The organism is Varibaculum massiliense, assembly GCF_900106855.1.
Lineage (GTDB): Bacteria > Actinomycetota > Actinomycetes > Actinomycetales > Actinomycetaceae > Varibaculum > Varibaculum massiliense.
The window spans coordinates 1-230,686 of record NZ_FNWI01000004.1 but is presented as its reverse complement, the minus strand read 5'-3'; the positions used below and the strand labels follow the sequence as shown (position 1 = coordinate 230,686).

Genomic DNA, 230,686 nt, shown 5'->3' with positions numbered 1-230,686 from the left:
ACCCCTCCGGATAAACCTGCGACTATCGCGCCGATTGCTGACCAAAGCGGGACTGCTGGGCAGCTAATTAACCCGATCCCGGTAGAAATCGCTAACGCGGCGCAGGCTCCTACCTTCGAGGGACTACCTGAGGGACTGGGGTATGACCCCAATACCGGTCAGATTACCGGCATGGTAAACCCAGTGGATGATGCGGGCAATCCTTTGGAAACCTCGAAGACTTATCCGGTGACGGTGAAAGTTAAAGGACAAGATGGAAAGATAGTTTCCACTTCTTTCTCTATCACTATTAACCCAGCACCCAAACCGGATACCGACAAGGATGGGGTAGATGACAGTAAGGATGTTTGCCCCGGCACTAGCGCGGGACTAGCGGTAGATAACGCTGGGTGCGCTGCCAATCAGAAGCTCTTGCCGGTTTATAAATCCAATAAATCTGCTCCCGGTAAAACCGTGAAAATACAGGAGCCTGACTACCAGAACGCGCTGAGCAAAGAAGCAATCACCAAGCCAGCTGGCGCCAAGTACGCTTTGGATGAGGCTCATCTGCCCAGTGGGGTGAAAGCTAGCGATATCACGGTAGATACAAATACGGGAGCCATTACCTGGAATGTTCCCAAAGCACAGGCGCTAGGCACCATAGCGATTCCCGTGAAAGTGACTTTCCCGGATAACGGAGGCAGTCTACTCGCCTATGCGCAGGTATCGATCGATTCTCTCGCCAAAGGTAATAATCCGCAATATGGCGAGGTAGCTCCGATAGAAAAAGGCGCAAATACTACCCTCGCCGCCCCGAAGAATTCGGATGGCAGCGATTTGCCTGCAGGCACTAAGTATGAAAAGACCTCGGGCCCAGATTGGATTACGGTAAATCCTGATACCGGTGCCGTTACTATTAATCCTCAGGCAGATACCCCGACAGGGGATTATGAGGCGGTTATCCGGGTGACCTATCCGGACGGTACCTTTGACGATGTTAAAGTTCCGGTAACGGTTAAACCTGGCCCCACAGATGATGACCAGGATGGGGTAGCTGACATCAAAGATAAATGCCCAGATACTCCCGAGGGAGCAAAAGTGGACGAGCAGGGATGTACGGAGCGTCAGCGCTATGCTCCCGAATATGACAAAGATAAAGAGGGCGTGCGGGGTGCAAGCCCGGTTACAGTTCCTGCCCCAAACTTTAGAGATGCAGTTGCTAAAAAAGTGGCCAGTCCCTCGGGCGTCACCTATAAACTGGGGGCAGGCGCTCCCCAGGGGACAAGTATCAATCCCAATACGGGTGCTATTACTTGGAATATTCCCGCGGATGCCGATTTGGGTACCCATGAGATTCCAGTGATAGTTACCTATCAGGATGGATCCAGCGAGCAGGTTTCCACCAAGGTTAAGGTAACCGCGCAAACCGAGTCCTACGGGTTTAAATATAAGCCGCAGAAAGACCCCATCTATGGGGAAACTGAGGTAGTGGAACAAGGATCTACCAAGACTACGAAACCTGCGGTTTTCACCGATGAGGACGGAAACGAGGTAAGTAAGCCCGCAGGAGTGACCTTTACTAAGGCTGCGGATATGCCCGACTGGGTTAGCGTAGATGAAGGCACTGGCGCGGTTACCTTAAAGCCGGGTACTGACACTAATCCGCAAGATTACGATATTAAGGTAATCGCCAAATACGCGGACGGTACCGAGGATACTGCCCTACTGAAAGTGACGGTGACTCAAAAACCGCGGCAATCAGCCATCATTACCCCGGTAGCAAACCAAACTGGAAAACAAGGGCAGAAACATGCCCCCATCCCGGTGAAGGTAGAAAACCTGGGAGATGGCGGCACGGTGACAGTTACCGGGCTACCGCAGGGAATGAAATATGATCCGCAAGCGGGCGCTATCGTGGGTACCCCGTCTGCGCCTACTAACGGCGCCCAGACGGTGACGATTACCGCTATCGGCGAGGACGGGACGCCCGTATCAGCAACCTTCACCTTTACCGTGAATCCGGCTGACCAAAACACGGTTAATGACCCGAAGTATCCCGATGCCAAAGCCGAGAAGGCAGGTAAAAAGGCTGAGATTCCCGGCCCGAAGAACCCGGATGGGAGCAAGCTACCGACCGGAACCAAATACTCGAAAGAGGACGGTCCTGCTTGGGCAAGCGTGGATCCGGACACGGGAGCGGTGACTGCTGACATTCCTGCGAATACTAAGCCGGGTGATTATGAAGTGAAGGTGCGAGTGAGCTACCCGGATAACACTTCCGATGTCACTACGCTCACCATTAAGGTGGCGGAATCAACTGCTGGTAACAGCGGGGATAACAGTGGGAACGGGAATTCAAGCACCAATAAACCTGGTAATACGGCGGGATCTGCTGGTAAACCGGGAGCCGCTGGAAATATGGGTTCCCATCCATTGAAGCGAACTGGCAGCACCGCGCAGCTGGCGCTGCTGGCGGCTCTATTGTCCACGTTGACAGGCGGGTTACTGCTATATAGCCGCCGCTCAAGAAACTAGAGCATAGCGTAGCTAAGACCAGTGGGTCGTTGCTCCCCGGAGCAACGACCCACTGCCATTTTTGGGTGCCAGCTCAAAGGGAAAATTAGCCGCTAAAATCACTGCCAGCTAGTTGGTGTCCATTAGCAGGGAACTGGCTAGTTCGGTTAGGGAGCCGGAAGATTTAACTACCGAAGTAAACAGGTCGCGCTTGCGTTGCTGTAGCTGGGAGACTTTTTCTTCGATGGTTCCCTTCGCCACCAGGCGGTAGACATTGACTGGGCGTTCTTGCCCGATCCGGTGAGCGCGGTCGATTGCCTGCTCTTCGACTGCCGGGTTCCACCACGGATCCATCACAAACACATAGTCGGCGGCAGTCAAAGTCAGCCCCGTGCCGCCTGCCCGCAGGGAAATCAAGAAAGCTTGCGCGTTTCCCTCGGAAAACTCTTCAACTACCTGGTCGCGCTGCCGGGTAGACCCATCCAGATAGGCAGTTTTTATTCCTGCCTCCTCTAGGGCTTCTTTAATCAACTTTAAATAAGAGGTGAACTGGGAAAATACCAAGGCTTTATGGCCAGGTATCGCTTGCAGCTGCTCCATCAGGGCGGCAGTTTTGGCGCTAGTTATCCCGGCGCGTCCGCCTACCAGACGCAGGTCTAAGCTGGCGCGCCGCAGCGCCGTCAGCGCCGCCAAAATCGACATCCGATCCCCAGATTGCAGCAACCCGCTAACCTGGTGGCGTGCCTGGGTTTCCAGTTCCCGATAAGCGGCACTATGCCCCGGCTCTAAATCAACCCGCAACACCTGTTCAATCTTCGGGGGCAAATCCGGTGCCACCTCAGCTTTAGTGCGCCGTAACATATAGGGAGCCACCAGCGAACGCACCTGGTTTATCCCGCGCAGCTGCAAGGCAGCAAACTGTTCCCGTGAAAGCAAAGTGCCTGGTTGCGCCAAAGACAAAATCGCATGCAAATCCGCTAAAGAATTCTCTAGGGGAGTGCCGGTAGCACAAATAGTCCACTCGCGGCGCAAATCATTAAGGATCCGCCAGGCTTGAGTACGCGGATTCTTCACCAGCTGCGCCTCATCACAAATCACCCCCTGCCACTGAGGCTCTAAGAAAGCCTCCGCATGACGGCGCAGCAACCCGTAGGAGGTAACCACTAAATCTGCCCCGCTGAAACCCTCCTCAATCTCGGTGCCGCTACGCAGCGCCCGCACCTGCATCTCGGGATAAAAACGTTGCGCTTGGGACTCCCAAACATTAATTACCGAAGTAGGCGCCACTACCAGCACCGGATTCGAGGTGGGTAAGGATTTAATCGCCGCTAAAATCTGCAGAGTTTTTCCCAGCCCCATTTCGTCGGCCAGCACCGCTCCGGGCCCAATCGACAGTTGCGCCAGCAACCAAGACACGCCCGTGCATTGATATTCGCGCAGCTTAACGGTGTGGGGTGCGGCAATCGGCGGCAACTTTAGTTTGCGTGCCTTCCAAGCTTCTAGGCCACGCACCTGTGCTTGCGTACCCTCCAGAATCTGGGAGAGGTCAATAATCGCCGGGTGGATCCCGCGGCGGTTAAGGCCGGCGCGCTCACTAAGCAGCGTCAGTCGATCCAGATCGGCTTCACTAAGATAAGTATCGGCATCGATTAGCCCGCCGCGCTCGCGCATCTGGGCAATCTCGGAGGATGTAAAGTCACGGTCACCTAAACGCAGCCGCACCTGCGGGGTAAACCAGCCGTAAGTATTGGGGGATAAATCCACGATGATCTCTCCACCCTGTTGCGAAAATGAACGGGGAATTCCGTGGCGGTTAACTTCTAAATCCTGGCCATCAAAAACGGTTTCTAGCTCATCGAGTAACTGGTTTATGCGGTGAGCGGGACAAGAAAGAAAACTATCGAAAGTGAAAACCCCTTCTTGGCGGCGCAACCACTTCGTCACCTGGCTCTGCAGCTGCGTAATCTGGTCAGGTGGGGCGCTGGTTTCAATCTTTTGCCCCTCAAGCTCGCGCATGGCGCGCAGGTGAATCCGGTAAAGGTCTTCTGCCCGGGAAGTTCCCACTTCCAGCAGGTAGCGATATTTGGGGGACTCGAAACTGTTATCTAAAGAATGGACCGGGAAGCTATCGCTAAGGCGTGGAAAATCTTGCAACAAAAAATCCGCTAAATCCGCTTGCGGCACCCGCACCGGTTTCGCCCCCAACACCCGGTTAAGCGCTCCGAAACGATCATCCCAAAAGGCGAAACACCCGAGCTCTTCGCTGGCAACCAGTTCAAGACCGGCCGCCACACAGGTAGCAGCCACTGTGCGCTGGGCAGGATCTTTACCGGCAGAAAAATCAATCCCAAAGCGCAGCGCCAGGTCGCCAGGAGCACAAATATCTAGGAAAGGGCGCGCCAGAATCGGAGAAAAACGCAGTGGAGTGAGGGGCTCGGTGCCGAGGGCAAAAGAAAATCCCGCGCGCGCCAAAGAGCGAATCGCGGGGGATACCTGCGCGGCCTCCTCGGAAGATAACCGGTGAGGAGGTTTTTCTAATAGCCCGGCCACCTTTCGTAAGCAGCTGAGCTGCGTCCGATCTAAACCGGCAGAAACTGATTCCCATTTAGTTTGGCAAAGGTCACGCCAACTGGCACGATTGCGGGTCCAAGTACCAGAAACTTCCCGGCGTAAAGGATGGAAACTGCCATCCAATTCGATACAAATTCCCAGGTCAGCGCCAGGAGTAATTTCGGGATGCGGGGAGGTGAACATTGCGCCTATCAGGCGTCGCCATGCCGGTTCCAAGACATTGTTACTCACGCGTTCCTCCTTGGCTCATCCTTTCTACTTTAGCAAGGGCGCTAGACTGGGCTCTATGAAGATTGTGCGATTTCGGATCGATGCCAACCCTATTTACGGAGCTTTAGAGGACGAAAGTGAGCGGATTGTATCCTTAAAAGGTGACCCCCTGTTCCAAAAGGCGGAACCCTCCGGACAGCTTTATAACTTAGAGGAAGCGCGGCTGCTATCTCCGGTGATTCCCCGCTCGAAGGCAGTTAGCTGCTGCGCGAATCTGCTGGGATCAGCGGCGGGTGTGGGGCAGTGGCCACAGGTGGCTATCAAACCCAATACGGCGGTGATTGGCCCGGACGATCCCATCGCCATTCCCGCTTGGGGAGGCGGCACGGCACGCGCCTTCGTGGGGATCGCAGCGGTCGCTAAAACTATTTGTAAAAATGTGTCCCCGGAGCAGGTAGGGTCGGTGATCGCCGGGTGGACTATCGGGGTAGACTTTGCATGCGGCGGGGAAGAAATCAGTTTCTCTCAGACCAGGGCTTGGGATACTTCTGCCGCAATCGGTCCGTGGATCGTAGTTGACCCCGGTTTTAATCCCGATAACGTCACCATTAGCGCGAGCGTTTCTGGCCAAGAGGTTGCCTCTGCTAGTAGCGCCGACTTTCCGCTCAATGCCGCCGAGGCTTTCGCTAAGGTCAGCGCCATGATGACCCTGCTACCCGGGGACGTAGTAATCGTAGGAGGAATTGAGCTGCCACAGCCCTTAAGCGCTGGTGAGCGCCTAACAAGCGCCATCACCGGGGTAGGACAGATGGAAAATATGGTGGTTAGCGCCAACCGCTAACCCATTAACGCCACCGCGTGCTCCGCGAGACTAATCGTTTTCTGCTTCTCGCAGCGCGCTAGCTAGTCGCCGGGTCATCTCCAGGAACAGGTAGCGGGGAGTAGCGGCGTTAAGCCGCAATAAACCGGGGTAGCCGGTACCCAGGATCTCGCCGCCATTTACTCCTACTCGCGCTTTCTCCTCCGCGATTTTGACCGGGTTTTCGCCATAGCTACTCGCGTCCCATAGCGACAGGTAGGTGCCTTCCACTTCCGGGATTTGCAGCCGGGGAGCAATCTGCAACGCCAAATCCCGGGAACTGGCAAGGTTTTCACGAATATAAGCTTTGATTTCTTGCAGCCAAGCGCCTCCCTCTTGATAGGCAGCGCGGGTGGCCAGTGCTCCTAGGGGAGTCGCGCCCATCGCTAGCTGGGTAGTTACCCCGGCATCTTCGAATTGATCACGTAGCGGCGAGGGCGGCAAAATCATTTGTGCGCAATGGAGACCCGCCAAATTCCAGCCTTTAGAGGCCGCATGCGCAGTCACGGTGATCTGGGCAAACTCCGGGTCCAGGCTGGCAAACGGAATGTGGCGAGCCTTATCGGTCAGCACCAAGGGAGCATGGATTTCATCGGCAAACACCGTTACTTGATGGGCAAGCGCCAGCTGCCCAACTTTTCGCAGCTCGGCTTCGCTGATGACTCTCCCGGTGGGGTTCCACGGGTTACAAAGCACCAGCAACTTAGCTTTTTCCTGACGAAGCGCATCTTCGAGCGCCGCAAAGTCAAGCTCCCAACGTCCCTGATAATAGCGACTTTTAACTTCGATTAGTTCCCGTCCTGCCTGGATGGGGATAGTTAAAAACGGCATATAGGCGGGAGTAGGTACCACCACCGCTTCTCCGGGGTTAGTCATCAGTTGGATTTGGGCGCGCAGAATCGAAAGTACATCGGAGGAAATAAACACATCCTCGGCGTTAACCTGCCACCTATAGGATGTAGCGAGAAAACGCCCGGTTTCTCGCTGGAGATCATTTGCCAGTCGCGGCGGCATATAGCCAAAGAAACCGTCATCGATAGCGCGGTGCAGGCAGCGTGCAACTGCAGGCGCGGTTCCAAAATCCATTTCTGCCACCCAGGCTCCCCATAAAGGCTCGCCCTCCAAGGTTTTTCCGGTCCATTTTAAAGATCCTCTACGGCGTAGTTCTTGCAGGGATAAGTGGTCAAAATCTTGCATGTATCCACCCTACGCCTCGTGACCAGTTAGGGCGCGCAAATATTGTTTGCAGATGGTGCTCGAAAAGAAGGGGAGAGGAGAAAGACGAGCCCCGATAATCCCCCAGGTTCGAGAATCAGGCGGGGCGCGAAGTAGAATCAAGGGGAACTAACGATTTTACGCAAGGAGATTATAGGTATGAATCCGGATTCCACTTCCCCTATTCGGGTGCGGTTTTGCCCTTCACCCACTGGTACCCCGCATGTGGGAATGGTGCGTACCTGCCTGTTTAACTGGGCTTATGCGCGCCACACGGGGGGAACTTTCGTTTTCCGGATCGAGGACACCGACGCCAAACGCGACTCAGAAGAATCCTTTGAGCAAATCCTAGAGTCTTTACGCTGGCTGGGACTAGATTGGGACGAGGGTGTCGGCAAGGGCGGTCCCTACGGTCCCTACCGGCAAAGCGAACGTATGGATATCTATAAAGAGGTAGCGGATAAGCTGCTCGCCGGGGGATATGCCTACGAATCTTATTCCACCCCCGAGGAAATTGCGGCGCGTCATAAAGCCGCCGGGCGTAACCCCCATCTGGGCTATGACGGCTATGACCGCAACCTGACGGAAGAACAGATCGCGGCTTTTCGCGCGGAAGGGCGCCAGCCGGTGCTGCGGATGCGGATGCCCGATGAAGATATTACTTTCCATGATCTGGTGCGCGGAGACATCACTTTCCAAGCCGATTCAGTTCCCGACTATGTGATTGTTCGCGGCGGCGGAGATCCCCTCTACACCCTGGTGAACCCGGTAGATGACGCCCTAATGCATATTACGCACGTGCTGCGCGGAGAAGACCTGCTTTCATCCACCCCCCGCCAAATCGTGCTTTACCGCGCCCTCATCGAGTTGGGGATCGCAGACCGCGTCCCCGAGTTCGCGCACTTGCCCTATGTAATGGGGGAGGGCAATAAGAAACTATCTAAGCGGGATCCAGAATCGAATCTGCTGTTGCACCGGGAAAACGGGATGATCCCTGAAGGGCTAGTGAACTATTTAGCGCTGTTAGGGTGGGCTTTATCGGCCGATCGGGACGTGTTTAGTAAAGAAGAAATGATCGCGGCCTTCGATATTGAGGACGTCAACCCCAATCCGGCGCGCTTTGACTCCAAGAAAGCACTGGCGATTAACGCTGACCATATTCGGATGCTGCAAGTTGGCGATTTCACTGAGCGGATCGTTCCCTATCTGCACGCCGGCGGATTCGTAAGTGCCGATAACCTAGCTGATTTAACCGATAAAGAAAAACAGCTTTTGGAGGCTGCCGCTCCGCTTGCCCAAAGCCGGATGCAGGTACTTTCCCAAGCTAAGAGCCTGCTGGGATTCCTGTTTATTGCGGATGACCAGGTGGAATATCAAGAAAAGCCGCTACGTAAACTCAAAGATAATGCCCCGCAGGTACTCGAGGCCGCGGCCAAAGTGGTAACAGACCTGCCAGAAGGCCAAGTTGGCGAGGCCGGCACCATTGGAGATCCCGAGGCGGTTAAAGCCGCTATGAGCCAGGTAATGGTCGAAGAAATGGGGCTTAAACCTCGCGTTGCTTTCCAACCGTTGTTCATGGCAATCACCGGCTCTAACGTGTCGATCCCGGTATTTGACTCCATTGGAATCTTGGGGAAAGAGGCCATCATAAAACGCCTGCATAAACTACAAAACCATCTGGAACAGGCGTAACGTCAGGTGATTAGTCACACAAGGAATTTATTTGAAGCTGCCTAAGTGCCTGCGTTAGAGTAGATGACTGCAGCCCGGCGCAAGCCGAGGTTAGCAGCCCTTGGGGTATGGTGTAATCGGTAACACAGCTGATTCTGGTTCAGCCATTCTAGGTTCAAGTCCTGGTACCCCAGCAAAAATGGGAACCTGCTGGTTCTTGTTTCTGGCCCCCATAGTCTAGAGGCCTAGGACACCGCCCTCTCACGGCGTAGACACGGGTTCGAATCCCGTTGGGGGTACCACTGGCACTTTCACCTTTTTAACTTTTATTTACTTTGAAAGTTGTAATCTTTTTAGTCGCAAAGCCGAACTTGCGCCAATGCTAAAGTTATAGTCATGTCTGGAAAAATTGTTGCTACTCGCGGGATGCGAGACTTTCTACCCACCGAAAAAACTTGGCGTGAACGCGTCCTTAGCGTCCTGCGCGAAACCTATACTTCCCTGGGGTTCATGGAGATAGAAACCCCTGCCCTGGAGCCGATTGAGCGGCTGCAATCTGGGCAAGGTGGGGAAAACGAGAAAATGATTTTCCAGGTGATGCGGCGCGGTCTGGATCCGCAAGCAGGAATTTTGCCCGCCGAGGCGGTAGACCTGGGGCTACGATATGACTTGACCCTTCCCTTAACCCGCTACTTCGCTAGCCACCAGGGGGAGCTACCGAGCGTGTTCCGTGCCTTCCAGACCGGTCCGGTATGGCGCGCTGAGCGCCCGCAAAAGGGGCGTTTCCGCCAGTTTAACCAGGTAGATATCGATATTTTGGGGGAGGCTTCTTTTAGCGCAGAAGTCGAAATTATCGTGACCATGTGGAACGCCATCGGCAAACTGGGGCTAGACAAAGATTCCACAATCCTGCTCAACGATCGCCGTTTCCTGCGGGAACTGATGAAAGCGGCCGGGGTTGCAGACGAAAAGCACGATAGTGCCTTCATCACCCTCGACAAACTGGAAAAAATCGGAGAAGAGGGCGTTATAAAAGAACTAGTGGGGCAGGAAATCGCCACTGACTCCCAAGCAAAATCCCTAGTAGAGGCAGTAGGCAGTATCGCGGAGCTAGAACTGGGCAGTGACGTGGAAACCGTGCAGGTTCCTGCTCTAGGCGCCGAACTGCCGCTGTTTGATCTGGGAGCCATCGCCTCTCAAGTGCGCCAGATCGCTCCCGATATCAAGATTTCTTTCACCCCCACTTTGGTGCGCGGCATGGGTTATTACACCGGTCCGATTTTTGAGGTTTCCCACACCGCTTCCGGATCCTCTATTTGTGGAGGCGGACGCTATGACGGGGTAGTAGGACGTTGGCTGGGGCGAGATGTCCCCGCCGTCGGCTTCAGCTTCGGGTTTGAACGGATCGTGGATCTAGTATCCCTGCCAGAGGAAGGGCAGCAGCTAAAAGTGGCGCTGGCATATCAAAAGCCCCATGAAGCCCTAGCGGCATTGCATCTGCGCGAAGGACTGCTAGCAGCCGGTGCCAGTAATGCTGGTCTGCTAAAAGCCCCGCGCAAAATGTCGGCTGGCTTCTTCGAGCAGGCATCCTCCCTCGGCTACAACCGGGTGTTGCTACCTAGCCGCTACTTAGAGGTTGCCGACCAGGCAAACCCAGACTTTGCGACTTTGCTGGAGCAAGCGCGCATCCTCGAAAACTAGGGGAGAGGCGCGAGATCGTCCCCAGATACCCAGGTAGCCCATTGTGGCGCTGGGCAGGTGGTTTTCCCATCCGTAGTAGCAGGCGGGGGATAAGCCTGCTAACCACGGGCTTAGGCAGACCCGCCTACGAGGGCTATTACCATTACCTTAGCTTTGAATCTTTCCAGCAGCCTTTAAATGCCGCACCCGGATTTGCAGGGAGATAGCGGCCAGGATTACCGACGCGAAAGTTCCCATTAGCACCCCCAGGGAGCCCGCCTGAGTCAAGTCTGCATCCCCTCTAAAGGCCAGGTGGGAAATCAGTAGCGCCACTGTGAAACCGATACCGGCAGTTAGCGAAACCGGGAGTACATCCCGCAAGCCTACGCCTTTGCCTAAAGTGAGGGGAGTCAGTTTCGTAAAGATAGCCACGGAACCAAAAATTCCCAGCACCTTACCAAGGGGCATTGCCACCATTACGGAAAGCGCAATTGGGTGAGTGATTACATGGAGCGGCCCGCCTGCCACGTCCACCACATTTACCCCGGCGGCGAAGAAAGCGAAGATGGGCACCGCCAAGCCGGCGCTAAAGGGGTTGACCGCTTCTGTAAGGCGTTCGGTTTCGGGTTCGGTTTCGCCAGCGATCTGTTTGGCGGGCACTGTCATCCCTAGTAGTACCCCGGAGATGGTGGCGTGTACCCCGGAATCAAACATGAAGTACCAGGTCAAGATACCCAGCGGAATCAGTATCCACCAGCGTCCCCACCGTTTTTGGGCTAGGAAACCGAAAACTGCGGCGCAAACAAACGCCAGCAGCAGAGAAATAAATTTCATTCCGGTGGCGTAGAAAATGGCGATTACTAAAATTCCGCCCAGATCATCGGCAACTGCCAGGGTTAACAGGAAGGTGCGAGCAGCCAGGGGCAGTCCGCGTCCGAAAATCTGCAAAATAGCCACCGCAAAGGCAATATCGGTGGCAGTGGGGATTGCCCAACCATGCCAGGCGTTATCACCAGAAATGGCGGTGCCTACCAGAAAGACACAGGCCGGGCCGACCATTCCGAAGATAGCGGCGATAATCGGCATGGCAGCAACTTTAATGTTGTGTAGCGAACCTATCGCGAACTCTTGTTTTAGTTCCAAACCCACCGCAAAGAAGAACAGGGTCAAAATCCCATCTTGCGCCCACTCGTGTACCGCTAGATGTAGCCCCAAGGAACGCGGACCAAATTCGAAGTTAGAAAGCGTCATATAGCCTTCCCGCACCGGGGAGGGCGCGTTCGCTAAAATCAGCGCCAAAATGGCGGCGGAGACCAAAATCATGCCCGCCACAATGTCGTTAGCTAATACCCGTTTGATGGAGGTAAAGACCCCGTGGGGGGATTCCTCGCTGTAATCCTTCGGAGAAGGAATCGCCAAATCCTGGTAGTCCGGGGGAGTTACCAGTTCTTCAACCTCTTTTTCCAAGGGGAAGTAATGGACATCTTCCTTCTTATCTTGCTCTGGAGAACAATTGTTTTCGTTATCATGTTTCTGCTGCATGCCCCTATGCTAACCCTTCTTTGTTTCGACTTTCGTGAAACGCTAAGGTTTAATATGGAGTGGCGTTTTACAAAAGGTACCTGCTTTTGATAAAACAAAACTTGGTTGGTGCGTTATCGTACCCGAAGGGCAGCTAAAAGTCCTGGTAAGCCCCCGTAGCCCAATCGGTAGAGGCAGCTGACTTAAAATCAGTCCAGTGTCGGTTCGAGTCCGACCGGGGGTACTACCATTATTTTTACGGAACTCATCCAGAAACTTTTCAGAAACATCTACTAATAATTTGTTTAGTAGTGCTGTTTCCAGCTCTGGCAATTGTCGGAGTGCGACTAGTAAAGTTGCGAAACGGAAGCGGCTGGTAACTGCAGAAAGAGAGATCCAGATGGCAAATCCGGTTATGAATCAAGTAGGCGAGCAGATGCGTCGCACTCCCGCTGGCTATCCCGAAATGCCTGGCTACCAGGTAGGGGGAGACGCGCGGTTCGCTAATCCGTCCTATCCGCAATCCGCCACCCCCGGCGTTCCTGGACAAAATACCTCTATTCCCGGACAAACTACCTTTGATCAAGGTCAGCAACTGGGGGTTCCCCAGAGTATTTCGCGTCCTATGACCCTAGATGATGTGCTGGTGCGCACCGGCGCAAGTTTTGGGGTAATGATTGTGGCAGCTGCGGCGCTGTGGTTTTGGGGAGTCAGCGATCTGGCGGCGAACGCGGGAACAATGCTCACCATTTCCTCGGTTTCCGCTCTGATAGCTTTTGCGTTAGTGCTGGTGCATTCCTTCCGCCGTAAGCCTTCGGCAGCGATTACCTTGGGTTACTCCTTCTTTGAAGGGCTGTTCATCGGCGGGATTTCTGCGTTCTTCGAATATACGTATCCGGGGATTGTAATCCAGGCGTTGATTGGAACCGCGGCAGTCTTCGTTACCTGCCTGGTGTTATTTAAGTCGGGGCTAGTCAGGGTCAACTCCAAGTTCATGAAGATTATGCTGTTGGGCATCGTTTCAATCGTGGTTTATCGGCTTTTGGCGATGGTTTTGGCGATGGTTACTCCCTCCAGTGCCGTGGGTAATCTTGACCAAATCACTCTCTTCGGGCTGCCTCTGGGGCTGCTAGTGGGCTTATTTGCGGTGATCTTCGGGGCAATGTCACTAATCTCTGATTTTGATATGGTTCGCGAGGGCGTGCGCCTGGGGGCGGACAAAGATATGGCCTGGAGCTGCGCTCTGGGAATCATGGTCACGGTGGTCTGGCTCTACATCGAGATTTTGCGCATCATTGCGATTCTTCGCGATAACTAACCAGGTAACTGAATAGAAAACTGTACCTCGGGGCGACTACTATAAGCTGTAGTCGCCCCGAAGTATTTTTAGGAAGGAACCTCGCTGTGCCGGTGATTGTAAGAACCCCTACCTTGGTTGATGCTGCGGGCGCAGCTATGGCGCATCACCGGATATTAACCGAAACTATCGGCGACCAGGTGCCGGAAGATTTTTGGGAAAAACACAGCGAAGAAGCCCTCCTTGAGTACTGGCATCAGCAAATCCTGCAGACGAAGGGTAGAAAAATCGCCTTTGCCTCCCGAGGACGGCAAGTAGTGGGAATGGCTTATGTAACCCCCTCGCCCCCAAACGATCATCAGTTGGGACCGGCTCCTCGCGCCCTGGACATTGCGTTCTTCGGGATTATCCGCCAGTTTTATTCCCGCGACCTTGCCCAGCGTCTTCTGGACTATGTGCTTGATCCTGACACTCCCGCCCAAGCGTGGGTACTGCGTTCCGACCAAGTAAAACGCCGCTTTTTACGGGTGAATGGTTTCACTTTGGACGGGCTGAGCCTGATTGACGAGGATTCGGGAGAGACGATTTCCCGGATGACCCGCTAACGCCCGCTAGCCAATAGCTTTTCGCCATCACGACCATTATTAAAGTAAAAAGCATCACTGTCTTAGCGAGTGGTTTGTTAGAGAGTTGCGGGACGCTGCTAGGGTTGAGTTATGAATTTTCGTCTTGAAGGCTTTAAGCAAGCGGCTCGGCGCCTGGTAGAGGCGCTTCCTCGGCAGAGGAAAGACGCTGTGCCGGCAGTTCCAGACGCAGGCTCCTATATCCAAGACCTCCCCGAAATTAAAACAGATGGGGAAGAACCTTCGCATAAACAGTCGGTGCCGCTAACTTTGCGGGTAGCTGCGGACTGGTCTTGGCGGCTGTTGGTGGTAGCAGCGGCTTTTGCCGGTTTCCTTTATGTCGCCAGTAAGTTCCAGGTAATTGTGGTTCCGGTAGCGGTGGCACTGCTGCTATCAGTGCTATTAGAGCCGGTACTGCGGCTTTTATATATAAAACTGCATTTTCCGCGGACACTGGCTGCCGCGGTCACTTTGATTCTCGGGGTGGGGATAGTGGCAGCCATGATCTCGGTTTCTACCACCCAATTGGCTAGCGAACTGCCCAACCTAATCGGGCGCACTAAAGCCGGCGTGGATGAAGGCATCCACTGGCTAGCTACCGGTCCGCTGAAAATGGATACCGAGACAGCCACTAAGCTGTGGGCGCAAGCCCAAGATCAAATCCAGAACTATGCCCGTAATAATGCTTCCTGGCTAGCGCAAAATGCTTTGGGAACTATGTCGGCGGTGGCGTCGGCATTCACCGGGGCGCTAACCGCTTTGTTCTGTCTATTCTTTTTCCTAAAAGATGGGCGCAAACTGTGGCAGTGGTTCTTGCGGCTGACTCCGCGTTCGGCGCGCCATCCTCTAAACGAAGCGGTTATTCGCGGCTGGGTTACGCTCGGTGCCTATACTCGCACCCAATGCCTGGTGGCAGCGATTGATGCCGTCGGTATCGGGGGCGGTGCCTACCTGATTGGGGTTCCCTTAGCGATTCCCCTGGCTATTTTGGTGTTCCTGGCGGCCTTCGTGCCGATTCTAGGGGCAATCCTTTCGGGAATGATGGCGGTAGCGATTGCCCTGGTAGATAAAGGATTCACCACGGCAATCATAATGCTGATAATTATTTTGGTGGTTCAGCAGGTGGAATCCAATCTGCTGCAACCGGCATTAATGTCTAATGCGGTTAGTCTGCATCCGGTGGCGGTACTGCTGGCGGTAGCCGGTGGCGGCGCCTCGATGGGGATTGTGGGCGCGATTTTTGCGGTGCCGATTCTGGCGTTCTTGAACACTACCGTACTCTACCTGCGCGGATATGATAGCTTTATTCGGCTCAATTACCAGAAAGATCGCCCCGGAGGGCCTCCCGGGTCTCTCGATAAAGAATTAGCGGAGGCGGCTCGCCCCAGCGAGCAGAACCTTGCGGAGGCACGCGAAGCGAAAGCAGCCGTGGAAGAGGACGGACAGCGACATACTCCCCGTGACCATGCAGAACAAGCGGAGCAAGTACAGCGGGAAATTCAAGATACTCTCTCCGAGTTTGCGGCAGCAGATCCGAACCAGTTTGTTCCCGGGGATGCCAAAACCGATTTCGAGGTAGGAGCTGCGACCAAGATACAGAAAGTGGCGGAGGCGGAGCGCGCCGCCCAGCAAGAGCAACAGGACGCTAACTCGCCAGCCGAAAAATCTAAGGGTACAGACAATCAGGAATAGATTTTACTTGCCCATACGGCGCTCACGGAGAGCAAAGTCGCGCAGGGCTCGATAGAAGTCAATTTTGCGGAAGTCTGGCCAGAAGGCTTCGCAAAAGTAGTATTCCGAATGGGTAGACTGCCACATCAGGAATCCCGATAACCGCTGTTCACCCGAGGTGCGGATAACTAAATCCGGGTCAGGCTGGCCGGCAGTATAAACGTGGGAAGTTATTTCATCTACGGATAGTTCTTGAGCTACGGTTTCTAAAGTAGCGCCCTCCTGTGCCTTTTCCAGTAACAAGTTGCGCACGGCCTCGGTAATTTCTTCGCGCCCGCCGTAGCCGACTGCGATATTTACGGTGAGGGGAGAGTCTTGGCAAGAATCTGCCACTGCCTCCCGCAGGCGATCTTGCACCGGGGCAGGCAGCAGGGAAAGGTTGCCGAGTAAACGTAGATGCCAGCGTCCTAAAGAAGCTATTTGCTCTACCACTCCGCAAATAATGTCAAAAAGTTTCGTGAGTTCCTCTCCGGAGCGCCGCAGATTATCGGTAGATAGCATCCAGAGGGTAACTACCGGGATCCCAACTTCTTCACTCCACCCTAAAAATTCTAGGGCTTTATCAGCCCCTACTTTATGTCCGGTTTCTGACTCAGCCCCCACCTGATGCGCCCAACGCCTATTCCCATCGAGAATTACCCCCACGTGGCGCGGCAAGGATTCAGTGGGCAGCGCCTTTTCCAGGTTGCGGGCATAGAGTCGATAGACCAGGTCAGTAAGGTGAGTCAAGCTTGCTCCTTTAGGGTTAATAGTTGGATTTTACCCCTCCTGCGATTTATTGACAGTATTTATCCCCTACAATTAACGTAGGTTGCAGACAGACACCCTAGCGCAGCTGTTGGGGCTAGGGCGGGTTTTATTCGACCTGAGGAGGACGGATGGCACCTGATGAGGGACGATACACCCAGGTAAAAAAGCGGGTGGCGGATTCTTTCAACGCCCTACCTAAACCGAAATTGCGCGGCTGGATCCACACCGTTACGGTACCGCTTTCTCTTGCTGCCTCCATTGTGCTGATTTGTTTAGCCAATACTGCTAACGAACGCTGGGCGTGTGCCGTCTATCTGGTTTGTTCCTTACTGCTTTTCGGGGTTTCCGCTCTTTACCACCGCATAGATTGGGGAAAACGGGCTCACAGCGTGATGCGCCGCCTGGATCATTGCAATATTTTCTTGTTGATTGCGGGGTCTTATACCCCGATTGCAGTCTCCCTTTTGCCTTATCCGCAGGCGCGAAACCTATTACTGCTGGTGTGGCTGGGTGCCTTGGCGGGGATTTTACTGTCTATATTTTGGCCAGGCGCGCCCCGCTGGCTGTATGTCCCTATCTATGTCTTGTTGGGCTGGGTTGCGCTTGGCTATATGGGGCAGCTGCGCGAAGCTGGGGGATTGGCGGTTATCTGGCTGCTAGTAGCGGGGGGACTTTGCTACTCGATAGGGGCGGTGTTTTACGGGCTGCGTTGGCCGGGCAGGCGCGCCCGCTACTTTGGCTATCACGAGATTTTCCATGCGGGTACGGTGGCGGGGTGGACCTGTATTTGTATCGCCGCCTATTTCGCAGTGCTCTCCTGACCGGCACTTATATTGGAAATAAGTTATTAGCTTTTTGTAATAGCAACTTCAGCTGCAATTTGTTACACTGATACCTGCTGTTTTACTGACCGCGCTCAGCGTGGTCAGTCTTTTATTTATTAGCTGAGGAGAAAACGATGGCAGAGAAGACCTGGATGACTCAGGAATCATACGATCGTCTAAAGGAAGAGCTACGCCATCTCGAAGAAGTAGAGCGTCCGGCGATTGCCCGCCGAATTGATGAAGCCCGCCAAGAAGGCGACTTGAAGGAAAACGGCGGTTACCATGCGGCACGGGAACAGCAGTCCTGGAATGAAACCCGGATTTTGCAGCTAAAGGAAATCATCGAGAACGCCGAGGTGGGTGAGCCTCCAGCTGATGACGGGATTGTGGAACCAGGCATGGTAGTGAAGGCTACTCTGGGGCGGCGGGAAGTGAAGTTCCTGATGGGCTCGCGCGAGGCTAGCCCGGATGTGGACATGGACGTCTATTCTCCGGATGCTCCCTTGGGACAGGCGATTATGGGCCATAAGGTGGGCGAAACCGTTGATTATCTAGCTCCTAACGGCAAAAATATTAAGGTAAAGCTGCTGGAAGTTAGCCCTTTCGAATAGGGAGAAGCCCTGGTTAAACACCTTTTTTCGCACGTTGCTTGCGGGCGTGGTTTTTACCATTTGTGGTTTTCTGAGCGCTTGATAGCACCCTGATTAATGTATTATCATAAGTTAAAGATTTATTGAGGCTGGATGGCTGCCTTATGGGGTGGTTGCTCTGTTCTATGGGAGTGTAGGTTTGACTAGTAGGGTGCTGAGCAGGCGATTGGTGGCTTCTCTATCGGTGTTGGGGCTGCTGTTGTCCACATTGTTGGTGGTGGTGCCGCTTACGGCATCGGCGAAATCCCAACCGGTTAAGGCTTCTTCGGTATCTGCTGCTTCCAAGTCGGGGATCACTAAGTCGGTGCGTTCTGGGCAGCCGCTTCCCGGGCTACATAGTTTGCAGGATTTGTCGGCGGGGGTGCCGCAGGCGTTGCGTAGCCCAATTCCCGTGCGGGGGGGTGCCCCCAACTGACGACCGTTTCATTTTTGAGGGAACGGTACTTACTGGCCTGACTGCTAAGGGCAAGAAAGAACTTGAAACTAATCATGAACTGACCATTCCCGATGGCGTCACCAAGATCGCGGAGGGTGTTTTTTCGGGGTTGGAACTCACTAAGGTTACCTTGCCGGATTCGGTGACTGAGGTCGGGGCGCGCGCGTTTTATGATAACCAGATTGAGGAACTGACCGCACTAGGGTTAAAAAAGATTGGTGAGGGCGCGTTCCAGAGGAATAAGCTTAAGTCTTTGTCTTTTGAGTCTTCTACTCTGGAGGAGATTGGTGAGGGCGCGTTCAGCGATAACCAGTTAACCGAGGTGAATATCACCGATGCTCGCCCGGATGATTCGCAGAACCCGCCCCAGCGGTTAACCGCTATCCCCGCGAATGTTTTCCGTGACAATAAGCTAACTGAGGTCACTTTGCCGAAGTATGTGACCGAGATTGGCGACAGTGCCTTTGCCAATAACCAACTGGAGGCGATTACCCTTCCGCCCAACTTGCAGAAGGTTGGCCAGGAGGCCTTTAGCGGCAACCAAATCAAAGAAGTAAAGATTCCTGCGACTATCACCACCTTTGGCAAGGAAGTTTTTTCGAATAACAAGCGTTGGGTGGTGCTAGAAAAGGCTGACGGGCAGACTTCGCTTCCGACCGCAGTAAAGTCCGAAAAGTATGCTTCCGGCTTTGGTCAGGTGGCTGCGGAGGACGCGGTCTCGATCACTATTAACTACCTCGATGCGGATACTGATAAACCCCTGCGCAGCCCGCAGATTCTACAAAGTGAGTTTACCGAGCCGGACGGGGTGTATTTCGCGGGTGAACCTAACAAGATTAAGGCGCCGGTTTTTGCGGGTTACAAGGCTACGGAATCCGCAAAAGAGCTCACGCCAGTAAAGGGTGAGAAGAACGAGGTTACTTTTAAATATAAGAAAACCGATTTTTCACCCAAGATTAGTGGGGACATTTTTAAGCATATTCCGCATGGTGGTGACGGTTCTACAGAAGCTTTATTGAAGGGTGTGACCGCGGTAGATGCTGACGGCAATGTTATTACTGGAAAGCTAAAGGTTTCTCCGAAAACAATTGATACTCATGTGCAAGAGGCCACCTACGATGTCTACTACACGGTCACTGATTCTCAGGGGCGCACTAAAACCGTTAAAGGCAAGGTGGCAGTCGGTCCGGATTGGCCAGAGAAAACCATTTGTGCCGGTTGGCAGGTAAAAGATTTCACCTACGACGGGGAAACCATTACCGGGTTCAGTGATAGCGGTCGAAAAAACCATCAGAAGGGCGCGACTAATAGCGATTGGTGCTGGCCAACCTTCGGGGACAAGGGGCAGTCCATCACCGCAATAGGTAGCTATGCTTTTTACCAGGTAGGTTTGATGAAGCTGCCCAAATCCTGGGGATCAATAAAGTATATTGGGGGTTCGGCCTTCGCAAAAAACAAAATAGAGAGCTTGCCTGATGACTGGGGCGGGGTTACTCAGATTAAAGATCGAGCTTTTTACGAAAATAAGACGCTTAGTAAGATTCCGGATTCGTGGGGTGATTTAGAGGAAATAACACCCGGTCTGTTTCAATATTGTGGACTAACCAGTATCCCCAAATCTTGGGGAAAAGTTAAAAGTATTGGTGAGAGTTCATTTTCTAGCAATTATACACTCACTGAAATACCAGAATCTTGGAAAGATATTACTTTCATTGGCAATTACGCCTTTTCTAGTAACAAGATAACGAAAATTCCTAATAGTTGGGGGAAAGTTGAGCTTAATCGGATAGACCCCGATAATTTTAAAAACAAATTTCTAAAGGGTGTGTTCGCCTTTAATTCTATCACCCAGCTAGATTTTAGCTGGGAGGGTTGGCCTGCTATTCCTGATGATCTCTTTAGAGAGAATCATTTAACTTCTATCCCTGATAGTTGGAAAACTGTTAAATCTATAGGAGATATGGCCTTTTATGGCAATAAGTTAACTGCTTTACCTGAATCTTGGGGAAATGTAACTCATATTTATGATAACGCCTTTGCGAGTAATCAATTGACCAGCATACCTGATAGCTGGGGAGAGGTTAGTCAGGTTAAAAGTTACGCCTTTTATGCAAATAGGTTAACTGGTTTACCTGATTCTTGGGGAAACATTAGTCAAATTGAATACCGATCTTTTGAAGGTAACCAGATAACTACTATCCCGGATTCTTGGGGAAATGTTACTAGAATTCGTGAGGAGGCATTCGCGTCTAATAAGATAGCAAAACTTCCCGATTCTTGGGGGAAAATAACCGGGATTGAAAAACAAGCTTTTATTAATAATTTACTTACCCAATTACCTGATTCCTGGGAAAATGTGAGCTCCCTGGGCGAGGCGTGCTTTGAAGATAATATAATTGAAGAATTACGCGCTCCTTGGGGAAAGATTACAGCAATCCCAAAAAACGCTTTTTACAGGAATAAAATAATTAGGCTACCTGATTCCTGGGATAGGGTTTCTTATATTGGTCCTTCGGCATTCTCGAGAAATAAGATTGTAAATCTACCAAGATCTTGGGATTTAGTAGCCAATATTGACGTGGAGTCTTTTGCCGATAATGAAATTGTTTCTATCCCATCTTCCTGGGAAAATATTAAAAATATTCCTTTTGGAGCCTTTCAGAAAAATAATCTAGTAACCATTCCCTCCGATTGGGGACAAATTGATAAGATTGATGGGAGAGCTTTTGAATCTAATCGGCATTTGAAAGCAATTCCTCAAAACTGGGGAAAGGTTAAAGACGTAGGATATCATGCATTTTCAGATACATCTATAGCGGATTTACCGGAACGTTTAGGGGACATAGAGAGTGTCAGTGCTGCGTTCTCAGAAACAAAAGTGGTATCTCCAGTCTTTAAAGTAGCCGATGACCGGCTGGAACAAGCCGTGCAATTACTTAAAAAGAGCATGTATGAAAATAAAGTTTTGGGTTTGACAGGTCCGGTTTATTTGCGACCCGATTCAGGGAAGAACCCTAATCATGTGGCATCTGTGCCTGGCAAGATTATTATTTTGGTTGATACCAAGGTAACCGCGAAATATGTGGACGAGAATGGTAAAGAGCTAAAGCAACCAACCGAGCAGGTATTGAACACCCTCGAGGAGGGGGGAGACGAATATAGCTTCTGGCCTCCAATGATTGAAGGTTACAGCGTGCTGGAAGCGCAAAAGGTTGCTCTTGATGGGGAAGATAAAGAGCTAACTTTCGTTTATAAACCGGTTCCAGAATCCTATAAGAACACTACCTTTGGATTGCTAGAGTTAAGCGGTAAGCTCACCAATGAGCCGGCAGATAAAAAAGGGAACTTCCCCAGCTCCGATACTCTCAAAGACCAGATAGGTAAAAAGCTGCGTACCGATATTACCTATGGTGGGGACGCGCCCGGCGCCGAGCTAGCCAAGGGGGTTATTCGGGTAACCTATGATCCCTCCCGGGTCGAATATGTAGAATCCGGAATCAAAGATGCCTACGGCTTCAAATCCGCTACCGTGGTCGCCCCCGGCGTCCTCGAAATAAAATTACAAGAAAAATACGGTGCAAATCGCAGAACCACTATTCCTATTCACTGGCGGTTAAAAGAGCGGGTCACGCCCTCTGATGGGAACTACCCCATCACTGCTACCTTGATAGAAACGGCAAGTGACGGAACCCGTTACGTGGTTAAGCCCAACCCGGCATCGAAGCCAGGACCGGTGAACCTGCAAGGTTACTACTTGATGCCCACGTTTATAAAAGATGCTGCCGGGTGCAGCCTGGGGGTGTGCCGCGACTATGATGAAGACGAAAATGGACACGTAGCCGAAAGTGGTAAAAACGCGGTCACCTTTACGTTCGGGATTAAAAAAGACCTGTTCCGCAATGTGAAAGGTTACACCATCACCGATGTTTTACCGGAGTACACCAAAGCAGACGGATCGACTGCTCGTGCCCAGTTCGTGGCGGAAGAAAACCCTGGCTGGACGCTCGGGGGCGACGGGGTGACCCTTACCTATACGGATAAAGATCGAACAATTCACAGCGAATACGCCGGTTTAGGCACGCTAAAGCTCCACTTCCCGGGGGCGAAAAAACAAGAAAGAATCAACAATAGTGCCGACTTCGCCCTTAACCCCGAAGAAAAAGGGGAAAAAGAACCCGTAATTACCGGGTCGGCAAGAACCAGGATCAGTTTCTATAAGCCAATCGAAACTTTCCCCACCGGGACCGCCCTCGACAAAAGTGCAGACGGGCCGCACTATGTGGACGCAGAACCCACCCTGTTCGACACCGACAGTGACCGGAAAAAAGAAATCAACTGGAGTGTTTACACCGATAACACCACCCAGACTGCCGGAGTTGTGAACGTAGAAGATTACAACCTAGATAAACGGTTGCGCTATAGCGCGGTGACCCCCGATCCCTTCTTTATTGGTGGGAAACTAGAAATCTTGACCTCGAAAGACGGGGTAGACAAGCATTTATATTCCATAGATATTACTGACGGTAAACGCATCGAACTGCCCGAAGAATTAACTAAATACCCTGATATTTGGTTGCGGTGGGTCAGCAAAATCCAGGCGCAGCCTGGAAAACGCACCATCAGTAAAGTACACACGCGTTTTAGGGACAGCGCTAAAAAACTGTGTGACCAAACAAAATGTGATGCCCCTCTAGCTAACTCGGTACGCTCTGGTTTAAAAAAGAAAGAAGCATTCATCAACATTCGTCCCGAGGGCAAAACCATAAAAGCTCTCAAACGGAACACTTTTGAAAAACTCACCCTCACCGGTAAGACCGGTACCTATACCGTGGGTGCCGAAATAGAAACCGACTATGGCGCCCCCCTGACTTCCTTTGAGCTGGTAGACGTGCTGCCCAATGGTTTAGAAGTACAAGGCGTGACCATGACCGGGACATTCGCGGCTCTGCCAGGGGCGCGTTACGAGATTGTGTCCAACTGGAATAATACTGGGCGGCAAGCGGTCAGGTTCCTCGCCGACCAGGTTACCAACGTAGACGATGTTTACAACGTGGGACAGCTAGAAACCTATATCTCCAAACGTACCCCCGGCCCCGTTATGATAAACGAAGCATTCGTGCGTGCCCAAGGGAAAGTTATCTACCTTAACAAGGTAGAAAATGACCCGGTAGCCGGGGAAGGTATTTGGTCAAAGGCCGAGAACGCCACCAAGGTTTCAGTCGGAGACGAAACCTATATCTACAAGCGGATACGAAAAGCCAAAGCCAACGCGCCCTGGACGGACAAAATCCAGACCCTGGCAGGAGCAAACTTCGAATACCAATTACGGTTGGGGTACGGGGAAAAGGCCGAAACAAACTCTGTTATATATGACCTGTTACCGGTAGCGGGAACCGAGGCGCGAGAAGGCTCTAACCTGATAAATCAATATCGCAGCGGAGCCAAAGTAACCTTCGCAATGGCAGATGGGAGCAGTGTGCCGGGCTGGAAAGCCCAATACACCTGCGATACCAATCTGACCAAAGAAACCCTTAAAGGTGCTACCTGGAACGATGAACCCTGCGGGGCAGTGACCGGTTTGAAACTAAGCACTAACAGTGAGCAGAAGGGACGCTCGGAAGTGTGGGCAACCGTCCCCATGATTGCCGGCCCGGCAGGCGCAGATCCGCGTTCCCAAGAACACCTGGGTAAACAGGCAATAAATGACTTTTCCTCCGACGCGGAATCCCACGACGGCACGCTGTACTCGAACCCGGTAATCAATACCCTAGTTCCGCCGCCCTCCAACATTATCCTGCATAAAACCGGGTTCAAGACAGAGGGATACACCGTGAAAGAAGAGGCTCTTGCCGGAGCACAATTCGGTTTATACAACCCGCAAGGCGTGCTGGTTGCTACCGCAACCTCTGGTAAAGACGGGACAGTATCCTTCACCGAAGTAGACGCGAAACCCGGCTGGACAGTGCGAGAACTATCCGCTCCCGAAGGCTACCAGCTTAGCGATAAATCGTTCGTACTCACCTCTACCCATTTCAGCGACAAAAACTATGATACTGACCAAAACGTTTACCAAATCGATTTAGGAACAGTAAAGAACTTTAGCCGTTGGAAGCCGATTGAGCCGGTAAAGGGCAGTGTCAAGTTTAAAAAGGTGGACAAGAACGGTCAGCCTTTAGCGGGCATTGAGTTCACGATTACTCCGGTTGCGGTTGAGGAGGTTAAGTGTTCTACTGCCGGCAAGTTTCTTGGGGATAAAGATTGTAATCCCGTTGGTACGGGTAAGTTTGTGAAGCCGAACTCGCCCCCGATCACGGTTCGCTCTAACGATGACGGTGACGTAAAGTTCTACAATATTCCTGCGGGTAAGTGGCAGCTGACGGAGAATCCGAGGGATAGTCACTTGCAGCCGATTGCTCCGATTGATTTTACGATTACTCGTTGTACGGGTACGGAGTGCACCAACTTGCGGGGGCGTGATTTGACCCTTGGGGTTGATGGAAAGGTTGTGAATGATAAGGGCCGGGTGTCGCTCTCGAAGTTGGGCGTGCGGGGCATGGCTGAAAAGGGCAAGGCCTTTGGTCGGTGGCAGCGCGGTGACGGCGTGATCAAAGCGGGCGCGACCTTTAACCTTTATAAGGGTAAGGGGACTACTGGCACGCCTGATAGGTCGGTGACTACCGAGAGATCGGCTGGTAGCGTGCTGCTGGATAATCTGGAGATTAATCAGGTTTATACCCTGCAAGAAACTAAGGCTCCGGAGGGTTATATCCTAAATGGTAAGCCAATGTACTTCCAGATTGACGCGGATGGGCGGCTTTTGGACGCTGATGGCAAGGCATTGCTGGTGCAGCGTGAACTGTTGGTTCCTAATGAGGAGTCGAAGAAAGAGTCCTCGATTGTGGTCACCAAGGTTGACCCGACAGCTAGTGAGTCTGACGCGGGTGCTGACCGGTTCTTGGTGGGCGCCGAGTTTGGGTTGTTCAAGCAAGCCGGAGATAATTCTTGGCCGGATACTCCCTCAGAGACTAAGGTAACGAATGCTGCGGGTCAGGTTGAGTTTACTGGTCTTGCTGGTGGGGTTTACCGGGTGAAAGAGCTAAAGGCTCCTACCGGGTATTATGTGGATCCGAACGCGGTGCATGAGTTTGTGGTTGATGACTATAGGGCGCAGAAGTTTACTTGGACGGCGAATAATAATCCTTCCCGTTTGCAGGTGTTCAAGTTTGAGCCTCTAGTGAAAGGGGTTAGCGAAGACGCTGCCGATATGGTGGTGTCTGAGAATAAAGATCGGGGAGCGGTTAAACGCCCTGCCCAAGTGGCGGGTACTTTTGATGTGGTAATCCCGCTTGCGGGCGCGAAGTTCACTTTGTTCGACTCGGGTGGGACCAAGTTAGCGGATGGTTTGGAAACCAATAGTGAGGGCATAGTTGAGGTACCCGCAAAGGTTAAGCTGGATGCGGATAAGACCTATGTTTTGAAAGAAACGAAGGCGCCTGATGGTTATATTGCTAAGTCGAATCCGATTTCGGTGAAAATATCTGATTATGCCCTGCTTAAAGGGTTTACCGGTTTGGTGACTATGGAGGTTCCTAACACTAAGAACACCGGTAGTGTCACGGTTTCTAAGCTGGCTAAGGAAACTGGTAAAGCCTTGGCGGGAGCAAAGTTCACCTTGACTGCCCCTGATGGCACCAAGAAAGAAATGACTACTAACCAGGTGGGGTTGGCGACCTTTACTGGTCTTACTTTCGGTGCCGAGTACACGTTGGAAGAAACCCAGGCACCTGAGCGTTACCGAATGGATACTACCCCTATGAAGGTTAAGGTTACCGGGGATAACCCGGTGATGACGGTGGTGCGTTATAACGAGTTAGCGGAAGTAGAAATCGAGCTAAACAAGAAAGATGACGCGAATAAATCGATGGAGGGCGTGGTTTTTGAGCTTACTCAAGAAGGCGCCACTACCGCTCCTAAAACCTTGAAAACTGATCAGGACGGGAAAGCTAAGTTCAAGGTGTTTCCGGGGAAAACCTATGTGCTAAGAGAAATCAGCACCAATAAGGGGTTTGCCCTGCTGCCGCAGCCGGTGAGGTTTAAGGTCGCCGGTAACGGGGAAGTGACCGTTATTAGTGGTAAGGGTGATGTGAATACTGTTAGTGGCGGGGTTAAGTCCCTGACCGTTACTAACTATCCGGAGGGGAAACTTCCCTTGTCGGGGTATGCCGGTTCTTTAGAAGTGTTGCTTCTAGGGTGCCTGGTTTTGGGGATTGCTATGTTATTCACTCTATTTGAAAGGAAAAGAAAGTGAGTAAGAAAAAGTTATTGGCCGTGCTTACTGGCATGGTGATGGCCTTCATGGGCCTGGCGGGTGTAGGTGCTGCCAGTGCTAATAATGGGAATACGCCGTTCGATCGTGTACCCGCTACTGCATCTTTGACGGTGCATAAGTATATGGGTGCTACCACGGATGTGAAAAACGATGGTACCGAGCTTAACGCAGAAGAGCTGGGTAAGCTGAATCCCCCTACCCATAAGCCTTTGGCGGGAATCAAATTTAACCTTTACAAGGTTGAAGGCGTTGATATTAACACTAACAAAGGGCTGGAGCTGGCTACTAAGCTTGCTAAAATTAAATTGGATTCCACGGTAGTTGCCAATGGTATTAAGGATGGGGGCAAGACTTATAGCCTTACTCCAGCTAAAACCGCTTCCGCGGTGACTGATGCTGGTGGTACCGCGAAGTTCGAGGGTCAAAAGCGTGGTCTTTATGTGGTTGTAGAGGACGTGGCTGGATCTAACGCGGATGATATTAAGGCTGATGGTAAGAAGGTTGAGAAGGATCAGATTACTCCGATTGCTCCTTTCGCGTTGACTTTGCCGATGACGAGTCCTGATGGTAAGACCTGGAATGATAACGTGCATGTTTACCCGAAGAACCAGGTGGATGAGCTGGAAAAGAAAGTCAGTGACAAAAACGTTAAAGTAAACGATACTTTCTTCTACACCCTATCGGCTACTTCCACTCCTACTGATAGCAATAAGGATGGGAAACTGGATAAGGGTGACCTGGGTGGGGTTTACGAGTTCTATGATGAGCTACCTGCCAATGTGGAATACGTGGGAACCACGGCCACGATTGCCGGGGCAGACCAAACTGAGGATACTGATTTCAAGGTTACTGCCGATGGTAACAAGGTAACGGTATCTTTCCTGGATCCTGCTTTAGATAAGATTGCTAAGGGCGTTGCGGTTGAGGTAAAAATTACTGTCAAGCTAATCAAGGTTCCAGAAAGTGGTCTTACTGAGAACACTGGTAAGTTGTATCCGAATAAGTGGAAGAAGGATAAGGGCGAGGGTATTCCGTCTAATAAGGTGGTTACCAAGCACGGTGATATCGTAATCAAGAAGATTAACGGGTCTAACGAAGCCCTAGCAGGCGCGATTTTTACTGTGCACCTTAATACGGCTGCTGCCAAAGATTGCTCCACCTATGGTGACGCGATTGCGACATCAGAAGCGACTAATGCTCAAGGTTTGACTAAACTTGAGCATTTGCAGCTATCTAACTGGTACAACGGTGATACGGTTGCTGAGGGGGATCAGCAGCCTTACTGCTTGCTCGAGACAAAGGCTCCGGAAGGTTACCAGATTTTGCCGAAGGCGATTCCTTTCAAGCTGACCAAAGAGGGAAGCGTTACCGATTTGACCCAAGCTGCTAACGAGGCGGCTGCCGGTCATTTCACGACGGTTACTAACTACAAGAACCCGGGGCTGCCGCTGACTGGTGCGCAGGGGATTCTGCTCCTTTCAGCTCTGGGCTTGATTCTGGTCTCTATCGGCGTGGTACTAACCGTTAAACGCCGTAAGGACTAGCTACAGGTCTAGGAAAACTATTAATAGAGTGAATAATAGTCCCTAAGACCAAAGAGGGGGCGGTGCAGATAGCTGCATCGCCCCCTCTTTGCGCCCCAAAACCAGAAACCGCCTCCCCGGAAAAGGCAAGGCAGATAACAGGGCGCCAGGCAGGGGAGGATGGGAAGGTTGAGTTTAAAGCGCCGTGCGTGACCGCTTAGACTGATCAGGCAGACCAGATTGAGTTTGTGGGGCTTACCGGCGGCCTATATAAGGCGCAAGAAACCAAGCCTAGCAGTGGTTATTATCTGACTAATGGGGTGGCTAAGACTTTCCCCGGTTACTCTACCTTCACCCAACGCCGCGCAGCCGGAGAAGTAATCGCTAAAATCGCCAAAACCGACAGGGTAGTGGAAGTAATCCAGAGGGGAGTACCAGACGCACCCTCAATCCCTAAAGACTCCATCATTCGCACAATCACGGTGGCGGTAAGTACCAACAGCAAGCCTAGGCGCATCCATTTTTGGTGAAATAAAGTTCCCACGATTAAGACGGTAAGTAAGACTGCTAACGCCATGAAACCGTAGACTGCCAGGCGGGTCTGGTAAAAAGAGAAGCCCAATTCATCAGCGTATTTCGGATTGGTGGCTAAAATGTAGCCCACCACCGCCAGTTCCAGGGCGTGCAATGCTGTTAAAGTAATCCCACAGGCCAAAGAAGTGGCTGGTACCTGGCGGTCGCGCAGCAGCCGGCGTTTCTTATACTTTTCTGTCTGTTCCCGGGAAGAACGCAAATACCCCTTGTGTTGCAAAGCCAGGTTTTCATGTGGATTCAAGTGCTCTTCGCTGACCAGGTTGGCTTCAATCACCGGCAAGCTACCATCAGTTTGCACCCGGTCGCCTCCGCCATTGCGTGAGTGATAGGCACTGGTAGCATCGGGAATCACCTCTACTTCTACGCTGGTGCAGGCCGCCCGGACGGTGTCTACTACATGGTCACGTTCAATATCGATGTTCTCGTCAATCTTGTGAGTGATTTGCAAGGTGAACAGCGATAAGCCGACCGCCTTATCGAAAGTTGCCGCTGCCAGCCAATCCACCTGGATTCCTCCCGGCAGTTTCCAACCTTCAGGAACCTTCCAAAAACGCACATGGTGCCGCTTACTCGGGTTACCGTCTACCTCTTGTTGATAGGCAAAATCTTGTTTCCGTCCAAAAAGATAGAGCGGAGAAACCGGAGCCGCTGGGTAAGAGCGCTTAAAAACACTGGCGAAAATAATTTTCCAAGAAGAAGAAAGCGTGATTTCGTCAGCCAGCGTCCAGCCGGCTGCCTGCATCGCCAGGTGGATATCATCCTCTTCTCCCAGCCAAACCAGGTTAATGGGATCCCCCAAAATCCCATCCCCGGTTTTGGAACGCCCAATGTAATAGTCCGGAACATAGAGCGAAGACATTATTTGATGCAGGCGCGGTAGTGCTAGGTAGGCTAAAAGCACCCAGAAAAACGCTAAATAAACCAGGATGACCAGGGAAAGCTGGAAACCATGTTTTAGCAGGATCCAAGCAAGTCTCACGGTTAAAACCGCGGCGATTACCACAAAAACGTAATCGACGATCTGGTAGAGCGTGAGGGGAGCAGAGCGGTGATACCCCAGCTTCTGCCCCAATTCAAAGGGCAGGTGCTCGCTGGTTTCCGCGCCCTCCTGCAGGGTATCCTCCTGGTCCTTAGTAGTTGCTAGGGTGCCCGCGCTCGGGTTCGCCGGCAGCTGTTCCTTAATCCCGGTATTATTTTCCGGCTTATCTTCGCTGGCAGCCATGGCTATTCTGATTTCTTAGCCTGTTCCAAACGTTGCTTGGCTTCATCTAAGAAGGATTGGCAGTGACTTGCGAGCTGTTCCCCGCGCTCCCAAACCTTTAAAGATTCCTCGAGTCCCAGCTTGCCGGACTCTAATTGGGTAATCGCGGCCACCAACTGTTCGCGCGCCTGCTCATAGGAAAGTTCTGCCACCGGAACTTCTATGCTTTCTTCACTCATCATTGCCTCCTAAGCTTTTTTCTGATTCGTACCAAAAACCTTGGTTACTGCGGTGCCATCAGCGAAAATCGCCTCCAGTAGATCGCCTTTACTTACCTGTGACACCGAATTGATGACCCCGCCGGCAGGCGAACGCAAAATACTGTAGCCGCGCTCTAAAATCCCTTGGGGAGAATAGGCTTTCAAAGCATCACGCCATCCGCGTAGGGAAGTAAGTTGATTTTCCAGCTGAGTTTCAAAACGAAAACGCAGCCGCTGACCCTCTAGCGCCAAAGAATGTTCCTGAGCCGCAATAACCGCGCTAGGATCGGCCAGGACGGGGCGGGCACGCAACTGGGCTAACTGCCCTAAATGTTGATCTAAGAGGGCGAGTGTCTGGGTGCGCAAACGAGAGCGGGCACCCTGGGCCCCCAACAATTCCTCCTGTAAATCCGGGACAATCCGCCGCGCCGCATCGGTGGGGGTGGACGCCCGATAGTCAGCCACGAAATCTAGCAGGGGAGCATCCTCCTCATGCCCTATAGCGGAAACAATGGGGGTGCGCGCCGCCGCGGCTGCTCGCACCAAAGATTCCTCGGAAAAAGGCAGCAGATCCTCCACCGCGCCGCCCCCGCGGGAAATCACAATCACCTCTACCTGGGGGAGGGAGTCCAATTCGGCTAGCGCCCGAGTTACTTCCGCGGCACAAGTAGGGCCTTGTACTGCCACTTCCCTTATCTCGAACTCGGCTAGTGGCCAGCGTGCCAAAGCGTTCACCATTACGTCCTGTTTGGCTTTAGCGTTACGCCCCACAATCAACCCGATTTTTCGGGGAATTACCGGTAAGGCTTGCTTGTTTTCCTGGGCAAATAGACCTTCGGCGGCTAGTTTCTTGCGCAGTGCCTCAATCTGGGCAAGCAGGTTTCCCACCCCGACTGCGTGGACTTCCTTAGCCATCAGCGACAGGGATCCCGAACCCTCATAAAAATCGGGTTTGGCGTAAACAACTACCTGTGCGCCCTCGGAAAAGTTAGCCCCCACCGAGTCAAGTACCGTAGGCCAACACTTGACTGTCATGGAAGTGCTTTGGCTGGTATCCCGCAGAACAAAGAAAGCCATGCGCGCGCCCGGACGCCGTTTATATTCCACCACCTGCCCGCTGACCCACAGCGGCGACATTCGGTTCACATATTTCTTGATATTAGCGGTCAGCAAAGATAGCGGCCACGGGTTATCCCGAGTGGTTTGGGCAGCCGTGGGAGCCAGCGGTGTTTGCGGACCCTGAGGATTTGTGCGCACCGCTTCATTCTACCCACAGGTACTGTCCGGCAGTCACCGGTTCGGCGGGAAGTAAAATACCTGAGTAGGATAGGGGCGTGGCAACTAAGAAGGTACTCTTGGCATCCCCGCGCGGTTACTGCGCGGGAGTAGATCGCGCGGTAGACGTAGTAGAAAAAGCCTTAGCGCTCTATGGGGCCCCAGTTTATGTGCGTAAAGAGATTGTGCATAACAAGTTTGTAGTCGAACAGTTAAGTGCCAAGGGAGCGCGTTTTGTAACCGAACTCGATGAAGTCCCCACCGGGGCGCGAGTCGTGTTTTCCGCCCACGGAGTATCACCCATGGTGCGAGAAGAAGCGAAACGGCGGGGACTAAAAACCGTCGATGCCACCTGTCCCTTGGTGACTAAAGTTCACCGCGAAGCCTTGCGGTTTGCCAAAGCCGACTATGACATTGTGCTGGTAGGACACGAAGGACACGAGGAAGTCGAAGGCACCCAAGGGGAAGCTCCCGAACATATTCAAGTAGTGGGCGATCCTGAAAATGTAGATCAAGTGCAGGTGCGCGACCCGGACAAGGTGGTGTGGCTTTCCCAAACTACTTTGAGCCTCGATGAAACTCGAGAAACCGTAGATAAGCTGCGGGAACGATTTCCGGGGCTAAGCGATCCCCCCAGTGAAGATATTTGTTTCGCCACTCAAAACCGGCAAGGGGCAGTAAAAAAGATCGCAGAGCATGCCCAGGTAGTAGTGGTAGTGGGCTCAGCTAACTCCTCGAACTCGGTGCGACTAAAAGAAGTAGCCGAAGTGGGCGGGGCCCAGCGCGCCTATCGCATAGATAAAGCCTCCGAAATGGAAGAGTCCTGGTTTGACGGCGTTGAAACCGTAGGGCTAACCTCCGGGGCTTCCGTGCCAGAAGTGCTGGTAAAAGAAGTTTTATCGCAGCTGGCGCAGTGGGGCTTTGGCGAAGTAGAGGAAGTAGAAACCGCCCAGGAAACAGTAACTTTCGCGTTGCCTCTACCCTTGCGTAAAGAACTGACAGAAGCAGGAATCATAAAAACCAATAACCGCCGGCGCACCAACGATCCCGGGCACACCTGCTAGAGGCAAGTATGCTTACCTCACTGCCTTTCGTTATCCTCTTTTGCGTGGCAGCGGTCGGTCTGCTTCTTGCGCTACCGCAGATGATTCGCAAACCCGGGCGTTACTTACGCTCGGTTTTGGTGGTCTTACTGGTAGCTATCATCCAGGTGCTGGCAGTGGGGCTGCTGGTTAACTTACCGATGCAATACGTATCTACCCCTTCAGAGCTGTGGCAGATGGTCAGTAGTCAGCAAAACCGTCAGGTAAAAATCAGTGATACCCAGAGGGGATCCAAAATAGCTGCCAAGAAATCTGGGAAAGCAGACAAGCGCGTATCCGCTGCCTCCGAAAAACTAAATCCCTTGACCGCGCCGGCGTTACCGGGGCAAGAAGAATGGATCCCTAGTTTTAAACCTTTGTCGAAGGGTCGGCAACTAACGGTGTTTTCCGGGCCGAAATCTGGGGTAAAAGAGCAGGTTATCGTGTGGACGCCGCAGGGGTATGACCCGGGCGATAAAAGCACCACCTATAACGTTTTAGAGTTTATTCATGGCTACCCGGGATCTCCGGTATCGGTCGCCCTCGCCCTTGATTTTTCGAATAACTTGCAAAAAGCAATTGATAGCGGAGAGATCGCTCCCACTATCGTGGTTATTCCGGAAGGAAACGTTGACCTTAAAGCACCTACCTGCGCTGATGTAAAGAACGGGGCGCAAACTGCCACCTGGCTTAGTTTCGATGTTCCCAAAATGGTGCGCTCTAGCTTCCCTAATGTGTCTGATAAGCGTAAAGACTGGATGATTGCCGGGAATTCTTCCGGAGCTTATTGCGGCGCGCGTCTGGGGATTCTCTACGGGGATGTTTTTGGGACTAGTGCGGTGCTTTCTGGCTACGATCAGCCGATTGTGGGATCTTGGGGAGGAAAAAATAGCACCGGATTCCGAGACAATACCCTGTCGGTTTTAGTGGGGCAGGAACGTCCCTGGCCAGTAAGTATGTATGTTTCAGGGGCGAGGCTAGATAAAGATTCCCTGCATCTAGCGAAATCCTTCTCGCAGGCCTCTTTTAGACCGGGCGACCGGGTGCAGCTACATATAACGCCGAAAGGCGGACACAATTGGGCAATTTGGCGTGAGCAAATGCCTGAGCTTTACCGCTGGTGGGAACAGGTGCGCAGTAGCGACTCCCCGAAGACCTCCCAGGTTAAAGGGGTTGATTCAGCGCTGCTGCCAGATACTGCTCCGGGGGTATTTTCCCTCATGGGGTGGGGAACCATGGTGCTGGCAGGTGTGGTGGCCGTTTTGGCGTTGGTGGTGTTGATTCGCCGCGTCCCGAAAGTAATGAAAGCGGGCACCCGCGCCACCTATTTACGTGCCTTGGCAGGATCGATAGTAGCGATGCTGCTGGTGATAGTGGCGGTAATGCTGCCTATAAACCGCTTGGGGGAGTTCTATACCTCGCTGGCAGAGATTGTGCAGACCCTTACTGGGGCAGGGTAACTAGAGTTACTTAGAGGGAAGACTAGCGGGGTCGTACTCGGGAACTAAGCATTTTTTCGACCAGATTTCCTGCCGCTTTCGCCCTTCGATAGGGTAGAGGCGTGGCTTTAACAATTGGGATTGCAGGATTACCTAACGTAGGTAAATCAACTTTGTTCAATGCGCTCACTCGCGCAACCGTACTCGCCGCGAATTATCCGTTCGCTACCATCGACCCCAACGTGGGGGTAGTGCCGCTGCCGGATCCGCGATTACAGAAACTGGCAGAAATGTTCAAGTCAGTCAAGACCGTGCCCGCCACGGTTTCTTTCGTAGATATTGCGGGAATCGTAAAAGGCGCCTCCCAAGGGGAAGGTCTCGGTAACCAGTTCTTAGCCAATATTCGGGAAGCCGATGCTATATGCCAAGTTACCCGAGTGTTTAGCGACCCGGACGTGGTCCACGTGGACGGCAAGATTGATCCCGCATCCGATATTGAAACTATTTCTACCGAGCTAATCCTGGCCGATTTGCAGACTCTAGAAAAAGCCGTTCCGCGGCTGGAAAAGGAAGTTCGCGGGCGGAAAACCCCGCCAGAAGTGCTAACGGAAGTAAAGAAAGCCCAGGCGATTTTAGAGGATGGAGAGCTCTTATCTGCGCATAGTGAACTGGATAAAGAACTGCTTAAAGAGTTCCAGCTGATGACCTTGAAGCCGTTTATTTATGTGTTCAATATGGATGCCGATCAGATATTGGATACCGATCAGCGCCGCGAACTCGAAAAGCTGGTAGCGCCGGCAAAAGCGATTTTCTTAGATGCCCAGTTTGAAGCAGATCTAGTGGAACTAGAAGAAGAGGATGCCCGGGAAATGCTGGAAGAATCCGGGCAGAAAGAGTCCGGCCTCGACCAGTTAGCCCGGGTAGGTTTCGATACTTTAGGATTGCAAACCTATCTGACCGCCGGGGAGAAAGAGGCGCGTGCCTGGACGATTCATAAAGGCTGGACTGCCCCCCAAGCCGCCGGGGTAATCCACAGCGATTTCGAACGCGGATTCATTAAAGCCGAGATTATTGGCTTTGACGAGTTAGTGGAACTCGGCTCGATCCACGCTGCCCGCGACGCGGGAAAGCTGCGTCAAGAAGGCAAAGAATACGTAATGCAAGACGGCGACGTAGTCGAATTCAAATTTAACGTCTAGCGTTAATAACGGAATGCGTTACCCGAGAGTCAGAAGACCTCTGCCCGCTGATAGGAACAAGCTCTGAAAAGTGCTCAATGAATTGCTTGAAAATTGCTTAGCAAATTGTCTGAAAAGTGCTCAATGAATTGCTTGAAAAGTGCTCAATGCCCAGGTAAGCTTCTTTTGGAGGTGGGGTAGTGAGCTTAAAAAAACCGGGATATCGATCAAGGCTTATCGACGAAAAAATCGCAAGATATTTAAACATCTTCGGAGCTGTCTCTATTGAGGGATCGAAGTGGTGTGGAAAGACTTGGACGAGCTTGGCGCATGCAAATAGCGTCAGTTATCTAACGGATAGAAGTCAGCGTGACCTGGCAATGGTTGAACCCAAATACATCTTTACTCACCTAAGTCCGCAATTGATTGATGAATGGCAGATTGTTCCCGAGATTTGGGATGCAGTACGGCATGAGTGTGACACAGACCGGGAAAAGGGGAAATTTATCCTCACCGGTTCAACCGCTTTGAAAGTCAATGAAGGTACGCACAAAGTATTCCACTCCGGGGTAGGAAGAATATTAACCCTGCGCATGCATCCTATGAGCTTGTATGAATCAGGTGATTCCACCGGGGAGGTATCAATTTCGGGACTATTGGAAGGAACTGTCGAAACGGGATATGTGGGCAAGGTAGAGCTGGAAAAACTTGCCCGCCTCATTATTAGAGGGGGATGGCCCGAAAACATTTACACCGCGGAAGAAGATTGCGGAGTTATTCCCGAGAGCTATATTGATTCCTTGGTGACTAAAGATATGCATGAAGGGGCAGTCAAGAAACGTAACCCGCACAAGATGCGTATGCTTTTACGTTCGCTTTCCAGAAATGAATCAACTTTAGTAGGAAACAAAACCCTGGTTAAAGATATCGAAGAATATGAAAATCAAGATGAAATAATCGAAAGCCGCGCAACCATCGCAGATTACCTCGGCGTCCTCGACAGTTTATATTTGACCGCAAATCAAGAAGCCTTCAGCCTTAATTACCGCTCCTCAGCAAGAATTGGGAAAACAGCGAAAAAGCATCTGGTGGATCCTTCCCTTTGTTGTGCAAGCCTAGGTCTCAGTGTTGAAAAATTGCTGCTTGACCATGAAACCTTTGGCCTGCTATTTGAGGCGCTGGTGGAGCGGGATTTACGAATTTTTGCCGACTATCACGGAGGGCATCTTTTCCATTTCCGCGATAATGCTTCGGGTGATGAAGTAGATGCCATCCTCGAATTTAAGAATGGCGACTATGCGGCCTTTGAAATTAAACTAAGCGATGGCAGCATCGATGATGCAATAACCAGTCTTACTCGCTTCTACCAATACGCAAAGAAAAAGCCGAAAGTGATGGGGATTATCGTAGGACACCTGCAAGCGGTAATGCAGGATAAAGAAACCGGAATCTACATGATCCCGGCCACCTCCCTCAAGCCTTAACGGTTCTGTATCAACGCGGCAGTTAATATGGAAGAGGTAGTAGGGAAACCCTACTGCAGGCGGGGCGAGAAAATTAGCGCTTAGAGGGCGTACCCTCTGCCTCTGTTAAACTCAGGTGTCACTAGCGAGATCTGACTAGTGGATTTCCCCGATTATTACATTCCACTGATGTACTTTTCGCTTGGTAATGAAACCGGCCAGGAAAAAGGGGTCCTCAGCTAAAGCGGTGAGGGCGTCCTCAGTGGATTCAGCTACTACCGCGATTAGGGCGCCCGGATGCGGGTCATTAACCCAAGAGCCCACCAGTTTCACAATGCCTTGGTCGTGCAGGGCGCGCAGATGAGCGCGATGATCAGGGCGCACCTCATCCATTTTTGCGGCAGCGGTTGGGTCGTAAAAATATTCAACTGCGAATAAAGCCATAAAACATCACTCCTAAAAATCAACTGTGCTTCTATTATCACCCTGGAGTGTCTTGGCAGGGAAAAACTTTGCTGCAGGTGGCATTCAGGTAAAAACGGATGCGCCCTCTAAACTAAAAACATGGATGAAATCGAGCAGGCGAGCGAGGCATATCTAGATCACCTGGCGATTGAACGCGGATTATCAAATAACACGGTCGGCTCCTATCGGCGTGACCTGGCACGTTACCGCGAATATTTAGCCGGTGCCGGTGTACATGCTTTAGCTGACATCACCCCGGACACTTTGCGGACGTTTTTACAGGCCGCCGCAGCCGGCGAAGACGGTAAAAATCCCTTAGCAGCCTCTTCTATCGCCCGAATGATGGCTTCTCTGCGCGGGTTCCACGGCTTTAGCGTAAATGAGCGACTGAGTGGCACTGACCCCACCGATAACCTAGAAAATCCCCGCTTAGCGCGACCGCTACCCAAAGCACTCACGATCCCGCAAACTCGCGCCCTACTCGAAGCCTTTAGCGGGGAAGACCCGGGCTCTTTGCGCTCGCGGGCGCTGCTAGAAACCCTTTACGCCTCGGGTGCTAGGGTGAGCGAAGTGTGCTCCCTGGACGTGGATGATTTAAGGCTTTTAGCTGGTAGCGAGGCCGAAAATTCGGGGGGAAACTCCATTACCCTGGTGACCGTAACCGGCAAAGGTAATAAGCAGCGTTTGGTGCCGCTAGGAGAATACGCGGTCACGGCCTTAGAAGCGTATCTGGTGCGCTCCCGCCCTGGGCTCGCGCAAAAAGGCCGGGGCAGCTCGGCACTGTTTTTAAATTTGCGGGGAGGGCGGCTATCGCGGCAAAGCGCCTGGAATATTATTCGCGAGGCCGCGGAAAAAGCGGGGATAAAAACCCCGATCTCCCCCCACAGCCTGCGGCATTCCTTTGCTACCCACATGTTAGAGGGCGGCGCGGACGTTAGGGTAGTGCAAGAACTGCTCGGGCATGTGAATGTAACTACCACTCAGATATATACCAAGGTCACCGCGACTTTGTTGCGCGAGGTATATCAAGAGACCCATCCGCGTGCTCGGTAGCAGCCACGAGTATGCGGGGCGCTGGACTGAGGTGGGGCTCAGATTTTATCCGAGTAGGTGCGGTGGGCATAAGAATTCGGAAAATGCTGGGGCATTTTCCGAATTCTTGGGCAGGAGGAAAAATATTTTCCCCGCACCACCAATCACCCCACACCCCCGCAGGCTATATAGCTAGGAGCTTGTAAGCTATAGCGACTGAGGGGGGGATAAAAGGCTCGTTGCACGCCGCTTGGTAACATTTTTTCTCAGGTTGTCATATCGTTATAAGGGTGAGCGATATTCAACCCGGTTTGATGCCCCCGCCAACCCCGAAAGATGCGGAGTTCCCCGCGCCCGCGCCCTTACACTCCCATGGGCCCGCGCGGATTATTGCCATGTGCAACCAAAAAGGCGGGGTCGGCAAGACTACTACCACCATTAACTTGGCTGCTTCTTTGGCAGAGTATGGGCGCAAAGTACTGATTGTAGATTTTGATCCCCAAGGCGCCGCCACCGCTGGGCTCGGGGTAAACGGCAACGATTTGGACGCCACTATCTACAATGTTCTGCTTGATCGCAACGTGAATGTGGAACAGGTTATTCACCCCACCGCGATTGAGGGGATGGATCTGGTACCAGCCAATATTGATCTTTCCGCTGCCGAGATTCAAATGGTTAATGAGGTCGCCAGGGAAATGGCGCTCGCCCGCGCCCTCCACCCGGTTAGCGATAAATATGATGTGATCTTGATCGATTGCCAGCCCTCCCTAGGGTTGCTGACGGTGAACGCCCTAACTGCGGCACACGGGGTAATGATCCCCATGGAAACCGAATTTTTCGCCCTGCGCGGGGTAGCGCTACTGGTAGAAACTATTGAAAAAGTGCGTGACCGTCTAAACCCGAAACTGAAAATAGATGGGATTTTGGCGACTATGGTAGATACTCGCACGCTGCATTCGCGCGAAGTCATGGAGCGGCTGCAAGAAGCCTTCGGGGATCGGGTCTATCAGACGGTTATTCACCGTACCATAAAGTTCCCGGACGCCTCGGTAGCTACCGAACCGATTACAACGTTTGCGCCCTCCCATCCAGGAGCCGAAGCTTACCGCCAGCTGGCGCGCGAGGTTATTGCCCGTGGTGACACCGCCTAACTCACCGGCAGTTTCAGCTAACCCGCAAGCGGCAGTCGGGGAGGAAGTAGCGCTGTTTCCTTCCCGGTTAGCGGAAAAAACCGAGCCGGAAAAAGCTCCTCCTTTTGAACTGGAGCTAGAAGTATTTTCCGGGCCGCTAGATCTGTTGCTCACCTTGATTATCAAGAACAAACTGGATATTACCGAGGTGGCATTAGCGCAGGTAACAGATGATTTTATTACCTATATGCAGGCGTTTCCGGATTTATCACAAGCTTCCCAGTTCCTAGAGATTGCAGCCACTTTGCTCAACATCAAAGCCAGTCAGCTGCTACCCGGAGAAGAGACCGAGGAACTAGATCCAGAATATTTAGAGGCGCGCGACCTATTGTTCTCCCGCCTATTGCAATATCGTGCCTATAAGGAAGTCGCAGATTATTTGCGCTTGCGCATTGGGGAAGGCCACGCCTACTATCCGCGGGAAGTTCCCCTGCCTGCCAAGTTCGCGCGCCTCTTGCCGCCGCTACGAGTGGATTTCACCCCCGAAGATTTAGCCCGCGCCGCCGCGGATGCTTTCACCCGCCGTCCTCCCCAAGTATCCCTGTCCCATCTGCACCTGCCGCAAGCCTCCCTGGCAGAGCAAGCCCAAATCGTGGTTGCCGAGCTGAAACGAAGTGGCAAAGCCAGCTTTAGCGAGCTGACCCGGTCTGCCAAGAACGCTACCGAAAAAGTCACCCGTTTCCTAGCTTTACTGGAACTCTACCGGCACCGCTGCGTGGAATTTACCCAAGAAAGCGCACTGGAAGAACTATATGTGACCCTAGATAGTAAGGAAATCCCAGACTTTAATAACTTTATTTTCGATGAATATGGAGCCGCAGATGACTAACTCTGCCAACGAACAGCTACTTGTCTCCCTCGAGGCCATCTTGATCGTAGCTAGCGAGCCATTAAGTCCCGAGGAACTCGCGCCGCGCCTGAAAAGTAGCCCCCAACAGGTTAAGGTAGCCTTAGAGCAATTGCGCGCCGAATATGCAGGCGAAACCGCTCGTCCTCACGGATTCGTATTACGCAACGTGGCTGGAGGATGGCGGATTTATTCTGCCCCCGCGCAAGAAGAAATCGTCTCCGAATTCTTAACCCAAGGCGGAACTTCCCATCTGTCCAACCCGGCTCTAGAAACCTTGGCCGTAATCGCCTATCGACAGCCGGTTTCTCGCTCAGTAATTGCCTCCATTAGGGGAGTGAGTGTAGACGGGGTAGTACGCACCCTGTTGGCGCACGATTTGATTCAAGAAGTTGACCGGGCAGACTCGGGGGCGATTCTTTACGGCACCACCACCAGTTTCTTAGAACGTATGGGGCTAGCCAGCCTAGATGAACTCCCGCCGTTGGCTCCACATTTGCCGGGCAGTGAAGAACTAGACGAGTTAGAATCCCGACTCAAAGAATAATTTGCCGCCGCGATAGGATGAGGGCAGATAAGAAATAAAACCCAATAGGAGAAGCCAAGTTGACTGATCTTAGTTCCTATCACGAAAGCGATGAGGGTACCGACCGCCAGGGGCGTCGGGCAGACAAAATCCCCTTAGCCCCGATGCCTCCGCGGCGTAAAGATCCGCAGATGCCGGTGGTAAAACCGCAAACCACCCCCGAAAGCGGCAAAGAAGAACGACTACAAAAAGTATTAGCGGCCGCCGGGGTAGCCTCTAGACGTGCCTGCGAAAAACTGATCGTTTCCGGGCGGGTAAAAGTCAACGGCAAAGTGGTGCGCGAACTAGGCACCAAAGTTGACCCCGATCAGGTGATGCTACACGTAGATGGGCAGCTCGTAATGATAGATGATTCCCGAGTCACGATCGCCCTCAATAAACCCACAGGGGTGGAATCATCCCTCCGGGGTGACCCCCACGACCTCACCCAATTCTTAACCGACTATCGGGAACGGCTATTCCATGTGGGCAGGTTAGACGTGGATACTTCTGGTCTTTTGCTGCTAACTAACGATGGGGAACTCGCGAACCGCCTCACCCACCCCTCCTGGGAGGTACCGAAAACCTATTTAGCGACTGTGAAAGGTAAATTCACCGGCAAGACTGCCCAGGAGCTGCGCTCCGGAATCATGCTGGAGGACGGGTTTGCGCAGGCTGACCGGGTATCAATAAAAGGGACACACGGGGGGCTCACCTTGGTGGAAATTGAGCTACATCTGGGGCGAAACCGCATCGTGCGCCGGATGTTTGAGGAAGTTGGAGCCCCGGTGATGGAACTGTCGCGGATCGCGCATGGCACCGTGAAACTGGGGACTTTACCCCTGGGTGCAACCCGCCGTCTCTCAAAACCGGAGCTAAGCGTACTGATGAAGAGCGTAGACCTTTAGGCTGGAAAAATGGAGAACACTAAAGCAGCTGCGGACAAGACACAGGTTGGAACTACCGGACCAGTGTTGATTATCGGTGCCGGATTACTGGGGGCGTCACTGGGGATGCGCCTAAGCAAACTGGGATTGCCAGTTTTTCTACGGGATATTTATCCAGTAGTTAGTGCTCTGGCCTGCGATATGGGGGCGGGGCAAAGATGGGAGGAAGACTGCCCCGACCCCGCACTGGTAATCGTAGCCACCCCGCCTGATGTGGCTGCCGACCAGGTAATCGCCGCGTTAAAAGAGTTTCCCACCGCGCTGGTTACCGATGTGGCCTCGGTAAAAAGCGTGATTTTAGAGGAAGTTGCGCAGGCCGGGGCGGATCCTACCCGCTACGTGGGATCGCATCCGATGGCGGGGCGGGAACGCTCCGGGACGGCTTTTGCCCGCGAAGACCTGTTTGAATCTCGCCCCTGGGTAATAGTTCCCAACCAGGAAACCGACCCGGGCGCAGTATTGGCTATGCGTACCTTGGCTTTAGATGTAGGTTCCCTGCCCCTGCAGCTAGACGCAGAAACCCACGACCAATCGGTAGCGTTAGTGTCCCATGTTCCCCAACTGGTTTCTTCCCTCTTGGCGGCACAGTTGGCGAAGGCGCTACCGGAATCTTTGGGGCTATCGGGGCAAGGACTGCGCGATACCACCCGGATAGCTTCCTCTGATCCTGCCCTGTGGGCAGCTATTATCGCCGGCAACGCCGAACATGTGGCGAAAGTGTTACGAGGATTTGCTGATGATATGCAGCAAGTTTTGCACGCCCTCGAACATCCGGGAGCCGCCATTCCTTCTCCCAGCTTGGTGGGAGCCGTAACTTTGGCGATGCGCCAAGGGAACTTGGGAGTGGCACGCATTCCTGGCAAACACGGGGGAGCGCCGCGGCGCTACCAGGAAGTTATGGTTAAAGTGCCAGATGAGGCCGGTACTTTAGGACGGCTTTTCCAGGCCGTGGGCGAAACTGGCACCAATATCGAAGATTTAGAACTGGAACATTCCCCGGGAGCTGCCTTCGGGGTGGCCAGGTTAGCGATCGAACCTAACTCTGCGGCTTCGCTGGCAGAAAAACTTCAGGTAAAAGGCTGGGAAATAGTGTCTGCCTAGCCGGAAAACTGGAAATAGTAGCGGGGAAGCTATCCAAAAACTTAACAAATAGCATATTATCGAGTGGTATAGGGTGCTTTTAGCAGCCAATAATAGTGCTTTCGGAAGGGTGTAAAAGCTATGTCGGGTGACGGTTCACAATACGTAGGTCAGCAAATACTGGGAGCTGGTCTGGTAATCGCCATTGATGGCCCCAGCGGGGCAGGTAAATCCACTATCGCGCGCCTATCGGCGGCGGAACTGGGTACCAACTTTTTAGACACCGGCGCCATGTATCGCGCCCTCACCTGGTATGCGCTTCGGCAAGGAGCAGACCTCAATGATCCATCGGCACTGGCTATGCTTGCCTATTCGATTCCTATGCAGGTAGAAGCATTCGCGCACGCCCCGCGGATCCTGATCGAGGGACGCGATGTAACCCGTCTGCTTCGCGGGGAAGAAGTAAACCGGGCAGTCAGCCAGGTTAGCGCGGTTCCCGGGGTACGCGAACAGATGATTGCTCGCCAACGCCAGATTATTCAAGCTGCCAAAGCCTCTGGACGGGGAATCGTGGCTGAAGGACGCGATATCACCACCGTAGTAGCCCCGGATGCAGACGTTAAGATCTTGCTCACCGCCTCCCCGCAGGTGCGTGAGCAACGCCGCGCCCGCCAGCAGGGGGCAGGCAGCGATTCGGTAGCCGCGCGTGACTTCGCGGACTCGCAGGTAAACAACTTCACTACGCCTGCTCCCGGAGTAGCGCTGCTAGATTCCTCCGACCTGGATGAACAAGAAACTATGGAGGCTGTAGTCGCGATTGTGGGACGGGCTTTCCAGGCTCGCCAAGGCTAAGTTTTCGCCAAAGCTCCCTGCTCTCACCTAAACTTGAGGGCGTGAGTGAAGATTTAACGCCCGACGATTCGGCAAATATCCTTAGCCAAATTCAGCTCCAAGACGATGACTATGAATTGTTAGAGGCTGAAAGCCCTGCCGAGCAGCACCAGGACTTAGGTGCTCTGCCGGTAGTGGCGGTAATCGGGCGTCCCAATGTTGGTAAATCCACCCTGGTTAATCGGATTTTGGGTCGACGCGCGGCCGTTGTGCAGGATCATCCGGGAGTAACCCGCGATCGGGTGCGATATCCGGCGCAGTGGGCGGGAGTAGATTTTCAATTACTAGATACTGGCGGTTGGGAACTGGGGGTTAAAGGCCTCGATCAGATGGTAGCCGCCCAAGCCGAGGCTTCCATCCAGCTAGCCGATGTGGTGCTATTTGTAGCTGATGCCGGGGTGGGTGCCACCGACACCGATCTGCAGATTGCTCGCATCCTGCAACGCTGCGATAGACCGGTGATTTTGGTCGCTAATAAAGTTGATTCTTCGCGCGGAGAGGCGGACGCCACCGCCCTGTGGTCCCTAGGGTTAGGGGAACCGTTCCCCTTATCGGCTTTGCACGGCCTGGGCAGCGGCGATTTACTGGACAAGCTGGTGGCGTTGTTACCGGAAAAATCTCAGTTTTCGAAGGCACTGCCGCCGGGAAGTCCCGGGCGAGTGGCGCTGATTGGGCGCCCGAATGTGGGAAAATCTTCCTTGCTTAACACCTTGGCAGGTTCGCAACGGGTAGTAGTGAATGATTTGGCGGGTACTACTCGTGATCCGGTAGATGAAGTAATCGAGATTGCCGGGGTACCTTGGACTTTCGTGGATACCGCCGGGATTCGTCGCCGGATGCTCAAGAGTAGGGGCGCTGATTTTTATGCTTCTTTGCGTACCCAGGCAGCGATTGAGGAAGCCGATGTAGCTATGGTGCTGCTCGATGCCTCGCAAGAACTGGCTAGCGCTGATATTAGAATCATTGAGCAAGTAATTTCTGCAGGTAGAGCCTTAGTGTTGGTAAACAATAAATGGGATTTACTAGACGAGGAACGCCGCCACGATTTAGAACGCGAATGGGAACTGCAACTTTCTCACGTGGATTGGGCTCCCCGGGTTAACCTTTCTGCGAAAACCGCCTGGCACACTAACCGTATCCAGGGAGCTTTAGCGCAGGCGCTTGCTGGTTGGCGAACCCGGATTTCTACCAGTGAACTAAATAGTTTCCTGGGGCGATTAGTAGCCGAACATCCGCATCCGGTTAGAGGAGGAAAGCAGCCGCGGATCATGTTTGCTACCCAGGTCTCTATGGCGCCCCCACGTTTCGTATTCTTCACTACCGGATTCTTAGATCCTTCCTATCGCCGGTTTATAGAACATCGCTTGCGTGAAGAGTACGGTTTTACCGGCAGCCCCATCCAGATTTCGGTACGGGTACGCGAACGCCGCAAACGTTCCTAAAACTTTGAAAATAGTGCCGAGATAACTTCCAGGAGCCCCTTGCCAGGGGGTTATCACTAGGTAGCGCCGCTGCGTCCTCGCCCTCTAAAAATAATCCGGGAAGGGGAAGTGGCAGCTAGGAGCTATTAGTGTGGATTCTCATAAAGAAAATTTCTAGGGAAACTCCAGCGCGGAAAGCAAAAAAATAACGCGGCCTAACTGGGAAGGAAACCGATTAAGAAAAAGCGGAGAAAACCCTGCTAGGGTGCGGGGATAGCCCCTTATTAGTACCTCGAGTGGGACTCGAACCCACATGTCCGGTGAAGGACGGCGGATTTTGAATCCGCTGCGTCTACCAATTCCGCCATCGAGGCTTTCCAGTAACGCTGTTAAGCGCGACGGGTTTCAGTCTAATATAGACACGTGGCAACTTCGAAATCTAATGCAAAGAAAGAACAGAGCGCGGCGCGTAAAGTGCTGGTAGCTGAGGATGAAACCCTGATTCGGCTGGATATTGTGGAAACACTCACGGAAGCCGGTTATGAGGTGGTAGCCGAAGCCGGAGACGGGGAGGCCGCCTATCAGGCAGCCCTCGAATACCAGCCTGACCTGTGTGTTATGGACGTGAAAATGCCGAAGATGGACGGGATTACGGCTGCAGAGAAGATTTTGAAAGAAATCTCTTGTGCGGTAGTGATGCTCACCGCATTTTCGCAAAAAGAGTTGGTGGAGCGGGCGCGTGATGCTGGCGCCATGGCTTATGTGGTTAAGCCTTTTACTCCTGCCGAGCTTTTACCGGCGGTAGAAATTGCGGTTTCTCGCCACAACGAGATTCAATCCCTGGAAAACGAAGTCGCTGACTTGCAAGATCGCTTCGAAACCCGGAAACTGGTTGACCGCGCCAAGGGGCTCCTGATGGAAAATATGGAGATGAGCGAACCGGAAGCCTTCCGTTGGATTCAGACCACCTCCATGAATCGGCGTCTCAGTATGCGCGAAGTCGCCGAGGCAGTTATCGATCAAGTGGGCTAAGGGCTCCCGGCAGCAACCAAATTTCCCGGTGACCAGGGGAGCGGCCCTTCGCTTAGGATAGTTCCTAGGAGGAACAGATGGTCGAAAAGAAAACTCTGCTAGTAATCGATGGGCATTCCGCCGCCTTTCGCGCGTTCTACGCCCTCGAACCCGAAAATTTCCGTACCCAAGAGGGGCAATACACCAACGCGGTATTCGGGTTCTTGCGGATGCTAGTGAAAATGCTGCAGGACGAGCAACCCGACTATTTAGCGGTGGCTTTTGATGTTTCTCGTCATTCCTTCCGCACCGACGAATACCCCGAATACAAAGGGGGACGCAAACCTACTCCGCCAGAATTTTTAGGGCAAGTGGATCTGATTAAAGAAGCACTTCGCCATCTGGGAATTACCACTTTAGAACAAGAAAATATCGAGGCCGACGATATTTTAGCTACCCTCGCCACCCGAGGGGAGGCGGCAGGAATGCGGGTGCTGGTCGCCAGCGGAGACCGGGACACCTTCCAACTGTCAAGCGATAACGTCACGGTACTTTATCCATCGCGTTCAATTACCGACTTAAAACGAATGACTCCCCAGGCTATTGAAGAAAAATACGGGGTGCCACCGCACCGCTACCCGGAGATCGCCGCCTTGGTGGGGGAAAAGGCAGATAACCTGCCCGGTGTCCCCGGGGTAGGGGAGAAAACTGCCGCCACCTGGATAAATAAGTATGACGGTTTGGAAGGCGTGATTACCCATGCCGCCGATATTGGTGGCAAACGCGGAGAAGACCTGCGCGCCCATCTTGAGGATGTTAAACGCAACCGGAAACTGAACGCCCTACTGACTGACCTGGACTTAGGGTTAGAGGTTCAAGAACTCGGCTTTGGAAAAGCCGATGCTGAGCAGCTGGGGAAACTGCTAGACAAGTTGCAGATCGGGCAGGGTACCCGGGGGGCTCTAGCCAGTATTCCTGCCTTTGAGTTGGGCGCAGCGGAACATGTAAAACCCCGGGAAATTAAACTTATTGCCCAAAATAAGGCTGCTAAGTGGATAAATGATCTTTCCGCCCCCGCGGGGATCATAGTTGAAGGGGTTTGTACTCCCGGGGCAGGTGACGCGGAGCAAATTACTATAGCCAGCGGTGATGAAGCGGTGAGCATTAATTTGATTGACGCCACCCCGGATGAAATTTCGGCATTGGAACGCCTACTAGAAAACCCAGAGCAAGCAGTGTTTCATAACTGGAAGAGCGCTTGGCACGCCCTCAAAGGGGAAGGATTCCGGTTGGGGATGCCCGCCTGGGACACCGAAATCGGGGGATACCTGATTGATCCTTCTGCTCGCTCCTATGACATAGAGGTCTTGAGCGAAAAAATGTTGGGACGGTCTTTGGTGGTAGAGGAAAAACAGGAAAGCGGACAGACCGCTCTAGATTTTTCTGGCACCTCTAACACTAAAACTGCCCAGGTAGCAGCGGCATTGCCCGAGATTGCTAGTGCTGAACAAAAGGACTTAGCCGCGGGGAGCGCTGAGCATCTGTGGGTAGAAATGGAACGACCGATCGCCGAGATACTAGCCCGGATGGAAGATACTGGAATTGCGATTTCTGACCAGGTGTTGGCGGATTTAGAGAATGATTTAAGGCGGCAAACAGAGGACGCTAAGCAGGCAGCCAGGAGCGAAGTAGACCGACCGGATTTAAATCTTTCTAGCCCTAAACAGCTGCAGGAAGTTTTATTTGACCAGTTAGAAATGCCTAAGACCAAGAAAACCCGTACGGGGTACACCACCAACGCGGATGCCCTGGAATGGCTGCTTAGTAAAACCCGCCATCCGTTCTTGCAGTATTTGTTGGCGCACCGAGACTCCATAAAACTCTTACAAACCGTGGAGGGACTGCAAAAAGCGGTGCAAGCTGATGGGCGGATCCACACCACTTTCAAACAAACCGTGACTGCCACCGGCAGGCTTTCCTCTGCCGATCCGAATCTGCAAAATATTCCGGTACGTTCCGATACGGGGCAACGCATCCGGGAGGCTTTTGTTAGCGGTCAAGGTTTTGAGAATCTGATGAGCGTGGATTATTCCCAAATTGAGATGCGAGTAATGGCGCATATATCGGGGGATCAAGATTTGATTGCCGCTATTAGTACCGGTGAAGATCTGCACCGCACCATGGCAGCCATGATTTTCGGGATACCCGCCGAACAGGTCGATGACCAGATGCGCTCAAAGGTTAAAGCCACTTCCTACGGTTTGGCTTACGGTCTGTCAGCTTATGGGCTGGCTAATCAGCTGCGTATTCCGCAAAAGGAAGCCGAAAAACTGATGGAAAGCTATTTTCAGCGTTTCGGTAAAGTTCGCAGCTATTTGCGGCAGATTGTGGAGCAGGCGCGCGAGCGGGGCTATACCGAAACTATGCAGGGCAGGCGCCGGCAACTGCCCGATTTGAAGAGCCGCAATCACACTTTGCGGCGGATGGCGGAACGCGCTGCCCTTAACGCCCCCATCCAGGGTACGGCTGCCGATTTGATGAAGCAGGCAATGATCCGGGTAGACGAACAGTTAAAGACGCAGAAACTTTCCTCGCGGGTACTCTTGCAGATTCATGACGAGCTGATTTTAGAGGTCGCGGCCGGGGAGGAAACCCAGCTACGCGCCCTAGTAGAGGACGCGATGTGCCACGCCGCCCAGCTAGCGGTTCCCCTGGTAGTAGGAATCGGAGTAGGCGAAAACTGGCGCAGCGCCGCTCATTAGCGGCTTACCTTTTGCGGTAAAGAAGAGGGGAATCTGGAAGACTCCGGCTCGTCCTCGCCCCCAAAAAACACTGTGTAATCGGATACAATTTGCGAAAAACCGCTCCGTAAGAGCTTTTTGAGTTGGAGCTGAAAGGGTTTTTGCTGATAGGCTCGACAAGGCTTCTTGAAAAAGTAGCCAAATTGTCCATATTGTCTATTAAGTCCGTTTTGGAGAAATTATCTCTATGACCACCTCTAATGAGCAACTCGAGCAAGTTGCCGTAAATGATATCGGTTCACAAGAAGAACTACTTGCTGCAATCGATAAAACTATTAAGTACTTTGGCGATGGCGACATCGTTACCGGTACTGTCGTGCGGGTCGACCGCGATGAAGTCCTCCTCGATATCGGTTACAAAACCGAGGGCGTCATCCTTTCCCGCGAACTATCCATCAAACATGATGTGAGCCCTGAAGACGTTGTCCAGGTGGGCGACGAAATTGAAGCCCTGGTATTGCAGAAAGAAGACAAAGAAGGTCGCTTACTGCTTTCCAAGAAGCGCGCACAATACGAGCGTGCCTGGGGCGATGTCCAGAAGATTAAGGAAGCTGACGGCGTAGTCACCGGCAAGGTGATTGAGGTGGTCAAGGGCGGCCTAATCTTGGATATCGGTTTGCGTGGGTTCTTGCCGGCTTCCCTAGTAGAAATGCGCCGCGTGCGTGACCTCGCTCCCTATATTGGGCGCGAACTGGAAGCCAAGATTATTGAACTGGACGAAAACCGCAATAACGTTGTGCTTTCACGGCGTGCATGGCTGGAGCAAACCCAGGCGGAAGTACGCACCCAGTTCCTGGATACCTTGCAAAAGGGTCAGATTCGTTCCGGCGTGGTTTCTTCGATCGTCAACTTCGGTGCCTTCGTGGATCTGGGCGGTGTAGACGGCCTGGTACACGTATCCGAACTTTCCTGGAAACATATCGATCACCCCTCCGAAGTGGTGGAAGTCGGTCAGGAAGTCTCGGTGGAGGTTCTGGATGTGGATATGGATCGCGAACGGGTTTCGCTGTCCTTGAAAGCCACCCAGGAAGATCCGTGGCAGACCTTCGCTCGCACCCACGCCATTGGGCAGGTTGTGCCGGGCAAAGTTACCAAACTGGTTCCCTTCGGCGCCTTTATTCGGGTCGAGGACGGTATCGAAGGTTTGGTACATATCTCTGAACTGGCGCAGCGCCATGTAGAGGTACCCGAACAGGTCGTTAAAGTCGGTTCCGAAGTATTCGTCAAGGTTATCGACATTGATTTGGATCGCCGCCGGATTTCGCTCTCGCTCAAGCAGGCGAATGAGGGCGTTGACCCCAACACCACCGAGTTTGATCCTTCACTGTACGGCATGACCGCCGAATACGATGAAGAAGGCAACTACAAGTACCCCGAAGGCTTCGATCCGGAAACCAATGAATGGATGGAAGGCTACGAGGCGCAGCGCGAAGCTTGGGAGGAAGAATACGCCCAGGCAGAAGCCCGTTGGAAGGCGCACAAGGAACAGGTGGCGAAGGCTCTGGAAGCCGACACTGAAGCCGCCAATACCCGCCCCGATCCCGCGGAGAACGCCAGCTACTCCACCGAGAGTGAAGACTCCGAAGGCACTTTGGCTTCCGATGAAGCCCTAGCAGCTCTTCGTGAGAAACTAACCGGCGAATAAAGGCTAATTGCAGCTCTACCTAAGAGTTGTAACGCTTAACTTTCAGGGTGGGCAGAAGCAGAAATGCTTCTGCCCACCCTGTTTTATTTGCTAGTTCTCTAATCCTCAAGTTATCTTGCGCGTTTATTCTTGCTGCGTTGGTTGTCAGCAGATTTGCTAGGTAGGCTTAGGGCGTGAGTGAACTATTGATTTACCGCAACCCGGATCGGGGAGCGCGTTGGGCGGCAGCTTCACCTACGAACGCCCTCTCAGTGGCGGTAACTGGTGGGATTGGCTCCGGTAAATCCACCACTGTACACACTTTAAAAGCCCTAGGCGCCAAAACTTGCAGCGCCGATGAACTGGCGGGTCAAGCTCTAATAGATTTAGCTCCCGATATTGCCCACGCGTTTGACCATCCCGAATGGGAAACCGGGGTTGACCGCAGCGCCCTCGCCGCAATCGTCTTTAATAATCCCGATGCCCGCCGCCTCCTAGAATCCATAACCCACCCCTATATCTCGTTTCTTTCTGACCGTTTCTTTGCTTCCCTTACTCCTGGAGATATCGGCATTTACGATATTCCGTTGCTAGCGGAGAATCCGAACGCGCGCGCCTTTGACGTGATCGTGGCAGTCAGCGCGCCCCTTAAGCAGCGTCACCAGCGCCTGTTTCAGCGCTCTGGCTTAGAACCCGAACAAGTAGATGCCCGGATTGCAGCGCAAGCCAGTGAGGAACAACGCCGCGCGATTGCCAACTTTGAGTTGGTCAATAACACTACCCGCGAAGATTTGCGCCGCACCATCGCCTCGGAGCTGTGGCCGGAGCTGCGGCGCCTGGTCGATGGCAACAGCGCGTAGAATCCCTCTATAAAAGCCGGAAGATTTCCGAGGGATCTGGTGTTGTCGCGGGCAGAGGTTTTTCCTCCTGCCCAAAAACTCGAAAAAGCCACGGGCGTTTTTCGAGTTTTACGCCCGCCTAGCCGACTCGGATAAAACCTCTGCCCGCGCCTCTTGGTATCTTCGCAAGGTGGCAAATAGTCTTTGGTTCCCTTGGTACTAGGTATGGGCGGGGGAAAAACCCTTGCCCACGCCAGAACAAGTAACCGCGCGCGCCGAAAAAGTAACAGATAATACTCTGGGGCTAACTGGACGAGTACCCCGGGGAGGCTGCTAGATTGTACGGGTGACAACTTTAGAAAAATCTGAAAAATCTGTTCCCTCAAAGTCCCCAGCCATCGACCAAGAAACCTCTTCGCTGGTTCGCGGTGCCGCAACTTTCGCGCGCAGCCCGCGCGGCCTGTTTGATATTTGCGTTATTTTCTTTGTGGCGTTCCTCTTAATCGCCAATATTTGCGCCACTAAAGCGATTCAGCTGGGGCCGATTGTTTTCGATGGGGGAGCCATTACTTTCCCCCTCACCTATGTTTTAGGGGACGTAATCAGCGAAGTCTGGGGACTAAAAGCGGCTAAACGCGCTATCTTGATGGGGTTCGTGATTTCCGTAATGGCGTCTCTTACCTTCTGGGTAGTGGGGATGCTGCCCCCCGAAGCCTCCTATCAAAATAACGAGGCATTCCAAAGCGTGCTTGGGTTCGTACCCCGGATAGTAATTGCTTCCATGGCCGGATACGTGTTTGGCAACTGGCTCAATGCCTATGTGCTGGTGAAAATCAAAGAGCGCTGGGGTGAGAACAATATGTGGGTACGGCTAGTGACCTCTACCTTGGCGGGAGAACTAGTAGATTCCATCGTTTTTTGTACTATCGCTTTCGGGGGAATCATGAGTTTCTCCCAGCTGCTAATCTATATTTTCCTCGGCGGCTACCTGTATAAATGTGCGGTAGAAATCCTTTGTTTGCCCTTTACTTACCTGGTGATTTCCCGGGTAAAGAAACATGAGGGGTACGGACTTGACCTTCACTAAAATAGCGGATCTGCCCGGCAGGCGGGGACGGGCCGGTATTATTCACACCCCGCACGGCGATATTCCCACCCCCGCCTTTATCCCGGTGGGTACCAAAGCCACTGTGAAAACAGTGCTGCCAGAGACTATGAAGCAGCTGGGGGCAGCCGCGATCCTCTCTAACGCCTACCACCTCTACCTGCAGCCCGGTCCGGAAGTTATTGACCAGGCAGGAGGGCTCGCTCGCTTTATGAACTGGGGTGGGCCCACTTTTACCGACTCCGGGGGATTCCAAGTGCTCTCCCTAGGTTCTGGCTACAAGAAAGTTCTTTCGGGAGAGTTCACCGGCTCAGGGCGCGCCGATCACACGGTGGCAGAAAAGAAAGAGCGCCACGCGCATGTAGATGACGAGGGCGTGACTTTCCGCTCCCATCTAGATGGTTCCCGGCACCGGTTTACTCCCGAAGTGTCTATGCAGATCCAGCACCAGTTGGGTGCCGATATTATGATGGCCTTCGATGAGCTCACTACCTTGCTGAACTCTCGCGAATACCAGGTGGAATCCTTGGAGCGTACCCGCGGCTGGGCGGAGCGCTGCCTGCTCGAACATGAGCGCCTCACCCTCGAGCGTGCCGGTAAGCCTTATCAAATGCTCTATGGGGTTATCCAAGGGGCGCAGTATGAAGATTTGCGCCGCAAAGCTGCCCGCGACTTGTCTGCAATGGAAGTGGCGGGGCGCAGCTTTGACGGGTTTGGCATCGGAGGCGCTTTTGAGAAAGAAAATCTGGCCACCATCGTGGATTGGGTTTGCGAAGAACTACCCGAAGATAAACCTCGCCACCTGCTAGGACTGAGCGAACCAGACGACATTTTTGCCGGAGTGGAAGCCGGGGCAGATACTTTTGACTGCGTAAATCCCTCCCGGATCGGACGCAACGGCGGACTGTATGGACGCTATGGGCGCTTTAACTTGACCCGCTCTGAATTTAAACGCGATTTTGCGGCTCCGGTGGCGGACTGCAGCTGTTACACCTGCCAGAACTACTCGATTGCCTACCTGCATCATCTGTTTAAAGCCAAAGAAATGTTGGGCTTTACTCTGGCGACTATTCACAACGAATACTTCACGGTACAGCTGGTGCGCGGGATTAGACAATCCATTATTGAGGGTGACTACCCGGAATATAAACAGCGCGTCCTAAGCGACTTTTATGGGGGTCAGCCGCTGCGTTCCCACTGGGGATAATAGCAACCTGAGTTTAATCTATGACTTAGGTTGCACTTGTCTGTTTGAGGGTGTATGAGCGACTTTAATTTGAGAAAATATATCTGTAACAAATAAGTACCCTTACTGGCAGCAATCCTGCCGGAGGAGCTGAATAATTGATGTCTACTACCGTAGAGAATTCAACGGATAATGCGTGGCGCACTTTTGTCCAGGGGAAATGGAATAAAGAAATCGATGTACGCGATTTCATTCAAAAGAACTACACCCCCTACCAGGGCGACGCAGCTTTCTTAAGCGGACCGACCTCCAAAACCCAGAAACTCTGGCAAGCGCTAGAGGAAAACTATCTTTCAATAGAACGTCAAAAACGAGTCTTCGATGTTGACACCGACACTCCGGCCGATATTGATGCTTTCGGACCTGGATACATTAGCGAAGAAGATGACGTAATCGTTGGTCTGCAAACCGATACCCCCTTAAAGCGAGCGATGATGCCCAACGGCGGATGGCGCATGGTCGAAACCGCGATTAAAGAAGCCGGAAAAGAAATTAATCCGGAAGTAAAAGAAATTTTTACTCGTTACCGCAAAACCCATAACGACGCGGTATTTGATATTTACACTCCCCGAATTCGGGCGGCTCGATCTTCCCACATCATCACCGGCCTACCCGATGCCTATGGACGCGGCCGGATTATCGGTGACTATCGACGCGTCGCCCTATATGGGGTAGACCAGCTAATCGCTTGGAAACAGGAAGATAAAGACAAAGTCGCCGACAAGCCCTTTAGTGAACATTGGGCGCGCTACCGGGAAGAACACTCCGAGCAGATCAAGGCGTTGAAGAAGCTAAAAGCCATGGCTGCCAGCTACGGTTTCGATATTTCTGGCCCGGCAAAGAACGCTAAAGAGGCTGTGCAATGGACTTATTTCGGCTACTTGGCCGCGGTAAAGAGCCAAGACGGAGCCGCCATGTCCATTGGTCGCCTTTCCGCTTTCTTCGACTGCTACTTTGAACGTGATTTCGCGGAAGGCACCCTAGATGAACAGGGCGCCCAAGAAATCATTGACGCCCTGGTAGTTAAACTGCGGATTGTGCGATTCCTACGTACCGAAGCCTATGACCAAATCTTTTCCGGTGACCCTTACTGGGCTACCTGGTCAGATGCGGGTTTCGGGGAGGACGGACGCACCCTCGTCACCAAAACCTCCTTCCGGCTTTTGCAGACCCTAATAAATCTGGGGCCGGCACCCGAACCCAATATCACCATTTTTTGGTCCCCGCGTTTGCCGGAAGGATATAAAGAGTTCTGCGCCAAGATTTCCATCGAAACTTCCTCTATCCAGTATGAAGCCGATGATCAGATTCGCCGCCAGTGGGGCGATGACGCTGCCATTGCCTGCTGCGTTTCCCCCATGAGAGTCGGTAAACAAATGCAGTTCTTCGGCGCGCGGGTAAACGCGGCTAAAACCCTGCTTTACGCGATTAACGGTGGACGCGACGAAGTAACCGGCAAACAAGTAGTGCCCGGATATGAAGGTATCGTTGGGGACGGTCCCCTGGACTTCAATGATGTGTGGGAACGTTACGAGAAAATGCTGGACTGGGTGGTGGGCACCTATGTGGAGGCGCTTAACATTATTCACTACTGCCATGACCGTTACGCCTACGAATGCCTAGAGATGGCTCTGCATGACAGCGATATTGTGCGTACTATGGGCTGCGGAATCGCGGGACTGTCGATTGTGGCGGACTCCCTATCGGCTATCAAATACGCCAAGGTCACCCCGGTACGTGACGAAACCGGCTTGGTGGTGGACTACCACACCGAAGGGGACTTCCCCTGCTACGGAAATGACGATGACCGCGTAGATGACATCGCGGCCACCATCGTGCACACGGTAATGGCAAAAATCAAAGAAATTAAACTCTATCGGGATGCCATTCCAACCCAGTCGGTACTCACTATCACCTCCAATGTGGTTTACGGTAAAGCCACCGGGGCTTTCCCCTCCGGACATGAGGCTGGAACCCCCTTTGCTCCCGGCGCAAACCCGGAAAACGGAATGGATTCGCATGGAATGCTGGCCTCGATGCTCTCGGTAGGCAAACTGGATTACCATGACGCACTGGATGGTATTTCTCTGACCAACACCATCGTCCCCTCCTCGCTGGGACGAACTAAAGAGGAACAAATCCAGAACCTGGTGGGGATTATGGACGCCGGTTTCATTCCCCAAGAGGCTTCCTGCTGAAAAACTCTCTGCCCGAACAGGCTCCCGGCGCTTTTATTAGGCGTACACGCAGCCGGTTAGGGCAGAAATAGAACTAGAAATAATCAAAAAACAAACAAAATAGGAGAAACCATGAGTGTAAAAACTTTTGATGAGCGGCTCGCTTCTATGAAAGCCAATCGTGAAGCCCGCGGGGGAGTGCAAGGTCTCTATCACGCTAATATCAACGTGCTAAATCGCGACACTTTAGAAGATGCAATGAAAAACCCGGAAAAATACCCCCAGCTAACGGTGCGGGTTTCCGGCTATGCAGTTAACTTCGTGAAGCTAACTCGCGAACAGCAGCTAGACGTTATTTCCCGTACTTTCCATAACCAACTCTAAAATTTAAATATTGGTGCCGGGCGGGTATCTTCCTTCTGCAAGGAGATGCCCGCCCTCACCATAAATAGAATCGAGTATTCACCAAAGGAAACAGACAAGGCGGGGCTAATGGAAATAACTGGCGGTGCCGAAAATATCAGCGTCAGTGCTGATGGGATTACCGGAGAATATGCTCCCGAGCCCTTAGAAGAGCAAGTTCCTCGTACGCGCGGTTCCGGTTTAGGAGCGCTAAGAGAAGCCCCCGAGATGAGCCACTCCCAGCACAACCAGGCTGTCCGCGAAGGCAAGCTAGCTTCGGTGCACTCCTGGGAATTGGTGACTGCCGTAGACGGCCCCGGTACCCGGCTTACCCTGTTTTTATCAGGCTGCCCGTTGCGCTGCCAATACTGCCACAACCCCGATACTTTCCAGATGCGTTCTGGGCATGCAGTCACTCTTACCGATGTGTTTAAGCTGGTAACACGTTATCGCGCTATTTTTAAGGTCACCGGAGGGGGACTGACTATTTCTGGGGGCGAAGCCCTAATGCAGGTGAATTTTGTGCGAAACCTGCTGCGACGCTGTCACCAGGAAGGTATCCATACTTGCCTCGACACTTCGGGATTCTTAGGTGCCAATCTGGCCGATGCTGATTTAAAGAATCTGGATTTAGTTCTTCTGGATGTTAAAAGCGGAGACGAAAGCACCTATCACCAAGTGACTGGACGCGCCCTTGCCCCTACGATTACTTTTGGCGATCGTTTAGCTGAAGCCAAAGTCCCGGTGTGGGTGCGTTTCGTGTTGGTTCCTGGGCTAACCGATGACCCAGAAAATATTGCGAAAGTAACACAGATTGCCCAGCGTTGGTCAAATCTGGAACGCCTCGAGATCTTACCGTTCCATCAGATGGCTCGGGACAAATGGGAAAATCTGGGCTTGGACTATCAACTAGCAGACACCCCGGTGCCTACTAAAGAACAGGTAGAGGCAGCGAAACAGATCATGCGCGAACAAGGTATCCAACAGGTGTTTTCTTCCTAAACCACTGTTTCCCTAACGTGGGGGAAGAAAACGCCAATCTTCCCGGCACATTTTCGACAGCTCAAACTGCTGGCAGAACTGGCTAGCTGTTTCCACCGGGGCAAACCCTAAGGAACTAGAAAGCAACCCCAAGATTTCAGCGTTATTCACCCCGCGCTCTCCAAGTTCAGCCAAAGTTACTGCCCCATCGCGTTTAGCCAAACGTTGCCCCGTTTGATTCAGCACTAAAGGAACATGCACCCAAGAGGGCGGGGTAGATCCTAATAGCTGATGCAGATAGTTTTGCCGGGCAACCGAAGATAACAAGTCCCGGCCGCGGCACACCTGGGTTACCCCTTGATAAGCATCATCAACGACACACACAAAATTATAAGAAAATACTCCATCAGAACGGCGGAGCACAAAATCATCAACTACCCCGGTCTGGGGCCCGTAAACCGCATCCGTGAAAGTCAAAGTTTCTTGATTGCTGCGCAGGCGAAGCGCAGGGCCGCGTCCTACTTTTGCAAGTTCTTCCCGCTTCCGGGCGCGCTGGGTGGGGGTGAGACCCCGGCAATAACCCGGATAAGCCCCCGGAGGGGTATGCGGGGCCGAAGCAATTTGCGATAGCTCCCGGCGCGAACAGTAACATTCATAAACCAAACCCGCTGCTTTAAGCTGCGCAAATGCCTCCTCATAGCGGCTGCGGCAGTTAGACTGCACCAAAGGTTCCCCGTCCCAATCAATCCCGAGAGCCGCTAAATCTTTAAGTTGCAGGGCGCGGAAAGGCTCACGGGAGCGGGCATCTAAATCCTCAAAACGCAGCACGAAACGCCCGCCGCTTTGCCGAGCGAGCGCCCACCCTATCAGGGCAGTGCGCAGATTTCCCAAATGCAAAGCGCCAGTAGGACTGGGCGCGTATCGACCAACGAGCGTAAAACTGCCCTCCGCTAGTAGGGTAAGTAGAAACGGCTTCATTTTAATCGCAATGAGCACCTAGGTAGAATAGCCAGGTAATAACTTAATCCGTAACTAGGAGGATCAAACGTGGCAGCACAGGCAGCAGGGCTAATCAACGTCCAGATTGCAGGAGAGACTAAAGAGGTAGCTGCCACTTGTACCGGTCTGGATTTGTGGGGCAAAGACCGCAGCGTGGTAGCTATGCGGGTCGCGGGCGAAGCCTGGGACCTGGCGCGTACCCTTCCCGAGGGGGCGCAGGTAGAACCGATTACTGCTGATAGCGAAGCGGGATTAGAAATTATTCGCCACTCCGCTACCCACGTCCTCGCCCAAGCGGTGCAACAGATTTACCCCGATGCCAACCTGGGAGTCGGTCCCTACATCACTGACGGTTTTTACTACGATTTTGGCAATATTGATCCGGTAACTCCCGAGCTGTTAAAAGACCTGGAAAAACGGATGAAGAAAATCGTTAAAAGCGGGCAGCGTTTTGTGCGGCGGGAAGTAAGTGACGATGAGGCGCGCCAGGAACTCGCCGATCAGCCCTACAAGTTGGAACTGATCGAATCCAAAGGTCACGGTCCAGATCAGGCCGAAGGTGCCAGCGTAGAAGTAGGCGCCGGGGGACTAACCATTTATGACAATGTTGAACGTTCCGGCGAGTGTACCTGGAAGGATCTGTGCCGCGGCCCGCATGTACCTAACACCCGCTATATCGGTAACGGTTTCGCCCTAACCAAATCTTCTGCCGCCTATTGGAAGGGCGACCAAGCTAATGATCACCTGCAACGCATCTACGGCACCGCCTGGGCCAGCAAAGATGATCTGGTTGCCTATCAAACCCGTATACGCGAAGCCGAAAGACGTGATCACCGTAAACTGGGACGCGAACTGGATCTGTTCTCCTTCCCGGACGAGATTGGCTCCGGCCTGCCGGTATTCCACCCCAAAGGCGCGATTATCCGCAACGAAATGGAAGAATACTCCCGCAAACGGCATATCGAATCCGGGTATTCCTTTGTTTACAGTCCCCACATCACCAAAGCTGACTTGTTCAAAACCTCGGGCCACCTGGACTGGTATGCCGACGGCATGTATCCGCCGATGCACCTAGATGAAGAGCGCGACCAGGAAGGGAATATCACTAAGCAGGGGCAAGACTATTACCTGAAACCCATGAACTGCCCCATGCATAACCTGATTTTCGCTTCCAAGGGGCGTTCTTACCGCGAATTGCCGCTGCGGCTTTTCGAGTTCGGTACCGTGTACCGTTACGAAAAATCCGGGGTGGTGCATGGACTCACCCGCGCTCGCGGATTCACGCAAGATGATTCCCACATTTATTGCACTCGCGAGCAGATGCGCGATGAGCTGGCCAGCCTGCTAACTTTCGTCCTGGATCTGTTAAAAGATTTTGGGCTAGAGGATTTCTATCTGGAGCTGTCCACCAAGAATCCCGCTAAGTTCGTAGGTGATGATGATACTTGGGAAGAAGCTACCCGCACTTTGGAAGAGGTAGCGACTGCTTCGGGACTGAAACTGGTTCCGGATCCGGGCGGGGCCGCCTTCTACGGGCCAAAAATCTCGGTACAGGCCAAAGATGCGATTGGGCGCACCTGGCAGATGTCCACTATTCAATTGGACTTCAACCTGCCGGAACGTTTCGACCTTACCTACACCGCTGCCGATGGTTCTCACCAGCGTCCAGTGATGATTCACCGCGCCCTCTTCGGCTCGATAGAGCGCTTCTTCGGGGTGCTCCTGGAACACTATGCCGGAGCCTTCCCCGCCTGGCTGGCACCTGTCCAGGTGCGCTGCGTACCGGTAGCCGAGGCGTTCAACGACTACCTATTCAAAGTTGCTGAACAGCTACGCAAACAAGGGGTGCGAGTCGAGGTCGATACCTCCGATGATCGTTTCGGGAAGAAAATCCGTAACGCTTCTAAAAATAAAATACCCTTTACCCTGATTGCCGGGGGCGAGGACGCAGAGGCGGGGGCGGTTTCTTTCCGTTACCGGGATGGCAGCCAAGAAAACGGGGTACCGATAAGTGAGGCTATCGCCAAGATTGTTGCCGCGATTGCAGAACGGAAATAACTGATGGCTTCGCCGGATTCGACTTCGCTGCCGACCGAAGATTCACGCGCCTTTGGGGGGATACCCGATGCCTTTCAGCGTCTGTGGACTCCCCACCGTCAGGTCTATATTTCCGGTGAGGCCCGTCCAGCCACTAAGGAAAGTGAAGACTGCCCCTTTTGTGCCGCTCCTAGTCGCAGTGACGAGGACGCCCTGATTGTTTATCGGGGAGAAAAAGTCTTCGCCCTCATGAATTTGTTCCCCTACAACTCGGGGCATATATTGATTTGTCCCTACCGGCATATATCCGAATACATTGACCTGGACGAGGACGAGCGCGCCGAATTCGGGGAAGTAACCGCGAAGGCGATTAGAACCTTGAAAAAGGTGGCGAACCCCGCCGGTTTTAACCTGGGGATGAATCAAGGGGAAGTTGCCGGAGCCGGTATCGCCGGACACCTGCATCAACATATTGTTCCCCGCTGGGCAGGGGATGCTAATTTCTTCCCCCTAATCGCCCGCTGTAAAGCAGTGCCGCAACTTCTAGGTGACGCCCGCGAACAACTAGCTAAGGGTTGGCAGGGGTAATTAATGCTGGGAAACCATGGACGAGGTCTAGCTAGCGCTATTTTCACCGCCCCCGCGAAGCTGCTGGCTAAAGCGGGGGTAACCCCCAATATGGTCACTGTTGCCGGTACCGTAATCAATATGGCCTTAGCTATCGGCTTGTTGGCACGTGGCTACTTGGCTCTCGGCGCGGCTTTGATTGGCGTCACCGCCTTCGCCGACTCTCTAGATGGGGTGCTTGCGCGGCTTACCAATCAGACCAGCGAGTTTGGAGCCTTCCTGGATTCTTCTTTAGATCGCCTTGCTGATGGCGCGATTTTTGGTTCCCTGCTTTATTGGGCGATTAGTGGAATGGCTCCGGGAGGAATCCGTACCAGCACTATCATCGCTACTATCTGCGCCCTGGTAGGGGCGGCGGCGGTTCCCTACGTGCGCGCCCGTGGCGAAGCCCTGGGGGTAGTGGCCAAAGTGGGGATTGGGGAGCGTACCGATCGCCTAGTAGTCGCCCTGGTGGGGGCAGGGATAACCGATTTGGGAGCGCCGCTTATCTGTTTTCCAATCGCGCTTTCCTGGGTGGCGTTCGCTAGTTTCGTGACCGTGGTGCAAAGAATCATGTTCGTCAGAAAGCACTTGAAGTAAGTGAAAACTGAGATTATTTCGAGCGAAAAACTAGCGCGGACAGGCTTAAAACTCCTGTCCAAAGTACCCCTTCCGGTTGCTCACAGTATTGGAAATCTGATTGGGGAAGTACTCTACCGGATAAACACTTCCGGGGCTGACCAATACCGGAAAAATCTGCGACATTTAGGGATTCCGGAAGACGAAATCGAAAAGACGGTGCGGAGCGGTCTAAAAGGCTATATGCGGCTATTTTCGGAAACTGCCCTGTTGGGGAGATTCTCTCCTTCCCAAATCCTGGCTCGTGTCCGCATCTGCGGTAATCGGGAATCCTTTCTGGAAGACTGCGCGCGTGGCAATGTTTGCTTGGCGCTCACCCATTCGGGAAACTGGGATCTTGCTGGTTATTTTGCCAGCCAGGAAGTAATACCGGTATTAACGGTGGCAGAAAAAGTAAAACCCGAAGCCCTCTTCCAGGCATTCACTCAAGTACGGCGACAAGCAAATATGCAGATAATCGCGGTAGAAAAAGGGGAAAAGCCTTTCGCTAGCCTAGTGGCAGCCGCTAGGGAAGGACACTATCTGATTCCGCTGCTCGCTGACCGGGATATTACCGGCAGCGGGATAGAAGTTACCCTGGGAAACTCAAAAGCCCTAGTAGCAGCGGGACCAGCCGCCCTCGCCCAGAAAATTAATGCTCCCCTTTATTGCGGGCATATCTCTTTGGAAAGGTTAGGACGCGCCCGCCAGGGAGCAGCCCGCTCTCGCTGGGGGATAGTGATTAACCTTGCCGGACCGATAAAGCCCGATAAGGTAGAAACTATGACCAGGGATTGGGCACAAAAAGTCGGGACAATGATTTTGGATTCCCCCGAATCTTGGTTCATGCTGCAAAAATTATTTATTGCTGATTTAGATCCGGAGCGCCTAGCGCGGGCACGCCGGCGTAACCGAAAGGAGGGGCAGCGTTGAAAATCGGGATTGTCTGCCCCTACGCCTACGATGTACCGGGAGGAGTCCAGTTCCACGTCCGGGATCAGGCAGAAGAACTGCGGCGGCGAGGTCATGAAGTTTCAGTATTTGCACCGGTAGAAACCGAATATAGCGAGGATGGATTTATAAACGCCGGGAAAACTTTTGCGATTCCCTACAACGGTTCTATTGCCCGCCTGGCGTTCGGACCGCGAGTGGCAGCCCGCACGCGCCAATGGGTAACCACCAGTGATTTCGATATTTTACATGTGCATGAACCAGCTACGCCCTCGGTGTCTCTAATTGCGCTGCAACATGCGCGTTGCCCGGTGGTGGGTACTTTTCACGCCGCTATCGAAAAATCCTTGCTCTACACCTTGGGCAAACCGGTGGTGCAGTCGGTAAAAGAAAAGCTCAGCGCGCAAATTGCAGTCTCTGAGGAGGCGCGGCGAACCTTGCAGCGTTACCAGGGCGGGGACGCTATTGTTATCCCTAATGGTGTTGACTATCAAGCCTTTGCGCAGGCAAGTCCCACTCCAAAGTGGCAGCAAAGTGAAGAATCACCGGTGTTCTGTTTCCTAGGGCGCCTAGATGAACCTCGAAAAGGACTGTCGATCCTGGTAGCAGCCATTCCGATGGTGTTAGAAAAATATCCTGCCGCTCGCTTCTTAATTGCTGGTCCCGGCACCGCTAGCCGCGCCCGGGCTACCCTAGCGTCATTCGGAAAAAACGTAGAGTTCTTGGGCACGCTTAGCGAAGCAGAAAAAATAGCGCTGTTTAGCTCGGCGACTGCCTATATTGCGCCCCAAACCGGAGGAGAGTCCTTCGGGATTGTGCTGGTAGAAGCCATGGCAGCTAACTGCCTGGTAGTTGCTTCCTCGATTCCCGCGTTTACTGCGGTACTTGAGGAAGGGCGCCTCGGTAAAATTTTTACTTCCGAGGACGCGGTCTCACTGGCTGAAAAGCTGCTGGAAGTTTGCGAAAATCGAGAAGCAGCTGCCCGCTTAGCAAAGCGGGGACACCAGGGAGCAAAACGTTATGACTGGTCGGCGGTCACTGACCAAGTGTTAGCGGTCTATGAACGCTGCCGGGAACACCAACTCGAAAACTAGCGATCATAACGGTTAGTGAGTTTTGGTAGTGCCAATAGGAAAAAATATAATTTCCCCGGTTAGACTAGAGTCAGCCCAGCAAAGGAGAAATAGGTGAGCCAGATGAATCCGGGATATTCGCCCGCCGCGCTCGCCCAACCTGATGCTGCCGCTAACTATCAGCAGCTTCCCGACCAGCTAGTACAAGACTACAGTTTCGATGCCCTCAGTCTGCCGGTGGATCCCCTGATTCCGCATCCGGCAATTTCCCAGCGAGTATCTTCGCAGCCGCTGCTGGTAGATCCGGGAGCAGAGAAAGCTAGTCGCCGCTCCCGGATGCGATCTTTTCCCTGGCTGGAAATGATTTGCTTAATAGCTGCCGGAGGCGGGCTTAGCTATTTCGCGCTGTTTATCTCCGCCGAAGAGTCAGTTACCACCACCATCGGGGCGGTAATGGCTGCCTTATTGCCCATGGCGATTGTGGTTATCGTGATGGTTTGGCTTGACCGTTGGGCGCCAAAACCGTGGTGGTTGCTGGTAATCGCCTTTCTCTGGGGAGCCGGGATTGCTTCTGCCTGCGCCTTAGGGGTAAATACCTTTTCGGGGAAAGCTCTGCAATCAGTAGATTTTGGCCCCACTCCCTTCCAGTCTTTCGGGGTTCTAGCCACCATCGTGGCACCCATAGTAGAAGAGTCTTTAAAAGGTCTTGGGGTAGTAATCATCATGTTGACCAGGCGGCGCTCAGTTAAAAGCCCTCTAGACGGGGTAGTGATTGCCGGAATCTTGGCGGCTGGCTTCGCCTTTACCGAAAACGTCCTGTATTTCGCGCGTTTTTATGATCAGCTCCCGGTAGTTTTCTTTATGCGTGCCATGCTTGGCCCCTTCGGTCATACCGTCTACACCTCGGTTTTTGGTCTGGCTTTAGGGATGGCGCTTACCCGGGTGGCTTCCCCAAAAATGCGCATTATTCTTCCGGTTTCCGGACTAGTATCCGCCATTTGCCTCCATGCCGCCTGGAACGGACTAGCCACCTATTCTGCCTTGCTGTTCCTGGTTTCCTACCTATTTTTCTGGGGACCGATGTTTATCACTTGGCTAGTCATTAACCTGGTGGTTTCGGTGCGGCAACGCAATGCTATCGAAAGTGGACTGCAAGCCTATATTGCGGCTGGTTGGATTGATGTGCGAGAAGCACAAATGCTTTGCTCGCTTTCTGGGCGGCGGCGGGCTCGCAAATCGGCACGTACTATTTCCCCTGCTGCTCGCCGGGCGTTATCAGCTTTCCAACAGGCTTGTACCGTCCTGGCGTTGAACTATGTATCCAGTTCTCATCGTGGTCTCTCTCCCAGTGTAGAAAAAGAAAACCAGGAGGCGGTCAAGAAGTTGCTACAGGCTCGCAAGGCTTTTGCGGTGGCCAGCGCGCCGGTGGGTGCTTATCGTATGGGGCGAGCCTAGGTGAATTCCGATTTTCAGGTGCCGCGTCCCCTCCCGAATCCTTTTCCTGTTGGTGATGAAAATCCTTTAGGTAGCGACTGGCCAATCGATCAGGATGGTTACCCCGGTCGCTACGCTGCCCGGATAGTGGCGTTCGATTCTCGAGGGCGCATCCTTTTAATCAGTGGCCACGATTTTTCTGATCCCACCCATCGCTGGTGGTTTACCCCCGGAGGGGGGATTGAAGGCGGAGAAACCCGCGAACAAGCGGCTCTGCGGGAATTTAAAGAAGAAACTGGAATCACCCTTGAACGTGATCAGCTGCAAGGCCCGGTACTTTACCGGGAATCTTTGCTAAAGTTTCGCAAACTTTGGGCTATCCAGGCAGAACATTATTTCCTGGTGCATTTAAATGCAGATGCACCCCGGGCTTTTCCAGCCCAGTGGACGCCCTCAGAAAAGCAACTTTTAGAAGATATCCGCTGGGTTCCCCTTACGGAACTTGCGTCCTTGGGCGAGGGGGAAACTATCTATCCTAACTGCCTCCCCGAACTGGCACAGCAGTGGGCGAGCGGTTGGGACGGCAACTGCCTAAGCATCTACGATTAAGGCTATTTAGACGCTGAGGGCGCAAAGGCGCTAAAATCGGGCTTGTATTTTGAAATGCAATTGCGCGAACGGAACTTAAGGAGAGCGAATGTCGGGTCACTCAAAGTGGGCTACCACCAAGCATAAGAAAGCGGCAATAGACGCTAAGCGGGGCAAACTATTTGCCCGTTTGATTAAGAATATCGAGGTAGCAGCTCGTACCGGTGGCGGGGATCCCGCGGGAAATCCCACCCTTTTTGACGCGATCCAAAAAGCGAAAAAGAACTCGGTACCCGCTGATAACATCAAACGGGCAGTTGCCCGCGGCTCCGGAGCTGAGGCCGGGGGAGCAGACTGGCAGACCATCTCCTACGAAGGTTACGGCCCGGGCGGGGTAGCGATGCTGGTAGAGTGCCTGACCGATAATAAGAATCGCGCGGCCGCCGATGTGCGCACTGCCTTTAGTAAAAACGGCGGTAACTTGGCTGATCCCGGCTCCGTTTCCTATCTATTTAACCGGATCGGTGCTATCGAGGTGGCTAAAGCCGAGGGCGTAGACGAAGACACCATTTTGATGGCGGTTCTGGATGCGGGAGCCGAGGAAGTAGAGGAAGGCGCGGAAAGCTTCACCGTTATTTGTGATCCCACGAATCTGGTTGAGGTGCGCAAAGCCTTGCAGGAATCCGGCATTGACTACGATTCGGCAGAAACCCAGTGGAAGGCTACCACCGAATCAGAGCTAGATTTGGCTAAGTATCGCCAGGTGATGCGACTTATCGATGCCCTAGAAGACAGCGATGACGTGCAAGATGTATTCACTAATCTTTCGGTTAGTCCCGAGGTACAAGCCCAATACGAGGAAGAAGAATAGGGTCGATCTTTGCGGATTATCGGGATTGACCCCGGTCTTACTCGCTGCGGGATCGGGATCATCGATATGGATTCTCAGCGGCGTGCCCAGCTGGTGCATGTCGAGGTAGCCCGCTCTCCGCAAAATATGGCATCCCATTTCCGCCTAGATAAAATCCGCCGACGGATAGCAGCCGCTATCGAAGAATACCAGCCGGAAGTCATGTCGATTGAGCGGGTATTTGCCCAAGACAACGTGCAGTCGGTTACTTCTACCATGTGGGTGATGGGTATAGCTATGAGCGAGGCCGCGGCTCACAGGCTACCGCTAGCTATCCATACCCCCTCAGAGGTTAAAGCCGCGGTCACCGGCTCCGGGGTCGCGAATAAAGCCCAAGTGCAACACATGGTGCAACGGATTTTGCGGATGGAAAAAGTGGTGCGGCCTGCTGACGCTGCCGATGCGTTAGCAATCGCGATTTGTCATGGTTGGCGTCAGGACGGTTTGCAGGGAGCGAGCCGGGATGGCACCGTTAACGTTTCCTTATCGGGCAAGATTTCTGCACGGGGAAATCTGACTGCTGCCCAAAAGGTGTGGGCGCAGGCGCAGGCGACAAGCCGGCGCACCGGCGCGGTTGATCCCCGGCTTAGGCGAAATAAGGGCAAGTAGGATAGCGTTTATAACCAGTAGCCAGCTAGCGGAGATAATAAATGATTACGCATTTATCGGGAACCATCGAGGAAGTCAGACTAGACAAAGCCACTATTGAGGTGGCAGGCATGGGTTACACTTTTTTCGCTACCCCCGCTACTTTGTCTACCCTGGAAGTCGGCAAACAGGTGAAGATACTTACTCACCTGGTGGTGCGCGAAGATGCTTGGCTGCTTTTCGGTTTTGCGGGGCGCGATGAGCGCGATATTTTCTCCACCCTAATCACCATTTCTGGAATCGGTCCCAAGCTGGCGCTAGCCGCCCTCGCAGTGTTTAGCCCCGATGAGCTACGGGCAGCAGTATCCCAAGGTGACCTGGCGGCGCTTACTCAAATTCCGGGGGTAGGTAAGAAATCGGCGCAACGCATCCTAGTGGAAATCGGGGATAAGCTAGGGGAGCCTGCTGGGGAACAGACCGAGGCTAGTGGCGGGATCGGCAGCGCCGGACGCGAGGAAGTTTGCCACGCCCTCGAACAGCTAGGGTGGCGAACCCCGCTGGCGCAAAAAGCAGTGAAAGAGGCGGCTGAAGCCAATCCGAAAGCGCAGGTGCCGGAGCTTTTGCGTGCGGCCTTACAATTGCTAGGTAAGCATCACGCATAGGGGAGCGCAGTGGAAGAAACGAACGAGTGGGCGATTAGCTCTCCGGTAGGACCGGGGGCAGACGAGGTTGAACGGGCAGCAGAGGCGGCGCTGCGCCCGAAAGACCTAGAATCTTTTGTAGGACAAGAAAAGATTCGCCGCCAGCTCGATCTGGTACTCAAGGCTGCTATCGGACGGGGAACTACCCCGGATCATGTGCTTTTGGCTGGTCCTCCCGGATTGGGTAAAACCACTTTGGCGATGATTATCGCCCATGAAACCGGGACTTCTCTGCGACTAACCTCCGGCCCGGCGATTCAGCACGCCGGAGATCTAGCGGCAATCCTTTCGGCTCTGCAAGAGGGCGATGTGCTATTCATCGACGAGATTCACCGTTTAGCGCGCACCGCGGAAGAGATGCTTTATCTGGCGATGGAAGATTTTCGCGTCGATGTGGTGGTTGGTAAAGGCCCGGGTGCGACCTCGATTCCGCTAACCTTGCCGCCGTTTACGGTAGTGGGAGCAACTACCCGCTCCGGATTGCTACCGGCACCTTTGCGGGATCGTTTCGGTTTTACCGCTCACTTAGACTATTACAGTCCCGAGGAATTGCAGCAGGTATTAACTCGTTCGGCTCGGCTGATGGAGGCGGAACTGGATCCGCAGGCAGCCTCCGAAATGGCGGCGCGTTCGCGGGGAACTCCCCGGATTGCTAATCGTCTGCTCCGCCGCGTAATCGACTATGCCCAGGTGCATGGAGATGGGGAGCTTTCCCTGCAGGCAGCCAAAGCCGCCCTCGACCTGTTCGAAGTGGATCCGGCCGGCTTAGACCGTCTGGATCGCTCAGTGCTGCAGGCGCTATGTGAGCGTTTTGCCGGCGGACCGGTAGGTCTGACTACTTTGGCGGTTTCGGTGGGAGAGGAACCAGAAACGGTAGAAACTGTTTCGGAGCCTTACCTGGTGCGCCAAGGCTTTATTGCCCGCACTCCCCGAGGGCGAATTGCTACCGCTAACGCCTTCGCCCATTTAGGGTTAACTCCGCCCCGTGGGGGCAGTGAAGCCTCACTTTTTGACTTGGGTGAGAGCGAATCAGGGGGCTACTGGTCACAAAACCGCCCAAAACCGGGTATGAAAGATGAAACAGACGTGCTTTAACGCTTAGAATCATTAAGGTTAAGAATTTTAGATTGGAAGGTTGACAATGGGTAGTGGGTTACTTCTAGCGGTTATCGCCGCGTTTCTAGTGATGATGATCTTTTCTTCACGCAACGCTAAGAAGAAGCAGGCGGAGCAGCGCGAAAAACTGGCAAACGATATGGTACCGGGTGCCTGGGTAATGACCACCTCGGGTTTTTACGGTCGTTATGTAGAAACCGATGGGGACGTAATCGTGCTAGAAACTTCCGATGGCACCGAAACCCTGTGGACTACGCGAGCAATCGTTAGCGTAGGCAATCCGCCTTTTGCCCCCGATGCTGATTCTGCCGCGGAGGACGCAGAAAACGAAGCAGCTGACGAGACGGATAAGCAGCCTGCAGAAGATTCAAAAGAAGAGGTCAAAGAGGACGAAAATCCTGCTGCGGAGGCAGAGGATTCTTCTTCCGAAGACAGCAATTCTGACGAAGAGAATAAGTAAGCGAAGAAATAATCACCGTACTTAACGGAAAGAACAACATTGGCGAAGAAAAAATATCACGCCGGACGCACACTGGCGTTTTTCCTGGTACTTGTGCTGGCTCTTGCGGGAACTCTACTGGTAGGGGTACTCACTAAGAAAGCAAAGCCTACTCCCTCTTTGGCTTTGGATTTGGAGGGGGGAACCCAGCTGATTCTTACCCCGAAAGGCAACGCCGCATCAGGGGCAAAACGTGCGGTTACGGCAGAAGACATTACGCAGGCGATTGAAGTTATTCGCCAACGTATCGACGCCTCGGGCGTATCTGAAGCCGAGATTACCTCCCAGGGTAACTCCAATATCCTAGTTGCGCTGCCGGGTAATCCCTCGAAAGAAACTTTGGACTTGGTGCGCCAGTCTGCAGAGTTGTATTTCCGGGCGGTATTGCGTTCTGCCCCCGGGGTTCCGCAATCGGTGATGGCACAGCAGGCAGAGCAGCAAAAATCGGGGAAGAAAGAGGCTCCAAAGGCTAATATCGACCCGCAGGCTTTTGCCAAGCAGATGGCGGATATTAACGGTGACGGTAAGATCAGCGATCAGCCGGTCAGTCAACCGAAAGACAATTCGGATGATGCCTGGATTACCGAAAAAATCCTGGAAGAGTTCTACGCTAAAGATTGTCAGAAGAAGAGCTCGCGGGAAGGCGGCTCCTCCGGCGATATTAAGAAACCCCTGGTAGCTTGTTCTAGCGAAGGACATGAAAAATATATTCTTTCTCCGGCAGAAGTCTCGGGGGCGCGGATTTCTTCTGCAGAATCCGGGATGGGTACCGGAGCCTCCGGACAGTCCACCGGTCAGTGGGTAGTTAATCTGGCTTTCGATAAGCAGGGGGCTTCCCAGTTTGCGGATATTACCGCCCGGATGATGAAGTTCCGGAACCAGCCGGTGGCGGGAGAAAATGGCCTACCGCCAGGGAAAAATAATGATAAGAACCGGTTTGCAATCGTACTCGACGGCTTGGTGGTTTCAGCCCCGGGAGTAAATAACGCGATTACTAACGGAAAAGCCGAAATTTCTGGCTCCTTTACGCGATCTTCTTCCACCGCTCTTGCTAACCAGCTAAAGTTCGGTTCGCTGCCGCTTAACTTCGATGTGCAATCCGAACAGCAGGTTTCGGCAACTCTCGGTGCTGACCAGCTACGATACGGGGTTATCGCCGGTATTATCGGCTTGATTCTGGTGGTGTTCTACCTGATTTGGCAATACCGCGGACTAGCGGTGGTGGCAGTAGGCTCCCTAGTAAGCGCCGGGGTAATCCTCTATCTGGTATTGACTTTGCTTTCCTGGTCCATGGGTTACCGCCTGTCGCTAGCCGGGATTGCGGGCGTCATTGTCTCAATCGGTACTACCGCGGACTCCTTCATTATTTACTTTGAGAGAATCCGCGATGAGGTTCGCGATGGTAAAGCCCTCTCTAGCGCAGTCAGCGTTGGTTGGGATCGCGCAAAACGCACGATTGTTACCTCCGACTTGGTGAACGTACTGGCTGCCTGCGTACTGTACTTCCTGGCGGTCGGCGGGGTGCAAGGCTTCGCCTTCACCCTCGGGGTCACCACTTTGATCGACTTGGCGCTAATCTTCATCTTCACCCACCCGATGATGGTCTGGCTGCTGCGCTTTAAGTTCTTCGGCGAAGGACATAAGCTCTCCGGTCTAGATCCGGAGCACCTGGGGGCGCAACGCGGCACCTATCGTTATGTAGGCGCCGGTAAGGTTCGTAAGATTCGCTCTGTGTACAAAACTAAGCCGGAAGATGACGCAGAAAAGTCAGATGATGACAAAGCTGAGGAAGTAGAAGCGGCAAAAGCGGATTCCGGTGGGGATGATGCTGCCTCAGAAGCACTGGCGTCAGTATCCGGGACGGACCAGGAGGATGAAAAATGAGTTTCGCAAGTTGGGGTAATGCCCTCTATTCTGGTCGCAAATCCTACAAGTTTATTGATAACCGCAAATACCTGTTGATTGCCGGCGTCGCCCTAATGCTGATTTCGGTATTGGCAATGTCGGTGCTGGGATTGGAACGCTCAATCGATTTCAAGGGTGGAACCGAGTTCACGATTTCTTCAGTCACCGGACGCGACCAGGCGCCTGCCCGCAAAGTTGTGAACGCCAATCCTAAACTGAAGGGGGCTTCGGTTAACTCGGTAGGTGCTTCTTCGGTGCGCGTGCAATCGGTATCCCTGGATACTAACTCTAAACGCCAGGTAGTCACCCAGCTGGCGAAAGCCTATAAGTTGCCAGAAGCTAAGGTTGCGGCGACTACTATTGGTCCATCTTGGGGAGCGGACGTTACCTTTAAGGCGCTGCAGTCACTGGTGATTTTCTTTATCCTGGTGGCCCTGATGCTGTGGGCGTACTTTAAAACCTGGACTATGGCGTTTTCGGCGTTGTTTGCGCTTTGCCATGACGTGCTAATCACCGGTCTAGTTTTGGCGCTAACCCGGGTAGAGATTTCTCCGGCCACCATCATCGGGGTACTCACGATTTTGGGTTACTCCCTCTATGACACGGTGGTGGTTTTTGACAAGGTGCGCGAACTTTCGGTTGATTTCGAACAGCAAACCCGCTCTACTTATGGCGAGATTGTTAACCTGGCGATTAACCAGACGCTGGTGCGCTCAATTAACACCTCGGTAGTAGCGCTGTTGCCAGTAACCTCGATTCTGCTGATTTCCTGGATTTCCCTGGGAGGGGGTACCCTGCGCGATATTTCCTTGGCACTGTTCGTAGGAATGATTGCCGGTACCCTGTCCTCAATCCTGATTGCACCCTCTATGCTGATGGTGCTGCGTTCTCGCACCGAAAAGATTTCCAGCCACACCCAAAAGGTACTGGAGAAGCGCTCTGGTGGAAGCGACCAGGAAGATGGGAAGGCTCCTGAAGTTAGCCGGGTGGCACACCCGCTGAAAGCCGGGCATCACCAGGGGCAACAGGCGCAACCCAAACGTACCTCCAGGAGTAAACGATGATAAACCCCAAACTGGCTCCCCTAGGGAAAATTATCCGCGAGAATTTGCGGGACGTACCAGATTTTCCGCAAACTGGGGTACTCTTTAGGGATATTTCTCCGCTGCTGGCTAACGGGGAAGCTTTTTCCCAGCTAGTGAAAGGGCTAGCCGACTTTTATCGAGGTCGGGTGGATTTGGTTGCCGGTCTGGAGTCTCGCGGATTCTTAATTGCGGCTCCGGTAGCAGTCGAACTGGGGCTGGGTACCTTAATGATTCGCAAAGCCGGGAAACTTCCCGGTCCGGTAATCGGAATCGATTACGGCCTCGAATACGGAAAATCCCGGATGGAACTGCAGCCGGATTCCATTGCGAAGGGCGCGCGAGTTTTAGTACTTGATGATGTGCTGGCTACCGGCGGCACTGTAAATGCATCAGCGGCGCTGATTAAACGTGCCGGGGCAGTAGTGGAATCGGTGTGCGTTTTGATGGAGCTGGAAGAACTCGATGGGCGTGAGCATATCGGCGACCTAGAATGTGAAGCCCTGACTCTGATTTAGCCTAGTTACGCATCTCTGTTTACTCCTAGTGTCCTTTCTAACTGGAAACTTGGGGAAATGACTGGTGGGTCACTAAACTAGATACATGACTTCTACCACTCCCGATGAGGGCGCCAACGCAGTTCCGTCCTCGCGGGTGCGTGCGTCTTTGGCCTGGTTAACTGGGCGTTCTAAGAACATTGATCCCCATATTCAAGCCTTGGTGCGGGCGCTACGAGCCAATCATCCCAAAGCGGATATTTCGCTAATCGAACGCGCCTATCAGACGGCATCACGCTGCCATGAAGGTCAGTTTCGTAAATCGGGGGAGCCCTATATCACCCATCCGGTAGCAGTTGCTACTATCTTGGCGGAAATTGGGATGACCAGCACCACCTTGGCGGCGGCGCTGCTGCATGACACGGTAGAGGACACTGACTACACTCTCGAGCAACTGACTGCTGATTTTGGGGAAGAAATCGCCCTGCTGGTTGATGGGGTAACTAAACTCGACAAAGTCACCTACGGACAGGCAGCACAGTCTGAAACTGTGCGCAAAATGATTATCTCCATGTCCCGCGATATTCGGGTGCTGGTGATAAAACTGGGCGACCGCCTCCACAATGCTCGTACCTGGAAATATGTTTCCCCCAAATCGGCGCAAAATAAAGCGCGCGAAACTCTAGAGATTTTTGCGCCCTTAGCGCATCGCTTAGGGATGAACACCATTAAATGGGAGCTAGAGGACCTGGCCTTTAAAACTCTCTACCCCGAGCTATATGAAGAAATCGATAACTTGGTGCATGAACGCGCGCCCGAGCGCGAAAAATATCTGCGGGAAGTAATCGACAAAATCAAAGAAGATTTACGGATAAATAAAATTGCGGGCGAAGTTACTGGTCGCCCCAAACACCACTATTCGATTTATCAAAAGATGATTGTGCGCGGACGCGACTTCGATGATATCTATGACCTGGTTGGGGTGCGGGTGCTGGTAGAAACAGTGCGGGACTGCTATGCGGTGTTAGGGGAGATGCATGCGCGCTGGAACCCGATCCCGGGGCGTTTCAAAGACTATATTGCCATGCCCAAATTCAATCTTTACCAGTCACTGCATACTACGGTGGTGGGACCGGGGGGCAAACCGGTAGAAATCCAGATTCGCACCCGGGAGATGCATCGCCGCGCCGAATATGGCATCGCGGCTCACTGGCGTTACAAAGAAGACCCAAACGCTAAATCTGCGGGTGATAATAAAGCTCCATTGGCAGATAGCGATGAAATGGGCTGGCTGCGCCAATTGGTGGATTGGCAAAAGGAAACTCAAGACCCGGGCGAATTTTTAGATTCGCTGCGCTATGAAATGTCGGGCTCCCGGGTATATGTGTTTACCCCGGCGGGGGAAGTTAAAGACCTTCCTGCCGGATCCACACCGGTAGATTTTGCCTACTCGGTACACACCGAGGTCGGAAATCGTACGGTAGGGGCAAAAGTAGGTGGCAAACTGGTTCCCCTGGACACCAAATTGGAAAACGGGGACAGTGTAGAGGTACTAACTTCCCGGTCGCCTAATTCAGGGCCTTCTCGGGATTGGTTAAAGTTCGTTGCCAGTCCCCGGGCGCGCAACAAGATTAAGGCCTGGTTCTCCAAAGAACGGCGCGAAGAAGCTATCGAGGCGGGGCAAGACCTCATTTCTAGCTATATGCGCAAACAGAATCTGCCGCTGCAGCGGCTAATGAGCCATGACACTATGACGGCGCTAGCTTCCGGCATGGGGTATAGCGACATTTCTGCCCTCTACGCGGCGGTGGGATCTCATCATGTTTCTCCCGCCAATGTAGTGGACAAACTAATGGAAAGCGCCGGGGGAGAAGACGGCGCTGAAGAAACCCTGTCTGAAGCGGTACTTCCCGAACAGGTAGAAGCCCGCCCTCTGGGCGGTAACGAAGGTACCGGCATCCAGGTAGAAGGGATGAAGCAAGGGGAAATCTGGACGAAGATTGCCCGCTGCTGCAATCCCCTTCCCGGAGATGAAATCGTAGGTTTCGTTACCCGCGGACACGGGGTGTCAGTCCATCGTAAAGAATGTACCAACGCCCAAAACTTAATGGTTCATCCCGAGCGAGTGGTACAAGTTTCTTGGGCTGAACATCCGACTGCAAAATTCCAGGTAGAAATTGAGATTCAGGCGCTAGATCGCGAAGGTTTGATTAACGACATTACCAAGGTGCTTTCTGATTATCGCGCCAATATCTTGGCGGCCTCTATGAACACCTCCTCGGATAGGGTTGCCAGTTCCCGCTATACTTTCGAGGTAGCGGATTCGCGTTATTTGCACACCATCTTGAGTGATATTCGCAAAGTCCCGGGGGTATTTTCCGCCCATCGCACTACTCGTACCTTACGGAAGTAAGCGGTTAGCCAAGTTAAGCAGGCGCCTGGGATTCCAGCAATCACCTCCGGGAAGATTGGGGTGGCGTTTACAAAAACGAAAGGTAGCCCAGGGGCTAAGCAGCTTAACTTCCCCTAGGCGCAGGAATTGTGCCTGGTTTTCCCCAGTTTCTTCTGCGCCAAGAGAAATGGAGATGCCTTTGCCTTCCCTTTTAGATCCCACGGTTGTAATGCCGCGCTCGGTTAACAGGCGCCTGGCGGAGGCATCGAAGTGAACCCAAAAGCGAGAGTCGGCGCCGCGTAAGGGGCGGCGAGCACTGGCGATATACAGGTTTTGTGGAGGAAGCTCCTGACCTGCCCACACCCAAGCAGCGGAATGCCCGGTTAAGAAACAATCTTTTGGCAGCAGGGGAGCCAGGAAGAGGGCACGTCCATAGATTGAAGATAAGGTTACTGCCTCCGCCAGAATCTCGGAATTAGTACCCTGCCAGCAGACAAAACGGTTCCCGCGGGTTAGTGCTGCCCGCGCTGATCCATGTAAAACCTGGTTTTCATGCGCATCAACCAGAATTGCTTCCATACATTAAGCTTCCGCCCCCAAAGAGGAAAGCAGAAAGCCAGAAAAACCCCGCAAGGAAAACTTGCAACCACCTAAACTGTGGAAAAGGTTATCCCTGGTAGCGCGCCTGGGCGAAGAAGGGGTTGTGGGCTTTTTCCAATCCGAACACTGTGGCCGGGCCGTGTCCGGGCAACAACACGGTGTCTGGGTCAATCACGTTTTGTAAGGTGCGCAAGGTATGCAGCATTTGCTGGGAGTCGCCGCCGGGCAGATCAGTGCGTCCTACCGAGCCGAAAAAGATTACGTCCCCCGAGAGGGCAAGTTTTTGTGGTTTTTCCTGCTTTCTCTGCGATTCTGCTAGCCAGTTATCGTAGATGTCTTGTGCCTCCTGCGCCGCGCTTCCGCTAAGGTCGCTGGCTTCAAAAAGAAATAGGGTAGAGCCTTCGGTGTGTCCGGGAGCCGGGACTGCCCGCAGGAAAATCCCGGGTGCTAGTTCTGCACCTTCACTGGTGGCAGCAGCTGGCAGCACTTGCAGGTTTTCGGGTTCTTTCCAGGGCGGAAGGGATAATTCGTGTTCTGTGCGTTCGCGCGGATCTAGTTTTTCCGGGTGGAAACGGTATTCATCGGGGGCAGGAATATAAACCGGAGCTTTACCAGCCAGCGCGTGAGCATCCCATATATGGTCAGCGTGTCCGTGGGTACACAATACCGCCGCTACCGTCACCTCTAGACGGGATAGTGCTTGTTTCAGCTGCTCTAATGCACCATGCCCGGGGTCTACAATTAGCGCCTGGTCACTGCCGGGAGCTAGCAGCAGATAGGGATTTTCCGAATAGAAGGGGGCATAAAACTTTTCAATCCTCATAGGCTCATCTTAAAGGATGTGCGTCCTTGGTGCTTTAGCTGCACTAGGGCATAATATGGTTAGGGAGCAACAAGCTCCACGCGCAAGCGGCTAAGCCTAGCCGTGAAAATAACTGATTTAAGGAAAAATTAGTGACTGAACAGCCCGATACCGCTCCGAAGCCCAAACCTGTACCCACCCCAGGGAAGATTCGTCTACCTCGGGAAAATAAACCGGTAATGCCGATAAAAACCCCTGACTTTTCGGCAGCGCTGCCCTTTGGGCGCGTCGATGAAGAGGGACGCGTTTGGGTTAAAGATGGGGAAGAAGAACGTCAGATTGGACAGTTCCCCGCAGAAGTACCTGAGAACCCGTTAAATATCTATGTGCGGCGTTACCTGGATTTAGCAGCCCAAATATCTTTATTTGCCGAACGGCTACCTAAACTTGCTGAACGCGAGATTGACCAGACTATGAAGTCTTTGCGTGAGCAGGTCAGCGAACCGGCTGCAGTGGGTGACCTTCCGGCTTTGCGGGAAAAAGTTGCACAGTTGCAAGAAAAAGCCGATAAACGCAAGGAAGAGGCGGCGGCTCAGCGGGCAGAGGCTAAAGAAGAGGCACGTAAGAACCGCGAAAAAGTGGTGGCGAGAGCAGAAGAAATCGCCGCGCAGGATTCTGCCCGCACCCAGTGGAAACAATCCGGGCAAGAACTGCGGGATTTGCTAGACGAGTGGAAGCGCCTCCAGCATGCTGGACCGCGGATTGAACGCGCTATTGAGGATGAACTCTGGAAACGGTTCGCGGCGGCACGTTCTTCTTTCGATAAGAAGCGGCGGGTGTTCTTTAACGAGCTAGATGTTGCCCAATCCCAGGCCAAAGCCGCTAAAGAAAAACTTATTGTCGAGGCCGAAGCACTATCTAGTTCCACTAATTGGGGGGAAACTTCCCGGGCTTACCGCGATTTAATGCAACGCTGGAAGACCGCGGGGAGAGCTTCGCGTCGTGAGGACGATGCCCTTTGGCAGCGTTTCCATCGGGCGCAGCAAAAGTTCTTTGATGCCCGTAACGCCCAAAATGAAGCGGTAAACGCCCTCGAAACCGAGAATCTTCAGAAAAAAGAAGCCATCTTGGTAAAGGCAGAAGCCCTTAAAGAACTCACTGATGTGGAAGAACTAAAGGCTAAGTTGCGTCCGCTGCAAGAAAAGTGGGACGAGATTGGACATGTGCCGCGCGCCGATATCGACCGGGTGGAACGGCGGATGCGGGCGGTGGAAGATTACTTGCGCAGTCTAGAAGAAGAGAAATGGCGCAAGTCTAATCCCGAAACCAAGGCGCGCGCCGAAGGGATGGCGGGGCAACTTGTGGCTCTAATTGAACAGATTAAGGCGGAGATTGCCCAGGCGGAAGCGGCTGGGGATAGCAAAAAAGCGGCGGAACTAAAAGAGTCGCTAAAAGCCCGTGAGGCTTGGCTAAAACAGGTAGAGTCCTTTTAGGAGCTGTTAACGTCAACAAAGGGGTTTGTGATGAGCGAAGCGGGACTATCCCAGGCAGTTAAGAAAATGGAGGACGCCGGGGTTAGCCCTGCAGCTATCTCGGTATTTTCTCACTACTACCGGGTTTTAGAGGGCGAACATACCGGTTTTATCCCCGAGGAAACGATTTCGCCGCTTACCAGCGTGGATCGCCTGGAAGATTATCAGGTTGAACCCGGGCAGGCGCAGGCTGCTTTAGCAAAAACCGTAATGATTAAGCTCAATGGGGGGCTGGGAACCTCCATGGGGATGGATAAAGCCAAGTCTTTACTGCCAGTGCGCGCCGGGCTAACTTTCCTGGATATTATTTGCCAGCAAGTGATGGCGGCGCGGAAAGAATTTGGGGTTAGCTTGCCGCTGATTTTCATGAATTCTTTCCGCACCCAGGCAGACACTTTGGCGGCACTGCAGAACCATCCGGGAATTGAAGTTTCCGGGCTGCCTTTGGATTTCTTGCAGAATCAGGAACCGAAGCTGCGCGCCGATGATTTAACCCCGGTTTCTTGGGAAAAAGATCCCTCCCTGGAATGGTGCCCGCCTGGTCACGGCGATATTTATACCGCTCTTTATGGCTCCGGTCTGTTAGATAAACTGATCGATGCGGGCTACCGTTATGCGATGACTTCCAACTCCGACAACCTGGGAGCCACCCCGAATGCCCAGATTGCGGGCTGGTTTGCGGCCAGCGGCGCCCCCTATGCCGCCGAGCTGTGCATCCGCACGATCAATGATCGCAAGGGCGGTCATCTAGCTATCCGTAAGGTCGATGGACAACTGATTTTGCGGGATACTGCCCAGACTCCGCCGGAGCAGATGGATTACTTTACCGATGAGCATCGCCATCCCTTCTTCCACACCAATAACCTCTGGTTTGACCTGGTGAAACTACGGGACACTTTGATTGAGCGGAATGCGGTATTGGGACTCCCTTTGATCGCTAATCACAAGACGGTTGATCCCGCTGATTCGCAAAGCCCCGCGGTGATTCAAATGGAAACCGCGATGGGGGCAGCGATTGCTTCCTTTAAGGGAGCTACCGCGCTCCTGGTTCCGCGCAGCCGTTTCCTACCGGTGAAAACCACTAATGAGCTGACTTTGGTGCGTTCCGATATTTACGATCTGGGCGATAACTATCACTTGCACAAAGTCAATGACCAAGAAGTAGCAGTGGATTTGGATTCCCGCTACTTTAAGAAGATCGCTGATTTCGAGGCGCGTTTCCCGGCAGGGGTACCCTCTCTGCGAAAAGCGCAGTCTTTTAAAGTTAGCGGTCCCTATACCTTTGGTAAAGATGTAAAGGTGCAGGGTCAGGTTCACTTGGAAACTGCGGAAGAACAACAGGTAGCTGCCGGTACTATCCTGGCTGGTTAGCAGGTTAAATCCTGGATATTATTTTCACAATTGTGTTTTAGAAGCTCGACAAGGGCTACCGGTTGCAGTCGCGGTGACCGATTCCCCTGTTAGCACTACCTTTTCTCCGGGGTTTTCCCTGAAGAACATCCCTAGCTGCGGCGCTTACGCTTAAAGTCGCGTTTCTTGCCACTCTTTTTGCCGGGGCCTTCATCTTCCCGCATCCGCAAGGTGCGCCCTGACACCCGGGCTTTAGCAATCTTGCGGATAGTTTCCGGGGAAAGCGGCCGTGCCATTTCCACCAGAGAGAAACTCTGCAGAATATCGATATGCCCCACATCGCCACCTTTGAGGCCGCCTTCTCCGGTAATTGCCCCCACTATGGCGCCAGGTTTAACCCGATCTCGGCGTCCTACCTCCACTCGGTAGCGCCGAGCAGAAGGAGAAGAGAAGTGGCGACGAGCCGCCCCCTTGCTGCGTATTTCCTTCCCGGAGGCACCTTCGCGCCCCTCCTCAAAACTGGCAGATATGAACCGCCCCAGCTCATCAACTTTTTCTTCCCGCCGGACACGGAAATCAAGATGCCGTTTTTCCGGCCCGAAGTCACCGCTAGCTAGCGCCAGCAGCGCCGCGGCGGCGTCCCCAATATCTATCCCCTCGGAAACCACCAGGTCTTGAATAGCGTCATAGTAGACATCCATTTCCCCCTTTTCCAAGCGGGTCTTAACGCGCTGGCTCATCCGACCTGCCCGTGCCTGCGCCACCTGGGCGGGGGAGGGAATAAATACCTCGGTCATTTTTTCGCCGGTGAGCTTTTCGATTACGCGCTTACGAGGACGCTCCCGGGGAGTAAAGAAAGTAAGCGAAGTACCTTCGCGTCCAGCTCTACCGGTACGTCCAATGCGGTGCACATAAGCTTCAGCTTCCCGGGGGACGTCGTAATTTACTACCAACCCGATACGCTCAACGTCTAAGCCGCGGGCAGCTACATCGGTAGCTACCAGGACATCCAGACTGCCTTCTCGCAGGCGGGCTACAATCCGTTCCCGTTCTGCCTGTGGGACATCGCCGCTAATAGCGGCAGCTAAGAACCCGGCTTTTTGCAGTTCTGATCCCAGTTGTTCGGCATCTATGCGGGTACGCACGAACACGATCGCGGCCGCAGCCTCGCTAAGAGCCAGCACCCGAACCAAAGCCTCAGATTTGAACTTAAAAGGTACTACCGCATAAGTCTGATTTACGGTCTCTACTGTGGAAGATTGCGGCGCGATTGAAATTTCCACCGGATCTGACAGGTGCCGCTCCGCAATCCGTTTAATCGCCGGAGGCATAGTGGCGGAAAAGAGGGCGCGAATGGCATCCGGGTTGGCGCCGCTGGCAATCTGGTCCACGTCCTCCGAAAACCCCATCCGCAGCATCTCGTCCGCTTCGTCCAGGACAAAAAATTTCAGTGCCGATAAATCTAGTTCCCCGCGTTCCATTAGATCCATAATGCGTCCGGGAGTACCGACCACAATTTGGGCGCCCTCCCGCAAAGCCGAAATCTGCGGGCCGTAGGACGCACCGCCATAAACCGCCACTACCTTTAGTTTCATTCCCCGGGAAAATTCGGTGAGGGCGGTGGCAGACTGCGCGGCCAGCTCCCTGGTAGGAGCTAGAATTAAGGCTTGTACCCGCGCAGCTTTATTGCAGGCTGCCAAAATTGGCAGTCCAAAGGCGGCGGTTTTCCCAGTACCGGTTTGGGCGATTCCGACAACATCTCGCCCAGCCATTAGCGGGGGAATACCCTGCCGTTGGATCGGGGTGGGCTCGCTAAAGCCCATGCAGTTTAAAGTATCTAAAATAATTTCCGGTAACCCCAGGTCAGAAAAGAAAGTGGGTTCTTCTGCAAGGATCTGTTCATTAGCGGTGTCTGCTTCGTAGCTGTCGAAGCTGCCCTCCCGGTTGAGTTCTTCGGTTTCGAAGTCGGGATTGGTTTCCAAAGGGGACGCACTCGCCCCCGCGGCTATTTCGCTCATTTATTTTTGCCTGTCTGCTTAATAACTATTCGCTTTAACGTTACCGGAGGTAGCAGCAAAGTTAGCAAATGCCAGCCAGTGAATTGCGACACCAAGACCAGCGGAAAATGCCAGCGATTCTCGGGGGCGCTAGACTATTAACAGTTAGATTAGGAAAGGAACAGCATTGCTCAGAACGCATGACGCGGGAACTTTAAACCGCGACTTGGTGGGACAAACAGTAGAACTAGCGGGTTGGTTAGATCGCCGCCGTGATCATGGGGGAGTCTGCTTCATTGATTTGCGGGATGCCTCCGGAGTGGCTCAGGTAGTTATCCATGACGAAAAAATCGCTCATGAGCTGCGCAGCGAATTTGTTCTACGTATTAAAGGCAAGGTACATCCCCGCCCGGAGGGTAACGAGAATCCGGAACTGCCGACCGGCGAAATCGAGGTTTACGCCGATGAGGTAGAGGTACTGAACCCGGCAGCCGCCCTACCTTTCCAGGTTTCCGTCCATGCGGAGGATTCCGGAAAAGTTGGTGAGGATGCGCGTTTGAAATACCGCTACCTGGATTTGCGCCGCCCGGAGATGCAAAACCGTTTGCGTCTGCGCTCCAAGGTCTCTAAAGTCACGCGCGATACTTTAGATTCTCTGGGCTTCGTAGAGATCGAAACTCCGACTCTGACCCGCTCTACTCCCGAGGGCGCGCGGGACTTCTTGGTACCGGCGCGGCTAGCCCCGGGGTCTTGGTATGCCCTGCCGCAGTCTCCGCAGTTATTTAAACAGCTGTTGATGGTGGCGGGGATGGAACGCTACTACCAGATTGCGCGCTGCTACCGGGACGAGGACTTCCGTGCTGACCGCCAGCCAGAGTTCACTCAGCTGGATGTAGAGATGAGTTTCGTACGGCAAGAGGACGTTATCGAGGTAGCCGAACAGGTGCTGACCAACATCTTCAAGCTGATTGATGTCCATATCGAAACCCCGATTCCCCATATAACCTACGCCGATGCGATGGCGCGTTTCGGAACGGACAAACCAGATTTACGTTTTGGTCTAGAACTTACTGACCTGACTGAATACTTTAAAGACACTCCCTTTAGGGTGTTCGCCAATGCTGACTATGTGGGCGCAGTCGTGATGCCCGGAGGTGCCTCTCAGCCGCGGCGGACTTTTGACAAATGGCAAGATTGGGCGCGTTCGCGCGGTGGAAAAGGGCTGGCCTACGTAAAGGTAGAAGAGGACGGTACTCTTTCGGGACCGGTAGCCAAGAACCTGACTGACAGCGAACGGGAGGGACTAGCTGCGGCGACCGGCGCTAAAGCGGGGGACTGTATTTTCTTTGGTGCCGGCAAGATCGATGAAGCCCGCGCCCTGCTAGGGGCCGCTCGCCTAGAAATCGGTGCCCGCTGCAACCTGCTAGACCCGAACGAATGGAAGTTCGTATGGGTGGTTGACGCTCCCTTGTTTAAGCCTTCAGCGGCCGCCAAAGCGGAAGGGGACGTGGCACTGGGAGCTTCTGCCTGGACGGCAGTACACCACGCCTTTACTTCTCCTAAACCGGAATGGCTTGACCATTTCGAGGACGACCCGGGCAATGCCCTGGCCTACGCTTACGATATTGTGCTTAACGGTAACGAAATCGGAGGCGGCTCCATCCGTATCCACCGCCGTGACGTGCAAGAACGTATTTTTAAGGTGATGGGTTTGTCGCCGGAAGAAGCCCAAGAAAAATTTGGGTTCTTACTGAACGCCTTCAAGTATGGCGCGCCTCCGCACGGCGGGATTGCTTTCGGTTGGGATCGAATCGTATCTTTGATGACCCATGCGGATTCGATCCGCGACGTGATTGCTTTCCCCAAATCCGGGGGCGGCTACGATCCGCTAACCGATGCTCCGGCACCGATTACGCCCGAGCAGCGTAAAGAAAGTGGGGTCGACTTCGTGCCAGAGGACGAAGAAGACTAACCTCGCTAAAAACCTTCGAACCGCCCTCACCAGGCTCAGACCTGGCAGGGGCGGTTTGGTTTTTGTCATCCTTATGCTACTTGTTCTATTACTCCGGGTGCATGGCTAGGCGGCGCGCCAAAACTGCACAAACCAGTAACTGGAATTGGTGAAACACAATCACTGGGATAGTTACTGCCGCTACCGTAGCGGTCGGAAAAATAATGGCGGCCATCGGCAAGCCAGTAGCCAGGGACTTTTTCGATCCGCACATCAGCAGCACAATCCGGTCACGGCGGTTTAAGGATATCCAGCGACCCAAATTCCAGGTGAGGGTAAGCATGATTGCCAATACGATCATGCATTGCAACAGCAGTAATCCCACTTGTGGCGCCGAGATTTTTTGCCAAAGGCCACCGGCAGTCGCCCCACAAACTGAAGAGGCGACAATCGCCAAAATAGTGCCGTTATCGGTGGCTTTGGTAAGCGCGCGATGCGCATTTAACCACTTACCGATAAAACGGTGAAAAAGCTGCCCTAAAACAAAGGGAAGTAACAGTTGCAACAGCACATTTACTACCCGGTAAGCCTCAAATCCGCTGGCTCTGCCCATGACCACAAACACCAGGGCAGGGGTGAGAATAATTCCGGCGATATTAGAGATCGTAGCCGAGCAAACCGCGCCCGCGATGTTCCCTCCGGCAATAGAAGTAAAAGTTACCGAAGACTGCACCGTAGAAGGCAGCAAAGTTAAATAGAGGGTTCCCAGGGCAAAAACTGGTCCCAGCAGCTTTAAATCTACTGGATGCATAGCCATCCCTAGCAGCGGGAAAAGTACGAAGGTGGAAAGGGCAACTGCCCCTTGCAAACGCCAGTTCTTTAACCCTTCCCAGATTTCTTTAGTAGAAAGCCGCGCCCCGTAAAGAAAAAACAACAACACGATTAGGGCGTTCCCTAAATATCCCAGGGTACTGACTACCACTGCGGGTACCGGAATTAGTATCCCTAATACCAAAATCACCAGGATGGAAAGGATAAAGGGATCTAAAAGACTGCGTAATCGTTGTTTTCCGCTCACTAAACCAAGATACCTGGATAGATCGTAACTGGTCTAAACCGTCTCGGACGGGTTAGGCGCGCTTTGATAGTCGGAAAACGCAATATCCAGGTCTCTAACAGTCGGCGAAAGTGCCTACAGCTGGCGACCAGTCCCGCACAGTCATGGATTTAACGATTCCGGCTTTAGCATAAGGGTCGTCGTTGAGGATCCGCTTGGCCTCTTGGGCGTCACGAGCAAGCATAATGGTTAAAGATCCCCGTTGGTCAGCGGTGGCGGTGCGACCACTAGAAAGCACGATTCCCAAGCTGTTTAGACGATGCATAAAGGCGCGATGCTCATCGTGAAACTGCTTTTTGAGCTCCAGCAGCTCGGGATCATAGTCGTAGAGAACTATGTACAGACACATACCTTGATTGTCTTCGTGTCCTTCAGTAGCCATCTTTACCTCCCGTTTTCGCTTTGGCAGCTGCGCTGCTTTAGGCGAGCGTCAACTATCTTCATCCTAACCCAGCCTGCCCCGAAAAACCGGCATTATTTGGAGGCGGATAGAGCATTGTCTCGGGCGACCGCAGCGTTGACGGCCGCGCGTGCAGCCGCCGAAAAACCAGCATCTTCCATAGCTAATAGACCGGCCACGGTGGTGCCGGCGGGGGAGCAAACCTGATCCACTAACGCCTGGGGGTTTAACCCTTGAGGCAGATTTTCGAGGACGTTTAGCGCCGAACCCGCTACTGCCTGCGCAACTACCTGGGTAGCTTCCTCTTTCTTAAAGCCGTGGGCTACCCCCGCCTGTGCCAGGGCGTCAATGAAACGGTAAATCCAGGCCGGGGAGCAGCCGGCAAGCGCGGCAAAGGCGGCGAAATGATCTTCCGGAACCAGCGCAGTTTTCCCGATGGCATCAAACATGGCGCGCACCTCGGCGAGGGCTTCTTCACTAACGTATTGGTTGGCAGCAATCCCGGACATGGACTGGTTGATTTGGGCATTCACATTGGGCATTACCCGCACTAGGGGGGTTTGTGCCGGTAAATGCGCTTCAATATCCGCAAGGGGTTTTCCGGCAGCCACCGAAATCACTACTGGTTTCGCCGCGAGGGCGTCTCCTAAGTCATCAAGCAAAGGAGCAATCATATAGGGTTTTACCCCTAGCAGCAGGTATTTCGCTTGCCTAGCGACAGCGGCGGCATCCGGGGCTACAGGGAGAGCAAACTCCTCCTCGAGGGCGCGCATCCGCTCCCGGGTACGGTTGAACGCCAAAATCTCTTCTGCCTGCAGTTGTCCGGACGAAAGCAGACCGCGCACAATCGCGCCCCCCATGGAACCTACCCCGATAACCCCTAACTTGACCATGCATCCTCCTGAAGAAAGTGATTTTTACCAACTGTGCTTATCTTAACGCGGACAAAATTTAAAGAAATAACTAAACCGGCTATGCTGTTGGGAAGTGGCGTTGATCCGGCTATCACCGAGGAGCCTCTGGAAGAACCCTCTAAAGCAGGCAGTAGAACCAGACGGGTAAGCCCGTAACAGCAGTTAATGAGGCCCAAGTTTTGGGTGAAGCGGGGTGGTACCGCGGGGCTGTAAAGCCTACGTCCCGGCACTGGCATTAATGGCTCGAAATAGGTGAGGTTAAACGTGGGCTACTATCCGCGGCACAAAGATGGCGATGTTTCCGCCAATCCGTCTTTTCCCCAGCTAGAGGAAGAGACCCTGAAATATTGGAAGCAGAACGACACTTTCCGCAAGTCGATTGCCCAAAGAGAGGCCGGAGACGCGGGCGCTAACGAATTTGTCTTTTATGACGGACCTCCTTTTGCCAACGGCCTGCCCCACTATGGGCATTTGCTGACCGGTTATGTAAAGGACGTGGTGGGACGCTACCAAACCATGCAAGGGCATCGGGTAGAGCGGCGTTTCGGTTGGGATACTCACGGGCTGCCCGCAGAGCTAGAGGCTGAACGGATTCTCAACATTGAAGATAAATCCGAAATCGAAGGCCCGGGCGGTATCGGGATTGAAAAATTTAACCAGACCTGCCGGGAATCGGTGCTGCGTTACACCAAAGAGTGGGAAGAATACGTTACCCGCCAGGCACGTTGGGTAGATTTTGATAACGACTATAAGACGCTTGACGTCAGCTATATGGAGTCGGTGATTTGGGCGTTTAAGCAGCTCTACGACAAGGGGCTCGCCTATGAAGGTTTTCGGGTATTGCCCTATTGCTGGAACGACCAGACTCCGCTGTCTAACCATGAATTGAAAATGGATGACGATATTTATCAGGATCGTCAAGACAATACCGTGACTGTGGGGCTGCGGCTGGAAACCGGGGAACTGGCGTTGGTATGGACCACCACCCCCTGGACGCTGCCCTCTAACCTGGCAATCGCGGTTGGCCCGGAAATTACTTATGTAACTGTGCAGGTAGACTCGGATTTAGAGTCGCCGGTTGCCGGGGAAAAAGTTATTATCGCGCGTGACCTGCTGCCTGCCTACGCGAAGGAACTGGGCGAAGATCCGAGCATCGTGGCAGAATACCCCGGATCAGAGTTGGTAGGGCGCTCCTATGAGCCGATTTTTGACTACTACAAGAACCAGCTGGGTGAGGGAGAAACTCCCGGAGCTAAGGCCTATCACGTACTGGCTGCGGATTTCGTAACCACCACTGATGGTACCGGGCTGGTACACCAGGCTCCCTACGGCGAGGACGATATGATCCTGCTAACCGCCAATGGGATTAACGCGGTTACCCCGGTAGATGACGCCGGATTATTCACCGCGGAGGTTCCCGACTACCAGGGTGTACAGATTTTCGATGCGAACAAACAGATTATTCGGGACTTCCGCCTGGGGAACGAGGACGACCAGGGTCCCTTGGCGCGCACCCCGAAAGAAAAACGGGCAGTGCTGGTGCGTCAGCAGTCGTATGTACACTCCTATCCGCACTGTTGGCGTTGCCGCAAGCCGTTGATCTATAAACCGGTTTCCTCTTGGTTTGTGAAAGTTACGGACTTCCGGGAACGGATGGTGGAACTAAATCAACAGATCAGCTGGGTGCCCGAGCATATTAAGGATGGACAGTTCGGTAAATGGCTAGAAGGCGCCCGCGACTGGTCAATTTCGCGTAACCGTTTCTGGGGTAGCCCCATCCCGGTGTGGAAATCAGATGACCCCAACTATCCGCGCGTAGATGTTTACGGTTCTCTGGCGGAACTAGAAGCAGATTTCGGGGTGGAAGTTAAAGATCTGCACCGGCCATTTATTGACACTTTGGTGCGTCCTAACCCGGATGATCCCACCGGTAAATCGATGATGCGCAGGATTCCTGACGTATTAGACTGCTGGTTCGATTCGGGGTCGATGCCTTATGCGCAGGTGCATTACCCCTTCGAAAATCAGCAATGGTTCGAGGATCATTATCCCGGTGATTTCATCGTGGAATATATCGGGCAAACCCGCGGTTGGTTCTACCTGCTGCACGTGCTGGCTACCGCCCTCTTTGATCGCCCGGCCTTTACTTCCTGTGTTTCCCACGGGATTGTGCTGGGCGATGATGGTCGTAAAATGTCGAAATCGCTACGCAACTACCCGGATGTGAACGAAGTCTTCGACACCTACGGTTCGGATGCGATGCGTTGGTTCCTGATGTCCTCCCCGGTGGTGCGGGGCGGAAACCTGGTGGTAAAGGGCGAGGGGATTCGTGACACGGTTCGCCACGTGATTTTGCCGCTATGGAACATTTATTACTTCTTTGCTCTTTACGCTGGTTCTTGCAATAAAGGTGCCGGTTACCAGGCAAAAGCCTTGGATTTAACGGATCCTAAAGCCATCGAGCAGCTGGGAGTTATGGATCGTTACCTGCTTGCTCGCACCCGTAACCTCGCACTAAACGTCAAGGAGCTACTGGACAGCTACGATATTCCGGGCGCTTGCGAAGCGGTTAGTGAGCATCTGGACTTGATGACTAACTGGTATGTGCGTACCTCCCGCGATCGTTTCTGGGAAGAAGAAACCGCCGCCTACGACACGCTTTACACTTGCCTAGAGATACTGATGCGAGTGATGGCGCCGCTGGCTCCGCTAGTGACCGAGGAAATCTGGCGGGGACTGACCGGGGGAGAGTCGGTACATCTTTGCGACTACCCGGTGGTTCCGAACACGGTTGATGACCCGGCGTTAGTGGCGGCTATGGATATGGTGCGGGAGGCAGTTTCGGCTGCCCATTCGCTGCGCAAGACCCACAGTTTGCGGGTGCGTCAACCATTGAAGTCGCTGACGATTGTGCATGATAATGCGCAAAAACTGGCGGATTTCTCTGATTTGATTGCCGGAGAAGTTAACGTAAAACAGGTGGTGTTGCAGGCTTCTAGCGAGTCTGGTTTGCAGTTGCAGCGGCAACTGAAGCTGAACCCGAAAGCCTTTGACCCGCAGGTACGTAAAGCTACCTCGCAGCTGTTTAAGGCACAAAAGACCGGTCAGTGGCGGGAAGAAGGCGAAACGGTAGTCTTCCCGGAGGTGTTAGTTGCCGGTGAGCCAGTAACCTTGAGCGGAGAGCAGTTCTCGTTGTCTACCACGGTAGAGGTAGAAGCCGGGCAGGTGGCCACGGTTTTGGGCGATGGGGCAGTGGTGGTACTCGATACCGAGATCACCCCCGAGCTGGAAGCGGAAGGCTATGCCCGCGACTTGGTACGTTCTATCCAAGATGAGCGTAAAGCCCAAGATCTGCACGTTTCCGACCGTATTGAACTGGTTCTGGAAGTTCCCCGTGAGCGCGTAGCCGGCGTGCAAGAACATTCCCAGATGATTGCCCGGGAAGTGTTGGCTACCGCGTTTAAGGTAGAAGCCGCAGCCGCTGGTGAGGTGAAAATCAACATCACGGCGGTGCATCCGGTATAGGCAGTATGCCGTCCCAAAAGGGGGGATTTGTGAACAGTCAAGATGGACAAGATTCAGCGGTTAATCCGTACGAACAGATAGTCAAGGGCGCGCGGGGTAATCGCGGGCAGATCGATCCGGAACTATTGCCTTATTTGGTGGAGGCAGATAGGGAAGAAAAAATCGAGTTGCCGATTAGCGACGCTTCGGATCATCCCCAGGATGCCCAACGCTTGCGGGAAATTCTGCAGGCTGGCGGGATTGCTATGCCCGAGGAGCTTGCCGATAACGAAATCATTTCGGAGGGCGAATCCGGGGAAGATGACGCGGAAGCGGCATTTTCGGAAACTGCAGTTCCGCCGGTTTCCTCCGATGAAGCCCTACAGGCAGATTTTGAGGTTGCCCAGGTTTATGCCCGGATTTTGCAGCGGCGCCCGGAACATAACATCTCGCCGACCAAGGCGCGGATTGAGCGCGCCCTCGATTATCTTTCGGATCCGCAACTGTCCTATCCCTGTTTACATATTGCCGGCACCAACGGAAAAACTTCTACTGCGCGGATTGCCGATAGTTTGCTGAGCGCCCAGGGGATGCGGGTAGGGCGTTTCACCTCCCCACACCTAGTTAGCGTACGGGAACGGATATCGATTGATGGGGAACCGATCAGTCCCCAGGCGTTCTTGCAAGCTAACCGGGATGTGGAACCGATTATCGCCCTAGCCGATAAAGAGGGCGAAGCAGCCGGTCAAGGTAGTCTTTCCTTCTTTGAATATTTAACCGCTTTAGCTTTCCAGGCTTTTGCGGCTGCCCCTATTGACGTGGGGGTAATCGAAGTGGGGATGGGGGGACGTTGGGATTCCACCAATGTGTTGGAGTCTCCGGTGCAGGTTATCTGCCCGATTTCTTTTGACCACGAAAAATGGTTGGGGGATACCCTCACGAAAATCGCTGGAGAAAAAGCGGGGATTATTCTGCCTGGTGCCACCGTTATTTGCGGGCCGCAAGAAGTAGAAGCCCTAGAGGTTATTCGCGAAGTTTGCCGGGAGAAAAATGCGACTTTGCGCCTTTACGGAGAAGATTTCACGGTTAGTGAGCAGAAAATGGCGGTCGGGGGACAAATGTTTACTGTGACTACCCCAGCTGCCAGTTATCAAGATCTCTACTTGCCGCTCTTTGGGCGTCATCAAGCCGTAAATGCAGCTCTAGCGATTGCCGCGGTAGAGGCGCTGGGGGCGGGTAAAGTGCTTTCTGAGGAAGTACTGGAAACCGGGCTAGATGCGGCGCGTTCTCCCGGTCGCCTAGAGGTGCTGGGAGGTTCACCCACGGTTATCGTGGACGCGGCGCATAACCCAGCGGGGGCGGCGGCACTGCGATCCGGGATTGAGGACGCTTTCGGATTCCAAAAAGTAGTTGGCGTTTTCTCGGCGATGGGCGATAAAAATGTGGAAGGTATCCTCGCGGAAATGGAGCCCCTGCTGGATGCGGTAGTGACCTTGCCGATGGAGGGCGAGCGCGCCATGGAGCCAGTGGAACTGGCGAAAATCGCCGGGGAAGTCTTTGGGAAAGAACAAACATTCGCAGCTCCCAATCTTTTAGACGCGGTAGATCAGGCAGTGGCTTTAACTGAGGAGGGCGAGCTGCCTGCGGATGCGGTGGGAATCGTGATTTTCGGGTCAGTAGTTTTGGCAGGGCAAGCTCGCCAGTTACTTTCCGGGAGGCTAGAACCGCAAAACCCTTCTCAGTGATACTAAATGCAGCCGAGTGGTGAGCAATCTTTAAATAAATGTGAAAAGATGTTTTAGTGACTTTAATCCTTGCTGTCGACGCGTATATGCTTGCCGATGCCAACCTGGTGGGTTGGGCATGGGCAGTCGACCAGGATAATTGGGCGTGCGGATGCGTAGAAGATTCTGCGTCGGTCTCGCAGGCTCAGTTTCGGGCGATATTTTCGTTCGTGCGTCACTCCCAAAAGATTGACCAGCCACTGGTTATTTACACTTCTTCAGAATATGTAGCGGCAGTGCTGCAAACTTGGCGCCACCAGTGGAGACGCAATAACTGGCGCAAACTAGATGGGATGCCGGTCACTGATCTTTCACTGATTCGCAATATTGACCGGTTCCTTGCAGGAAAATCGTTACAGGTGATATGTGCCGGCTCTAAAGAGGAAGATTTATTGTTGCAGGCGCATATTTATGCCCGAGAAGTGGCTTATGCTCATCGAGATGGGAAAGAGCTGAACCTCGGTCCGGGTTTTAACCCCGAAATGCTCAATAAACCTCGCGGGAACAAATCGAAGAAGTTAACTGTAAGAGAAACGCCCTCAGTGAAGGCAAAGGACTCGATTCCCAATAACGTAACTGAGTTTCCCCGCAGAGCTCAGATTAAGGAGTCGGTAACTACCGAGGAAAGGCAGCTGTACTCGGGACCGGTCGGGGTAGGCGGTCTGGGTTCTCCCGCACGGGGTGCGGCAGTTAATTTGCGCCCGATTACCCAGGTAGTCAGGGATGAGGATCTGCGTTTTCAAAAGTTTTGTGCCAGTGCCAATCGGGTGCAGATTCGAGAAATGATGCACCCTGATTTTATGTCAATCGGGGAACTAGGGGTGCCGATTTCCCGCACGGAAGCGGCGGCGCTACTAGCAGAAGATCCTCCTTCCCCTTCCGAGGTGGAGGTGCGCGAACTGGGGCCCCATACCGCGCAAGTGATTTATTTTGATTCTGACGCGGTGCAATCCTGGATTTGGACGCGCTACCAAAATAGTCAGGCGCGTCTAATTTTCCAGCAGATCACCAAGCGCCCCCCGGATGTTTTTGGAATCTAATTTTCTTCCACTTACCGCCTGTTTTTGGCTGTTTTGGGGACTGTTTATTCTTTAGCTACTTAGAGAATGGTTTTTAACTTCCTAAGCGGGGATTAAAAACCGGTATAAAAATGTTCTTTGGCTCCGGAGAAACCGGAGCCAAAGAACATTATCAGGACTATTAACTTTTTATCTGTCTAGAGCCTTTACAGTCCTACTTCGGCAGAGAAATCTCCTTCTTCCAGGCGCTTCTTTACCGTGGTGAGGTAGCGAGCTGCGTCCGCTCCATCGATTAGACGGTGGTCATAGGACAGTGCCAGGTACACCAGGGAACGCACCGCGATAGTGTCGTTACCTTCGGCATCTTTCACTACCATCGGCCGGCGCACGATGGTGCCGAGTCCTAAAATCGCTTCCTCGGGGTAGTTAACTACCGGAGTGTCGAAGAGGGCGCCACGCGAACCGGTGTTGGTAATCGAGAAGGTGCCGCCAGACATTTCATCGATACTGATGGAACCGTCACGAACTTTCGCGGCCAGCTCGTTGATCTTGCGGGCAATAGCCGCGATTGTCAGGTCGCCACAGTTCTTGATTACCGGCACCATCAGACCCTTCTCTGAGTCCACCGCAATCCCTACGTTCTCGTGATCGAAGTAGGTGACCTCGTTGGTTTCGTCATTCACCCGCGAGTTGATCTTCGGGTGTGCTTTGAGGGCTTCTACGGCTGCTTTCACAAAGAAGGGCAAGAACGATAGCTTGGTGCCTTCCCGCTGTGCGAAAGAGTCCTTCGCCCGCGCCCGCAGATTCGCGATCCGGGTAACGTCTACCTCGACTACCGTGGTTAGTTGGGCGGTGGAGGCTAGCGAGTTCATCATGTGCTTGGCGATGGTCTGGCGCATCCGGGAAAGTTTCTCGGTCTTGCCCCGTTCCTGCGCCGGCTGAATCGGGGGTAGCGGGGCTGCGGGAGCTGCCGGCGCAGCTGCCTGTGGCTTCTGGGCAGCTGCCAGTACGTCCTCGCGGCGAATACGTCCACCGACGCCACTGCCGGTAAGAGTAGAAATATCTACGCCCTTCTCCCGTGCCAACTTACGTACGATTGGAGTCACGTAACCGCCACTGACTTGCGTGGCTGCCTGCGGTTTCTCCGCGGGCTTCGGAGCAGGAGCAGCTGGAGGCGTCGGCGCTGCAGCCTTGGGTGCTGCCGGAGCGGGAGCCGGGGGAGCTGCCGGGGGTTTAGGTGCGGCTGGGGCGGCGGGAACTTTCGGAGCAGCCGGAGCTGCCGGAGCGGGAGCCGGGGGAGCCGCCGGAGCGTTATCGGAGGGCGGAACTACCTGTCCTTGCGCGGTCATGGTGCCAGGATAACCGGTGTGTACCTGTGGGTATGCCCACTGCACTACGTGGTGGTCACCCTCGCGTTTAATCGAAGAAGGAATACCTGCGCCCGGAAGATCTGCCGGGTTTTCCGGCAGGCTGGGGACGGGGGGAGCCGCGGGTACCGGGGGAGCAGCTGAAGCTGCCGGAGCTGACGGGGCGCTAGTTGCGGCGGGAGCCGCTGCGCTATCGCCTACCCGGCAGAGAACAGTGCCTACATCCACGGTTTCGTCCTCTTGCACCAAAATTTCAGTGACTACCCCAGCGATTGGGGAAGGTACTTCGGAATCGACTTTGTCAGTTGATACTTCCAGTAATGGCTCATCAACAGCTACTTGGTCGCCAACTTTCTTTAGCCAGCGAGAAACCGTACCTTCGGTTACCGACTCGCCCAGAGCTGGCATCTCTACGGCTTGTCCGCCGCCTGCCGGAGCCGAGCTGGCTGCCGGGGCCGGTGGAACTGGGGAAGCCGCCGGGGCAGCCGCAGGGGGAAGCCGCCGGGGCAGCCGCAGGAGCCGGAGTTTCTTCAGCCGCGGGAGCGGCCGGGGCGGCAGGCGCTGCCGCGCCAACTTCGTCTGCTGCACCTACCCGGCAAACTACCGTGCCTACGTCAACAGTTTCGTCCTCTTCTACCAGGATTTCAGTGATTACTCCCGCAATGGGAGAGGGAACTTCAGAATCAACCTTGTCGGTGGAAACCTCTAGTAAGGGTTCATCTACTGCTACCTGGTCGCCAACTTTCTTCAGCCAGCGAGAAACCGTACCTTCGGTTACCGATTCGCCCAGAGCGGGCATCTCAATATCTTGTGCCATATTATTAATCTACCTTTCTGGACTTTAGGAATGTAAGGGTTTGCCGGCAAGAGCCATGGCGGCCTCACCAATCGCTTCGTCTTGGGTGGGATGGGTATGTACCAAGGCCGCCAAATCTTCGGGGAAGGCTTCCCAGTTGACCATCAATTGACCTTCACCAATCAATTCGCCTACCCGTTTGCCCAGGGCGTGGAATCCCACAATCGGGCCGTCCTTTTGTGCCACCAATTTAATAATCCCGCCGGTACCCAGGATTTGGGATTTCCCGTTACCAGCCAGGTTATATTCGGTGACTTTCACCCCGTCCTTGCCGAACTTTTCTTCCGCTTGCGTCTGGGTTAAACCGACCGAAGCGATCTCAGGTTCGCAGAAAGTTACCCGGGGAATATTGGGTTCTACCAGCGGCAGAGGATCGAGACCACCAAGGTATTCGGCTAGGAAGATACCTTGCGCAAAACCGCGATGCGCCAGTTGCAGACCGGGAACAATATCGCCAACTGCATATACGCCGGGAACATTAGTCATCAAATGTTCGTCTACCGGAATGAAGCCGCGGTCAATATTTACCCCGATATCTTCAAATCCCATATCTTTGGTACGCGGACCGCGCCCTACTGCCACCAGTAGCACATCGGCATCGAAAGTGTCGCCGGACTGGGTTTTAACCTGCACCGAGGTGCCGGTTTGGGTAACTGAATCGAACATGGTGCCGGTCTTAAAGGTAATCCCGCGGCTGCGGAAGGCGCGTTCTAGACCTTTAGAAATGGAGGCGTCCTCGTTATTAGCTAAATGCGGTAGCCCCTCGATAACGGTTACCTCGCTGCCCAGGGATGCCCAGAGACTGGCGAACTCGATTCCGATGACCCCGCCGCCAAGTACCACCGCCTTGTTGGGTACCCAATCCAGCTGCAATGCCTGATCGGAGGTAATTACCCGCCCCTCAATATCGAGACCAGGTAGAGATTTCGAATAAGATCCGGTAGCCAGTACCAGGTTCTTGCCCTGGTACGTTTCCGAGCCCACTTGGACGGTGTTTGCGCTGATCACCCGACCCCAACCTTGGACGTAGTCGATTTTGCGGGATTTCACCAACCCCTGTAGTCCCTTGTGTAGGCGGGAGATGGTCTTGTCGCGGAAGCGACCAACCTCGTGCATGTCAACGCCGTTAAAACTGGCGTTAACTCCCAGGCGAGAGGCTTCTTTAATGGCATCAACTGTTTCTGCCACGTGCAGCATCGCCTTGGTGGGGATACAGCCCCGGTGGAGGCAGGTGCCACCCACTTTGTCCCCTTCTATGAGGGCGACTTTCATCCCCAATTGGGCGGCGCGCAAAGCGGTAGCGTATCCACCGCTGCCCGCGCCCAAGACTACAACGTCATAGGTGCTCGTCATTGTGATGTTCTCCTTGATAAACTCACGGCTATGTCCGGCTAGCTCCTCGGCGGGCATTACCTCTAAAAGAAGCTTCATCCGCGACCCTGGCTTTCCAGACACCTGCCCATATTGTTTCATCTTTGCCCGCGAAACGCACGGTGAATTACCCTCTTTCTCAAGATAGCGAAGAAGTGTGAACGAGAAGACAAAGTGCTTTTCTGCTTTGTGATAAAGGGGTTGGGTGGTGCTTTCAGGTGCAGCGGGTACAATCTAAAAGAAATTACCGTCAAACCTCGGAGAATAAATTGCCAGCATCTACGCCCGCGCAGCAGTCCCATAAGGATTCGCGCACGCCTTCTTGGGGGCTGGGGCGCATCTTCATGGCGGGTTTAGTAGTGTTCTCGGTGGTGGCTTTGTTTCACGAGTTTGCCACCTTGCCGGCAGCTGGTTCTGCCGGTTACGGGCTAGCAATGTTGTCGTTAGCAAATGTCGCGCATTGGATTGTGCTTTCAATCGCGGTGATTCATAACGGGCGGCGGATGCGGCTGCTCGCTTGGGCGCTCAGCGGGATAGAAACCGTGCTGCTGGCGCTATTTGCTTTGATGTTTTCCTCTCCTAACCTGGAGCGAGCGCAATTGTTGTTTAACTGGGGGCAGGAATACTTTTATTTTCCCGCGATTTTAACGGCGCTAACCATTATTTGGCTACTGGTTTCTTCTCCGTTGCGTGGCAGTGGTAGCTAAACCAAATCTGGGTAAGAGTTTTGCCTCAGGGCTTCATAAAGACCGATAGAAGCAGAAATCGTTAGGTTTAGGGAACGCAGGTGCGGCACCATCGGGATCCGTACCAAGTCCGCTACCCGGGGATGCGCCATGACTTCTTCGGGGAGCCCGGTAGGTTCGGGACCAAATAGCAGCCCGTCCTCACTTCCGTAGGATGCATCTTGAAAGTGCAGCTTAGCGTGACCGGTAAAGGCATGGATTTTTCCGGGGATATCGGCGAGGGCGTCCTCTAGATTAGGGTGTACTTTCACGTGTGCGAGGTCGTGGTAGTCCAGTCCGGCGCGCTTTAGCTTAGTGTCATCCATATCGAAACAAAGCGGCTCCACCAGGTGTAATAGGGTGCCGGTGCAGGCGGATAGACGGATAGCAGCTCCGGTGTTTCCCGGGATACGCGGCTCGAAATAAATCAAATGCAACACGACCTCGATTCTAAAGCCTTTTCCGAGGGGCAAATAATCTCGCTAGCTATGCTCGGAATACGTGGAGGTAGCTATTTTTGAAAAATACTTTGGGTTAATACGAGGTACTAGCTGTTTCGCAGAATCCATCCTCGTGGTTCTGCAGCTATATTCTCCCTGTTCAAGTAGTCTGGAAACGGTAAGACTCCCACGTTTTTGGAGGAATCATGGATCTTAACTCTCGCCCGCTGGCTCTGGATCCTTACGAGGCGCTACCAGAGCTTCCTACTTTCACTTTGACTTCTGCCGATATGACTGCGGGCGGACAGATGCCACCAGAGCAGATAGCGGCGGGGGAGAACCTATCTCCGCAGCTTTCTTGGAGTGGTTTTCCCGAAGAAACCAAGTCTTTTCTGCTTACTTGCTTTGATCCTGACGCCCCTACGCCTTCCGGGTTCTGGCACTGGTTGATTACCGATATCCCGGCGGAGATGACTTCCCTGCCTACCGGTGCGGGCAGCAGTGACTTAGAGCTTGACGGCCCGGCCTTCCATTTGCGCAACGATGGCGGCGGCTGGTCATATATGGGGGCGGCTCCGCCAAAGGGTGATCGTCCGCACCGTTATATTTTTGCGGTTCACGCCCTGGATACGGAAACTTTGGAACTGGATGAGGACGCCTCGGCGGCGGCTGCTAACTTCCAGGCCCTGTTCCATTCCCTGGCGCGCGCCACCCTCGAGGTCACCTACCAAAATAAGTAGGGCGCTAGGGGAGGAAAGTAGGCGTTTCCCCCTCAAGTTAAGTTCACACAGACGCTGGTTACCAGTACTAGGAATCTGCTAACAACGACTTCTTCGGCGAAATTGTGATTTTCACAAGTTTAGCTTTTATTTTCGCTAGTGCTCGTTTATGCTGGGCGTATAGAGCGGAGGTGTTAGAGATGGAAACTATCGGAGAGCGGATTGGAAGCGCTTGCAAAGCTAGCGGTCTTAGCCAAAAGGCGTTGGCGGAAAAGCTGGATTGGGATCAGGCTAGACTAAGCCGGGTGATTAGCGGTAGCCGCAAAGTTAGCGCTGGCGAGATTGCGGAAATCGCGACTATTTTGGATGTTTCTCTGGATTGGTTAATTACCGGCTCTGACCCTTATTGGGTGCCGAAAGATGTTGCCGCCCGCCACGAATGGGATGAGGAAGCCAAAGAATACCGGCATAACCAGGAGGATCTGGAGGTTTTCCGTACTATCGCCTTGGTCTATAAGCAGGCATATCGATGAGCACTTTGGAAGGAAAGACCCCGGAACAAGTCTTGGGGCTTCTTGGGGGGAGAATTGAGATTGATTTTTCTTCCCAAGTTGAAGAGCGCCTTGAGATCGACGTGGTGCAGATTGGACTCAAAGCGGGCGGTACCTGTTTATCTTTAGCTTCTCGTCCGGTGATTGTGGTTCCTAGAACAGATAACTGGTTTAGGCAAGTATTTGCGATTGCCCACGAAATCGGGCATATAGCTAACGACACTACGATTAAGCGGGACGATGAAATATCAGAGCAGGAACGAGGTGCTAATCGTTTTGCTGCCGACTTATTGATGCCGAAAGTACAGGTTGAAAGGCTGGTAGAGGGCAAAGCTGAACCGGCAAGGTTCGCTAAGTTTTTGTGGGATTGGGGGGTGTCAGTTGCGGCTTTGGTGAATCGGCTCAATAAGTTTGACTTACCTACCCCAGATTTTCTTTTTGAGGACGAGAAAACAATAGTCACCCAAAAATTCCTAGGTAAACATCTAAAAGAAATCGGGCTTATCTGGAGTGATGTGCAGCGCCGTGCCAGTTTATCGGGTGCGCAAAGATTTCCTGCGCATCTGCTTGCTAAGCTCTACGAACAAGTAAATAGTGGGAAAGCACCCGCTGGGACCTATGAGTGGGCTCTTGGGGTGCAAAATACTGCCACAACTGCGGAGGAATCTGCACGGGAGACACCCGAGATGCTGTCGGCAGACGAGGTTCTTGAACTGCTGGAGCAATAAATCTTGGCTGCGCTATTTTTCCATGATGCCTGTACTGTTTATTCTTTAGCTTTGGTGGATCTACTCCCTCGTATAAAGCAGATTTTTGGAGATAAGCTTCGCTTAGCGCCTACGGTAATGCGAGAAGTCCAGTATCTTTTGCGTGATCAGCAAGATTTATTATCACAGGTGCAAGAGGTCTTCTTTACTGTTGATATGCCCAATCCCAGTGAGCTCGCTCAAACTCAGGTATTTAAAAGTTATTTCGATACCCCTGGGCATGACGGTAACACGGACAATCTAGGAGAAGCGGAAACCCTAGCCATTATCGTTTGTCGTTACACTCCTGGTGAAACTGTTTTATTTGTAAGTGACGATAAAGATGCGATAACACTTGCACAGAAGCAGGAAGAAATTAGGGGTACTTTCGGAACTAGTAGACTTCTGGAGCTATTAGAAAAGAATGGGCTGATTTCTTCGCAGGAAGGAGCAGATATTCTTGCACAGCTTAGGGCACAAGGCCGCCATATTCTTTAACGTTCCGAACCTTGCTGATTACCCTTCCGACTTGGGCTTTAGGCTTTGCTTGCTTTGTGATAATCGGGAATCGGTAAATGAATAAAAATAGTCGCGGAAATCCGAAGCATTAGCTAGGTTTTAGCTACTAAACTGTTAGTGGATTCTTCCCGGAGGAGATTCCAGTAGTCGCATCAGATCGATTCCCCGATTTATACCGGTCAGTTTGGCGGCCTGCCCATTATTTACGCGATGGCGTAGAAGCCATATTTTACAAAGAGGAGATGGCATGACCGAGAGCGGGAATGAACAACAAAAAAATTGAGAAACGCTTCGATGTTGGGGCGATGCGCGAATGGGCTACAAATGGTGTCACCACTGCGTTGCGAGTACAGCAACCGGTTGCAGTGAGTACTGTGTCGCGCCTCCGGCGCGTTCATCCCGATAAATCCCCGGAACAACTCATTAAGTTTTTAAATAATACCTATCTGGGAACGGTCACTGCCTCTGGCACCGGTGCAGGTGTTGCGGCTGCTGTTCCCAACGGCGCAGTTCAGGGATCATTCGCTCTAGCCGACTTGCTTGCTTTCTTAGAATCTTCAGTTTGGTATGTGCTTACTATGGCTGAGATTTATGGCGTGGATGTCGAAGATATTGAACGAAGGCGATTTTTGGTTATGACTGCTTTCTTAGGGAATTCCGGGGTGACTGCAGCCACTCAAGCCTTGGGCAAAAAATCGGTTCCCTACTGGAGTAAAACGATTATTAACAAGATACCGATGGGGGCTATTCAGACCGCGAATAAGGCGCTCGGTCCGCGCTTCATCACTAAATATGGAACTAGAGAAGGTATGCTGGTCTTAGGTAAACAAATCCCCTTGGGGTTGGGGGCGATAGTGGGAGCGGTCGGAAACGCTACTTTCGGTTACTTCATCGTGCGTTCTACCAAAAAAGTTTTGGGTGAGGCACCCGAAAATTGGGATCATCTTCAACCTAAAGCAACTGAGCAGGTTGAGGTGGAAATAGTAGACGAGGCAGCGGCGGATCCGAGCTAAAGGTAGGTGCAAGGAATTTTAATATGATTACATGTTGTTTGAGGAATGCGCTACACGGTTTGCTTTGCCGCTTTTAGATTCTTACCTATACAGACTTGGTCTTGTTGATTGAAAGTCAGATTAGTAAAGCTTGATAATGACGTTATTCCATGTTGATAACTGATAGGGGGGTTAAATAGAGTGGATTGGAGTTCATGGATATCTGCCGGCACGGCCGTACTGTCAATGCTTGCTGGGGGCTTTGCCTACTATCAGGCGCAGTATTCACGAAAGGCTAAGAAAGAATCAGCGCGGGAGCGCAAGATGGCAGAGCATGCCGAAAAACTAGCTACAGAATCAGCTAGCTTAGCGCGACAACGTCTTGAAACTATGGATGCGCAAACCGCGATTTTTAGAGAACATTCAGCGCAACTCAAGTCCATTTCTGAAGCGCTCACTTCGGGCTTTTATTCAATAGAAATTTCGGATCCTCAAACACAGCGACCACATATTGAAAAAACTGGAAAGAATACCTTCGCCATTGTTAATCCGACGGATAAACCTCTTGTAATCCAAGGGATTAGAAATAAAGAGGAATTCGTAATTATTGATCTTGATGAAGAGTTTGTTATTGCTCCCTATGCGCAAAAGACCTTTATAGCAGTAGGTACCTGGCAAGTCCCTCTACCCGATAATCTTATTCTTGATGAAAAGGATAAGAAAGCGGCATTGAATATGGCGCTCCCGACTTATTGATATTGATGCTTTCTGTAAATTAGCATCTAGTGAGGTTCCATCCCTGAGAGTTAAATCGATAGTACCGTTCGTTTGTGCTGTGGCCGGGTCGATGTTAAGCGTACTGGCTTTTGTTCCGCTTCTTATACGGGGGTCAATTCGGTGACCCATTTTTGATTATAGCTGGTGATTATCTCGCTAGGGGTTCTGTATCCGAGTGCCTCGTGTAGGCGGTGGTTGCTCCCCCAGTGGACTCAGTTCATGGTGGCGAACTCGACCTGGGTTAAAGAAGCCCATGATTGTGAATAGATCGGCTAGCTCTTATATAGGTCGTTGATCGCTTCGGCTAGCGCGTTATCGTAGCTATCTCCCACACTGCCGGTGGAGGGATTGATTTCCCAGTGAGCGAGTTTGTCATTATAGGTAATATTCGTGTACTGAGATTCGTGATCTGAGTGGTGGACCAAGCCAGACAGGTGCTCTTTAGCGTTCATGATAGCCTGCTCTAACGCTTCGGAGATTTTATCGACGTTGATAGCACCCTTGCGAGCTTCAGTTTCGCTGCTGACAATGTCTCCGTTTGAGGGTGCATTAATAACTCGAACGAAAGGTTTGTGGCACATACTTCTCCATGATAGCGTTAGGGACGTGAGTGACAATAAGAATGACGTGTCAAAAAAAGCTGAACGACTGGCTAGGGCGCGACGTGAAGTCTCAAAGAAGAAACGCGAAGCGGTGCTGTCAGCTTTGAAATCTATGTTGAACGACGGCACCCGAATCACTCACGCGGGAGTAGCTCGCCGGGCAGAGGTCAGCCCTTGGTTTACATACAACTGTGAAGGTTTGCCAGAGGCAATAAAGACTGCGGTTGAGCTACAAAAGAAGGAAGCTAAATTTACCGCCGAATCTCTTGAGACACGCGTTACTGCGATCGAAAAAGAGGTTAGCTCGCTCAAGGCAAGTCACTCAGACGTACTTTTTGAGCTGGCCACGCCATCCAAGCGAGTACAGGGAGGTGTAGCCACATCAAATGTATTGATGAGCGCTCATCAGGGGGGCAATGCCGAACTCTTCCCTAAGATTCTGAATTTGTTTGTACCAGACGGCTCGCGTATTGCCGACGTAACTTATGGCGGAGGCGTGTTTTGGTCAAAAGTTGACCTCACGCGGTATGAGCTTTTGGCAACTGATATTTCTATGGGAGTCGACTGTCGTGCGCTCCCTTATTCCGACGACTTCCTAGATGCGCTTGTACTTGACCCGCCCTACATGGAAGGTCTGCTCCGAGACAACGTTAGCCATAAGGCGGGTAAAGGATCGCATTCATCATTTAGGGAGTATTACTCCAATGGGAACGAGAACTCGGCACGATGGGAGCGACCCGATGGAAGACCTACACCGAAATGGCATGCTGCGGTGAGGGATCTTTATTATTACGCCTCCCTTGAGGCTTATAGAACTTTGCGTCCGGGGGGCGTGTTTATCGTGAAATGCCAGGATGAGGTTTCCGCAAATAAACAGTGGTTGACTCATGTCGAGATTATCAACGATTGTTCAGAAATAGGCTTTTACTGCAAAGATCTATTCGTACTAATGCGAACCAACAAGGCTGGGGTAACCCGAGTTAAGAAGCAAGTACACGCTAGAAAGAACCATTCTTACTTCCTGATATTTATCAAGTCAGAGGTTAAGAGGATTCGAAGCAAAAAGACCTAATCGCCAATCACGTCCGAGCGAGGTGGTGGTTGATGCTCCTTATACGCGCGTTCAAGGATCTCGTCCCAATCAGAGGTGAACGGATGTTTCGGGGGCCACGAAACATCCTGCATGGACGCGAGAAGCTCAGAGCGCTGGGCGCTTGTGTACTTCTTATACGTTGAGAGTTTTAGATCTTTGTTCAACGCAAAGACAAACCTCCAAGCGTCTCCGAAAGCGAAGCAGTTTACAGCCAGGATGTCGAACTCTCCCCGAAGTAAGAGGGTGGTGTCCCGTTTAGTTCCATCTGAAAACTCGACCAATCGACGATCAGAACCGTCGACTTGGCTCTTGCCAGTCCATATCCCTCTGTCTTGGTCAAACTTGACCGTTTTTGTTTGTAGAGACTTTACTTCTACTACTATTTCCTGACCTTTATATTTAAGTCGCCGATCGCCTTTCTTTTCTCGATCATGGTCATCGTCTTTCCAGGAGATTGTGTCATCTCGGCCGCTAAGGAACAGTCGACGGAACTTTACCTCCGCCGCGTAGCCTAACACCATTCCACGCAATGAAGGGTTGCTGTCTACAAGTTCCGTGAACTCGGATTCACTGATCTCAAGCCTGTCAAGTATTGAGTTGAGTCCGGTCATATGATTCAGTAGCGTGCCCACTTCGCAATCTAGCGCGCGAGCTAGCGCCCACAGCTCATCGACACTGACGCTTCGTTCGCCTGCTTCAATTTTGCTTACAAGAGATTGGGGCTGACCCAGCTTGGCAGCTAGTGTTTCCTGAGTCATCTCAGACCCTGTTCGTATGATTCGAACAGCTTCACCGATCGTGCGGATAGTTTCACCCATCGATTAATTCTGCGTGCCGCAACGCAAGTATCCCAAATTGGAATATCTGATATTAAGGTATTCTTTGAAACCTCAAGATCTTGTCTCGCGATAAGCTTTGCAGATGGGTGGAGTTCGCAATGGTGCAGGCATTTCAAGTCCCCTTGGCGAGGTTTGTTAATGTAGTATCAATTGAATTGTGCGTGCGAGAACTTCTCTGGTTTTCCCCCGTAAGAAACTGATGATCGCCTTCTTTCGTCGCCTGTCTTCAGCGCTAACGGTTCAGGCGTTTAGTGGCGTCAAGACGGCAAAAACTTAGCTATTCCGGAAACTTCCCGCCGCTTTGGGTGGGGCGGGTTTTAGGATTTTGAGTATGTATCCATCTTGGTGGCGAAAATTTTGGAAAGATTTGGGGTATAGAACCGGGTTTCGCCCAACCAGGATCCCGATTGCAGACCTCAGGGAGATTAAACGGTGGGCGCAAACCCGGATTCCTCCGGAAAAACAAGACCACTACTGTATCGATATTGAAGTTTTGAATCAGCACGTGGCGATAACGGAGTATCGTCCCCGTTTTCCGCAGCGAAAGATAAAGCTGCAGGGATCGCAAACCCTAGTTGATGTTTGGGTGGCCGAAAAAGCAAAAAGTGACGCTAGCCAGGTCGAAATTATTGAGCGCGCAGATTGCAACCTTCACTACCATCCCGATCTGGACAAATGGAGTCTTTGCTATCGGTCTCCGGATAGTAGAACCTGCACGCCCTATTTTTGGGGACCTTACGATCCTGGGTCACTGGCGAAGGCGCTAAAGACAATCGAGGTTGACAAAGCCAGAGACTGCTACGACAGCCTAGCCCATCCCGATTGGACGACAACCTCTCCACCCACCCTAGAACAGACGCGGGCGATACTGCTCGGGGCAGCAGTAGGGGAGGCCTACGGGGCGTCAGCAGCAGGTATTTCTACCGGTTCTTGGGACGCAGATACTGCCAGGGCAGCAGCCATGATGGAATCTTTTATCCGAAATAGCAGCGACTATTGCGAGTTATATAGCCCAAGAGACGTAGCAAAAAAATTATTAGCCGCCTCAGAGCGTTTCCAGAGCGTACAGCCGGATCTGAAATCAGCAGACACTCGAGTACGCGACAACGAGGCGCTGCGGCGAACTTTTCCTCTGCTGCTCCATGTACTGAGTCTGTGGCTTGACCGGCGCATAATCTGCGATTGGGGCTCCGATTTAGTCTGCGAGGCTGCGTCATTAACTCACGCCAATGATGTCTCCCAGTTATCTTGCCTCTACTTTTGTGAATTCCTCCGGTTTATTCTTGCTGGTGAAAGTATTGAGCAGGCCTATCGAAAAACTTCACAAATCCTTTTCCACTATTACCGGCATGATGACTCGCAGTGGCAAAAAGCCATTTCGATGCATAAACGAATTTTGAGCCCCAACTTCTTAGCGCTAACGCCAGCAGACTTGCATCCCGCTAGCGACGTGGTGGACACCCTAGAAATCGTCCTCTATTCACTTTTGCACACCAATTCTTTTAGCGAAGCCATCGAAACCGCCGTCAGTTTCGGAGGGGACAGCGCCGCCTACGCCGGCCTAACCGGGACAGTTGCGGGTGCCGCCTACGGAGAAAAGGCGATCCCTGCTGAATGGTTAGCCAAGCTGAAAGGCCGCGACTACCTCGAAAAAGTAGCCGAACGCTTCCAACAAATAGATCGCAGCTTCTATCCCGGGTAGACCGATAAATGCGCTGCTTGTGGTCGCGCCTAGCCGCCCGGTCGAGGGTCATTGTAGTCGCGCAGCTTCGGGAACATTTCTAAAGTCCGGGGGCTCCCTGGGGGCATTAGTGCAAACATCTTCCGGATTTGTATACCGACTATTAAGGTGGTGTTATGACCGATTTTTTGACCTTAAATGTTTTTTATTGGACCCCACACTTTCTGAAGAACCGAGTGAGAAACACGTCCGCACGTGGCTTGAGTACAAAATTGATGTACTGAAAGATAATGACGGGAAGAAAGTTAAGGATCCTGATTCTTCTAAGGGAGCCCGAGATTTCTATCGGTATATATGGGATGATCTTTTAGGAGATTTAAATGCCAAAGTGCGCGGAGAAAAAAATTCCAGTGCTGAACAAGCAATAATCGTCCAAGGTGATTGGATGTGTTCAGTGGCTACTACTTTCCGAAAAGGGTTAATCCTTTTCGTTAATGAGAATGATGAATTGCGGAATTTTTTCCCAAAAAGAGTAAAAGACGGTGTTGGTGGATATAACACCTATGCGCCGATTCTCCTCGAAGATATGGAAAAAGAACCTGATAAACAGAACTTTCGAAAGTTCTGGGGAGATGAGGTACTTCAAAAATTCATCCGATCTGCATACACTTCTGCGAATCTGATTATTGTGCCCGACGGATTTAACTCCGCTCGGGCAACCTGTACTGAAGATTATTGGGATCGAACTTTGGGTTATTACTTTGACTATTTCAATTTTGAAGACCCACTTATGTGCAAGAATTGCGATGTTGGAACACCATTTCATACCTTAGTTGAGAAAAGCAGAGAGAGCGGCGATAGGCTGTTTCTCAACGAATGGCTCGACCAAGAAAACAAACCTAAAATGTTGCCTAACAAAAATCCGACCTCAATGGAAGAATGGCGTGAGTTGATGGCAGAAATGACAAGCCGCATTGATCTCCGCCGTGAGCTAATGGCTCAATATATAGAGCAGCTACAAAACGAGTAGCCGCTAAGAATCGTTAATCGTTTTCTCGCTAGATTGAATACCCCGCCTAGCCCCGCCTGGTTTAGTGGCGTCTAAAACCATATTCTCTGCTTTAGATTTTCCCGTTTACCCATTTGAGTAAACGGGAATCCGGGAGGGCTTTATTGCAGTTTTTGGTTCATCTTTTTGACTTCGGCGCGAGCCATTAACCAATTAAACAGCCAAATCAGCAGATAGATAAGCGCTATTGTGATGATTACTCCGATCATATCGAAGCTAGAGCCCCACCATTTAAGGTAGCTGCCAGCAGCAATCCCGCAGATAAGTATGATCCCGAAATGCATGGCGGTATTGAGGATAAGCGGTCGGGTTTCGTTACGGTAAAGCAACCCCGCGAAGCTACCAATGATGCCGTAGGCTGCATAAATAAGCCGCTCAATTAGTACTGCCACGTTTTCGTTACCAAAAGTATTTAAGAATTCTGGAGCTCCAGGGTAATAGCTAGAGGAGGAAAGAGAAGAGAAAATAAGTTCAATACTGGTGCCGATAATGATTCCAATGCAAGCCCCTACCAGGGTGAGATCAACTATTTTTTTAGTTTTCATGGGTTTTATCCTTTCGTATGAGTTAGAGGTTTTCTGCGGGGGTTAGAGTCCGAGTTTGGATTTAAAAGCTGGAAGTTGCCGGCGGGAAACGTAATAGCGAGAGCCATCTTTTAGCTGCACACTGATCGTTCCCGAGAAAGAAAGATCAAGTTTTTTGATCGCGGCAATATTGACGATTTCTGATTGCGAAATACGTACGAAATCGCCTGCAGGTAGAGATTCTTCGAGTTCATACATTCGGGTTTTAATTCGCCAATCACCGTTACTGGTGTGGGCATACACCACTTTCTTTTTAGTAAAGAACGCGAGTATCGAGCGCACTTCCAGCACCGTGGCGTCATTGCCGCTTGTCCCGATGAGGCGGCGAAGCGGGCGCTCGACTGCGGGGGAGGAGGAGCTATCTAGGCTACCGGAGGCGAGCCTTTGGATCGCTTGCACCTCAGCGTCGACCTCCCGCGCCGTTACCGTCACGATAGTTTCGGTTACGGTGGGATCAATCGTGAGCGTGAATTTCATTCCGTTCCGACTCCTTTCCTCTCGCACTTACCGGCGATAATCAGCAAAACGCGAGTGCTTGCGTATCTGGTACTTACAGTTAAAAGCCTCATTGCCGGTAGTACAAGTAATCTGAACTAAGCGGCATAAAACCCGTGCCAAGCGGGCAGATTTCTAGGCTCCCGCCCGCCCTCAAAGGTAGATTTTCTTGCCCAGAAAGTGTCCGTGGTTCCTTCCGTCCTTGGGATCTTACGTGCAGTCGTTGTAGTGAAGACGCTACCGGGTTTATCTGTAATTTCTAAATACTACTTCTGTCATGAAAAGTATTGATTTATTCGTGCGTCTAGCATACTATGTACGTAAAAGGAGGTCTTTTGTGGCTACAGCAAATATCAGTATTCGTATGGATGCAGCCTTGAAAAAAGAGGCGGATCAGCTGTTTAACGAGATGGGAATGAATATTTCTACCGCGTTTAACGTTTTCGTGCGGCAAGCTATCCGCGAGCGTGCCATTCCTTTTCAGATTCAACTAGGCAACCCCAATAGGGAGACGATTGCCGCCATGTTAGAGGCGGAACAGATTGCCAAAGATCCTCGCGTTCCCGGCTATGCAAGTGCCCGTGAAGCATTTGCTGCCGCTCTTAGTGAGGACGACTAATGGCGCACTATGCCATTAAATACTCCTCGCAGTTTCGCAAACAACTGAAAATTGCTAAAAAGCGGGGAAAAGACCTTGGAAAACTAGAGAGGATCGTTGACCTTCTGGCAAGCGGTACTCCTTTACCGGAAAAATGTCGAGACCATGCGCTAACGGGTAACTGGGTAAAATATCGAGAGTGTCATATTGAACCAGACTGGTTGCTGATTTACTACAAGCAAGACGACGTGCTGGTGCTGTCCCTAGTTGCAACCGGAAGTCACTCAGACCTTTTTTAAGGGAAATGTCCGCACCTAAAATGTCTTTTCCCCTTTACTTATAACCCCATTCCTACCTCAAAACTGATTCCGGAAAAAGGGGTGACAAATCGGGGGAGGCTCCCTATAATCGAACGTATGTTCGATAAGTTGGCTCAGTTGCAGCGCCTGGAAAAGGCGCGCCAGGTTTTGGGGATGCAGTCTCGCATCCCAAAGCCGCTGGCTAGCGCTTATCAAAAAGTAGCGGGCGGAGCTGGGCTGCTAGAGATGGCCGCCGAAAAAATGGGGGAGAGCGGCTGGGCAGTGTTCCTAGACTTTCCGGATTTAGGCTGGCAGCGTGCCTGGCAAATCGGCCTGGACTTAAGGCGGGTAATCACCATTCCCTATACCGGCGGCAGCGCCCTGGCATGCGCCCAACTTTTCGTCCCCTGCGCGGCAGTCCTGGCTATCGGGATGGTAGATTATGGCCCGCAGCAACAACGGATCTTAACCGCGAAAGCACGCCGCTCCGGCTGCGTAATCTTGTCTGCGCCGGCCTGGGCGGGCGCTATCTCCCTAGAAGCTAGCGCCCTGCCTGCTACAAGTTCCCCTGGGGTAGCAACCGCTATAAAGGTGAGTGCCTGATGGATACTCTGCGCTCTGCAACCACGCTACCGGCGTTATTAAGTTTGTACCTGCTGTTTCGCTTTCTCTCAGCTATCCCGATTAAGGCGAGGAGGGCGCGATGAACGATAGATTGCTAGCCCTCTATATCCCCGAGTGGCCAGCCCAAGCCGCCAAACTTCCCCTAGATGAAGCGGTGGCGCTGTGCAGTGGCGGGCGGGTGCAGGCAGTCACGGCTCCGGCACGCGCCGCCGGAATAAGGCCGCAGATGCGACTAAAGCAAGCGCGCGTCCTCTGCCCCTCCCTGAAAGAAAAATCCTACTCGCTGGCAGAGGCGGAACTAGCGTTTCAACCGGTTATCGAGGTCGCAGCCCAGCAACTATATGCCCCCAAGAGCTGGTTTCCGGGGCTGGTGACCGCCGCTTTAAGTCGCAGTCAGCGCCACGCAGAATCCGCCCTGGCCGCAGAACTAACCGAACAGTTAGCGCAGGTAGGGTTCGCGGTGCAGATCGGGATTGCTCGGGGTACTTTGGCGGCGTGTCTAGCTGCCCGCGAACAGCTACTGGTTTCTGATTCTGGGGTAAAGCCTCTTCTTAGCGCAGAGCCCCTAAGTAGCCTGGGATTTTTCTTACGTCCGGGGATAAAAATAAGCGGATTCGATTTCTCCGACCACTACCTAACAAAAATGACAGACAGCCTAACCCATTTGGGAATCACCAGTTTGGGGCAAATGTGCGCCCTGGGACGCCCGGCATTAATCCGTCGTTTCGGCACCCTGGGAGCGATTAGTTACGACTTAGCGAGCGGGGAAAACCTAGAGGAGGCTGCCCGGGTGAAAACCGCGCCCGCCTCACCCGGTCTCTACCAATTCTTCACCCCGCCCGCCAGCTCCCTTACCCAGCTGTTACTGCCCGCCCGGGCGTTAGTGGTGGAAATGTATGCCCGCCTGCGCGCGAGCGGGCAGGTGTGCACCCAGGTGCAGTTTATTTGCCGCTGTGAAAACGGGAAATTACTTAGCCGCAGCTGGAACCTGGGGGTAGAGGTTAGCAGCAAAGACCTAGTAGAGAGGATAAAATACCAGTTAGAAGCGGTTACGGTTGGAGGTAGCGGCAGCGAAGCCCTAGGGGCGGTCTCCCAGATCGAGCTGCATCCCTTGCGGGCGGTAGATGCCCGACAGGCGATGACCCCGCTTTGGGGTAGGAACGCCGATCCTCCCCAGGAAGTCGAGCAGGCAGCCCGCAGTGCCAGCTCTTTATTAGGTAAATGCGGGGTGCGGGTACCTCAATTAACCAGTGGATATGATCCGCGTTCAGTGATTGAACTGAAACCTTGGCAAGAGCGGGGGAGGCAAAAGCGGCCGCGCCCTAGAGTCGGGGCGCTTACCGGGGTGGCACCGGAAATAGTTTTCATGCACCCCAAACCGGCGGGAATTATCGATAGTCGCGGCCGGAAAATTCTGCCCGGACGAGACGGACAGCTAAAATCCCCGGTCAAATGGGTGCAGGTAGCCGGACGGAAAATCGAGGTGCAGAAAACCGAGGGGCCTTGGCCGATAAATGGACAGTGGTGGCGCCCCGGGGTTCCCAATCACCTAGGTCCCCGAATTTTCCTGCGAGTCTACGGCGAGCAAGAAACCTTACTGCTGGTGTTCCGCAAATCCTCCTGGTGGTTAGATGCCTGGGAGGGGCAAAAATGAGCGGCTATATCGAGTTGCACGCCCATTCGGCATATTCCTTTGCAGTGGGGGCGTGTTCGCCGCGCGAAATGGTACGCGGGGCGAAAAAGCTGGGGCTATCTGGCCTAGCGCTACTTGATTATGACGGAGTTTACGGGTTGATGGAGGCGCGCGCCGCTGCTCGCAAAGCCGGTCTCGCTTTTTTGCCGGGATGCGAATTTACTTTAGAGAACGAAACCCATCTGCCGGTGATTTGCCGATCTGACCAGGGGTATTCTGCTTTAACTGGGGCGATCAGCGCCCATCATCTAGCTGCTGGTAGGCGGGAGGCAGACCGACAAAATCTGGACGCACTAGCCTCCTGGGCGAAAGGGCAGTGGCTAGTATTAACCGGCACCCGCGCCGGACCGCTGCGGCGCGTACTTTACCGCTCCGGAATCGCGGCGGCAGCTCGCTTCCTTGAGCAACTAAAAGAGATGTTTGGGGCAGAAAACGTTGTGGTAGAGGCCGCCTTAGCTGGTTTCGATGGGGAAGAGCGTCTAGCGGCGCAACTAGATCACTTGGCGCGCAAAACCAAGCTACCCTTAGTAGCCACCAGCGCTGCCCGCTGCGCTGACCCCGCCAGTCAGCGCCTGGCAGACGTTATGACTGCCACCCGCCACCGCCTGCCCCTAGATAAAGTCCAAGACCACCTCCCCGCCTCCCACGCCATGTTGCGGTCTCCAGAACAACTGCGCCGTATCTACCAGCAGATTCCCCACGCCCTCGAAAATGCTGCCGCAATCGGAAAAGATCTGATTTTTGATTTTTCTACCCCCGAGCCGCATCTGCCTTTAGCCCGGGTGCCGCCCGGATATAGCGCCGACTCCTACCTAGAGCAGCTTTCCTGGCAGGGAGCGCGTAGCCGCTACGGGGATCCGGTGCCGGAAAAAGCGGCAGACACAATTCGGCAAGAATTGAAAGTGATTTTCCAAAAAGGATTCTCCGGGTATTTCCTGATTGTGAAAGAAATAGTTGACTACTGTTTTTCCTCCGGTATTTACGTGCAAGGACGCGGCTCCGCCGCCAACTCGGCGGTCTGTTACTGCCTGGGAATCACCGCGGTAGATGCGGTGCGCCACCAGATGCTATTCGACCGTTTTTTAACCCCCGACCGCAAAGATCTGCCCGATATAGACCTAGATATCGAATCTAATCAACGCGAAAAAGTGCTGCAGCACGTCTATAACAAATATGGCCGGGAAAATGCCGCTCAAGTGGCTAATGTGATTACTTATCGCCCGCGAGCCGCGCTAAAAGACGCCTCCCGCGCCCTCGGATATGACGCCAAGACCGCCGCGAAATGGGCGCGGCTAGACGGGAACTCTTTACCGGAAAACGTACGAAAAATAGCGGGACAGCTACAAAAACTTCCGCGTCACCTGGGGATTCACTGCGGGGGCATGGTGCTTTCCGATAAGCCGCTTACCGAAGTGTCCGCGATTAACTGGGCGAATATGCCGGGGCGCACCGTGGTGCAATGGGATAAAGATAGCTGCGCCGAAGCCGGGTTAGTGAAAATCGATTTACTCTCCCTGGGGATGATGGGGGCGCTGCGCACTGCTTTTGAAACTTTGCAGGCACGGGGCGAAAAATCACCCTCCGGAGAGCCCTGGCGCCTACATAACTTACCCCCGGAAGATCCCCGCGTCTACCAGCTATTACAGGCAGCCGATACCGTCGGGGTTTTCCAGGTCGAGTCCCGCGCCCAAATGTCTACTTTGCCGCGCCTGAAACCTAAATGCTTCTATGACCTGGTAATCGAAGTGGCATTGATTCGCCCCGGCCCGATCCAAGGGCAAGCCGTAAACCCCTATTTGGCGCGCCGCTTAGGGCGTGAAAAAGTCACCTACCTGCATCCGCTGCTAAAACCCGCCCTGGAACGCACCTTAGGGGTGCCGCTTTTTCAAGAACAACTAATGCGGATCGCCAAAGACGCCGCCGGGTTTAACGGTTCCCAATCAGATAACCTGCGCCGGGCGATGGGACGCAAAATCCCGGGGGAGCACCTGGCTGATTTGCGCGCCGAGTTTTTTCGGGGCATGGAAAAGAACCAGATCCCGCTGCCGATACAAGAAAAAATCTGGGCGCAGATGTCTGGCTTCGCCGAATTTGGTTTCCCAGAATCCCACGCTTTTTCCTTCGCTTACCTGGTGTATGCCTCCGCCTGGCTAAAAGCCTATTATCCCGCGGTTTTTTACGCCGCGATCCTTGCTAACCAGCCGATGGGTTTTTATTCCCCGCAATCGTTAATCTCTGACGCCCGCCGCCACGGAATAAAAATCTTACGCCCAGACGTGAACACCTCCCAGAAAGATTCCGTTCCCGGGGAGGGGCTGACCTCCCTAAACCTGGGGCTAGCGGAGATCCGCGGGATGCGCCCGGTATGGATAGAAAACATCTTGCATGCCCGCGAAGCTGGTTCCTTTAAAACCCTGGAGGATTTTACTTCCCGCGTCCGCCTGCCCACTTCGGCGCTAGAACTGCTGGCTGGCTCGGGTGCGCTGTCTTCCCTGGGGATCACCCGCCGCGAAGGTCTCTGGCGCGCACCCCTCTTATCTTCCTCGCAAAACCACTTTTACCAGCCAGAACTGCCGGGGCTAGCCCTCAGCGAGGCGACACCTAACTTCGCGCCTTTAGCCACCGGGGAACAAGTAAAATGGGATAGCTCTGCCCTGGGAATTAGCCTATGGGGGTACCCCACGAAGCTGGTGCGACCAGATCTTACCCGCCGCGGAATCCTTCCAGCCGCTCAGCTGCGCCCAGCTTTAGCGGGCAAACGTATCCGGTGCGCGGGGCTAGTTACGCATCGCCAACGTCCCCACACCGCCAAAGGAGTAGTGTTTTTATCTTTAGAAGACGAAACCGGGCTGGTAAACGTGATCTGCCAGGTTGGTTGCTGGCAGCGTTACCGCCGCCTCGCCCTCAGTCAAAACGCCCTCATCGTGCGGGGAGTTCTGCAAGCTAAAGACGGCGCCTTAGCTCTGCTGGCAGATAAAATCGAGCCGTTAAACCTGCCGGTAGAAAGCAAATCCCGGGACTTTCGCTAGGGGAGGCAGCATCAAAGTAAGCCCCGCCCCTAGCTATCCGCCCCTAATCAGCTACCTTCCTGCCCAAAAGAACTGTTACCCGCGTCTTTGGGTGAGGAAAGTAGCTGCCAGGATAGCCAAAACGGCAGGAGCGGTACTGTTATTTACCGGTACGGGCGTGACGAGAACGTCGCGCCCCATCGAGTTCTTCTAGCACCAGGCGGCGCAGCGCCTTATCGGCATCCGGGTTCTCTGCGAGCCAACGCTCAGTCCGCTCCACCAGATCGAAGCCTTCCCGGCTTTGCACGGCTAAGGGGTAAAGCCCGCCGACCAAGGACTCTGCCATATGCATAGTGCGGGAGGACCAAATATCGTTCAACGCCGCAAAATAGGGCTCGATCATATCGGCGGCATCGGCTGGTTGCAGCCACAAAGAACGCGCAATCCCCACGGTCAAGGCATCAATCTGCCCATTGGTGAGGCTAGTGTCTTCCAGAACCCGCTGCGCCCACTGCGTCTTGTTTTCCCGACCCGGCAGTGCGGCGCGCGCCAAGAAAGCATTCTCGCGACCGGTAATCGTGTCGTCGCTTTCCTCCATTTTGCGGATCATATCTTCGTCGGTCTGCCCATTAGCCGCCAGGGCAAAGAGCATATCCCAACGTAAATCGGTATCGACACTGACTCCTTCGAGTACATTGCCTTCCTCGTACCAACGGTTGATTTCCGGGGCTTCTTTAGCTCCCGCAACCTGCAAGAATGCCCGCACTAACTGGCGCTGCCGATCCGAGCCCGCTTCCGCGTCCTCGGCCAAAGCAAAAAGCGCCGGTGCCAGTAGGCGATGCGCACTATCAGGGTCGGCAGCATAATAGGCGAGCGCCCCTTGCGTATGTCGCAAAATCCCGTTCAACACGGAAGAATTAGTTTCGTGTTTGAGGGCTTCCAACGCCATATCCAGGTACTTCGAAGCACTCAAATCGCCGTCGCGCACCATATCCCAGGCGGCACACATAATCACTGCCCGCGGCAGAGAATCCTCGAAATCGCCAACCCGCGTGCGGATTACCTCCCAAGAGTCCGCATCGAAACGAATCTTCGCATAGGCTAAATCCTGGTCGTTAAGCACATATACGTCATGCTTAGTTCCCACCAAACCGGGGACTGCAGTTACCTCGCCTTTAACATCCACGCTCGCCCGGCGCGCCAGCACCAGTTTCCCGCGGGCATCAAAATCATAAGCGCCCACGGTGGTAGCGTGCGGACGCAAACTGGTTCCTTCTTGCGGCAGGGACTGAATAATTTCAAAACTGGTGACCTGTCCGTCCTTATCGCGTTCAATTTGCGATTCTAGCTGGGTAATTCCTGCCTCTAGCAGCCACACCTTACTCCATTCGTCCAGGTTGCGTTCGCTAGTTTTTTCCAGTTCCCCCAGGAAATCCGCCAAAGTAGCATTGGAATATTCGTGGCTGGCGAAATAGTTACGTAGCGCCAGCAAGAAGTTTCCGCCGCCCACGTAGGCAACCAGTTGGCGCAGCACGCAGGCGCCCTTGGAATAGGTGATGCCATCGAAGTTAACTTCTACATCCGCCAAGTCGGATATAGGCGCCACAATCGGGTGGGTGGTGGGCAGCTGGTCACAGTTGACCCCCCACACTTTACGCATCGTGAACCCGGTCCAGGCGTCACTAAAACGAGTTCCTTCCGCCATGCACCAATAGGACATGAATTCGGCGAAAGATTCGTTTAGCCACAGGTCATCCCACCATTTCATAGTCACTAAATCGCCGAACCACATGTGGGCGAGCTCATGCAGAATCGTGTTGGTGAGCTGCTCTAACTGCGCCCCGGAGGGTTTGGTGCGGAAAATATATTCATCCCGGAAAGTAATACAACCGGCGTTTTCCATCGCCCCCGCGTTGTATTCGGGAACGAAAATCTGGTCATACTTGGTGAAGGGGTAGGGGCGAGCGTAACGGGACTCGTAAAAACGGAAACCCGCAACCGTTTGCTCTAAAACAAAATCTGCGTCCAGATATTTCGCTAGCGATTGCCGGCAATATACCCCCAAGGGAATAGTGCGTCCATCGATACTGGTAAGTACAGATTTGACGCTATGGTAAGGGCCTGCCACCAAGGCAGTAATATAGGTCGAAATCAGGGGAGTTTCCGGGAAATCAAAACGGTGCCGCTGGGAATCTCCAGCCCGCTCCACCTTCAAAGCCTGCGGAGAGGGAGTATCCATATTGGATAGCACCGTCCAGCTTTCCGGTACTGTCACCGAGAATTGATAGGTGGCTTTCAAGTCGGGCTGTTCAAAACAGGCAAACACTCGCCGGGCATCCGGCACCTCAAACTGGGTATAAACATAGGTGAGACCATCAGCAGGATCAGTAAAGCGATGCGCACCCTCGCCGGTATGCATATAAGCGCAGTTAGCCACCACTTCCAAGCGGTTGTTTTCCGCTAAATTGCTTAGTTCAATCCGGCTGTCGCGGTAACAATCGGTACCCAAATCTTGGCCGTTTAACTCGATAGAGACCACTTCCGGGGCGATTAAATCTACGAAAGTGCTGGCTCCGGCTTTAGCCTCAAAATCAATCACCGTGCGGGAAGGAAAAGTTTCTCCGCTTTCCGATAGCTCCACCTGGACGGTGTAAGCGACTTTTCCGATAACGTTCTTACGCTCTTGTGCCTCAATCTTCGTCAGATTTGTACCCGGCATATCCTCTCCTGTTTTTAAACCTATCTTAATGCTTGCTTTGATGTGTTCCTATTCCCAGATTCGCACCCGCTCCTCCGGCTCCATCCAGAGTTTATCCGCGGGTGTGGTCTGGAAAGTATCGTGGAAAGCATCCAAGTTACGTACCACCCCGTTACAGCGGAATTCGGCAGGGGAGTGGGGATCTACCACCAGGCGTTGGCGAGCCGCCTCGGGGCGAATCGCGGTGCGCCATACCCGCGCCCAGGAATAAAAGAACTCGGGTGCCAAATCGCTTTCTTCCGGATGTGCCTTCTTCCAAGCCTTAAAAGCAATCGCCAGTCCGCCCAGGTCTCCGATATTTTCCCCGATAGTGAGGGCGCCGTTGACGTGTACGTCCTCGCCAGGCAGTTCGCTGGGGCGGTAGCTATCGTATTGCGCGATTAACGCTGCCGTGCGTTTAGTAAACTCTTCCCGGTCGGCCTCGGTCCACCACTCAGTAAGCTTGCCGTCACCGTCATAGTGGGAACCCTGATCATCGAAACCATGCCCGATTTCGTGACCAATCACCGCTCCGATACCGCCAAAGTTAGCCGCATACGAAGCCTGGGAATCAAAAAATGGGGGCTGCAAAATCGCGGCCGGAAACACGATTTCGTTAGTGAGGGGAGAATAATAGGCGTTTACCGTTTGCGGGCTCATGTGCCATTCTTCTTTATCTACCGGTTTTAAGATTCGCGCCAACTGGAAGTCAGTTTCAAAAGCATTGGAAGCGCGAATCATATCTACCAGGGTGTCGCCCTCGTTAAAGCGCAGCCCCGAGTCGTCCCGCCACCGGCGCGGATAACCGATTTTGTAAGCAAATTTGAAAAGTTTTTCGAGGGCGTGCATGCGGGTCTCTTCGCCCATCCAATCAAGTTTTTCGATTCCCTCCCGATAGGCCTCCAAAAGCGACCCCACGAGTTTCTCCATTTCGTCGCGGCGCTCCGGCGGGAAATGGTAGGCCACATAGGCACGTCCGAGGGCTTCATCTAAAACCGATTCCACGGTTCCCACCGCCCGTTTCCACAGCTTGGGACGCTCGGGAGTCCCCGACAGGGTAGTGCCGTAAAAAGAGAAGCGGAGCTCTTGCAGCTTGGGATCCAGGTAGGGGGCGAAGGCTAAAACCACTTTTATCTGCAGGTAGCGTTTTAAGATCGCTAAATCAGTCTGCGCCCATAGCTGGGCAAAACCCTCTTGATAGGAAGGCATATAGACGTTAATCGGGTCGGCGCCAGCCGCAAGTTTCACCCCCAGACCCTCTGCCCAAGCAGCATAGTTAAACCCGGTGTTTTTACTGGTAAACTCCCCAAAAGTAGTGGGGTTATTGGTGGCTTGCGCATCGCGGCTACGCACCGCATCCCAATGGTGACCCGCTAACGCGGTCTCAAAATCGAACACTTGCTGGGAAAAGTCGGCTTCCGTTCCCGCGGCAGCAATCCCGCTTTCCCGCGCCATTTGCGCCAAAAATTCGCGGTATTTTTCCCGAATCTCCTGGTGTTCATCCTGATGGTAATAGGATTCATCGGGCAATCCTAGTCCCGCCTGATAGAACTGGGCGATATAGCGCTCCGGGTTTTCGGCATCGATACTGACCAGGAAAGCAACCGGGGAATCAATGCCTTCGCGCTCCAACCCTCCCAGCACCCGGGCTAACTCTTCCCGGCTCGGGCAGGAGTCCACTTTTTCTAGCAGAGGCGCAATCGGGGCGATTCCCTGCGCGGCTAGCGCCTCTTCATCCAGGTAAGCCTGAAAGAGTTGCCCAATCCGGCTGGCATCAAAATCCCAACGCTCACTGCTGGTTTCGCCTTCCTGCGGGCGTTCCAGTTTCCCGGCCGCCGCATTTTCACAAAGGGTGCGACAGTTAGCCAATGCGTCCTCTACCAAGTCGCGGAAAGCCCCATCAACCGCGCGGTCAGCTGGGATTTCATAGCTATCTAGCCAAGCGCCATTGATATGGCGGTAAAGGTCATCTTGAATACGCGGGGTCTGCCCGCAGGAATTTTCGCTCATACTTCAAGCCTAGATATTCCCGGCGGTTTGGCAAACGTAGCCCCCTAGGCAAGAATTGCATTATGCCAGAGGGACATTCTATTCACCGTTTAGCCATCGCTTTTACCGAGTTAGCAAAACTCGGCATCGCGCGTGCCTCCTCCCCGCAGGGACGTTTTGCTGAGGGCGCGGCCGCCCTCGATAACGCAAAAATTACTCGCCCCTGGGCCTGGGGCAAACACCTGTTCCTAGATTTTAATGTTCCGCAGCCAGCGACTTTGCATGTACACCTGGGGCTATATGGTTCCTGGAAGTTTCAGGCCGGGGAGGGCATAGCTTTGCCCGGGCATATCGGCGCTCCCCGGATGGCGGGCGAACACCCTGGCGATACCTATAAACATTTTTCGGGTCAGTTCCAGCCGACTCCTCCCGGGGAAAACGTGCGGCTGCGGCTAGAGTTTTCACGGGCAGTAGCCGACCTTTCTGGTCCGAACCAGTGTGAACTGCTCGATAAAAAGGGCGTAGAGAAGATTCTTGCCCGCCTGGGACCCGATCCCTTAGTGGATGCTTGCACAGCTGAGGATTTTATTGCCCGCGCCCGGAAAACTACTCGCCGGATTGGGGAAGTAGTAATGGATCAATCTTTTATTGCAGGTCCCGGCAATATCTACCGCGCCGAATGCCTATTTCGTTGTGGAATCAACCCTAACCGCAAGGCCGCTATGGTCTCGGTAAAGCGCCTACAGGCACTATGGGAAGATTTGCAATCCCAGATGCGGCGGGGCTTAAAAGAAGGTTTGATTTGCACTACTGATGATCCCTCTCAAGGGCGTTTTTGGGTTTACCAGCGTTCTGGGGAGCCTTGTCGGCGCTGCGGGGCGATAGTGCGAGACCGGATAGTGGCCGGCAGGCGCAGCTATTGGTGTCCTAAGTGTCAAAAGTAAGACGAATTTAAAATGGCGTGGACGGAGTAACTGACCGCCTGCTTACCCCCGGGCACGCCTTATTCAAAAACCACGGTGCGATTGCCGTTAAGCAGTACCCGGCGCTGGGAATACCAAGTAACTGCCTGCGCTAATACTCGCCGTTCCACATCTTGACCCTTTTGCATCATGGAAGCAGTGGAGTCGCGGTGAGACACCGGAATCACCTCTTGGGCGATAATCGGACCTTCATCCAGGTCAGGCGTCACGAAATGGGCAGTTGCCCCGATTAGTTTCACTCCCCGCTGATGCGCCTGGTGATAGGGACGCGCTCCCTTAAAAGAGGGTAAGAAAGAGTGATGGATATTAATCACTTTTCCGTGCAGACGCTGACAAACCTTATCGGAAAGAATCTGCATATAGCGCGCCAGTACGATTAATTCCACATTTTCTGCCTCTACCAGCTCTAACAGTTCTGCTTCTGCTTTGGCTTTGGTCTCCTTAGTGACCGGGATACACAGGAACGGCACGTCATAGAATTGCGCAAGGGGCGCCAAATCCGGATGGTTGCCAATCACCGCCACTACCTCTAGCGGCAAATTTAAATTACGGCGACGATATAGCAGGTCAGTTAGGCAATGCCCCTCTCTGGAAACCATAATAATGGTGCGAACTTTCTTACCCACCTCATTAATGCTCCACTGCATTGCGTATTGCTGCGCCAGGGGAGCAAAAACGGTACGCACCTCGGAAAGGGGGCGAGAAGTGTGAATTTCCACTCGCATAAAGAAACGGTCAGTTTCCGGATCGTCAAACTGCTGGGAATCAACGATATTGCCCTGTTCTTCAACAATTACTTTGGTGACCTCATAAACAATGCCCGGACGGTCAGGGCAAGAAAGTGTCAGCACAAGGTGAGATTTGGCTTCAGTCATGGCGCAAACTATACCAGCGCAAGCGCGCAACCCGCTTTTTACCCCAAAATTTTTGTTACCAAGATGTGATAAACCGGTGAGCCACAAACTTTTTTGCGCTAACATTGAAAAGCCCGCCGGAATGAGCGAGGTAGGAAGCTAGCAAGAGGAGGACTCCATGAGTGAAGATGACTTGGCAGATCCCTTAACCACCGCCATTATTGGCGCCATCAGGGATGATGACCTGCCGGGTAACAGTTCCCTTTCGGAAGACGCTCGCAAGACTATTGCGCAGCTTCCCGAAGGATCTGCTCTGCTAGTAGTAGTGCGCGGACCGAATCTGGGAGCCCGTTTCCTACTTAACGCCGAGAAAGTTTCTGTAGGGCGCAAACCCAAATGCGATATTTTCTTAGATGACGTGACCGTTTCCCGCAAACACGCCATTTTCGTTAGAGAAGACACCGGTTATGTGATGCGCGATGCCGGTTCTCTTAACGGCACTTATGTTAACCGCGAACGGGTAGATTCTGCGCAACTGAAAACCGGAGATATCGTGCAGATTGGCAAATACCGCATGGTCTACTATTCCTCGCGTAAGGACTCATAAAGTTGCCAGCGGGAGCGGCTCAGCGTCGCTCGGTGCCAGAAGCTACCCCCAAAGCCTGGCCTCCGGGCGTTTCAGATAAGCCGGTATTTTCTATCGGGAAAGTAGTAGAGCGGATTAAGGGCGAGTTTCCTACTATTTCCGTTTCTAAACTGCGTTTCCTAGAGGAACAGGGGATTGTTACTCCGGCACGCACCGCCTCGGGATACCGCAAATATTCGGCGGCAGATATCGAGAGGGTGCGATATTGTCTTTCCCGCCAACGTGATTCTTTTATGCCCTTGCGGGTAATTCGGGAAAATTTGGCGCAACTAGACGCGGGACGCAGCCTCAGCGAAGTACAAACAGAGCAAAAGGCCGCGCGTCTGGTGGCTTCAGAAGGACAACTGGTGGCACCTTCTGCTGCAGATGGAGGGCTTACAACCCGGGAGCTTTTAGATTTAAGCGGGATTTCCACCGAGGAACTAGAAACATTTGTGCAGGCTGGCCTGGTGTCTCCGGATCTTTCCGGGCGTTTTCCGGCTCGCAGCCACCAGATTGTGAGGCTGGCTAACCTCTTGGCAGAACAAGGGATTCCTCCGCGTCAACTGCGTTTCTTAAAAACTTCTGCACTTCGCTTGCTTGATTTGGTAGAAAGGGCAGCTACTCCGGTCAGTTACCGCGCCTCCTCAGTGGCGAAGGCGCGACACCTGTCGGAAACTCAAGAACTTTCTGAAGCCGCCGCCCAAATGTTCTTGCAGATGGTGCGGGTTTCTGTTGAAAAGCTGAATTAAACCTCAAGTAAAGCTTTAGACTTTCCGTGTATGGTTCTTGACCACCTCGGCTAAAGAAAATACCGTTAAGACAGTAGTTAAATCAATCATCAGGGAGTTGTCCATGGATAGGCAGCCGCGCCCGCAGCGTTCGCAAGGCATGTTATTTGGAGATACCTTAGCGGATTTGGATACTGAAACCGGTTATCGCGGTCCTATCGCCTGCAAAGCAGCAGGGATAACCTACCGACAACTGGACTATTGGGCGCGTACTGGTTTAGTGGAGCCTACGATTCGCACTGCGAAAGGCTCCGGTTCTCACCGCCTGTATTCTTTCCGCGATATTTTGGTGCTGAAAATTGTTAAACGTCTGCTGGATACGGGTGTTTCCCTGCAGCAGATTCGGGTAGCGGTAGATGCTCTCTCGAAGAGGGGAGTGGACTCACTTTCCTCGATTACTCTCATGTCCGATGGTGCCTCGGTTTATGAATGTACCTCCACCGATGAAGTAATCGACCTGGTACAAGGGGGACAGGGCGTATTCGGGATAGCAGTCGGACGCGTGTGGCGAGAGATTGAAGGCACCCTAGCCGAACTGCCGGTAGAGTCAGCCAAGGAACAGCTAATAGTCCCCGATGAACTGGCGGCTGCCCGGGCGCGGCGAAACGCCGGATAACGGTGGAAATCCTAGTTTTCCTAATTGGTTTAGCCTCCGGAATCTTAGGCGGCTACGGTCTACATAAATGGATTTGGCATCTGCCTCGGCGCAGAGCGAACCTGCCGAGTGAGGCTACCAATACCGATATTTTGTCCCATGAAATTCGTACCCCTTTGGCGCTGATTTCTGGGGCCGCGGAACTTTTAGAATCTACTCCTTTGGATGAGCGACAAAGCCGGCTGTTGCACACCGTTACCACTAACTCCGCGCACGCTATTCGCTTAGCGGAAACCTTTTTAACCGGAGCCAAGATTCGTGGCTCGGGGCTAAGACTAGAAAAAGAAGATGTGGATTTGCGGGCGCTCGTGCGGCAGGCAGCTTCGCAGGTGCGAGAAGTTTTAGCGGTAGATATTTTACTTACCGATCCGGGTGCCCCCCTCTATGTACGCGGCGATCGACAGTTGTTATCCCAGGTGATCTGGAATCTGATTAATAACGCAGCCCGCCATTGCCGAGATGGGGTAAAAATCCAGGTTCGTTCTTTTCAAGATGGCTCGCAAGTTATTTTAGAGGTTAGCGATAATGGCGCGGGCATCTCCAAGAGTCAACGCCGCGACCTGTTCACCTACTATGGGGGCCAAACAACGCAAGCCGCGACCGCAGATTCGGGAGCGGGATTAGGTCTGGGGGTAGTGGCGGAAATCGTTCACGGACACGGGGGAGAGGTTTTGGTTGATACTTTAGAAGACAGAGGAACTACTTTTGTAGTCAGCCTGCCCAAGGGAGGAACGAAATGAAACCGCTGGTACTGGTAGTAGATGACGAAGCCCAGATGCGCGAAATTGTTCGTTTTACCCTAGAGGAAAGCGGGTGCGAAGTTCTAGAGGCCTCCGGTGCCGCCTCTGCCTGGAAACTGCTGAAATCTTCGGACTTAGCCCTGGTGATATTGGATTTAATGTTGCCAGATGGTTCCGGAGTAGAACTGGCGAAACGCATCAGGGCCGCGATGAAAGTTCCGATTATTATGCTTACCGCCCTCGGGGATCCCCAACAGCGTATCGCCGGCCTACAGGCAGGTGCCGATGATTACCTCCCGAAACCATTTTCTCCCCGGGAACTGTCCCTGCGGGTAGAAGCAATTCTGCGGCGCACTCACAAAACGCGCCAAGCTGAACCGCGGCGCGAACTCGGTCCGTTATCGCTTGACGCTGCCCGCGGACGCGCTTACTACCAGGGTAAAGACCTCAAACTTTCCGAAACCGAATTTAAACTATTACGTGTGCTAGCTGAAGCTAACGGGGGAGTAGTTAATATTCGCGACCTTCTAAACCAAGTATGGGAAACCACCTCTACTTCTGGAGGGCGCGACATGGTAAAAACCACGGTTTATCGTCTACGCGCCAAGCTGCGTGCTGCGGGCAGTGATGAAATGGTTTATACCCTGCGCGGGGGTGGCTACATCCTAGAATATCTAGGGCAAGAAAACTGAAATGCGGTAACAAGGCCGTTACCGAGTGTCACCAACAATACTGCTGGCTGTTACCAGCGAGCAGGCAGACTAGACTCTGTAAGTTTTCCATAAGGCGGTCACGGCCGCCAAGAACACAGCGGAGTGAAAAATGGCAACCTTCAACGGCTTTTCGTGGCTAAAGGCGCCGGCTCCGGCGCCACGACTGCCAGAAAATAAAGTTAAACACCTGTTCCCTCGCCTGCGTATGCAGGTCTTCCTTGGAATCTTTATCGGCTATGCCGGTTTTTATCTGATTAGGAACAATATCTCCTCAATCGCGCCTTTACTGATGGATGAAACCGGCATAGACAAGGTCGGAGTGGGCATTATTGCAAATGCAGTCCTTTTTGCCTACGGCTTATCAAAGTTCTTCTCCGCGATGATCTCTGATCGCTCTAATGCTCGCTATTTCCTGGTGATTGGCCTCGCTCTTTCGGCCTGTACCAACCTAGTAGTTGCTTTTGTGCCTTGGGTAACCGCCTCAGTAGGCATCTTCGCCACTGTAATGTTCCTCAACGGTTGGTTTCAAGGGATGGGATGGCCCCCTTGCGGAAGAGTATTAGTGCACTGGTACTCAACCAATGAGCGCGGTACCATCACCTCTATTTGGAACACCGCCCACAACGTTGGAGGAGCTCTCTTACCAACACTGGTCGGTGTGGGCCTGGCCTGGACCGCGAATGACTGGCGCTCAGCCTTCTGGTTACCGGCAGTAATCGCGCTGATAGTAGCGTTTATTGGATTCTTATTGATCCGGGATACCCCGGAATCGCTGGGGCTTCCTCCCATTGAGGAATACCGTAACGATCCTGCCAAAGTGGAGGTGGATGAGGGCGAAAAGATGTCCGCCAAGGATATGATTTTCAAACACGTCCTCACCAACCGCACTATCGTGATGCTCGCGGTGGCTAACGTCTTCGTTTATGCTCTCCGCTACGGGGTACTGAACTGGATTACCGTCTACATGCACGAAAAACATCATGCTGAGATTGGTTCCGGTTTAGCGGGCATCTTTGCCTATGAAATCGCAGGGATCGTCGGTACGTTGCTGTGCGGCTGGATGTCCGACAAAGTATTCAAAGGTTACCGTTCCGGGGCGGGAATCTTCTTTACTATCTGCACCGCCCTAGCAATCCTCGGCTACTGGTTGGCGCCGTTAGGTACCCCCATGTGGGTTTTGATCCTCTTGGTGGCCCTGATCGGGGGACTTATCTACGGCCCGGTAATGTTGATTGGTCTGCAGGCCATTGACTTGTCGCCGCGGAATGTGGCCGGTACTGCTGCTGGATTCACTGGGCTGTTCGGATACCTATTGGGAGCTACTTTGGCTTCCACCGGGGTAGGGATTCTGGTTCATAACTTCGGCTGGAACCTAACCTTTATGGTGTTTATCGTCTTCTCGGTGTTGACAGTGCTACTGTTTGCGATCGTGGGACGCGATGAGCGGCGGATTATGAGCGCGCATCAAGCAAAACTGGGCGATATGGCATAAAACGCTGTTCGGCACAGTAACCCTAAAATAAACTACAAACGCAAAAGTCAGGCTGGCGGAAACCGAAATGTTTCCGCCAGCCTGCTATCGTTACTGCCATGCGCTCCCGCTTATTAGTTTTGGCTGCAGTGATGGTCAGCTTGCTGCTCAGTGCCTGTAGCCCAGCTAAAACTCAGCAGTTATTCTTTATCTGTTCCAATGAAGAATCCATCTGTCAGGCATGGCGGGACGCCTATGCCGCTTCCTCGGGGAAAAATGTTGGTTACCTGCGGCTACCTACCGCGCAGGCGCTTACTCGGATTGCTTCTAGCCCCAAAAACCTTGATTTTGATGTTTGGGTTGGCGGCCCGGCAGAAAACTTTGTTTTAGCGCGGCGCCGAGGACTCCTCGCCCCCTACCAGCCGCGAGGATTAGCCTCTATACCAGCAGATATGCATGACAGCGAAAACTATTGGTTCGGGGTTTATGGCTCATTGCTAGGGTTTTGCTCGAATCGGCAAGCTCTTGCCGCTAAAGGGTTACCAATACCAACATCGTGGGCGGAGCTGCGGGAAAAGAAATATCGCAAACTGGTGGCAGCGTCCTCCCCACTCACTTCGGGTACGGCATTCACCGTAGTCCGGGTACTAGATGAAATCTACGGGAGCCAGGCGAAGTCAGCAATCCGAGAGATATATGCCAACGTGCCTCGCTTGACTAACTCGGGAACAGCTCCGGTGCAGCTGGTGCAGGCAGGAGAGGCAGGACTCGCGATCACCTTTACCCCGTATTGCGTGGGTAAGACGCCAAGTGGTCAGAATCTGGAGATTAGTTATCCCCGAGAAGGAACCTCCTATGAAATTGGCTCGGCGGCACTGCTTAAAAATTCGCAGCATCCCGAAGAGGGGAAAGCTTTTCTGGATTGGCTTTCTCAAAAACCGGGACAAGAGGTTGCGGTAAAATCGCCGACTCCACAACTGGCGATTACCAATCAGATCCCCGGTTCTTTAGCATCGCGATTGCAGCGAAAAGATCCCCATATTTTGCCGGCACGCCCGCAAAAATCAGCAGTTGATCGCGATCGTTGGCTCGCCTGGTTTGCTAGTCAGGGGTGGGATTGATGAGAAAAGTCTTGGTGGGTTGTTCATCCTGGTTGGTGATCTTGGGATTTTGCGCCTTGGCTGCCATTTGGCCTCTAGCTTTCGTAATTCGCGCCGCAATTGTGAGTCCTTTTGGGGGAGAAGAAGCTATCGCTTCGGCGCTCCGCCTTTCGCTCCTAGAGGCCGTAGGATCGGCGATTTTAGCTACTATCTGGGGGAGCGCTGCCGCCCTAGGAGCAAGGGTGATACCTGGCCGGATCCGCCAAGTCGTAGAAATGCTGTGTCTATGTCCTATTGCCATCCCGCCTTTCATAGTCGCTAGTGCTCTGCGCTCATTCGCAGGATCTTCGGCCAGTAACCTTACCGGCCCGCTTCCGGTAATCGCGGTATTTTCTTTCTCCCTTGCCCCCTTAGCTTATTTTTCTGCGCGCTCGACTTTGAAAACAATCCGCCGTGATCAGCTAGATCAAGCCCGAATTTTAGGGCTTGGACACTGGGATATTTTTCGTTTAGTAATCGCCCGTCCGCTTTTTGCCTCTATCCCGCTATCCCTGGGAGTTACCTTTGCCCTTGCCCTCTCCGATCCGCTAGTACCTGATCTGGTGGGTGGGAAAACCATGAACGCCGCCCATTCCTTGTGGCTGCGCGCCACCGGAAGTTTTGAAACCGCCTTTCTGGGGCATGCTTCTCTGGTGTTGACGGGACTTTCCCTATGTGCAGCGGGCATCTTAATCGCTCTTTATTTCACTACTTATCGAAATTTCTTCCCGGCCACCTTGCTGGGGGCGTCCAATTTCCCTCTAGGCTCGCCGCGCCCCTTACCGCTTTTGGGGGTGGGTTCCTATGCTCTGTCCTCGGCAGGACTGATCCTTTATTTGCTGTTTCATGCCTCATTTTCGGCCTCGAAACTGCAGTCAGTAATCAACACCTGGCTACTTTCTGCCCTAGCTGCATTCTTGTGTCTAGTGGTGCTGGCAGCTACCCGCCGATTGGGGGCTACCAGCAGGTATATGACGATTGAGGCTCTTTTTATTGTAATTCTTTCTCTTCCGGGAGCCGCTATCGGCGCTGGGTGGATGCTTTTACGGCAACAGGGGCTGTCTTGGCCGTTTTCCAGTGGCGGATTCCTCTCTCTTTGTTCCTTCCTCTTGATTGGGATGCCGGTAACCTATTTTTTGGCGGCACGTTTTCGCGCTGTCGGTCCAGCAGAGTTCGAGGCGGTGAGAGTATTGGGAGTCGGACGTGTGCAAACAGCGTTAAAAATTCTTCTGCCCGCAGTTAAACGTTATTTCAGTTTGACCCTGGCAACAGTGGTTGCCATTTCTACCACCTTATCGGCTCCCTTAATGTGGGTGGCCGCTCCCGACACCCCGGTAGTAGTTCCCCAAATGTTTGCGATGGTGGACGAAGCCAACTATGCGGAAGCTTTCGGGTTGTCGCTAGCGGCACTAGTAGTATCCATCACCCTATTTGTGCTGGTACCAAAAGAGGAGGGGAAATGGAACCGGCCACGCTAACCGTAAAAGATTTACAGGTGTGGCGCTCGGGGCGCCAGGTACTGGGCCCGGTATCTTTTTCGGTTGATCCGGGGGAGTTAGTAGCGGTGATTGGTCCGTCGGGGGCGGGAAAAACTACGCTGCTGCGGGCAATTGCGGGTTTACAACCCTGCAAGGGTCAGATTTATTGCGGCCAGGAGGAGGTCTCGAGCTACCCTCCTGCTGCTCGCGGCAGTGCTCTCGTCGCCGATACTGATGGACTTTTCCCGCATCTAACCGTTCAAGAAAATGTGGCGCTGGCTGGGGGAACCAGCGAAAACCTGCAAGTAACCCTAACTGACCTTGGTCTTAGTTCCCTAACGCGGCATTACCCGGGTTCTTTATCTACTGGGCAGCGGCAAATGGTGGCTCTAGCTAGGGCATTGCTTCACCGTCCGCGTTGGTTGCTGTTCGACGAACCCTTAGCACATGTAGATCCCTATTCGCGTGCGCGTCTGCGTGGGGAGATTCAGCGGATTCATCGTCGCATTGGCGCGGCGTCCCTTTATGTTACCCATGACCTGCCAGAAGCCTTCGCGGTTGCCGACCGGATTATGTTGCTGCGTGGCGGGCAGATTATCCAAGATGACTACCCCCAGGATCTGGTGTCTCACCCTGCCGACTTACAAACTGCCCTCTATCTGGGAGCCACTACTCAAATAGCGGCGTCGGCGTTGATCACCACTGATAGATTTGGGCAGGTCAGCGCCCATTTGGCTGCTTTGGGGGAGGACTTAGAGATTCCGGCCAGCGAAGGCCTATCTTCTGCAAGTGGACAGCGCCGTGACGTGGTTGCGGTCGGCTCGCCCTATTCCATAAAAATTGGCAATCTACCACCGGAGCGCCAAAATGATCCGATTATGGGTGAGGTGGGTCAGGTGGTGGGTTCCCAATTTGAGGGGGATACATATCTATTGCAGGTAGAAACAGAGTTCGGAGTATTCGCTAGCCGTCGTCAAAGTGGCGACGAGCCTTTCATAGTGGGGGATCGGGTAAAAATAACCGCCCTCCCCGAACATCTTTGGGCAGTTCCCGCCTAATCTAATGCCCCCGTATTCGCGTAGTTTTTCTAACCGAAGCTAGCAGCCGCAATTTCATAACCGGAAACTTTCACGAGTATATTTAAGAAAGTTTCGAGAGGCTGTCTCGAATGACGGTAGGATTTCTTAACCTGCCGCCCCCTCAAAAAGGAGCATCCTATGCCGATAGCGACCGCTAAAGACTCTCTAAGCGCCTTTGATCAGTGGAATGAAACTATCTCGGGTCTGCTAGATACCGCCTACGCCAACTCGGTAGTCTGGCTGTTAATGATCGTCCTGCTGGGGGTGGGAATCTGGCTAACGGTGCGCACCAAAGGTATGCAGATAACCATGTTCGCCCACATGCTAAAAGTAATTACCCGCTCGCGGGGAGGCTCAGAAGGCGGGGTTTCTTCTTTCCAGGCGTTTGCGATTGGTCTTGCCGATAGGGTAGGCACCGGCTCAATTACCGGAGTCGCCTTGGCGGTCGTTGCTGGCGGTCCGGGCTCAGTTTTCTGGATGTGGGTAGTGGCAGTGGTGGGCATGGCCACCGCTTTTGTAGAGGCTACCTTGGCGCAAATGTTCAAAGTACGCAATGGGGACGGCACTTTTAGAGGAGGTCCTGCCTTCTATATCCAACGCGGCCTCGGCTCGCGTGCCTGGGGAATCGTATTCGCGGTGCTACTAATCTTCGCCTACGGGTTTAGCTTTGAAATGATTCAAGCGAACTCAATTTCTCAGCTAGCCAATTCGGAATACCTCGGTTTCCCAGTCTGGGCAACCGCCCTCATCTTGGTGCTATTGACTTTGCCTCTGGTAGTGGGCGGGGTGCGCAAAATTGCCCAATTCTCTGAGTACCTGGCTCCGGCGATGGCGCTGCTCTATGTAGGCATGGGGATCTTGGTAATTATCCTCAACTACGAGCGAATTCCCTTTGTTTTCCGGGAAATCTTTATGGGAGCTTTCGGGCAATCAAACACCTATATGCCACCGGCAGTTGCCGGAGCCGGGGGAGCGTTTATAGCTGCGATAACCACCGGTACTAAACGCGGCCTATTTACCAATGAGGCGGGGATGGGGTCGGCTCCTAATGCCGCCGCTATCGCCACCGTGCGTCACCCCGCCACTCAAGGCATGATTCAAGCCCTGGGGGTATTCGTGGACACCATGCTGGTGTGTACCTCCACCGCGTTCATCATTTTGATGTCGGTACCCTTCTGGGACAAGCAAAGCCACGAGGATGGGGCAGTGCTAACTATGGAATCGATAGTGACTTCGTTGGGGTCTAATAGCACCACGCAAACTGTGGTGTTTGTGTTCGTGATGGTAATGATGGTGTGTTTCGGATATTCCACGATTCTGGGAAACTATACTTACGCAGAAACTAACTACAAGTTCATTGTGGGAGTAGAACGCTCAGCTTTACCCTTAAAGCTGCTGGTAATTGCCTCTACGGCGATTGGGGCGATTTTGCCTCTGAAGTCAGTATGGTCAATCGCTGATTGGGCGACCGCGCTAATGGCCTTGGTTAATCTGGTAGCTCTAATATTTCTAGGAAAATGGGCAGTTGGTGCCCTGCGCGACTACCGGGCGCAGATGAAGAGTGCCGATCCGGCCGGGCCAATCTTCTGTTCGAAAAATAACCAATATCTGCCGGGGGAGCTACCCACCCGGGTATGGACAACCCCGGGTGGGTTCGATCTCGCTTGGGATACTTCCGAGACCCCGGCTGGCAAGGTTAACTAGCCGTTTGCTGCTCGCGTCTTAGTCGAGCTGCTCGAACTTGCGGCTCCAAGCCGAACGGATGGGGTTGGCGTCCGCCATCATGATTTCCAAGCGGTCATTAACGACCTCTACCACCTGTCCGAGAGCCACTACTCGTTCGTGCCGCGGCGAGTTCTCTAGGCGGTGCAGCCCGTCCTTAATGATCTCATCTACGCTATCCATCCGGGAAAGCAGTGCCACTAGCGGCAGGTTGAACTTTTCATGGTAGGAACTTTCCAGCGTGTGTAGCTGTGCTTTTTGTTCCTCCGTAAGCTGTCCCAAAGCCAAAGACCCCACGTCCTGCGAAATTTCTTTGGCTTCGCTCTCGCTGGCGGTCAGCATTACGGTTACATCTGGATAGGAGGCAATCAGTTGATCTTGAGCCTCTTTGCCCGCCACCATCACTGCGTCTTGCAGGGCTTCCTTAAGTTCGCCTACATCCCGGAAGGGACGCATCTCGGCAGCTGCCTGCAGCGGCCAAGTTACCCCGTTAAACAAGCGGGCAAAGGTATTTACAAACTCTTCCTCGCTCATTTTGTTAACTGCTCGCAAAGAGCGCCGTTTGCCGCTAGTTCCCAGCGCTACGTCCTCGCCTTTAGCACGCGGCCCTACGTGGAAGAACAGCAGATTCAGTAAGATGGCGCTGATTGAGCCCAGGGTTACTCCCGAGGCGAAGAAAATCTGTGCCCATGCGGGGAAGGCATCGGCGATTGCCGGCTTGAAGGAAACCAGCATCGCCAGTGCGATTGAGGTCGTCAAAATAATTCCGTTGCGAGTATCCGAAAGGTCAACTCTCGATAAGGTTTGAATCCCTACTAACGTTAGGTTGGCAAACAAAGCCATGGAGGCTCCGCCCAGCACAGGAGAGGGGATTGAAGCTACAATCGCACCTGCCTTGGGAATTATCCCTAAAATAATCATAATTCCACCCGCACAGGCTACTACCCAGCGAGAATGGACTTTGGTCAGACGTACCAAACCAATGTTTTGTGCGAAACAGGTGTAGGGGAAAGAGTTCAAGATTCCCCCTAACGTAGTGGACAGACCATCGGCGCGTAATGCGGCGGTGATTTCCTTCTTTCCGATGCGTTTGCCCACTATTTCACCGGTGGCAAAGACGTCACCGGTGGTTTCTACCATGGTCAGCAGCATGACTACAATCATGGAGATGCAGGCAGTTAAAGAGAACTGAGGCCAGCCGAAATAGAACGGGGTAGTGACTGCTACCCAGGAAGATTTCCCGACTTGACTAAACGAGGTGTCGCCCAGTGCAGCCGCCACGCCGGTACCAATTACCAGCCCGGCTAGTACCGCTAGGGTTCCCATGAAGCCTTTAAAGAAACGTTGGATGAGTACGATTATGGCCAAAGTTCCCAGGCCATAAGCCAGAGAGCGCAAAGTTATCGGCATCGGAGGGACCTGTTCGTCAACGCGTCCAATCACGTCAGCGGCAGATACCCCTAGCAAAGTAGTACCCATAGTGGTCAGCACAATCCCGATTACTAGTGGCGGGAATAAACGAATCAGTTTCGCAAACAGAGGAGCTGCGAAAAAAGTAAACAGACCAGCAACGATAACCGCACCGTAAATCGTGGGTAGCACCTCGGTGCCGCCGTGTTGGTTTACGGCCAGACCGATAGCAATCATCGGGGAAATCGCCATGGTGGTTACCCCTTGCACGATTGGCAGGCGCACCCCAATCCGCCAAAAACCAATTGACTGAATCAAGGTAGCGATACCGCAGGTAAATAAGTCGGCGTTGATTAAATGCACCGTAGTAGCGGGGTCAAGTTTAAGTCCTCCGGCAACAATCAGCGGAACAACCACGGCACCGGCGTAGAAAGCTAGCACGTGCTGTACGGAGAGCAGCAAAGTGCGCGGAGCCGAAGGTACTTGATTAACTGGATGTTTCTTAGTGTCTTTTAGCTTTATTTCTGCCTCTAGGGAATCACCTAAAGCTTTTAGTGGTGGGTTTAGCGGCTCGTCAGCTGCCATCGTGGATATTCTCCTTTGTGATGCTGGAATATTTCCAAAACAATTCAAACCCTTGGCAGTCCAGAACTCAAAACCGAAGGCGAGTAACTCGCCCGGGAGGGGGATTGATGAAGTTTCACCCGCTAACCCTTTAGTTGACATAATGTACATTATCGGATTGAAGTGACGGCATTTTGTGTAAGAGTTACCGGTCATATTTAGGGTTAAATTTCGCGCAAATGTACCTTTTGTCAGGCAAGCTGTTAGCATCGAAAGTAGATAGCAAACCTAGGTAAAGCAAAGAAGGAACCAAAATGACCCTTAAGTGGAATGAACTCGATCAGCGCGCAGTTAATATGGCGAAGGTCTTAGCCGGCGATGCGGTAGAAAAAGCCGGTAGCGGACATCCGGGAACTCCGATTTCCCTAGCAGCCGCGGCTTACTTGTTATACCAGCGTCATTTGCGTTTTGATCCGCAAGATTCCACTTGGCTGGGACGAGATCGCTTTGTACTCTCGGCCGGACATGCTTCCTTGCTGCAATACATCCAATTGTATTTGGCAGGACAAAATATGGAGCTGGAGGATTTAAAGAAATTCCGGACCTTCGGTTCCTACACCCCCGGTCACCCCGAATATAGACACACTAAGGGCGTAGAAGTAACCACCGGACCGTTGGGTTCTGGATTTGCCGCGGCGGTAGGGTTTGCAATGGCTTCCCGGCGCGCCCACGGGATGTTGGATCCAGATACTCCCCTAGGTGAAAGTCCTTTTGATCATAATGTTTATGTAATTGCTGGTGACGGCTGTTTGCAAGAAGGAATTTCGGGAGAAGTTTCTTCGCTGGCGGGCGTGCAGGACCTGGGTAACCTGATCGTGATTTGGGATGATAACCACATTTCTATTGAGGACGATACCGATGTTTCTTTCCAGGAAGATGTCCTAAAGCGCTACGAATCTTATGGCTGGCACACTCAGCGGGTTAACTGGCTGCAAGAAGACGGCAGTTACCGTGAAGACGTAGAAGCCCTTGACCAGGCAATAAATGTCGCCAAGGCGGAAAAGCATCGTCCTTCGATTATTGCCTTGCGGACGATTATCGGTTGGCCTTCGCCTAATATGCAAAACACGGGTGCCATTCATGGTGCCAAGCTGGGAGAAACCGAACTTAAAGGGCTTAAAGCCGCTTTGGGTGCAGACCTGGATAAAATGTTCGATATTGATCAAGAGGCAGTAAATCATGCCCGAGATAATGCTGCTGCCCGCGCTAAGGCAGCTCATGGCGACTGGGATCCCCGCTTTGAACAATGGAAACAAACAAACCCCGCCAAGAATCAGCTCTTAGAACGGATTTTAGCTGGTAAACTTCCCGAAGGTATCGAGGAAGCGCTACCGGTATTTCCTGCCGGACAGTCCCTGGCTACCCGCGCAGCCTCTGGAAAAGTTATTTCCGCAATCGGAGCAGTCATGCCCGAATATTGGGGTGGTTCCGCTGACCTCGCCGGTTCCAACAACACTACGATTGCCGGTGCCCCCAGTTTTATCCCCGAATCCGCACAAACTGATATGTGGAAGGGGAACCCCTTTGGACGGGTACTGCACTTTGGGGTGCGCGAACACGGTATGGGCGGGATTATGAATGGCATCGCCATTGACGGACTCACCCGAGTATTCGGGGGCACCTTCTTTGTGTTCAGCGACTATATGCGGGGCGCGGTGCGCCTGGCCGCTCTCATGAATATCCCGGTCACCTATGTGTGGACCCACGATTCCATTGGAGTTGGCGAGGACGGCCCCACCCACCAGCCAGTTGAACACCTAATCGCTTACCGCGCTATCCCCAACTTAGCGATAGTTCGCCCCATGGATGCTAATGAAACTGCCGCAGCTTGGCTGGCAATTTTACGGCAACACGGACCGGCAGGCTTGATCTTAACTCGTCAAGCTCTACCCGTTTACCAGCGTGAAGACATGGAAGGTGCCGGAGCCGACGCTTTGGCCAGCGCCAAGAATGTCAGCAAGGGTGCTTATGTTCTCGCTGATAGCGAGGGCGAGCCGGAGGTAATCTTGCTGGCTTCAGGATCCGAGGTGCAATATGCTCTCGAGGCACGAGCTGCTCTGGCGAAGGAATCGATTGCTGCCCGGGTAGTGTCGGTTCCCTGTATGGAATGGTTTAAGGCGCAAGACGCTGCCTACCGTGAACAGGTACTTCCCTCCGCAGTTAAGGCTCGTGTGTCGATTGAGGCAGGTCTGGTTGATCCCTGGCGTGACCTAGTTGGAGACAACGGAGAAAGCATCGGTCTAGACGACTTCGGTCTGCCAGGCGCTGCCGCCGAGCTATTTGCACACTACGGACTAGACAGTGAACATGTAGTCGCTGCCGCCAAACGCAGCCTAGCGCGGGTGTCTTCCTAGTACGCTTCTCAAAAATCCGCTCGGCGAGATATCTAGAATAGAAGTCGAACTCTGCGAAGCCACCTGTTAGAATAGGGCGGTATTTGCTGGGTAGCTAGCATAGGCAGCGAGGAAGGGTTTTAATATGGCAGAGCGCGCACTACGCGGAACAAGTATCGGTTCAAAAAGCCTTGAAACAGAGGACGGCGTAGTATTCGCGGAAAGACGCGAAAGCCTCTATATATGCCCCCAGGGACACCGTTTCCACATGACCTTTGCCGCCGAAGTTCCCGCTCCCGCCGAATGGGAATGTAAATGCGGGGAAATGGGAGAACTGCAATACGAAGAACCTGCCGTAGAAGAGGACGTGAAACCGGTACGCCCCCAGCGCACCCACTGGGATATGCTCTTGGAGCGTCGCAGTGAAGAAGAACTGCAGCAACTATTAAAAGAACAGCTAGAGGTACTGCACTCCGGTGCGCTGATGGACGGAGTTCACTACCGCTAGGTCACTGACCGGATTAGGCTAAACTCTGCCCCCCGAATCCCCACGAGGGCTTCATGATTATTACTGCTGTCCCCGGGGTGGATAAATGGCTATTAGTGTCTATATGATTGCGGCTTGAACAGGTCATTTAGTCCCCAACGGGTAACTTTAGCTAGGGCTTCTAAAATTATGGCACCGGACATTTTAGAATCTCCAGCAGCGCGTTCTTGAAAAGTAATCGGTACTTCCACGATTTTTCCCCCGGCTCTAACCGCGCGGCGGGTCATATCAATCTGGAAACAATATCCCCGCGAATCCAAATCTTCTAGCGCCAGGCGACTAAGGAAATCTAGCCGGTAGACCCGAAAACCGGCGGTAGCATCCCCGATTCCTAGACGCAGCCAGGCTCCAATATAGGCATTGCCCGCCCGCGAAAGCGCCTCCCTCAGCCTTGACCAGCCCTGCAGGCGCCCTCCCCTAATCCAACGAGAACCAATCACCAGATCCGGCTGACTTGGCCACAGACGGCGCGCAAGTAGTTTTTTCAGATCACGCACCCGGTGGGAACCATCCGCATCCATCTGTACCACCCAGGTGTATCCGGCAGCGGCTGCCCAAGAAAACGCTTCCAAATAGGCAGGACCTAGCCCAGCTTTTTCTGCCCGGTGTACTACCTTCACTCCCCTATCTTTACTAGCAAGCTGCTCTGCCAGCTGTCCGGTACCATCAGGAGAGTTATCATCTACAATCACCAAGTCTGCCTGCGGAATTTCTCGGCGCAGTTTCGCTACTTGAAGCGGCAGAGTTTCCGCCTCGTTATAGGTGGGAATAGCGATTACCGTATCTGTCATTTCTTTCCTTTTCTTTTTGATCTGTGCTGTATGCGCCCTCGCCCAGTTTTAGCGTCGGCTTTTCGTCCGCTGCGGGCAGCTATTTGCGAATGTTGGAAACTACGTTTTTGTACCTTTAAGAAAATAAGAGCTCCCCCAACTAGCAATATCCCTACTAGCACCCCGAAGCAGAAGAAAGAGTTTATCTTCGAACCAAAACGCGCCTGAAGGGTAAGAGTATCGCGCAAAGGCAGTGCTGCTCTTAAAGTATCTGCACGGAAAAGCCCAGATTGTGCTAAAACTTCACCCCCGGGAGTAATTAGAGCGCTCACTCCCCCCACGGCAACCTGCGCGGCAGAGCGGTCATACTCGAGGGCGCGAAACCGGGCTATCTGCAACTGCTGAAGGGACTGATAGGAATACCCGAAAGAAGAATTATTAGTGGGGAAATAAAGCAGGTTTGCCCCTGCGTTGACGCTGTCGCGCACCAGAGAATCTAGCGCCACCTCAAAACAGATATTTGTCCCCACCCGGGCATCACCAACCCGGGCAATACCTGGCGATTTGCCCGCTACCATATCACGCGGGAGCATCTTCACTTGCTCGGGAAACAGCTTGGAGATTAGCGGGCGGGCGGGTAAAAACTCTCCAAAAGGTACCGGTTCCCGTTTGGAATACACTTGCGAAATGTTGCCGTCCTGAAGCTTTAATACCTGGTTAGAGGTAGTTTTCTCTCGGTAAACCAAAGTGCCAAAAAGTAGGGGGATTTGCTGCCCGGCTTGCCAGGTTTGCAGTTCTGCTTCCCAGTTAGCATCAGAGCGGGGATCAATATCGCCGGCTTGCTCACCCCAAAAAATAACTTGGGTACCGTGTAAATCACTGTTACGTGCCTGCGCCAGATGGCCTGCCAAAATAGTGCCGGGGCGCGAATAGGTAGATTCGATTGGCCAGGAAACTCCCCCCTGCATAGCAGCAACCTGCAGCTTTGGGGAATGATTTGAAGTTGGGAGGGTGGGCAGTCCCGCACCCGAGGCAATCACCACCAGTAGCGCCAAACCGGCAGATACCAAATTAGGCATCGAGATTTTCCAGGTGACGCTAACCAGCGCCGCCAGCACCCCCACCATTAGGAAAGCCATCCCATTTTCCCCTAAGAGCGGTATCCATCCCTTTAAGGGACTGTCTACCTGCGAGAATCCCAACATTCCCCAAGGCATTCCCGTCCAGGGAAACGCGGCGCGCCAAGCCTCGATTCCAGCAAAAGAAAACGCTGTCCATAAAGTCCAGACGGGGCTGGTCAGGCGCCGCACCGCCAGTACCGAACCCGCCCAGAGGGTTAAAAACAAGGTTTCACAAAGGGCGAGAGCAATCCAGGGAGTGGAAAAACCAAGCGAAATAGATACCCAACGAAACAGCACTAAGAAAAATATCAGGGCAGCCAGGACGGAAATTACCAGGGCGTAGCGCCGACGCACCCGCCGCAAAATCAGTAGCCACAGCCCCATAGCTAACCAGGCGCTGAGCCAATATGACCCCCAAGCAGAGGGGAAAGCCAGCAACAATCCTGCCGCGATGACCCCGGACGCTACCGCTGCCCAAAAGGCTTTGATTACAGATCCGACCATGCCACTACTCCGCGCAAAATTAATTTTTGGGCTTTTCGGGCGGTAGCGGAAGTTTCCACGCTGGCTACCATTTCAAGTTGCCGCAAGACATCAAGCAACTGTTTCATAGCTCGCACAAAATCCCCGGCTTCTAGGGGGGCAGCCTCTAAAGCCACCGAAAGCGGTTTACCTTGAGCCCAGGCGTAAGTGGCTGCCACCAGTGCAGAAGATGACTCCGGGATTTCGGGAGCTTTCAGTTTAGTTTGCAGTTGGCGCAGATCAGTAGCCAAATGCTCAATCTGGCTAACTACCGATTTAAGCCGGGAAGGCACTGGGGCTCCCGTTTCCTCCCTCCGCGCTTCATAGCTGGCTGCAGAACAAGCTGCTGCTAGTTGCGCGGGAGTTAGCCCCGCAAAAACATTTTTTAGCACACATTGGGCGAGCAATAGATCATATTCGCTGTAGATCCGGCAGAGAACCGCCCCAGATTCACTGACTTTACCTTGAGCGTTCAAATAGCCTAAGTTCGTCAAAACCTTAACTACTCGGTCAAAAGTATCTACTAATGCGCCCTCGGAAATATCAACCCGCCTGCGTAGCCGGGCAGCCTGCCGCTCCAGGCGCGCCCAACGAGAAGCCTGCTTTAAATGGCTATTTAGATGCGGGCAGTTGGTTACCGGGTGCGATGCGATCAGCTCGGTTAGCTCCAGTTCGCTAAGTTCTGTTAACTCCCGCCCCCTAAGGTCAAGTGGCTGCACCCCGTTTTTCCGGCTCGCAATTGCAGATTTTGCGGAAACAGGCGCCGTTTGGGCGCGAGTTTTAGCGGAGGGCTCCGGGTCGGTAAATATCCCCTCGCTCAGAGCCGTGCGCAGCTTAGAAGCCAGTCGTTGCCGATCACGAGGTTTACGTTCCGAGTAGTCTTTTACCCACATCTGTCCCACTAGAGCCAGACCACCACTAAGGGTATTACTGGAAAACTCGCGAAGCTTAGCGTTATCAGCCAGTACCGTCAGGGTAATTTCCCCAGTGCGGGTACTCGATTTTCTCATCACAATCCCATGACGCGCCCGGCGACCATCTTGATAAGCCAACACATCGCCGCGTTTTAGGGAACTGAAAAGTTCGCTGCGCCTCCGAGCCTGCTCGCGGGCAAGCAGTTGGGCGCGGTGAGCATCGCGTGCCTCCAACTCCCCTTTTAGCCGCACATACTCGTAAATATCCCCAAAGGAACATTCCAGAGTTTTAGTAGCCACGATTTCATCGGCAATGCGTTGTTTTTCTGCTGCCTGTTGCGCTTTACCCACTACTGAACGGTCGGCCTGGAACTGAGCAAAGGAACGCCGCAAAACATCGCGGGTTTCTGCGAGGGAGCCGCGCTCTAGGAGATTAACCGCCATGTTATAGGTAGGGCTAAAAGCCGATTTCAGCGGGTAGGTACGCTTTGAGGCAAGCGCTGCCACCATAGCTGGATCCATACCGGGGCGAAAGACTACGATTCCGTGACCTAGAGTGTCGATTCCGCGCCGCCCGGCTCTCCCGGTCAACTGGGTATATTGCCCCGCCGAAAGCATGACGAACTCGTGACCGTCCCATTTGCGCAAGGACTCGATAACTACTGAACGCGCCGGCATATTGATACCTAACGCCAAGGTCTCGGTGGCTAAAACCACTTTTAATAAACCAGCAGCGAACATTTTTTCGACTGCTTCTTTAACTACCGGCAGCAACCCGGCATGATGCACCGCGATTCCCCGCAGCAACCCGGAAAATAGGGAGTCGAATCCTAAAGTAAAGACGTCACCGGCAGGAATGTTTTCACTGATTTCATCGAGGCAGGCCTGAATCTGGCGTTTTTCCTGCGCATTAGTTAGGTCTATTCCCGCTGCTACCAGTTGTTTTTGTCCGTCCGAGCAGCGGGTGCGAGAAAAAATAAAGACGATTGCGGGCAGCAGTCCTTTAGCGTTTAGCTCCCCTACCGCCGCCGGCAACGAAGTGTGGTGACCACGTCGAGACTGCCCCAGGGAGCTTCGGGTTTCAGCCAGCAACGCCGGGTTAAGTTTGGTTTTACCAGCCGCTGCTTTCACTTCCAGGTCGAATAGTCGCCCCCCTACCAACAGGTGTTGGTAGAGCGGTACCGGGCGTTTCTCCGAAACCACAATTTCGACATCTCCGCGCACTTGACGCAGCCATTGCCCGAATTCTTCCGCGTTAGAAACCGTGGCCGAAAGGGCAATTACCTTCACCGCCGGATCTAAATGCAAAATCACTTCTTCCCACACCGGTCCGCGGTATCGATCCGCCAGGTAATGAACCTCGTCGAGAACCACAAACTCTAAATCGTCCAGGCGTCCGTCGCGGCGGTACAGCATATTCCGCAGGACTTCGGTAGTCATTACTACTAGGGGGGCTGCCGGGTTAACCGAAACGTCCCCGGTCAAAAGCCCCACATTTTCACTGCCGTAGGCAGCGCAAAAATCCCGAAACTTTTGGTTAGAAAGCGCCTTAATCGGAGTGGTGTAAAAAGCACGTACCCTCCGTTTTAACGCTAAGAAAAGTGCGAACTCTCCCACTAAAGTTTTACCGGATCCAGTAGGAGCCGCTACTAAAACCGATTTTTCGCCCTCGAGAGCCGCCAAGGCACGTTGTTGAAAATCATCAAAGGGAAAATCGAAACGAGATGCGAAACTTCCAGCCTCGCCGGCTAGTTGGTTTCGTTTGAAAGTAGCCAATTTTTCCGCCGCCGACAAAGACTCCCAATCGTTTGCATTCGCGGTAGCGGCCGATTTTTTCCGTTTACGCCTACGCGGCACCTACACCAGCCCCAGTTTCTCCCAGCGGGCTTTGGCGGCGTTGAGGCGGGCATAGCGGCGAGTATGACGGGGTGCCGCCACCTGCGCGCGTACTTGGCGTGCCTGCGCCAACACTTGGGGATCACCGCTGGCTCCCGCCGGACGAAGCTCCGAAAGTGGCGAAGCCTCCCCCAGATTATCTAAGGGAGCGGTTACTGTCTCTACCTGATCCCCGAAAACCTTGAAAGTTGCACTGGCTTTGCGAAACAGCCAAATGAACATTACGATTGGGCAAATAATCGCCGCAAGAATCCCCAGCGTCCATAGCGCTACCAACAACCAATACATACTCTTAGCCTACCTGTTTATTCGCCCGGCGGTCACCCTCAGACTTTAGCTAGAATAAAGACATGATGTTACGGGAAGGACAAATAGCAGCTGTCCGCAACTTTGAGGTCACACAAGAACTTACGGTAAACATTACTGCGCACCCGGTAGGAGCAAAACAGTTTTTAGAGGGACAAACCCTGCGTGCTTTGAACTATCCTGCCCTAAATGGGGAGGCTAAAGAGGGAGAAACCGTGCGTTTCGACTGCTCTCCCCTGCAAAAAAACCTGGGTACCGGCGGGTTTGCGCTGGTGACCGCGCTTTGTGGGCGTCTACCCGCAGATGTGCTTCCCACCCATGGCGGTCACATTATGAAAGCACGCTATACCCCCAGCCAATACATGGTTTCCGCTGTGGAAGAACAAGAATCCCCCTTCCATGAGCAAATGCGACAGGCAGAAAACTTGCAGGGAATGCCGGTTGTAGGCATCGATCTACATTCCCAACTACCGGCGGTAATCGCGGGAATCCGCCAGGAAAACCCCCAAGCGAAGATCGTCTATGTTTATACCGATGGCGGGGCTTTGCCGGCATTTTTCTCGCGCAACATTAGCACTCTGCGCGAGAAAGGATGGCTGGATGCGGTGATTACCGCCGGTCAGTCCTTCGGGGGTGACTTGGAAGCCATCAACACTTTTTCCGGTCTGCTAGCTGCCCGCCAGGTACAAAAAGCTGATATCGCCATTATGGGACAAGGCCCGGGGAACGCCGGTTCCGGCACCCCCTATGGCTACTCGGGTTTCGATTTAGGTGCCTTTTTAACTCAAGCGGCTTTAGGAGGTGGCAAAGCTATTTGCGCCCTGCGAATGTCAGCAGCAGATTTACGCTCCCGCCACCAGGGGATATCCCACCATAGCCTGCGGATTCTCTCCGGTTTTACTCCGGTTCCCCTTACAGTCCCCCTTCCGGAATTTACCGATGAGGGCGAAGGGCAAAAACCGCTTTTAACCAGTGACTTTACCCAGGTAGTGGAATCACAGGTGAAACAAATTAGTTCTCGGCACCGGGTGCAAAAATGTTCAACCATTGGTCTTTACCAGGCATTAAGCCACTGCCCGGTACGGCTTTCGACTATGCGTCGCTCCCTGGATGAAGATGCCGCACCCTTCTTGGCAGCGGCGGTTGCCGGGCGCCTAGCTGCGCAAATGCTTTAAACCTTATCTTGGTGAAAACTTACCTGCCTAGATGGGTGGTACCCTCCCCTGCAAAGTTTAGGTTGCCGCCGTTTAGATACGGGCCGACAGTAACTGGGTAACTAAAATCCCCTCTGCCCCTAACGCGTGGAGGGTATCAACTACCCCGTGAACCTCAGAGCGTTTACACATGGCACGTACTGCCAACCAGTGGCTATCTTGTAGGGAGGAAATCGTGGGAGAAGATATTCCCGGCGTATAGCGAACTGCCTGCTCTAGCAGGTCACGATGCACGTTGTAGTCCAGCAACACATAGTTGCGGGCATTAAGCACTCCCTTTAAGCGCTGCTTTAAAACTTCCAGCCCAGGATTGGATGCCTGGGGATTAGCGATTAACACCGCCTCTGATTTCATCAGCGGCTCCCCGAAAACCTCTAGACCAGCAGCGCGCAAAGTATTTCCGGTTTCCACTACATCCGCAATCGCATCCGCGACTCCCAGGCGTACCGCAGACTCTACCGCCCCCTCGAGATGAACCGTAGTCGCCTTAATCTGCTGCTTTGCTAGATAGTCTTGTACGATTCGATCAAAAGAGGTGGCGATGCGTTTGCCCGCTAAATCGGCAATGGTGTTGATAGTGTCTTGGGGAGCCGCAAAACGGAAAGTGGACTTTCCAAACTCTAGCGGCAGCAGCTCTTTAGCTTTTACCCCCGAGTCCGCCAGCAAATCCCTGCCAGTAATCCCGGCTTGGATAAATCCGGCGCCTACGTATTGGGCAATATCGGCAGGCCGCAGAAAAAATATCTCTACCTGGTTATTTTCATCAGTGATATAGAGTTCCCGCCCGCGCCGACGGGTGCGATAGCCAGCCTCAGAAAGCATTTTTATAGCCGGCTCCGAGAGACCACCTTTATTTGGAATCGCGATTCGTAACATTTTTCCCCTAGAGCTTTCGGTAGACATCTTCAAGGCTGACCCCTTTAGCAATCATCATCACTTGCGCGTGATAAAGCAGCTGGGAGACCTCTAAACAAAAATCATCATGGCTTTCATATTCGGCGGCCATCCAGGTTTCCGCCGCCTCTTCTACGATTTTCTTCCCAATCGCGTGCACCCCGGAATCTAGTTCTTTAACGGTGCCAGAACCCTGCGGACGGGTAGCTGCCTTTTTCTGCAGCTCCGCAAATAACTCTTCGAAACTCTTCATAACCTTAAGGTTAGTTGGTTTTGAAAAATCTTGCCTTCCCGCTCCATTACAACAAATCGCGCTGTTATCTAGCAGCGGAAGCGTTAGGCATCAGCAATGCGTTTTCGCCAGCTGGCGCAGCGCTTCAACCTCACTATAGGCATCTTCAGCTTTATAAACCGCCGAGCCAGCCACAAATACGCTCGCCCCCGCTTCGGCTGCTAAACAAATAGTTTCGCGGTTAATTCCCCCATCCACCTGCACTGCTACCTGTAGGTTTGCCGTGGAAATCGCGTCGCGGGTGCGGCGAATTTTCGGCATCATAGACTTCAAGAAACTTTGTCCCCCAAAGCCAGGCTCTACCGTCATTACCAACAACATATCGATTTCTGGGAGCAAGTCGATATAGGGAGTGATATCGGTGGCCGGGCGCAATGCCATCCCCACTTTTGCTCCTTGACGACGAATCTCGCGTGCCAAACGAATCGGCGCCACTGCTGCCTCGGCATGAAATGTAACCGAGGCGCATCCGACCTCCGCGTAGGCTGGCGCCCAACGATCAGCGTCCTCAATCATCAAATGGGCATCCACCGGCAAAATATCTTGGCGAATCACCGCTTCCACCACCGGCAGCCCCCAGGAAAGATTAGGGACAAAGTGGTTATCCATCACGTCTACATGGGCATAATCGGCGTTCCTAACCTTTTCAATTTCGCTGGCTAGGTTGGCAATGTCGCAATTAAGAATAGAAGGAGAAATCGTTACGTCCATAATCAGTTTCCTTTCTGCTCTTTCGTAATCACCACCGCAAACATGGCGTCCGAAGCATGGATATGAGGCCATAGTTGCAGGTACTTCGGGGCGCACCCCAAACCTTCAGGCCAAGTTTCAGCGTCAACTAACTGCCGCAGAGTTCCGGATAAGTCCGCCAAATGTGCGTCTGGGCGCTCTTGCAATACCCGCTGCACCAGGAAAGTGGTTTCTGCCGGGTGAGGGGAACAAGTGGCGTAAATAACCAGACCACCGGGGCGACACAGCTCTATAGCACGATGCAGTAGCTTGGCCTGCAGCCCGGTGATATCGGGAATGGTTTCATTACGGGAGCGGTAACGGGACTCCGGGTGTCGGCGCAGCGCCCCCAACCCCGTACAAGGCGCATCTACTAGCACCCGATCATATCCCCCCTCGCGCAACGGAAACTCGGTACCGTCTTTTTGTACTACCCGTACATTGTCGAGGGCTTTAACCGAGTCCTCAACCAGTTTTGCCCGGTGAGGACTGATCTCATTAGCAATCAGCTGTGCTCCCCGCTGGCGCCCCAAGGCTCCCATTAAAGCTGCTTTCCCACCCGGTCCGGCACACAAATCTAGCCAGATTTTATCCCTGCCTTCCAAGGGATATTGCGTGGCTAGCCCTGCCACCAACTGGGATCCTTGATCTTCCACCCCAGCGCGAGCTGACGCGACCGCCTCTAAAGTAGCCGGGTCACCCCCGGAAACAATCAATCCCCAAGGGCTCAGCGTTGAATAGGCTACGTCCTGTCCGTTTTCTTCTACTGCGTCAGCAAGTTCCTCCCGGTCAACCAGGCCCGGTCTGGCTACCAGGTTGATATAGGGGGCGCGATTATTTTCTGTCAACAGCCCCGCCAAAGAATCATCGTCACTGGGAATCTGGGCACCTAGTTTTTCTTGTTCGCTAAGTGCCGCACGATAGGCGGCAATAATCCAGGCGGGATGCGAGTATTTAATAGCTAGGCGGCGCTGGGGGCTAAGCCGCTTTAGACGAGATTCCAGCTCGCCCTCTCCCAGTCGCGCCACTTGCCGCAAAACCCCGTTAACCAGGCCGGCTGCCCCCTCATTAGCTTCTTGCTTAGTAAGGTTAACCGACTCGCTAACCGCGGCATGCGTAGGTACCCGCATATTTAGCAGCTGATGCAGTCCCATCCGCAAAATAATTAATACTGCTTTTTCTAGGGAAGATACCGGTCGGGAGGAAAACTGGTCAATTAACCAGTCATAGTAACCTTGAGCACGCAGCGTCCCGTAGGTAAGTTCAGTGGCGAAAGCCGCATCCCGCCCTGAAAGATGAGCGCGAGTAAGCCGCGGAGGCAGCAGCAGATTAGCATAAGCATCTTTAGTTTCTACCGCCAGTAGGACCTGAAAAACCAAGGTGCGTACCTTGTCAGTTTGCGGACGCCATTGCTGGTTGTCTTCCGGAGTTTTTCCTCGTCCTCGCCGCCGGTAAGGGCGAGGTGACTTCGGCGTCGAGTATTTCTTTTGCCCCCGCTCTACTTGCACTGGTTCTCCTCATTTTGGCTGGGCAGACCAAAATAGAACTCTTCGCCATAGTGTTGCCCCCGACCCCAAGCATCGGCAGCCATTTCCCGTTTGCCAGCGGGGGTAACAAAGGTAAGTTTTACGTCATTAGTGCCGGTTCCCACGGTAATTTCATGTTTAGTGACCAGCACCTGACCGGGCTGCAGCGTGTCATGATCCTTCATTTCGATGACCGGATAGATACTCAGCCGTTTTCCATCGGGAAGCAATGTCCACGCCCCCGGCTGGGAAGTAAATGCACAAATTAGATTAGCTATCTCTTCGGCACTTTTCTCCCACGGTATCTGGGCATCTGCTTTCGTAAGCAGGGGCGCATAGCTGGCACCCTCGCTAGCCTGCGGATGAGCTTTTGCCTTTCCAGTCTCCAATGCCCCCAGAACGTGGGGTAATAAACCAATTCCGGTATCGGTTAGGCGCTGCAATAGTAAATCAGCGGTAGTTTGCGGAGCCACCCGAATAGGATCGACAGCATAAATCGATCCAGTGTCCATCCCCTCGTCGATGCGGAAAATACTGACCCCGGTGATTTCTTCCCCTGCCATGCGCGAATGTTGCACCGGGGAGGCACCTCGCCATTTGGGAAGCAGCGAATAATGCAGGTTAAGCCAGCCATGAGGAAACACATCGAGTAGGTCTTCGGGAATCATTAACCCGTAAGCTACTACTACTGCCACATCGGCATTGAGCGCTGCAAAATCCGGGCGCTGCTGCGTGTCCTTCAAAGAAGAGGGAGTGTGAACGGTGATTCCTGCCTCTTCAGCTGTTTGGGCTACCGGAGAAGGACACAGCTTGCGCCCCCTACCCGAGCGGGCAGGGCGGCGAGTGAGTACTCCGACCACTTCATGTTCAGATTCCAGTAGATATTTCAGGACTGGCACTGCAGAAGCTGGGGTACCGGCAAATAAGACACGCATGGGAATAATCCTATCAGTTAAGTGTTCTCATCACCTGTAACATTACAGTTCCAAGGGATCTACCTGGACTTTAAGGGAGTCCCATTTTTTACGGGAAGCTACCGCTTGGATCCGTTGTAATTCTTGACGCAACACTTCGCCTTTATCGAGTCGGCTACGCACTAGCAACTGGAACTGTTCGCCTATTTGGGATGGTCCAATCACTTGTGCATCCGCAAAGTCGGCAACCTCTTGGATTTTGCGTAGTGTCAGCTGATCAGCGCGGATAGTAGCTAAAACCGCAGTCGGGGGAATTCCTACTTCTGCTCGCTCCTGCAGTTCTTGACTTGCCCACTGGCTAAAGGCACGCTGTTTAAAAGTCAAAGCTAAACGCCGGCCCGGATCGCCACTGAGCATTACCCCGCCGCCGGGAGCTACTTTGGCAGCAGCATTAGCCCACCTACGCAAGGCTTCTTCGGCTGTCCAAATTTGATCTAGACTCAGCAGCATCCCGGTATCCAGTAGTAATGCGCCCGCATATCCCCCGTCAGCTACCGGTTCTTGCTCGGCGGTGGACACTACTAGTGCCGGCTCGGCGCTAATCCGCTGTAAGGGATTATCAGCATCACAATTAATCACCGGCATCTTAGGGAAAGCTGCCCCGAGTTCTTCGCTAATGCGGGTATTTCCGCGCGCTGCCGCCCTAGTTACTTGCCCACCGCAACGCGAACAACGGAACTGAAAATGATGCCCGCAACTGTTACAAATAAATTCTTCGCGCACCTGCTGCACCCTGCCGAAACATTGCGGGCAACGCAGTGGCGCTAAGCAATTGGCACAGCTCAAACCGAGGCGACCACCTTTGCGGGGAGACTGGATTAGTACCGGACCGTGTTCTAGGGCGTTATGCAAGAATTGTAGGGCGGTAGAAGATAGCCCCACTCTCCCGATAGTCGGGTCATCGCGATCTTCATATTCGGGGGTATAAATCTTCGGAAGTTGTACTTGATGTTTGCGAGGTGTTAGTTCGTGAGCCCAAGAGGACATTACCAGAGCTTGTGCCTGTGGTGATCGCGAAAAACTCCCTAAAATCAGCGAACATTTTTCATTTCCGGCACGTAACATCCCCACCTGCCGAACATGCCAATAAGGAGCGGATTTTTCTTGATAGCTTTCGGCTCCCTCATCCCAAATCAGTACTAAAGATACTTTCTTTAGGGGGGCAAAGACGGCTGAACGAGTTCCTACTACCAGGCGCGGCTGGTTAAAACGGCACTTCAAGAAGGAGCGATAACGTTCATTAGCTCCCAGCTCAAAGTGATATTCCAGGGCTGAGGGCGCACCTGCGGGAGCATTGTTTTTCCAGTAGGAACTGAAGTCTTTAGCTAACTGCCCGGTAGGAAACAGGCAGAGTACACTGCCTGGACCATTCAGGGAGGAGGCTACCAGCTGGGAAATTTGTCTAAAAGGAGCGGACTTATCGGGTTCGGGTAGCGCTGACCACACCACTTTACAGGCTTTTGCTTTCCCCAGTGATTCCAGAAGCTCTTTTCCGGAAAGGTAGTTGGCTATCAGCGGCTCCGCCTTGGCAAAAGAGGCGTTCAGCCCGGCTGTAACTTGTGGTTTGTTCTCAACTGGGGAATTTTCGCTTTCGGAGGCGAAAAATTCTTTTTCAATACCGGCGCGGCGAGGAGGAATCGCGTGGGTAAGAATCTGGGAAAGGTTACCGGCGTAGCGGGAGGCTACCTGGTCTGCGAGTTCAAAACTGGCGGCAGAAACTAAAGGATAGGGGCTGAGTACCCGGCTAATGGGGCGTAATCGTTTCTGAGTCGGCTGGCCCGGGCGAATAGTTTCTACCCACCCATGGGCGAGTTGATCCCCGATTTTTACACTTACCAGGCATCCGGGCTGGACTTTCTTAACTAAACGGACAGGAACCGTATAGTCTAAACCCCGGGCTAAATGAAACAAGGGAGTATCGGGAATAACCGTGGCAATAGGATCCTGATTTTCCCATTTTGCCAAGGGTTTTTCGGGAATAGCCAGAAGTTCTTGTTGCTGACCGCCTTCCGGCGCCTGCTGCTTGAGAGAACGAATTTTGGCTAGAGGGTCGGCGCCGCTCCAACGCGGCATTTGGTCATTCACGGTATTTGCTCACGAATCAGCGCCACTAGCTGGTTCGCCAACTGAGTTTTGTCCCCTGCGAACTGTCCTATCTGCCTGCCCTGTTGGTCTACTGCACAGACCTTCGTAGCTACATCCCCAAAACCAGCGCTCTCCCCCACTTGGTTAATAAAGATGATATCGGCACCTTTGCGGCGCGCTTTTTCCTGCCCTAACTGCAAAACCTGCTCCCAAGAGCCAGTTTCAGCAGCAAACCCAGCTACTAGCTGATCGGTACGTTTTTTACTGGCTAAATCCGCCAAAATATCTGCGGTGGGACGCAGCTGTAAAGAAAACTGGTTTTCACCTGGTATTTTCTTTATTTTCTGTGTCTGAAATTCGACTGGTTGATAGTCGGCTACTGCCGCCGCCATTACCGCTACCTGCATTGTTGGAAAATGTTCTAAAGCTGCCCGGTGCATCTGGGCGGCGGTAGCTGTGGGAATAACCGTGATGTCTGCCGGAAGAGACGCTAATAGCGAGGACTCGATATTAGCTGCTAACAAAGTTACTTTCGCCCCCTGGAGGGCGAACTGGCGGGCAATCTCTACTCCGAAGCGCCCAGAGGAACGATTTCCTAAGAAACGTACGGGATCGAGCGGTTCGCGGGTGCCTCCCGCGCTCACCAGGATTTTCTGGTTTTGCCAACTGCCAGAAGCAAAAACTCCCAACACCTCAGATAGGATGGTATCTTCGGATGCCATCCGACCTATTCCCTGGTCACCACTGGAAAGCGCGCCTTTAACCGGACCGATAAAGCGCACTCCCCTATCTTGCAAAGTTTGCACATTATCCCTGGTGGATGCATTTTGCCACATACTGGTATGCATCGCCGGTGCCACCAACAACGGACAGTTAGCCGCTAAAATCACGTTGGTGAGCATATCGTTGGCAATCCCGTGGGTGATTCGCGCTAAAAGATCGGCTGTTGCGGGAGCCACCACAATGGCGCTGGCATCGCGAGCCAGCTCGATATGCCCGACCCCGCTTTTGGGTTCATCTACCTGCGTATAAACCGGATGCCCCGAGAGTGCTTGCCAGGTAACCTCCCCCACCATTTTCAAGGAATCCGGGGTGGGAATCACCCATACATCAAAACCGGCTTTAACCAGGGCGCGCACCACGTTAGTAGTTTTATAGGCGGCGATTCCCGCACCTACTCCAACAATAACCCGGTGGCGCTCAGACATGATGAGTTAGTCCTTTTCCGACTCGTCATGCTCTTTCAGATTGAGGGCGTCTTGATCGATTTCCCGCAAAGCAATGCTTAAAGCCTTATCTTCCGGGTTGCAGTCAATCAGCGGGCCGGGAGTAGAAAACATTCCCTCCGCGATTTCCAGATTATAGGTGTTAATCTGCCGTGCCCGCTTGGCTGCGTAGACCACTAGGGCATATTTGGACTCTACCTTTTCCAATAGTTCATCTATTGGGGGGTTGGTAATTCCCTCGGGGCTAGCAACAGTACCCGACATATTGTCCTCTCATTTCTTAGCTAGCGGCTAAGTACCGCATCTTCACAAAAAGTTTACGCTATTCCCATTAAGGCGGCTAGTTCGCTAGCCGCCTGTTCCGGGTGATTATTTACTATCTGATACTCAAATTCTTTTGCCGCCGCCAGCTCCGTTTTCGCGGTTTCTAAACGGCGAGCAACCTCCGCCTCTCCCTCGGTACCTCTACCACGTAACCGTTCTTCAAGGGCGTGCTGGCTGGGGGGAAGCAAGAAAATGAAATGCGCATCCGGATGCGTGCGACGAATTTGGCGCGCACCCGCCAAGTCGATCTCTAAAATTACGTCTTCGCCCCGGCTAGAGTGGGCAGCTACTTCTGAACGTAAGGTGCCATAGCGTGCCTGTCCATGAACTTGCGCCCACTCCAAAAAGCCATCGGTGGCAAGTAGCTCGTCAAAGCGTGCTTCGCTTAGAAAATAGTAGTCTACGCCATCACGTTCCCCGGGGCGCGGGGCGCGAGTAGTAGCAGAAATCGCCACTTTTACCTGCGGATACATTTTTCGCAGGGCGTTAACTACCGTGCCTTTACCCACCCCGGAAGGGCCAGCCAATACAAATAAACGTGAGTTAGGCAAAGTTTTCACCTTTATTGCCAGTAGAAAATAACAGTATGGGACCCAATTTCTTAGGTCCCATACTGTATTTTATAGCTTTTCGGTTTTATTTAGCCGAAGCGACGAACCAGCTCGGCGCGCTGGTGCTCGCCCAGACCACGAATACGACGAGACTTGGCGATGCCAATCTCTTCCATTACCGCGGCGGCAGTGGTGGCGCCTACGCGAGGCAGCGCCTCTAGCAGAGCCTGAACCTTCATCTTGCCCAAGTACGGATCATCCTGAGCCTTCTTGATAACCTCAGACAGGGTCAGTTCCCGATTCTTCAGCTTAGCTTTGGTTTCCGCGCGAGCCTTACGGGCCTGAGCGGCTTTCTCCAGAGCCTGTGCACGCTGTTCGGGAGTTAAAGAAGGAAGTGCCATTTAGTATTTACCTCTTCACTAGATTACGGGTTAACAACACGAAAAAGATTAGTTGCTTTTTTCTATTTAAGCCAACCCATCAGCTAAGTTTCGCCAGTTCAGTTGCGAAAAATATCACTCATTTGCTCGGTTATTTGCCTTGCCGCGGCCTGTAAAGAAGGCACCTTTGGTCCGACAGAGGAGATTCCTCTCGAGGTTGACGCCAACACCCGAAAGGCACTTTTACCAAAAATTCTTTGTATATCCGCTGGTGTAGCCCCTTGGGCGCCGATTCCAGGCGATAAAACAGATCCCGAAAATGCAGAAAAATCTATTCCTAAATCATTCGCCGCATTTCCGGTGGTAGCTCCCACGACCAACCCAATATCTGCAATGTGACCTTCATCACTGCTAGCTTTATTTTCCTGTTCTGCCTGCGAAATTATGTTGGCTGCCACGCTTTTACCGCTGCCATCTAGAGCGTGCTGTACCTGAAATCCCTCCGGATTAGAGGTAAGCGCCAATACGTATATTCCCTTGCCATACTGCTTCGCTAACTCCAAGGCGGGACTGAGTGAACCAAACCCTAGGTAGGGAGAAAGCGTGATTGCATCCGCGGTCAGCGAGGAATCCGGATGCAAATACGCCTGCGCATAACCTGCCATCGTGGAACCGATATCTCCGCGCTTAACATCCAAAATGGTGAGCAGTCCCGCCTGCCGGCACGCCGCCAGCACTTCCTCTAGAACTTTGATCCCGCGAGATCCGAAGCGTTCAAAAAATGCCGATTGGGGCTTGACAACCGGTACCTGCCCAGCCATTGCTTCCACCAAAGTGAGGGAAAAAGTCCGTAGCCCCTGGATATCATCATCCAGTCCCCAAGCGGCCAGCTGTGAGGAGTGGGGGTCAATCCCTACACATACATTACCTAGTTGATCCATCGCCTGTGCCAGGCGCACACCGTAGCGATTCATAAACCCTTTAGCTCCTTCTTAAAACTGCAACTGTCCATCAAGAACCGTCAGCTTCCCCCGGTAGCAGGTGTGGCGTACCTGCCCCAGCAGTTCCTTCCCTGCAAAGGGGGTGTTATCGGAACGCGAAACTTGGCTCTCGCGGTTAACTATCCAAGAGGCATCGGGAGCTACGAAACAAAGATTAGCGGCTGAGCCGGCAGCGATCTCCTCACCTTGCCCCTTCGCTTTCCCGATTTTTGCCGGGGTAACCGACATTACTCGCGCCAGATCGCGCCAAGTCATTTTTCCGCTTTGCACCATAGTGGCGGCAACTACTGGCAGCGCAGTTTCCAGTCCGATCATCCCGAAAGCGCCGCACTCAAAATCACAGTCTTTGAGCCGGCGCGGATGGGGAGCATGATCCGTTCCCACCAGGTCAATGGTACCGTCCGCTAATCCCGCCTGCACTGCCTCTACATCTTTTTGCGAGCGCAGCGGAGGGTTTACTTTAAACAGCGGATCCCGCCCTCGTAGTTCTTCCTCGGTGAGGAACAGGTGATGGGGGGTAACTTCCGCGCTGATTCGCGCGCCTTGAGACTTACCCCAACGCACCAATTCCACCGCAGTCGCGCTAGATAGGTGACAGACGTGAACCCGCACGTCCAGGTAGAGGGAAAGCAAAATATCGCGAGCAATGATCATTTCTTCTGCAACTGTAGGCCAGCCTTTTAGCCCTAGTTCTTCCGCCAAGTAGGACTCATTCATTTGCGAGTCTGCGGTCAGGCGGGGCTCTTGGGAATGTTGGGCGATAACCCCGTCAAAATCGCGGACAATCTCTAGTGCCTGGCGCATCAGTAGCGGATCGAAAACACATTTACCATCGTCACTAAAAACGTTTACTGCTGCCCGCGATTCATGCATTCCCCGCAGATCAGAAAGCTCTTTACCTGCAAGATTCTTAGTGACTGCTCCCACCGGATGGACATCTACCCGACCGGCCTCGCGCCCTAAATCGAGAACTTGTTCCACGACCTGCGGGCAATCTTGGGTGGGGGTGGTATTCGCCATGGCGAAAACACAGGTGTATCCGCCTTTAGCGGCCGCTGCGGTGCCAGTGTCGACGGTTTCCGCATCGCATCCGCCGGGCTCGCGCAAATGAGTGTGCAGATCCACCAGTCCGGGCAGTGCCACTAGGTCACGGGCATCTACTTCCTGGACTCCGCTGCCCGCAGCTATCGGCAAGTTCGCGCCCACCTGGCGAATCTCTTCGTCCTCTACCCAAATATCGGCGCGTTGTTCGCCCAGTATATTTGCACCACGAAAAACGATTGCGCCCATGACCGCCTCCTAAAATCTGTGAGCAGTCGGCAGGCGAGGACGCGACCTTAAACTAGCGACCTTTGCTACTGCTCGCTTGAGTTATCTTCGCTGGAGCGCCCGATGGCGTCGAGCACTCCGTTAATAAAATCCGGAGATTCCGGCGTTGAAATCGCGCGGGCAGTACCCACGGCTTCGTCTACCGCAATCTTCCAGGGAACATCGTCATTGTAGAGGATTTCCCAGAGGGCGCAGCGCAAAATCGCCAGATCCGGTTTCGGCATCCGATCTAGCGCCCACGCCTGAGAATATTGGCTGAGCGTCATATCAATGTCAAAAAGATGCTCCGCCACTCCCTGGGCAATTTCCGCCGCATAGTCGGGCAAAGTAGTTTGCGCGGTACTTAAATGCTGCCGTGCCTCCACCAGTTCCCGCAAGTCCTCGGGATCTTGATCTAGACCTTTAACATTAGCTTCGTAAAGGGTATCAACTGCCCGCCGCCGCGCTTTAGTACGCCGCGAAAGCCGATTTTTGGACACTGCCGATTATTCCTTAACCCGAGATATGTAATCACCGCTGCGGGTATCGACCTTGATCTTTTCGCCCTCTTCCACAAACAGCGGAACCTGAACCTCGTACCCGGTTTCTACGGTTGCCGGTTTGGTACCCGCCGAGGAACGATTACCCTGCAGCCAAGGCTCCGTATGGGTAATCTGCATGATTACCGAGGCGGGCAGCTCCAGGAACAGTACCTGATCATCATGGAAAGCCACTACCGCGCGCTGGTTTTCAATCAGGAAATTCTTAGCGTCCCCTACGATTTCCGCGGTAATCATTACCTGTTCATAGGTGTCATCATCCATAAACACAAAATCGGTACCATCCTGATACAGATAGGTCATATCCCGGCGATCAACCGTAGCAGTATCCACTTTCACCCCGGCATTAAAGGTGCGATCGACAGTTTTACCGCTTAAAACATTCTTGATTTTGGTACGCACGAAAGCCGGACCTTTCCCCGGTTTTACATGCTGGAACTCCACTACCTGCCATAACTGGTTGTCAAGCTTTAGTACCAGACCGTTTTTCAAATCATTTGTTGTCGCCAACTTAAAACCCCCAAGTCAAAATAAATCGCTTCTACTTTACTTTAATCGGACGAAGCATGAAAATAAGTACCGGTGTACTGCGCTTTTGGTCACGGCTCTAGAGCGCGGGCAACTTTTTCAACCGCCTGCTCCAGCGATAAATCAGAAACCTCTAGCTCCAGCGGACTCAAAATCTGCCAACGCTGGCGTCGTTCTTGCCCCATTTGCCGCAGCCACGCCCTCGGCATCCCTAATCCTAACGAGCGGGGACGGTTGAGCCCGGCCCGGTCAGCCATAGTCGACAGGTCAATCACCAGTTCGATAATTTCTCTGCCAGGAAGTTTATCTAGTTGAATCCGGCTTTGCAGGTCATCTAACGCCCCGGACCCCATCGCTACGATAGTGTCCTCGGCGGGCATCTGATTTACGAGGGTGCCTACAACTTCCCTTTCTACCTGCCGATACCTGTTTTCACCCACACTAATCAGTGCAGTAGCGGGCGCTACCTGCAACTTGGCGGCTACCAGCTTATCCGTGTCTATAAGTTTCCAGCCTAGTTTTTTGGCTAGAGCAGCGGAAATAGTAGATTTTCCGCTACCGGGCAGTCCGATTAGGAAAACTTTCCTACCCAATTTCACCCTTCCCGCCGCTAGGGCTACTGGTATTGTCTGCGGCATCCGCGCCTTGATTTATGGCATTAAATGCACTTTGCAGCAGCTGGTAATCGCTAATGGGAACCACGCTAACCTGTCCGTCACCGGCAGTGAGTACCATCCGAATTATTCCCCCGCGTACTTTCTTATCCGAAGCCATAATTTTTACTAGCTGATCGAAAGCATATTTTGGGCAGGTAGTTGGCAACCCCAGGGCGGCGATTTGGCGGCGTTGATTTTCCATTTGCGAGGGCGAAAGCAGATCCATTTCCACTGCCACTTGGGCAGCAAAGACCATCCCGATTGCGACTGCTTCCCCATGTAGCACCTGGTAGCAGGAGGCTTTTTCGATGGCATGCGCCAGAGTGTGCCCATAGTTAAGGCATTCTCGCAATCCGCTTTCACGCAGGTCTTGGCTGACCACGGCGGCTTTTACTTGGATAGCGCGGCTGATTACTTCTTCTAATATCGCCGGGGAGGCAAGTAGATTTTCCGCGCTACACTCTGACAGCAGCTCTAGGATTTTTTGGTCAGCGATAAATCCACATTTGATGACTTCCGCCAAGCCGGCGCGCAGTTGCCGCGGGGGTAAAGTACGTAGATAATCGAGGTCGCAGATAACGGCGCTCGGCGGATAAAAAGACCCCACAAGGTTCTTGCCCAGGGAAGTGTTTATACCGGTTTTCCCGCCGACTGCTGCATCTACCATCGCCAGTAAAGAGGTAGGGACGTTAATTAGTTCGATCCCCCGCAGCCAAGTAGCGGCCACGAAGCCTCCCATATCAGTAGTAGCCCCGCCTCCTAAGGCTATTACTGCGTCCTCGCGGGAAAAATGGTTCTCCCCCAGGATTCGCCAGGCATCTTCCACTACCCTGATATTCTTGGCGGCTTCTCCATCAGGGTGCGGGAAAACTTTGACTACCTGACCGGTTTGGGTCAAAGATTGTGCCAACTGGCGAGCCGCTGATTCCAACGGTGCCGGGCAGATTAAGAACACTTTACGAGGGCGATCCTGCAGTTTATGAGCGATTCGGGAACTAAGACTGCCACCTACGATAACCTGGTAGCCACTACCGGAAGTCACCGGAATCTTCCGGATCTTATCTGAGGATTGTGCCGGCAAAGCAGCCAGGGATTTTAAATCATAGCAACGTACCGGTCGGGTTTCTTCCAGTTTCAAACCCCGAATTACCGCGTCGGCTACCTCGCCGAGGCTGCCATCTGCCGGTACGCTTAAAGTGGCTGCTGCCAGGTAACTTGCTCGTCGCTCTGCTTCTAATTGGGTGATTTTCTTACTGGGATTGTCACTTCCCTGCAAGAGGGGACGCATCGAATCCTGCCCTACTCTTGCCCCGGCTACCGCGGGGGAAACATCTAGGAAAACCACCTCTTTATCAGCGAGAGCTGCGGCAGTGTCGGAGCGGGTAATCGCCCCTCCCCCGAGGGCGATCACTGCGGTATCCCCGCGAAGCAGCCGGGAAATAACTTCGACTTCTAAATCTCTAAAATAGTCCTCGCCGTGAGCAGCAAATATCTCAGGGATGCTGATACCTGCCTGCCGGGAAATTTCTTGATCAGCATCGCTGAAAGTCCGTCCTAAACGTCCGGCGACTAACCGTCCTACCGAGGTTTTCCCGCTGCCGGGCAAGCCGATAAAAACTATTTGCTTTTTGTCACTCATAGCCTTGCCTCCACGCGCTTTTGGTAGGCCTGCAGATTTTCCCGCACCTGCGCCAGAGAATACCCGCCTACGTGTTCTAGAAGGGCATCAGCCAGTACCAACGCCACCTGCGCCTGGGCAATTACCGCCCCCGGTACCACCGCGCAGGTGTCGGAACGTTGGTGATTCGCCCGGCTTTCCTTCCCGTTCGCCAAATCAATGGTGCGCAGGGCGCGAGGTACGGTGGAAATTGGTTTAAATCCGCAGCTGACCCGGATTATCTGTCCGTTAGACATACCACCTTCAATCCCGCCGGCATGGTTAGAGGCGCGAACTATCTCGCCATTTTCTCCCCGGACAATTTCGTCATGAGCCACTGACCCCGCTGAAAGCGGCTGGGTGCCATCCCCAACTTTTACCGTTTTCACTGCCGGAATCGACATTAATGCGCCGGCCAGGCGCGCATCTAGGCGCCTATCTGCCGTCACATGACTACCTAGTCCTATCGGCACCCCATAAGCGGCAACTTCCACGCTGCCCCCGATAGTGTCTCCGTTCTTCTTCGCCGCATCGATTTGGGCAATCATTTGCTCACTAACTTTTTCATCCGGACAACACACCGGGTTTTCGGCCAGTTTTTGCTGCACGCTTAACGGAGGAATCGGGTGACCAGCTTTAAGGGCTGCCTTGCCGATTTGGGTGACATAAGAGATTAGTTCGATTCCGCTGGCTTGTTTTAAGAATTCATGGGCGAATGCCCCCAAACCTACCCGCATCGCAGTTTCGCGGGCGCTGGCGCGTTCTAATATCGGGCGCGCTTCCTCGTGGTCGTAGGCAAGCATTCCCGCCAGATCCGCGTGTCCGGGGCGAGGGCGGGTTAGCGGCTGGTTACGGGCAACCTCACGTTCATCGCCTTTACCGGCGTTAATTTTTAATGCCTCCGGATCTACCGGATCCGGGCTCATTACCGTTTCCCATTTTGGCCATTCGCTATTTTCGATGACCAGAGCTATCGGGGCTCCGGTAGTTTTCCCTCGAATCACTCCTCCCACCAGGTGGGCGCGATCCTGCTCAAACTTTTGTCGCGCCCCGCGTCCGTATCCAGCGCGTCGAGAAGCTAAATATTCCCCTACTTTGGCGGTGGTTATCTCCACCCCGGAGGGCATTCCCTCTAAAATCCCCACCAGCGCGCGTCCATGGGATTCTCCCGCGCTCATCCATTTCAACATGGCTTTATTGTGTCATGGAACCATGATTTGCGGTTTAGCGTTCCACTTCTAGGGAAAGCCCCGGTATCTGTTGTCTATCGTTTAACGGGGAACTAGCAGGAGTGCGAAATAGGTGGCGACTAAGAGCCACGGACCAAAAGCAAAGCGGGTACTGCCAGCGGCTTTTTTCCATATCACCAGGTACAGGGCCCAGCAACCAGCACCCACAACAGTAAAAATCCCCATTGCCAGCAGGCAATGCCAAGACGAACAAGTTGCTAAGCCTACTAGCAGAGGAGCTAGCCGCAAATCTCCAACTCCAATACCGTGACGAACAAACGTTCCTGGTAGTAGCAAAATAAAGGTTCCTAAAGCAACAATCAGGGAGTATGCGGGTTTTACCCACTGCCCGGTAATGAAACCAGCCAAAATTACTGCGATTATTACCAGCACCAAAAAGGCTGCTGTCATCGAGCGGGGCAGCCTTTGGGTACCCGCGTCTATTACCGTCAGTACCGTACCTAGGGTTAGTAGCGGAAACATTAGCAACAGATTTATGGATCCGAAACGCAGGGTTACTGCCGCGCACACTGCAAGTCCGGCAACTACCCCGATTACCCAGGGCTGATTCCAGAGAGCCCGTTGCCTACCTGCCAGGCGAAAGTATTTCTTTACCTTGGGCAAACCGTAGAGCAGGTTACCGATCCCGGCGAATAACAGTGCCGCTATACCCACTAGAACTTGCATATTCCCGCCTCTATTCCTTATTTATAGCTTCCCGCATTACTTCCAGATTCGGGGTGCGGGAGGTAAATAGTTTTACTTGCATCACTGCCTGGTGTAGCAACATTAACTTCCCGGAAATAACGCTACCTCCGACTGCTGTAACTTTTTGAACCAGCAGACTTGGCCAGGGGTCGTACACAATATCAAGCACGGTTTGACCAGCGTTAAAGCAGATAGTTTCATAGTAGTCATCGAGTACTTCCCGGGGAACAGTAGAAATAATCAAATCCGCATTTTCGATGGTTTCTCGGGCTTTATCGCTGGCTGCCAGCGGAATATATCCGGGATCAATCCCCAGCCGGGTAGCGGCTTGCACCGCGTTACCAGCACCTGTTACCCGCCGCGCCAGCAGATTAATCTGTCCTGCCCCGAGTTCCACTAAGGCTGCTAGCGCCGAGGACGCGGTGGCTCCGGATCCCACTATCACCGCTTTTCCCGGACTCCAGTCACGTCCTTTTACTTCTTTTATCGCCGTCACTATCCCATAAACATCGGTGTTGAACCCCGCGGTGATTCCCCCGGGGAACGGCATTACGGTATTTACCGCTCCTACTGCTTTCGCTAAACCATCAACTTGCGAAAGCAGAGGAATAATCACCTGTTTTAAAGGCATAGTTACCGATAGTCCCACCAGTTCCTCTGACCAGTTGGCCAAAAAGGAGCCTATCGTTTCCTTGGTGACCTCTATCCGTCGATAGTCAACATCAAGCCCTAAATCCCGATAGGCTGCCAAATGTAGAGCTGGAGAAAGGGAATGAGCAACCGGTGAACCGATTACTGCTGCCCAGGGCTTTAGCGTTTGCATTTGCCCTGGTTCTGCTGGCACCACTGCTTGAGTTCTTCCACGTTCTTAGTCTGCTCCTCTAAAGTAAGGGCAAACTTGGTTTCCCCGCTATCCAGGTTAACCGTGGTGAAGTAAAGCCATTTCCCATCTGCCGGTTTCACCACCGCTTTTAAGGCTGTCTCTCCTACTGTCCCAATCGCGGTAGGTGGCAGCCCCTTATGTTTATAAGTGTTGTAGGGGGTGTCAGTTTCTAAATCTTCGGAACTGGGAATCCCGCCTGAGCGTCCCAGTCCATAAACCACGGTGGAATCCATCTGTAAATAGCCGTGGGTCTCACTGTTATCTTGCAAACGGTTCTCAATCACCCGTGCTACCTGCGGATAATATTTTTCCACATTGACTTCTTTTTCCAGAATCGAAGCCTTAATGATCACCGTAGCGCGTTGGTCAGCCGCCACCCCGGCATCATCCAGGCGCTTAATTTGGGTATCTACCATGGTTTTCACCAGGTCGTTAGCACTTTGATTGGTGGCTACCGTATAGGTGTCGGGGGCTAGCCATCCCTCAAAAGACTCCTCACTTTGACCGGGAATCCCATAATCTGCCGGGTCAGCAAAGGCTTCCGCCACCTGATCGGCGCTAAAGCCAATAGTTTCTTGGAAACGAGTCTTAATCTGTTTGACTGTAAACCCGGGGGGAATAGTTACTTTAATATCTGCTTTCGATGCCGGATCTAGCAGCATCGCTAGGGCTTCTCGCGCAGACATCCGCTTATGTAGCCTGAAGCGTCCCGCCTGCACTCCTTGCGCTAAGGAGTTCTTCTTGAAAATACCGGCAAACACTTCGGCATCTGCAATTACTCCTTTTTCTTGGAGGATTACGCCAATTGCTTTGCCCGAAGCGCCCTCGGGAATTTCAATAATTACTTCCCCGGAGCCTTTGCCTTCATAGTCCTTGCCACCAGAGAAAATAGTACTGATACCCCCAAGTTCGCGGGTAGCTATTACTGCGGCTCCGGTGATTAACCCAATTACCACCAAAATAACAATCGCGGCGATAGTACGTTTCTTCCGCCGAGCTTTACGCCGGGCAGCGCGCCCGGAGGCCGAGGCAGCAGGGGAATCAGTCTGTGGGGCATCCTCTTCCCAATAGTTATCGAGGCTGGCCGACTCGTCTCTGGGCGCAGGACTGTTACCCCCCGCTTTATCGGCGCGACGGGAGGGAAAATGCCGCGTTGGAGGGTTAGGGTTAGGCTCCCGGCTCATCAGGCTTCCTCGCTTTCAGGTCCGCTGCCCAGTGGCACTCCGGGAATCTTCCCGGTTTGCCTCTCTGTTTCCAGTGCTTGCTCCAGTATCAATACCGCAGCCTGTTGGTCTACGACGTTCTTGTGTTGCCGTCCCCCGAGTCCGGCGGAACGCAACTGTCGATGAGCGCTGACGCTGGTAAGACGCTCATCTACAAGTCTTATATTACAAGTTGGTAACAGCTGTTCCAACTCAGCACCCCAAGAACGCACGTCCGCAGCGTTTTTACCTTCTTTACCGCTGAGCAAACGCGGCAAACCAATGATAATCTCCCTAGCATCATACTCGGCTGCCAATTCCACAATCCGGAAGAGTTCTTGCCCTCCCTCGCGGTAAACGGTTTCCAACGGGAAGGCTAAAGTTCCCGCGGCATCAGAGCGAGCCACTCCAATCCGGTGAGTACCTAGGTCGATACTAAGGCGTACCCCGGGACGCATTATTTCTTGGCTATCTCACTGGCGATGGTTTCCAAGGCAGCGGCGAGTTTACTCGCATCTTTACCCCCGCCTTGTGCGAGATCCGGGCGGCCTCCCCCGCCGCCTCCCATAATCTGTGCCGCGATTTTCACCAGTTCACCAGCCTTTATTCCCTGGTCCCGAGCTTGCTGGGTGGTAGCTACGATTACCTGCGGGCGATTCTTAGAAACGCCACCTACGCTAACCACAGCAGCGGTATCCTCTAGCCGTTGCCGTAAAGACTGTGCCAGGGTACGCAGGGCTTCTGCAGAGACTTCCCCGGCATTGAAGGTAACCACCCGCGCTCCCCGAATCTCTTTAGCCGAGGCAGCGATTTCTCCGATTCGTGAAAGCAATGATTGTTCCTGCAGTTTTGCTAGCTGCTTTTGAGCCTGCTTCAAACGCATCAAAGCATCATCAATCCGAGCCGGAATTTCTTCTGGTTTAGTTCCCATAATGGAAGCTACCTGAGAGACCAGAGCGTGCTCTTTAGCTTGGAATTTATTGGCTTCATCAGCTACCAAGGCTTCAATTCGACGTACTCCGGAACCGATAGAGTTTTCCCCCATCAGCACTACCTGTCCCAGGTATCCGGTAGTAGGCGTATGGGTACCGCCGCAAAACTCTCGATCCCAGCCGTCACCAATATCTACTACCCGCACTATGGAGCCATACTTTTCGCCAAACAAAGCGGTAGCACCAGACTTTTTGGCCTCTTCAATCGGCATAACCTCGGTGTTCACTTCCAAGTTATCCCGCAAACGGTCATTGATTCGATCCGAAATCGCCCTCATTTGTTCCCCGCTCAAAGCGCGGGTGTGGTGGAAGTCGAAACGCAAGCGGTTCTCATTGTTTTCTGAGCCGGCCTGGGTAGCCTGCGCTCCCAAGTTTTCTTGCAGGGCTTTATGCAATATATGGGTAGCGGTGTGGGCGCGGGCAATGGCTTTCCGGCGGGCGGTATCAATTGCCGCCACTACCTCGTCACCTACCGTCAGTTGTCCCTGTTCCAAGGTTCCGCGGTGTACCCGCAGCCCGGCGACTGGGCTTTGCACATCCTTGACTTTAAACTTTGCACCCTGGAAGGAGCGGATTACGCCGTGGTCAGCCAGTTGCCCGCCCATTTCCGCATAAAAAGGTGTGGTATCTAGAACGACTTCCACATTGCTGCCTGCCGAAGCGGTGGGGACTGCCTGGCCATCAGCTAGTAGTCCGATGACTTTCGCGTTGCAGCTGTCTTCGGTGTAGCCCACGAATTCGACTTCGTGTCCTAGTTCGGCCTCTAGCTCGTGATAGATACGGGCATCTACGTGCCCGGTCTTCTTGGCACGGGCATCTTCGCGAGCGCGGTTCTTTTGTTCCTGCATTAACTGAGTGAATTTTTCGCGATCAACCTGAATACCGTGTTCCTCAGCCATCTCGATAGTGAGGTCAATCGGGAATCCGTAGGTGTCGTGCAAGGTGAAGGCATCTTTACCCGATAGCTGGCTTTCGTGGCGTTTCTTAACCTGAGCCACTGCCTGGTCAAAAATTAGAGTTCCCGATTCCAGAGTGCGCCTAAAGGCGTCCTCTTCCTCGTAAGCTACGGTCGAAATGGTTTGCCAATCCTTGTCCAGTTCCGGATAGGAAGTGGCCATCACCTGCTTTGAGACCGGAAGTAAATCTGGGAATACCGGCTTGGTTACTCCCAGTAGCCGCATAGCGCGTACTACCCGGCGAATCAGGCGGCGCAACACATATCCGCGCCCGTCGTTTCCGGGACGCACTCCGTCCCCAATCAGCATTAGGGCGCTACGTACGTGATCCGCGACTACCCGCATTCGAATATCATTAGGGTCTTTCGAAGTTTTACCTTGGGTGTACTGTTTTCCGGAAAGTTCCTGGGCTTTTTCAATTACCGGGAATACCTGGTCAATCTCGTACATGTTGTCCTTGCCTTGCAGCAAGAACGCTAGTCGTTCCAGTCCCAACCCGGTATCGATGCATTTCTTATCCAGCTCGCCGAGCAGCGGATAGTCTTTACCGACTCCTTCTCCCCGCAAGTACTGGTCAAAAACCAGATTCCATAGCTCCAGGTAGCGATCCCCGCCGGTATCTACTTCCGGACCACCCTCCGGGCCATAAGCGCTACCGCGATCAAAATGAATTTCAGCGCAAGGGCCGGCCGGCCCTGGCTGTCCGGTGTCCCAAAAGATTTCTTCGCGTGGCAGCTTTTGCAGATGCAAGGGATCGAGACCGATTTGGTTTAGCCATACGTCCTCGGCCTCGTCATCCTTTTCCCAAATGGTTACCCATAGTTTGTCCCCGTCCAGGCCGTATTTGCCTTCTTCCACGGAGCCGGTGAGCAAATCCCAAGCCATTTTGGAGGCACCCTGTTTGAAATAGTCACCGAAACTAAAGTTTCCACACATTTGGAAGAAAGTGCCGTGCCTAGTGGTTTTACCGACCTCTTCAATATCGTTAGTGCGGATGCACTTTTGTACGCTGGCAGCACGCGGCCAAGGCGCCGGTTCGGTACCTACGATATAGGGAATGAACGGCACCATTCCCGCAATCGTGAACAGAATCGACTTATCGGGAGACACCAGCGGAACCGAAGGTGCCAGGTGGTGTCCCTGCTTCGCAAAATAGTCAAGCCAACGGGAACGAATCTCAGAAGTTTGCATTATGCCTCTAAATCTTTATGCGGAGGAGCTACCTCCTGGTGGAAAAGCGATTAACTTAAGGGGGTGGTTTCGGGCATTAAAGCCGCGCGTAGCTGTCTTTCTCTATTTTCAAAGTCCTCTTGGAACCCTTGGTAAGCGGTTTGCATCCGCTCACGCACCGGCGGAATCGACCAGGCGATAGCGCCCACTACGGCTACAGCAAGCCCCAGTTTCACCAATTTCTTCATGGTTATTGACCTTTCCGGTTAAACATTTTGCGAGCCGCATAAGAGAAGGCCGAGAGTTTGATTAGCGGACCGGCGAAGGTAGAAGAAACCAGGGTGGAAACCGCAGAGACATCTTGCGCGACTTGGGCAGCCGAAGTAGTAACCGCATCTACCCGCACCAACTGGGCGTTCGCATCCCGGACTGTTTGGGAAACTTCTTTGACGGTATCTCCGGTGTCGGAGGCAACCTGTTCGATCGAGTCCTGTAGTTGGTCAAAAACTTTCCCTAGTTTCCATAGTGGTATTGCCAGGAACAGTACCAGCAGCAAAAAAGCTATTGCGGCGATTAATGAAGCTATCTCACCAACGCTCATAATTCTTCCTTCCCTAAGAAATGCTTATATCGCTGAATTTTACCCTACTGCGTCCGAAGCCCCGAACCGAGGTAGATATGACTGATGCCCCCCGAAAAATCAGGAGGCATCAGACAAAAAGTTTTTACGACTAACGCGAGTAGTGCTCAACCACCATCTGCAAATCGCAGACTACCGGGATTTCATCGCGCTCGGGCAGACGCACGTAGGTGGCCTGCAGCTGTTCCAGATTCACATCCAAATATGGGGGCACATCCGGGAGTACATCACGGTGAGAGCCCGCAGCCGCCACAATAAAGGGGTCCTTGGTCTGGGACTTGGGGCAAATCTGGATAACCTGACCCGGCTTTACCCGGTAAGAGGGACGATCAACCGGTTTGCCATCTACCAGCACGTGACGGTGAACTACCGTTTGGCGAGCCTGCGGCATAGAGCGCGCAAAACCAGAGCGCAATACCAGGGCATCTAGACGCGACTCCAGCAGCACAATCAGGTTGTCACCGGTCATTCCTTTAATCCGCCGTGCCTCTTCGAATAGGCGGTGCATCTGAGCCTCGCGGATATTGTACTGGGCACGCAGACGCTGCTTTTCCTTTAGACGGATAGCATAGTCAGATTCGCTGCGGCGGCGAGCCCGCCCATGCTCACCGGGACCGTAGGGGCGGCGGTCAAAGTAACGCTGTGCCTTGGGGGTTAACGCGATTCCCAAAGCGCGAGATAGACGAACCTGTTTGCGCGAACGCTTATTTCCCATTTATTTTTCTCCTGTATGTGTTCTTCAATTTGCATTTCACCGGTCATGCCGGTGGGGTCACCACGCGGGCTAAGACCCCAGGGTTGCTTTAAAACAACAGGTTTTAGACTAACCTATTTTTGTTCGCCTTTGCCATTGGACAAGATGCCACGAATAGTTTGCAGCCGTTTTGAAACCAGCTGTTCGTATCCATTATCGGTGGGATGGTAGTACTGAGTTCCAACTAAAGCTGCAGGTAGATAAGTTTGTTTTACAATGTGGTGCGGAAAGTCATGCGCATATTTATATCCGGACACTCCCAGCTTCTCGGCTCCAGGGTAATGAGAATCACGCAGCGGGGTGGGTACCGGGTCGCTTTTCCCGGCGCGAACATCTTTGATGGCGGCTTCGATTCCCAAATAGGAGGCATTGGACTTCGGGGCGGTAGCTACTGCCACCGCGGCCTGAGCCAAAATAATCCGTCCCTCGGGCATTCCAACCATTTGCACTGCCTGCGCGGCGGACACAGCGATTTGTAACGCAGTCGGGTCAGCCATCCCCACGTCTTCGCTGGCACAAATCATGATGCGGCGGGCAATAAACCGGGGGTCTTCTCCCCCTTCGATCATGCGCGCCAAATAATGCAAGGTGGCATCGACATCGGAGCCGCGCATAGATTTAATAAACGCACTAATCACGTCATAGTGGTCATCGCGATCATATTTTACGATCGCGGTATCGGCGGCGCGGGCAATGTCGGAAGTTGTAAGAGCGCTACGTCCGGCAGCTAGCGTCCCCTCAGCAGCGGCCTCTAGTAGGGTAAGCGCTTTGCGCGCATCGGCTCCCCCTAAATCCGCGAGACGGGTAAGAGTGTCCTCGTCGGCTGTGACTTTGCCTTTCAGCCCCCGCTCATCGGCGAGGGCGCGCCGCAATACTTCTTTCACATCCTCACTATTTAGCGGGTTCAAAGTAAGCAGCAAAGAGCGCGACAACAGCGGGGAAACTACTGAGAAGGAGGGGTTCTCGGTAGTGGCCGCCACCAAAATCACCCACGAGTTTTCCACTGCCGGCAGCAGGGCATCTTGCTGAGACTTAGAGAAGCGATGCACCTCGTCAACAAAAAGCACAGTTTGTTTGCCGGTGGTGCGCAGTTGCTCGCGAGCCTCTTTAATAACTGCCCTAACTTCTTTAACCCCAGCCGAAACCGCGCTGACCTCCACGAAATTTCGCTTTGAGGCAGTGGCTACCAGATAGGCAAGGGTAGTTTTTCCCGTGCCCGGCGGCCCCCAAAAAATAATGGAACTCACTGCCCCCGCGCTACCTTGAGGCTCTAAAAGCCGCCGCAGAGGCGAGCCCGGCTCCAGCAAATGTGACTGCCCCACTACCTCCTCGATACGGAGCGGTCGCATCCGCACCGCCAAAGGTGCGGAGTCGGAGAATGTGGGAATCCCCTGTTCGTTGAGCGCGGCTTGCTGGAAAAGATCCACTAGAGCATTACATCCGAAAGATCGCCGGCGCCCTGGCGTACTACCTGGGGAACTTCTCCGGTGAGATCAATAACCGTGGTGGGTCGGGCTTCTTCTACCGGCCCTTCAATTACCGCATCTAGCAGGTAACCAATTTCGTCGCGGATTTCCCAGCCGTTAGCTTCCGGTACGTCCTTATCCGGCAAAATCAAAGTAGAAGACATTAGGGGCTCCCCCAATTCTTCTACCAGCGCCAAAGTGGTTACATGGTTAGGAATCCGCGCCCCCACGGTCTTTTTCTTAGGGTTGACCATAATCCGCGGCACCGCTTTGTCACCTTTCATAATGAAGGTATAAGGCCCAGGGGTGAGCCGATTTATCAGCTTAAACGCCGAATTATCGACGATTACCAGTTTCCCTAGTTGCTTGAAATCATGGCAAATCAGGGTGAAGTTGTGGGTTTTGGGCAGTTTGCGGATAGTTTGTATCCGCTCTAACCCTGCTTTGTTTCCAAGTTTGCAGCCCAGGGCATAACCGGAATCGGTGGGATAGGCGATTACGCCCCCGTCCCGAATAATGTCAGCGGCTTTCGTGATTAGGCGTGCTTGCGGATTTACTGGGTGAATATCTATGTAGGCAACCATGTATCCCAGTCTAGCAACCTTAGAAAAATCGGCTGCCCCTCCTCGCTTTTTAGATTGGCAAAATGACGCTTTGCCTTTCGATTGGAGGGCGGATTTGGGTATTATTGACCCGGATCAGTCGGCCGGGCGGCCGCGGCTAGCGATAGTCGAGGAAAGTCCGGGCTCCACAGGACAGGATGATGGCTAACAGCCACCCGGGGCGACCCGCGGGCTAGTGCCGCAGAAAATAAACCGCCACGCGCTCGCGTTGGTAAGGGTGAAAAGGCGGTGTAAGAGACCACCAGTGGTCAAGGTGACTTGACCAGCTAGGTAAACCCCATCCGGAGCAAGACCAAGCAGCAAGTTGGGTGGTCCGCCTTTAGCTTGCGGGTAGGTTGCTGCAGGCGTGCGGTAACGTACGTCGTAGATAGATGGTCGCCGCTGGCTTCGCCAGTACAGAACCCGGCTTATAGGCCGGCTGATCTTCCTAAACTTCTTTAAAGATCCCCTTGGCGAGGGAGCAAAATAGAACCGGCGCTATTTCTTATCTGTCTTCGCGTACAGATCCTCGATTTGCTCCCCGTAAACTGCGCGAATCCGATTTCGCTTAATTTTTAGGGAAGGAGTCAGCATCCCGTTTTCGGTAGTCCAATCGGTAGTAATTATTTTGATCTTACGGATAGATTCTGCCCGTGACACTGCCCGGTTAGTGCGCTGCACTGCCCGCTGCAGGGCTTCCAGTACCCGCGGATCGCGAGCCGCGCGGGTAATATCCATCTGTGGCATCCCGTGATTCTTTAGCCAGGTGGGCAGCATTTCTTTATCCAGGGTGACTAAGGCGCCCACAAAGGGTTTGTTATCTCCCACTACCATCACCTGCGAGATGAGGGGATGTCCTTTCAAACGTTCCTCTAGAACCTCGGGGGCGACGTTTTTCCCGCCGGCAGTGACGATAATTTCCTTGGCACGCCCAGTGATTTTAACGTTTCCATCGGCATCTATCTGCGCGATATCCCCGGTTTTTAACCACCCATCCTCAGTAAATGCCTCTTTAGTAAGTTCCGGTTCCCCGTGGTAGCCGCGCATAATCGAGCCGCCCCTTGCCTGCAGCTCGTCGCCCTCCCCCAGGCGCACTTCGTTACACAGCAAAGGATGCCCTACGTATCCGGTTTTGTTCCCAATCCGGTCAGACATAGTTAAGGGGCCGGTGGTTTCGGTCGCGCCGTAACCTTGTAAAACTTCGATTCCGCATCCAATGAAGAAGCGACCAAGCCTCTCAGCCATCGGCGCTCCCCCAGATACGATTCCCTGTAGGTTTCCACCCATCAGTTTACGAATCTTATTTAGGACTAGCCGCCGAGCAAGGCGAATCTTGACTTTTTGCCCAAAAGAAACTTCTTCCCCTGATTCTTGGATACGCGCCCACTGTTCCGCAGTGTGGGCGGCCAAGCGGAAAAGTCGCAGTTTAATCCCCGAACCAGCGGTAGCATCGGCAGCGTTATAAATTTTCTCCAGTACCCGCGGTACCACTAGCAGCGCGTTCGGTTTAAACGTCTGCATATCTTGCACGATGGTTTTGGGGTTAGGTAAGAACGCGGCAGTACCGTGACCTACCAGTTGCTGATAACCCAGGAAACGCGCCAGCACGTGGGCTACCGGCAAGAAGTAGATAACTCGCGCACCGGGGTCAAAGATCCATTCGTTCCAGCTGCGCCGTTCGATTACCGCATTTAGGGGTCGCAAGAAATTTTCGTGGGTAATCTCTACCCCTTTAGGACGCCCGGTAGTCCCGGAAGTAAAAACAATAGTGCACAGATTATCGGATTTTATCTGCTGCAGGCGTTCATCTAGTTCAGTCGGGGGAACCACCCGTCCGTGTTCTAGCAGCCGGGTAAAACCAGAATCATCTAAGGAAAACACTATCGAGATTTGCCCTGCGAGTTCCGGTTCCTTATCGAGTTGGCGCACCATATTCGCCTGCACCGTAGAATCGGTAATAACCGCCTTTACTTGGGCTTTTTGGGCAATCCACTTTACCTGTTCGTAGGAATCAGTTTCGTAGATAGGTACCGTTACCAGCCCGGCAGCTTGCGCTCCCAGATCCATGACCATCCACTCGTAAGAGGTGGATCCTAAAATAGAAACTGCATCTCCCGGTTTGAAGCCCAAGCCAATCCACCCTAAACCGGCAGCGCGAATATCGGCCCCCAATGATGAGGCGGAGATTTTTTCCCAAGCGGCACCCAGTGCGGAAGGGCGTTCAACCGCTATTTGCCGCGGACGCCTGCGAGCACGATCAAGGACTGCTGCAGCCACCGAGGTGAATTGCATCAGATCGATAAGGGGGGCTCCCATTGGCGAATCTCCAATTCAAAATAGGTTTCTCTTGTCCGTAGGTTAGCACAGCAGAAAAGACAAAAACGGTTAATCCGCGAGTGCCGGTCGGACCCACATCGTTATCAAAGCCAGCGTCACTTTAGCATCTCACGCAGGTAGTGTCCGGTGTAAGAATCTTTGACCTTTGCCACTTGCTCCGGGGTTCCTTGCGCCACGAGCGTACCCCCGCCGTCTCCGCCCTCGGGACCTAAATCAATCACCCAATCGGCGCACTTGATTACATCCAGATTATGCTCGATCACGATTACCGAGTTGCCCTTGTCAACCAAAGACTGCAACACCAGCATCAATTTGCGAATATCTTCCAGGTGGAGGCCGGTGGTGGGCTCGTCTAATACATAGATAGTGCGTCCATTGGAGCGGCGTTGCAGTTCACTGGCCAGTTTTACCCGCTGGGCTTCTCCCCCAGACAGGGTCGTAGCACTTTGGCCCAGGCGCAGATACCCTAACCCTACCTCTACCAGGGTATTCAGGTGCCGAGAAATCTTGTTTATGGGAGCAAAAAATTCCGCTGCTTCGCTAATAGGCATATCGAGCACATCGGCTACCGATTTACCGCGATATTTAATTTCTAAAGTTTCCTGGTTATAGCGCGCTCCCCCGCATACTTCGCAGGGCACATACACGTCCGGCAGGAAGTTCATCTCAATCTTGAGGGTGCCGTCACCCTTACAGGATTCGCAACGTCCTCCTTTCACATTGAAAGAAAAACGGCCGGGTCCATATCCGCGTAACTGCGCCTCCGGGGTTTGGGCAAAGAGGGCGCGCACCGCATCCCACACCCCGGTATAGGTTGCCGGGTTGGAGCGGGGGTTGCGTCCAATGGGGCTTTGATCTACGTGTACCACCTTGTCTAAATGTTCGATGCCTGCAATCGCTTTATGGCGACCGGGAACCACTCGTTTTCGCTGCAGCTTCGCGGCTAGTGCCTGGTACATTACCTGGTTAATGAGGGTAGATTTACCCGACCCCGACACCCCGGTGACCAGCACTAACTTACCTAGAGGAATGGAAACATCGAGATTCTTGAGGTTGTTTTCTCGCGCCCCAATAATTTTTAGCTGCCGACCTTTCTCAATTTTGCGCCGTTTTTTGGGGACTGCGATTTGCTTCTTACCCGACAAATACTGCCCGGTGAGGGAGCGTTTACAATCCGCGATTCCCGCTACCGGTCCCGAGTAGAGGACTTCTCCCCCATGTTCGCCAGCTTCCGGTCCGATATCGACTATCCAATCACTGGATCGAATGGTGTCTTCGTCATGTTCTACCACCAGCAAGGTGTTCCCTAAATCGCGCAGCTTCTTTAGAGTCTCGATTAGCTTGTGGTTATCCCGTTGATGCAACCCGATCGAAGGCTCATCAAGCACATAAAGCACCCCGACTAACCCGGATCCGATCTGGGTTGCCAGGCGAATCCGCTGGGCTTCACCCCCTGAAAGCGTAGCCGCTCCCCGCGCCAAGGTTAAATAGCCTAGCCCCACATCTTGCAAGAACTGCAAGCGTACCTGCACTTCTTTCAAGATCGGTTCCGCGATTTTCTTGGCCGGCCCAGTTAACTCCACTTCCGCCAGGTATTGGCAGCTGGCGGAAATCGATAGTTTAGTTAACTCCGCGATATTTAAATCCCCGATTTTTACCGCCAAGACTTCTGGCTTCAGACGGTCCCCGTGACAGGTGGAACAAGGAACTTGCCGCATATAGCCTTCGTAGCGGGCGCGCATTACCTCAGATTCGGTTTCTTCGCGCTTGCGCATAATCCAAGGGATTGCGCCCTCGAATCCGGAGGAATAGGTGCGCATCCGTCCCCAACGATTCCGGAACTTTACTTTTACCTGGTAATCGCGGCCGCGCAAAAGAGCCTTTTGCTGGGAGGCTGATAGCTTTCGGAAGGGCGTATCCAAATCAAACCCTAGTTCCTCCCCCAGCCCAGCGACCATGTGCATGAGATATTTATTTTTGGTGGACCAGGGGCGAATCGCACCCTCGGAGATAGATAGCTCCGGGTTGGGAACCACCAGTTCGGGATCAACCTCTAGATGGGAGCCGAGACCGGAGCAATCTGGACAAGCCCCATAGGGAGCGTTAAAGGAAAACGTGCGCGGCTCAATTTCCTCGAGCTGCAGGGGGTGATCATTGGGGCAGGCGCGATTTTCAGAAAAGCGGCGGGAACGCTGGGGATCAGATTCATCTCGGTCCACAAAATCGACCACTACTAGCCCGTCTGCTAGTTTCAGGGCGGTTTCAATCGAGTCGGAGAGTCGGGTGCGCACTCCCTCTTTCATTACTAAGCGATCGACGCGCACAAAAATATCGTGTTTAATTTTGCGCTCCAGCTTGGGGGGCTGAGTCAGGCGCACAGTTTCCCCGTCCACCACTGCCGCCGAGAACCCCTGGGTAACTAGCTCTGCAAAAAGCTCGGTATATTCACCTTTGCGTCCGCGTACCACCGGAGCCAAAATCTGGAACCGGGTTTTTTCCGGCAGGGTTAGCAGGCGATCCACGATTTGCTGGGCAGTTTGCGCCTGGATTTTTTCCCCACACACCGGGCAGTAAGCCTGCCCGGCGCGGGCATACAGCAACCGTAAGTAGTCGTAGACCTCGGTAATAGTACCGACGGTAGAACGCGGGTTCCGGGAGGTAGATTTTTGATCTATAGAAACCGCCGGCGACAGCCCGGCAATAAAATCTACGTCTGGTTTGTCCAGGCGCCCGAGAAACTGGCGGGCATAAGAGGACAGGGACTCTACATAGCGGCGCTGTCCTTCGGCGAAAATGGTATCGAAAGCCAGGGAAGACTTCCCCGATCCCGAAAGTCCGGTAAACACCACCATCTGGTCGCGGGGAATCTCGATGGCCACGTTACGCAGGTTGTGTTCCCGCGCCCCTTTAACTACCAGTTTTTCATCCACATTCCTATCCTACGAACAAACGTTCTATTTTGCATTTTTGCAAACGGCTAGGCTTTCTTTTCTTTGGTAACGTCCCAGCTGGGATCAGACTTAATCCCTTTTTCAACCAGCTTGGGGTCTGCCGAAAGAGGTGTGCGCAGTTTCGGATAGCGTTTGTCTTCCTTCCACCAGGGCATCCATCCCACATAGCCGTCTGCTGGTGGCACCGGAGATTCCGGCTCAAACCCCAGCCCGGAGGGAGTTTCGGGGATGAAGTCAGTTAGGAAGTACTTGTCTTTGTCATCTGCATACAGCTTTACAACTTTCCTAAAGGCTCCTAGCTCGAAGAAGAGACAGTTTGTCCAAGGATTGCGATGATGTTTCTTCATCTTGTAGAGCCAGTAAACAAAGAGCGCCACGTTTGAGATTAGCGCCAACCAAGCACAAATAATGTTAGCCATCGGATTCATGGTGGCATAATTAGTCATTATTGAGGGGCGCACCAGCAACTCTGGCAAAATATTGTTGGCAGCAATCCAGAACATTAAGGTGAAACAGCGGAACCAGATCCATTGTCCCTTTGCCCAAGTAAAAGCGGGTATCGTGCAGGCTAGCAGTAATGCCAAGGTGCAGTACCAGGTGTAATCCGCGAGCGAGTTGTAGAGGAAGGAATGATTCCAAAGGTCGTAGGCAATTACCCACGGCCAGGCCATATCTGCCCAAATTAGCCCCTGTACTTTTCCTTTTTTAGACGAGGAAATAAAGATTTTCCCCAGACCGGTGATGGTAATAATGTTTAATACCCCGGCAGCGGCCGAAAGCAGGTTCCAGTAGCCACCGATAGTGCGGAAACCGGTGGCGGGGTCGATTCCAACTCCACTTGCCTTGAAGGCTTCGGCAGCAGCTTGATACCAGGCGACAGAGCCGCTAGCGGCGGTGATTCCGCGGGTTTCCGGCAACCCTTCAATCATAGAAATCGAACGGGAAGCATCAATATCCATTAAACATTGGAAGTTGATGGCGCAGGCACGGTAGGTGTCAGCTTCAAAGTATATGGTCAGGTCACGAATATTGGCTTCCATAATGTTTACCGCTAGTCCAATCCAGAGGGCAACCCCAAACCAAATCGCATAACGGCGAGCTTTTAGGGGATTACGTTTTCCCCAATGCAGGAGGAATGCGGTCATGGTCGCAGTAGCGAGCATGATGATAAATTTGCCGAAGGGGAACCACCCCACCATAGGAACCCCGTGAATGATTACATAGGGAATCAGTAATACCCCGCCTACTGTCCAGAGGGCGAAAGCAGTCCAAGTCCAACGGCGGTGTACTTCTGCTACCAGCATTTGCAGCGCAAAAATTAGAATCCAAAAAAGGTAGACCCATATCGGACCTACTTCCCATAAAAATCCCATCAGAGTTCCTTTTTAGACCAGACCACGCTGTCTGGTCACTTTGAGCTTACTTATTATCTTTTCAACTGACACTACCTGCGAATACGTCACAATAAATTCCCTATTAAAAAGGAATTACAATCCGTCAGACAGTGATAGATTTAATGTTAACGCAGGGTTAACGACGATGTTATCTGTTTAAAAAAAATATCCAAAATATACAACTACGGAGAATCTATATGTCTTGTAAATCTGGTCGTATGAAAAAGGTTTTACGCCTGGGAGCTTTAGGGGGCGGCGTAGCCCTCGGCGGAATGCTCGGCTTCAGTCAGTTTTCAGGCAAGGCCACTAAAGAAGAAAATGAGTGGCACTATCCCTCCGATGATTTAATTGACCGTTGCTATTCGAATGGTCGCTCCTCTACCTATGCCATTAATATCGATGCCCCCGCCTACGCGGTATATCGACACTTAAAACAGTTAGGTTGCGACAAGGCAGGTTCGTATTCCTCAGAATTCTTAGAACGCACTTTTGCGCGGCTACCTTTCTTTAACTCTTACGAGATCCAAGAACAATGGCAAGGACCAGATGCCTTAAAACCGGGAGATATCGCGGCTTTTGACTTCACCGGTATGTCTATGGAATGGGCGGACGTAGTCCCCGGTAAGTATCTTTCCCAATGGGTCGACACCAAACACCCGCCGCGGGCGCCGGGATCATTCGCTTTCCGCTACCCCGGTATGAAGCATTACGCGGCTGCCTGGTGTTTTTACCTGATCCCCCTCAAGGGTGACCGCTGCCGGTTGATCAACCACTGGCGGATAGGATTTGAACCCGACACCAAGTTCGCTGCCGCCATTAACTGGATAAATATCGAATTAATTGGAGGCTGCATGGCGCATCTGCAGAATCTCTATGTAAAGCGGGTTGCCGAGTTCCGCAAGAAGCCCCAGTGGCAAGCACGAATCAAACGGGCAGTCCTGGGAGGCAAACTCTTCGGCTATGACACCCCGGCAGGACGCTGGGATGGCACCGAACTCTACGAAGGTACCCACAACCAGTGGCTGCGCTATGGTCGCCAGGATCCGGCAGTCAACGAGGTGCGTCCTCCGGTAACTGACAACCCCGCCTGGCCGCCTACTTCCGCCGATTCTCCCTGGGCTGAGGTAGTTGATAGCGAGTATTTCACCGATTGGGAAGAACCCGAGTTTTCTTGGGAGGAACAGATTCGCCAAAAGAAAGAGAAAACCTATTTGCCTGGCTGGGGCAAGAAGGCGGCGAAGTAGCTGATGAAACCGGATTATCCGACTTTATTCTTTTTTGAACTTGGTCAGTGGTACGACTACCTGATGCTAGTGGTAGTGATCGCGGGGCTGGCGATAATGGCCTGGCTAGCGATCCGCTATAAATGGGTGGCGATTGCGGTATTCATTGTGATTCCGCTGGCGCTGACGATTTTTTGGTGGCCCTATTCGCGCGCTGGCACCAACTCGGACGGTTGGTTCCCGATAGTGAAGCAATACTCCGCCCTAATCGGGTCGTTATCACTGGTGGCGTTACAATATTTCCCGAAACTGCGTGATAAACGCTGGTACCTGTGCATCCCGCCGTTTATCTTGGCGGTAAACATTATCGAAGCGGTGATTCGCGATTTCCAGTGCTACGGCATCCACGGGGTAGATCCCACGCAAGGCATGGTCACCTGGGGTGGCCCCTGGAACATCATGAACGGACTAGCCGGAATCTTAAACTTCCTAATGATTTCGGGCTGGATGGGAATCTATGTATCCAAAGGCAAGAATAAACAGATCATTTGGGGCGACCTGACTATCGGTTGGATTATCGCTTATGACCTGTGGAATGTTGCTTATGTTTATAACTGCCTAGCGGATCGCGCCTGGTATTCGGGGGTGGCCTTGTTGGCCTCCTGTACCATCCCCGCCTTCCTGGCTTTCGGGAAAGGCGCCTGGATTCAATACCGGGCTTACACTTTGACCTTCTGGTCAGCGATAGTGCTAACCTTCCCGCATTTTATGCAAGATTCCATGTTTGCTCACCGCAGCGCCCACAACCCCACTGCCATGTTCTTGCTCTCGGCAGCCGCTCTGCTGGCCAATGTAGTGGTGTTCGGGTACCACATCTATAAGGTGCGCTCTACTAGGCGCGATCCCTTCACCCAAGAGGTTTATTGGGATACCCCTTATAACCAGCAGATTGCCCGTGAAAATGGAGGAAAACTAAAAAATAGTTAGCGGCTGCTGGTTGCAACTGACAGTAAAGCCTGTCACCCGTTTTTGGTCGCCATTAATGATTCCGGGTGGCAGGCTTTACTAAACGGCCAGTGTTTTCAGTGCTTTAGGTACCTCGAGGGAGCAGGGCAAGATTTTGGGGTTGGTCTGCGAAACCGAGTAGTTTAGTAGGGTATGTAAGCGCCAATTACTGCCTTGGAATACAAAACCGGCGGTAAATAGGGAAAAGATGAAATAGGAGATGGCCGATGAGTAATCCCCACGATCACCGGGATTTAACCAATCTGAACTTACCCGCCCCTCAGGTTCCTCAGCGAGTAAGCGTAGACGGCCTCGAAGAACGCTGGGCTAAGATTTGGGAAGAGCAGCAGGTTTATGCGTTTGACCGCGATGCGCAGCGCTCTGAAGTTTTCTCTATCGACACTCCCCCGCCTACGGCCTCTGGATCTTTGCACGTGGGACACGTGTTTTCCTATACCCACACCGATTGTCTCGCTCGCTACCAGCGAATGCGGGGCAAAGCGGTGTTTTATCCCATGGGTTGGGACGATAATGGGCTGCCTACTGAGCGGCGCGCCCAAAACTATTACGGAGTCCGCTGCGATCCTACCTTGCCTTACGACCCGGATTTTGTGCCGCCTCATCATGGGGATTCCAAATCGGTTAAAGCCCGCGATCAGGTGCCGATTTCTCGTAAGAACTTTATTGAGCTGTGCGAACAGTTAACCAAAGAGGACGAAAAGTCCTTTGAGGCACTCTGGCGGCGGCTGGGACTCAGCGTCGACTGGAAGCATCAGTATCAAACCATTTCGAAAGATTCTCAAAAGGTTGCCCAAACTGCCTTTTTGCGCAATTTAAAACGCGGGGAAGCCTATCAGTCGGCGGCTCCCGGGCTGTGGGATGTTACTTTCCAAACCGCGGTGGCACAAGCCGAACTAGAGGCGCGTGACTATCCCGGTTTTTACCATGCGCTCGCGTTCCATCTTCCGGATGGGGAAGACGTAGTAATTGAAACTACCCGTCCCGAACTGCTAGCAGCTTGCTGCTGCTTGGTAGCACACCCAGACGACCAACGTTATCAGCATCTTTTTGGTAAAACCGTTACTAGTCCCGGCTTTAACGTAGAGGTTCCGGTATTGGCGCACCCGGCAGCCGAAATGGATAAGGGTGCCGGCATCGCTATGTGCTGTACTTTCGGTGATGTCACCGATGTTCAGTGGTGGCGTGAACTCGACCTACCTACCCGGGTGATTCTGGCGAAAGATGGCCGGATTACTCACGAGCCGACTGATTGGATTACCGATCCGGCAGGTATTGAACTTATGGATGCTATCCGCGGGAAGACTACTTTCTCTGCCCGGCAAATCGTAGTGGATGCCCTGAAAGAAAGCGGAGAGTTACAAGGGGAACCGCAAAAAACTATGCGGCAAACCAATTTCTTTGAAAAAGGCGACCGCCCTCTGGAAATCGTGATGTCCCGGCAATGGTATATCCGCAATGGGGGCAGTGACTACACTTTGACCGGACACCGCGACAACCTCAATAGTGAGCTGCTAGCACGCGGCGAGGAACTTAAATTCCATCCCGATTTTATGAAGGTACGCTACTCCAATTGGGTACATGGTCTGCATAATGACTGGTTGGTTTCGCGTCAGCGCTTCTTCGGGGTACCGATTCCGCTTTGGTACCGCATTGACCAGAATGGCGAAATCGATTATGACCAAGTGATTATGCCTGCCGAGGAAGCCCTTCCGATTGATCCCACCAGCGATGTTCCCGCCGGCTTCACCGCGGAGCAACGCGGCAAAGCCGGCGGGTTCGCCGCGGAAGTAGATATTTTGGACACCTGGGCGACCTCTTCCCTAACTCCCCAGATTGCCGGCGGCTGGCTGCGAGATGAAGACCTCTTTAAGCGGGTCTACCCCATGGATGTGCGTCCTCAAGGTCAAGATATTATCCGCACCTGGCTGTTCTCTACCGTAGTGCGTGCCCACTTAGAATTCGGGGCTCTGCCCTTTAAGAACGCCGCGATTTCCGGCTGGATTCTGGATCCGGATCGCAAGAAGATGTCGAAGTCTAAGGGCAATGTAGTTACCCCCATGGGGCTGCTAGAAAAGCACGGATCGGACTCGGTGCGCTATTGGGCGGCTGCCGCTCGCCTGGGTACCGATACTGCGTTTGAGGAAGCGCAGATGAAGATTGGGCGGCGCCTAGCGATGAAACTGCTCAACGCCTCCAAGTTTGCGCTTTCGATGACCGAGGACGCGGGGCTACGTCTTGACCCCGCAAAGGTAACCACTCCCTTGGACAAAGCGGTGATTGCCCGTCTAAACGAAGTTATTACCGGGGCTACCACCGCTTTTGATAACTATGACCACACCCGCGCCCTAGAGCAAACCGAGTCTTTCTTCTGGGATTTTTGCGATAACTACCTTGAGCTGGTTAAAGATCGCGCCCATAATTTTGCCGGGAATTGGGAGCAGGACGTGCAAGATTCTGCCCGCAGTGCCCTGGCGATTGTGGTCGATAACGTCACCCGGCTGCTGGCGCCGTTCCTGCCTTATGCGGCAGAAGAAGTTTGGTCTTGGTACCGTACCGGTTCCGTCCATACAGCTCCTTGGCCGCAGGTTACCCCGGCTCTGCACGCCGCCGCAGGAGATGCACATCTTTTGAAATTGGCCGGCGACACGCTGAGCGTGCTCCGTAAGGTAAAGTCGGAAGCCAAAGTGGGACAGCGCACCCCATTCGAGCAGGTAACTATTGTTTATGCCGATGATTGGTCAGCGGAAAATCTGCCGACGGTACGCGCTGATCTCGATGCGGCTGCCTCCCTAACCGGTACGGTAAAAGTTGAGGTAAATCAACAATCCGACCTGCAGGTTACCACGCAGGATGCGGTGCTCGGCACCCCTCCCCCCAAGAAAGTACGGAAGTAACTTAGGATAAACTAAAGTTATGATTAAACGGTTTAAGGAGAAACCCGTGGAAGCAGACAAGGGATTTAGTTTTCCCCCCGGAACAATTGCGGTAGCCGGGGACACTCCCGGTAAATTAAAAGAGTTTTCCATGCCGGCAACCCATATCCGCTCTGAACACGACAATATTGTTTCCCTGTTTCGCCGTCGCGTTACCCAAAACCCTAACCAAACGGTTATTGAACAAAAAACCATGCTGGGGGAACAATGGCGCAAAGTCTCTGCTGGCGAATTCTGGGACGAAATTAGTTCCGTATCTCGCGGGCTCCTGGGGATTGGTCTAAAACCTGGCGACCGCTTAGCCTTGCACGGTCCTACCTCCTATGAGTGGACCTTGATTGATATGGCAGCGCTAGCCATTGGGATTATTACCGTTCCGATTTACGAAACCGACTCTGCCGCGCAAATCGAATGGATCTTACAGGACTCCGATATTCGTTATGCAATTGCCGCTAACCAGTCCTCTCAGGAACTAATCCAGGCAGTAGCGACGCGTGCAGACCAAAAATGCCGGATATTTTCACTGGCAGCCGGAGATTTACTCACCATTATTGAGGCGGGTCGGCAAATCGCTCCGGCAGTTATTGACTCTTATAACGCCCAAATCACCGGGGATACTATTGCCACCATTATTTATACTTCCGGAACTACTGGGCATCCCAAAGGCACTATTATCACCCAACGCAATGCCAGCAGTTTAATATTGAATGCGTTGGATTATATGGCAGAAATTGGGATGCAAAAAACCACCCGCTGCCTGCTATTCCTACCAGTAGCTCATGCGCTGGCACGGATGGTTTCCTGGGGCGCCCTCGTAGGACCAGGAGTGCTCGGATTAGTACCCGATACCAAGAATCTCCTGGCAGATCTCACCTCTTTTAAACCTTCCTACCTGTTGGCAGTCCCCCGCGTCCTGGAAAAGATTTACAATGCCGCCGATGCCTCGGCAGGAACCGGGATAAAGCTGCGTTTGTTCCGACTGGCCGCCAAATCCGCTATTGACTATTCCAAGGCTCTCGACACCCCGGAGGGGCCTTCCCGGGCGTTAAAGATTCGTCGGCAAGTTTTTTACCAACTAGTGTTATCGCGGCTTACGAGCCTTTTGGGAGGAAACGCCGGGTATATTATTTCTGGGGGCGGTCCCCTCTCTACCCGTTTAGGACACTTTTTCCGCGGTATTGGAGTCGCAGTTTGCGAAGGCTATGGTCTGACCGAAACCTTAGGACCGGCCGCCGTGAACGTACCAGCTCGCGCCAAAATAGGTTCCGTGGGGCAGCCAATTCCCGGGATTGCCGCACGTATTTCTGACCAGGGTGAAGTATTGTTCAAGGGCGAGCCTATGTCCCCTGGCTACCTCAATTTGGAGAAAGAAACCGCCGAGCTGTATACCGAAGACGGCTGGATGCACACCGAAGACAAAGGCTGGATTGATGCCGATGGTTTCTTATATATCACCGGTCGCATGAAAGAAATTATTGTTACTGCCGGAGGTAAGAATGTTTCTCCGGAAGTACTAGAAGACGGTCTGCGGGGACACCCACTAATCTCGAATGTGGTAGCGGTGGGAGATCGCCGCCCCTTCATTGCGGCACTGGTTACCTTGGATTCAGAAATGCTTCCAGGCTGGCTGCGTAACCATAATCTGCCGCCGATGGATGTTTCTGCTGCCGCTCGCCACCCGGCAGTGCTCAAATCTTTGGAACGGGCAGTGGCCCGCACTAACCAAAAGGTTTCTCGCGCCGAATCTATCCGTAAAATTAGGGTGTTAACCACTGATTTTTCCTTAGAAAACGGGACTATGACTCCTTCGTTAAAAGTTAAACGATCGGTGGTTCTAAAACGCTTCAAGCATGAAATTGATGCTATCTACGGCGGTCCTTTAGAAGAAGATTAACGTTCAGCCACCAGCTTATTCCCTGCCCTATTTCGGACACTTGTCTGTAGGGCTAGCCGCGCTGTTGTTCAGCAATATCAATATGGTGGCGGATAACTTCCTCAACGATAAAGTTCAAGAATTTTTCCGCAAATACCGGATCTAAGCCTGCTTCTTCCGCTAACGCCCGCAGCCTTGCTACCTGCTGTTTTTCTCTAGCCTTATCTTCCGGGTTAAGTCCCAGCTCTGCCTTTAGATACCCCACCTTTTGGGTGCATTTAAAGCGTTCGGCCAAGATATGAATCAAAGCGGCATCGATATTATCGATAGTGGCACGTGCTTGAGCCAGCTGCGGCGGTACGAAATCACCAGTCGGTTTTCCCTGTTGATTGCTCATGCATTAAGAATAAACGAGGACGAGAGCGAGGGCGAGCCCTGTCCAAGTTAGGCAGTTTTGGAACGGGAAACCGCTTCTAACAGGGTAGGTTTAGCCCCCTGGTTCACTACCTCTTCGGTAATAGTCACGGAACGGACATCCGGTTGGGAAGGAACCTCGAACATGGTTTCTTTAAGCACGGCCTCCATAATGGAAGAAAGCGCCCGCGCTCCGGTGCCACGCTCCCTGGCCATCCGCGCCATGGCGTGAATCGCCCCGTCGGTAAAATGCAGGTCAATTCCATCAAGCTCAAACAGGGAACAATACTGGGCAACTAGGGAGTTTTCTGGCTCCACCAATACCCGCACCAGGTCAGACTCGGTAAGTTCCTTTACGGAAGTGAGAACGGGCAAACGACCAATAAACTCCGGGATAAGACCAAAGCGATGCAAATCATCCGCGGTTACCTGCGCATAAAGGTCACCATGTTCGGCAGTAGACTTCAGAGAAGATCCGAACCCGGTGGAATGTTGCCCCAGCCGGGACTTAACTATCTCATCAATTCCCGCAAAAGCACCCGCCGCAATAAACAGAATCGAGTTGGTATCAATCTCTAAATATTCTTGATGCGGATGTTTGCGTCCCCCTTGCGGAGGTACCGATGCCACCGTACCCTCAATAATCTTCAGTAGCGCCTGCTGTACGCCCTCCCCCGATACATCCCGGGTAATGGAGGCGTTCTCCGCTTTACGAGAAATTTTATCAATCTCGTCGATATAAATAATTCCGCGTTCGGCGCGTTTAATATCGCCATCGGCAGCATTAATTAACTTCAGCAGGATATTCTCAACGTCTTCACCCACGTATCCGGCTTCAGTTAAAGCGGTAGCATCTACTATTGCAAACGGGACGTTAAGCAATTTCGCCAAAGAACGCGCCAAATGGGTTTTACCGCAACCAGTGGGCCCTAACAGCAAAATATTCGACTTCGTCAAAGACATGTCGATATTCTGTCCCCGTTCTTTCGCCTGCACCCGTTTGTAATGGTTATATACAGCGACCGAAAGCGCCCGTTTAGCCTGGTCTTGCCCAATTACGTAGTGATTGAGGAAATCATAGACTTCTTTAGGCTTCGGCAGGGGCTTAGCTTTATCCTGCGAATGCTTCGCGGTGTCCTCTTCCATGATCTCGTTACAAAGATCAACGCACTCGTTACAGATATAGACCGCCGGCCCGGCAATCAGTTTGCGCACTTGCCGTTGAGTCTTGCCGCAAAACGAGCACTTGAGCAGCTCGACCTCGTCCTCCACCCGGTTCCTCCTAAATTAAATCTGCATCTCCTAGCCTAAAGGTATTTTTGCAGCTTGCCAGCGCGGCACGCTAGCTAGGCGGTGCCTACTGTTTCAGCGGAGTTTTCCGCGACTCTAAAACCTGGTCAATTAGACCGTATTCTTTAGCGGCAGGGGCGGTAAGAATCTTATCGCGTTCGATATCTTTGCGTACCTGCTCTGCAGTCTGTCCCGAGTGCTTGGCAATGGTTTCTTCTAGCCAAGTACGCATCCGGTCAATCTCTTCCGCAATAATTTCAATATCGGTGGCTTGCCCCTGAGAGCCCTGCATCGAAGGCTGGTGAATAACAATCCGTGCGTTCGGCAAAGCCAGGCGGCTGCCCGGAGAACCCCCCGCCAAAAGTACTGCTGCCGCCGAAGCTGCCTGCCCCAAACAGACTGTTTGAATCTGTGGCTTTACGTACTGCATAGTGTCATAGATGGCGGTCATAGCGGTGAAGGAACCACCGGGAGAGTTAATGTACATGGTGATAAGGGAATCGGGGTCTTGCGACTCCAACACCAGCAGCTGCGCCATCACGTCATCGGCAGAAGAATCATCAACCTGTACCCCCAGGAAAATAATCCGCTCATCGAAAAGTTTGGTGTAGGGGTTTTGGCGTTTGAATCCATAAGAGGTGCGTTCCTCAAACTCGGGAAGCACGTAGCGATCAATCGGCATATTTGCGGAAAGGCGAGGCGCCCCCGCCGGATAAAGAGGTGAGAAAGTCATGATTACTAGAGTTCCTTTCCATCAGCGCCGAGATTGCGAGCCGATTCGATTACGTGGTCAATAAACCCGTATTCGAGAGCCTCTTGAGCGGTGAACCAGTGATCACGTTCTGAATCTTCCCGGATTTTTTCCACTGATTTCCCGGTACGCTGGGCATTTATTTCGGCTAGTTCCTGTTTCATCTGCAGGATTAAGTTAGCGTTAATCCGAATATCAGAAGCGGTACCGCCCACTCCCCCTGAGGGTTGGTGCATCAGAATCCGGGCATGAGGGGTCGCGTAACGTTTCCCCGGGGTACCGGCAGTCAGCAGCAGCTGTCCCATCGAGGCCGCCATTCCCAAAGCCACAGTAACTACTTCCGGTTCGATATATTGCATAGTGTCATAGATGGCCATGCCGGCAGTTACCGAGCCACCCGGAGAATTAATGTAAAGAAAAATCGGTTTTTCCGGATCTTGCGCCGCCAACAACATCATCTGGGCACAAATCTGGTTGGCGTTGTCCTCGGCTACTTCCGAGCCCAACCAAATAATCCGTTCTTTTAACAGCTTATTAAAAACATGGTCACCTAAAGCTAGGGAGCTTGGCTGATCTCCCTCATTTTTTACTGCCGCAGTTTGCACGGTTGTTCCTTATCTGTGGGACTTAAAAATGGTTCTCTATCAAACTACCGTCTTTGGAGACGGTTTTCTTGTCTGCCATGCCCTTTTACGCTTTCAGCGCATGAAACCTAGCAATGTACATCCCGGAAAGAGAATAGCGAGAGTTAAATGCTGGTGGGGCGGAAAGCTTTCACTTTCCGCCCCACCGCCTTTAAACTCTACTGATAGCGTTAGCTACTAGTTTTCTTCTTCACTGGTCTCGGCTTCGCTATCGGTCTCAGCAGCCTCAGCGGCAGCTTTCGCGGCCTGCTCGGCGCGAGCCTCCGCCGGATCCTTGGTGAACTCCGAAAGGTCAATCTCGGTACCGTCCTCGTCCTTGACGGTCACTTCTCGTAGCAGCGATACCAGGGCGCGATTACGGCGCAAATCTTGACCCATCGCGGCCACCTGGTTTTGATCCTGTAGCATCTGCATAGGATCAACCCCATACATCTGCGCTATCTCAAAAATAGACTGGTAGAGCTCATTGGGGTCGATTTCTACCTCGCGGTCATTGGCGATGCGATCAACCACAATCTGCTGCTTAGCCTGTTTCTTAACTGACTCGGCGAGTTCCTCGCGGTCAGCATCTTCCTGTCCTTCAGCTAGGCGATCAACCTCGGCATCGATAAACTTCTGCGGAAGCGGGAAATCAGTGTTTTCCACCAGGTAGTCCTGTAGTTTCTCGCGCGCCTCTAAAGCCTGCTGCTGGCGGCGCATCTTCTCGACATTGCCGCGCAAATCGGTGCGCAGTTCCCCAATAGTATCGAACTCCGATGCCATCTGCGCGAAATCATCATCAGCCTCGGGCAGTTCTCGCTCTTTAACCTTATGCAAGGTGAGAGTAACCTCGGCTTCTTCACCCTCATGCTCTCCACCCTTCAAAGTTGACTTGAAATCGGTAGTTTCCTCGGCCTTCATCCCACTCAAGGCTTCATCCATGCCTTCGAGCATCGACTGAGAGCCAATCTGGTAGGAAACCCCGGAAACGGAATCTACTTCCTCATCCCCAATCTTGGCGACCATGTCAATAGAGGTAAAGTCCCCATCTTGCGCCGCACGCTCTACGGTCTTTAGGGAGGCAAAGCGATCACGCAGTTGGTCTAGTTCCTTTTCTACGTCCTCATCGCTTACTTCCAGCTTTGCTACCTCGAGAGAAACACCTTCGAGGGAGGGCAGCTCGAAATCGGGAACGATATCTACTTCCGCGGTGAACTTGAGGTCGCCACCAGGTTTGCCCTCGACCGCCGGAGTCTCTACCACGTCCACTTCCGGTTGCCCCAGAGGAGTTAGCTTCGCTTCGTTTAAAGCGCGACCATAAAAATCCCCTAGGCGTTCATTGATGGCCTGCTCAAGCACATAACCGCGTCCAATCCGTTGATCAATAATCTGATTGGGAACGTGACCGGGGCGGAAGCCAGGAATGGAAACTTGTTTCCCTAGCTGCTTATATACCTTGTCAATTTCTGGTTTCAGATCCTCGTAGGGTACCTGGACGGTCAGTTTAGCCCTGGTTTCTTCCAGTTTTTCCACGTCTGTTTTCACAAATACGCTCCCGCGGCTTGTCTGCGGCGACCTGCCTTTAACCGGCAGCATTCACCTTTTCGAATAAATTGCAACGTTGATAATCTTAAGGCACTGCCCGACTTTCAGGAAATGATAACCCCTGTATGTGAGCTAGCGTACCCACAGCCTCCTGGAGTTTAGTGAGGGTAGCAAAGCGAGCAGCTAGAATCTCTGAAGCGCAACTAGCTATTTAAAGGTTTGACTTGCGTTGTCGAATCTGCTGTTGGTGGGTCTTTGATCTCAGTGGCTTGCCCTTCAGTAACCTCTCTAAGATGAGCCAGGTATTTTGCGGCGGTCTGGATACTGAGTGACGTGCTTGCCCCCTTGGAAGTTTCAGAGAGATACCCCGGTACAACTTGCAGGGTTGATTGATTCATAGCTAGAAGTACCGATACCAGAAGCTTTTTTGGGAGTAGGCGTCGCAGTCTTTTTTACCTCAGTTTTAGTAGTCGCACTAGCCTGGGGCTGTTTTACTTTGTCATCTTGATACCGGGAGTAGCCGAAGCCCCCCCACTGCAATAACTGCAATCAAGGCAAAGATACCTAAAACTGCCAGAACTTAATCCTAAAAAGTTTCCGGGTCTCTCCGATGAGAAGGACGCGTCCTATTGTCACGGGGCATGGGGAACACCTTTGTTTCGAACCGGTTAAAGCCGGTTGAGCCTTATGAAAATATTCTTGGTAAAAGCCCCAGAACTATTACGCTAATCAACCAAATAATAGCGGTGACGACAGTAATGCGGTTGAGGTTACGCATGGCAACACCGGATGATCCCGCACTAGAAGTCAGCCCCCCGCCGAACATATCGGATAAACCGCCACCTGAGCCTTTATGCATCAGAATGGTAAGAATCAGGAACAAACTGGATAGCACCAGTACTACTTGCGCGATAATCTCGATTACGGTTTGCACTAAATTCTTCTCCCAAAAATATATGAACTGCCCTAACTATAACCTATTGGCGGCGGGTCCCAATAGACCCGCCGCCAATCGTTAGCAACTTCACCGACCAAAAACGGTGAGGTTTATCGAAGAATCTGGTTAGTCGTCAAAACGAGCGATCTTCGAGAATTCTTCAGCCTTTAGGGAGGCTCCCCCAACCAGGGCGCCGTCCACATTCGGCTTCGCCATAATCTCGGCAACGTTTGCAGATTTCACGGAGCCTCCGTAGAGAATCCGAATAGCCTCAGCAACATCCGCAGAATAGAGCTCAGCTAGTTTTTCCCGAATCGCACCGCAAACTTCCTCCGCGTCCTCGGGAGTTGCGGTTTCACCGGTACCAATCGCCCAGATTGGTTCGTAAGCCACCACAGTATTAACCGCATCATCAGCGGAAATACCTTGATAAGCACCTTCAATCTGTTTTACTACATGGGCTACATGCTGGCCGGCTTTACGTACTTCTAGCCCTTCCCCGCAGCAAATAATCGGGGTCATCCCGGCTTCCAGGGCTACTGCAGCTTTTTGCCCCACCAGTTCGTCACTCTCACAGTGGTATTCGCGGCGTTCAGAGTGTCCAACGACCACCCAGGAGCATCCCAGTTTGGTAAGCATTGAGGCTGAGATTTCACCGGTGTAGGCACCGGATTCATGCACGGATACATCTTGTGCGCCGTAGGTGATCTTCAAATTGTCAGCTTCCACCACGGTCTGCACCGAACGAATGTCGGTAAACGGCGGAATTACCACTACATCATTGCGGTAGTCGAAACGATGATCTTGCAGATCCAGCGCCAGTTCTTGAACCAACCGAGTTGCCTCCAGGTGGTTCATATTCATTTTCCAGTTGCCAGCAAGCAAGGGGGTACGAGTCATTTTTTTAATCCTCCAATACGGCAATACCCGGGAGGGTCTTACCTTCTAATAGTTCCAAAGAAGCTCCGCCACCAGTTGAAATATGGCTGAACTTAGTTTCATCAAATCCCAGGGTACGAACCGCAGCAGCGGAATCTCCCCCGCCAATCACGCTAAAGCATTCCGAGTCGGCCAGGGCTTGCGCTATCGCTTTAGTACCTTCACTAAAGGCTGCAAATTCGAAGACACCCATGGGGCCGTTCCAAGCCACGGTTTTCGCCGCTTTAATTTTGTCGGCAAATAGCTGAGCAGTCTTGGGACCGATATCTAGTCCCATCTGACCGGTCGGCATATTGTCGCAATCCACCAAAGTGGCGGGCGCCTGAGCCGAAAATTCCGGAGCCACCAGGGTGTCAATCGGGAGCAAAAGATCTACCCCGCGTTCGGCGGCCTTTTCCATATATCCTTTAACGGTTTCAATCTGATCGGTTTCCAGAAGCGAGTTACCAACCTCGTAGCCTTTGGCTGCCAGGAAGGTGTAGGCCATACCGCCACCGATAGCCAAGAAGTCTGCCTTTTCCAACAGGTTGGCGATAACCCCCAACTTGTCCGATACCTTAGAGCCCCCCAGGATAACCCCGTAGGGACGCTCCGGGTTGTCGGTTGCCCGCCGCAAAGACTCAATTTCCTTCTTTACCAAGAATCCTGCCGCCGATGGCAGTAGTTTAGCTATGTCATATACCGAGGCTTGTTTACGATGTACTACCCCAAAACCATCAGAGACAAAGCAGTCAGCCAATTGCGCATATTCTTTAGCTAAAGCCGCCCGCTCCCCGTCATCCTTGGAGTTTTCCCGCCCGTCGAAACGGACGTTTTCTAGCAGTAACACCTGTCCGTCTTTAAGCGCGGCAGCCTGAGCTTTCGCGTCCTCGCCTACCGTGTCTTTCGCTAGGGTTACTTCCTGCCCCAACAGTTCTCCCAGCCGCTTAGCGACCGGTGCTAAAGAAAATTCTGGGTTAACCTGTCCTTTAGGGCGACCTAGGTGCGCCATTACCACTACTTTCGCCCCGGCATCTACCAATGCCATTAGCGTAGGCAATGCGGCACGAATACGCCCGTCATCAGTGATTTTACCGTCTTTTAACGGCACGTTAAAGTCGGAGCGTACCAGGACTTTACGTCCGGCTAAGTCTCCTAAAGACTCAATACCTCTTAGAGCCATTATTTGCTTTACCTTTCTGCCACGCTGGGCATAAAGTGAGTGGACAAAAAGATGATGCCCGCCTGCCTGGAATAGGCAGGCGGGCATATCTTATGCATCACGTCGCATTAGTTTAGAGCTTTTCTCCTACCAGTTTGGTCAGATTGACCAAGGAGTTGGAGTAGCCCCACTCGTTGTCGTACCAGGAAACCACTTTCACCTGACCGTCGATTACCTTGGTTAAGGCGGAATCGAAAATCGAAGTGTGCGGATCGGTCACAATATCGGTGGAAACCAGCGGCTCGTCATTGGAGTACGCCAGCACACCTTTAAGTTCACCCTCGGCAGCTTTCTTCATCGCCGCGTTGATTTCTTCGGCGGTGCAGGGCTTGGAGGGGGTAAAGGTTAGGTCGGTAACCGAGCCGGTAGGTACCGGTACCCGCAGAGCGTAGCCATCCAGCTTGCCCTTTAGTTCCGGTAGTACCAGGGACACTGCCTTGGCGGCACCGGTGGTGGTGGGCACAATGTTTAGCGCAGCAGCGCGAGCGCGGCGCAGATCCTTGTGCGGAGCATCATGCAGACGCTGATCGCCGGTGTAGGCGTGAATCGTGGTCATCAAACCGCGCTCAATCCCGAAATTGTCGTTTAGTACCTTTGCCATAGGCGCCAGGCAGTTGGTAGTACAAGAAGCATTAGAAATAATGTTGTGCTTTGCGGGATCGTAATCGGTGTGGTTTACACCCATAACGAAAGTAGCGTCAACATTCTTGCCGGGAGCCGAAATAATAACTTTCTTTGCTCCCCCTTCCAGATGTGCCTTTGCCTTGGTGGCATCGGTAAAGAAGCCAGTGGATTCGATTACGATATCCGCTCCTACCTCACTCCAGGGCAGGTTCGCGGGATCGCGCTCTTCGAAAGTTACAATCTTGTGGTCACCTACGGTAATCGACTTTTCATCGTAGGTTACCTCGGCATCGAGGCGCCCCAGGATTGAATCGTACTTTAGCAGGTGAGCCAGAGTTTTATTGTCGGTTAGGTCGTTAACTGCCACAACCTCGATATCGGCACCCTGAGCCCGAATAGCCCGGAAAAAGTTACGGCCGATACGGCCAAAGCCATTAATTCCTACGCGGATGGTCACTATTATCCTCCTGAACTGCTGGTTTAGCCAGCGGAGTCTGCTTACTAGGTCAAGATTCTTGGTTAGCTGGTAGACACCAGCAACCTGAACCTTGGGGACGACCATCTTGAGCCGCCCTCTTAACCTTTACTGTACACGGGCTGACGCAATTCCGCTTAGGTCTATTGTCGTTATTTACCCAAAATTTAGGCAGTAGAAGCTTCAATAGTGACTTTTACCATTGACTATTGGACATCCTCTGCCTCCACCGCATCCTGCGTGGAGGGAATTCCTCTGTCATGGGCAGCCTTGTCTGCCATGGCTAACAGCCGCCGGATCCTTCCGGCAACCGCATCTTTAGTCAACGGGGGGTCAGCCTTTTGCCCCAACTCCTCCAAGGACGCTTCCTTATGCTGCAAACGCAATTGCCCCGCCTGCAAAAGGTGCGCGGGAATATCGTCCCCCAAGATTTCGAAGGCGCGTCTAACTCGCGCTCCTGCTGCCACTGCGGCTCGGGCGCTGCGCCGCAAGTTCGCATCATCAAAATTCGCTAAGCGATTAACCGAACCCCGTACTTGATTAGTTTCCCGATTCTTTTCCCAGATTTCTTGAGCGTGCAAAGCTCCCATAGCGGTTAGTAGCTTCGAGATTTGCTCCCCGTCACGTACCACTACCCGGTCTTGTCCACGCACCTGGCGAGATTTTGCGCTCACCCCCAGGCGTCGAGCTGCCCCCACCAACGCTAGCGCCGCCTCGGGACCGGGACAGGTAATTTCTAAAGAACCGGAGCGTCCTGGCTGCGAGAGAGATCCGCGTGCCATAAATGCACCCCGCCAGGTAGCCTTGGCTACCCCCAAATCCCCGGAGACTAGCCGCGGGGATAAACCCCGGATAGGACGCCCGGCACGATCAATCAAGCCGGTAAGACGCGCGATATTACCTGCATTTTCCACTATGCGCACTACATAGCGGTCGTCCGCACGAATCCCGCCAGCTCCTACCCGCACCACATCGGGATGGGCGTCAAACAGATGTTCAAGGTTATCGACCAGCTTTTTCATCACCTTTACATTGTCGACTTCTGCTTCCACTACGATATTGCGGTTAATCAGGTGGATACCGCCCGCAAAACGCAAAATGCTGGCTGTTTGCGCCTGCGCCTCAGACTGTTTAGCTATGGTTTTATCCGCCAGCTCATTTTTTATATCTGAGGTTAACGACATCTCGGATTTCCCTTTCCGTCCAAATAATGTTCTGTTTTCTTTCTAGCCGTCATTCTAGCTAGAACTCGGAGACTCCCACTTCCGATAAATATCCCTGAAATGCGTCGCGCAACGCAGCTGCCAACCGCAGGGGGTCATGCTGCTCCGAGGCAGAACCGGCTCTTACCTGCCGCATTACCAATTTTGCGCCCACAGATTCTGCGGCGCGTTCCAATTCATCGTCATCGTCAATCGCGGTGGGATCCACAATCACCACATCGATTTTCATCTCCGGCGCAAAATGGCGGAAGGCCTCGATATGTCCCGATATCGTCAAATCTTCGGTTTCGTCAGTATGGGGTTCAAGATTCATAACCATTACTTTGCCTGCCGAGGAATTTTGTAGCGCCTCGGCAAGCTCGGGAACTAACAGGTGCGGAATCACCGAGGTGTACCAGGAGCCAGGCCCCAGCACAATCCCCTCTGCCTCCTGGATAGCCTGAATAGTTTGGGGACACACCTGCGGATGCGCGGGACTTAGTCGCACGTCAACCACTTTTCCCGGGGCTTTAGCGGCTCGCGCCTGCCCATGCACCGTACGTTTTTTACCGCCGCGCACCAAATCGGCTTCGATTTCCATTGGTTCAGCGCACATTGGAAGTACTTTTCCCTCGCAATTAAGCAGTCTAGCCACCCAATCTAGACCTTCAACTACGTCCCCCAATAAATCCCACATGGTTACGATTAGCAGGTTGCCCAGGGCGTGATTATCGAGAGGACCGTCAGAACTGAAACGATGCTGCATAGCATCACGCCAGGTCAGACCCCAGTCAGTATCGTCACAAAGCGCTGCTAGCGCCATCCGCAAATCCCCGGGAGGAAGTACCCCGAGTTCCTTGCGCAAACGCCCCGAAGAGCCCCCATCATCAGCCACGGTCACCACGGCGGTTAGCTGTCGAGTAATATGCCGCAGGGCTCGCAGGGTAGCAGACAAGCCATGCCCGCCTCCTAGCGCCACAATATTAGGCCCCGTCCAACCGCGGGTCATCCAACCATCTGCATCCAGTAACGTTCTCATTCCAACCCCAAATCTCTGTGTACGGTGCGCACTGGTAGCCCTTGAGCGCGGAAAAGTTCGCTCATTTTTTCAGTTAAGGCCACCGAACGGTGCTGACCTCCAGTACACCCGACCGCGATAGTAACGAAGGGTTTGAGTTCCGTTAAATATCCGTCAAAAATTGGGGTCAACATATTCACCATATTTTCTGCAAATTCTTTGGCACCTGGCTGTTCCAGCACATATTTTGCTACCGGGGCGTCCCGACCGGTTAAATGCCGCAATTCGCTCACCCAATAGGGGTTAGCTAAAAAGCGCACATCGCACACCCAGTCGGCATCTAGGGGAATCCCGTTCTTAAATCCGAAAGACATCACGGTTAGCTTCATAGGACGATCACCTTCCCCGGCGACCACATCGCGCATATGCCGGTTCAGGTCATGGACGTTCATATTACTAGTGTCGATTAAAGCATCGGCACGAGCCCGAATCGGAGCCAGTATCCGCCGCTCGGAGCGAATCCCATCCAGGATGCGCCCTCCTCCTTGCAGGGGGTGCGGACGCCGGTTGGACTCGTAGCGGCGCACCAATACCCTCTCGTCAGCATCTAGGAAAACTAGTTGATAGCGGATATGGCGCCGGGAAAGTTCATCCAGAGCATGTTGCAGCTTGGAGAATAATTCCCCGCTACGCACGTCTACAATCGCGGCCAGGCGGTGAATGCCTTCTCCTTCCGGGGTCATCATATCCGCGAAGGGCAAAAGCATCGCCGGAGGGAGGTTGTCGACCACGTACCAATCCAGGTCTTCTAGAGCTTTTCCGGCTCGCGAGCGACCAGCCCCTGACATTCCGGTAATAATAATCATCTCGGGGACATTGGCTTCCCGGGGCGGAGCAGTTTCGTCAAGTATCGGTACTCCCTCGGGCACAGTAGGCGGGGAAGATACGTGGTGCGGCTGAGCTTCATTCATGCTTTAAGTATGCTACGAAGCGCGCCCACTTACCGGCTATCGGCGAGGGAATCAAAAATCTGCTTCGCCATTACTTCTCCTATCCCAGGTACTTCCGCAATTTCGCCTTCCTCGGCTTCTTTTAGGCGTTTTAGAGACCCAAAATGTTTTAACAAGGCTTTTTGCCGCACCGGCCCTAAACCAGGAACGCTATCTAAGGCGGATTTTCGCACGGTTTTTCCTCGTTTTTTCCGATGTGCGGCAATCGCAAAACGATGGGATTCGTCCCTCAGGTATTGCAAAAGATAAAGCGCGGGGGAAGTGCGCGGCAAAATAACCGGAAACTCTGCACCCGGTAGCCACACTTCTTCCAGGCGTTTAGCTAATCCAATTACGCTCACATTGGCGCCTACTGCTTCCAGCGTTTTTTGTGCCGCATTGACCTGGGGCGCTCCCCCATCAACCACGATCAAATCTGGAGGATAGGAAAAACGCCGCAAGGTTATCTGCGCGGAGCTTTCCGCACTCACTAACTCTTTTTGGGCTTCTGCTTCTTCTTGCCGCAACCGAGCGAAACGTCGGGTAAGTACTTCAGTCATAGCTTTGGTATCGTCAGCGGAATCCTTAGGGGTGCTTTGGATATTAAAGCTGCGATAGGCACGTTTTAAGGGGGCTCCGTCCTCAAATACCACCATCGAACCGACTTGATGAGTGCCTTGAGTATGGGAAATGTCGTAGCCTTCGATCCGAAGGGGGGCATCGGCTAACTCTAGATATTCTTGCAGCTCGCGCAGAGCTTCGGAGCGTTGAGTTAAATCTCCTACCCGTTTGGTTTTATGTAGACGCAAGGCTTGGGTAGCGTTTTCAGTTACGGTATCCATCAGGTCACGTTTAGCTCCCCGTTTAGGAACCCGTATCTGGGTTTTCTTACCACGCATTTCACTTAGCCAAGCAGTAAGGGTTGGCGCGTGCGCCGGCATTTGCGGCATCAAAATCTCGGAGGGAATCGCCTGAGTGGGGGTATGTTCCACGTCATCTACGCTTTTTGCGGGGACTACCGCTTGATTTAACTGCCGATATTCTCCGTAAACCTGCTCCAGGAAACTCTCTAGCATTTCTGGCAGGTCACTATCTTCGGGGGTATCTACCACCCAACCGCGCTCACCCCGAATTCTGCCCGCCCGCACGTAAAACACCTGCACGATCATTTCCAAGTCATCTTTGGCTAGGGCATAAACGTCAGCGTCCACGCTCTCGTCCAGCACTACCGTATTTTTTTCTCGAACTTTTTCGAGGGCGCGTAACTGGTCACGCAGTTTCGCAGCCTGCTCAAATTCGAGACGGGAGGCGGCCTGCTCCATTTGGTAACGTAAGTGGGAAGTAAAAGGTTCTGTTTTCCCGTCTAGGAAGGAACTGACCTGCTCCGCCAAGTTTCGGTAATCTTCTCGACAGATCCGCCCTACACAGGGAGCAGCGCATTTATCGATATATCCTTCCAAGCAGGGGCGCCCCAAGGCTTGGGCGCGATTGAAAACCCCTTTGGTACAGGAACGCAAAGGAAAAACTTTGCGCAATAAATCCATAGTTTCTCGAATCGCCCACACCTGGGTGTAAGGACCGAAATAGCGCGAGTCAGGGCGGCGGCGTTCCCGCGTTATATGTATGCGGGGATAGTCTTCCCCCATAGTTAAAGCCAGGTAGGGATAGGATTTATCATCCCGATACATAACGTTAAAGCGGGGAGCAAACTCTTTGATCCAGGAATATTCCAAGGAAAGTGCTTCAAGTTCATTATCAACCGTGATCCATTTAACCGCCGCCCCGGTAGTTACCATTTTTCGGGTGCGTGGATGCAAAGATTCTAGGGGCTGAAAATAGTTAGCTAGTCGATTGCGCAGGTTAATGGCTTTACCCACATAGATAACGCGACCGTTTTTATCTAGAAAACGATACACCCCGGGACTGGGGGGAATATCTGCCGGATTTGGGCGGTAGGATGCAGGATTAGCCACGTTTTCCAGGATACCTATATTAACTCTGCTCGCTAAGTGTCCCTGCAGTTTCCGCCGCAATCAAGGAGAAGGTTCAACCCCGATAAAATCTGCGCCCTAAGTCCTACGCGAGTGCCGAAAAAATGTGAGAAAGGCAAAAAAGTTAATGCTTTAGTCAAAATGTGGATGGCGGTGGTAAAGTTTCCGCGAAAAATGAAAACCTACAGGGGTAATGCGCTTCGTTCCAAAAAGGTGAACGAGGCTCACCGAAAAGTAAGGAGCCGCTGATGAGCAGTGTTGTGGAAGCCGTTTACGATGAGGTTCTGGATCGTAACCCTAACGAACCGGAGTTTCACCAGGCAGTTAGGGAAATCCTGGAATCCATTGGTCCCGCGGTAGATAAACATCCCGAGTTTGCGGAAACTAAGCTGCTAGATCGCCTGGTAGAGCCGGAACGCCAGATTCTTTTCCGGGTCCCCTGGGTTGACGACAACGGCGAAGTCCAGGTTAATCGCGGCTACCGCATCGAATTCAACTCGGCACTAGGACCCTATAAAGGCGGTTTGCGTTTCCACCGCTCCGTAAACCGTTCCATCCTCAAATTCTTAGGGTTTGAACAGATTTTCAAGAATGCGCTCACCGGGCAGGGCATCGGCGGCGGTAAAGGGGGTTCCGATTTTGACCCCCACGGTCGCTCCGACACTGAAGTAATGCGTTTTTGCCAACAGTTTATGACCGAACTTTACCGCCACATCGGGGAATACACCGATATTCCCGCCGGTGACATAGGGGTTGGCGGACGCGAAATCGGTTACCTCTTTGGAATGTACAAGCGACTAACCAACCGTTTCGAAACCGGAGTCTTAACCGGGAAGTCCCTATCTTGGGGCGGGTCTCAGGCGCGCCCGGAGGCTACCGGTTATGGCACCGTGCTATTTGCTCAAAGAATGCTGCAAACCCGGGGTGCGGACATGGAAGGTCAACGGGTCATGATTTCCGGGGCAGGCAACGTTGCCACCTATGCAGTCGAAAAAGCCCAGCAGCTAGGGGCAAAGGTAGTAACCGTATCAGACTCTTCCGGCTGGGTACTTGACGAAGACGGAATCGACGTTCAGCTACTCAAGCAAGTTAAAGAGGTAGAGCGCGGACGGCTCACCGAGTACGCCAAACGCAAACCCGGGGTCAGCTACCATTCTGGTTCTAAGCCTTGGGCAGTGGGGGGAACGGTTGCGCTTCCTTGCGCCACCCAAAACGAACTGACCTCAAAGGACGCTAAGCGTTTACTTGATGGCGGGGTCAAGGTAGTCGCAGAGGGCGCGAATATGCCCTGTACCCCCAATGCCACCACCATGTTCCAAGATGCTGGAGTCCTATTTGCCCCCGGTAAAGCAGCTAATGCCGGCGGGGTGGCCACCTCGGCCTTGGAAATGAGCCAAAACGCCGCTCGCGCTTCTTGGAGCTTTGAAAAGGTGGAGCAAGAACTCACCAAAATCATGCACAACATTCACGATGAATGCGCGCAAACTGCCGAAGAATACGGTCATGCGGGCAACTATGTGATGGGAGCAAATATCAATGCTTTCCTCAAAGTTGCGAACGCCATGATGGAACAAGGCATCGTCTAAATAAATAAAAATAGCGACTACTGCGGGCAGCGTATCAGCAGATAACCTTCGTCCTCGGAGGTAATAACTTCTTCTGGTTTCGCTGCCCGCAAGCGCGCGGTTTCGGCTACCGAAAAAGCCAGATCGTATCCCACTGGTCGCCCGGCAACTACTTTGACTGCCCCGACCCCGCCGGTTCGGCTGCGAACGTGTTCATACAGATCTAGAAGCTCCGCATCCACAGCAGCGGCTTTCTGGGCTCGCTCCCCTGATAGCTGCTCTAGTTGGGCGCTAATCTGAGATTCTTCCTCCCCCACTTCGCCCTTGAGCCTGGTAATTTCTTGGGCATACTCGGCTTTTCGCTGGGCGATTTCTTCCTCGATACTCTCCAGGTTTTCCAATTGCCCCATTACCGTTAGCATTTGCTCTTCTAAATCTTGCGAACGTTTATTCATCTGCTGGATTTCTTCTTGCAGACTAACCAATTCTTTAGGGGAGCCCTGTCCGCTATCCAGGCGCTGCTGCTGGGTTATTTTCCGATTCTCAATAGCTGCCAGGTCATTTTCAAGGCTGGTATTTTCTCTTTTTTTATCGGCTTGCAGTACCGAGAGTTTAGTTTTCTTTGCGTCTAGAACCTGATCTTTTTCTTTCAGTTCTGCTAGCTGGGCAAGCTGCGGCATTTTCTTTAGCTGAAACTGCAATTTGGCGATCTTGCTATCTAGTTCTTGTAAATCCAATAAAGCTAGCTGGTCTTTCCAGGGGGCTTCCATTGCTTCCTCCTTTAGCAATCTTTATTTTCCGGGGTAATCCGCGCTGCCCAGGGGTCGGTGCAAATCCGCGAAATCATTACTTCTATTTCCTCCGGGAAACTTTCCTGCAGCATGTTTGCACACTTTGGCACCCACGGCCATTCGCTGGCCCAGTGAGTAGCGCAAATCAAATAGGGTTTGCCACCTTCTAAATGCTCGGAGGCAGGATGGTGACGCAAGTCCGCACATATATAAACATCTGCGCCGGCGCGGCGGGCATCTGCTAAAAACGAATCTCCGCTCCCTCCACTAACCGCGATGGCGCTTACCGGCGCGTCCAGGTCTCCCCCAACTAGAATTCCAGCGGGACAGGCGGGGAGGCTCTGCGCTACTTTGCTAGCGAACTCCCTTAAAGGCATCGGGGCAGATAAGCGCCCAATCCGTCCGCTACCGGTATGTTCGTCTAGCGGAATCAATGGGCGGGTGTCTTCAAGCCCCACCGCCTGAGCCAAACAATCAGCTACCCCACCTGTGGCGGAATCAGCATTAGTGTGGGCGTTGAAAAGCGCAATCCCGTTTTCTATTAATCCATGTACCAGGCTCCCCTTAGGGTCGGTGGCTGCCACAAAAGAGGTTCCTCGCAAATAGAGCGGATGGTGGGTCACTACCAGCTGCGCGCCCTTCGCAACGGCTTCCGCAAGCACCTTCTCTACCGGATCTACTGCCACTAAAACCTTATCCACCGGGGAAGATGGCCGTCCCGCAATCAAGCCTACGCGATCCCAATCTTCAGCTAGATTAGGAGGATAGACTTCCTCTAGCCGCTTTACGATGCTACTTAACTTAATGCTCACATATTGAGTTTAATAGACAAAGGGATTCCACCGGGCAAACCTGGCACCCCGTTGGCGAACAATGTTGGTTTCAGCTAACGCGGATAATATATTTTGTTGCAAGAAACTGCATATTCGCCGTCACTCTTCTTAACGGTTTTCCCATCTATTTTGATTTCGCAAGTCATAGTAAAGGGATTGTCATAATCATCTGTTTGCTTAGTAACTAGAATGTTCAAGTCCCCATAGTATTCTTCGAGGTTGAACCTTTTAGTCCACCTGCCCTTGCCCCCGTTAAATTTCTCCAGATGGTCACCGAGATTATCGGAAAAATTGATTTTGACTGGGGCTTCCGCAGTCACAATATATTCGACTTTCGGCGCGGAATTACCTGAGCTTCCTCCCTGATCACTATCGGTAGCAGAAACGCTACTCGAAGTACCCAAGGCGCCCTTAGGGGCAGGATTTACCCCAACCCCAACCCCGATTGCCAAAACCAACCCAACCAGTGCGATCACTGCAATCAAGATCCCGACCAGCAAACTCGATCTAAACTTTTTACTAGGCGCCGCTTCACTCTCCCACTGGTTGAAACTGCTGGGAGGATCTTGCGAGGGAAACTGGGGGTCATGCGTATCTGCCATGAAAACATTCTAAATAGCGAGCAAATGCGGCGCATTATAAAACCACAAAATAGTATTAAAATCGCTATTTCCCGCGGGTTTACCCTTAGAGGGCGTAGACACTATTATAGGTAAGGGCGCCTTGTCCCCGGTAAGTTGTGAGACAGGAAGGGCCTTATGCGGATTGGTTTTGATTCTCAGCGTTATATTTCTTCACAATCGGAACATATTGATGAGCGCCGCAAACAGATTGGCGGCAAGCTATACCTGGAGATGGGGGGCAAACTTTTCGATGATTTTCATGCCTCTCGGGTATTGCCGGGATTTACCCCTGATAACAAAATTTCCATGCTGGAACGCCTGCGGGACGAAATGGAAATCATTGTGGCAATCAACGCCAAGGATCTCAACCGCCAAAAAATTCGCGCTGATCTGGGAATCCCCTACGAACAGGATGTCCTTCGCCTAGTCGATGTATTCCGTGAACGCGGATTCCTAGTCGAAAACATTGTGTTGACCCAGATGGAAGAAGATAACCACAATGCCAAGTTATTCAAAGAACGTCTAGAGCGTTCGGGGCTTAAAGTTGCCCGGCACTATACGATTCCTGGTTATCCCTCCAATACTGAACTAATCGTTTCCGAGAACGGTTTCGGACGCAATGAGTATGTAGAAACCACTCGTGACCTGGTGGTAGTAACTGCCCCCGGACCAGGTTCTGGAAAATTGGCAACTTGTTTGTCGCAGATTTACCACGAATATCAGCGAGGTATAAAAGCTGGTTACGCCAAGTTTGAAACTTTTCCGATTTGGAATCTTCCTCTAGATCATCCGGTGAATCTTGCCTATGAGGCTGCCACTGCAGACCTAGATGATGTGAATATGATTGACCCCTTCCACCTGCAAGCATACGGTAAACAGGCTGTGAACTATAACCGGGATGTGGAAGTGTTTCCCCTGTTGCGCTCGCTGCTACAGCAACTTGCAGGCTCCTGCCCCTATCAGTCACCCACCGATATGGGCGTAAACATGGCGGGTTTTTGTATCAGCGATGATTTAGTTTGCCAGGAGGCGGCTAAACAAGAGGTAGTACGCCGCTACTATCACGCTTTGGGTAACGAGGCTGCCACTCATGCCGACCCCATCGAGTCACACCGGATTGCGATGACGATGGCAAAACTGGGAATCACTAAAGAGTACCGTTACGTAGTCCGTCCGGCTTTGAATCTGGAGGCCACAACTGGGGCTCCGGCGGCAGCTATGCAATTGAGCGATGGGCGGATTATTACCGGCAAGACTTCTCCCCTACTGGGATGCTGTTCTGCCATGCTACTTAATGCCTTGAAAATGTTGGCGGGAATCGCGGATGAAGTCCAGCTGTTGGCGCCTTCTTCCATTAAACCCATCCAAACCCTAAAAGTTGACCACCTAGGAGCGCGTAATCCCCGTTTGCATACTGATGAAGTTTTGATTGCGCTATCGGTTTCGGCTGACAGTGATGAAAATGCGCGCAAAGCCCTAGACGAACTGGCACATTTGCGGGGCTGCGAAGTCCATACCACCACTATTTTAGGTTCGGTTGATACCCAGATTTTCCGGAATTTGGGATTACAGGTAACTTCCGAGCCGGTTTATGCCCGTAAAACTTTATTCAAAAAATAGGCAGGACTGGACGCAGCTTTAGGTTAAAAGCGCAGCTATAACCACTACCGCCGGCACAAATAGGGCGGTGGTTACCATAATGCCTCCCTGGGCCACCTGTTCGCCGGCTTTGGCGCGAGTAGCCGCCACGAGACAGTTTTGCGCCGAGGGCATCGCCGCCATCACAGTGACTGCTAGCAGCGCGTGCCCATGTAACCCCAGCATCATCCCGGCGGTCCAAGCAAGCAAGGGATGCAGGATCTCTTTACAGGCAGCCACCAGACTTACGGTTTTCCAGTTGAGTTCTTTAGGGCGCATATCTTTCAGGGAAGCTCCAAAAGCCAGCAGCACCATCGCCGGAGCCGCGGATCCTACCAGGTCAGCTAGAGACGAAATCAAGCGCGGAATCGGAACTTGTAGTGCATTTACGGCTAGTGCCAGCATCACCGCAATCACCATCGGGTTGCTGAAAACCATTTTGGTTGCCAGTCCGATCGAAAGTTTTTGTTTACTGGCTGCCAGGTCAATCATCACAAAGGAAAATGGGGTTAAGAAGCAGAGCTGGAAAATGATTACCGGCGCCACTGCGGAAGTATTTCCCAATACGTAGGCGGCAACTGGAATCCCGATATGAGCAGCATTAGTTACCGAAGAACTCATAGTGGCCACGGCTCGCTCGACTCTTTGCATTCGGAAAATCAACGCCATAACCGCAAAGACTAAGGCTACTGCACACCCAGAGATAGCTGCCACCGCTAAGGGTTTTCCAATAGCTCCCGCTAACGGAGAGGTAGAGACCGTGCGAAAAATCAGGGCGGGAGTAGCCACCCAGTACACAATCAACGCTAAGGCATCAATAACCTCGCGACTCATAATCCGGCGGATTCGCAGCAACCATCCAATCGCGACCACCGCACAAATTGCTGCTAAGCCCTGGATTATTCCCGCCATACATTCAGGTTACGCGGGTAAGAAACCGGAAGCTAAAGTCCGATTGCTATCTGAGAAAATCTCCCACTTAATCTTCGGGGCTAACTTTCCAAATCTTTTGTTTGGTTTTGGCCTGTACCAGTTCTTTGCCAACTCCCATAGTGGTTAGGAACATTGCCATCCGCACCAAAACTCCGTTATCGGTTTGCTTAAAAATGGAGAGCCCGGGCAGATCGTCTACATCGGTCGAGAGGTCAAGGGCGTTAGGGCGCGAATCTCGCGGCAACGGGTGACAAATAATAATATCCCTGGCTCCCGCCTCTTCCAGCATCGCTTTATCTAGCAGGCACCCTTGCAGTTCCTTTGATTTTGCCAATTCTTCGGTCATCCGTTCCCGCTGCACCCGGGTGGCATAAACCGTATCGGCTCCCTCTAAAGCCTCAATCTGATTATTGCAATCAATTACTTTACCGCCCCGGCTAAGCGCATACTCGGCGATTTCACCCGGAAGCTCTAGCGAAGGCGGGGAAAATAGGCGGAAAGTTACGCCCTCATACAGGCTCATCAGTTTCATCAGAGAATGGACGGTGCGTCCGTATTTCAAATCCCCCATAATCGCGATGGTGCATCCGTCTAGAGATTTACCCCGTTTCCCCAGTTCTTTACGCATAGTGAACACGTCTAGGAGCGCTTGGGACGGGTGTTCGCCGGAACCATCTCCGGCGTTTAATACCGGTACTACCGAGTGACGAGCAAATTCGGCAACCGAACCGGCATCGGGGTGACGTACTACTAACACATCGGTGAAGCCAGAGACCACTCGGGAAGTGTCGGCAATGGATTCCCCCTTCGCCATGGAAGAGAAAGTAAAACCGGTGGTAGTTTCAACTTCCCCACCCAGCCGCAAGAAGGCAGACTCAAAGGACAGACGGGTACGAGTGGAGGGCTCAAAGAATAGCGAACAAAGCACTGCCCCATCTAGGACGGTACAGATTTGCTTACGCTGAGCGATTGGGCGCAAGAACTCGGCGAGATCAAAGAGTTCTCCTAAGTTTTCTCGATCGAACTGTCCCACTGATATCAGGTGTTGGCCTACCCCAAACCGTGGGAAATCATAGTCTTCCGGCATAATTTTGCCCTTTCCGAGTGATTGTTGTTAATAAAAAAAATACCCCGCCGCAGCGGGGTGGAATTGGAAACAGAAACCTCGGGTAGTTGCCAGCATCGTCTGGTTCCCATCACGCTCCTAACGTTTTCCTGAAGGGAAGAATAGCACAACGCGGCTTTGCTTCGCGTCTCTAACCCAGCTCGCGGCAGATTTTGTGTTCTCTTTCTCCCCATAGTTTGCTCAAGGTGCGGGAGTACACACTGCCGCAAATAGATTTAGCCCCACTAAGCCCCCTAGAATCAAATGACGACCTAAGCCAAGGGGGGGGGAAATGTTGAAGGCACTCAATCGCTACTATCTGCAGTCTCTAGCAGTTTTAGCGCTGATACTAACCACCGCTTTTTGGGGCTCTACCTTTTTCCTGATCAAAGACCTGCTGAACAACATGACCACCCTATCTTTTCTAGGGGTTAGATTCGTGATCGCGGGCGCGCTTTCGGCAGTGATATTTTTTCCTTGCCTGAAGAGGGCGAGCAAGAAAGCTTGGCAACATGCTTTTGCTTTAGGTGCAGTCTATTCCGCGGCACAAGTGTTACAAACTAAGGGTTTAGAGAGCGCTGATGCCTCGGTGGTGGGCTTCATTACCGGACTGTATGTAGTGATTACTCCCCTGCTAGTGTGGTTGCTTTTCAAAGAAAAAATTAAGCCCGTGAACCTGGTAGCTGCCCTAGTGGCTATGGCGGGGTTAATGGTTTTGAGTCTTGATGGTTTTTCCATTGGCTTCGGGGAATTGTTAACTTTGGCGGGAGCAGCTCTTTTCGCCCTCCATATTGTGCTTACTGCGCGCTGGGCTGCTCAAGACGAACCCATAACCTTGGCAGCCATCCAATTAATCGCGATTGGAGTTTTCTGTTTTCTAGCGGCACTGCCCTTTGGGGTGCAGCTACCGCGGGACGCTAGGCAGTGGACAGTGCTGCTTTACACGGTAGTGTTCGCAGCCATCGGAGCCTTAATCATGCAGACCTGGGCGCAGCGACATCTGCGTCCTACCAAAGCAGCTGTAGTAATGACTATGGAGCCGGTATTCGCAGCGGCCTTTGCAGTCCTTTTCGGGGGCGAGGACGTGACCTTGCGAATGATCATCGGAGGCGCCCTAGTAGTTGCCGCTATGCTTGCCACCGAGCTAATCCCCGCCTATCGTGCCCGCGATAAAATTCGCGCCGCTAAAGAATAGATTCCCCGCGAAATCCCCTCTGAGAAGCTAGATTTACTAGCTTGCATAGTCAGGTAACAATCGTGCTTTAGGCAGAGAAATTCTTTTGAATCTCGGTTTGATTCTCTAGGTATGTTTGCTCATAACTACCCAGCCCTGCCGGGTAGTGACCAGCGAAAGAATCCATACAAAGTCCGCCGTATTTACCAGGCAGATCCAGACCCACTGATGCCACCAGTCCCGGTATCGATAAATACCCCAGGGAATCGGCCCCTAAATGGACTTGCAGCTCCTCCACATCCATGTGGGCGCTGATTAACTCGGCAGAATTGGACACATCTATGCCGTAAAAACTGGGGAAAATGAACTCGGGAGAAGCAATCCGCACATGTACCTCGCGGGCGCCGGCATCTTTGAGGAGCTGCACAATCCTACGGGAAGTAGTGCCGCGGACAATGGAATCATCTACCATCACCACAGATTTGCCTTCTACAATCCCTTTGACCGCAGATAGCTTCATCAGCACGCCCTTTTCCCGCAGCGACTGTTTGGGCTGAATAAAGGTACGAGTCACATATTGGTTCTTTACTAACCCCATCTCGTAGGGCAGGTGCGCAGCCTCCGCGTAGCCAGAAGCGGCAGAGAGTGAAGAGTTAGGAACCCCGATCACAATATCGGCTCCGGGAGTGGGCTGTTCATGAGCTAGGGTCATCCCGCATTGTTTGCGCACTGCATGAACATTTTTCCCCAAGATATTGGAGTCAGGACGAGCAAAATAAATATATTCCATGGCGGCAACACAAGTATCGGCAGGCGGACAATAACGTTCAATCTTTAGCCCGTCCTCATTAATAATCGCGATTTCTCCGCCCCGCAGATCCCGATAGAACTCGGCTCCGATTAAATCCAGAGCACAAGTTTCACTTGCTATCGCCCAGCCACCGCGAGTTTTCATTTTCCCAATCACTAAGGGGCGTAGACAGTGCGGATCCACGATCCCATACATAGTGTCATCGGTCATGATTAGATAGCTGAAGCCGCCACGCAGCCGCTGCAAAGCGGCACAAAGTCGCTCATAGAAGCTGCCTCGTTCTCGCACTATCAGGTGCATCAGCACTTCAGAATCGGAGTTGGAGTTAAAAATCGCCCCTTGCCGTTCCAACTCTATTTTTAGATCCGGGGAGTTCACCAAGTTGCCATTATGGGCTAGGGCAATGTTCCCATTATGCATGTGAAACACAAAGGGTTGCAGGTTACAGCTCCAGTTATTACCGGAAGTCGAGTAACGCACATGACCGATACCGCGCGATCCTTTTAATTTAGAGAGGCGTATAGGGTCATCAAAAACCTCGCTAACCAGGCCTTTCGCTTTTTTCACCCGAATGGTTTCCCCATCGGAGACCGCAATGCCCGCGCCTTCTTGCCCGCGATGCTGCAAAGCATGCAGACCGTAGTAGATCAGGCTGGAGGCATCAGGGGAACCGTAGACTCCAAAAACTCCGCACTCTTCTCCCAGGTTATTTACGACTTGTGCCTTCAAAATTCGCTCCTAAATCGCGTCTGCGCCAATATCTTTCCGGTAGGTTTTACCCTCGAAATCTACTTTCTGGGCATTTTCATAAACCACCTGGCGGGCAATTTCTAAAGTGTCCGCGCGAGCAACCAGATTCAGCACCCGACCACCATTAGTGTAGGCTTTCCCGTTTTCATGGCGCACCCCCGCTTCCAGGTAATCCACCTCTTCTAGACCGGTAATCTCTTTGCCTTTCTCGTAGCTACCCGGGTAGCCTCCGGAAGCCAGCACCAGGCAAATAGCTTTTTGATCACGGATTTTAATATCAGCACGGTCCAGGCGCCGCTCCATACAAGCCACCAGCAATTCATAAAAATCACCCTCAACTAAGGGCAGAACCACTTGCGTTTCCGGATCCCCAAAACGCATATTGTATTCCAGCAGGTAAGTGCCATTATCAGTCAGCATCAACCCAAAGAAAATACAGCCGGCAAATTCCAGCCCTTCGGATTGGATTCCTTTCAAGGTGGGAGCCAAAATATCGCGTTCAAATTCTGCTTGTCGCTGCGCCGTGTAGAACGGGTTGGGGGCGAAAGTCCCCATCCCGCCGGTATTGGGACCGGTCTCCCCCTCCCCTATTTTCTTGTGGTCTTTAGCGGAAACTAGCGGGAAGATCCCCTTCTCATTAGCCAGACTGAGAATTGAGGCCTCTTTGCCCACCAGGAATTCTTCCAGCACTACCTTTTCTCCGGCCTGCCCAAAGCGTCCTTCCACCATGATTTGAGAGATAGCGTCTTGTGCTTCTTGGGCGGTCTGGCAGATAATCACGCCTTTTCCAGCGGCTAGCCCGGAGGCTTTCACCACTACCGGCAAGTTGAAATCAGCTAGCCCCGCCATCGCAGCCTGCGGATCGGTGAAGGTTTCGTAGCGGGCGGTTTTCACCCCGTATTTGCGCATAAAGTCTTTGGCATAAGCTTTGGAGCCTTCTAGGCGGGCTGCTGCTTTACCCGGACCGAAAAGTTTCATACCGGCCTGGCTAAACAGATCCCCAATCCCGGCTACCAGCAGGTCTTCGCTACCCACAATAGTTAGGTCCGCGGCGAACTCCTGGGCTGTCCGCAAGATTTCCTGCATACTAGAGGAGGTAGTTTGGGCAATTTCGTGGGCCGCAAGGGCGCGTTTAATCGCGTTTTCGCGTCCTCCGTTGCCTACTATCAAAATCTTGGCCATTAGTTTTTCCTCTTTTCTAGCTGGCTTGCTTATCTGCGGTTAGAGTAGGCAGATTCGGTTCTCAGCCGGACTGTCGCATTGCTCTTTGCTTACGATTTCTCCGATTTGATAGGCCTCGGGCAATGCGGCGGTTACTTTCGGTAGTTCTGCGGGGGGAATTACCAAGGTGAAGCCCACTCCCATATTGAAGGTTCCCCACATTTCGCTTTCGGGTACTGCCGCGAATTCTTCGCGTTTAAAGATGGCGGGAATCCGAACTTTTTCTTTTTCAATCCGCGCGCACAGCCCCGCGGGAATAATCCGGGGCACGTTTTCTTCTAGCCCGCCCCCGGTAATATTGGCCAGGCCGTGGATTTCGATTTTTTGATCCAGCAACGAGAGGATTTCGGGAACATAGATTTTAGTAGGGGTCAACAGTTCTTCGGGGAAAGGCTCTTTAAAGAGTGCCCTCACTAGGGAGAACCCATTGGAATGTAGCCCCGACGAGGGCAGTGCCATCACCACGTCACCGGCTTTTATTGCCGAGCCATCGATAATAGCGGACTTTTCTACCACTCCGACCGTAAAACCGGCCATATCGTATTCGCCACTTTGATAAAAACCGGGCATCTCCGCGGTTTCGCCCCCAATCAAAGCCGCACCCGCCTGCTTACACCCTTCGACCACTCCCCTAACTAACTGGGAGGAAACCTCGGCATCAAGCTGGGAGCAGGCCAGATAATCTAAGAAAAACAGCGGCCTGGCCCCATGACAAAGCACATCGTTGACACACATGGCTACCAGGTCGATGCCTACGGTGTCGTATTTTTTGAGAGCGAAAGCGATTTTCAGCTTGGTGCCTACCCCGTCAGTACCGGAAACTAGGACGGGCTCCTGGTATTTACCTAGTTCATAGAGGGCAGCGAAGGATCCCAGAGAACCCAAAACCTGATCATTTTGGGTGGAGGCTACCATTTGCTTTAACCGGCGTACATGCTCATATCCTGCCTCTTTATCAACACCGGCATCTTTATAGCTGACCATAATCTGTGTTTTCCCTTGCCCTAAATAATGATTTTCCCTGGGGGCGGAAGGGTTCCCTCCACCCCCAGGATCCGCCAGTAATAACCTATTTCTTAGTAATGCGGTGCAGAATTTCTTTATAGGCTTCTTCGATTCCACCCATATCCCGGCGGAAACGATCCTTATCCAGTTTCTTCTTGGTTTCCGCGTCCCACAGCCGGCAAGTGTCGGGAGTGATCTCGTCTGCTAGCAGCAGGTTTCCGTCCTTGTCCCGACCGAACTCAATCTTGAAGTCAACCAAGAGGATGCCTTCTTTCTTGAAAGCATCAGACAGGATCTGGTTAATCTTGGCGGTTACCTCCAATATTTCCGCGACCTCTTCTTCGGTAGCAGCCCCAATGGCAACCGCGTGATCAGAGTTAATCAGGGGATCACCTAAGTCGTCATCCTTATAGGAGAACTCTTGGATCATTTTCTTCGGCATGGTGCCTTCTTCTAACCCCAGGCGCTTAGCCATGGAACCCGCGATAATGTTGCGGGTGATTACCTCTAGGGGAACGATATCAAGTTTCCAGCACAGCTGTTCCCTATCGTTTAGCTTCTCGATGAAGTGGGTTTTCACCCCGTGCGAAGCCAGCATTTCAAATAGATAGCTGGTGAGCTCATTGTTTATGATGCCCTTGTCTTTAATGGTGCCTTTCTTTTCTCCATTGCCGGCAGTGGCGTCATCTTTGTAATAAACAATCACCTTATCGGGGTCATCAGTGGCATAGATTTTCTTGGCTTTTCCTTCGTAGAGGAATTCTTTTTTCTCCATATTTTGCCTTCTTTTTCTCTTAAATTTTCTTTTAAAAACTAACCGGATCTGCAGTAAATTTCTGTTTCATATTGGCGCGGTACTCTTTTAGCTGCGCGGCTACCTTTTCATTACTGGTGCCAATTATTTGCACCGCGGTCATGGCGGCGTTATAGGAATTGTTGATTCCTACCGTGGAAACCGGGATTCCTTTCGGCATCTGCACGATTGAGTAGAGGGCATCTTGACCACCCAAAGCTGCATCTAAAGGTACCCCGATAACCGGAATCGTCACTTTCGAAGCGATTACCCCCGGCAGGTGCGCCGCTAGACCAGCCCCGGCGATAATGGCTTTTGCCCCCGAGTCCACGGCCTCTTTTAGAATTTTCTCTAAAAGTTCTGGAACCCGATGTGCCGAAGCAATATACGCTTTATATTCCAATCCGAACTCGTCTAAACATTTAGCGGCGCCCGCCATTTTTTCTTTATCGGAGGCGGAACCAAAAATGATTGCTACATCCATCGGAAATAATTAACCCCGTTTCTGAATAGGTTTTGTTCTATTTCGGGACAGTAGTTGAGGTATAAACCGCTACCGCTCCTTTCTGAATGGCCCATCTTTCCTAGGATTTGCCCGCGATGAGCCAACAGCCCTTCGATTCCGAAGGAAGATCCATTGGGGTTTTCCCCCAGATATTGGGTAGCTATCTGCCCAGATGCCAGGTATTTTTGGTAGTCCTCCTGGCTCATCACTACCCGCCCTTCGCCGTGAGAAATCGGTATCTGGTGAACTTCCCCAACGTCAAAGGAACTCAGCCAGGGGGAAGCCACGGACGATACCGAAGTGTGCACGATTTTAGCCACGTGGTGTCCACCATTGTTTGCCGCCAGGGTGGGCGAATCGGGATTAAGGTCGCAAATCTGCCCGTAGGGTAGCAAGCCTGATTTGATAAGCGCCTGGAACCCATTACAGATTCCCAGAATTAGACCACCTTTGCGCAGCAGCGAATGCACTGCCTCTTTTACTTGCTCTTGGCGCAGCACCGAAACAATAAACTTTGCCGAGCCATCCGGTTCATCTCCTACCGAGAATCCACCCGGCAAGGCCAAAATATCGGCTTGCTCGATTTGGCGAGCATAAGAGGCGGCATCCCGATAAACCTCGGTTACCACCTGTGCGCCCTCGCGGGTAAAAGCTCGAGTCATATCGTATTCGCAGTTAGTACCAGGGAAGATTGGGATAAATACCTGGGGTGTTTGTTTTCTATAGGGTGCGTGGCGAGGTTTGGTTAAACAAGTTTCACTAACTCGCGCCGCTTTCTGGTTAATCCGCTTCCCGGCGGTGGGGAAAATCTTCGCTAAAGGCTGTTCCCATGCCTGCTGCAAAGCATCCAGGTCGACAGAATTACCGTTAATCGTGGTTTGTTCCCAACTCCCGGTGTATCCCAGCAGTGGCAAATCCAGGTGCTGGTCAGTTTCAATCAGGAAACTGCCATAGCGAGAAGCAAATAGGTCTTGTTCAGTGTTGATGTCGAAACCGATCCGGTTCCCGAAAGCCATTTTTGCTAGCGCTTCTCCGATTCCTCCATAACCGAGGGCGTATGCCGACAGCGGGTTGATTGCTTGCAGCCTATCGAGGGCGGTTTGGAAAGATTCCAGATCAACTGCCCCCAACTCGTCTGTTTGCACTGGTAACAGGTAGAGACGGTGATTACGGGCTTTGAATTCCGGAGTGCGCAGCTTAGCTGCCTCTTGCATCCCGATAGCGAAGCTTACCAAGGTCGGCGGCACATGCATGTCTTCGAAAGTGCCGGACATGGAATCTTTGCCCCCGATAGAGGCCAGGTGGAAGTGACGCAAAACCCGGTTAGCCCCTAGCAGGGATTCCACCACAGTTCCCCACTTTTCGGGGTCGTCGCCCAGGCGCTGGAAATATTCTTGGAAAGTGAAATACAAGTCGCGGTGATCTACCCCGGCTGCGGCCAGTCGTGACATGGATTGCACTACCGAAACGATAGCACTGTGATAGGGGCTGAGCTCCGCCAGCGAAGGTTCAAAACCGTAGGCTGCTACCGAGGCTACCTCGGATTGTCCGTCCTCAACTGAAACTAGTTGCGCGCTGACTTGGGAGGGGGTGCGCTGGAATTTACCGCCGTAGGGCAGGGTCAAAGTGGTGGCCCCAATGGAGGAATCAAAGATTTCGTTTAAGCCGCGCTGGGAACAAATATTTAAGTCCGCCAGGTTATTTGCTAGTTTTTCCTGCAGATTTGAGCCGGAAACTTCCCGCTCGGGAATAATTTTCCCATTAGAAACTGCCGCGAAATGGGCGTGGGAACGTACCCCGTTAGTGTCCAAGAAATCCCGAGAAATATCGACAATCGTTTCTCCCAGGTAATGCATCACCAGACGCCTCTCAGCGGTCACGGTGGCCACGTGGGTTACTTCTACATCTTCACTTGCGCACGCATCATAAAAGAACTGCAGGTCTGTCGGGTCAATGCAAACTGCCATCCGTTCTTGAGATTCCGAGATTGCTAACTCGGTACCATTTAAACCCTGGTATTTGACCGGTACCCGGTCAAGTTCAATTTCCAGTCCAGGAGCTAGTTCTCCGATGGCAACGGAGACTCCCCCGGCACCAAAGTCATTACATTTCTTGATCCGCTTGGCGACCTCACCGCGGCGGAAAAGCCGCTGGATCTTGCGTTCAATAATCGGGTTACCCTTTTGTACTTCCGCTCCGCAGGTTTGGGAGGAGTCTCGGGTATGGGTTTTAGAGGATCCGGTAGCTCCCCCGATTCCGTCACGTCCGGTGCGCCCTCCGATAAGCAGAATTAGGTCGCCGGGGACTGGTTCTTCCCGAATAATGTTTTCTGCGGGAGCCGCCCCCACCACAAACCCGAGTTCTAGGCGCTTTGCCCGGTAACCGGGGTGGTAGATTTCTTTTACATAGTTAGTGGTGAGCCCAATCTGGTTACCGTAGGATGAATATCCGGCGGCTGCCCGCTGAGTGATTTCTTTACTGGATAGTTTGCCTTCTATGGGGTCTTCTATCCGCGGATCGGCGCTGCCGGAAATACGCATCGCCTGATAAACGAAGGTACGTCCCGATAGCGGATCACGGATAGCTCCTCCGATACAGGTGGAAGCACCCCCGAAAGGTTCAATCTCGGTGGGGTGGTTGTGGGTTTCATTCTTAAATTGCAGGATATAGCGCTCGCCGCCCACAGTTACATACACCGAGCAAGCGTTGATCTCGTTGGAAACTTCCTGGTTTTTTACCTTTTCACGTTTGGCAGACAGGGTCGCCAAATCCATCAGGGTGATTGGTTTTTCGCTATTGCGCTCCTCTAGGTAGCGATCCCACTCTTCCTGCAGGCGATCTGCGTAAGGACCGGTAAAGGTAGCATCTGTCAGCTCAGTTTCAAAAGTGGTATGCCGACAATGGTCTGACCAGTAAGTATCGATTACTTTGATTTCAGTTTCAGTAGGCAAACGCCCGATGCTATCAAAATATTCTTTAATAAAAAGCAAATCCTCCTTGGTCATCGCCAAGGAGGCTTGCTGATAGTAATCTTCGGTGATTTCAATGCTGGGCGGTAACTGCCGGTTGGGGGTATAAGTTTCGTTTTCCAGCACCGACATATCTTTGAGGCGCATCTCGATAGGGTTGAACTTAACCTCGCCCGTACGTCCGTATCCGCATTTAACGGTAGCGGTATAGCCCTGGAGTTCTAGGCATTTTTCAGCGGCATCGGCGCGTTGATCAAACTGACCGGGCAAATATTCGACAACGTAATAGTCGTCGATATCAATCTCATCGAGAACAATATCCTGATTTACCTCGGCAAATACCGTGCACTTGGCTTGTTCCAGTGCAGCCGCATCGAGACCGAAAATGTCATAGACATTGAACTGGGTAGTATCGTTCTTTTTCCTTACGAAAATCCGCTTATTCAAAGTCTTCCCTTATATGAAATAGCTGCCTGGTATGAAATTTTGCGCGCGACAGCGGGAAGTCGTCTGAATTCTCACCCACTGCCCAACCGCATCCCCCTGACCACCGGTAACACCTGCTGCCCGGGGAGCCTGTTAGCTGTCTGCTTCAGCCTTCTTGAAGAAAATCAAAAGCAACTAGCTACCCTTTAACCCTAGCAGGGGCAGCGCCCGGCGTACTAATCAGCAACTTAAAACCAGCAAGCAATTTTCCTCACCTTTTCCCGTTTCTTTTATTGCCGAGCAGGAGCTTAAAGTTTCCCTTCGACTACTCTCCTAAACTCGAAAATCAGGCAATGGGGTTTTGGAAACGAATCATATAGTCGTTTTTGCAACCAGAGCAGCTAAAGTAAAAGCATGTTAGTTGCATTTTCTATTACTCCTTCCACCTCAGACGCTGAGGGTGGAGTTCGTGACGCGGTTGCTGCCGCGGTAAAAGTAATTCGGGATTCGGGACTGCCTAACCGCACTGATTCTATGTTCACGACTATCGAGGGTGAGTGGGATGAATGTATGCAGGTAGTCAAAGACGCCTGTGAAGCGGTTTCCCAATTTGCCCCGCGGGTAGCTTTGGTGCTAAAAGCCGATATCCGCCCTGGTCGCACGGGTGAAATGACCGCCAAACTAACCCGCCTAGATGCCGCGCTAGACCGGCTGCAGTCCTAAAGCAAGCTGCTTATAAATCGGGTTAAGACCTCATATCTGTTAGTAAAAAGCAAGTGGCGCCGCCCTATAATCAGGACGGCGCCACCTTAAGCTGTTACCGAGGGTTCTCCCTAAATAAAACGCAATTCGCGCCTTGTCGGAGAATCCTCAGCTGCGGCAACCTATTTACCTAGCTGCACGGTCCATTCCGGAGGAACATCCTTGCCGGATTCCTCGTCCTGTTCTGCCAGGGCGAAAGTTTCCTGCACGATTCCCTGGGCGTGGTGGGAGGGGGAATAAATGGCATAGACCTTCATCGGTTCATCCCCCACATTGATAATGTCATGCCATTTCCCGGCAGGCACCATTACTGCCCAACCGTCAGAAACCTCTTGTTCGAAGGTGAGGTTATCTTCGGCATCCCCCATTACTACTTTGCCTTTCCCGGCATCCAGACGCAGGAACTGGTCGTTATCGGGGTGGACTTCCAACCCGATAGATTCCCCTACCGGAATAGACATCAGGGTTACCTGCAGATATTTCCCGGTCCAGGCGGTGGTGCGATAGTTAGTGTTTTCCTTAGTTTCGGTTTCCAGATCGAAGCTATAGGGCTCCGGTCCATTGTCATGAACTGCCATGAGTATTTTCCTTTCTTACTTGCCTTCGAAAACCTTACTTTCCATGGTAGCCATGCTTTTACCGGGGCGCAGAACTTCCTGCGGATTATCGCTACCAGCGTTGAATTTAACTCTGCTTGTTTTGAAACTATCAACAGGAAGCTCTGCCTCCCCCTCCCCCACATTTGGACTTGAAAACTGTTCAGATTAAAACTTCTGGTGCGGAACCGATGAAACCCGATATCTAAAAGTGCCTAGCGCTCCCCTGTTGGGCCACTATGCAAAACGAAAAGCCATCCGAAACTATACCGAGTATTGCAGGCGCTGCGGAAGGGATGACTACAGCGAATCTTCCAGCTATGCCAATGGGGTTTGACAATTTTTACTATTTATCTACTGTTATCCCGGATACCAGCAAGCCTTATACCATTGCTTATGGAGGCGTTAACAGTGACAGCTACCTGCTAAAGAGGCGAACCGGCTACTGTGGCGACCTGTGTTGCCGCAGCATTAACCGCACCCCTCACCTAGCACTCTCCGAGCCCATAGCCCACCTCTGATTCAACTCAGCGCGAGAAATCTTAAAATATCGCCACAAAATGTCTTGGAGCGCGAAGCGCCACAAACGCGATTCAATAAGAGGAGCCAATTGTAAAAGTCGCTCCAGTTCTGCGTCTTCTAATAGGTTATCCTGCGTCTGTTTCTGCGTGTGGTGTGCGTATGCCTTGTGCAGCAGAGCCTTAATCTCATTGAGAAGATTACCGCTGCAGCGAGCTTCCTTTTTTGCCTTATCATATTCTCCAGCGTCTATTTGCGCGATATTAAGATAGTTATTTTCTCCGGTTATCATCACTGTGCTCTTGATTTTTTCTCGATGCTCACCCTGTTCAATTGCATCCAACCTGGCCAAGTAACGTTCTACGCCGGTGTAAGTCGTATAGTTTCCAACTTCCCGAGCCTGCTGTTGAAGGTTCAACAGTTTGCGTTCAATGTCCTTAACTTCGTGCCGCGAGTTATTCGATGGTAAAAACCGCAGACGCAAAGCTAGTTCTCGCAGGATTGATTCCTGAATCGTAACAATGTTTTTTTGGTAATCTTCCACCGGTAGCCGCTTAAACCAGCTGTTTAGCTGGCAGAATAAATAGGCAACTAGACAATTGTAAGGGCGTATTACGAGCCTTAGCGAAACCGGGAGAGGGAAACCGAGATTATGCGGAATCGCCATTTGCAACGCTGAAACCTGCTCACGGCGAGCACGCAAAACTAGCTCATTGGTGGGAGATTGGTCTGGCTTACTCAAAATACCCGTAGCGATCTGATAGTACTGGCAAAAACAAGCTAACTCGCGGGCATTATGCATTCGTATCTCGTCCAGGATGTCATTCTCGTGTGTTTCCAGCGGCAAACGCTTTAACGCTCCTTGAAAATGAAAAGCAGAGTTTTTAAGCCGAACGGACACTTCCCGATTCCTACCGATGGAATCATACACATATAACCAAAATAGGTGGGGATTCACCAGCTCCTTACAGGTGTTCTCAGCGATTAAGTGCTGAAAAAAGTGATCTTTTGCTTCATCGGTGGGCGAGTTGAAACTAGCGTTGTAATCCCGAAGCACCTGTGACATAGCCGAGCCTAAAGATTCATCCTCTAACAATCCATCCTCTAAGCAGTGCTTAACTGTCTGTCGCGGCCAACTAGTTATTAACGAACTTTTCAGCCCCTTCGCGTTAGCTAGAGTTTCATTGTTCTGCTCGGCTTCAGGTCCCACGAACCAGAAAGTCTGCCGGTTGGAACTCGCAGCACGCTTGATCTCTGGATAGAAATCGGTGTCTCGCCCACTGTAGCCCACTAGACACAAATGTTCATTTTTTGCCTGATTGCGCACGAACTGGGCCCAACTGTACTCATATTTGCAAATCGAACTCAGTGTGGTTTTAATACTGTCAGCGCTGATGCTCCCTGTACCTCCGGCAACATCGCCATGGAGTTTGCAAATATAGAGCTGTCTAGTGGTATCTTTTGTATCTATATTTGGCGGCTGATCCTTAAAGTTCAACACTTTCACTGGTGCGGGACCTGCATTTTTCGGATGTATTCTGTTCCATAGCAGCGTAAAAGCATCTTCAAACATGCTGTCAAAATTCATGCTTAAAATCGGAACACCTGCCAAATATGAATACGCCACGATAAACATATGAACCAGACTTGGTCGAGGATAATAATCGCGGTTCCAGCTGTCTTTCCTCAGTGACTTCCATCCGTTTAAGCACTCCTGATTCTTGCCACTGCATTGCAGAAGCAAGGAATATATCAACTCCGGCTGTACGTTACCTAACAAAAATTGGAACTGTTCTTCGGATCCAAAGGGGATACACCGAGAACTTTGCAGTTTTTCCTCCGCGTCCGAATACAACCCCAAACTCTCAAATGTGATCCGCAATACATCTTCGACCACGGCCAGATTCGAATCAAAACCCAGCCCTGCACCTGCCAAAAATACCACCCGATTCTTGGTCTCCCCAATACTAGCCTTAAGGAGCCGACAAAATTCCTGAACCTCATTGCTTAGCTCTTGCCCGTTAGCCACGGTATTTGACGAGCCAGAATGGTGTGATGGGAGAGAATTTTTTAAGGACACACATTTATTCTAAGCACTTAGAAAGCACAAAGCAGGTTGAACAGACCTAAAAGTTGCCCTGCTTCGGGCCTACAGGTTTAATCATTACGAAGCACATAATATTCCACAGAACAGAAAACACCACCGCCTGATTGAGTGCCTGCAACGGTAGGGTTTTCGTACGCATCGAATCCGATAGCGCCCAACCAACAATCTTGCGGGAAAACACGTCAGTTACGAACGCTGCATACACAAATCCCTTGACTGTGCGAACATAGGTAATATCTGCTACCCACAAACGATTCGAGGCTGGCGCTCTAAAGTCACGCCTTACCAAATCAGGACGGGTATCTTCCCTACTGGCTTTCCGGGTAGTTATCGGGCAAGCGCGAGCACTTACCCCACGAGATTTGGATTGCCGAGGCCACGAGAGGTAATGAAACCACCCTCACGATGAGCATTCAACGTCGCGCAAATGAACACAGGCCGAAAAACGATCCCTGTACCGGTCAATGAAAGCGATCATTTCCGACGTTGCGGGTCGAGTTCTGACGCGAAAAAAGCCGGCGCCGCTTTGAGTAACTCGTTCGTATCACGCAGCTGCTGATTCTCACGCCGCAACCTAGCATTCTCAACAATCACGTCCTCTTCTAAACGGTGAACACGACCCTCCCGACGAGAGCGCTGCACCCACTGGCGAGCAGTATGCCAGGAAACACCAAGCCTTGGCGCAACCACCTGACACGCTTTCTGCAATGACAAATTCCCCGCAAGAACCCGATCCTCAACAAGACGAACCACACGATCCTTCGCATCCTGATCAAATTTCTTAGGCATAATCCAGATTTTCCCATCTACTCAAACAGAACAAAACCCAGTACGCTTCAGTTCTGGCGGATTTTCCTGAGTATAAGGATGCGATTACTGAAGCTCTGATCCGTGGCACCCGCCGCAACATCCTCAGTGAAGACAAACCGGGAAACGACTAGACCACAGCCAAGAGGCATCTTTGGTTGTGGTATTCCCCCGCATCACCTACCACGCACTATCCCACCTAAACTTGCGTCCTACCGAGATTGACTTGATGGTGTTCGGCGAGTTGCTCGATCTAATCGAAGCCTGGAGGCAAGAACAAGGCATCAGCCGACCTTATAGGGAAACCTCTATTGACGAAATCATCCCAGCCGGATTGGGATAGTTTTCTAGGGTGATTCTCTGGGCCGTGTTTTGTAAGCTCTAGCTAGCAGCGTTTAGAGTTGAGCCAGAATACAGATTTAATAGCGCTAGCTATTTTTTGCTCTTTACCTGGTTTCATCCGGTTGTAGTTTGCGTCAATTTCTTGAATTAGTGCTTTGTCACAGGGGCAGGAGAAGTATCCTTGCTTGCCGTAGCAGTGGTCATGGTGCATACAAGCTGTGTCCAGGACATCCACTGGGGTTCCTTTTCCATAGCCAGGGCCACACCAGTTACCGTAAACAGGCACCGCAGTTCGTTCTCCTGTCGGGAAATAAGTCGACTGCACTTCATTAAAGTAGGTCCCGCTTCTATGACATCTGGAGATGCGTTACTCATATTTGCTTTGTAGCTATTGAAGAAATAATGATTGTCAGATTTATCAACATATTTAACGATTTCATTAGACAATACTTCTTGTGAGCTATTGGCAATAGGGATGGAATCATTTTCTGCTGCGCTTGAAACTAGCGGTATATGTATCAGTAAAGCGACCGCAAAAGCTGCAGAGCATGCAAATATCTTCTTCATGGTTTATGTCCTTATCCCGGACTTTTTACTGTTTTAGGGACGAGGGTAAGGCCAACGACAGCCGCGATAATAATGGCTGGTAGAATCCATGTCCAGTCTGGGGAAATGTTTTCGGGTACTGCACGGCCGGCAACAACTGGTCTTAGCATTATTCGGCCGATAAGCGAACCAGCCACCACTGCGGCTAGATAGGGGGCTAATTGAGTTAAACGTATGGCGGCTAGTTTATGAGGCGGGTAACCGTAGTCTCTCAGGGTGCTAACTAGGGCATGGCTGTTTTTGGTGGTGATGGTGGTGCCGATATAGATAAGTAGTAGGCCGAGAGCAGTTTCGATGGCAAGGATTAACCAGTTGATGATGTCTAGGGTTTGACTGTTGGTGCCGAGAGGTTCTGATAAGGCCAGATCGGATGAGAGCTGTTGGGCCACAGATTTGAATTGTTGTTGCTGGTCTGCGGGGTAGTGTGAAAAGTCCGGGATGTATAGGCGTCTTTCTATCCCGATAGTAAATCCTTTATTGCTAAAGATTGGGTCTTGAGGGTTAGCTACCCAGCCAGGTAATTCTGCATAGTCGAGGCGTTCGTCTACCTTTTTGGGCAGTGTAACGGGAATGGTTTCTTCTGGCTTATCCAGATTGGGGCCAAAAATAACCAGGGCGTATTCGGTAGAGTCTTGGGTGTCGGCGAGTTCTGGAGAGATTTTTCCGGTTAGCTCTTTACCGTTTTCGGATAGGACAAAGCCCACCAGTGTCATCCACTGGTGACACCTGTCGCTATTGGAATTTTGATGGATGCAGGCTGCGTAGGCACCTTCTGCAACGCGCAAAGAGTGTTCTGATTTTTCCGGGAACCCAAACATGATGGCATGGGTCATGATCTGCGGGAAACGAGTTTTCAGATAGGTCACGTCTGCATCGTTAATAAACGAAACGGTGAGGTAACTGTCAGCGTTGGGTTTACCGACGGTGAGAGCTCTTTGCTGCATGGTAGCGTTAGTGCCTCCGAGAGTGGCGAGGATGCAAAGCAGGCAGATGATTGGCCCGAGAATAAAACTATGTACGCTAGCACGGTAAGCGGCTAGGCGTAAAGGGGATTTATAAACGTAGAAGGGCAGCGCACATCCGAGCAGTGCAACCCCGATCCCGATTGCGGCTAGCGCAATGTAATACAAGACAGCGACATTTGAACTAGTTAAGAAGCTGCATAAAACTCCCACACCCAGCAACGCGAGACCTGCGATAAGCTCGGCTTTTAACTCGCGATTACTAGATTTAGATGCCCTAGTTTTAATTGAACGATAAGCGCTTAAATAAAGTGCAAACACATATATCGCTAGTGCGCCCACGAAATAAGCGACTAGTTCGAGTAAAGCCCGATAATCGCCGCTTAGCGATACCGCATCCCAAACTTGTTCAAAACGAAGCGCAATCTGATCTCGCCAGGTAAATAGCGCCAAATAACCGCCTAAAGCTCCAAGAAGAACCCCGCTAAACAGGGACAGGAAAAGAGGCACGAGGCTAAGCAAGCTTGTTTTCAGGCTGCTAAAACCGGCTGCCAGGAGTGCCTGCCGCAATTTTGCAGTAGAACGTCGAAATGCTAAAAATCCTAGCAGTAGCACAATCCCGACAGTTGCGAGCAATAGATGGGAGATAATCAGAGCGTTTGCAACAAATCCTGGCTCTGCTGATTCCTGTGCATAGCGAATCGCGTAATCTAGCGAGACTTTACGCAATTCTCCGCGATCGAAGAGTGGACGATAATTTGAATTAGCTATATCGGTGTTAGTTACCCAGTTGGTGACGTTAGCCGCGTCGGTTGAGGAATCCAGGCGGGTTGATAAATACACTTCTGACCGGCGCGCTGGCAAAACACTAATGCCCACTACCTGAAAGCGCCTACCATCACAGGCAATCTCACCTCCCAGCCCAATATGGCTGCGCGCGGCAAGGGACTGGGAAATCTCTACTTCATTATTAGTGGTGGCGCGTTTTCCTTTCCGTAAGCGTCCATAATCAAAGCCGGCTCCAGAACGCTTCCACTCCGCATCTGCCCTACTCTCACCATAGTCAAGCTGGCAGGTGGTGGTGATAACCGGCACCAGATTTTGACCAGCGGTCGCGGAGTTTAACAGTTGTTTGGCATTTTGGGTGGTAGCCCCGATACGGTAGGCAAACCCTCCATATGTGACTCGCGTATCCTCAGCTACCGTTTGACGATAAACAGTGGCGATATTATTCAAAAAAATCGCGGTGAAAGACAGCGCAAGCAGACAAATAAAAAAGCCTACCACTAGCTTGAGGTTCGCTTTTACGCAGCCCCAGGTTAGACGCCATCCCATAATCTCACCTCAGTAGGCTGTCGCAGGCGCGAGCTGTTTTTCACGCAAGCGATAATCGTTCACTTCCACTACCCGGTCAGCAAGCGCGGCTAAAGCAGGATCATGCGTGACTACCACTAAACAAACGTTTAACTCATGCGACAATTCACGCAGTAGAATACCGATTTCATGAGAGTTTTTCTCATCCAAAGCCCCGGTAGGCTCGTCTGCAAGCAAGACTTGTGGAGAATTAATCAAAGCCCGCGCAATTGCTACTCGCTGCGCTTCGCCTCCCGATAGATTATCCACCGGATACTCCGCTAAGTCTTTAACCCCAAGACGCTCTAAATACTCCAAAGCTAAAAGCGGATGGCTACCTAAGCTACCGGCTGCCTGCTGTGCTAGGCGCACGTTATCCACCGCACTCAAAAAGGGCACCAGTCGATAATCCTGATAAATCCGAGCCAACAAGCGTGAACGTAGCTCGCGTCGTGAATACGATTCGATGGGGCGCCCAGCTAGCATGATCGTTCCGTGATCGGGAGCAAGGGAACCATCTAGCAAACTTAACAGAGTGGTTTTACCCGAGCCAGACGGCCCCATCACCGCATGAAACATTCCCGCATCAAAAGACGCAGTCATCTCGTCGAAAATAACCCGATCAATCCTAGCTCCTGGAAACTTAAACGAAACCTCAGAGCAAGAAATCATCGTGTTCATCTGTGTTACTCTTTTTACGTTATTGTAATGGATCAAAAGTGACTAAACTCATTTTTAATTCAGAATTTACGCTTACGCCTGCAGTTGCGTCAAGGGATTTTAGCCATGTTGTAAGGAGGTTAAGCACGTGTCTGATAGCTCATTTGGCCTGCGTATTGGTCTGGAGGGTGAGCGAGAGTTTAAGCGCGCGATCGCGGATATTAACCGCTCCATGCGAGTACTGGGTTCTGAACTCAAGCTACTAGCTTGTTCTTCCAGACCTGTAGAGACTCGAGCGTAGGCTGCGACTTTCCGTTTGAACAGTGGGCTACAGGCATTAAGGGTCTGCTGTAGGTTTTATTGACATTATGGTTGTTTCGATTGCTTTACGCTGTCCTGCGTTCGCGTGGCCGAAGTCAAAGCTGTTAGTCATTGACCCCGTCCTCGTTCAGCGCAACTGCGGCACAAATGTCGGCAACATCGCACTCAAGTGCGGTACAGATTCGGGCAAGCACGTCGGTGGTGACGTTACCATCACGTCCGAGCTTGGCGATGGTCGCTGGTGATAGCCTGGTTTGGCGACGTAGGTCTTCGCGGGTCATGTCGCGGTCGATGAGGAGTTTCCATAAGGGTTTGAAGGTGATGGTCACTTTGTTCGCTCTCCTACTTCCTCGGTATTCCATGTGAATCCGTAGAGCGCTTCGGCATCTTCGCCGAGGTGAATGATCTGGTTTTCTGCAACGGTGTGTTCTGCTCCAGTACCGTATGCCTTGGTGGCGTCGAAGGAGAAGAACCGCGCCATTCCGAACGTCCGTTTAATCTTTTTGCTCTGTCAGCACAATTCGACTGCCAGACGTGGTAATTATTTCGAGTGCAGGAATTCACAGGTATAAATTCGAGGTATGAACGATTTTCCAAACGTCGAAGAGACATAATCGAGGTTTCGCTTCTATAACAAGGACACCATTAAACTAACCCTTGAGTATAATCTGACGAATTAAAATGCTAAGTGATACCGGCTAAGCTAACGGTTAGCTGACGATATTTAGTTTTCACATATTAAATTGGAGAGGACGAGATGAAAGAGATTTTGCGTTACCTAGAAGAAAGAGGGGTTAATTATCTGGTTCACTTCACTCCATTATCTAACCTGGAACAAATTAAAAGTAAGGGCATTGTTCCTCGCAGGGAGCTCGAAGCCTCAGACGACACACAATTTATGGCGTTGGATGAATTGCGACTTGACCGTCGGAAAGACATGTCTTGCTTCTCGTTCTCGTTCCCAAACTTTAAGATGATGTACCGTTACCGCGAAAAACTAATTAAGAACGGTTCAGACATCGCCCTACTTTTCATTCCGATTTCACAGCTCTCCTACCTATCCGAGGAGCAGATGTTCTTCTACCCAACTAATGCCGCTTCTAGTCTCTCCATAAGTATGAGGGTGGAAGATCTGAGAGGATTGCCAGCAGTTCAGGCCATGTTTGCTGAAGAAGCACAGACGAAATCGGGTCAAGTATTCTCGCGGTCTGCTGTGAAACTGCCGTCATGTTTGACGACTGATCCGCAGGCGGAAGTACAGATTGCGGCAACGATTCCGTGGGCGGCCGTGTCGTTCATCGCCGTGAATGGGTATGAGAGAAGGACGCAGCTACGGGAGAGCGGACTTCACCCCAAGATTTACGGGACGTGGCGTGTCAACGATGATCGCCAGCTGAATGTGTTCAACATTCCCGATGCTTGGAAAGCTTGGGTTGAAAAAACCGAGGTGTCAAATGGCGAATAGGCCAGTATTCAAGACATCGCATGATGCCCCGTTTGTATCAGAAGTGAATACAGAATTTGAATTTCACCCGGGCTTCTCTATCCAGCAGAAGCAACGCTCGATCACTAGTTTGCATGAATCGTTCTTGAAAGACTATCCAGGACTTCGGGTGCTAGAGATATCATCCAAAGGTAACTTTGAACTGGGAGTTAGACTCAGCGCTTTTAATTTGATGATCCACCAACCCGGCGTTGGGGACTACTCGGTTGAATCGGCATTTCAGGCTTCAAAAGTTTTTGAGCTGGGTGGACCTTTTCAAGATCTCCTAAGGGTATCGAGTCGAGACGCAAAGAGAGACCCCCGACTCAGGAGTAGCGGCCAACTTCTAGCATTCAAGTTTTTTACCCGGGAATTCCCTTTAGAACCAAAGACGTACTTCTATGACTGGCTCTACGCTTCCGCCCTTTGGAGGAAACAGGATCTGTTGAGAGAGGTTGTCCAATTCGACGCATTCACTGACATCGAATACAACCCTAAAAAATCAGTCAACTGTCAAGCACGATCAGTAGCCAAAGTTGTCGGACTATACCGTCGAAACCTTCTGGCGGCAGCTTTGGAAAAACCCGAAAAATTCTTGATGGTAGGCTACCCGGAATGCCAGGAAGAATTCTCTGGAGATAATGAGGACGAGGCGAGACAGGACTCACTTTTCTGAGATTTAGCGGTTTATATGGTCTTTTGCTTGCTACGGGAAAAGAATTGATAATCTGAAAATCCCGAGGGCACCGTTGCATCAACTTAGTGTTCTCATAGTTGAATCAACTGACCCCCGTATAAGAAGCGGAACAAAACCCAGTACGCTTCAACCTAAAATTTGAAGAAAAACTGTCAACCAAACCCTCAGCAGACCCGATCCCTACACATCCGCAAAGGCTGGGCAAGACATTGAACCACCCCAACACGCCCAGCAAAAGACACACAAAATGTTACTTAGCCCCGAATAAGGGATCAGCTTGTGACCGGCGAGATTGACGAGAACAACTACGCTGCCTAGAAGGCTCGCTTCAGGGGTTAGAGCAGAGTATTTAGCGTTTTCAGGGATGCTGCGGCGTCCCTTTTCTTCCCGAAACAGCCACTCTCCACCCCTACCTGCAGTTTTACGAAACAAAAGACCAAAAAAGCGGGGTGAGTACAAAGTGGCTACATTGCTAGGTCTAACACACTCGTGCGACTAAAAGTCGAAAACTACTCCCACTCGATGGCTTCGGTTCTGCCGTCCCGTCATTCCAGTTGCATCCAGTTTTCGGTGCCGTATCGAATCGAGTGCCGCCAGGTGACGCCATGTCGCGTTTCGTCGGCTTCGGGGACAAAAGCTGGGACAACTCTAAAAACTTTTTTCAAACTCAGGGCTTTGAGTTTTTGTTTTTGTCCCAAAGGGCGCGGCGGGACGCCTTTGGAGGCTCGATATCGCCGAAAACGCCCGTTTCGAAACTCAACCGCCCTTTTGCCCGCAAGCCGCCAGCTACAATCGCAAGTGAATCAACGCGGGCGGCTTTCATGCTGGTTGAAAAACCGCAGGTCGCAGCTCTTCGTCGTCCGCGGGTGAAGTGAGTAGTCTCAGGTGGCTTGCCCATGAGTTGGCGAGCGGGCTTTGGGATTCCGCCGACGTCTGGAAACGCTTCGAGCTCCCTTGAATTTCCGGACAGTACATGATATAAGGTAATTGGTTTTCCGTTAGGAAGGCTTCCAAGTGCCGGGGACGTTTTCCCCGGCTTTTTTCTTATCCAGGAGAACAATGCGAGAACTCAGCATCTTCGTCGACGAGTCGGGAAGCGACGGCCTCTCCGACCGCCACTACCTGCTCACCGTCGTCATGCACGACCAATCCGAAAACATCGCGAATTCGATCGCGGCATATGAGGGCGCCCTTCGCGCCAAGGGGCTCCCGGACATACCCTTCCATGCGTCGCCGCTCATGAACGGCAAGGACCAGTACTCGGGGCTCGACCTGAGGACGCGCAAGATGATGCTCGGCTCGTTCCGCGTCTTCTTCCGCCACATGCCCGTAAAGTACCACACCTTCGCATACGCGACCAAGCAGTTCGCCTCGCTCGACAAGCTCGCGGGGGCGATGCGAAGGGATATCGTGAACTTCCTGTTCGACAACCTCGCGGAGCTGCAATCCTACGATATGGTCAAGGTCTACTACGACAACGGCCAGCGCTCCATCGCCGAGTCACTCCATCGCGCGGTCGAGTACGCGCTGTCGAAGGACGCCGTCGTCTACCGATCGGCGCAGCCCTCCGAGTACCGGCTTTCGCAGGCGGCGGACTACATCTGCACCATGGAACTCACGGCAATCAAATACGCGGAGCACACCGCCACCGCGACGGACGAGAAGTTCTTCGGCAAGTGGTCCGATTTCAAGAAGGGCATACTGAAGGAGACGCGCAAGAAGCTCGTCTAGAGAGGCGATCAGCCCTTGGCGGAGCGTTTACCGACAATGGAGTCTGTTACGCGGGTGGGGTTGATAAGACGCCACTTAGCTGCATAATAGGTTCCAGTTAGAAACCCTCGGGTTTGCGGGGCGGGATCGTGAAAGCGATTCTGCCTATTTTTTTTGAAAGACTGCTCGTCCAATGGCTTCTGCATCAGATAAACCACTTGGAGCAGAAGCCGATTTGGAAGATCGAATGGACGAGCATCGAGATTCCGAAGCAGACCATCATCGCGCAAAACCCGATCCCGACCCATTTCATGAAAGGGTCTTTACCCAGCCTGTCGGAGTCCCGTTCCAGGCAATCAGGCGAATACGTGTCGCCGTACTCATCGGTCTTGGCGGACTCTTTCGAAAGCAGCTCGAGGGCTTCGTCGAGGTCGCCGGCAAGCCTGCCCCCGTCGATTCCGACCTTGAAAAGGTGCGTCTCGTCATGCTGTCTGAGCGCCGATTCATCCTGCAGCAGGTAGAACCGCTCACCGTTCACTCCGTTCGCCAGAGCGGTCCTCTCGCTCGAGAACAACCGGATCTCCCTCTTGAGCCTCGAGAAAGCCCCCTTGCTTTCTATTCCGAACTTCCGTGCGAGCAGTTCAAGCTGCCAGAGCAGGTCGTACAGCCCCACCGCGGGCAGAAGCCCGGCCCCGTACACCTTCTCAAGCATCGATCGCTCGAAGCGGTTGTATGCGGGGATCGCCTCCCCGTACGTCAACCTGGTGCCAACTTCAGGAAAATCGCTGCGTTCCATATGGTCTCCTATCATTCAAATCGAGCGTTGATTCTTTGGCGCGCGTCGCCGGCGCTGCACCCCATAACAACGGTTGTTGTTTTCTCGTGGGTGTATCGCCTAGCACGCAGGGCGCAGGTCTAGCCTGAAATCCCCCTTGGCGATGGCGAGGCTGTAGTTCGACACGGCCAAAATCGCGACGCCCATCAAAACCAGGCCGCAAGCGGCAATCAGCTGTTCCGGCGAAAAGCCGAGGGCCTTCTTTCCGTCATCGCACGCCATCTCCGCTACGGCTTCGATTGGCGAAATCGTCGGGATGCCTACCGCCTGTCTAACATTGTTCATGGTTGCCTCCTTCGCTCTCTTCCATTGCTTCGGCCCTTATTTTCAACCGCCATCGGAATTTCGTCTCCTTTGACAGGCTTGGATTACCTACAATTTCATGGGTAATAATGCTGTTTATGGAGGGCCTGCCATGTCTAGGACATTCACCGAGGAGGAGATCTCCGAGTTAAAGGAATCCGGATTCGCAGCGAGCGGCACATCGAGAAGCAGGATCCTGTCCGTCCTCGACCTTCTCGTCCGATTCACTGACGAGAGAACGGGCATATCCGCATCGGAAATCGCGCGCGTCATAGGCATCTGCTCCGAAAAGTCGACGTCTGAGAACGCCATCCTCAAGGACCTACACCAGATAAGCGAAAGCATGCCAATGGGGATCCGCGTAGCGATACCAGGCCACGGCGAGAACGTCGGGTTCAGGGCCGTGAACAAGCCCTTGTCGTCCGAGGAGGCGATTCTCATCTCGGACGTGCTGGGGACGAGCTCCTTCATCGGCGAGGGGCAGAAAGACGAAATCTCCTCGAAGGTGCTTGCATTCTCTTCCGACTATGACGTCGACGAAAGCGTGGAGACCGTGTTCGTCGACCGCAAGGCCGGCAAGGACACTGACGCGATTTTCGGCGTCCTCCATGCCGCATCTCGAGCGATTCGGACGAACGAAAGGATGGCCTTCAAGAAGCAGGTTCACCTGATGAATGGATCGACCGTAAAAATCGGGCCGTACGAGGAGGACCCGGTGGCGATCGTGTTCAGCTTCGGCAGATACTACCTCGAGATCATGCATGTCGACGAAAGCGGTTCCTCAAGCCCCTACTTCCACCGACTAGACGATATCGTAGACCCGGTTGTCACCGGAAAGCCGCTGTCGGACTATGAAAAGGTCGAGGCGCTGAGGACGCGGGTGGTCGCGGACACGCGCCAGCGGATCGACATGTTCGGCTCGGGCACCGCCAGGACGCTGTTCCTCAAAGTCTCCGGCAGTCATGCCAAGTACGTTTACGAAAGGTTCGGCCACGACCTCAAGTTCTGCCATATCGACGAGAGCGGCGGAGACAACGTCGTCGGCTACGCCTGCGTCAACGTGATGCTGTCACCCACTTTTTTCAGGTGGCTATTCGGGATGGACGGCGCGGTGAAGCCGGCGAAGCCGAAGGGAAAACGATGGGTCGGGAGCTTCCCGAATGCCGCCGCCTCCGACTTCGAATCCTATATGCGAGATTACGAAGCGGCCGCAGAGGGCTATAAAGCCGCACTGGAAGCTGCTATTTTGCAATTGGCCTGAAAAGCCGCCAACGAGAAAACAACCCCAATCGACTCGATTCGGAGAGCAAAGACACCCTTTTAAAGGCTTTGACCTGCGGGACGGAGCAGAGATGAACGACAGTAGCCAGATTATCTACAACGTAAAAAAGACCGCGACAAGAATAATCCAAGAGTATTTAAAGCTATGGGTCAAAGAAAGGTGCCCGGATAGTGAAAGCTGGGCAAGGCAGGTTGAGTCCATTTGCGACGAGGCGCGCCGCAGGGGCGACGAGAACCCTCGCTTTAAGCCTAGCTATGACGCGGTAACCGCGCCACTTGACCGCGTTGGTCTCGAGAAAATGGACATGGGCAGCTGGGACCTAACCGCGCTGCGAACGATCGTCCTGCACATTCACCCCTTGGGCATATGGCTCTCTAAAGAGCAATACGAGCTTTTCGTAAAAATCGTGGATGACAAAAACTACGATTCGCACGAATCGACGAACGAACCCATGGAGTACGTCAAACCGTGGTCATGCGAGGCCCTGGACCGCATAGAGCTTTTTGCGAAGAGCGCAAATGGCTCGCTGCAGGAAGACCATTACAAGGAGTATTTCGAAGAGTCCACCAAGACAATCCGAGAAACGCGGGAAAGGAACAGAGAGGAATACGATGCGCGCTATGGGCAAATAGCGGAGCTAAAACGACAAGCGGAAACCGAAGCACATGACATAGCAACATCTCGCGACCCCCTGAATGCCTACGGTGCCGCATTTCCGAAATGGATCTGCAAACTCCCTAACGACTCTCGCGCGTCCTTCCACCTTTGGCACAGCTTCAATGAGGCATTAGTGGCCGAAGGATTTACGCTCGCAGCATCGAACCTCGCTGATGCGTATTATTCAGGTGATGAAATCACTCCCGTCGACTACGAAAAGGCAGCCTACTATTTTGAAAAACGGGGCGTAGATGGCCTCATGTGGTATCAACGAATCCAGTATGCCGGATTACATTTGCGTGGCTTGATTTCGAACGCCTCAGCCGATAGGGGCAATGCCATTCTTTCCGAAATGCAATCTCCCTCGATGAAACTGTGCCTTGCAAGGGAGTATCTATTCGGCAGATGGATACCGAAGAATTATGCAAAAGCGGCCGCGCTTTACGAGGCTTCCCCCACAAAAAGAGCGACCCCTGAATCCAATTCAAGCATCATGACGCCACAGGACTATGCAAACCTCGCAAGTCTTTATTTGGCTGAATTGGCAAATGAACCCTCACCTGGGAAAGGAAGCGAGATAATCGCCGCACTGGAAGATGCCCTTCGTGGCACCGATTCAACACTCCAGGCCTATCAAAACGAAGACGGCTTTACTTTCTACCGGGTGATAACTGCTGGCGGCAAAAACCATCGAAAGACACAGGGTTGAGATAGGCGGCATCGTTCGCCTCTGATTCGGCGCCAATGTCTACGCCGCTCGCCTGCCTCCCATTGTCAAAACGCTAGCTATGGCGAACCATGCCCCAGCGGGTGGGTACCATTTACCCGGGTGCACCTGGGGCAACGGGCTGAAAAACCTGCGCAAGGTCGCTCGCAGAACACGCAACATCAAACACGACAGAAGAGGCGAACGACAGATGCCGGACCCCGGACGACAGCACCGCGGAAGAGAAGCATTCCAACCAAAACCGAACAACTCCAGCCACTAGGCAGGCGCCCGCATGGGCGCCTTTTACTTTTCAGGGACTTAGCTGCGAGCTAAGGCACGCGGCTCATGGCCGTTTCGTGAAGGCCCGACCAGCTCGACCCACTTCGACCCATCTCCGCTCGCGCCGTGCTCACTTATCGCCATCAGGCGGTTCAATCGTCGCGCAGACGAAAAGGCACACGGTGTCGTGCGGTGTCCTCGCGCGGTGCCGCACGGGAAGATTGGAGGAACCATGGCACGCACAGCCGAATGCGCCGCGCCCGAGGGAAGCCAAGATCGGGACGAATGGATGACGGTGATCGAGATGCAGGAGTACATGAGGGCGAGCCGAAACAAGGCGTACGACCTCATCTGGTCGGGAGAGATCGACTCGTACAGGCTCGGAAGGAAGCTCCTGGTTTCGAGGGCGTCCGTGGACGCCTACATCGAATCGAGGAGCGGCAGGAAATGACGGCGGGACCGCCCCGGGAGCCGCCCGCGGCCGGGCACGCGAGGGAGCCTCGAGACGAAAGGAGCTCGAGGACGACCATGACCAAGAGCACTAGCAGGAGCCAGGTGAGGCTCATCGCATCGACCAACGCGATATTCGGCGCCGACGAGGCGTGCGCGATGCTGCGCATCAGCCGCGACGCCATGTACCGGCTCGCAAAAGACCCCGACGACCCGTTCCCAATCCGCTACATCGGCGGCAAGACGCGCGACGGCATCGTGCTGCACGACGAGCTCGTCGCATGGGTCGAGCGCAACAGCGTCGTCGGCTCGCCCAGAAGGGGCTAGCG

Annotated in this window: 197 protein-coding genes, 4 tRNA genes, 1 other RNA gene and 1 pseudogene (1 of these 203 cut by a window edge); 106 read left to right on the top strand and 97 right to left on the bottom strand. The window is 52.7% G+C overall.

Annotation, left to right across the window (positions count from 1 at the left end):
• Positions 1-2,514, top strand: the final stretch of a protein-coding gene (locus BQ5456_RS01040; RefSeq protein WP_071128366.1) for a Rib/alpha-like domain-containing protein. It extends 2,799 nt beyond the left edge of the window; only the last 2,514 of its 5,313 coding nucleotides appear in the window; its start codon lies beyond the left edge, outside the window; its stop codon occupies positions 2,512-2,514.
• A 108-nt stretch (positions 2,515-2,622) separates the two neighbouring features.
• On the opposite strand, the gene BQ5456_RS01035 is transcribed toward BQ5456_RS01040, so the two are convergent.
• Positions 2,623-5,295 (bottom strand): DEAD/DEAH box helicase, encoded by a 2,673-nt coding sequence (locus tag BQ5456_RS01035; RefSeq protein WP_071128365.1) that lies wholly within the window; start codon positions 5,293-5,295, stop codon positions 2,623-2,625.
• Positions 5,296-5,350: 55 nt separating this feature from the next.
• Here BQ5456_RS01035 and BQ5456_RS01030 point away from each other — a divergent pair, with 55 nt between their 5' ends.
• Entirely contained in the window at positions 5,351-6,115 is a 765-nt protein-coding gene (locus BQ5456_RS01030; protein ID WP_071128364.1) for a fumarylacetoacetate hydrolase family protein, read from the top strand.
• Between the two features lie 30 nt (positions 6,116-6,145).
• Here BQ5456_RS01030 and BQ5456_RS01025 read toward each other — a convergent pair whose 3' ends face one another.
• Positions 6,146-7,330, bottom strand: coding sequence for a MalY/PatB family protein (locus tag BQ5456_RS01025; protein ID WP_071128363.1), 1,185 nt, complete (start codon positions 7,328-7,330; stop codon positions 6,146-6,148).
• 177 nt (positions 7,331-7,507) lie between these two features.
• Between BQ5456_RS01025 and gltX the strand changes: the two genes are divergently transcribed.
• From gltX to BQ5456_RS01005, 4 genes are all read left to right on the top strand, one after another.
• A complete protein-coding gene (gene gltX, locus BQ5456_RS01020; RefSeq protein ID WP_071128362.1) occupies positions 7,508-9,040 on the top strand; it encodes a glutamate--tRNA ligase in 1,533 nt (510 codons plus the stop codon).
• A gap of 101 nt (positions 9,041-9,141) precedes the next feature.
• Positions 9,142-9,213, top strand: a tRNA-Gln gene (locus BQ5456_RS01015).
• A gap of 32 nt (positions 9,214-9,245) precedes the next feature.
• A tRNA-Glu gene (locus BQ5456_RS01010) sits at positions 9,246-9,321 on the top strand.
• 94 nt (positions 9,322-9,415) lie between these two features.
• On the top strand, positions 9,416-10,720 hold the full coding sequence (locus BQ5456_RS01005; RefSeq protein ID WP_071128361.1) for a histidine--tRNA ligase: 1,305 nt from the start codon (positions 9,416-9,418) through the stop codon (positions 10,718-10,720).
• 147 nt (positions 10,721-10,867) lie between these two features.
• Here the strand turns inward: BQ5456_RS01005 and nhaA are convergent, their stop codons facing one another.
• The gene (gene nhaA / locus BQ5456_RS01000) at positions 10,868-12,241 is read right to left on the bottom strand and encodes a Na+/H+ antiporter NhaA (RefSeq protein WP_071128360.1); all 1,374 of its coding nucleotides are present in this window, start codon (positions 12,239-12,241) and stop codon (positions 10,868-10,870) included.
• Positions 12,242-12,390: 149 nt separating this feature from the next.
• Here nhaA and BQ5456_RS00995 point away from each other — a divergent pair.
• From BQ5456_RS00995 to BQ5456_RS00980, 4 genes are all read left to right on the top strand, one after another.
• Positions 12,391-12,464: transfer RNA gene (locus tag BQ5456_RS00995), tRNA-Leu, on the top strand.
• Positions 12,465-12,620: 156 nt separating this feature from the next.
• Positions 12,621-13,538, top strand: a complete 918-nt coding sequence (locus BQ5456_RS00990) for a Bax inhibitor-1/YccA family protein (protein WP_083378287.1) — start codon at positions 12,621-12,623, stop codon at positions 13,536-13,538.
• A gap of 86 nt (positions 13,539-13,624) precedes the next feature.
• The gene (locus tag BQ5456_RS00985) at positions 13,625-14,122 is read left to right on the top strand and encodes a hypothetical protein (RefSeq protein ID WP_071128359.1); all 498 of its coding nucleotides are present in this window, start codon (positions 13,625-13,627) and stop codon (positions 14,120-14,122) included.
• A 111-nt stretch (positions 14,123-14,233) separates the two neighbouring features.
• Entirely contained in the window at positions 14,234-15,832 is a 1,599-nt protein-coding gene (locus BQ5456_RS00980; RefSeq protein WP_083378286.1) for an AI-2E family transporter, read from the top strand.
• 3 nt (positions 15,833-15,835) lie between these two features.
• Here the strand turns inward: BQ5456_RS00980 and BQ5456_RS00975 are convergent, their stop codons facing one another.
• The gene (locus tag BQ5456_RS00975; protein WP_071128357.1) at positions 15,836-16,600 is read right to left on the bottom strand and encodes an isoprenyl transferase; all 765 of its coding nucleotides are present in this window, start codon (positions 16,598-16,600) and stop codon (positions 15,836-15,838) included.
• A gap of 149 nt (positions 16,601-16,749) precedes the next feature.
• Between BQ5456_RS00975 and trhA the strand changes: the two genes are divergently transcribed.
• The 5 genes from trhA to BQ5456_RS00950 all read left to right on the top strand — a co-directional run bounded on the left by trhA (position 16,750) and on the right by BQ5456_RS00950 (position 28,404).
• Positions 16,750-17,442: a PAQR family membrane homeostasis protein TrhA gene (trhA, locus tag BQ5456_RS00970; protein ID WP_083378285.1), complete on the top strand. Its 693-nt coding sequence runs from the start codon at positions 16,750-16,752 to the stop codon at positions 17,440-17,442.
• A 137-nt stretch (positions 17,443-17,579) separates the two neighbouring features.
• Positions 17,580-18,056, top strand: a complete 477-nt coding sequence (gene greA / locus BQ5456_RS00965) for a transcription elongation factor GreA (protein ID WP_071128356.1) — start codon at positions 17,580-17,582, stop codon at positions 18,054-18,056.
• A 178-nt stretch (positions 18,057-18,234) separates the two neighbouring features.
• On the top strand, positions 18,235-18,510 hold the full coding sequence (locus BQ5456_RS00960; protein ID WP_143036998.1) for a hypothetical protein: 276 nt from the start codon (positions 18,235-18,237) through the stop codon (positions 18,508-18,510).
• A complete protein-coding gene (locus tag BQ5456_RS00955) occupies positions 18,497-26,839 on the top strand; it encodes a SpaA isopeptide-forming pilin-related protein (protein WP_071128354.1) in 8,343 nt (2,780 codons plus the stop codon). Before BQ5456_RS00960 ends, BQ5456_RS00955 begins: the two co-directional genes overlap by 14 nt.
• A complete protein-coding gene (locus tag BQ5456_RS00950) occupies positions 26,836-28,404 on the top strand; it encodes a SpaH/EbpB family LPXTG-anchored major pilin (RefSeq protein WP_071128353.1) in 1,569 nt (522 codons plus the stop codon). Before BQ5456_RS00955 ends, BQ5456_RS00950 begins: the two co-directional genes overlap by 4 nt.
• A gap of 319 nt (positions 28,405-28,723) precedes the next feature.
• On the opposite strand, the gene BQ5456_RS00945 is transcribed toward BQ5456_RS00950, so the two are convergent.
• Genes BQ5456_RS00945 through xseA form a run of 3 tightly spaced genes read right to left on the bottom strand, consistent with a single transcriptional unit; the run spans position 28,724 to position 31,695 of the window.
• Positions 28,724-30,199, bottom strand: a complete 1,476-nt coding sequence (locus BQ5456_RS00945; protein ID WP_071128352.1) for an LssY C-terminal domain-containing protein — start codon at positions 30,197-30,199, stop codon at positions 28,724-28,726.
• Positions 30,200-30,201: 2 nt separating this feature from the next.
• Positions 30,202-30,417 (bottom strand): exodeoxyribonuclease VII small subunit, encoded by a 216-nt coding sequence (locus BQ5456_RS00940; RefSeq protein WP_071128351.1) that lies wholly within the window; start codon positions 30,415-30,417, stop codon positions 30,202-30,204.
• A 9-nt stretch (positions 30,418-30,426) separates the two neighbouring features.
• Complete coding sequence (gene xseA, locus BQ5456_RS00935) at positions 30,427-31,695, bottom strand: exodeoxyribonuclease VII large subunit (RefSeq protein WP_071128350.1); 1,269 nt, start codon at positions 31,693-31,695, stop codon at positions 30,427-30,429.
• A 77-nt stretch (positions 31,696-31,772) separates the two neighbouring features.
• Between xseA and BQ5456_RS00930 the strand changes: the two genes are divergently transcribed.
• The 4 genes from BQ5456_RS00930 (at position 31,773) to BQ5456_RS00915 (ending at position 36,896) form a co-directional block, all read left to right on the top strand.
• Positions 31,773-32,777 carry a 4-hydroxy-3-methylbut-2-enyl diphosphate reductase gene (locus BQ5456_RS00930; RefSeq protein ID WP_071128349.1) on the top strand — a complete coding sequence of 335 codons (1,005 nt, stop codon included), beginning with the start codon at positions 31,773-31,775 and terminating at the stop codon, positions 32,775-32,777.
• Positions 32,778-32,821: 44 nt separating this feature from the next.
• Complete coding sequence (locus BQ5456_RS00925; RefSeq protein WP_159428744.1) at positions 32,822-34,255, top strand: alpha/beta hydrolase; 1,434 nt, start codon at positions 32,822-32,824, stop codon at positions 34,253-34,255.
• Between the two features lie 101 nt (positions 34,256-34,356).
• Positions 34,357-35,433: a redox-regulated ATPase YchF gene (ychF, locus tag BQ5456_RS00920; RefSeq protein WP_071128347.1), complete on the top strand. Its 1,077-nt coding sequence runs from the start codon at positions 34,357-34,359 to the stop codon at positions 35,431-35,433.
• A 179-nt stretch (positions 35,434-35,612) separates the two neighbouring features.
• Positions 35,613-36,896, top strand: coding sequence for an ATP-binding protein (locus tag BQ5456_RS00915; protein WP_071128346.1), 1,284 nt, complete (start codon positions 35,613-35,615; stop codon positions 36,894-36,896).
• 135 nt (positions 36,897-37,031) lie between these two features.
• Here the strand turns inward: BQ5456_RS00915 and BQ5456_RS00910 are convergent, their stop codons facing one another.
• On the bottom strand, positions 37,032-37,319 hold the full coding sequence (locus BQ5456_RS00910; protein WP_071128345.1) for a YciI family protein: 288 nt from the start codon (positions 37,317-37,319) through the stop codon (positions 37,032-37,034).
• A 120-nt stretch (positions 37,320-37,439) separates the two neighbouring features.
• Here BQ5456_RS00910 and xerD point away from each other — a divergent pair, with 120 nt between their 5' ends.
• The 8 genes from xerD (at position 37,440) to der (ending at position 45,334) form a co-directional block, all read left to right on the top strand.
• Positions 37,440-38,393 carry a site-specific tyrosine recombinase XerD gene (gene xerD / locus BQ5456_RS00905; RefSeq protein WP_071128344.1) on the top strand — a complete coding sequence of 318 codons (954 nt, stop codon included), beginning with the start codon at positions 37,440-37,442 and terminating at the stop codon, positions 38,391-38,393.
• 293 nt (positions 38,394-38,686) lie between these two features.
• Positions 38,687-39,523: a ParA family protein gene (locus BQ5456_RS00900; RefSeq protein WP_071129858.1), complete on the top strand. Its 837-nt coding sequence runs from the start codon at positions 38,687-38,689 to the stop codon at positions 39,521-39,523.
• Complete coding sequence (locus BQ5456_RS00895) at positions 39,510-40,391, top strand: segregation and condensation protein A (RefSeq protein ID WP_071128343.1); 882 nt, start codon at positions 39,510-39,512, stop codon at positions 40,389-40,391. The genes BQ5456_RS00900 and BQ5456_RS00895 overlap by 14 nt, the downstream gene beginning before the upstream one ends.
• Positions 40,384-40,956 carry an SMC-Scp complex subunit ScpB gene (gene scpB / locus BQ5456_RS00890; RefSeq protein ID WP_143036996.1) on the top strand — a complete coding sequence of 191 codons (573 nt, stop codon included), beginning with the start codon at positions 40,384-40,386 and terminating at the stop codon, positions 40,954-40,956. The genes BQ5456_RS00895 and scpB overlap by 8 nt, the downstream gene beginning before the upstream one ends.
• Positions 40,957-41,126: 170 nt before the next feature.
• On the top strand, positions 41,127-41,882 hold the full coding sequence (locus tag BQ5456_RS00885) for a pseudouridine synthase (protein ID WP_071129857.1): 756 nt from the start codon (positions 41,127-41,129) through the stop codon (positions 41,880-41,882).
• A gap of 9 nt (positions 41,883-41,891) precedes the next feature.
• Positions 41,892-43,022, top strand: coding sequence for a prephenate dehydrogenase (locus BQ5456_RS00880; protein WP_071128341.1), 1,131 nt, complete (start codon positions 41,892-41,894; stop codon positions 43,020-43,022).
• 120 nt (positions 43,023-43,142) lie between these two features.
• The gene (gene cmk, locus BQ5456_RS00875) at positions 43,143-43,853 is read left to right on the top strand and encodes a (d)CMP kinase (protein WP_071128340.1); all 711 of its coding nucleotides are present in this window, start codon (positions 43,143-43,145) and stop codon (positions 43,851-43,853) included.
• A gap of 41 nt (positions 43,854-43,894) precedes the next feature.
• Complete coding sequence (der, locus tag BQ5456_RS00870; RefSeq protein WP_235858501.1) at positions 43,895-45,334, top strand: ribosome biogenesis GTPase Der; 1,440 nt, start codon at positions 43,895-43,897, stop codon at positions 45,332-45,334.
• A 267-nt stretch (positions 45,335-45,601) separates the two neighbouring features.
• On the opposite strand, the gene BQ5456_RS00865 is transcribed toward der, so the two are convergent.
• Positions 45,602-45,687 (bottom strand) — tRNA-Leu (locus tag BQ5456_RS00865).
• A gap of 49 nt (positions 45,688-45,736) precedes the next feature.
• Between BQ5456_RS00865 and BQ5456_RS00860 the strand changes: the two genes are divergently transcribed.
• The 9 genes from BQ5456_RS00860 to pflA all read left to right on the top strand — a co-directional run bounded on the left by BQ5456_RS00860 (position 45,737) and on the right by pflA (position 57,520).
• Entirely contained in the window at positions 45,737-46,345 is a 609-nt protein-coding gene (locus BQ5456_RS00860) for an ANTAR domain-containing response regulator (protein WP_071128338.1), read from the top strand.
• Between the two features lie 77 nt (positions 46,346-46,422).
• The gene (gene polA, locus BQ5456_RS00855) at positions 46,423-49,086 is read left to right on the top strand and encodes a DNA polymerase I (RefSeq protein WP_071128337.1); all 2,664 of its coding nucleotides are present in this window, start codon (positions 46,423-46,425) and stop codon (positions 49,084-49,086) included.
• Positions 49,087-49,312: 226 nt separating this feature from the next.
• A complete protein-coding gene (rpsA, locus tag BQ5456_RS00850) occupies positions 49,313-50,770 on the top strand; it encodes a 30S ribosomal protein S1 (protein WP_071128336.1) in 1,458 nt (485 codons plus the stop codon).
• A 173-nt stretch (positions 50,771-50,943) separates the two neighbouring features.
• On the top strand, positions 50,944-51,609 hold the full coding sequence (coaE, locus tag BQ5456_RS00845; protein WP_083378284.1) for a dephospho-CoA kinase: 666 nt from the start codon (positions 50,944-50,946) through the stop codon (positions 51,607-51,609).
• Between the two features lie 397 nt (positions 51,610-52,006).
• On the top strand, positions 52,007-52,675 hold the full coding sequence (locus tag BQ5456_RS00840) for a queuosine precursor transporter (protein ID WP_071129855.1): 669 nt from the start codon (positions 52,007-52,009) through the stop codon (positions 52,673-52,675).
• On the top strand, positions 52,662-53,900 hold the full coding sequence (gene tgt, locus BQ5456_RS00835; protein WP_235858500.1) for a tRNA guanosine(34) transglycosylase Tgt: 1,239 nt from the start codon (positions 52,662-52,664) through the stop codon (positions 53,898-53,900). The genes BQ5456_RS00840 and tgt overlap by 14 nt, the downstream gene beginning before the upstream one ends.
• Positions 53,901-54,040: 140 nt before the next feature.
• Positions 54,041-56,137, top strand: coding sequence for a formate C-acetyltransferase (gene pflB, locus BQ5456_RS00830; RefSeq protein WP_071128334.1), 2,097 nt, complete (start codon positions 54,041-54,043; stop codon positions 56,135-56,137).
• Positions 56,138-56,248: 111 nt separating this feature from the next.
• The gene (gene grcA2, locus BQ5456_RS00825) at positions 56,249-56,500 is read left to right on the top strand and encodes an autonomous glycyl radical cofactor GrcA2 (RefSeq protein ID WP_071128333.1); all 252 of its coding nucleotides are present in this window, start codon (positions 56,249-56,251) and stop codon (positions 56,498-56,500) included.
• A gap of 108 nt (positions 56,501-56,608) precedes the next feature.
• A complete protein-coding gene (gene pflA, locus BQ5456_RS00820; RefSeq protein WP_071128332.1) occupies positions 56,609-57,520 on the top strand; it encodes a pyruvate formate-lyase-activating protein in 912 nt (303 codons plus the stop codon).
• 12 nt (positions 57,521-57,532) lie between these two features.
• Here pflA and gluQRS read toward each other — a convergent pair whose 3' ends face one another.
• Positions 57,533-58,495, bottom strand: a complete 963-nt coding sequence (gene gluQRS, locus BQ5456_RS00815) for a tRNA glutamyl-Q(34) synthetase GluQRS (RefSeq protein ID WP_205407832.1) — start codon at positions 58,493-58,495, stop codon at positions 57,533-57,535.
• A gap of 51 nt (positions 58,496-58,546) precedes the next feature.
• Between gluQRS and thrS the strand changes: the two genes are divergently transcribed.
• From thrS to BQ5456_RS00735, 16 genes are all read left to right on the top strand, one after another.
• The gene (gene thrS, locus BQ5456_RS00810) at positions 58,547-60,556 is read left to right on the top strand and encodes a threonine--tRNA ligase (RefSeq protein WP_071128331.1); all 2,010 of its coding nucleotides are present in this window, start codon (positions 58,547-58,549) and stop codon (positions 60,554-60,556) included.
• Between the two features lie 3 nt (positions 60,557-60,559).
• Positions 60,560-61,123: an HIT family protein gene (locus BQ5456_RS00805; RefSeq protein ID WP_071128330.1), complete on the top strand. Its 564-nt coding sequence runs from the start codon at positions 60,560-60,562 to the stop codon at positions 61,121-61,123.
• A gap of 3 nt (positions 61,124-61,126) precedes the next feature.
• Positions 61,127-61,741 carry a phosphatidylinositol phosphate synthase gene (pgsA, locus tag BQ5456_RS00800; protein WP_071128329.1) on the top strand — a complete coding sequence of 205 codons (615 nt, stop codon included), beginning with the start codon at positions 61,127-61,129 and terminating at the stop codon, positions 61,739-61,741.
• On the top strand, positions 61,742-62,692 hold the full coding sequence (locus tag BQ5456_RS00795) for a phosphatidylinositol mannoside acyltransferase (protein WP_083378283.1): 951 nt from the start codon (positions 61,742-61,744) through the stop codon (positions 62,690-62,692). It begins immediately after the preceding gene.
• Positions 62,689-63,804 (top strand): glycosyltransferase family 4 protein, encoded by a 1,116-nt coding sequence (locus tag BQ5456_RS00790; RefSeq protein ID WP_071128328.1) that lies wholly within the window; start codon positions 62,689-62,691, stop codon positions 63,802-63,804. Before BQ5456_RS00795 ends, BQ5456_RS00790 begins: the two co-directional genes overlap by 4 nt.
• 102 nt (positions 63,805-63,906) lie before the next feature.
• Positions 63,907-65,238: a PrsW family intramembrane metalloprotease gene (locus BQ5456_RS00785; RefSeq protein ID WP_235858576.1), complete on the top strand. Its 1,332-nt coding sequence runs from the start codon at positions 63,907-63,909 to the stop codon at positions 65,236-65,238.
• Positions 65,239-65,826, top strand: coding sequence for an NUDIX hydrolase (locus BQ5456_RS00780; protein ID WP_235858499.1), 588 nt, complete (start codon positions 65,239-65,241; stop codon positions 65,824-65,826).
• An 88-nt stretch (positions 65,827-65,914) separates the two neighbouring features.
• Positions 65,915-66,676: a YebC/PmpR family DNA-binding transcriptional regulator gene (locus BQ5456_RS00775; RefSeq protein WP_071128326.1), complete on the top strand. Its 762-nt coding sequence runs from the start codon at positions 65,915-65,917 to the stop codon at positions 66,674-66,676.
• 9 nt (positions 66,677-66,685) lie between these two features.
• Positions 66,686-67,324 carry a crossover junction endodeoxyribonuclease RuvC gene (ruvC, locus tag BQ5456_RS00770; protein WP_071128325.1) on the top strand — a complete coding sequence of 213 codons (639 nt, stop codon included), beginning with the start codon at positions 66,686-66,688 and terminating at the stop codon, positions 67,322-67,324.
• Between the two features lie 41 nt (positions 67,325-67,365).
• Complete coding sequence (gene ruvA, locus BQ5456_RS00765; protein ID WP_071128324.1) at positions 67,366-67,965, top strand: Holliday junction branch migration protein RuvA; 600 nt, start codon at positions 67,366-67,368, stop codon at positions 67,963-67,965.
• 9 nt (positions 67,966-67,974) lie between these two features.
• Positions 67,975-69,099: a Holliday junction branch migration DNA helicase RuvB gene (gene ruvB, locus BQ5456_RS00760; protein WP_083378282.1), complete on the top strand. Its 1,125-nt coding sequence runs from the start codon at positions 67,975-67,977 to the stop codon at positions 69,097-69,099.
• Between the two features lie 46 nt (positions 69,100-69,145).
• Positions 69,146-69,580 (top strand): preprotein translocase subunit YajC, encoded by a 435-nt coding sequence (locus BQ5456_RS00755; protein ID WP_071128323.1) that lies wholly within the window; start codon positions 69,146-69,148, stop codon positions 69,578-69,580.
• Between the two features lie 39 nt (positions 69,581-69,619).
• Positions 69,620-71,503: a protein translocase subunit SecD gene (secD, locus tag BQ5456_RS00750; protein WP_071128322.1), complete on the top strand. Its 1,884-nt coding sequence runs from the start codon at positions 69,620-69,622 to the stop codon at positions 71,501-71,503.
• Positions 71,500-72,588 carry a protein translocase subunit SecF gene (gene secF, locus BQ5456_RS00745; protein WP_071128321.1) on the top strand — a complete coding sequence of 363 codons (1,089 nt, stop codon included), beginning with the start codon at positions 71,500-71,502 and terminating at the stop codon, positions 72,586-72,588. Before secD ends, secF begins: the two co-directional genes overlap by 4 nt.
• Positions 72,585-73,124, top strand: a complete 540-nt coding sequence (locus BQ5456_RS00740; RefSeq protein WP_071128320.1) for an adenine phosphoribosyltransferase — start codon at positions 72,585-72,587, stop codon at positions 73,122-73,124. Before secF ends, BQ5456_RS00740 begins: the two co-directional genes overlap by 4 nt.
• An 85-nt stretch (positions 73,125-73,209) precedes the next feature.
• Positions 73,210-75,516 (top strand): RelA/SpoT family protein, encoded by a 2,307-nt coding sequence (locus BQ5456_RS00735; protein ID WP_071128319.1) that lies wholly within the window; start codon positions 73,210-73,212, stop codon positions 75,514-75,516.
• On the opposite strand, the gene BQ5456_RS00730 is transcribed toward BQ5456_RS00735, so the two are convergent.
• Positions 75,505-76,074: a hypothetical protein gene (locus BQ5456_RS00730; RefSeq protein ID WP_071128318.1), complete on the bottom strand. Its 570-nt coding sequence runs from the start codon at positions 76,072-76,074 to the stop codon at positions 75,505-75,507. The genes BQ5456_RS00735 and BQ5456_RS00730 overlap by 12 nt on opposite strands.
• A gap of 88 nt (positions 76,075-76,162) precedes the next feature.
• A complete protein-coding gene (locus BQ5456_RS00725) occupies positions 76,163-76,918 on the bottom strand; it encodes an MBL fold metallo-hydrolase (RefSeq protein ID WP_071128317.1) in 756 nt (251 codons plus the stop codon).
• A 131-nt stretch (positions 76,919-77,049) separates the two neighbouring features.
• Here BQ5456_RS00725 and BQ5456_RS00720 point away from each other — a divergent pair, with 131 nt between their 5' ends.
• Together BQ5456_RS00720 and BQ5456_RS00715 are read left to right on the top strand one after the other, a co-directional pair.
• Positions 77,050-78,390 (top strand): DUF349 domain-containing protein, encoded by a 1,341-nt coding sequence (locus BQ5456_RS00720; RefSeq protein ID WP_071128316.1) that lies wholly within the window; start codon positions 77,050-77,052, stop codon positions 78,388-78,390.
• 30 nt (positions 78,391-78,420) lie between these two features.
• Complete coding sequence (locus tag BQ5456_RS00715) at positions 78,421-79,800, top strand: UTP--glucose-1-phosphate uridylyltransferase (protein WP_071128315.1); 1,380 nt, start codon at positions 78,421-78,423, stop codon at positions 79,798-79,800.
• 131 nt (positions 79,801-79,931) lie between these two features.
• Here BQ5456_RS00715 and BQ5456_RS00710 read toward each other — a convergent pair whose 3' ends face one another.
• Entirely contained in the window at positions 79,932-81,797 is a 1,866-nt protein-coding gene (locus BQ5456_RS00710; RefSeq protein WP_083378281.1) for a DEAD/DEAH box helicase, read from the bottom strand.
• Positions 81,798-81,963: 166 nt separating this feature from the next.
• Between BQ5456_RS00710 and aspS the strand changes: the two genes are divergently transcribed.
• A complete protein-coding gene (gene aspS, locus BQ5456_RS00705; RefSeq protein ID WP_071128314.1) occupies positions 81,964-83,748 on the top strand; it encodes an aspartate--tRNA ligase in 1,785 nt (594 codons plus the stop codon).
• A gap of 88 nt (positions 83,749-83,836) precedes the next feature.
• Here aspS and BQ5456_RS00700 read toward each other — a convergent pair whose 3' ends face one another.
• The 3 genes from BQ5456_RS00700 to proC form a co-directional block, all read right to left on the bottom strand.
• The gene (locus tag BQ5456_RS00700) at positions 83,837-84,805 is read right to left on the bottom strand and encodes a bile acid:sodium symporter family protein (protein ID WP_071128313.1); all 969 of its coding nucleotides are present in this window, start codon (positions 84,803-84,805) and stop codon (positions 83,837-83,839) included.
• Positions 84,806-84,899: 94 nt separating this feature from the next.
• On the bottom strand, positions 84,900-85,226 hold the full coding sequence (locus tag BQ5456_RS00695; protein ID WP_071128312.1) for a YciI family protein: 327 nt from the start codon (positions 85,224-85,226) through the stop codon (positions 84,900-84,902).
• A 92-nt stretch (positions 85,227-85,318) separates the two neighbouring features.
• Positions 85,319-86,137, bottom strand: coding sequence for a pyrroline-5-carboxylate reductase (gene proC, locus BQ5456_RS00690; RefSeq protein WP_071128311.1), 819 nt, complete (start codon positions 86,135-86,137; stop codon positions 85,319-85,321).
• Between the two features lie 285 nt (positions 86,138-86,422).
• Here proC and ileS point away from each other — a divergent pair, with 285 nt between their 5' ends.
• From ileS to BQ5456_RS00675, 3 genes are read left to right on the top strand one after another with little or no spacing between them, the layout of a single operon-like run.
• Positions 86,423-89,683 (top strand): isoleucine--tRNA ligase, encoded by a 3,261-nt coding sequence (gene ileS / locus BQ5456_RS00685; RefSeq protein ID WP_071128310.1) that lies wholly within the window; start codon positions 86,423-86,425, stop codon positions 89,681-89,683.
• 29 nt (positions 89,684-89,712) lie between these two features.
• On the top strand, positions 89,713-91,407 hold the full coding sequence (locus BQ5456_RS00680) for a bifunctional folylpolyglutamate synthase/dihydrofolate synthase (protein ID WP_159428743.1): 1,695 nt from the start codon (positions 89,713-89,715) through the stop codon (positions 91,405-91,407).
• 56 nt (positions 91,408-91,463) lie between these two features.
• A complete protein-coding gene (locus BQ5456_RS00675) occupies positions 91,464-92,486 on the top strand; it encodes an RNase H family protein (protein ID WP_071128309.1) in 1,023 nt (340 codons plus the stop codon).
• Positions 92,487-92,671: 185 nt separating this feature from the next.
• Here BQ5456_RS00675 and sucB read toward each other — a convergent pair whose 3' ends face one another.
• Genes sucB through lpdA form a run of 3 tightly spaced genes read right to left on the bottom strand, consistent with a single transcriptional unit; the run spans position 92,672 to position 96,041 of the window.
• Positions 92,672-94,240, bottom strand: coding sequence for a 2-oxoglutarate dehydrogenase, E2 component, dihydrolipoamide succinyltransferase (gene sucB / locus BQ5456_RS00670; protein WP_071128308.1), 1,569 nt, complete (start codon positions 94,238-94,240; stop codon positions 92,672-92,674).
• Positions 94,161-94,649: a biotin/lipoyl-containing protein gene (locus BQ5456_RS00665; protein WP_071128307.1), complete on the bottom strand. Its 489-nt coding sequence runs from the start codon at positions 94,647-94,649 to the stop codon at positions 94,161-94,163. Before BQ5456_RS00665 ends, sucB begins: the two co-directional genes overlap by 80 nt.
• A 24-nt stretch (positions 94,650-94,673) precedes the next feature.
• Entirely contained in the window at positions 94,674-96,041 is a 1,368-nt protein-coding gene (gene lpdA, locus BQ5456_RS00660) for a dihydrolipoyl dehydrogenase (protein WP_071129849.1), read from the bottom strand.
• 287 nt (positions 96,042-96,328) lie between these two features.
• Between lpdA and BQ5456_RS00655 the strand changes: the two genes are divergently transcribed.
• On the top strand, positions 96,329-96,766 hold the full coding sequence (locus BQ5456_RS00655; protein ID WP_071128306.1) for a hypothetical protein: 438 nt from the start codon (positions 96,329-96,331) through the stop codon (positions 96,764-96,766).
• Here the strand turns inward: BQ5456_RS00655 and BQ5456_RS00650 are convergent.
• Positions 96,763-97,224 carry a tRNA (cytidine(34)-2'-O)-methyltransferase gene (locus tag BQ5456_RS00650; protein WP_071128305.1) on the bottom strand — a complete coding sequence of 154 codons (462 nt, stop codon included), beginning with the start codon at positions 97,222-97,224 and terminating at the stop codon, positions 96,763-96,765. The two genes, BQ5456_RS00655 and BQ5456_RS00650, sit on opposite strands and share 4 nt — an antisense overlap.
• Before the next feature lie 206 nt (positions 97,225-97,430).
• On the opposite strand from BQ5456_RS00650, the gene BQ5456_RS00645 reads away from it, so the two are divergent.
• The 6 genes from BQ5456_RS00645 to BQ5456_RS00620 all read left to right on the top strand — a co-directional run bounded on the left by BQ5456_RS00645 (position 97,431) and on the right by BQ5456_RS00620 (position 101,507).
• Positions 97,431-97,964, top strand: coding sequence for a YbhB/YbcL family Raf kinase inhibitor-like protein (locus BQ5456_RS00645; protein ID WP_071128304.1), 534 nt, complete (start codon positions 97,431-97,433; stop codon positions 97,962-97,964).
• Between the two features lie 179 nt (positions 97,965-98,143).
• Positions 98,144-98,476 (top strand): helix-turn-helix domain-containing protein, encoded by a 333-nt coding sequence (locus BQ5456_RS00640; RefSeq protein ID WP_071128303.1) that lies wholly within the window; start codon positions 98,144-98,146, stop codon positions 98,474-98,476.
• Entirely contained in the window at positions 98,473-99,222 is a 750-nt protein-coding gene (locus tag BQ5456_RS00635) for an ImmA/IrrE family metallo-endopeptidase (protein WP_071128302.1), read from the top strand. The genes BQ5456_RS00640 and BQ5456_RS00635 overlap by 4 nt, the downstream gene beginning before the upstream one ends.
• A 3-nt stretch (positions 99,223-99,225) precedes the next feature.
• Positions 99,226-99,738 (top strand): hypothetical protein, encoded by a 513-nt coding sequence (locus BQ5456_RS00630; protein ID WP_071128301.1) that lies wholly within the window; start codon positions 99,226-99,228, stop codon positions 99,736-99,738.
• Positions 99,739-100,022: 284 nt separating this feature from the next.
• Positions 100,023-100,772: a hypothetical protein gene (locus BQ5456_RS00625; RefSeq protein WP_071128300.1), complete on the top strand. Its 750-nt coding sequence runs from the start codon at positions 100,023-100,025 to the stop codon at positions 100,770-100,772.
• A gap of 180 nt (positions 100,773-100,952) precedes the next feature.
• Positions 100,953-101,507, top strand: a complete 555-nt coding sequence (locus tag BQ5456_RS00620) for a globin family protein (protein ID WP_143036995.1) — start codon at positions 100,953-100,955, stop codon at positions 101,505-101,507.
• A gap of 293 nt (positions 101,508-101,800) precedes the next feature.
• On the opposite strand, the gene BQ5456_RS00615 is transcribed toward BQ5456_RS00620, so the two are convergent.
• Positions 101,801-102,109 carry a DDE-type integrase/transposase/recombinase gene (locus tag BQ5456_RS00615; RefSeq protein ID WP_071128298.1) on the bottom strand — a complete coding sequence of 103 codons (309 nt, stop codon included), beginning with the start codon at positions 102,107-102,109 and terminating at the stop codon, positions 101,801-101,803.
• A gap of 25 nt (positions 102,110-102,134) precedes the next feature.
• Between BQ5456_RS00615 and BQ5456_RS00610 the strand changes: the two genes are divergently transcribed.
• Positions 102,135-103,202 (top strand): DUF6262 family protein, encoded by a 1,068-nt coding sequence (locus BQ5456_RS00610; protein WP_205407830.1) that lies wholly within the window; start codon positions 102,135-102,137, stop codon positions 103,200-103,202.
• Here the strand turns inward: BQ5456_RS00610 and BQ5456_RS00605 are convergent.
• Positions 103,199-104,041: a helix-turn-helix domain-containing protein gene (locus BQ5456_RS00605; RefSeq protein ID WP_071128297.1), complete on the bottom strand. Its 843-nt coding sequence runs from the start codon at positions 104,039-104,041 to the stop codon at positions 103,199-103,201. The genes BQ5456_RS00610 and BQ5456_RS00605 overlap by 4 nt on opposite strands.
• A gap of 352 nt (positions 104,042-104,393) precedes the next feature.
• On the opposite strand from BQ5456_RS00605, the gene BQ5456_RS00600 reads away from it, so the two are divergent.
• Together BQ5456_RS00600 and BQ5456_RS00595 are read left to right on the top strand one after the other, a co-directional pair.
• Positions 104,394-105,764, top strand: coding sequence for an ADP-ribosylglycohydrolase family protein (locus BQ5456_RS00600; protein ID WP_071128296.1), 1,371 nt, complete (start codon positions 104,394-104,396; stop codon positions 105,762-105,764).
• A gap of 187 nt (positions 105,765-105,951) precedes the next feature.
• Positions 105,952-106,773, top strand: coding sequence for a hypothetical protein (locus BQ5456_RS00595; RefSeq protein ID WP_071128295.1), 822 nt, complete (start codon positions 105,952-105,954; stop codon positions 106,771-106,773).
• A 140-nt stretch (positions 106,774-106,913) separates the two neighbouring features.
• Here the strand turns inward: BQ5456_RS00595 and BQ5456_RS00590 are convergent, their stop codons facing one another.
• Together BQ5456_RS00590 and BQ5456_RS00585 are read right to left on the bottom strand one after the other, a co-directional pair.
• Positions 106,914-107,357, bottom strand: a complete 444-nt coding sequence (locus BQ5456_RS00590; protein WP_071128294.1) for a DUF3021 domain-containing protein — start codon at positions 107,355-107,357, stop codon at positions 106,914-106,916.
• Between the two features lie 42 nt (positions 107,358-107,399).
• Positions 107,400-107,873: a LytTR family DNA-binding domain-containing protein gene (locus BQ5456_RS00585; RefSeq protein ID WP_071128293.1), complete on the bottom strand. Its 474-nt coding sequence runs from the start codon at positions 107,871-107,873 to the stop codon at positions 107,400-107,402.
• 355 nt (positions 107,874-108,228) lie between these two features.
• Between BQ5456_RS00585 and BQ5456_RS00580 the strand changes: the two genes are divergently transcribed.
• The 5 genes from BQ5456_RS00580 to BQ5456_RS00560 all read left to right on the top strand — a co-directional run bounded on the left by BQ5456_RS00580 (position 108,229) and on the right by BQ5456_RS00560 (position 114,134).
• A complete protein-coding gene (locus BQ5456_RS00580) occupies positions 108,229-108,510 on the top strand; it encodes a type II toxin-antitoxin system RelB/DinJ family antitoxin (RefSeq protein WP_071128292.1) in 282 nt (93 codons plus the stop codon).
• The gene (locus BQ5456_RS00575) at positions 108,510-108,788 is read left to right on the top strand and encodes a type II toxin-antitoxin system YafQ family toxin (RefSeq protein ID WP_071128291.1); all 279 of its coding nucleotides are present in this window, start codon (positions 108,510-108,512) and stop codon (positions 108,786-108,788) included. Before BQ5456_RS00580 ends, BQ5456_RS00575 begins: the two co-directional genes overlap by 1 nt.
• 117 nt (positions 108,789-108,905) lie before the next feature.
• The gene (locus tag BQ5456_RS00570) at positions 108,906-109,391 is read left to right on the top strand and encodes a hypothetical protein (protein WP_071128290.1); all 486 of its coding nucleotides are present in this window, start codon (positions 108,906-108,908) and stop codon (positions 109,389-109,391) included.
• 100 nt (positions 109,392-109,491) lie between these two features.
• On the top strand, positions 109,492-111,066 hold the full coding sequence (locus tag BQ5456_RS00565; protein WP_071128289.1) for a Y-family DNA polymerase: 1,575 nt from the start codon (positions 109,492-109,494) through the stop codon (positions 111,064-111,066).
• The gene (locus BQ5456_RS00560) at positions 111,063-114,134 is read left to right on the top strand and encodes an error-prone DNA polymerase (RefSeq protein WP_071128288.1); all 3,072 of its coding nucleotides are present in this window, start codon (positions 111,063-111,065) and stop codon (positions 114,132-114,134) included. The genes BQ5456_RS00565 and BQ5456_RS00560 overlap by 4 nt, the downstream gene beginning before the upstream one ends.
• A 139-nt stretch (positions 114,135-114,273) precedes the next feature.
• Here the strand turns inward: BQ5456_RS00560 and pepN are convergent, their stop codons facing one another.
• Positions 114,274-116,832: an aminopeptidase N gene (gene pepN / locus BQ5456_RS00555; RefSeq protein WP_071128287.1), complete on the bottom strand. Its 2,559-nt coding sequence runs from the start codon at positions 116,830-116,832 to the stop codon at positions 114,274-114,276.
• A 48-nt stretch (positions 116,833-116,880) separates the two neighbouring features.
• Positions 116,881-118,860, bottom strand: a complete 1,980-nt coding sequence (locus BQ5456_RS00550) for a M13 family metallopeptidase (protein ID WP_071128286.1) — start codon at positions 118,858-118,860, stop codon at positions 116,881-116,883.
• Between the two features lie 62 nt (positions 118,861-118,922).
• Here BQ5456_RS00550 and BQ5456_RS00545 point away from each other — a divergent pair, with 62 nt between their 5' ends.
• Complete coding sequence (locus tag BQ5456_RS00545) at positions 118,923-119,783, top strand: Fpg/Nei family DNA glycosylase (protein ID WP_071128285.1); 861 nt, start codon at positions 118,923-118,925, stop codon at positions 119,781-119,783.
• A gap of 59 nt (positions 119,784-119,842) precedes the next feature.
• Here BQ5456_RS00545 and purU read toward each other — a convergent pair whose 3' ends face one another.
• Entirely contained in the window at positions 119,843-120,697 is an 855-nt protein-coding gene (purU, locus tag BQ5456_RS00540) for a formyltetrahydrofolate deformylase (protein WP_071129847.1), read from the bottom strand.
• A gap of 157 nt (positions 120,698-120,854) precedes the next feature.
• On the opposite strand from purU, the gene BQ5456_RS00535 reads away from it, so the two are divergent.
• From BQ5456_RS00535 to BQ5456_RS00490, 10 genes are all read left to right on the top strand, one after another.
• A complete protein-coding gene (locus tag BQ5456_RS00535; RefSeq protein ID WP_071128284.1) occupies positions 120,855-121,283 on the top strand; it encodes an FHA domain-containing protein in 429 nt (142 codons plus the stop codon).
• Positions 121,284-121,315: 32 nt separating this feature from the next.
• Positions 121,316-122,053 carry a transcriptional regulator FtsR gene (gene ftsR, locus BQ5456_RS00530; RefSeq protein ID WP_071129846.1) on the top strand — a complete coding sequence of 246 codons (738 nt, stop codon included), beginning with the start codon at positions 121,316-121,318 and terminating at the stop codon, positions 122,051-122,053.
• 103 nt (positions 122,054-122,156) lie between these two features.
• A complete protein-coding gene (locus BQ5456_RS00525) occupies positions 122,157-122,708 on the top strand; it encodes a MerR family transcriptional regulator (protein ID WP_205407829.1) in 552 nt (183 codons plus the stop codon).
• Positions 122,709-122,710: 2 nt separating this feature from the next.
• On the top strand, positions 122,711-123,487 hold the full coding sequence (locus BQ5456_RS00520; RefSeq protein WP_071128283.1) for a sensor histidine kinase: 777 nt from the start codon (positions 122,711-122,713) through the stop codon (positions 123,485-123,487).
• Positions 123,484-124,179, top strand: a complete 696-nt coding sequence (locus BQ5456_RS00515) for a response regulator transcription factor (protein ID WP_071128282.1) — start codon at positions 123,484-123,486, stop codon at positions 124,177-124,179. Before BQ5456_RS00520 ends, BQ5456_RS00515 begins: the two co-directional genes overlap by 4 nt.
• A 130-nt stretch (positions 124,180-124,309) precedes the next feature.
• Positions 124,310-125,692, top strand: coding sequence for an MFS transporter (locus BQ5456_RS00510; protein ID WP_071128281.1), 1,383 nt, complete (start codon positions 124,310-124,312; stop codon positions 125,690-125,692).
• A 98-nt stretch (positions 125,693-125,790) separates the two neighbouring features.
• Positions 125,791-126,792, top strand: coding sequence for an extracellular solute-binding protein (locus BQ5456_RS00505; RefSeq protein WP_071128280.1), 1,002 nt, complete (start codon positions 125,791-125,793; stop codon positions 126,790-126,792).
• The gene (locus tag BQ5456_RS00500; protein ID WP_071128279.1) at positions 126,792-128,288 is read left to right on the top strand and encodes an ABC transporter permease; all 1,497 of its coding nucleotides are present in this window, start codon (positions 126,792-126,794) and stop codon (positions 128,286-128,288) included. Before BQ5456_RS00505 ends, BQ5456_RS00500 begins: the two co-directional genes overlap by 1 nt.
• Positions 128,270-129,346 (top strand): ABC transporter ATP-binding protein, encoded by a 1,077-nt coding sequence (locus tag BQ5456_RS00495; RefSeq protein ID WP_071128278.1) that lies wholly within the window; start codon positions 128,270-128,272, stop codon positions 129,344-129,346. The genes BQ5456_RS00500 and BQ5456_RS00495 overlap by 19 nt, the downstream gene beginning before the upstream one ends.
• 159 nt (positions 129,347-129,505) lie before the next feature.
• Complete coding sequence (locus tag BQ5456_RS00490; RefSeq protein WP_071128277.1) at positions 129,506-131,071, top strand: alanine/glycine:cation symporter family protein; 1,566 nt, start codon at positions 129,506-129,508, stop codon at positions 131,069-131,071.
• Positions 131,072-131,089: 18 nt separating this feature from the next.
• On the opposite strand, the gene BQ5456_RS00485 is transcribed toward BQ5456_RS00490, so the two are convergent.
• Entirely contained in the window at positions 131,090-133,084 is a 1,995-nt protein-coding gene (locus BQ5456_RS00485) for a solute carrier family 23 protein (RefSeq protein WP_083378278.1), read from the bottom strand.
• Between the two features lie 293 nt (positions 133,085-133,377).
• Between BQ5456_RS00485 and tkt the strand changes: the two genes are divergently transcribed.
• On the top strand, positions 133,378-135,477 hold the full coding sequence (tkt, locus tag BQ5456_RS00480; protein WP_071128276.1) for a transketolase: 2,100 nt from the start codon (positions 133,378-133,380) through the stop codon (positions 135,475-135,477).
• A gap of 124 nt (positions 135,478-135,601) precedes the next feature.
• Positions 135,602-135,964 (top strand): RNA polymerase-binding protein RbpA, encoded by a 363-nt coding sequence (locus tag BQ5456_RS00475; RefSeq protein ID WP_071128275.1) that lies wholly within the window; start codon positions 135,602-135,604, stop codon positions 135,962-135,964.
• 92 nt (positions 135,965-136,056) lie between these two features.
• Here the strand turns inward: BQ5456_RS00475 and BQ5456_RS00470 are convergent, their stop codons facing one another.
• From BQ5456_RS00470 to BQ5456_RS00455, 4 genes are read right to left on the bottom strand one after another with little or no spacing between them, the layout of a single operon-like run.
• Positions 136,057-136,794: a polyprenol monophosphomannose synthase gene (locus BQ5456_RS00470; RefSeq protein ID WP_071128274.1), complete on the bottom strand. Its 738-nt coding sequence runs from the start codon at positions 136,792-136,794 to the stop codon at positions 136,057-136,059.
• Entirely contained in the window at positions 136,791-138,398 is a 1,608-nt protein-coding gene (lnt, locus tag BQ5456_RS00465; RefSeq protein WP_071128273.1) for an apolipoprotein N-acyltransferase, read from the bottom strand. The genes BQ5456_RS00470 and lnt overlap by 4 nt, the downstream gene beginning before the upstream one ends.
• Entirely contained in the window at positions 138,383-141,187 is a 2,805-nt protein-coding gene (locus BQ5456_RS00460; protein ID WP_143036993.1) for a DEAD/DEAH box helicase, read from the bottom strand. The genes lnt and BQ5456_RS00460 overlap by 16 nt, the downstream gene beginning before the upstream one ends.
• The gene (locus BQ5456_RS00455) at positions 141,188-141,514 is read right to left on the bottom strand and encodes a hypothetical protein (RefSeq protein ID WP_071128272.1); all 327 of its coding nucleotides are present in this window, start codon (positions 141,512-141,514) and stop codon (positions 141,188-141,190) included. It lies immediately after the preceding gene.
• A 62-nt stretch (positions 141,515-141,576) separates the two neighbouring features.
• Between BQ5456_RS00455 and BQ5456_RS00450 the strand changes: the two genes are divergently transcribed.
• Complete coding sequence (locus BQ5456_RS00450; protein WP_071128271.1) at positions 141,577-142,707, top strand: DUF3866 family protein; 1,131 nt, start codon at positions 141,577-141,579, stop codon at positions 142,705-142,707.
• Between the two features lie 72 nt (positions 142,708-142,779).
• Here BQ5456_RS00450 and hisG read toward each other — a convergent pair whose 3' ends face one another.
• The 27 genes from hisG to BQ5456_RS00320 all read right to left on the bottom strand — a co-directional run bounded on the left by hisG (position 142,780) and on the right by BQ5456_RS00320 (position 168,021).
• The gene (gene hisG, locus BQ5456_RS00445) at positions 142,780-143,622 is read right to left on the bottom strand and encodes an ATP phosphoribosyltransferase (protein WP_071128270.1); all 843 of its coding nucleotides are present in this window, start codon (positions 143,620-143,622) and stop codon (positions 142,780-142,782) included.
• Between the two features lie 7 nt (positions 143,623-143,629).
• Positions 143,630-143,893, bottom strand: a complete 264-nt coding sequence (locus BQ5456_RS00440) for a phosphoribosyl-ATP diphosphatase (RefSeq protein ID WP_071128269.1) — start codon at positions 143,891-143,893, stop codon at positions 143,630-143,632.
• A gap of 90 nt (positions 143,894-143,983) precedes the next feature.
• Entirely contained in the window at positions 143,984-144,643 is a 660-nt protein-coding gene (rpe, locus tag BQ5456_RS00435) for a ribulose-phosphate 3-epimerase (protein ID WP_071128268.1), read from the bottom strand.
• A gap of 2 nt (positions 144,644-144,645) precedes the next feature.
• Positions 144,646-146,169 (bottom strand): RsmB/NOP family class I SAM-dependent RNA methyltransferase, encoded by a 1,524-nt coding sequence (locus BQ5456_RS00430; RefSeq protein ID WP_071128267.1) that lies wholly within the window; start codon positions 146,167-146,169, stop codon positions 144,646-144,648.
• A complete protein-coding gene (gene fmt / locus BQ5456_RS00425) occupies positions 146,160-147,122 on the bottom strand; it encodes a methionyl-tRNA formyltransferase (RefSeq protein ID WP_071128266.1) in 963 nt (320 codons plus the stop codon). Before fmt ends, BQ5456_RS00430 begins: the two co-directional genes overlap by 10 nt.
• A 42-nt stretch (positions 147,123-147,164) precedes the next feature.
• Positions 147,165-149,246: a primosomal protein N' family DNA-binding protein gene (locus BQ5456_RS00420; RefSeq protein WP_071128265.1), complete on the bottom strand. Its 2,082-nt coding sequence runs from the start codon at positions 149,244-149,246 to the stop codon at positions 147,165-147,167.
• Positions 149,243-150,454 carry a bifunctional phosphopantothenoylcysteine decarboxylase/phosphopantothenate--cysteine ligase CoaBC gene (gene coaBC / locus BQ5456_RS00415; RefSeq protein ID WP_071128264.1) on the bottom strand — a complete coding sequence of 404 codons (1,212 nt, stop codon included), beginning with the start codon at positions 150,452-150,454 and terminating at the stop codon, positions 149,243-149,245. The genes BQ5456_RS00420 and coaBC overlap by 4 nt, the downstream gene beginning before the upstream one ends.
• Before the next feature lie 6 nt (positions 150,455-150,460).
• On the bottom strand, positions 150,461-150,736 hold the full coding sequence (gene rpoZ, locus BQ5456_RS00410) for a DNA-directed RNA polymerase subunit omega (protein ID WP_071128263.1): 276 nt from the start codon (positions 150,734-150,736) through the stop codon (positions 150,461-150,463).
• A 53-nt stretch (positions 150,737-150,789) separates the two neighbouring features.
• A complete protein-coding gene (gene gmk, locus BQ5456_RS00405) occupies positions 150,790-151,347 on the bottom strand; it encodes a guanylate kinase (protein ID WP_071129842.1) in 558 nt (185 codons plus the stop codon).
• Between the two features lie 89 nt (positions 151,348-151,436).
• Positions 151,437-151,748, bottom strand: a complete 312-nt coding sequence (mihF, locus tag BQ5456_RS00400) for an integration host factor, actinobacterial type (RefSeq protein ID WP_071128262.1) — start codon at positions 151,746-151,748, stop codon at positions 151,437-151,439.
• 98 nt (positions 151,749-151,846) lie between these two features.
• Complete coding sequence (pyrF, locus tag BQ5456_RS00395) at positions 151,847-152,701, bottom strand: orotidine-5'-phosphate decarboxylase (RefSeq protein WP_071128261.1); 855 nt, start codon at positions 152,699-152,701, stop codon at positions 151,847-151,849.
• Between the two features lie 18 nt (positions 152,702-152,719).
• Positions 152,720-154,018 carry a dihydroorotase gene (locus tag BQ5456_RS00390; protein WP_071128260.1) on the bottom strand — a complete coding sequence of 433 codons (1,299 nt, stop codon included), beginning with the start codon at positions 154,016-154,018 and terminating at the stop codon, positions 152,720-152,722.
• A 65-nt stretch (positions 154,019-154,083) separates the two neighbouring features.
• Positions 154,084-154,536 (bottom strand): transcription antitermination factor NusB, encoded by a 453-nt coding sequence (gene nusB / locus BQ5456_RS00385; protein ID WP_071128259.1) that lies wholly within the window; start codon positions 154,534-154,536, stop codon positions 154,084-154,086.
• Positions 154,537-154,542: 6 nt separating this feature from the next.
• Entirely contained in the window at positions 154,543-155,106 is a 564-nt protein-coding gene (gene efp, locus BQ5456_RS00380; protein ID WP_071128258.1) for an elongation factor P, read from the bottom strand.
• Between the two features lie 89 nt (positions 155,107-155,195).
• Positions 155,196-155,717, bottom strand: a complete 522-nt coding sequence (locus tag BQ5456_RS00375; protein ID WP_159428741.1) for a shikimate kinase — start codon at positions 155,715-155,717, stop codon at positions 155,196-155,198.
• Entirely contained in the window at positions 155,710-157,419 is a 1,710-nt protein-coding gene (gene aroB, locus BQ5456_RS00370) for a 3-dehydroquinate synthase (protein ID WP_071128256.1), read from the bottom strand. Before aroB ends, BQ5456_RS00375 begins: the two co-directional genes overlap by 8 nt.
• On the bottom strand, positions 157,416-158,627 hold the full coding sequence (gene aroC / locus BQ5456_RS00365) for a chorismate synthase (RefSeq protein WP_071128255.1): 1,212 nt from the start codon (positions 158,625-158,627) through the stop codon (positions 157,416-157,418). Before aroC ends, aroB begins: the two co-directional genes overlap by 4 nt.
• Before the next feature lie 81 nt (positions 158,628-158,708).
• Positions 158,709-159,353: a prepilin peptidase gene (locus BQ5456_RS00360; RefSeq protein ID WP_071128254.1), complete on the bottom strand. Its 645-nt coding sequence runs from the start codon at positions 159,351-159,353 to the stop codon at positions 158,709-158,711.
• Positions 159,354-159,363: 10 nt separating this feature from the next.
• The gene (locus BQ5456_RS00355) at positions 159,364-160,197 is read right to left on the bottom strand and encodes a shikimate dehydrogenase (protein WP_071128253.1); all 834 of its coding nucleotides are present in this window, start codon (positions 160,195-160,197) and stop codon (positions 159,364-159,366) included.
• Complete coding sequence (gene mltG, locus BQ5456_RS00350; protein ID WP_083378275.1) at positions 160,185-161,441, bottom strand: endolytic transglycosylase MltG; 1,257 nt, start codon at positions 161,439-161,441, stop codon at positions 160,185-160,187. The genes BQ5456_RS00355 and mltG overlap by 13 nt, the downstream gene beginning before the upstream one ends.
• Entirely contained in the window at positions 161,441-161,917 is a 477-nt protein-coding gene (gene ruvX / locus BQ5456_RS00345; protein ID WP_071128252.1) for a Holliday junction resolvase RuvX, read from the bottom strand. Before ruvX ends, mltG begins: the two co-directional genes overlap by 1 nt.
• A complete protein-coding gene (gene alaS, locus BQ5456_RS00340) occupies positions 161,917-164,598 on the bottom strand; it encodes an alanine--tRNA ligase (protein ID WP_071128251.1) in 2,682 nt (893 codons plus the stop codon). Before alaS ends, ruvX begins: the two co-directional genes overlap by 1 nt.
• 50 nt (positions 164,599-164,648) lie before the next feature.
• A complete protein-coding gene (locus BQ5456_RS10360; protein ID WP_159428740.1) occupies positions 164,649-164,825 on the bottom strand; it encodes a hypothetical protein in 177 nt (58 codons plus the stop codon).
• Positions 164,826-164,827: 2 nt separating this feature from the next.
• Positions 164,828-165,178: a DUF948 domain-containing protein gene (locus tag BQ5456_RS00335; protein WP_071128250.1), complete on the bottom strand. Its 351-nt coding sequence runs from the start codon at positions 165,176-165,178 to the stop codon at positions 164,828-164,830.
• Between the two features lie 130 nt (positions 165,179-165,308).
• Positions 165,309-165,932 carry a 30S ribosomal protein S4 gene (gene rpsD / locus BQ5456_RS00330; RefSeq protein WP_071128249.1) on the bottom strand — a complete coding sequence of 208 codons (624 nt, stop codon included), beginning with the start codon at positions 165,930-165,932 and terminating at the stop codon, positions 165,309-165,311.
• A 113-nt stretch (positions 165,933-166,045) separates the two neighbouring features.
• Positions 166,046-167,398 carry a replication-associated recombination protein A gene (locus BQ5456_RS00325; RefSeq protein WP_071128248.1) on the bottom strand — a complete coding sequence of 451 codons (1,353 nt, stop codon included), beginning with the start codon at positions 167,396-167,398 and terminating at the stop codon, positions 166,046-166,048.
• Positions 167,398-168,021, bottom strand: a complete 624-nt coding sequence (locus tag BQ5456_RS00320; RefSeq protein ID WP_071128247.1) for an L-threonylcarbamoyladenylate synthase — start codon at positions 168,019-168,021, stop codon at positions 167,398-167,400. Before BQ5456_RS00320 ends, BQ5456_RS00325 begins: the two co-directional genes overlap by 1 nt.
• A 114-nt stretch (positions 168,022-168,135) precedes the next feature.
• Between BQ5456_RS00320 and rnpB the strand changes: the two genes are divergently transcribed.
• Positions 168,136-168,486: RNase P RNA component class A (gene rnpB / locus BQ5456_RS00315), an RNA gene on the top strand.
• 51 nt (positions 168,487-168,537) lie between these two features.
• Here rnpB and BQ5456_RS00310 read toward each other — a convergent pair.
• From BQ5456_RS00310 to BQ5456_RS00300, 3 genes are all read right to left on the bottom strand, one after another.
• Entirely contained in the window at positions 168,538-170,355 is a 1,818-nt protein-coding gene (locus BQ5456_RS00310; RefSeq protein WP_071128246.1) for an AMP-dependent synthetase/ligase, read from the bottom strand.
• A gap of 116 nt (positions 170,356-170,471) precedes the next feature.
• Positions 170,472-173,306 (bottom strand): excinuclease ABC subunit UvrA, encoded by a 2,835-nt coding sequence (uvrA, locus tag BQ5456_RS00305; RefSeq protein ID WP_071128245.1) that lies wholly within the window; start codon positions 173,304-173,306, stop codon positions 170,472-170,474.
• Between the two features lie 47 nt (positions 173,307-173,353).
• Complete coding sequence (locus BQ5456_RS00300; RefSeq protein WP_071128244.1) at positions 173,354-174,700, bottom strand: DUF5692 family protein; 1,347 nt, start codon at positions 174,698-174,700, stop codon at positions 173,354-173,356.
• A gap of 239 nt (positions 174,701-174,939) precedes the next feature.
• Here BQ5456_RS00300 and BQ5456_RS00295 point away from each other — a divergent pair, with 239 nt between their 5' ends.
• The 4 genes from BQ5456_RS00295 (at position 174,940) to BQ5456_RS00280 (ending at position 181,797) form a co-directional block, all read left to right on the top strand.
• Positions 174,940-175,965 (top strand): hypothetical protein, encoded by a 1,026-nt coding sequence (locus BQ5456_RS00295; RefSeq protein WP_071128243.1) that lies wholly within the window; start codon positions 174,940-174,942, stop codon positions 175,963-175,965.
• A 3-nt stretch (positions 175,966-175,968) separates the two neighbouring features.
• On the top strand, positions 175,969-176,931 hold the full coding sequence (locus BQ5456_RS00290) for a DUF5692 family protein (protein WP_071128242.1): 963 nt from the start codon (positions 175,969-175,971) through the stop codon (positions 176,929-176,931).
• 245 nt (positions 176,932-177,176) lie between these two features.
• Complete coding sequence (gene valS / locus BQ5456_RS00285; RefSeq protein ID WP_071128241.1) at positions 177,177-179,864, top strand: valine--tRNA ligase; 2,688 nt, start codon at positions 177,177-177,179, stop codon at positions 179,862-179,864.
• Between the two features lie 46 nt (positions 179,865-179,910).
• The gene (locus tag BQ5456_RS00280; protein ID WP_159428739.1) at positions 179,911-181,797 is read left to right on the top strand and encodes an AMP-dependent synthetase/ligase; all 1,887 of its coding nucleotides are present in this window, start codon (positions 179,911-179,913) and stop codon (positions 181,795-181,797) included.
• A 52-nt stretch (positions 181,798-181,849) separates the two neighbouring features.
• Here BQ5456_RS00280 and BQ5456_RS00275 read toward each other — a convergent pair whose 3' ends face one another.
• The 13 genes from BQ5456_RS00275 to uvrC all read right to left on the bottom strand — a co-directional run bounded on the left by BQ5456_RS00275 (position 181,850) and on the right by uvrC (position 195,757).
• Positions 181,850-182,173: a chorismate mutase gene (locus BQ5456_RS00275; protein ID WP_071128240.1), complete on the bottom strand. Its 324-nt coding sequence runs from the start codon at positions 182,171-182,173 to the stop codon at positions 181,850-181,852.
• A gap of 47 nt (positions 182,174-182,220) precedes the next feature.
• Positions 182,221-183,462, bottom strand: coding sequence for an ATP-dependent Clp protease ATP-binding subunit ClpX (gene clpX, locus BQ5456_RS00270; protein ID WP_071128239.1), 1,242 nt, complete (start codon positions 183,460-183,462; stop codon positions 182,221-182,223).
• A gap of 85 nt (positions 183,463-183,547) precedes the next feature.
• The gene (locus tag BQ5456_RS00265; protein WP_071128238.1) at positions 183,548-184,213 is read right to left on the bottom strand and encodes an ATP-dependent Clp protease proteolytic subunit; all 666 of its coding nucleotides are present in this window, start codon (positions 184,211-184,213) and stop codon (positions 183,548-183,550) included.
• 5 nt (positions 184,214-184,218) lie between these two features.
• Positions 184,219-184,836 carry an ATP-dependent Clp protease proteolytic subunit gene (locus tag BQ5456_RS00260; RefSeq protein WP_071128237.1) on the bottom strand — a complete coding sequence of 206 codons (618 nt, stop codon included), beginning with the start codon at positions 184,834-184,836 and terminating at the stop codon, positions 184,219-184,221.
• Between the two features lie 216 nt (positions 184,837-185,052).
• Positions 185,053-186,399, bottom strand: coding sequence for a trigger factor (gene tig, locus BQ5456_RS00255; protein WP_071128236.1), 1,347 nt, complete (start codon positions 186,397-186,399; stop codon positions 185,053-185,055).
• A 685-nt stretch (positions 186,400-187,084) separates the two neighbouring features.
• Complete coding sequence (gene secG, locus BQ5456_RS00245) at positions 187,085-187,333, bottom strand: preprotein translocase subunit SecG (RefSeq protein WP_071128234.1); 249 nt, start codon at positions 187,331-187,333, stop codon at positions 187,085-187,087.
• A 129-nt stretch (positions 187,334-187,462) separates the two neighbouring features.
• Positions 187,463-188,236 (bottom strand): triose-phosphate isomerase, encoded by a 774-nt coding sequence (gene tpiA / locus BQ5456_RS00240; RefSeq protein WP_071128233.1) that lies wholly within the window; start codon positions 188,234-188,236, stop codon positions 187,463-187,465.
• A 4-nt stretch (positions 188,237-188,240) separates the two neighbouring features.
• The gene (locus BQ5456_RS00235) at positions 188,241-189,437 is read right to left on the bottom strand and encodes a phosphoglycerate kinase (RefSeq protein ID WP_071128232.1); all 1,197 of its coding nucleotides are present in this window, start codon (positions 189,435-189,437) and stop codon (positions 188,241-188,243) included.
• 112 nt (positions 189,438-189,549) lie between these two features.
• Positions 189,550-190,557: a type I glyceraldehyde-3-phosphate dehydrogenase gene (gap, locus tag BQ5456_RS00230; protein WP_071128231.1), complete on the bottom strand. Its 1,008-nt coding sequence runs from the start codon at positions 190,555-190,557 to the stop codon at positions 189,550-189,552.
• Between the two features lie 224 nt (positions 190,558-190,781).
• Complete coding sequence (whiA, locus tag BQ5456_RS00225; RefSeq protein ID WP_071128230.1) at positions 190,782-191,759, bottom strand: DNA-binding protein WhiA; 978 nt, start codon at positions 191,757-191,759, stop codon at positions 190,782-190,784.
• A gap of 58 nt (positions 191,760-191,817) precedes the next feature.
• Positions 191,818-192,816 (bottom strand): gluconeogenesis factor YvcK family protein, encoded by a 999-nt coding sequence (locus BQ5456_RS00220; protein ID WP_071128229.1) that lies wholly within the window; start codon positions 192,814-192,816, stop codon positions 191,818-191,820.
• Positions 192,813-193,766 (bottom strand): RNase adapter RapZ, encoded by a 954-nt coding sequence (gene rapZ, locus BQ5456_RS00215; protein ID WP_071128228.1) that lies wholly within the window; start codon positions 193,764-193,766, stop codon positions 192,813-192,815. The genes BQ5456_RS00220 and rapZ overlap by 4 nt, the downstream gene beginning before the upstream one ends.
• A gap of 29 nt (positions 193,767-193,795) precedes the next feature.
• A complete protein-coding gene (gene uvrC, locus BQ5456_RS00210) occupies positions 193,796-195,757 on the bottom strand; it encodes an excinuclease ABC subunit UvrC (protein ID WP_071128227.1) in 1,962 nt (653 codons plus the stop codon).
• Positions 195,758-196,023: 266 nt separating this feature from the next.
• Here uvrC and gdhA point away from each other — a divergent pair, with 266 nt between their 5' ends.
• Positions 196,024-197,361 carry an NADP-specific glutamate dehydrogenase gene (gene gdhA / locus BQ5456_RS00205; RefSeq protein ID WP_071128226.1) on the top strand — a complete coding sequence of 446 codons (1,338 nt, stop codon included), beginning with the start codon at positions 196,024-196,026 and terminating at the stop codon, positions 197,359-197,361.
• 17 nt (positions 197,362-197,378) lie between these two features.
• Here gdhA and BQ5456_RS00200 read toward each other — a convergent pair whose 3' ends face one another.
• The 3 genes from BQ5456_RS00200 to BQ5456_RS00190 form a co-directional block, all read right to left on the bottom strand.
• Positions 197,379-198,110, bottom strand: a complete 732-nt coding sequence (locus BQ5456_RS00200; protein ID WP_071128225.1) for a zinc ribbon domain-containing protein — start codon at positions 198,108-198,110, stop codon at positions 197,379-197,381.
• Between the two features lie 11 nt (positions 198,111-198,121).
• The gene (locus BQ5456_RS00195; RefSeq protein WP_071128224.1) at positions 198,122-198,943 is read right to left on the bottom strand and encodes a Nif3-like dinuclear metal center hexameric protein; all 822 of its coding nucleotides are present in this window, start codon (positions 198,941-198,943) and stop codon (positions 198,122-198,124) included.
• Positions 198,944-199,017: 74 nt separating this feature from the next.
• Entirely contained in the window at positions 199,018-199,566 is a 549-nt protein-coding gene (locus BQ5456_RS00190; RefSeq protein ID WP_071128223.1) for a hypothetical protein, read from the bottom strand.
• Between the two features lie 156 nt (positions 199,567-199,722).
• On the opposite strand from BQ5456_RS00190, the gene BQ5456_RS00185 reads away from it, so the two are divergent.
• Positions 199,723-201,207 carry a DUF1846 domain-containing protein gene (locus tag BQ5456_RS00185; RefSeq protein WP_071128222.1) on the top strand — a complete coding sequence of 495 codons (1,485 nt, stop codon included), beginning with the start codon at positions 199,723-199,725 and terminating at the stop codon, positions 201,205-201,207.
• Positions 201,208-201,225: 18 nt separating this feature from the next.
• Here the strand turns inward: BQ5456_RS00185 and BQ5456_RS00180 are convergent, their stop codons facing one another.
• Together BQ5456_RS00180 and pyrB are read right to left on the bottom strand one after the other, a co-directional pair.
• Complete coding sequence (locus BQ5456_RS00180; RefSeq protein WP_071128221.1) at positions 201,226-202,137, bottom strand: AEC family transporter; 912 nt, start codon at positions 202,135-202,137, stop codon at positions 201,226-201,228.
• A 67-nt stretch (positions 202,138-202,204) separates the two neighbouring features.
• The gene (gene pyrB / locus BQ5456_RS00175) at positions 202,205-203,245 is read right to left on the bottom strand and encodes an aspartate carbamoyltransferase (protein ID WP_071128220.1); all 1,041 of its coding nucleotides are present in this window, start codon (positions 203,243-203,245) and stop codon (positions 202,205-202,207) included.
• Between the two features lie 310 nt (positions 203,246-203,555).
• Between pyrB and BQ5456_RS00170 the strand changes: the two genes are divergently transcribed.
• Entirely contained in the window at positions 203,556-204,458 is a 903-nt protein-coding gene (locus BQ5456_RS00170; protein WP_071128219.1) for a DMT family transporter, read from the top strand.
• A gap of 67 nt (positions 204,459-204,525) precedes the next feature.
• On the opposite strand, the gene purF is transcribed toward BQ5456_RS00170, so the two are convergent.
• The 6 genes from purF to BQ5456_RS00140 form a co-directional block, all read right to left on the bottom strand.
• Positions 204,526-205,977 (bottom strand): amidophosphoribosyltransferase, encoded by a 1,452-nt coding sequence (purF, locus tag BQ5456_RS00165; RefSeq protein ID WP_071128218.1) that lies wholly within the window; start codon positions 205,975-205,977, stop codon positions 204,526-204,528.
• 9 nt (positions 205,978-205,986) lie between these two features.
• Positions 205,987-207,180 (bottom strand): phosphoribosylamine--glycine ligase, encoded by a 1,194-nt coding sequence (gene purD / locus BQ5456_RS00160; RefSeq protein ID WP_071128217.1) that lies wholly within the window; start codon positions 207,178-207,180, stop codon positions 205,987-205,989.
• 39 nt (positions 207,181-207,219) lie between these two features.
• Positions 207,220-208,203: a phosphoribosylformylglycinamidine cyclo-ligase gene (gene purM / locus BQ5456_RS00155; protein WP_235858498.1), complete on the bottom strand. Its 984-nt coding sequence runs from the start codon at positions 208,201-208,203 to the stop codon at positions 207,220-207,222.
• 85 nt (positions 208,204-208,288) lie between these two features.
• Complete coding sequence (gene purC, locus BQ5456_RS00150) at positions 208,289-208,999, bottom strand: phosphoribosylaminoimidazolesuccinocarboxamide synthase (RefSeq protein ID WP_071128216.1); 711 nt, start codon at positions 208,997-208,999, stop codon at positions 208,289-208,291.
• A gap of 31 nt (positions 209,000-209,030) precedes the next feature.
• Positions 209,031-209,501 carry a 5-(carboxyamino)imidazole ribonucleotide mutase gene (gene purE, locus BQ5456_RS00145; RefSeq protein ID WP_071128215.1) on the bottom strand — a complete coding sequence of 157 codons (471 nt, stop codon included), beginning with the start codon at positions 209,499-209,501 and terminating at the stop codon, positions 209,031-209,033.
• The gene (locus tag BQ5456_RS00140; RefSeq protein WP_071128214.1) at positions 209,492-212,938 is read right to left on the bottom strand and encodes a phosphoribosylformylglycinamidine synthase; all 3,447 of its coding nucleotides are present in this window, start codon (positions 212,936-212,938) and stop codon (positions 209,492-209,494) included. Before BQ5456_RS00140 ends, purE begins: the two co-directional genes overlap by 10 nt.
• A gap of 393 nt (positions 212,939-213,331) precedes the next feature.
• Here BQ5456_RS00140 and BQ5456_RS00135 point away from each other — a divergent pair, with 393 nt between their 5' ends.
• Positions 213,332-213,640: a thiamine-binding protein gene (locus tag BQ5456_RS00135; protein ID WP_071128213.1), complete on the top strand. Its 309-nt coding sequence runs from the start codon at positions 213,332-213,334 to the stop codon at positions 213,638-213,640.
• A 161-nt stretch (positions 213,641-213,801) separates the two neighbouring features.
• Here the strand turns inward: BQ5456_RS00135 and BQ5456_RS00130 are convergent, their stop codons facing one another.
• The 4 genes and pseudogenes from BQ5456_RS00130 to BQ5456_RS00115 all read right to left on the bottom strand — a co-directional run bounded on the left by BQ5456_RS00130 (position 213,802) and on the right by BQ5456_RS00115 (position 217,690).
• Positions 213,802-214,257, bottom strand: coding sequence for a cupin domain-containing protein (locus BQ5456_RS00130; RefSeq protein WP_071128212.1), 456 nt, complete (start codon positions 214,255-214,257; stop codon positions 213,802-213,804).
• A 502-nt stretch (positions 214,258-214,759) separates the two neighbouring features.
• A complete protein-coding gene (locus BQ5456_RS00125) occupies positions 214,760-216,874 on the bottom strand; it encodes an SIR2 family protein (RefSeq protein ID WP_071128211.1) in 2,115 nt (704 codons plus the stop codon).
• Positions 216,875-216,995: 121 nt separating this feature from the next.
• Positions 216,996-217,274, bottom strand: a pseudogene (locus BQ5456_RS10760) (DDE-type integrase/transposase/recombinase); the annotation flags it as partial.
• Between the two features lie 101 nt (positions 217,275-217,375).
• Positions 217,376-217,690, bottom strand: coding sequence for a transposase (locus BQ5456_RS00115; RefSeq protein ID WP_071128210.1), 315 nt, complete (start codon positions 217,688-217,690; stop codon positions 217,376-217,378).
• A 178-nt stretch (positions 217,691-217,868) separates the two neighbouring features.
• On the opposite strand from BQ5456_RS00115, the gene BQ5456_RS00110 reads away from it, so the two are divergent.
• A complete protein-coding gene (locus BQ5456_RS00110) occupies positions 217,869-218,051 on the top strand; it encodes a hypothetical protein (protein WP_071128209.1) in 183 nt (60 codons plus the stop codon).
• A 42-nt stretch (positions 218,052-218,093) separates the two neighbouring features.
• Here the strand turns inward: BQ5456_RS00110 and BQ5456_RS10705 are convergent, their stop codons facing one another.
• From BQ5456_RS10705 to BQ5456_RS00095, 4 genes are read right to left on the bottom strand one after another with little or no spacing between them, the layout of a single operon-like run.
• Positions 218,094-218,285, bottom strand: coding sequence for a phospholipase A2 family protein (locus BQ5456_RS10705; RefSeq protein ID WP_408056672.1), 192 nt, complete (start codon positions 218,283-218,285; stop codon positions 218,094-218,096).
• Complete coding sequence (locus tag BQ5456_RS10520) at positions 218,198-218,617, bottom strand: hypothetical protein (RefSeq protein ID WP_071128208.1); 420 nt, start codon at positions 218,615-218,617, stop codon at positions 218,198-218,200. Before BQ5456_RS10520 ends, BQ5456_RS10705 begins: the two co-directional genes overlap by 88 nt.
• Before the next feature lie 11 nt (positions 218,618-218,628).
• Positions 218,629-220,953 carry a hypothetical protein gene (locus tag BQ5456_RS00100; RefSeq protein WP_071128207.1) on the bottom strand — a complete coding sequence of 775 codons (2,325 nt, stop codon included), beginning with the start codon at positions 220,951-220,953 and terminating at the stop codon, positions 218,629-218,631.
• A gap of 9 nt (positions 220,954-220,962) precedes the next feature.
• A complete protein-coding gene (locus tag BQ5456_RS00095; protein ID WP_071128206.1) occupies positions 220,963-221,652 on the bottom strand; it encodes an ABC transporter ATP-binding protein in 690 nt (229 codons plus the stop codon).
• A 127-nt stretch (positions 221,653-221,779) separates the two neighbouring features.
• Between BQ5456_RS00095 and BQ5456_RS10355 the strand changes: the two genes are divergently transcribed.
• Positions 221,780-221,932 carry a hypothetical protein gene (locus BQ5456_RS10355; RefSeq protein WP_159428737.1) on the top strand — a complete coding sequence of 51 codons (153 nt, stop codon included), beginning with the start codon at positions 221,780-221,782 and terminating at the stop codon, positions 221,930-221,932.
• 124 nt (positions 221,933-222,056) lie between these two features.
• Here BQ5456_RS10355 and BQ5456_RS00090 read toward each other — a convergent pair whose 3' ends face one another.
• Positions 222,057-222,281, bottom strand: a complete 225-nt coding sequence (locus tag BQ5456_RS00090) for a helix-turn-helix domain-containing protein (RefSeq protein WP_071128205.1) — start codon at positions 222,279-222,281, stop codon at positions 222,057-222,059.
• 428 nt (positions 222,282-222,709) lie between these two features.
• On the opposite strand from BQ5456_RS00090, the gene BQ5456_RS00085 reads away from it, so the two are divergent.
• The 4 genes from BQ5456_RS00085 to BQ5456_RS00070 all read left to right on the top strand — a co-directional run bounded on the left by BQ5456_RS00085 (position 222,710) and on the right by BQ5456_RS00070 (position 225,863).
• The gene (locus BQ5456_RS00085) at positions 222,710-223,417 is read left to right on the top strand and encodes a DarT ssDNA thymidine ADP-ribosyltransferase family protein (protein WP_071128204.1); all 708 of its coding nucleotides are present in this window, start codon (positions 222,710-222,712) and stop codon (positions 223,415-223,417) included.
• Complete coding sequence (locus BQ5456_RS00080; protein ID WP_071128203.1) at positions 223,407-224,111, top strand: DarT1-associated NADAR antitoxin family protein; 705 nt, start codon at positions 223,407-223,409, stop codon at positions 224,109-224,111. The genes BQ5456_RS00085 and BQ5456_RS00080 overlap by 11 nt, the downstream gene beginning before the upstream one ends.
• A 626-nt stretch (positions 224,112-224,737) precedes the next feature.
• The gene (locus BQ5456_RS00075; RefSeq protein WP_071128202.1) at positions 224,738-225,007 is read left to right on the top strand and encodes a hypothetical protein; all 270 of its coding nucleotides are present in this window, start codon (positions 224,738-224,740) and stop codon (positions 225,005-225,007) included.
• Between the two features lie 184 nt (positions 225,008-225,191).
• Positions 225,192-225,863 (top strand): DUF3800 domain-containing protein, encoded by a 672-nt coding sequence (locus BQ5456_RS00070; protein WP_071128201.1) that lies wholly within the window; start codon positions 225,192-225,194, stop codon positions 225,861-225,863.
• Positions 225,864-226,047: 184 nt separating this feature from the next.
• Here the strand turns inward: BQ5456_RS00070 and BQ5456_RS00065 are convergent, their stop codons facing one another.
• Together BQ5456_RS00065 and BQ5456_RS00060 are read right to left on the bottom strand one after the other, a co-directional pair.
• Complete coding sequence (locus tag BQ5456_RS00065) at positions 226,048-226,638, bottom strand: hypothetical protein (RefSeq protein WP_071128200.1); 591 nt, start codon at positions 226,636-226,638, stop codon at positions 226,048-226,050.
• Between the two features lie 99 nt (positions 226,639-226,737).
• Positions 226,738-226,962, bottom strand: a complete 225-nt coding sequence (locus tag BQ5456_RS00060; protein WP_071128199.1) for a hypothetical protein — start codon at positions 226,960-226,962, stop codon at positions 226,738-226,740.
• 130 nt (positions 226,963-227,092) lie between these two features.
• On the opposite strand from BQ5456_RS00060, the gene BQ5456_RS00055 reads away from it, so the two are divergent.
• From BQ5456_RS00055 to BQ5456_RS00040, 4 genes are all read left to right on the top strand, one after another.
• Positions 227,093-228,241 (top strand): WYL domain-containing protein, encoded by a 1,149-nt coding sequence (locus BQ5456_RS00055; RefSeq protein WP_071128198.1) that lies wholly within the window; start codon positions 227,093-227,095, stop codon positions 228,239-228,241.
• Between the two features lie 91 nt (positions 228,242-228,332).
• A complete protein-coding gene (locus BQ5456_RS00050; RefSeq protein ID WP_071128197.1) occupies positions 228,333-229,628 on the top strand; it encodes an SEL1-like repeat protein in 1,296 nt (431 codons plus the stop codon).
• A 511-nt stretch (positions 229,629-230,139) separates the two neighbouring features.
• Positions 230,140-230,358, top strand: a complete 219-nt coding sequence (locus BQ5456_RS00045) for a helix-turn-helix domain-containing protein (RefSeq protein WP_042433142.1) — start codon at positions 230,140-230,142, stop codon at positions 230,356-230,358.
• A gap of 77 nt (positions 230,359-230,435) precedes the next feature.
• Entirely contained in the window at positions 230,436-230,684 is a 249-nt protein-coding gene (locus BQ5456_RS00040) for a helix-turn-helix transcriptional regulator (RefSeq protein ID WP_071129839.1), read from the top strand.
• Positions 230,685-230,686 lie beyond the last annotated feature (2 nt).

What these genes read in the sequence shown, in the direction of transcription:
- BQ5456_RS00990 (WP_083378287.1), top strand. Translation starts at nt 12,621, where the DNA reads ATGGCAAATCCGGTTATGAATCAAGTAGGCGAGCAGATGCGTCGCACT.
- BQ5456_RS01005 (WP_071128361.1), top strand. Translation starts at nt 9,416, where the DNA reads ATGTCTGGAAAAATTGTTGCTACTCGCGGGATGCGAGACTTTCTACCC.
- BQ5456_RS00265 (WP_071128238.1), bottom strand. Translation starts at nt 184,213, where the DNA reads ATGACTTTCTCACCTCTTTATCCGGCGGGGGCGCCTCGCCTTTCCGCA.
- BQ5456_RS00940 (WP_071128351.1), bottom strand. Translation starts at nt 30,417, where the DNA reads ATGAGTGAAGAAAGCATAGAAGTTCCGGTGGCAGAACTTTCCTATGAG.
- BQ5456_RS00235 (WP_071128232.1), bottom strand. Translation starts at nt 189,437, where the DNA reads ATGGCTCTAAGAGGTATTGAGTCTTTAGGAGACTTAGCCGGACGTAAA.
- gltX (WP_071128362.1), top strand. Translation starts at nt 7,508, where the DNA reads ATGAATCCGGATTCCACTTCCCCTATTCGGGTGCGGTTTTGCCCTTCA.
- purD (WP_071128217.1), bottom strand. Translation starts at nt 207,180, where the DNA reads ATGGCCAAGATTTTGATAGTAGGCAACGGAGGACGCGAAAACGCGATT.
- BQ5456_RS00605 (WP_071128297.1), bottom strand. Translation starts at nt 104,041, where the DNA reads ATGGGTGAAACTATCCGCACGATCGGTGAAGCTGTTCGAATCATACGA.
- BQ5456_RS00300 (WP_071128244.1), bottom strand. Translation starts at nt 174,700, where the DNA reads ATGGGATTTTTATGGGAAGTAGGTCCGATATGGGTCTACCTTTTTTGG.
- BQ5456_RS00880 (WP_071128341.1), top strand. Translation starts at nt 41,892, where the DNA reads ATGGAGAACACTAAAGCAGCTGCGGACAAGACACAGGTTGGAACTACC.
- BQ5456_RS00565 (WP_071128289.1), top strand. Translation starts at nt 109,492, where the DNA reads ATGAACGATAGATTGCTAGCCCTCTATATCCCCGAGTGGCCAGCCCAA.
- BQ5456_RS00470 (WP_071128274.1), bottom strand. Translation starts at nt 136,794, where the DNA reads ATGACAGATACGGTAATCGCTATTCCCACCTATAACGAGGCGGAAACT.
- pflB (WP_071128334.1), top strand. Translation starts at nt 54,041, where the DNA reads ATGTCTACTACCGTAGAGAATTCAACGGATAATGCGTGGCGCACTTTT.
- BQ5456_RS00785 (WP_235858576.1), top strand. Translation starts at nt 63,907, where the DNA reads ATGAATCCGGGATATTCGCCCGCCGCGCTCGCCCAACCTGATGCTGCC.
- BQ5456_RS00885 (WP_071129857.1), top strand. Translation starts at nt 41,127, where the DNA reads ATGCCGGTGGTAAAACCGCAAACCACCCCCGAAAGCGGCAAAGAAGAA.
- BQ5456_RS00570 (WP_071128290.1), top strand. Translation starts at nt 108,906, where the DNA reads ATGTTCGATAAGTTGGCTCAGTTGCAGCGCCTGGAAAAGGCGCGCCAG.
- whiA (WP_071128230.1), bottom strand. Translation starts at nt 191,759, where the DNA reads ATGTCGTTAACCTCAGATATAAAAAATGAGCTGGCGGATAAAACCATA.
- purE (WP_071128215.1), bottom strand. Translation starts at nt 209,501, where the DNA reads ATGGATGTAGCAATCATTTTTGGTTCCGCCTCCGATAAAGAAAAAATG.
- valS (WP_071128241.1), top strand. Translation starts at nt 177,177, where the DNA reads ATGAGTAATCCCCACGATCACCGGGATTTAACCAATCTGAACTTACCC.
- BQ5456_RS00560 (WP_071128288.1), top strand. Translation starts at nt 111,063, where the DNA reads ATGAGCGGCTATATCGAGTTGCACGCCCATTCGGCATATTCCTTTGCA.
- ruvA (WP_071128324.1), top strand. Translation starts at nt 67,366, where the DNA reads ATGATTACGCATTTATCGGGAACCATCGAGGAAGTCAGACTAGACAAA.
- rpe (WP_071128268.1), bottom strand. Translation starts at nt 144,643, where the DNA reads ATGGACGTAACGATTTCTCCTTCTATTCTTAATTGCGACATTGCCAAC.
- BQ5456_RS10360 (WP_159428740.1), bottom strand. Translation starts at nt 164,825, where the DNA reads ATGAAGAAATTGGTGAAACTGGGGCTTGCTGTAGCCGTAGTGGGCGCT.
- BQ5456_RS00515 (WP_071128282.1), top strand. Translation starts at nt 123,484, where the DNA reads ATGAAACCGCTGGTACTGGTAGTAGATGACGAAGCCCAGATGCGCGAA.
- BQ5456_RS00055 (WP_071128198.1), top strand. Translation starts at nt 227,093, where the DNA reads ATGTCTAGGACATTCACCGAGGAGGAGATCTCCGAGTTAAAGGAATCC.
- polA (WP_071128337.1), top strand. Translation starts at nt 46,423, where the DNA reads ATGGTCGAAAAGAAAACTCTGCTAGTAATCGATGGGCATTCCGCCGCC.
- rpoZ (WP_071128263.1), bottom strand. Translation starts at nt 150,736, where the DNA reads ATGTCGGGTACTGTTGCTAGCCCCGAGGGAATTACCAACCCCCCAATA.
- lpdA (WP_071129849.1), bottom strand. Translation starts at nt 96,041, where the DNA reads ATGACGAGCACCTATGACGTTGTAGTCTTGGGCGCGGGCAGCGGTGGA.
- cmk (WP_071128340.1), top strand. Translation starts at nt 43,143, where the DNA reads ATGTCGGGTGACGGTTCACAATACGTAGGTCAGCAAATACTGGGAGCT.
- BQ5456_RS00900 (WP_071129858.1), top strand. Translation starts at nt 38,687, where the DNA reads ATGCCCCCGCCAACCCCGAAAGATGCGGAGTTCCCCGCGCCCGCGCCC.
- BQ5456_RS00450 (WP_071128271.1), top strand. Translation starts at nt 141,577, where the DNA reads ATGATGTTACGGGAAGGACAAATAGCAGCTGTCCGCAACTTTGAGGTC.
- xerD (WP_071128344.1), top strand. Translation starts at nt 37,440, where the DNA reads ATGGATGAAATCGAGCAGGCGAGCGAGGCATATCTAGATCACCTGGCG.
- BQ5456_RS01030 (WP_071128364.1), top strand. Translation starts at nt 5,351, where the DNA reads ATGAAGATTGTGCGATTTCGGATCGATGCCAACCCTATTTACGGAGCT.
- alaS (WP_071128251.1), bottom strand. Translation starts at nt 164,598, where the DNA reads ATGCAAACTTCTGAGATTCGTTCCCGTTGGCTTGACTATTTTGCGAAG.
- tkt (WP_071128276.1), top strand. Translation starts at nt 133,378, where the DNA reads ATGACCCTTAAGTGGAATGAACTCGATCAGCGCGCAGTTAATATGGCG.
- BQ5456_RS00590 (WP_071128294.1), bottom strand. Translation starts at nt 107,357, where the DNA reads ATGAAAACTAAAAAAATAGTTGATCTCACCCTGGTAGGGGCTTGCATT.
- nhaA (WP_071128360.1), bottom strand. Translation starts at nt 12,241, where the DNA reads ATGCAGCAGAAACATGATAACGAAAACAATTGTTCTCCAGAGCAAGAT.
- BQ5456_RS01025 (WP_071128363.1), bottom strand. Translation starts at nt 7,330, where the DNA reads ATGCAAGATTTTGACCACTTATCCCTGCAAGAACTACGCCGTAGAGGA.
- BQ5456_RS00490 (WP_071128277.1), top strand. Translation starts at nt 129,506, where the DNA reads ATGCCGATAGCGACCGCTAAAGACTCTCTAAGCGCCTTTGATCAGTGG.
- BQ5456_RS00575 (WP_071128291.1), top strand. Translation starts at nt 108,510, where the DNA reads ATGGCGCACTATGCCATTAAATACTCCTCGCAGTTTCGCAAACAACTG.
- BQ5456_RS00485 (WP_083378278.1), bottom strand. Translation starts at nt 133,084, where the DNA reads ATGGCAGCTGACGAGCCGCTAAACCCACCACTAAAAGCTTTAGGTGAT.
- pflA (WP_071128332.1), top strand. Translation starts at nt 56,609, where the DNA reads ATGGAAATAACTGGCGGTGCCGAAAATATCAGCGTCAGTGCTGATGGG.
- BQ5456_RS00510 (WP_071128281.1), top strand. Translation starts at nt 124,310, where the DNA reads ATGGCAACCTTCAACGGCTTTTCGTGGCTAAAGGCGCCGGCTCCGGCG.
- BQ5456_RS00335 (WP_071128250.1), bottom strand. Translation starts at nt 165,178, where the DNA reads ATGAGCGTTGGTGAGATAGCTTCATTAATCGCCGCAATAGCTTTTTTG.
- BQ5456_RS00060 (WP_071128199.1), bottom strand. Translation starts at nt 226,962, where the DNA reads ATGAACAATGTTAGACAGGCGGTAGGCATCCCGACGATTTCGCCAATC.
- grcA2 (WP_071128333.1), top strand. Translation starts at nt 56,249, where the DNA reads ATGAGTGTAAAAACTTTTGATGAGCGGCTCGCTTCTATGAAAGCCAAT.
- BQ5456_RS00070 (WP_071128201.1), top strand. Translation starts at nt 225,192, where the DNA reads ATGCGAGAACTCAGCATCTTCGTCGACGAGTCGGGAAGCGACGGCCTC.
- BQ5456_RS00505 (WP_071128280.1), top strand. Translation starts at nt 125,791, where the DNA reads ATGCGCTCCCGCTTATTAGTTTTGGCTGCAGTGATGGTCAGCTTGCTG.
- BQ5456_RS00320 (WP_071128247.1), bottom strand. Translation starts at nt 168,021, where the DNA reads ATGGTTGCCTACATAGATATTCACCCAGTAAATCCGCAAGCACGCCTA.
- BQ5456_RS00710 (WP_083378281.1), bottom strand. Translation starts at nt 81,797, where the DNA reads ATGAGCGAAATAGCCGCGGGGGCGAGTGCGTCCCCTTTGGAAACCAAT.
- BQ5456_RS00185 (WP_071128222.1), top strand. Translation starts at nt 199,723, where the DNA reads ATGCGGATTGGTTTTGATTCTCAGCGTTATATTTCTTCACAATCGGAA.
- BQ5456_RS00500 (WP_071128279.1), top strand. Translation starts at nt 126,792, where the DNA reads ATGAGAAAAGTCTTGGTGGGTTGTTCATCCTGGTTGGTGATCTTGGGA.
- BQ5456_RS00550 (WP_071128286.1), bottom strand. Translation starts at nt 118,860, where the DNA reads ATGAGCGAAAATTCCTGCGGGCAGACCCCGCGTATTCAAGATGACCTT.
- BQ5456_RS00725 (WP_071128317.1), bottom strand. Translation starts at nt 76,918, where the DNA reads ATGAGGATTGAAAAGTTTTATGCCCCCTTCTATTCGGAAAATCCCTAT.
- BQ5456_RS00360 (WP_071128254.1), bottom strand. Translation starts at nt 159,353, where the DNA reads ATGCAAGTTCTAGTGGGTATAGCGGCACTGTTATTCGCCGGGATCGGT.
- purC (WP_071128216.1), bottom strand. Translation starts at nt 208,999, where the DNA reads ATGGAGAAAAAAGAATTCCTCTACGAAGGAAAAGCCAAGAAAATCTAT.
- mihF (WP_071128262.1), bottom strand. Translation starts at nt 151,748, where the DNA reads ATGGCACTTCCTTCTTTAACTCCCGAACAGCGTGCACAGGCTCTGGAG.
- BQ5456_RS00535 (WP_071128284.1), top strand. Translation starts at nt 120,855, where the DNA reads ATGAGTGAAGATGACTTGGCAGATCCCTTAACCACCGCCATTATTGGC.
- BQ5456_RS00190 (WP_071128223.1), bottom strand. Translation starts at nt 199,566, where the DNA reads ATGGCAGATACGCATGACCCCCAGTTTCCCTCGCAAGATCCTCCCAGC.
- pgsA (WP_071128329.1), top strand. Translation starts at nt 61,127, where the DNA reads ATGCTGGGAAACCATGGACGAGGTCTAGCTAGCGCTATTTTCACCGCC.
- BQ5456_RS00695 (WP_071128312.1), bottom strand. Translation starts at nt 85,226, where the DNA reads ATGGCTACTGAAGGACACGAAGACAATCAAGGTATGTGTCTGTACATA.
- BQ5456_RS00390 (WP_071128260.1), bottom strand. Translation starts at nt 154,018, where the DNA reads ATGGGCGCAATCGTTTTTCGTGGTGCAAATATACTGGGCGAACAACGC.
- BQ5456_RS00130 (WP_071128212.1), bottom strand. Translation starts at nt 214,257, where the DNA reads ATGGCAGTTCATGACAATGGACCGGAGCCCTATAGCTTCGATCTGGAA.
- BQ5456_RS00740 (WP_071128320.1), top strand. Translation starts at nt 72,585, where the DNA reads ATGATAAACCCCAAACTGGCTCCCCTAGGGAAAATTATCCGCGAGAAT.
- BQ5456_RS00730 (WP_071128318.1), bottom strand. Translation starts at nt 76,074, where the DNA reads ATGGAAGCAATTCTGGTTGATGCGCATGAAAACCAGGTTTTACATGGA.
- hisG (WP_071128270.1), bottom strand. Translation starts at nt 143,622, where the DNA reads ATGTTACGAATCGCGATTCCAAATAAAGGTGGTCTCTCGGAGCCGGCT.
- BQ5456_RS00065 (WP_071128200.1), bottom strand. Translation starts at nt 226,638, where the DNA reads ATGGAACGCAGCGATTTTCCTGAAGTTGGCACCAGGTTGACGTACGGG.
- BQ5456_RS00585 (WP_071128293.1), bottom strand. Translation starts at nt 107,873, where the DNA reads ATGAAATTCACGCTCACGATTGATCCCACCGTAACCGAAACTATCGTG.
- BQ5456_RS00665 (WP_071128307.1), bottom strand. Translation starts at nt 94,649, where the DNA reads ATGGCACAAGATATTGAGATGCCCGCTCTGGGCGAATCGGTAACCGAA.
- BQ5456_RS00200 (WP_071128225.1), bottom strand. Translation starts at nt 198,110, where the DNA reads ATGGAAGCCCCCTGGAAAGACCAGCTAGCTTTATTGGATTTACAAGAA.
- pyrB (WP_071128220.1), bottom strand. Translation starts at nt 203,245, where the DNA reads ATGCCGGAAGACTATGATTTCCCACGGTTTGGGGTAGGCCAACACCTG.
- BQ5456_RS00085 (WP_071128204.1), top strand. Translation starts at nt 222,710, where the DNA reads ATGAAAGAGATTTTGCGTTACCTAGAAGAAAGAGGGGTTAATTATCTG.
- BQ5456_RS00495 (WP_071128278.1), top strand. Translation starts at nt 128,270, where the DNA reads ATGGAACCGGCCACGCTAACCGTAAAAGATTTACAGGTGTGGCGCTCG.
- BQ5456_RS00050 (WP_071128197.1), top strand. Translation starts at nt 228,333, where the DNA reads ATGAACGACAGTAGCCAGATTATCTACAACGTAAAAAAGACCGCGACA.
- BQ5456_RS00945 (WP_071128352.1), bottom strand. Translation starts at nt 30,199, where the DNA reads ATGGCTGCCAGCGAAGATAAGCCGGAAAATAATACCGGGATTAAGGAA.
- pyrF (WP_071128261.1), bottom strand. Translation starts at nt 152,701, where the DNA reads ATGAATCGCTACGGTGTGCGCCTGGCACAGGCGATGGATCAACTAGGT.
- BQ5456_RS00735 (WP_071128319.1), top strand. Translation starts at nt 73,210, where the DNA reads ATGACTTCTACCACTCCCGATGAGGGCGCCAACGCAGTTCCGTCCTCG.
- BQ5456_RS00310 (WP_071128246.1), bottom strand. Translation starts at nt 170,355, where the DNA reads ATGGGAGCCCCCCTTATCGATCTGATGCAATTCACCTCGGTGGCTGCA.
- tpiA (WP_071128233.1), bottom strand. Translation starts at nt 188,236, where the DNA reads ATGACTCGTACCCCCTTGCTTGCTGGCAACTGGAAAATGAATATGAAC.
- BQ5456_RS00220 (WP_071128229.1), bottom strand. Translation starts at nt 192,816, where the DNA reads ATGAGAACGTTACTGGATGCAGATGGTTGGATGACCCGCGGTTGGACG.
- BQ5456_RS00545 (WP_071128285.1), top strand. Translation starts at nt 118,923, where the DNA reads ATGCCAGAGGGACATTCTATTCACCGTTTAGCCATCGCTTTTACCGAG.
- aroB (WP_071128256.1), bottom strand. Translation starts at nt 157,419, where the DNA reads ATGAGTGACAAAAAGCAAATAGTTTTTATCGGCTTGCCCGGCAGCGGG.
- BQ5456_RS00615 (WP_071128298.1), bottom strand. Translation starts at nt 102,109, where the DNA reads ATGTGCCACAAACCTTTCGTTCGAGTTATTAATGCACCCTCAAACGGA.
- BQ5456_RS00075 (WP_071128202.1), top strand. Translation starts at nt 224,738, where the DNA reads ATGTCGCGTTTCGTCGGCTTCGGGGACAAAAGCTGGGACAACTCTAAA.
- rapZ (WP_071128228.1), bottom strand. Translation starts at nt 193,766, where the DNA reads ATGAATGAAGCTCAGCCGCACCACGTATCTTCCCCGCCTACTGTGCCC.
- BQ5456_RS00170 (WP_071128219.1), top strand. Translation starts at nt 203,556, where the DNA reads ATGTTGAAGGCACTCAATCGCTACTATCTGCAGTCTCTAGCAGTTTTA.
- purU (WP_071129847.1), bottom strand. Translation starts at nt 120,697, where the DNA reads ATGACTGAAGCCAAATCTCACCTTGTGCTGACACTTTCTTGCCCTGAC.
- secF (WP_071128321.1), top strand. Translation starts at nt 71,500, where the DNA reads ATGAGTTTCGCAAGTTGGGGTAATGCCCTCTATTCTGGTCGCAAATCC.
- lnt (WP_071128273.1), bottom strand. Translation starts at nt 138,398, where the DNA reads ATGGTCGGATCTGTAATCAAAGCCTTTTGGGCAGCGGTAGCGTCCGGG.
- BQ5456_RS00910 (WP_071128345.1), bottom strand. Translation starts at nt 37,319, where the DNA reads ATGGCTTTATTCGCAGTTGAATATTTTTACGACCCAACCGCTGCCGCA.
- purM (WP_235858498.1), bottom strand. Translation starts at nt 208,203, where the DNA reads ATGGTCAGCTATAAAGATGCCGGTGTTGATAAAGAGGCAGGATATGAG.
- BQ5456_RS00095 (WP_071128206.1), bottom strand. Translation starts at nt 221,652, where the DNA reads ATGAACACGATGATTTCTTGCTCTGAGGTTTCGTTTAAGTTTCCAGGA.
- BQ5456_RS00080 (WP_071128203.1), top strand. Translation starts at nt 223,407, where the DNA reads ATGGCGAATAGGCCAGTATTCAAGACATCGCATGATGCCCCGTTTGTA.
- aroC (WP_071128255.1), bottom strand. Translation starts at nt 158,627, where the DNA reads ATGTTGAAATGGATGAGCGCGGGAGAATCCCATGGACGCGCGCTGGTG.
- BQ5456_RS00115 (WP_071128210.1), bottom strand. Translation starts at nt 217,690, where the DNA reads ATGCCTAAGAAATTTGATCAGGATGCGAAGGATCGTGTGGTTCGTCTT.
- scpB (WP_143036996.1), top strand. Translation starts at nt 40,384, where the DNA reads ATGACTAACTCTGCCAACGAACAGCTACTTGTCTCCCTCGAGGCCATC.
- BQ5456_RS00645 (WP_071128304.1), top strand. Translation starts at nt 97,431, where the DNA reads ATGGATCTTAACTCTCGCCCGCTGGCTCTGGATCCTTACGAGGCGCTA.
- BQ5456_RS00180 (WP_071128221.1), bottom strand. Translation starts at nt 202,137, where the DNA reads ATGGCGGGAATAATCCAGGGCTTAGCAGCAATTTGTGCGGTGGTCGCG.
- BQ5456_RS00040 (WP_071129839.1), top strand. Translation starts at nt 230,436, where the DNA reads ATGACCAAGAGCACTAGCAGGAGCCAGGTGAGGCTCATCGCATCGACC.
- gdhA (WP_071128226.1), top strand. Translation starts at nt 196,024, where the DNA reads ATGAGCAGTGTTGTGGAAGCCGTTTACGATGAGGTTCTGGATCGTAAC.
- BQ5456_RS00440 (WP_071128269.1), bottom strand. Translation starts at nt 143,893, where the DNA reads ATGAAGAGTTTCGAAGAGTTATTTGCGGAGCTGCAGAAAAAGGCAGCT.
- mltG (WP_083378275.1), bottom strand. Translation starts at nt 161,441, where the DNA reads ATGAGCCGGGAGCCTAACCCTAACCCTCCAACGCGGCATTTTCCCTCC.
- BQ5456_RS00455 (WP_071128272.1), bottom strand. Translation starts at nt 141,514, where the DNA reads ATGTATTGGTTGTTGGTAGCGCTATGGACGCTGGGGATTCTTGCGGCG.
- BQ5456_RS00290 (WP_071128242.1), top strand. Translation starts at nt 175,969, where the DNA reads ATGAAACCGGATTATCCGACTTTATTCTTTTTTGAACTTGGTCAGTGG.
- BQ5456_RS10520 (WP_071128208.1), bottom strand. Translation starts at nt 218,617, where the DNA reads ATGAAGAAGATATTTGCATGCTCTGCAGCTTTTGCGGTCGCTTTACTG.
- greA (WP_071128356.1), top strand. Translation starts at nt 17,580, where the DNA reads ATGGCAGAGAAGACCTGGATGACTCAGGAATCATACGATCGTCTAAAG.
- sucB (WP_071128308.1), bottom strand. Translation starts at nt 94,240, where the DNA reads ATGCCAGCTCTGGGCGAGTCGGTAACCGAAGGTACGGTTTCTCGCTGG.
- BQ5456_RS00100 (WP_071128207.1), bottom strand. Translation starts at nt 220,953, where the DNA reads ATGGGATGGCGTCTAACCTGGGGCTGCGTAAAAGCGAACCTCAAGCTA.
- BQ5456_RS00135 (WP_071128213.1), top strand. Translation starts at nt 213,332, where the DNA reads ATGTTAGTTGCATTTTCTATTACTCCTTCCACCTCAGACGCTGAGGGT.
- BQ5456_RS00295 (WP_071128243.1), top strand. Translation starts at nt 174,940, where the DNA reads ATGAAAAAGGTTTTACGCCTGGGAGCTTTAGGGGGCGGCGTAGCCCTC.
- BQ5456_RS00525 (WP_205407829.1), top strand. Translation starts at nt 122,157, where the DNA reads ATGGATAGGCAGCCGCGCCCGCAGCGTTCGCAAGGCATGTTATTTGGA.
- BQ5456_RS00805 (WP_071128330.1), top strand. Translation starts at nt 60,560, where the DNA reads ATGGCTTCGCCGGATTCGACTTCGCTGCCGACCGAAGATTCACGCGCC.
- BQ5456_RS00275 (WP_071128240.1), bottom strand. Translation starts at nt 182,173, where the DNA reads ATGAGCAATCAACAGGGAAAACCGACTGGTGATTTCGTACCGCCGCAG.
- BQ5456_RS00475 (WP_071128275.1), top strand. Translation starts at nt 135,602, where the DNA reads ATGGCAGAGCGCGCACTACGCGGAACAAGTATCGGTTCAAAAAGCCTT.
- BQ5456_RS00640 (WP_071128303.1), top strand. Translation starts at nt 98,144, where the DNA reads ATGGAAACTATCGGAGAGCGGATTGGAAGCGCTTGCAAAGCTAGCGGT.
- BQ5456_RS00600 (WP_071128296.1), top strand. Translation starts at nt 104,394, where the DNA reads ATGTATCCATCTTGGTGGCGAAAATTTTGGAAAGATTTGGGGTATAGA.
- BQ5456_RS00045 (WP_042433142.1), top strand. Translation starts at nt 230,140, where the DNA reads ATGGCACGCACAGCCGAATGCGCCGCGCCCGAGGGAAGCCAAGATCGG.
- fmt (WP_071128266.1), bottom strand. Translation starts at nt 147,122, where the DNA reads ATGCGTGTCTTATTTGCCGGTACCCCAGCTTCTGCAGTGCCAGTCCTG.
- trhA (WP_083378285.1), top strand. Translation starts at nt 16,750, where the DNA reads ATGGCACCTGATGAGGGACGATACACCCAGGTAAAAAAGCGGGTGGCG.
- BQ5456_RS00775 (WP_071128326.1), top strand. Translation starts at nt 65,915, where the DNA reads ATGTCGGGTCACTCAAAGTGGGCTACCACCAAGCATAAGAAAGCGGCA.
- BQ5456_RS00715 (WP_071128315.1), top strand. Translation starts at nt 78,421, where the DNA reads ATGAGCGAAGCGGGACTATCCCAGGCAGTTAAGAAAATGGAGGACGCC.
- coaBC (WP_071128264.1), bottom strand. Translation starts at nt 150,454, where the DNA reads ATGTCTGAGCGCCACCGGGTTATTGTTGGAGTAGGTGCGGGAATCGCC.
- BQ5456_RS00355 (WP_071128253.1), bottom strand. Translation starts at nt 160,197, where the DNA reads ATGCAAACGCTAAAGCCCTGGGCAGCAGTAATCGGTTCACCGGTTGCT.
- BQ5456_RS00980 (WP_083378286.1), top strand. Translation starts at nt 14,234, where the DNA reads ATGAATTTTCGTCTTGAAGGCTTTAAGCAAGCGGCTCGGCGCCTGGTA.
- proC (WP_071128311.1), bottom strand. Translation starts at nt 86,137, where the DNA reads ATGGTCAAGTTAGGGGTTATCGGGGTAGGTTCCATGGGGGGCGCGATT.
- BQ5456_RS00625 (WP_071128300.1), top strand. Translation starts at nt 100,023, where the DNA reads ATGAACAACAAAAAAATTGAGAAACGCTTCGATGTTGGGGCGATGCGC.
- BQ5456_RS00635 (WP_071128302.1), top strand. Translation starts at nt 98,473, where the DNA reads ATGAGCACTTTGGAAGGAAAGACCCCGGAACAAGTCTTGGGGCTTCTT.
- pepN (WP_071128287.1), bottom strand. Translation starts at nt 116,832, where the DNA reads ATGCCGGGTACAAATCTGACGAAGATTGAGGCACAAGAGCGTAAGAAC.
- BQ5456_RS00755 (WP_071128323.1), top strand. Translation starts at nt 69,146, where the DNA reads ATGGGTAGTGGGTTACTTCTAGCGGTTATCGCCGCGTTTCTAGTGATG.
- ruvX (WP_071128252.1), bottom strand. Translation starts at nt 161,917, where the DNA reads ATGCGTCCCGGGGTACGCCTTAGTATCGACCTAGGTACTCACCGGATT.
- rpsD (WP_071128249.1), bottom strand. Translation starts at nt 165,932, where the DNA reads ATGGGAAATAAGCGTTCGCGCAAACAGGTTCGTCTATCTCGCGCTTTG.
- rpsA (WP_071128336.1), top strand. Translation starts at nt 49,313, where the DNA reads ATGACCACCTCTAATGAGCAACTCGAGCAAGTTGCCGTAAATGATATC.